Annotated in this window: 135 protein-coding genes; 78 read left to right on the top strand and 57 right to left on the bottom strand. The window is 53.8% G+C overall.

Annotated features, from left to right (window positions below; translation table 11 throughout):
• Positions 1-217 precede the first annotated feature (217 nt).
• The 3 genes from HY29_RS12895 to mmsB are packed head-to-tail and all read left to right on the top strand — an operon-like array spanning position 218 to position 3,278.
• The gene (locus HY29_RS12895) at positions 218-1,351 is read left to right on the top strand and encodes an acyl-CoA dehydrogenase family protein (RefSeq protein ID WP_155838320.1); all 1,134 of its coding nucleotides are present in this window, start codon (positions 218-220) and stop codon (positions 1,349-1,351) included.
• A gap of 2 nt (positions 1,352-1,353) precedes the next feature.
• A complete protein-coding gene (locus HY29_RS12900) occupies positions 1,354-2,391 on the top strand; it encodes an enoyl-CoA hydratase/isomerase family protein (protein ID WP_034797643.1) in 1,038 nt (345 codons plus the stop codon).
• Positions 2,388-3,278: a 3-hydroxyisobutyrate dehydrogenase gene (mmsB, locus tag HY29_RS12905; protein ID WP_034797644.1), complete on the top strand. Its 891-nt coding sequence runs from the start codon at positions 2,388-2,390 to the stop codon at positions 3,276-3,278. The genes HY29_RS12900 and mmsB overlap by 4 nt, the downstream gene beginning before the upstream one ends.
• A gap of 127 nt (positions 3,279-3,405) precedes the next feature.
• Here the strand turns inward: mmsB and HY29_RS12910 are convergent, their stop codons facing one another.
• Positions 3,406-5,037, bottom strand: a complete 1,632-nt coding sequence (locus HY29_RS12910) for an AMP-binding protein (protein ID WP_034797645.1) — start codon at positions 5,035-5,037, stop codon at positions 3,406-3,408.
• Positions 5,038-5,107: 70 nt separating this feature from the next.
• Positions 5,108-5,986, bottom strand: coding sequence for a MaoC/PaaZ C-terminal domain-containing protein (locus HY29_RS12915; protein WP_051601494.1), 879 nt, complete (start codon positions 5,984-5,986; stop codon positions 5,108-5,110).
• Positions 5,987-6,658: 672 nt separating this feature from the next.
• Here HY29_RS12915 and HY29_RS12920 point away from each other — a divergent pair.
• The 5 genes from HY29_RS12920 (at position 6,659) to HY29_RS12940 (ending at position 13,444) form a co-directional block, all read left to right on the top strand.
• On the top strand, positions 6,659-7,735 hold the full coding sequence (locus HY29_RS12920) for an acyl-CoA dehydrogenase family protein (RefSeq protein ID WP_034797646.1): 1,077 nt from the start codon (positions 6,659-6,661) through the stop codon (positions 7,733-7,735).
• A gap of 30 nt (positions 7,736-7,765) precedes the next feature.
• Positions 7,766-8,932: an acyl-CoA dehydrogenase family protein gene (locus HY29_RS12925; RefSeq protein ID WP_034797647.1), complete on the top strand. Its 1,167-nt coding sequence runs from the start codon at positions 7,766-7,768 to the stop codon at positions 8,930-8,932.
• Positions 8,933-8,973: 41 nt separating this feature from the next.
• Positions 8,974-9,792, top strand: a complete 819-nt coding sequence (locus HY29_RS12930; protein ID WP_034797777.1) for an SDR family NAD(P)-dependent oxidoreductase — start codon at positions 8,974-8,976, stop codon at positions 9,790-9,792.
• Between the two features lie 181 nt (positions 9,793-9,973).
• A complete protein-coding gene (locus HY29_RS12935; protein WP_155838321.1) occupies positions 9,974-12,334 on the top strand; it encodes a TonB-dependent receptor in 2,361 nt (786 codons plus the stop codon).
• 87 nt (positions 12,335-12,421) lie between these two features.
• Positions 12,422-13,444 carry a zinc-binding dehydrogenase gene (locus tag HY29_RS12940; RefSeq protein WP_034797649.1) on the top strand — a complete coding sequence of 341 codons (1,023 nt, stop codon included), beginning with the start codon at positions 12,422-12,424 and terminating at the stop codon, positions 13,442-13,444.
• A 202-nt stretch (positions 13,445-13,646) separates the two neighbouring features.
• Here the strand turns inward: HY29_RS12940 and HY29_RS12945 are convergent, their stop codons facing one another.
• The 5 genes from HY29_RS12945 to HY29_RS12965 all read right to left on the bottom strand — a co-directional run bounded on the left by HY29_RS12945 (position 13,647) and on the right by HY29_RS12965 (position 20,308).
• Complete coding sequence (locus HY29_RS12945) at positions 13,647-15,203, bottom strand: acyl-CoA synthetase (RefSeq protein WP_034797650.1); 1,557 nt, start codon at positions 15,201-15,203, stop codon at positions 13,647-13,649.
• Positions 15,204-15,326: 123 nt separating this feature from the next.
• Positions 15,327-17,363 carry an acetoacetate--CoA ligase gene (locus HY29_RS12950; protein WP_081811390.1) on the bottom strand — a complete coding sequence of 679 codons (2,037 nt, stop codon included), beginning with the start codon at positions 17,361-17,363 and terminating at the stop codon, positions 15,327-15,329.
• Positions 17,364-17,538: 175 nt separating this feature from the next.
• Entirely contained in the window at positions 17,539-18,192 is a 654-nt protein-coding gene (locus tag HY29_RS12955) for an alpha/beta hydrolase (protein ID WP_034797651.1), read from the bottom strand.
• Between the two features lie 5 nt (positions 18,193-18,197).
• Positions 18,198-19,217 carry a zinc-dependent alcohol dehydrogenase family protein gene (locus tag HY29_RS12960; protein ID WP_034797652.1) on the bottom strand — a complete coding sequence of 340 codons (1,020 nt, stop codon included), beginning with the start codon at positions 19,215-19,217 and terminating at the stop codon, positions 18,198-18,200.
• 140 nt (positions 19,218-19,357) lie between these two features.
• On the bottom strand, positions 19,358-20,308 hold the full coding sequence (locus HY29_RS12965; protein ID WP_034797653.1) for a LysR substrate-binding domain-containing protein: 951 nt from the start codon (positions 20,306-20,308) through the stop codon (positions 19,358-19,360).
• 102 nt (positions 20,309-20,410) lie between these two features.
• Between HY29_RS12965 and HY29_RS12970 the strand changes: the two genes are divergently transcribed.
• Genes HY29_RS12970 through HY29_RS12975 form a run of 3 tightly spaced genes read left to right on the top strand, consistent with a single transcriptional unit; the run spans position 20,411 to position 22,288 of the window.
• Positions 20,411-21,220 (top strand): SDR family NAD(P)-dependent oxidoreductase, encoded by an 810-nt coding sequence (locus HY29_RS12970; RefSeq protein ID WP_034797654.1) that lies wholly within the window; start codon positions 20,411-20,413, stop codon positions 21,218-21,220.
• Between the two features lie 29 nt (positions 21,221-21,249).
• Positions 21,250-21,381: a hypothetical protein gene (locus tag HY29_RS19825; protein WP_277813022.1), complete on the top strand. Its 132-nt coding sequence runs from the start codon at positions 21,250-21,252 to the stop codon at positions 21,379-21,381.
• The gene (locus HY29_RS12975) at positions 21,374-22,288 is read left to right on the top strand and encodes an SDR family NAD(P)-dependent oxidoreductase (RefSeq protein WP_034797655.1); all 915 of its coding nucleotides are present in this window, start codon (positions 21,374-21,376) and stop codon (positions 22,286-22,288) included. Before HY29_RS19825 ends, HY29_RS12975 begins: the two co-directional genes overlap by 8 nt.
• Positions 22,289-22,300: 12 nt before the next feature.
• Here the strand turns inward: HY29_RS12975 and HY29_RS12980 are convergent, their stop codons facing one another.
• Complete coding sequence (locus HY29_RS12980) at positions 22,301-23,920, bottom strand: FAD-dependent monooxygenase (RefSeq protein ID WP_034797656.1); 1,620 nt, start codon at positions 23,918-23,920, stop codon at positions 22,301-22,303.
• A gap of 198 nt (positions 23,921-24,118) precedes the next feature.
• On the opposite strand from HY29_RS12980, the gene HY29_RS12985 reads away from it, so the two are divergent.
• The gene (locus tag HY29_RS12985; protein ID WP_034797657.1) at positions 24,119-25,516 is read left to right on the top strand and encodes an FAD-dependent oxidoreductase; all 1,398 of its coding nucleotides are present in this window, start codon (positions 24,119-24,121) and stop codon (positions 25,514-25,516) included.
• Positions 25,517-25,519: 3 nt separating this feature from the next.
• On the opposite strand, the gene HY29_RS12990 is transcribed toward HY29_RS12985, so the two are convergent.
• The 3 genes from HY29_RS12990 to HY29_RS13000 are packed head-to-tail and all read right to left on the bottom strand — an operon-like array spanning position 25,520 to position 27,999.
• Positions 25,520-26,413 carry an NAD(P)-dependent oxidoreductase gene (locus tag HY29_RS12990; protein ID WP_051601497.1) on the bottom strand — a complete coding sequence of 298 codons (894 nt, stop codon included), beginning with the start codon at positions 26,411-26,413 and terminating at the stop codon, positions 25,520-25,522.
• On the bottom strand, positions 26,413-27,171 hold the full coding sequence (locus tag HY29_RS12995) for a short-chain dehydrogenase/reductase (RefSeq protein ID WP_034797658.1): 759 nt from the start codon (positions 27,169-27,171) through the stop codon (positions 26,413-26,415). Before HY29_RS12995 ends, HY29_RS12990 begins: the two co-directional genes overlap by 1 nt.
• 57 nt (positions 27,172-27,228) lie before the next feature.
• Positions 27,229-27,999, bottom strand: a complete 771-nt coding sequence (locus HY29_RS13000; RefSeq protein WP_034797659.1) for an enoyl-CoA hydratase-related protein — start codon at positions 27,997-27,999, stop codon at positions 27,229-27,231.
• A gap of 390 nt (positions 28,000-28,389) precedes the next feature.
• On the opposite strand from HY29_RS13000, the gene HY29_RS13005 reads away from it, so the two are divergent.
• From HY29_RS13005 to HY29_RS13025, 5 genes are all read left to right on the top strand, one after another.
• Positions 28,390-29,301, top strand: a complete 912-nt coding sequence (locus HY29_RS13005) for a VOC family protein (protein WP_034797660.1) — start codon at positions 28,390-28,392, stop codon at positions 29,299-29,301.
• Between the two features lie 117 nt (positions 29,302-29,418).
• Positions 29,419-30,261, top strand: coding sequence for an alpha/beta fold hydrolase (locus tag HY29_RS13010; RefSeq protein ID WP_034797661.1), 843 nt, complete (start codon positions 29,419-29,421; stop codon positions 30,259-30,261).
• Between the two features lie 202 nt (positions 30,262-30,463).
• Positions 30,464-31,606, top strand: a complete 1,143-nt coding sequence (locus tag HY29_RS13015; protein ID WP_034797662.1) for an acyl-CoA dehydrogenase family protein — start codon at positions 30,464-30,466, stop codon at positions 31,604-31,606.
• 295 nt (positions 31,607-31,901) lie between these two features.
• On the top strand, positions 31,902-33,104 hold the full coding sequence (locus HY29_RS13020) for an acyl-CoA dehydrogenase family protein (protein WP_051601499.1): 1,203 nt from the start codon (positions 31,902-31,904) through the stop codon (positions 33,102-33,104).
• An 8-nt stretch (positions 33,105-33,112) separates the two neighbouring features.
• Positions 33,113-34,225 (top strand): acyl-CoA dehydrogenase family protein, encoded by a 1,113-nt coding sequence (locus HY29_RS13025; protein ID WP_034797663.1) that lies wholly within the window; start codon positions 33,113-33,115, stop codon positions 34,223-34,225.
• A 109-nt stretch (positions 34,226-34,334) separates the two neighbouring features.
• Here the strand turns inward: HY29_RS13025 and HY29_RS13030 are convergent, their stop codons facing one another.
• Entirely contained in the window at positions 34,335-35,060 is a 726-nt protein-coding gene (locus HY29_RS13030) for a FadR/GntR family transcriptional regulator (RefSeq protein WP_051601500.1), read from the bottom strand.
• Between the two features lie 329 nt (positions 35,061-35,389).
• Here HY29_RS13030 and HY29_RS13035 point away from each other — a divergent pair, with 329 nt between their 5' ends.
• The 3 genes from HY29_RS13035 to HY29_RS13045 are packed head-to-tail and all read left to right on the top strand — an operon-like array spanning position 35,390 to position 38,256.
• On the top strand, positions 35,390-36,679 hold the full coding sequence (locus HY29_RS13035; protein ID WP_155838322.1) for an aromatic ring-hydroxylating oxygenase subunit alpha: 1,290 nt from the start codon (positions 35,390-35,392) through the stop codon (positions 36,677-36,679).
• Positions 36,679-37,200, top strand: a complete 522-nt coding sequence (locus HY29_RS13040) for an aromatic-ring-hydroxylating dioxygenase subunit beta (protein ID WP_051601501.1) — start codon at positions 36,679-36,681, stop codon at positions 37,198-37,200. The genes HY29_RS13035 and HY29_RS13040 overlap by 1 nt, the downstream gene beginning before the upstream one ends.
• A gap of 51 nt (positions 37,201-37,251) precedes the next feature.
• On the top strand, positions 37,252-38,256 hold the full coding sequence (locus HY29_RS13045; RefSeq protein WP_034797665.1) for an amidohydrolase family protein: 1,005 nt from the start codon (positions 37,252-37,254) through the stop codon (positions 38,254-38,256).
• A gap of 57 nt (positions 38,257-38,313) precedes the next feature.
• Here the strand turns inward: HY29_RS13045 and HY29_RS13050 are convergent, their stop codons facing one another.
• Positions 38,314-39,093 (bottom strand): IclR family transcriptional regulator, encoded by a 780-nt coding sequence (locus HY29_RS13050; protein ID WP_051601502.1) that lies wholly within the window; start codon positions 39,091-39,093, stop codon positions 38,314-38,316.
• Positions 39,094-39,220: 127 nt separating this feature from the next.
• Between HY29_RS13050 and HY29_RS13055 the strand changes: the two genes are divergently transcribed.
• Genes HY29_RS13055 through dmpG form a run of 3 tightly spaced genes read left to right on the top strand, consistent with a single transcriptional unit; the run spans position 39,221 to position 41,993 of the window.
• Positions 39,221-40,012, top strand: coding sequence for a 2-keto-4-pentenoate hydratase (locus HY29_RS13055; RefSeq protein ID WP_034797666.1), 792 nt, complete (start codon positions 39,221-39,223; stop codon positions 40,010-40,012).
• Between the two features lie 2 nt (positions 40,013-40,014).
• Positions 40,015-40,956, top strand: a complete 942-nt coding sequence (locus HY29_RS13060; RefSeq protein WP_034797667.1) for an acetaldehyde dehydrogenase (acetylating) — start codon at positions 40,015-40,017, stop codon at positions 40,954-40,956.
• Complete coding sequence (gene dmpG / locus HY29_RS13065) at positions 40,956-41,993, top strand: 4-hydroxy-2-oxovalerate aldolase (RefSeq protein WP_034797668.1); 1,038 nt, start codon at positions 40,956-40,958, stop codon at positions 41,991-41,993. The genes HY29_RS13060 and dmpG overlap by 1 nt, the downstream gene beginning before the upstream one ends.
• A 96-nt stretch (positions 41,994-42,089) precedes the next feature.
• Here dmpG and HY29_RS13070 read toward each other — a convergent pair whose 3' ends face one another.
• Positions 42,090-42,809: a TetR/AcrR family transcriptional regulator gene (locus tag HY29_RS13070; RefSeq protein ID WP_051601503.1), complete on the bottom strand. Its 720-nt coding sequence runs from the start codon at positions 42,807-42,809 to the stop codon at positions 42,090-42,092.
• Between the two features lie 376 nt (positions 42,810-43,185).
• Here HY29_RS13070 and HY29_RS13075 point away from each other — a divergent pair, with 376 nt between their 5' ends.
• From HY29_RS13075 to HY29_RS13095, 5 genes are all read left to right on the top strand, one after another.
• Positions 43,186-44,091 (top strand): VOC family protein, encoded by a 906-nt coding sequence (locus HY29_RS13075; protein ID WP_034797669.1) that lies wholly within the window; start codon positions 43,186-43,188, stop codon positions 44,089-44,091.
• Between the two features lie 150 nt (positions 44,092-44,241).
• Complete coding sequence (locus HY29_RS13080) at positions 44,242-44,562, top strand: 2Fe-2S iron-sulfur cluster-binding protein (protein WP_034797670.1); 321 nt, start codon at positions 44,242-44,244, stop codon at positions 44,560-44,562.
• An 87-nt stretch (positions 44,563-44,649) separates the two neighbouring features.
• Positions 44,650-45,792 (top strand): acyl-CoA dehydrogenase family protein, encoded by a 1,143-nt coding sequence (locus HY29_RS13085; protein ID WP_034797671.1) that lies wholly within the window; start codon positions 44,650-44,652, stop codon positions 45,790-45,792.
• A gap of 110 nt (positions 45,793-45,902) precedes the next feature.
• Positions 45,903-46,661: an enoyl-CoA hydratase/isomerase family protein gene (locus tag HY29_RS13090; RefSeq protein WP_051601504.1), complete on the top strand. Its 759-nt coding sequence runs from the start codon at positions 45,903-45,905 to the stop codon at positions 46,659-46,661.
• A 518-nt stretch (positions 46,662-47,179) separates the two neighbouring features.
• Positions 47,180-48,502, top strand: a complete 1,323-nt coding sequence (locus HY29_RS13095; protein WP_034797672.1) for an MFS transporter — start codon at positions 47,180-47,182, stop codon at positions 48,500-48,502.
• A 282-nt stretch (positions 48,503-48,784) separates the two neighbouring features.
• Here the strand turns inward: HY29_RS13095 and HY29_RS13100 are convergent, their stop codons facing one another.
• Positions 48,785-49,993 (bottom strand): CaiB/BaiF CoA transferase family protein, encoded by a 1,209-nt coding sequence (locus HY29_RS13100; RefSeq protein WP_051601505.1) that lies wholly within the window; start codon positions 49,991-49,993, stop codon positions 48,785-48,787.
• A 367-nt stretch (positions 49,994-50,360) separates the two neighbouring features.
• Here HY29_RS13100 and HY29_RS13105 point away from each other — a divergent pair, with 367 nt between their 5' ends.
• A complete protein-coding gene (locus HY29_RS13105) occupies positions 50,361-50,825 on the top strand; it encodes a hypothetical protein (RefSeq protein ID WP_034797673.1) in 465 nt (154 codons plus the stop codon).
• Positions 50,826-50,996: 171 nt separating this feature from the next.
• On the opposite strand, the gene HY29_RS18590 is transcribed toward HY29_RS13105, so the two are convergent.
• Genes HY29_RS18590 through HY29_RS13125 form a run of 4 tightly spaced genes read right to left on the bottom strand, consistent with a single transcriptional unit; the run spans position 50,997 to position 54,567 of the window.
• A complete protein-coding gene (locus HY29_RS18590; RefSeq protein WP_081811393.1) occupies positions 50,997-51,857 on the bottom strand; it encodes an alpha/beta fold hydrolase in 861 nt (286 codons plus the stop codon).
• Positions 51,858-51,859: 2 nt separating this feature from the next.
• Entirely contained in the window at positions 51,860-52,657 is a 798-nt protein-coding gene (locus HY29_RS13115; protein WP_034797674.1) for an alpha/beta fold hydrolase, read from the bottom strand.
• A gap of 2 nt (positions 52,658-52,659) precedes the next feature.
• Positions 52,660-53,679, bottom strand: coding sequence for an MDR family NADP-dependent oxidoreductase (locus HY29_RS13120; RefSeq protein ID WP_034797675.1), 1,020 nt, complete (start codon positions 53,677-53,679; stop codon positions 52,660-52,662).
• A gap of 6 nt (positions 53,680-53,685) precedes the next feature.
• Entirely contained in the window at positions 53,686-54,567 is an 882-nt protein-coding gene (locus tag HY29_RS13125; protein WP_034797676.1) for a VOC family protein, read from the bottom strand.
• Between the two features lie 95 nt (positions 54,568-54,662).
• On the opposite strand from HY29_RS13125, the gene HY29_RS13130 reads away from it, so the two are divergent.
• The gene (locus tag HY29_RS13130; protein ID WP_034797677.1) at positions 54,663-54,962 is read left to right on the top strand and encodes a DUF1330 domain-containing protein; all 300 of its coding nucleotides are present in this window, start codon (positions 54,663-54,665) and stop codon (positions 54,960-54,962) included.
• Between the two features lie 68 nt (positions 54,963-55,030).
• Here HY29_RS13130 and HY29_RS13135 read toward each other — a convergent pair whose 3' ends face one another.
• Together HY29_RS13135 and HY29_RS13140 are read right to left on the bottom strand one after the other, a co-directional pair.
• Positions 55,031-55,393, bottom strand: coding sequence for a hypothetical protein (locus HY29_RS13135; protein ID WP_034797678.1), 363 nt, complete (start codon positions 55,391-55,393; stop codon positions 55,031-55,033).
• A complete protein-coding gene (locus tag HY29_RS13140; RefSeq protein WP_034797680.1) occupies positions 55,393-56,625 on the bottom strand; it encodes a class I SAM-dependent methyltransferase in 1,233 nt (410 codons plus the stop codon). Before HY29_RS13140 ends, HY29_RS13135 begins: the two co-directional genes overlap by 1 nt.
• A gap of 120 nt (positions 56,626-56,745) precedes the next feature.
• On the opposite strand from HY29_RS13140, the gene HY29_RS13145 reads away from it, so the two are divergent.
• The 9 genes from HY29_RS13145 to HY29_RS13185 all read left to right on the top strand — a co-directional run bounded on the left by HY29_RS13145 (position 56,746) and on the right by HY29_RS13185 (position 64,284).
• Positions 56,746-57,060, top strand: coding sequence for an REDY-like protein HapK (locus HY29_RS13145; protein ID WP_034797682.1), 315 nt, complete (start codon positions 56,746-56,748; stop codon positions 57,058-57,060).
• Between the two features lie 9 nt (positions 57,061-57,069).
• A complete protein-coding gene (locus HY29_RS13150; RefSeq protein ID WP_034797684.1) occupies positions 57,070-57,909 on the top strand; it encodes an SDR family NAD(P)-dependent oxidoreductase in 840 nt (279 codons plus the stop codon).
• Positions 57,910-57,970: 61 nt separating this feature from the next.
• Complete coding sequence (locus HY29_RS13155; protein ID WP_034797686.1) at positions 57,971-58,870, top strand: polysaccharide deacetylase family protein; 900 nt, start codon at positions 57,971-57,973, stop codon at positions 58,868-58,870.
• 131 nt (positions 58,871-59,001) lie between these two features.
• Positions 59,002-59,811: an HpcH/HpaI aldolase/citrate lyase family protein gene (locus HY29_RS13160; RefSeq protein WP_034797799.1), complete on the top strand. Its 810-nt coding sequence runs from the start codon at positions 59,002-59,004 to the stop codon at positions 59,809-59,811.
• An 18-nt stretch (positions 59,812-59,829) separates the two neighbouring features.
• Positions 59,830-60,351 (top strand): MaoC family dehydratase, encoded by a 522-nt coding sequence (locus tag HY29_RS13165; RefSeq protein WP_034797688.1) that lies wholly within the window; start codon positions 59,830-59,832, stop codon positions 60,349-60,351.
• Between the two features lie 9 nt (positions 60,352-60,360).
• Positions 60,361-61,545: an acyl-CoA dehydrogenase family protein gene (locus HY29_RS13170; RefSeq protein WP_034797689.1), complete on the top strand. Its 1,185-nt coding sequence runs from the start codon at positions 60,361-60,363 to the stop codon at positions 61,543-61,545.
• Positions 61,545-62,684: a CaiB/BaiF CoA transferase family protein gene (locus tag HY29_RS13175; protein WP_034797691.1), complete on the top strand. Its 1,140-nt coding sequence runs from the start codon at positions 61,545-61,547 to the stop codon at positions 62,682-62,684. Before HY29_RS13170 ends, HY29_RS13175 begins: the two co-directional genes overlap by 1 nt.
• On the top strand, positions 62,681-63,847 hold the full coding sequence (locus tag HY29_RS13180) for a CaiB/BaiF CoA transferase family protein (RefSeq protein WP_034797693.1): 1,167 nt from the start codon (positions 62,681-62,683) through the stop codon (positions 63,845-63,847). The genes HY29_RS13175 and HY29_RS13180 overlap by 4 nt, the downstream gene beginning before the upstream one ends.
• Complete coding sequence (locus HY29_RS13185) at positions 63,847-64,284, top strand: hypothetical protein (protein WP_034797695.1); 438 nt, start codon at positions 63,847-63,849, stop codon at positions 64,282-64,284. The genes HY29_RS13180 and HY29_RS13185 overlap by 1 nt, the downstream gene beginning before the upstream one ends.
• Here the strand turns inward: HY29_RS13185 and HY29_RS13190 are convergent.
• Positions 64,281-64,997: a GntR family transcriptional regulator gene (locus tag HY29_RS13190; RefSeq protein ID WP_051601506.1), complete on the bottom strand. Its 717-nt coding sequence runs from the start codon at positions 64,995-64,997 to the stop codon at positions 64,281-64,283. The genes HY29_RS13185 and HY29_RS13190 overlap by 4 nt on opposite strands.
• A gap of 181 nt (positions 64,998-65,178) precedes the next feature.
• On the opposite strand from HY29_RS13190, the gene HY29_RS13195 reads away from it, so the two are divergent.
• The 4 genes from HY29_RS13195 to HY29_RS13210 are packed head-to-tail and all read left to right on the top strand — an operon-like array spanning position 65,179 to position 70,488.
• Positions 65,179-66,486: an MmgE/PrpD family protein gene (locus tag HY29_RS13195; protein ID WP_034797697.1), complete on the top strand. Its 1,308-nt coding sequence runs from the start codon at positions 65,179-65,181 to the stop codon at positions 66,484-66,486.
• Positions 66,486-67,862 (top strand): MmgE/PrpD family protein, encoded by a 1,377-nt coding sequence (locus HY29_RS13200; RefSeq protein WP_034797699.1) that lies wholly within the window; start codon positions 66,486-66,488, stop codon positions 67,860-67,862. The genes HY29_RS13195 and HY29_RS13200 overlap by 1 nt, the downstream gene beginning before the upstream one ends.
• 2 nt (positions 67,863-67,864) lie before the next feature.
• On the top strand, positions 67,865-69,253 hold the full coding sequence (locus HY29_RS13205; RefSeq protein WP_034797700.1) for a phenylacetate--CoA ligase family protein: 1,389 nt from the start codon (positions 67,865-67,867) through the stop codon (positions 69,251-69,253).
• Positions 69,250-70,488 (top strand): amidase, encoded by a 1,239-nt coding sequence (locus HY29_RS13210; RefSeq protein WP_241765207.1) that lies wholly within the window; start codon positions 69,250-69,252, stop codon positions 70,486-70,488. The genes HY29_RS13205 and HY29_RS13210 overlap by 4 nt, the downstream gene beginning before the upstream one ends.
• On the opposite strand, the gene HY29_RS13215 is transcribed toward HY29_RS13210, so the two are convergent.
• The 5 genes from HY29_RS13215 to HY29_RS13235 all read right to left on the bottom strand — a co-directional run bounded on the left by HY29_RS13215 (position 70,481) and on the right by HY29_RS13235 (position 75,857).
• Complete coding sequence (locus HY29_RS13215; protein ID WP_051601507.1) at positions 70,481-71,266, bottom strand: enoyl-CoA hydratase/isomerase family protein; 786 nt, start codon at positions 71,264-71,266, stop codon at positions 70,481-70,483. The two genes, HY29_RS13210 and HY29_RS13215, sit on opposite strands and share 8 nt — an antisense overlap.
• On the bottom strand, positions 71,263-72,684 hold the full coding sequence (locus HY29_RS13220; protein WP_034797703.1) for an aldehyde dehydrogenase family protein: 1,422 nt from the start codon (positions 72,682-72,684) through the stop codon (positions 71,263-71,265). Before HY29_RS13220 ends, HY29_RS13215 begins: the two co-directional genes overlap by 4 nt.
• A gap of 6 nt (positions 72,685-72,690) precedes the next feature.
• Positions 72,691-74,283 carry an FAD-binding oxidoreductase gene (locus tag HY29_RS13225; RefSeq protein WP_051601508.1) on the bottom strand — a complete coding sequence of 531 codons (1,593 nt, stop codon included), beginning with the start codon at positions 74,281-74,283 and terminating at the stop codon, positions 72,691-72,693.
• A 10-nt stretch (positions 74,284-74,293) separates the two neighbouring features.
• Positions 74,294-74,959 (bottom strand): hypothetical protein, encoded by a 666-nt coding sequence (locus tag HY29_RS13230; RefSeq protein WP_034797704.1) that lies wholly within the window; start codon positions 74,957-74,959, stop codon positions 74,294-74,296.
• Between the two features lie 109 nt (positions 74,960-75,068).
• Positions 75,069-75,857, bottom strand: a complete 789-nt coding sequence (locus tag HY29_RS13235) for a GntR family transcriptional regulator (RefSeq protein ID WP_051601532.1) — start codon at positions 75,855-75,857, stop codon at positions 75,069-75,071.
• 87 nt (positions 75,858-75,944) lie between these two features.
• On the opposite strand from HY29_RS13235, the gene HY29_RS13240 reads away from it, so the two are divergent.
• Positions 75,945-76,967, top strand: a complete 1,023-nt coding sequence (locus HY29_RS13240) for a nitrilase-related carbon-nitrogen hydrolase (protein WP_034797807.1) — start codon at positions 75,945-75,947, stop codon at positions 76,965-76,967.
• Here the strand turns inward: HY29_RS13240 and HY29_RS13245 are convergent, their stop codons facing one another.
• Genes HY29_RS13245 through HY29_RS13265 form a run of 5 tightly spaced genes read right to left on the bottom strand, consistent with a single transcriptional unit; the run spans position 76,968 to position 80,618 of the window.
• Entirely contained in the window at positions 76,968-77,702 is a 735-nt protein-coding gene (locus HY29_RS13245; RefSeq protein WP_034797705.1) for a hypothetical protein, read from the bottom strand.
• Between the two features lie 3 nt (positions 77,703-77,705).
• Entirely contained in the window at positions 77,706-78,110 is a 405-nt protein-coding gene (locus HY29_RS13250; RefSeq protein WP_034797706.1) for a YciI family protein, read from the bottom strand.
• A gap of 3 nt (positions 78,111-78,113) precedes the next feature.
• The gene (locus HY29_RS13255; protein ID WP_034797707.1) at positions 78,114-79,016 is read right to left on the bottom strand and encodes a polysaccharide deacetylase family protein; all 903 of its coding nucleotides are present in this window, start codon (positions 79,014-79,016) and stop codon (positions 78,114-78,116) included.
• A complete protein-coding gene (locus HY29_RS13260; protein ID WP_034797709.1) occupies positions 79,000-79,947 on the bottom strand; it encodes a polysaccharide deacetylase family protein in 948 nt (315 codons plus the stop codon). The genes HY29_RS13255 and HY29_RS13260 overlap by 17 nt, the downstream gene beginning before the upstream one ends.
• On the bottom strand, positions 79,947-80,618 hold the full coding sequence (locus HY29_RS13265) for an isochorismatase family protein (protein ID WP_034797808.1): 672 nt from the start codon (positions 80,616-80,618) through the stop codon (positions 79,947-79,949). Before HY29_RS13265 ends, HY29_RS13260 begins: the two co-directional genes overlap by 1 nt.
• A 405-nt stretch (positions 80,619-81,023) precedes the next feature.
• Here HY29_RS13265 and HY29_RS13270 point away from each other — a divergent pair, with 405 nt between their 5' ends.
• The 3 genes from HY29_RS13270 to leuD all read left to right on the top strand — a co-directional run bounded on the left by HY29_RS13270 (position 81,024) and on the right by leuD (position 85,307).
• Entirely contained in the window at positions 81,024-83,189 is a 2,166-nt protein-coding gene (locus HY29_RS13270) for a TonB-dependent receptor (RefSeq protein WP_034797711.1), read from the top strand.
• Between the two features lie 106 nt (positions 83,190-83,295).
• The gene (locus tag HY29_RS13275; protein WP_034797713.1) at positions 83,296-84,699 is read left to right on the top strand and encodes a 3-isopropylmalate dehydratase large subunit; all 1,404 of its coding nucleotides are present in this window, start codon (positions 83,296-83,298) and stop codon (positions 84,697-84,699) included.
• Positions 84,699-85,307: a 3-isopropylmalate dehydratase small subunit gene (gene leuD, locus HY29_RS13280; protein WP_034797715.1), complete on the top strand. Its 609-nt coding sequence runs from the start codon at positions 84,699-84,701 to the stop codon at positions 85,305-85,307. Before HY29_RS13275 ends, leuD begins: the two co-directional genes overlap by 1 nt.
• Positions 85,308-85,360: 53 nt before the next feature.
• Here the strand turns inward: leuD and HY29_RS13285 are convergent, their stop codons facing one another.
• A complete protein-coding gene (locus HY29_RS13285; protein WP_034797717.1) occupies positions 85,361-86,530 on the bottom strand; it encodes a CaiB/BaiF CoA transferase family protein in 1,170 nt (389 codons plus the stop codon).
• A gap of 124 nt (positions 86,531-86,654) precedes the next feature.
• Here HY29_RS13285 and HY29_RS13290 point away from each other — a divergent pair, with 124 nt between their 5' ends.
• The 4 genes from HY29_RS13290 to HY29_RS13305 all read left to right on the top strand — a co-directional run bounded on the left by HY29_RS13290 (position 86,655) and on the right by HY29_RS13305 (position 91,623).
• Complete coding sequence (locus tag HY29_RS13290; RefSeq protein WP_034797719.1) at positions 86,655-87,605, top strand: hydroxymethylglutaryl-CoA lyase; 951 nt, start codon at positions 86,655-86,657, stop codon at positions 87,603-87,605.
• 18 nt (positions 87,606-87,623) lie between these two features.
• Positions 87,624-89,045, top strand: a complete 1,422-nt coding sequence (locus HY29_RS13295) for a sodium/proline symporter (protein ID WP_034797721.1) — start codon at positions 87,624-87,626, stop codon at positions 89,043-89,045.
• Positions 89,046-89,239: 194 nt separating this feature from the next.
• Entirely contained in the window at positions 89,240-90,787 is a 1,548-nt protein-coding gene (locus HY29_RS13300; RefSeq protein WP_051601509.1) for an MFS transporter, read from the top strand.
• 143 nt (positions 90,788-90,930) lie between these two features.
• On the top strand, positions 90,931-91,623 hold the full coding sequence (locus tag HY29_RS13305; RefSeq protein WP_034797723.1) for a hypothetical protein: 693 nt from the start codon (positions 90,931-90,933) through the stop codon (positions 91,621-91,623).
• A 93-nt stretch (positions 91,624-91,716) separates the two neighbouring features.
• Here HY29_RS13305 and HY29_RS13310 read toward each other — a convergent pair whose 3' ends face one another.
• Both HY29_RS13310 and HY29_RS13315 read right to left on the bottom strand, forming a co-directional pair.
• Positions 91,717-94,113: a YbcC family protein gene (locus HY29_RS13310; protein ID WP_051601510.1), complete on the bottom strand. Its 2,397-nt coding sequence runs from the start codon at positions 94,111-94,113 to the stop codon at positions 91,717-91,719.
• Positions 94,114-94,129: 16 nt separating this feature from the next.
• Positions 94,130-95,713: a proton-conducting transporter transmembrane domain-containing protein gene (locus HY29_RS13315; RefSeq protein ID WP_034797724.1), complete on the bottom strand. Its 1,584-nt coding sequence runs from the start codon at positions 95,711-95,713 to the stop codon at positions 94,130-94,132.
• Between the two features lie 95 nt (positions 95,714-95,808).
• Here HY29_RS13315 and HY29_RS13320 point away from each other — a divergent pair, with 95 nt between their 5' ends.
• Positions 95,809-96,711, top strand: coding sequence for a LysR family transcriptional regulator (locus HY29_RS13320; protein ID WP_155838325.1), 903 nt, complete (start codon positions 95,809-95,811; stop codon positions 96,709-96,711).
• A gap of 458 nt (positions 96,712-97,169) precedes the next feature.
• On the opposite strand, the gene HY29_RS13325 is transcribed toward HY29_RS13320, so the two are convergent.
• Positions 97,170-98,120 (bottom strand): hydrogen peroxide-inducible genes activator, encoded by a 951-nt coding sequence (locus HY29_RS13325; RefSeq protein ID WP_051601511.1) that lies wholly within the window; start codon positions 98,118-98,120, stop codon positions 97,170-97,172.
• Positions 98,121-98,677: 557 nt separating this feature from the next.
• Here HY29_RS13325 and HY29_RS13330 point away from each other — a divergent pair.
• A complete protein-coding gene (locus tag HY29_RS13330) occupies positions 98,678-98,944 on the top strand; it encodes a YdcH family protein (RefSeq protein ID WP_034797728.1) in 267 nt (88 codons plus the stop codon).
• Positions 98,941-100,152, top strand: coding sequence for a Na+/H+ antiporter NhaA (nhaA, locus tag HY29_RS13335; protein WP_034797730.1), 1,212 nt, complete (start codon positions 98,941-98,943; stop codon positions 100,150-100,152). The genes HY29_RS13330 and nhaA overlap by 4 nt, the downstream gene beginning before the upstream one ends.
• A gap of 77 nt (positions 100,153-100,229) precedes the next feature.
• Here nhaA and HY29_RS13340 read toward each other — a convergent pair whose 3' ends face one another.
• Both HY29_RS13340 and betB read right to left on the bottom strand, forming a co-directional pair.
• Positions 100,230-102,560, bottom strand: a complete 2,331-nt coding sequence (locus tag HY29_RS13340; RefSeq protein ID WP_034797732.1) for a TonB-dependent receptor — start codon at positions 102,558-102,560, stop codon at positions 100,230-100,232.
• A 51-nt stretch (positions 102,561-102,611) separates the two neighbouring features.
• On the bottom strand, positions 102,612-104,069 hold the full coding sequence (gene betB / locus HY29_RS13345) for a betaine-aldehyde dehydrogenase (protein ID WP_206741968.1): 1,458 nt from the start codon (positions 104,067-104,069) through the stop codon (positions 102,612-102,614).
• A gap of 169 nt (positions 104,070-104,238) precedes the next feature.
• Here betB and HY29_RS13350 point away from each other — a divergent pair, with 169 nt between their 5' ends.
• Positions 104,239-105,150, top strand: a complete 912-nt coding sequence (locus HY29_RS13350) for an NAD(P)-dependent oxidoreductase (protein WP_034797734.1) — start codon at positions 104,239-104,241, stop codon at positions 105,148-105,150.
• 13 nt (positions 105,151-105,163) lie between these two features.
• On the opposite strand, the gene betI (HY29_RS13355) is transcribed toward HY29_RS13350, so the two are convergent.
• Together betI (HY29_RS13355) and betI (HY29_RS13360) are read right to left on the bottom strand one after the other, a co-directional pair.
• Positions 105,164-105,742: a transcriptional regulator BetI gene (gene betI / locus HY29_RS13355; RefSeq protein WP_034797736.1), complete on the bottom strand. Its 579-nt coding sequence runs from the start codon at positions 105,740-105,742 to the stop codon at positions 105,164-105,166.
• A 5-nt stretch (positions 105,743-105,747) separates the two neighbouring features.
• The gene (gene betI, locus HY29_RS13360; RefSeq protein ID WP_051601513.1) at positions 105,748-106,395 is read right to left on the bottom strand and encodes a transcriptional regulator BetI; all 648 of its coding nucleotides are present in this window, start codon (positions 106,393-106,395) and stop codon (positions 105,748-105,750) included.
• Positions 106,396-106,542: 147 nt separating this feature from the next.
• On the opposite strand from betI (HY29_RS13360), the gene HY29_RS13365 reads away from it, so the two are divergent.
• The 3 genes from HY29_RS13365 to HY29_RS13375 all read left to right on the top strand — a co-directional run bounded on the left by HY29_RS13365 (position 106,543) and on the right by HY29_RS13375 (position 110,197).
• On the top strand, positions 106,543-107,376 hold the full coding sequence (locus tag HY29_RS13365) for a phytanoyl-CoA dioxygenase family protein (RefSeq protein ID WP_051601514.1): 834 nt from the start codon (positions 106,543-106,545) through the stop codon (positions 107,374-107,376).
• 2 nt (positions 107,377-107,378) lie between these two features.
• The gene (gene betA, locus HY29_RS13370) at positions 107,379-109,010 is read left to right on the top strand and encodes a choline dehydrogenase (protein WP_051601515.1); all 1,632 of its coding nucleotides are present in this window, start codon (positions 107,379-107,381) and stop codon (positions 109,008-109,010) included.
• 332 nt (positions 109,011-109,342) lie between these two features.
• Positions 109,343-110,197 (top strand): MFS transporter, encoded by an 855-nt coding sequence (locus tag HY29_RS13375; protein WP_155838326.1) that lies wholly within the window; start codon positions 109,343-109,345, stop codon positions 110,195-110,197.
• A 131-nt stretch (positions 110,198-110,328) separates the two neighbouring features.
• Here HY29_RS13375 and HY29_RS13380 read toward each other — a convergent pair whose 3' ends face one another.
• The 6 genes from HY29_RS13380 to HY29_RS13405 all read right to left on the bottom strand — a co-directional run bounded on the left by HY29_RS13380 (position 110,329) and on the right by HY29_RS13405 (position 116,262).
• Positions 110,329-112,551 carry a TonB-dependent receptor gene (locus tag HY29_RS13380; protein WP_051601516.1) on the bottom strand — a complete coding sequence of 741 codons (2,223 nt, stop codon included), beginning with the start codon at positions 112,549-112,551 and terminating at the stop codon, positions 110,329-110,331.
• A 273-nt stretch (positions 112,552-112,824) separates the two neighbouring features.
• Entirely contained in the window at positions 112,825-113,271 is a 447-nt protein-coding gene (locus tag HY29_RS18595) for a c-type cytochrome (RefSeq protein WP_162176726.1), read from the bottom strand.
• Between the two features lie 62 nt (positions 113,272-113,333).
• Complete coding sequence (locus tag HY29_RS13390; protein WP_034797739.1) at positions 113,334-113,867, bottom strand: methylamine dehydrogenase light chain; 534 nt, start codon at positions 113,865-113,867, stop codon at positions 113,334-113,336.
• A gap of 72 nt (positions 113,868-113,939) precedes the next feature.
• A complete protein-coding gene (gene mauD, locus HY29_RS13395; RefSeq protein ID WP_051601534.1) occupies positions 113,940-114,536 on the bottom strand; it encodes a methylamine dehydrogenase accessory protein MauD in 597 nt (198 codons plus the stop codon).
• Positions 114,533-115,090, bottom strand: a complete 558-nt coding sequence (locus HY29_RS18600) for a MauE/DoxX family redox-associated membrane protein (protein WP_162176727.1) — start codon at positions 115,088-115,090, stop codon at positions 114,533-114,535. Before HY29_RS18600 ends, mauD begins: the two co-directional genes overlap by 4 nt.
• A 14-nt stretch (positions 115,091-115,104) precedes the next feature.
• Positions 115,105-116,262, bottom strand: a complete 1,158-nt coding sequence (locus tag HY29_RS13405; RefSeq protein WP_081811398.1) for an amine dehydrogenase large subunit — start codon at positions 116,260-116,262, stop codon at positions 115,105-115,107.
• A 493-nt stretch (positions 116,263-116,755) separates the two neighbouring features.
• On the opposite strand from HY29_RS13405, the gene HY29_RS18920 reads away from it, so the two are divergent.
• The 3 genes from HY29_RS18920 (at position 116,756) to HY29_RS13425 (ending at position 120,931) form a co-directional block, all read left to right on the top strand.
• Entirely contained in the window at positions 116,756-117,148 is a 393-nt protein-coding gene (locus HY29_RS18920; RefSeq protein WP_034797740.1) for a c-type cytochrome, read from the top strand.
• An 895-nt stretch (positions 117,149-118,043) separates the two neighbouring features.
• The gene (locus HY29_RS13420) at positions 118,044-120,491 is read left to right on the top strand and encodes a TonB-dependent receptor (protein ID WP_081811399.1); all 2,448 of its coding nucleotides are present in this window, start codon (positions 118,044-118,046) and stop codon (positions 120,489-120,491) included.
• A 23-nt stretch (positions 120,492-120,514) separates the two neighbouring features.
• Positions 120,515-120,931: a nuclear transport factor 2 family protein gene (locus tag HY29_RS13425; RefSeq protein ID WP_034797743.1), complete on the top strand. Its 417-nt coding sequence runs from the start codon at positions 120,515-120,517 to the stop codon at positions 120,929-120,931.
• A gap of 42 nt (positions 120,932-120,973) precedes the next feature.
• On the opposite strand, the gene HY29_RS13430 is transcribed toward HY29_RS13425, so the two are convergent.
• Positions 120,974-121,513: a MarR family winged helix-turn-helix transcriptional regulator gene (locus HY29_RS13430; protein WP_051601520.1), complete on the bottom strand. Its 540-nt coding sequence runs from the start codon at positions 121,511-121,513 to the stop codon at positions 120,974-120,976.
• A 217-nt stretch (positions 121,514-121,730) separates the two neighbouring features.
• Between HY29_RS13430 and HY29_RS13435 the strand changes: the two genes are divergently transcribed.
• From HY29_RS13435 to HY29_RS18605, 5 genes are all read left to right on the top strand, one after another.
• Positions 121,731-122,978: a cytochrome P450 gene (locus HY29_RS13435; RefSeq protein WP_051601521.1), complete on the top strand. Its 1,248-nt coding sequence runs from the start codon at positions 121,731-121,733 to the stop codon at positions 122,976-122,978.
• Positions 122,979-123,653: 675 nt separating this feature from the next.
• A complete protein-coding gene (locus HY29_RS13440) occupies positions 123,654-125,900 on the top strand; it encodes a TonB-dependent receptor (RefSeq protein ID WP_034797744.1) in 2,247 nt (748 codons plus the stop codon).
• Between the two features lie 104 nt (positions 125,901-126,004).
• Positions 126,005-127,027: a dipeptide epimerase gene (locus HY29_RS13445; protein WP_206741969.1), complete on the top strand. Its 1,023-nt coding sequence runs from the start codon at positions 126,005-126,007 to the stop codon at positions 127,025-127,027.
• Between the two features lie 9 nt (positions 127,028-127,036).
• Positions 127,037-128,647: an amidohydrolase family protein gene (locus tag HY29_RS13450; RefSeq protein ID WP_051601522.1), complete on the top strand. Its 1,611-nt coding sequence runs from the start codon at positions 127,037-127,039 to the stop codon at positions 128,645-128,647.
• A gap of 14 nt (positions 128,648-128,661) precedes the next feature.
• Positions 128,662-130,614: a serine hydrolase domain-containing protein gene (locus HY29_RS18605; RefSeq protein WP_155838327.1), complete on the top strand. Its 1,953-nt coding sequence runs from the start codon at positions 128,662-128,664 to the stop codon at positions 130,612-130,614.
• 137 nt (positions 130,615-130,751) lie between these two features.
• Here the strand turns inward: HY29_RS18605 and HY29_RS13460 are convergent, their stop codons facing one another.
• The 8 genes from HY29_RS13460 to HY29_RS13495 all read right to left on the bottom strand — a co-directional run bounded on the left by HY29_RS13460 (position 130,752) and on the right by HY29_RS13495 (position 143,380).
• A complete protein-coding gene (locus tag HY29_RS13460; RefSeq protein WP_155838328.1) occupies positions 130,752-131,462 on the bottom strand; it encodes a GntR family transcriptional regulator in 711 nt (236 codons plus the stop codon).
• 90 nt (positions 131,463-131,552) lie between these two features.
• Complete coding sequence (locus HY29_RS13465; RefSeq protein ID WP_051601525.1) at positions 131,553-132,602, bottom strand: N-acetyltransferase DgcN family protein; 1,050 nt, start codon at positions 132,600-132,602, stop codon at positions 131,553-131,555.
• Positions 132,603-132,823: 221 nt separating this feature from the next.
• Complete coding sequence (locus HY29_RS13470; protein WP_051601526.1) at positions 132,824-134,275, bottom strand: carotenoid oxygenase family protein; 1,452 nt, start codon at positions 134,273-134,275, stop codon at positions 132,824-132,826.
• A gap of 174 nt (positions 134,276-134,449) precedes the next feature.
• Positions 134,450-135,928 (bottom strand): alpha/beta fold hydrolase, encoded by a 1,479-nt coding sequence (locus tag HY29_RS13475; protein WP_034797745.1) that lies wholly within the window; start codon positions 135,926-135,928, stop codon positions 134,450-134,452.
• A 47-nt stretch (positions 135,929-135,975) separates the two neighbouring features.
• Positions 135,976-137,280, bottom strand: coding sequence for an amidohydrolase family protein (locus HY29_RS13480; protein ID WP_034797747.1), 1,305 nt, complete (start codon positions 137,278-137,280; stop codon positions 135,976-135,978).
• Positions 137,277-138,737: an amidohydrolase family protein gene (locus HY29_RS13485; RefSeq protein WP_155838329.1), complete on the bottom strand. Its 1,461-nt coding sequence runs from the start codon at positions 138,735-138,737 to the stop codon at positions 137,277-137,279. Before HY29_RS13485 ends, HY29_RS13480 begins: the two co-directional genes overlap by 4 nt.
• A 388-nt stretch (positions 138,738-139,125) precedes the next feature.
• Positions 139,126-141,357, bottom strand: coding sequence for a M3 family metallopeptidase (locus tag HY29_RS13490; RefSeq protein ID WP_034797749.1), 2,232 nt, complete (start codon positions 141,355-141,357; stop codon positions 139,126-139,128).
• A gap of 430 nt (positions 141,358-141,787) precedes the next feature.
• On the bottom strand, positions 141,788-143,380 hold the full coding sequence (locus HY29_RS13495; RefSeq protein ID WP_034797751.1) for a carboxylesterase/lipase family protein: 1,593 nt from the start codon (positions 143,378-143,380) through the stop codon (positions 141,788-141,790).
• Positions 143,381-143,618: 238 nt separating this feature from the next.
• Between HY29_RS13495 and HY29_RS13500 the strand changes: the two genes are divergently transcribed.
• The 9 genes from HY29_RS13500 to HY29_RS13540 all read left to right on the top strand — a co-directional run bounded on the left by HY29_RS13500 (position 143,619) and on the right by HY29_RS13540 (position 156,108).
• Positions 143,619-144,188, top strand: a complete 570-nt coding sequence (locus HY29_RS13500) for an RNA polymerase sigma factor (RefSeq protein WP_051601528.1) — start codon at positions 143,619-143,621, stop codon at positions 144,186-144,188.
• A complete protein-coding gene (locus HY29_RS13505) occupies positions 144,178-145,188 on the top strand; it encodes a FecR family protein (RefSeq protein ID WP_034797753.1) in 1,011 nt (336 codons plus the stop codon). The genes HY29_RS13500 and HY29_RS13505 overlap by 11 nt, the downstream gene beginning before the upstream one ends.
• Before the next feature lie 141 nt (positions 145,189-145,329).
• Positions 145,330-148,677 carry a TonB-dependent receptor gene (locus HY29_RS13510; RefSeq protein ID WP_034797755.1) on the top strand — a complete coding sequence of 1,116 codons (3,348 nt, stop codon included), beginning with the start codon at positions 145,330-145,332 and terminating at the stop codon, positions 148,675-148,677.
• Positions 148,677-149,879 (top strand): M14 family metallopeptidase, encoded by a 1,203-nt coding sequence (locus HY29_RS13515; RefSeq protein ID WP_034797757.1) that lies wholly within the window; start codon positions 148,677-148,679, stop codon positions 149,877-149,879. The genes HY29_RS13510 and HY29_RS13515 overlap by 1 nt, the downstream gene beginning before the upstream one ends.
• A 145-nt stretch (positions 149,880-150,024) precedes the next feature.
• Complete coding sequence (locus HY29_RS13520; protein WP_034797759.1) at positions 150,025-150,453, top strand: hypothetical protein; 429 nt, start codon at positions 150,025-150,027, stop codon at positions 150,451-150,453.
• A 230-nt stretch (positions 150,454-150,683) separates the two neighbouring features.
• Entirely contained in the window at positions 150,684-151,328 is a 645-nt protein-coding gene (locus HY29_RS13525) for a hypothetical protein (RefSeq protein ID WP_034797761.1), read from the top strand.
• A gap of 243 nt (positions 151,329-151,571) precedes the next feature.
• Positions 151,572-152,144, top strand: coding sequence for a hypothetical protein (locus HY29_RS13530; RefSeq protein WP_155838330.1), 573 nt, complete (start codon positions 151,572-151,574; stop codon positions 152,142-152,144).
• Between the two features lie 62 nt (positions 152,145-152,206).
• Positions 152,207-152,671, top strand: a complete 465-nt coding sequence (locus HY29_RS13535) for a hypothetical protein (protein WP_034797765.1) — start codon at positions 152,207-152,209, stop codon at positions 152,669-152,671.
• 20 nt (positions 152,672-152,691) lie between these two features.
• On the top strand, positions 152,692-156,108 hold the full coding sequence (locus HY29_RS13540) for a TcfC E-set like domain-containing protein (protein WP_034797767.1): 3,417 nt from the start codon (positions 152,692-152,694) through the stop codon (positions 156,106-156,108).
• Here HY29_RS13540 and HY29_RS13545 read toward each other — a convergent pair.
• On the bottom strand, positions 156,105-156,869 hold the full coding sequence (locus tag HY29_RS13545; protein ID WP_034797769.1) for a response regulator: 765 nt from the start codon (positions 156,867-156,869) through the stop codon (positions 156,105-156,107). The two genes, HY29_RS13540 and HY29_RS13545, sit on opposite strands and share 4 nt — an antisense overlap.
• 475 nt (positions 156,870-157,344) lie before the next feature.
• Between HY29_RS13545 and HY29_RS18610 the strand changes: the two genes are divergently transcribed.
• Positions 157,345-160,440, top strand: a complete 3,096-nt coding sequence (locus tag HY29_RS18610; protein ID WP_162176728.1) for a PAS domain S-box protein — start codon at positions 157,345-157,347, stop codon at positions 160,438-160,440.
• 122 nt (positions 160,441-160,562) lie between these two features.
• The gene (locus HY29_RS13555; RefSeq protein WP_051601530.1) at positions 160,563-160,961 is read left to right on the top strand and encodes a response regulator transcription factor; all 399 of its coding nucleotides are present in this window, start codon (positions 160,563-160,565) and stop codon (positions 160,959-160,961) included.
• Between the two features lie 86 nt (positions 160,962-161,047).
• Here the strand turns inward: HY29_RS13555 and HY29_RS13560 are convergent, their stop codons facing one another.
• Entirely contained in the window at positions 161,048-163,282 is a 2,235-nt protein-coding gene (locus HY29_RS13560; RefSeq protein ID WP_034797771.1) for a TonB-dependent receptor, read from the bottom strand.
• Positions 163,283-163,508: 226 nt separating this feature from the next.
• Here HY29_RS13560 and HY29_RS13565 point away from each other — a divergent pair.
• Positions 163,509-163,743, top strand: a 235-nt coding sequence (locus tag HY29_RS13565; RefSeq protein ID WP_155838331.1) for a hypothetical protein, incomplete at its 3' end; no start/stop codon positions are given.

Raw genomic sequence — 163,743 nt, forward strand, 5'->3', positions numbered from 1 at the left:
CGGCGACCAGGCCTTCATCATTCCGACGATGCAATGATTGCTCTGGGAACCTGGAGGGCTGGGACCACCAACATGGTGCTGACCGGCGGTGCGAGCCCTGTCCTCCGATCCGCGCCTATTTTGTCTTCTTCCATGCGTCTCGGGGCTCACTTTGGCGTCCGCGCTGCGGGTCTCCAAGAACAAACCATGGCTCCAAATCTGATTTACGCTGATTGATATGCTACTGGACGAACAGCAGAGCCTGATTGTGGATACCGCGAGGGCGTTTGCCTATGAAAGGCTCCGCCCCAACGCCGAGCGATGGGATCGTGAGAAGTGTCTCGATCGCGATGCCCTCAGTGCACTTGGGGAGCTTGGTTTCGGCGGTATTTATACGGATGAAGGGTATGGAGGATCCGGACTCGGACGTCTTGATGCGGCTTTGATCTTTGAACAACTCTCGCATGGTTGCATCAGCCATGCGGCTTTTCTCTCGATCCACAATATGGCGACCTGGATGATCGACCGGTTCGGTAGCGATGCGTTGCGGAGCAAATATGTTCCGCGCCTGTGCGCCGCCGACCTGATCGCTTCCTACTGCCTGACGGAACCGGGAGCGGGGTCCGATGCTGCAAGTCTGCGTACCAGTGCGCGCCCGGACGGCGATAACTATGTTCTCAACGGCGCTAAAGTATTCATTTCGGGGGCCGGCTTCTCGGATATCTATGTCGTCATGGCCAGAACGTCCGAAGAGGGAGCAAAAGGCATTTCGGCTTTTGTCGTGGAGAAGGACACGCCGGGCCTTTCATTCGGCAAGAACGAAGAGAAGATGGGCTGGCGCGCTCAGCCCACAGCCATGGTCAATTTCGATGACTGCCGCATCCCGGCCAGCAATCGGATTGGCGAAGAAGGGCAAGGCTTCAAGTTTGCCATGGCGGGTCTCGATGGCGGTCGCCTCAATATTGCCGCCTGTGCTTTGGGCGGCGCTCAGGATGCGCTAGACCGCTCCTTGGACTATGTCCGTGAGCGCAAGCAGTTCGGCCAGGCAATTGCTGATTTCCAAGCAACCCAGTTCAAACTAGCCGATATGGAAATCGAATTGCAAGCCGCGCGCGCGATGCTCTATCAGGCAGCCGAGCGTTTGGATGCAAAAACGCCTGATGCCACTACGCATTGTGCCATGGCCAAACGCTTCGTGACTGATACGGCCTTCAAGGTCGCAAATGACGCGCTGCAATTGCATGGTGGGTATGGCTATCTCGCTGACTATGAGGTCGAGCGGATTGTGCGGGATCTGCGCGTTCACCAGATACTCGAAGGCACCAATGAAATCATGCGCGTCATCGTCTCGCGCGAGATGATGAAGAGGTAAGCATGAGCGAACCAAGTGTTATCGCAAGGAAACAGGTGCGTGCTGGGCGCCTGACGCTCAATCGTCCGAAGGCGCTGCACGCGCTCAACTCAGATATGGTCAGCCAGCTGATGGATGCCCTGCTTGCCTGGCGCGATGATCCAGAGGTCGAGTTGGTTGTTCTCGACCATGCCGAAGGGACGCGCGGTTTCTGCGCAGGCGGAGATGTGCGCATGCTGGCCACCTCCGGCGCAGGAGATGGCCGGGAAGCACGCGCCTTCTTTGCCGCAGAATATCGTCTCAATGTGTTGATCAAGGAATATCCGAAGCCCTACGTCACGATCATGGATGGCATGACAATGGGCGGCGGGGTTGGCATTTCCGTTCATGGAACGCACCGGGTTGCGACGCCTAACACGGTATTCGCGATGCCTGAGAGCGGGATCGGCCTTTTCCCTGATGTCGGCGGAGGCTGGTTCCTGCCGCGTTTGGAAGGAGCTACCGGTATGTGGCTCGCCCTGACAGGCGCGCGGCTGAAAGCGGAAGACGTGCTCGCCGTAGGTGTTGCCACACATTTTACAGAGGATGCCAGCGGGCTAGCTGATACGCTCTGCATAGAGGGCACCGCCGGGCTGACAGGGTTGAAGACAGACGCAGCGGCAAGCTTCTCCACACATCAGGGCGAGATCGATACCTGTTTCGGGAAGGCGTCTGTTGAAGAGATCGTGTCCTGCCTGGATGCTGGCTCTGAATGGGCGCAGAAGCAGGCTCAGGCGCTGGCAACGAAATCACCTCTGACCATGAAGGTCGCTCACCGCCAACTGCGTGAGGGTGGCGCCATGGAGAACTTCCGGGACAATATGAGGATGGAGTACCGGATCGGGGCGCGCATCGTGCGTACCGAGAACTTCCTGGAAGGCGTGAGGGCCGTTCTGATTGACCGGGATAACCAGCCCATCTGGAAACCCGAAAACCTCGCGGCGGTAACGCCCAGTCTAGTCGATACATTTTTTGCTCCGCTCGGTGCGGAGGAACTCGAATTCATTGGAGACGTCACATGACACAAATTGCCTTTATCGGTCTTGGAAATATGGGCTCCGGTATGTGCGCAAATCTAGCGAAGGCTGGGTATGATGTCCGCGCCTTCGACCTGAACCCAGACGCAGTCAAGAAGGCAGAGGCCTCTGGCGCCAAGGGCGCGCCGTCGGTTGCTGATGCCGTTCGGGAGGCCGATGTCGTTGTCTCGATGCTGCCTGCCGGCAAGCATGTCCTGTCGGTCTATTTTGGCGATGACGGGGTTGCGGCTCATGCTGGACCGGGCAAGCTCTTTCTTGATTGTTCGACCATCTCTGTCGAGGATGCCCGTGAGGCCGCAGGAAAGGCGCAGGCAGCTGGCTTCCCGATGGTGGATGCCCCCGTCTCGGGCGGAACGGCGGCTGCGGATGCTGGTACGCTGACCTTCATGGTTGGTGGCCCCAAAGAGGCCTTCGACAAGGCAAAGCCCTTCCTGGATGTGATGGGCAAGAATGTCTTTCATGCTGGCGCTGCGGGAAACGGCCAGGTCGCCAAGATCGCGAACAATATGCTGCTCGGAATTTCGATGATCGGTACCTGTGAGGCGTTTAATCTGGCCGCGAAACTCGGCCTCGACGCGCAAACCTTCTTCGATATTTCCTCAACGGCGTCTGGCCAGTGCTGGTCGATGACAAGTTATTGCCCGGCGCCGGGGCCTGTACCAACCGCCCCGTCGAACCGTGACTACCAGCCAGGCTTTGCGATAGCGATGATGCTGAAGGACCTCAAACTGGCGCTTGCCTCCGCGCAAGGGGCCGACGCTGAGACACCGCTTGGACAGCTTGCTGAAGAAATCTACGCGAAGCTCGATGATGATGGTCATGGCGGCTTGGATTTTTCAGGTGTCATGAAGCGCCTGCAGGGAGCGCTCTAGCATAAGGAAAATGTTGAGTGGTCGCCATCATGAGTGAAGGGCAGGCTGATCTCCGGCTGTCTTTTGCCTATGCTGGCGCGAGCCATGTGGCAGCTTTTCATTTTTGTTAGCTGGGCGTCTCTCCAGCCTATTCGCTTTTGGCTTGGGCTCGAAGTTCCCGCCTCAGAACTTTACCGGTGGTTGTCATGGGAAGGGAGTCCACAAAACGGATCTCACGAGGGTATTCATGCTTGGCAAGACGGTCCCGTACGGACTGTCGGATTTCGTCTGCCAAGGCATCGCTGGGCTCGTGTCCTGGTAACAAGGTGACGTAAGCCCGGATGATCTCCGTACGCTCGGGATGCGGCACCCCGATGGCGGCTGCCATGCTGACAGCGGGGTGGCGGATGATTGCATCCTCGATCTCAGTTGGGCCGATGCGGTATCCTGAACTGGTAATCACGTCGTCGGCGCGCCCGTGGAACCAGTAGAAGCCATCTTCATCCTTGCTGGCCAGGTCTCCCGAAATCAGCCAGTCACCGATGAATTTGCCCGCTGTCGCTTCGGGATTTCTCCAATACTCCAGCAGCATGACCGGGTCAGGATGTTTGAAACACAGATTACCGACCTCCCCAACGGGTAATTCGTTGCCGTCATCGTCACGAATGCTGGCCTTGTGGCCGGGCAGGGGCGTGCCGAGCGAGCCGATCCGGTAGTGATTGAGCCCGCTGCAATTGCCAAGTGTCAAGTTTGCTTCAGTTTGGCCAAATCCCTCATTGATGGTGGCCTTGAACATCTCAAGCATTGACGTAAGCAGATCTCTGCCCACAGCTTCGCTTCCGCTGATGATGCTTCGAAGACGGACGTTATGTGCGTCTATCAGGCTGGCATACGGCTTCAGAAGTTTCATCATTGTTGGTGTCAGAAAGGCATTCCTGATTGAGTGTTCGCCCATCATGCGCATTGTCAATTCAGGGTCGAAGCCTGCCATAGGGAATACGAGAATCGGCGTTCCGTAATTCCACCCACAGAGCAGGGTGTTGCCGAGACCGCCCATCCAGGCCCAATCTGCCGGGGACCACATCTTGTCACCTGGCTGAGGGTACAGATCGAACAGAACTTCGGCGCCAGGCAGATGACCGAACAATACCTGGTGGCCATGAAGCGTGCCCTTTGGCCAGCCGGTTGTTCCGGAGGTGTAGTTGATGAGCGCAGGCGTATCCGGGGAAAACATCAGTGTTGTGAACTGGTCTGACGCTTTGTTCAGCGTTTCATGGAACGGCAGGGCGCCACCTTCGGGAGAGCCATCAATTACAAAGACATGCTCAAGACTTGGTGCGAGCGCTTTCGCCTCCAGCACTTTCGGCAGGTTGGCCTGGTCGGTCACGACAGCCCGGATTTCCGCATTGTTCAGCCTGTATTCCAGACCGTCGACACCGAACAGGATCGAGGTGGGAACCGTAATGAGGCCTGCTTTCCAGCCGCCCACATGCGAGATGGCCGTTATAGGGTGCTGGGGCAGCAGAACCATAAGCCGGTCGCCCTGATTGAGACCGAGGCCGGTCAGTACATTGGCAAACTGATTGGCTCGCTGCTGGATCTCCCGGAACGTATAGGTTCTCACGTCCGCGCCGACATGATGGATCAGTGCGATCTTGTCAGGATCTTCCGCATGACGGTCGCAAATCTGATGCGCAATATTGCACCGTTCCGGCAGGTTCCAGCGGAAGTTGTCATAGATTTCGGAATATGTCGCGGCGGGTTTGATAAGGCGTTCCATTCAGGTGTTTCCAGTAATCTGGTGTGGGCAGAGGGTTTGAGTTCGGATGCTTTCAGGAGACGGAACAAACTCAAGCTGACAAGATGGTTTTGCCGCTGCGGACGGCAACGATATTACGGTCCTCGATTCGAGCTTCAAATGAGACAGTTTCCCCATCTTTCCATAGGTCGATGGATAGAACTTCCCCGGGATAGACCGGGGAAGAGAAGCGTGCCTCGTGATGGATGATCCTTGATGGATCGAGATCACAAAATTCGGTCAGAACTGCGCGGCAGCAGATGGCAAAGCTACAAAGGCCGTGAAGAATCGGCCGCGGAAAACCGGCAGCGATTGCGGTATCCGGATCCGCGTGAAGCGGGTTAAGATCACCCGACAGACGATAAAGCAGTGCCTGATTAGGTGTTGTCGCAATGCGAACAGTGCGGTCGGGCGCTCGTTCTGGTGGCTGGTGAGGCTTAGGTTGTTCTATTTGAGGGCCGCCGAACCCACCTTCAGCCCGCGCGAAAGCTGTTGTCCGGATCGTCGCGAGGGGCTTCGTATCCCCATCGAGCGTCATTATCTTTTCATGGGAGAAGACGGCGCCCCGTCCTTCGCCCTTGTCCCACGCGCCAACCATCTTGCTGGTTGCGTTAACCTGGCCGATGAAGGGCAGGGGGCGGTGCAGGGTAATCGCTTGCTCGCCATGAAGGACGTATCTGTAGTCGATGCCGACATCTTCCATTGCATTGCCATGGAAGCCAACGGCGATGGGAAATGTCGGAAAGACTTTCAACCCGTCTTCGTAGGCAAACTTCAGCTCTTCACAGTTCATAGGACCCTGCGCCAAGCCGATACCCAACGCATAAATAATGACGTCTTTTTCGGTCCATTCGTGCCGGGCGGATTTCGTCAAAGCCATGATGCGCTCATAGTCAATCGGAGGGAGAGACGGATCTCTCTTGAATGCCATGGTAGTATCCTCTCCCTTTATCTGTTCCGCGAATGTTGCGGTCGCTTTTTCAGTTGTTGATCTATCCTAGACGCTGATGCGAACGAGATCAAAACATTTGCTTTATTCTGGGCTGATTTGCGAGCAATGCGAATGGGCTCGGTTCAGCGCGGATGTGTCTTTTCGGCGCATTTTTACCGAGGCGGCAGGAGCCTGCATTAATGCAGGTGTGATCTGCAATTTTTTGCTGTTTATCAGCAAACTCACAGATGGTAGCTGACAAGTAAAGCAGATGTACTACCGCTTTGCCGCCTGTGGGACCTGTTAGGGGGCGTTCGTGTGGCAGGCCCTTCTGGAAGTAGTTGAGGTTCCTGTTTTCGGGGAACAACCTGTATCGCCAAACCTCCGTGCGATGCAGGTGAACACTTGGCGCCCGCGCAATGCTAATGGTCCTCAATCCGCGGGCGCCACTTTTTTCAACCAGTTCCCCGGCCTCAGTCTACTGCCCTGCGTGCCATCGGCGCATAAACATTCTGAGGTGCGATAAAGAGCTTGAGGATACTGATGTCTTTCTCTTCAGATATGCTTCTAAAGGATCGGCTCCGCCTCTTGACCGAAATCAAAATGAATGTACTAAAACGACTTCTGGCAGTTCACTGATTTATAGGCCAGAAAACAAATCGGGCGGTATGGATGATTGATTTCGAACTGACAGAGGACCAGAAAGCCGTTTGCGAGATGGTCCGCGATTTCACTGCAAATGAAGTCGCGCCACTCGCTCGCTCACAGGACACAGCTGGTGAACTGGATAGCGCCCTGATGGATGCGATCTGGCAGCTGGAAATCGTCCAGAGCCAATGCGAGCCGGATGGCCGCTCTGCGTTCCTGGCTGGACTTGTCCTGGAAGAGCTGGCTGCTGGAGACGCCTCAGTGGCGACGGCTGTGGCATCTACGATGGCTTACTGTTTGGCAATTACGGATCACGGCACGAGCGACCAGAGGCAAGCGTTGCAGGAGAGCCTCAAGGCCCCCGGATTTCAGGCGTTATCGCTTGCCGTGATGGAGCCTTCATTCGGGTTCTCGATTGGTGGTCTGAAGACAGAAGCAGTTGCTTCCGGAGCCGGATTCCGTCTTCAGGGCGCAAAGTCCATGGTTCCTTTGGCATCGCGCTGCCGCAGTTTTCTTGTGGTTGCCCGCTATCAGGAAGGGGAAGCGGCATTCATTGTGCCGGCCGATGCTGCTGGGGTTTTGGTTCGTGAGCCGTGCCAGACAGTCGGGTTGCGGCCGCTAGAGCTTTCCGAAGTTGTCTTCGACAATGTGGGAATTCCTCAGGGTGCGATGCTTGGTGGGTCCAATGGCAGCAATATTCAGAGTATTATTGATGCTAGCAGGACGGCGCAGGCTTGCATCATGACAGGGCTAAGCGCCGCTGTTCTGAATCATGTTGTCCCATATGTGAAGGAACGCATCGTGCACGGTACGCCGCTTGCCCAGAAGCAATCGGTTGCCTTCCGTGTCGCGGACATACGGATCGACACCGAAGCAATGCGCTGGATGAACTGGCGGTCTGCTTGGGAAATTGAAACAGGACAGAACCCAACGCGGTTGTCAGCACTTAGTTATTCCTTCGCCGGAGAGAAGACGATGAAGATCGCCGATGAGGGCTTGCAGATGTTTGGGGGGCACGGCTTCGTCCAGGAGCATCCGCTTGAGATGTGGTATCGCAATGCACGCGCGATATCTGTGCTGGAAGGTGTCGCCGGCATTTGAGCCGGTTATCGATACAGAGGAACGCAACAAATGGTTGATTTCAGCCTGACCGAGACGGACAAGAAACTGATTGATCTTGTCCGAGAGGAAAACGAGATTGGCCGGGCATTCGCACGCGAACTGGACCGGACAATGGAAATCGAGCCGTCGCGGCTGCGTGGGGTTCATCCCGCAGTTGCTGATCGTGAAGATCCGTTTGAGCTGCTTGAAGGCGTGCATGAGGAAACCAGTGGTCTCGTAATCGCTGAGGCGCTGATGTTCATGGCCAGCGCCCAGGATGTGGAGTTGCGGGATGTCGGGGGACATGAGGCCTTTGGCTCCATGGTGCTCAGGAACTTCGGGACAGATGTGCAAAAGGAAAAGTACGGGCATTTGAACCTGGCGATTGGGATCACCGAGCCTGATGCCGGATCGGACCCCGGAGCGATGCGTTCGTACGCCCGATATGATCAGGAGACAGATGAGTACGTCCTGAACGGCGAGAAGATCTTTATCTCGTTCTTTAACAAGTTTGACGGCGCTGTGGCGCTGGTGAAGGTGGCTGGGAAAGACGGCTCGCGACCGGAGTTTGGTACATTCGTTCTTGTCAAAGGCGCACCGGGGCTGATCGAATCTCCGCAGATGCGTAAGCTCGGTGTTAGAAAGCATGAATTGTCTGGGTTCGTGATGCAGGATTTGCGCGTCCCGGCTGTCGCGCGTCTGGATGCGGACTTCGGCAAGACTCTCAGCAACTTCAATCACAATCGTCCGATTGTCTCAGCCGTCGCTCTGGCGTCGTGCCGGTCGCTACTTGATTTTACGCGCGACAAACTGAAAGCCGCGGGCGTGGAGCTTGACTATACACAGGGAACTTCCGGGCGGAGCGCTCTCGTCGACCGGTTCATCCGTCTGGAAAGTCTTTGGGAGGCGTCTTGGGGAACCGTTATGCGTGCCAAGTGGCTGGAGCATAAGCAGGGCATGTATTCAAATGGGTATCGCACGGAGGCTTCGATTGCGAAGGCGATGGGGGCAAAAGCAGCGCGTGATATCACGCAGGGATGTCTTGAAATACTTGGGCCAGAATCTTTGTCAGAAGAGTATTTGGCGGAGAAGTGGTTCCGCGATGTTCGTATTGCAGACATCTATGAGGGGGCGGGTGAGATTCAACGAGTTCTCATCGCCCGGGATATCTTCGGTTACAAGAAAGAGCTGAGCTAAAAGGCTTCGTCTTTATACAAATGCACAGCCAAGGTGGCGATATGAAGTTAGCGAATAAAGTTGCATTGATAACCGGAGTAAGCCCAAACATCGGCGGCGGGATCGCTGAGGAGTTGTGGTCAGCTGGTGCCCGGATCGTTGCGGTAGATGCTGATGCGGACAATGCGAATGATTGTGCTAACTACATAAATGCAAATGGCGGCGAGGCGCTGGCGCTGGTGTGCGACGTAACAGACGAAACGCAGGTTGTGCAGGCCGTTAACCGTGCAGCCGAACAGTTTGGTGGGATTGATATCCTCATAAATAACGCTGCCTTCTTTAACCAGAAGGGAGTGGTGGATATGAGCTATGCCGAATGGCAGGCTCAGACAGGTGTCATCCTCGGTGGGGCATTCCTTTTTACCAAGTACGTCGCTTTGGCCATGATCGAAGCGGAGCGGCAGGGTAGCATGATCAACATCATCTCGACTGCGGGCCATCAGGGGCAGCCGGGAAATGTCGCGTATTCGACATCGAAGATGGGGTTGATGAATTTCACGAATTCGGTAGCCATGGAACTTGCTCAGCATGGGATCCGTGTAAACTCCCTCACGCCCACCGCGACGGACCCGGCTGAATCTGTTGAGCGGGCGCGCCGCTGGGGGCGCGATGTGTCTGAAGATCCGCATACGGCCCGGTTGATCGCTCAGTTTGCGAATCATATTCCGATGCAAAAACTGCCTAAACCCAGCGATTATGGTAAGGCAGCTGTTTTTCTGGCGTCTGACGATGCCAGCATGATTACGGGTACCGATATAAGAGTGGATGCGGGCGCGGTGTCAAAATACTGGGCATGGGATCCTGCTTCGCGACACGAATAATATAGTGGTGAGATAACGCTTCAACGCCCGGAAAAGGGGTGACGGGGAGGCGTTTTAGATGTAACAAGATAAAGCAAACGTACGTTTTAAAAATGGCGACGTATTGTTGAGTTGAGCCTTTGATATTCAAAGGTGAGGCGCGGCGTATAATACAAAAGTTTTCTTAGGGAGGAAACAGAACGTGAAAAAAAACACTAGAGCGATTGTAGGTAAGTCTGCAGCCTCAGTGCTGGTTCTCGGGTTCATGGCGATCGATCTTGTTGCGGTCGCACAGGAGACCGACGGGATGAGCGAAGCGACTGAAACAGCGCAAGCTGATCAGGACGAAACCAAGCAGCTTGGCGTTGTTTATGTTACTGCGCGTAAGCGCGAAGAACGTGAAATTGACGTTCCTGTTGCCATTTCGGCCATGCCAGCTGTTGAGATTGATCAACGAGGTCTCACGAACCTGACTGAGATATCCTCAGCGATCCCGGAACTGCGTATTTCGGAAAATACAATTGGTTATGGCGGCAATCTGACCATGCGCGGTATTTCAAGCGCAACCAACACTGCGTCGGTTGATCAGGCCGTGACGGTCAACATCGACGGTGTGCCGGTATCATATGCCGGTGTCATCAAGCTTGGACAGTTTGACCTCGGACAGGTCGAAGTCCTGAAGGGGCCGCAGGCGCTCTTCTTCGGCAAGAACGCAACGGGGGGTATTGTCTCGCTGTCGTCTGCGTTGCCGACGGATGAACTCGATTACCGGCTGCGGGGCGAGTATGAATTCGAAGCTGAGCAATACGCTGGCGAAGCTTATATCTCCGGCCCGCTTTCGGAAGGGGTCAAAGGGCGCCTTGCCGTTAAGTATACCGATAGCAAGGGGTGGCTGGAAAATGTTGTCCCGGATCCTTCCGTCTTTCCGGGGGCTGTCCCCCCCAAAAACGACAAAGGACCGGCCACAGAAGAGTTTCTTGCCAAGGGCAGCTTGCTTATTGAGCCAAGCTCTGATTTCACGATCAAGTTTACCGGTGGCTATAGCGATACGGAAACTGAAGGAAACTACTTGCAGTCTCAGCGGATCTTTTGTCCGTATGGGCAGGCACAAGGTCCCTTCGGCTATCCTGGTCAGGATTGTAAGCTGAATAACGTTACGACTCAGGCTGACATGCCGGGCAGCTGGGCGAATTTTGATCCGCGTTACCCATCTGACGGTGTTCCCTATACGAAAACGAAACAGTCGATCCTTGTTTCAGATATCGACTATCAAATTTCTGACGATATCTCATTCAACTCGATCACTGGATTTTATAATGTGAACCTGGACGCGTCGGATCATGTTTCAAATGGCGCTATCCCGTTCGTGGGCTTTGCGACCAGCATTGAAAAAACGACGTATTCGCAAGAGTTCCGCTTGTCTAACGATGCTTCGAATCGTTTCAACTGGATGCTGGGTCTTTTTCTGCAGGATGATGAGTATACTGAGAACCAGTCTACGGTTGTCGGCGTACTGGGTCCGAAAGCTGACTTCCGCATTACGGGCGACACGGTGTCTCCATTCGTGCAGGTTGGCTTTGACCTGACGGATAAGCTTACCTTCACCGGAGGTGTGCGCTACACCGAGGAAACCAAGCAGCAGCATATCGGGACAGGGCAGTTCGAGGGGCAGTATCCCAGGGAGAAAAGTTTCTATAACTGGTCTCCGGAAGCGACGCTGTCATACGCGCTTACATCAAATGCCAATGTCTATGTGGCTTATAAAGAAGCCTACAAGTCTGGCGGTTTTCAGACAGAGCATGTTGCTATTCCCAGCGCTCTTAGTTCCGGAGCGCTTGTGAACAATGCGTTTGATGAGGAAAAGGCTGAGGGTTACGAAATCGGGGCGAAAGCCTATATGCTTGATCAGACACTGCGTGTGTCCGCAGCGGCTTACCACTTCGAGTACTCGGACCTGCAGCTCAGCAGTTTCGATTCTGAACTGGTGGCGAACATCATCCGCAATGTCGGTGCTGCTACGACCGAAGGCGTTGAGTTAGACTTTGAGTACCGTCCGGCGGCACTCGAAGGTTTCTGGATCAATGGTGCGGTTGCATACAATGACGCGACTTACGACGAGTACACACCATCCTGCTATAATGGGCAGACCGCTGCGTTGGGGTGCGATATTGCAAACGATACGACGGACCTGGCCGGAAAGCACTTGCCGCGAGCACCCAAGTGGGGTGTGACACTTAGCGGGGCATACGAAGGTTCTCTCAGTTCTGCGCTCGACTATCGCGTCAATGCGGGGCTCCAGTACAGTGATGAATACGAAGGTAACTCAGATGCCATCCCGAACTCCAAAGATGATGGTTATGTATCGCTTGATGCCGGCTTTGCTATCATGGACAAGGAGCAGGTATGGGAGCTCGCTCTGATAGGGCGTAACCTCTCAGATGAATACTGGATTGCAAGTTCCTATCAGGTGCCGGTTACGGGCAGTGCTACGAGGCTGTCGGACATCGCAGCGACGGTCAATCGTGGACGGCAAGTCATGCTTCGTCTGACGTACCATCCATAATGCGGATATGTCACTGAAGTGATCTTCAATAGCGGAGGCGGCTGTGTGCCGCCTCCTTTTTTTAGATAGAAATATGGGTGAACAATCATGAAAGCAGCAGTTTTAGAGAAACGGGGCCGCGACGGGCTGAAGATTATGGATGTGCCCGACCCCATACGTAAGCCGGGGGAAGCTGTGATGCGGGTCCGTGCGAGCTCTCTAAATCGTGTCGACGCTTACATGCGGGACAACGGCCAGGGTATTACACACGAACTACCGATTATTCTTGGCGTCGATGGGGCAGGCGAGATCGTGGAAAGTGGTCCCGGCAGTCACTTGAAGCCTGGCCAGAGAGTTATGCTCTTCTCGTATGAGTTCTGCCAGGAATGCCGTTATTGTCTTGCAGGAGAGCAGCCGCTTTGCCTGAAGGCTAAAATTTCTGGTGAACATCGTGATGGTAGTTTTGCCGAGTATGTCTCTATGCCCGAGCGCTGTTTTCTGCCGCTTCCTGATGAGATCAGTTTTGAACACGCTGGTATTCTGCCTGCGGCTTACAACACGGCCTATCGGATGCTGTTTGGTAAGCGAGCGCTTTTGCCGGGCGAGACTGTTTTGATCGTCGGTGCTGGCGGCGGTGTTTCTGTCGCCTGTATTCAGTTAGCAAAGCATATTGGCGCGCGTGTACTTGTCACTACGTCCAATGAGGACAAGCTCAGTAAGGCTGCAGAGATTGGGGCAGATGCTGGCGTAAATTACAGAACTGAGCCGGTGAGCCGGCGAATCCTTGAGCTGACGAACGGCGAAGGCGTCGATATGGTGATCGACAGTGTCGGGGAGGCAAGCTGGGGCGAGTCCCTGCGTTCGTTGCGGCGCGGTGGACGGATTATCAGTTGCGGGGCAACGACTGGAGGAAATCCGCCGGTTGAGCTGCAACGCATGTTTATTCGCCAATTGGAGCTTTATGGATCGACTGGCGGCAATATGGAAGAGGCCCGGCGGTTGTTATCACTCGTCGCAAATAGCGGCCTGCAGCCCGTCATCGACAGTCAGTTCGGGCTGAGTGATATCGCATTGGCCTATGACCGGCTGGAGGCGCCAGAGCGCTTCGGTAAGGTTTCACTCATTATCTAGGTATGACTTTGAGGCCAAAGAGTGGTTCGGCCTGCCTCTCAGAGGCAGGCCGCTGGATTCTTTTCGCTCGGCTTTGCTGACACGGCAGGGATCGGTGGTCTGGCCATGGCGGTGAACTGCCAGCAGCAAGTTCAACCTTGCCACCGTCGCACTGGCTTGAGATCTCGGGCCTCAGATTACCAACATCAAATCCGAACAGCTTTCACCCGGCTATGTCAGGATAAGCTTTCTTGTCTTGATTCCAGTACCCGTCGCGTAAAACCCGTTTATATAGTTTGCCGGTTGGCAGTCTTGGTAGCTCCGGCATGAAGTCGATTTGCTTTGGCAATTTGATCCGGCCGAGTTGAGACAGAACATGTTCTTGAATTTCAGATGCCAGGTCTTCACCGGCGTCGGACATTTCGAGTGGCTGGACGACTGCAACCAGGCGTTCGCCGAGGTCAGGGTCCGGGGCTCCAACAACTGCGACGTCGGCAACACGCGGGTGGGTTACGATCACATCTTCGATTTCTTGAGGATAGATATTCACGCCTCCGGAAATGATCATGAAACTCTTGCGATCAGTCAGATAGAGGTAACCATCTTCGTCCAACCAGCCGATGTCACCAAGCGTACTCCATCCTTTTTCATTATAGGACGTTTCTGTTTTTGCTTCATCCTTGTGGTAGCTGAATTGACTGCCACCTTCGAAATAGATCGCTCCTTCTTTCCGTGGTGGGAGCTCTTGGCCATCGTCCGCCAGGATATGAACGGTTCCGAATTTGGCTTGTCCCACTGACCCTTTGTGTTCGAGCCATTCCTGCGGGGTTATAATTGTCATTCCATTGAATTCGGTGCCGGAATAATATTCGTGGATAATAGGCCCCCACCAATCAATCATTTGTTCCTTGATTTGGACCGGACAGGGCGCAGCAGCATGAATGGCCAATTTGTGAGATGAGAGGTCATACTTCTGGCGGTCAGCGGCAGGAAGCTTCAGCATACGGATAAAGTGCGTCGGGACCCATTGCGAATGCGTCACTTTTTCCTGCTCGATCAACTTCAATGAAAGTTCTGGGTCGAACTTCTCCATTACGACCACTGTGCCACCAAGCTTCATGGCGCTCAGACTCCAGCGAAGAGGTGCCGCGTGGTAGAGCGGAGCAGGCGACAGATACACCATATCTGGGGTGAAACCGAAACGGACTATGCCAAGATCGGTTAAAGAGTCCATCTCTTCGATCGAGGTGTCCGGGAGGTCAAATTTGACGCCCTTCGGACGGCCGGTCGTGCCGGATGAATACAGCATCGGTGCGCCCATGCTCTCATCCGAGATCGGTGTTTCGGGGTGAGCATTACGCTCGGCGAGATAGTCGCGCGCACCTTCATTCGGCCCATCGACGACAAAGACAATCAGGTCGGAATTTTCCGCAGCGATTTCGAGCGCCGTTGAGAGCATTTTGCCAGAGGTGAAAAGGATTTTGGCGTCAGAATCTCCGACAATGTAGCCAGCCTCCTTGGCCGATAGGTGGGTGGAGATACCGGTAAAGTAGATACCGGCACGTTCCGCTGCGAGGGCAATCTCGAAATAGCGCGGATGATTTTCCAGAAGAATGGCAATAACGTCACCTCTTTTTAGACCGCACTTCCGCAGAAGATGGGCGCACTGATTTGACCGTTTTTCCAGTTCTGAAAAAGTCACCGACTCGCCGCTTGGAAGCAGTTTGTAGGCAGTTTTTTCCGGTGTCTGGTTTGCGTGATTATGAACGTGTAGAAGCATGCTGAATTGTTCACTTTCCTAATTGAGATGAAGTCCGAAAAGCTGCGGCCTTCATGGGCGGATCAGCGGTGCCGCCCCTTGGGGTGGCGGTCTGTGTTAGTTGCTTGGGGTCGTGCTGTTAGGTCAAAGATTGTTAGTCGAGAAATTTCTGAACCATTCCAGCGAAGATGCATCTCTTAGCATTTGGGGGTCTGCAACGCTCTCAAATGGTGCGCCTTCGAGCAGGCGCCGGACAGGGACTTCCAGACGCTTCCCGGTGATGGTGTAGGGGATCACTGGAGCCTCGATAATCCGGTCAGGAACATGTCGTGGGCTATTTTCCGATTTCAGGGCATGGCGGATTTGATCACAAAGTTTGCCGGAGAACGTCTCTCCTTGCGCGAGCTGCAGGAACAGGATGATCTGGTCTTCCAGGCAAACGACTAGAGAGTCTTCCACATCAGGAATATCCTCGAGTGTGCGGTATATCTCTGCGGTTCCTATACGGACGCCATTTCTATTGAGTGTCGCGTCAGAGCGACCGAAGATGTAGATCCCGCCACGATCATTGATCATACAAAGATCGCCTTGCTGCCAAGTGCCTGGATAGGTACTGAAATAACTATCCCGATAACGCTTGTCATTTGGATCGTTCCAGAAGCCTAGCGGCATGGAGGGGGAAGGTGAGCGGATCACGAGTTCACCTGTTTCATTTCTGAGGCTGCTGCCATCTTCTGAAAGACAGTCAACATGGATGCCCAAGGCAGCGCCCTGAATTTCTCCGGCATAGACAGGTGATAGTGAAACACCTCCTGCAATTGTACTGCAGAGATCGGTGCCGCCTGTCTGAGATGTAACCCAAAGGTCGTCTTTCACATTCTCGTAAAACCAACTGAAGGTTTCTGGCGTTGAGGGCGCACCTCCCAGAACAATCATCTCCAGCTTTTCCATATTGAAGTCTGTCGCAGGCACGACGCCGACAGCAGACATTTTTTGCACAAGGCCGGGACTGAACCCAAGAGCGGTTACGCCGGCTTCTTCGCTCATTTGCCAGAGAGCGGCCGCATCCGGGTAAACCGGACTGCCATCGTAGATGACGATGCTGCTGCCAGTAAGCAGTGTACAGATGAGGGAGTTCCAAACCATCCAGCTTGTTGTGGTGTAGAAAAAGATTGTCGAATTTGGAGTGAGCTCGGCGGAAAAGTGCTGAGCTTTGAGGTGCTCGAGGAGGATGCCGACATGGCTCTGGACAATCGCCTTGGGCAAACCGGTTGTGCCGGAAGAAAAGAGGATCCAGAGCGGGTGATCGTGAGCGACCTGCTCGAATTCGAACGGGCGATCTGTTGGAAGCGTTGTGTTGAGCAGGCTTTCCCAGGAATGCGATGTGATGTTTCCGGTCGATGCAGTTCCGGTCTCGCCGCCAGGGATATGTACGACGTGTTCCAGACTTGGTATGGCGTCGATGATAGTACTGAGGTTTTCGCGCTTGTCCCTTACGGCCCCGTTAAACCTGTATTCTGGCGTAGCGAAGATGAGTTTTGGTTCCAACTGTCCGAACCGGTCGATTACGGTCTTCGCGCCGAACTCAGGAGATGCGGAAGAAAAGACCGCACCGATTGCGGTAGATGCAAGTAGTGAAATTACGGCTTCAACCGTGTTCGGAAGGTAGCAAATAACCCGGTCCCCCGGCTGAATGCCGAGTTTCCGGAGAGCCGTTGCAAGCCTTCGGACGGAGTCGCCGAGCTCAGACCATGAAACTTCCTGCATTGGCGCGTCTTCTGAAAATGCAAAGATCGCCGTGCTCTCAGGTGCCGTTCTCTCATGACGAAGGGCATTCTGGCTGAAATTCAGGCGTGCACCTTCAAACCAAATCGCACCTGGCATATTCCGTGTTGAAACAACCTGATCATAACGCCGTTCGGCCTCGACATCGAAGTGATCCCAAATAGCCGACCAAAAGCCCTCCAGGTCAGATACGGACCAATTCCAGAGCGCATCATAACCGGTAAAATCGAGTTTTCTTTCCTGCTTGAGCCACTTCATGAAGCGCATCAGGTTTGAATTTTGAATCCTTTCCTGGGATGGTGCCCATAGGCATTCCCCCCAATCTGTTACGATTGGAGCGGGATTTTTCAGACCCTGACTAAGGGCAGCAGATCTGCCAGTCTGCGACTTCGTCATTATTCCCTCCCTATTATTGTGACTGTTGCCAGTTTCTTGTGGCTTCAGATTATCCGGGGTGTTTTGACCGCGTAAAGGTATTGCCATTGAAGCGAAGGTCTCCCCAGGCCGTCGCATTCGAGGAAATTCCCGTTATGTGAGAAAATTTGGGCCTAGCCAGATTTGGCTTCAGGGTTCACTTCTCCTTGCCTGTAGTTTTCATGATCTCGGACGCGGCCACTCTATCGGCGATCGATGGCCATTCGTGTCCACCTTCATGAGGCAGCCATGTCAGCGGAACGCCATCTCGTTTGAGTTTGTCGGCTGTTGCCTGTGCATCAGCGAAATGAAGAACGGGATCGTTTTTGCCGTGGGTCCATACGACTGGAACAGCATTATGCTGTGCGCCGGGGGGATATTGCTCAAGCAAGTGAGGCATGATCCTGGCTGATCCAAGCACACAAAGCTGCATTTTTTCAGGATGCTCGAGATAGAGGTGAGAGGCCATCACTCCGCCTTGCCCGAACCCCATGACGATGAGGGGGAGGTTTGCGTCACACGTATTGAAGAAATTCGCGATCGCAGCCCGGCTCGTGCTTTCCTGTGCAAGATTTGGCTGCGGCGGCCCTGCTTCACCAGGTGTGATTTCAAACCAGGCGCAACCGCGCTCTGACGGGCTTCCAACGGGCACGGGGCCGTGCAATGCAAATACGCGAACGTCATCAGGGATGGCACCCTTCATAGCTTGATAGGCGATCTCGGCTGTGTGCCCAAAGCCGTGTAGCAGGATGAGATTGGCCTTCGCGTCAGAGGGCGATGCACCATAGATGGTGTGGTCGAGGTCGGACATCTGGATCAGGCTCCGAAATCGATCACGATTTTGCCGAAATGTTCGCCACTCGCGAGGTGGCGAATGGCGTCCGGAGCGCTCTCGAACGGAAACACCTTGTCGATCACTGGACGCAGGCCGCCTTCGGTGATCGCCAAATTGAATGATTCGAACTGCTCGCGATTGCCGACCGAGATACCAAACAATCGGAGGTTTTTGCCAAAGACTGCGGGCATCAGCAGTTCCTGCGAGCGTCCACCAAGGACTCCGATTATCACGATACGTGCACCTACAGCCGCAGCGACGAGTGACTGGTTGATTGTCCCGCCTCCGCCAACTTCAACAATAACGTCAACGCCTTGCCCGCCCGTTATTTCAAGGGCTTTGGCGCCCCAGTCTGGCGTCTCGCGATAGTTGATTGTCTCGTCGGCTCCAAGATCTCTAGCCCGGGTAAGTTTTTCATCTGATGATGAGGTGACAATGACTTTCGCCCCGCGCATTTTGGCGATGAGCAACGCAAAAATGGATACCCCGCCTGTGCCTTGCACCAGCACCCATTCGTCCTTTTCCACTTGCCCTTCCACTACAAGCGCACGCCATGCGGTCAGGCCGGCGCACGGTAAAGTGGCCGCTTCCTGATAGCTCAATGTATCGCTGAATCGGGAAGCCGCTTGCTGTTTTGTTACGAAAAACTCTTGCAGCACGCCCGGTGCGGAGGCGGACCCTAGGGATACCGACCTGTCGGCTCTGCGAACAGGGCCGGATTGCCAGTTCGGAAAGAAGCTCGGACACACGCGGTCACCGACGCTAAACCTGTCAACGGCCGACCCTGTTTTCACGACTTCGCCTGCTGCATCCGAAAGCGGTATTTGTGGCAGTGCTCCAAAGGGCGTTCTGTTCTCGATTGTTACCAAGTCACGATAATTGATGGATGCGGCATGAAGCTTAATGAGGATCTCGTCAGAGGCGAGGGTTTCGGGCACCTCCTTGTTGACGAGCTGCATGTTATCAATTCCCCATGCGTCCTGGACTTCCCATACTTTCATTGTGGCCACCTTGTCGTTTTGGCGGGCGATCACCCGCTAAATCAAAACATTTGTATTATATCTGTTTGGGCCATTTGCAAGGGGGGCAAAAGGTTTGGCTTTGGTATTTATGTGAAAGGGTGGGCTCAGAGTCGCTCGTTTTAGGCACTCTGTACAGCCGTCACAGGGGAAGAAAGGATCGTGTCAAACAGCGCGTTCAGTTCCAGGTTGGTTTTTTTCGCTTCGCTTTGTATCCACTCCACAAAAAACTCTGTACCGGGATTTGTATTCCGGCCCGTTCGAACGTATAGGTATTGAGTAAGCTCCATGTCGACACAAATTCTGGTCGCCGGTATCAGCGTGCCGGCGACCAGATCGTCAGCAACGAAAAAGAGCAGGCCCAAGGCGATTCCTGCGCCGCGCCTTGCGGCTTGATAAGTCAGACTTAGACTGTCGAACTCAAGCCCCCGGTCAAAGATGGGAGGAGGCAATCCGATCTTCTCGAATGTGGCTTCCCAGAAAGGAATCTCGCGTCGGGTATACAGAAGCGGCAAAGCATTGGGTCCGCTCAGTAGGTCAAGGGAAGGTGGCGCTTTGTTGGAAGCGGCTACAACTGGTGTAAATACAGTAGGAAACAGCTCGAATTGCTGGATACCGCTTTCTACGATGTTTTGAGCTGTGACGGCTGCGTCCAGAGGATCTGCAGCAAAGCTGATGTCACTAAATGCCTGCTTGAGCTGGATGGGAATATTCGGTTGTGATCTGCGGAACCCTCCAAGCCTGGGGGTTAACCAGTCTGTGGCCATACTGGTAAATGTGCGTAGACGTATGGGACGAGAGTGTCCCGAGTCCACATCCCGGCAGGCTGCATCAATCGAGCCAAATGCTGTTGCGATTGCTGCGTGAAGAGGTTTGGCCCATTGGGTCAGGTCGACCCCGTCATACCTGCGGTCGAATAATTCGCATCCGAAGTAGGCTTCCAGAATTGAAACATGTCGACTGACCGCGCCGACAGAAACTCGTAGTTCGCGGGCTGCGGCACTCAGGCTTCCTGTCCGTCCTGTGGCTTCGAAGGCCTTCAGCGCATTGAGGGGAGGAAGTTTATACCGCATGAGAGGCTTTCTATAAACCTGAAGGCTTACTTGCGCAGAATATGACTGGAATGACAATACGCTCAGGTTCAAAATGACCGTTCTACTTGGGTGCGGAGTGCCATGAATACATTTTTTGAGAACAAGCTCGCGATCGTCACGGGCGGAGCCGGCGGGATGGGACGTGCGCATGCTCTCAGACTTGCAGAGCTTGGGGCAAATGTTGCGATCCTTGATGTCGATCTGGAAGTTGCTGCCCGGTATGGCGAGGAGTTAACGGCACCTAGTGTGCGTGAGGAGATCCTTGCATTAGGTCGTAAGAGCGTGGCGATTCAGGCGGATCTTTCGGATCGTCAGACAGCTTTTGACGCGGTTGAAGATATCGAGCGCCATTTTGGCCGCATCGATATTCTTATAAATAATGCCGGGGGCGCGATTACACCAGTTGATGTCAGCTCGGCCTCGTTAGCCAGCGAAGAAGACCGGCGTAAGTTGTTCGCGGTGAATTTCGACACGGCAGTCAACATGTGCCAGGCCTGCTCGCCGGTGCTGAGCCGGCAAGGTGGGGCAATTGTGAATGTATCAACGATCGGGGTCTGTATGGACGATGCCGGTGCTCGCTTCGCGATGTACTCTGCTGCGAAAGCCGCGATCGAAAAGTATACGAAGTCGCTGGCTGTGGAACTCGGTCCAAACAATGTACGCGTAAACTGCGTCGCGCCGGGGCTCGTCACCACAGCCCGTGTTGCGAAACAGGCCTCTGCGCGAAAGCTTGCAACAAGCGACCAGGCCAAAACCATTCCGCTCCGACGGCTCGGAAGACCCAGCGACATTACCGGCGTTGTGGAGTTTCTGGTGAGTGAGCAGGCTGGTTATGTAACCGGGGAGTGTATCCGGGTGTCAGGTGGCCTGCAGCTTCTCGCCGCGACCTAGTGTGCAACTGCAATAAAGGGACAATGGTCATGGACTTCATCGATGCGGCATTCGCGGACACGAAGTCTGTCCAGGCTTTCGTGCCTGAGTACATCGCCTCGCACGATGACAGAACGGTATTCGTCGATGTTGTGACGCAGGTCAAAACCGATCATGTCTGAGGGGCGAGAGTCAGGTGAAGGTCGTTTGCGGTTTTCCGGTGATGTCGCGCTCGTAACGGGTGCCGCAAGTGGTCTCGGGCTTAGTCATGCACGGGCGCTCGCTGAACGCGGTGCGCGTGTCCTGCTCAACGATATTGTCCCTCCTGGTTGCGGCAAGCCTACGGCAGAAGAGGTCGCATCACAGCTTCGTTCGGAAGGGCTTGATGCCGAGGCCGTGATTTCCAACGTCGGAATACAATCCGAGGCGGAAGCTTCTGTTGAAGCGGCTATAGAAAAGTGGGGCCGCATTGACATTGTCATCAACAATGCTGGCAACGGGATTGCCGGCAAGGTTCAGGATATTGAGACGGAACAGTTACGGCAGATTATGGATGTGCATCTTTATGGCATGTTCTGGACGAGCCGTGCCGCCCTTAAACACATGCGCAAGAATGGCTATGGGCGTATCATCAATACGGCATCTGCCGTCGGCGCTTTTGGGGCTCCTGAAATTGCTCCCTATGTGATTGCAAAGGCCGCCGTGCTTGGGCTGTCCAAGGCAACGTCCCTCGACAATCGCGACTTTGATATCAAGGTGAACGCGATCTGCCCGGTTGCTGAAACGCCACTGGCCCGATCCTATTTTGATGCGCATCCGGAGCTGGACGTTTCAACACTGACACCGCAGGCTGTATCACCTGTTATTGTCTACCTCTCTCATAAGAGCTGCCAGCTGACCGGTGAAATACTGAGTGTTGCTGGCGGACGTGTCGCCCGTATCTTTACGGCGACCGCGCCTGGTGTCACGCGAGAGGGGCTGACGGCGGAAACCGTCGCCGCAGACCTGGAAGACATCCTGAGCGCAGACGGTTACTCTATTCCCGGAAGCTCCATTGATCAGTATGCCCTTCAGCCAAAGGGTGACTGATCATGAAAGGTTTCAGTGTCCGGTCGCGAGCCTTGCAAGCGCATCTGGATCCGCTGGAAGACTGTTGCCAGTCCAGACGATGTGTAGATCCGGGCGGACCAGTAGGTAGTGGCAGCCATAAGTCATACGGACATGTTCCTCTTCGCGGCTGACGATTTCAAGCGGAGCGCCTATGTCGTGAAATGCCTTTTCTATTGAGGAGGTGTCGGCGGTTCCTGTCAGGTCTATAAAGCTGTAATCCGCTCCTAGTACATCCTGCATGGCGGTCCGGTCCTTGAGCCAGATATGCGGGATCCGCACGCCGGGTTCCGTGGTGGGCAGATAACGAACCGTGTCCCAGCTTGTCGATGCGCCAGGCTCCGAGGCTATAAGGGGGGAGCCTGCATAGGTGTAGCCAAGTTCAGCGCCGACCATTTCATGGACACGGCGGTGATGTCTGTTGGCCAATTGGGCAGTCTTATGCCGTTCACGCTGCCCATCTTCTGTGTCCTGATTTATAGCGCCGGTTAGATCGACCCGCCACATTCCCAGTCCTTGCGCGGCCCAGCCTGATGCTTCAACATTTTTCTCACCGACCGGACGCCTCTCTGCTTCGTAGCTTGGAAGCAGGCCCGGGCCGCCCCAGCCATTGATTGTGGCGGCGAGTTTCCAAGAGAGGTCGAGGGCATCGCCCACACCGGAGTTCATGCCAAGCCCCCCGGTCGGGATCACAAGGTGAACTGCATCTCCAGCCAGGAATACACGGCGATCTGCATATCTTTCAGCTAGCAGCAGGTGCAGGGTCCAGTTGCTGACATTCAATACCTCATAGTCAAAATCGATGTCCGGTCCGATTTTCTGTCTGATCCAGGCATGCAGGTCGGTATCGTCAGAAATGTCGGAGTTGAGCGTGAACTCCTTGCGGTCTCCCTGTACGATGATCGCAGAGCCTTCAGCGTCCGTGAAATAGTAATGGCGCCCTTTTCCCATTGGGATCCGGTCATAGAGGGTCTCTGAGCGAAAGCAGATCTGCTTCATGCTACGAAGACCGCCCTGTCCCTCAAGCTTGATCCCCAGCGCTTTGCGAACGGTGCTCCCACCGCCATCGCAGCCAGCGAGATATGAACACCTGATTTCTTCCTGCGGGCTATCTGCCGGGCTCAGGGTGACTGTCACTCCCTCATTATCCTGTGACAGGTCGGTCAGTTCACACGCATACCGGACTGTCACATTGGGAGTTTGTTCCGCGATGGATTTCAGGAGTGGCTCCAAGCGGTTTTGAGAGACGAGTTGATAAGGCTCCAGCGGTTGGGAGTGGTCAGTCGTCTTTTCGATACGCTCACGCATCACGCCTACGGATGGGTAATGCTGTTTGAGCAATGGCGCTTCCGAAAGTGACCGAACAACAAAAATGTCCATCGGAGCATCAGCTGGATATCCGAGTGAACGGACATCATCTGCAATGCCGAGGCGGCGATAGAATTCCATTGTGCGGGAGTTGGAGCGGTCCATCTTTGGCCAGGGGCCGGTCGTCGGATCGCGTTCAACAAGAAGCGTTCTGACACCGCGCCGTCCAAGATCTATCGCCATGGTCAGGCCGACCGGGCCCGCGCCGGCAATGACGACGTCAAATTGTGATGATGCATTCGACATCTGCTTCTCCCTCTTGAGCACTTGCGTGACCGCAACGCTATCGGTTGGGAGGTTCAACGGAACTCACAGAATGTGTGATGCGGCATTCAGGAAAATTGAAGGCTGGTTAGCCGATTATGGAATTGCGGTATTTGCCGGACACCATACGGTTTGCTCTTCAATGATAGCCCTGTCAGCGGGGCATAAGGGGGAGTCTGAGTGCTTAGAGAATCTGGTGTACTGCCTGAAGAAACAGACGTTCTGGTGCTGGGTGCGGGTATAGCAGGACATTGTGCAGCATTGGCCGCCGCGGATGCTGGTGCCCGCGTGCTCCTGCTGGAAAAGTCCTCCCAACCGGGAGGAAGCTCGGCCATTGCAGGCGGTGCATTCGCCTTTTCTGGTACGGATGAGCAGAAAGAGGCTGGCGTCGAGGATTCGATTGATTCATTTCGGCAAGCCCTTTTGAGCTCAGGCAAGCAGAAGAATAATCGCGACCTTGTTGAGCTATTCCTCGAGAAACAGTTGGCCGCATACAGTTTCCTGAAATCGCAAGGCATCAGATTTGAGTTGTTCAAGACGCCGCCGCCAGAAACTCCCCGGGTTCATCTGACCGGTACCGGTCGCGCGGTGACGAAACTTCACATGCAGGTCCAGGCCCATCCGGGAATTGAATTCTTCAGCAAGTCTGCGGGGGGGCGATTGGTTCGTAGCGTAGAGAGTGGCCGCGTCGAGGCTTGTCTGGTGATGTTCGGTGATCGGGAAATGGAAGTGCAGGTCAGGCGAGGTGTCGTACTGGCCACCGGCGGCTTCTCCCGCAGCCGCGAGCTTCTGGGAATTTATGCGCCCGAGCTGACGACGGCTGTCAAGCATGGCGGGGTCGCCAACACAGGCGATGGGCTGATCATGGCCTGCGATCTCGGCGCGGGGCAGGCAGATCTTGGTTATGTCGCCGGATCCTTCGGCGGGGCGATCCGCAACTATCCAGATGTTGCTAGCAAGTCTGACGAAATTCCACCGCTGATCTTTGCGTTTCAGGACACGGCGATCATGGTCAACAAGAACGGGCGCCGTTTTGTCGACGAAGCTCAAAGCTATAAGGCTCTAGGCTCTATCGGCATGGCGCAGCCTGACGGAGTGGCTTTCCAGATCTTTGATGACACACTCATGTCTGCATCGCTCGGCGATACGAGCGTAAACAATTATCAAGAGGCGCTGCTGGGAGGTTATATCCGGGAGGCTGACACAATTGGAGAACTTGCCGAAATGGTAGGGATTGACCCTGCGGTGCTTGAAGAGACCGTGCGGGTCTACAATGCCGATGCAATTGCAGGAAAGGACAGGGCATTTGGCCGTACACGGAGGCTGAAGCCGATTGATAATCCACCCTATTTTCTTGCGGCCACGGCGAATGCTATCACCTCGACTTATGGTGGGGTTGCTGTTGATGGGGCACTGGCTGTGGTGGATTGGTTCGGCATGCCGATTGAGGGGCTTTATGCGGCTGGTGAGGTCGCTGGCGGTTTTCACGGCGCAGGATATTTCAGTGCTTCATCTCTTTCCAGCTCCGCCACATTCGGGCTTGAGGCTGGCCGCAATGCCGCTTTGTCTGCAGCCTGAGTATTATGTCTTCAGATGGTGAATCATTCGAAAGATAGAATCGAAGTGAGAGATGACCGGGAGCGGAACGCCTTGGTCTCGTGCCATGTCGAGGGCCATCGACAAGTCTTTCATCAGGATGCCCAGTTGGCCAGCCATCTCCCGGCGAATGTCGGCATTGTAAAAGTCTTCCAGTGTACTCACCATGATGCGGATCGGGCTAATGTCGTCAGCGGCGAGTGAGCGGCCGTATTCTCTGGATATATTGGACTCGGCAAATCCGCCTGATACGGCCTCAACGACACTGGCCGGCGCTAGCCCATAATGTCTGCCAAGCGTGATAGCTTCAGCGAGCGCGGCGATCGTGCCGAAATTGAGAACCTGATTGCATGCCTTCATGGCTTGTCCGGAACCGACTGGCCCCACATGAGTGATTTTGCTGGCAAAGCTTTTGAGGATTGGTTCGACCTGTGTGATATCAGCCGTGTCACCGCCAACCATTGCCGCAAGTGTACCGGCGCGAGCGCCAATTGCGCCGCCCGAAACCGGAGCATCCACAAAGCGAATGGACGCGTTTGCAAGCTTTGCTGAAAAGGCTTTTGCGTCAGCGGGCGGAACCGTTGAATTGTCGACGATAATTTTGACGCGGCGATGTTCCGCGCTAAGTATGCCCTTATCGCCCGACAGAACGTCGTGCATGGCTGAGACTCCACCAAGACAAGTGAAGATTACGTCGCATTCAGCCGCCAGCGCGGCGGGCGAGGACATGGCTCTTGCGCCGGCCTCGATGAGCGGTTGCATTTTTGTTGAGGTGCGGTTCCAAACAGCGAGAGGCCAGCCTGTGCCAATGATGCGCTCCGCCATGGGGGCGCCAATGTCGCCAAGTCCAATATACCCAACACTTAGCATTTCGTTCATCAGAGCCCACCGTCTATGGTTACAATCGTGCCTGTCGTGTAGGCGGAGCGAGGGGAGGCCAGGAAGGCAACAGCGTCGCCGATTTCCTCGGGAGCGGCGGCCCGGCCAAAGGGAAGGCCTGCCATCAGATCTTGCCAGCGCGATGCGTCGGAGTACTGGCGCTCTGCTTCAGCCTGCAGCAGCATTCTGAAGCGGTCCGTCAAGACGGGACCGGGATTGATACCCACAACGCGGACACCGTCTGCGCGTGCCTGCTGGGCAAAGGAGCGCGTAAACATCATCAGGGCTGCATTGCCCGTACTGCCGCAAATATAATCCTTGTTCGGACTAGCCCCGGCCGAACCTATGATGTTTACGATAACGCCGTCAGGTTTTGTAAGTTTCGCATAAAGCGCGCGGGTCAAGTCGATATAGCCGTGTACTTTAAGGTCCCAGGCGCGGCGCCATGTTTCGCTTGTCAAATCGAACAGGGATCCCGGCGGGATAGCGCCGGCATTGTTGATGATGATGTCGACCGAGTTGACGTCACGCGCCAGCGTTTCGATGCTGGTAGGCGTTGCGAGGTCTGCGCTGATCGTCTGGATATTTACATCATAACGGGAAGAGAGTGTCGTTTTTGCTATGTGCAGGTCTTTGTCAGTACGCGCCACAAGTATGAGGTTGGCGCCCTCTCGGGCAAAGGTTTCGGCTGTGGCAAGGCCAATCCCTTTCGAGCCTCCGGTGATGAGAACCTGCTTCTTATTAAGTTCAAGATCCATTTGGCTTCCTTCCAGAATGCGGAGGCAGGGCTAACAGCTGAAGATCACAGTTTGCGACTAGCGGCCGGTCCATGCAGGTGCGCGTTTTTCCTTGAAAGCCGCCATGCCTTCATAGACGTCTTCGCTTTTCGCCAGTTCCTGTACCAGCCGAAGTTCAAGTGCCTGTAGCGGTTCCCGTAACTCGACCGGGTCCGTAGAGGCGGCAGCAATCTGTTTCGACATGCGTAATGCCATTGGCGAGCAAGCAATCATGTCCTGCGCCCATTGCATGGCTGTTTCCAGGACGCGGCCCGGTTCGGAGATTTCGTTGACCAGGCCAAAGTTGGCGGCATCCTGTGCTGATATTCTCCGGCCCGTCAGGATGAGACCCATAGCAATATGATGGGGAACTCGGTGAGGGAGGAGCCTTGCGCCGCCTCCCAGGGCCGCAAACCCTACCTTGGGCTCGGGCAGGCCGAAGCTCGCGCGAGGGTCTGCGACAACCACATCGCACAACATGGCCAGTTCCCATCCGCCTCCGAAGGCCAACCCGTTCACGGCTGCGATGAGGGGTTTATTGAGACCTGATCTGTGAGAGAGCCCAGCCCAGCCCTTAGTCGGCATGGGTGCAAGGATATCGTCCGCGAGGTCGTGGCCTGCGCAGAAGGCTTTCTCTCCCCGGCCTGTCACAATGGCGACACGTAACGCATCATCTTCGCAGTAGCGGTCGAAAATGTCTGAGAGCTCAAAACATGCAGCAGAGTCCAGGCTGTTTAAGGCGTCTGGCCGATTGAGCATTATGGTTAGAACGCCGTCAGCTGCCTCAGTCTGAATTAGGTTCCCGGTCATGTCTCTTCCCTTTGAGTGGCTTGTAGCAGAGCTTCTGACCTTGTTTCTGGCGGCTCAGCCCTTCCCAATTCGATAGTACGAGTGTATTATATATTCAAGTAGGCTTGCGTGCTCGGGCAGTCTGTCAGGCAGTTTGCATATGCGAGGCAGAAGAAATATTTAGCGATGTTCAGGAAGTAGGAAGACATAGTAATATACAATAAAAACAAAATGTTGTTCCTCTTTTAAGGGGTGGGGCGACTCTTCTTTCTTGCCTGTTGACGCAACTATATATTGGTAATACCATTTTCAAATCGCTGGTTCGTGCTCTGAAGTCTAGCAGAATTTATCCCTTAATAGGGGTAGTTCGGATGCTTCAGTTTTTGGCTTTTGCTTCGGCAGGGAGGTTTCATGTCACTCGAGAAAATCAGGTTTCGCAGGTTAGGCTATTTGGCGCTTAATGTGACGGATTTGGACAGGTCGACGAAATTTTATGAAGACATCGTAGGGCTGACCCCTGCAGGAAGTGCCCTCGGGTACAATTTCTTCCGTTGTAGCGACAAGCATCACGACATCGCTCTGACCCAGGCGAAGGTGCCGGGTGTCAAGCGTATCGGCTGGGAAATGGAAGGTTCTGAAGCCCTGGCTGCGCTGCGCGATCGCTTCAATGAATACGGCCTTAAGCCCGTGCCTGTATCCAACTCTGAGGCAGACGCACTTGGGATTAACGAGGCTTTCCGCATTTCCGATCCGGTCTTCGGCGCAACGATGGAATTCTTCTCGTCTATGGACTGCTCAGACGAGGCGTTTACGCCAACGCACACCAAGATCGCACGGCTTGGACATATTGTTCTTGGTGGGCCTGACCTGGCTGCAGCTGAGGAATTCTTTGGCAACCAGATGAACTTTCGTGTTTCGGACCGCATTGACGGCGCGGTGGTTCATATGCGCTGTTTCCCGAATCCACTGCACCATTCTTTTGGGGTTGGGCGGGCTGCGGCACCGCAGCTGCATCATGTGAACTTCATGGTGACAGACATCGATGATATCGGCCGTGCCAATGTCCGGATGAAGCGGGAGGGTGTGCCGATCGTGTATGGTCCTGGTAAGCATCCTCAATCGGAGTCGATGTTCTTTTATTTCCTCGATCCGGACGGGATCACGTTGGAATACAGCTTTGGCATGGAAGAGTTTCCGGAAACCGACGCGCGCGAGCCGCGGCTTTTTCCATTGTCAGTGGAATCGTCTGACCACTGGGGAGGATTGCCTGAGCCGGAATTCGCCAAAGTGGGGGCTATTGAGCGTCTGGAATTGACAAGCTGACAGACCATTCGTCCAAAAAATCACACCAGACCATCTAAAACGAGTTGAAAAATCATAAAATAGAACGGATGTTTCACTCCGACGGAATGTCCAAATTCAGGGAAAAGGGAAAATGCCATGTTTGACGCGCCATACGAAAGCAAGTTTGTCGACGATCCAAAAGGGAAGGTTCACTATCTGGATGTCGGGGAAGGGGAAGTCGTCTTCCTGATCCAGGGCGGTGGGCCTGGCGCATATGGCTACAGCAACTATCGACGCAATGTAGGGCCTCTTGCCGAACAAGGACGGCGTGTCATCACGATTGATCTGCCGGGGTTTGGTCAATCGGACAAACGCTATGGACACGAAGGCCTCTTCGATCCGATGGCGGAAGCTGTTCTGGACATCATGAACCATGAGGGCATTGAGAAGGCGAGCTTCGTGGGTAACTCGCTCGGTGGCGGGACGTCTTTGCGGTTCGCACTGGATAATCCGGATCGCACGAACAAGCTCATTCTGATGGGGCCGGGCGGCAGCATCCCTATGACTTCGACGTTTCCGACTGAAGGCCTGCTCCGTATGCTAACATTCTATGATGGTGAAGGCCCAACGATCGAAAAGCTGCGTAAGGTTGTGGAGCTACTCGTCTACGATCCGTCGGAGATCTCAGATGATCTGCTGGAAGAGCGGCTTAAAACTGCGATGGCACCGCAGACCTTGAAAGATCCTCCGCTGCGTGGACAGGCTCATAACCCGCGCAACGATCTTTGGCGCGAACGCCTTGACCTACTCCCGCATCCGACTTTGCTCCTTTGGGGGCGTGAAGATCGCGTGTTGCCTCTGGATGCAGCGTTCATTCTTTTGAAGACGATTCCGAACGCCGATTTGCACGTATTCTCTAAGTGCGGGCACTGGTGCCAATGGGAGCGTGCCGATGAGTTCAACGAGATTGTCGGGAAATTCCTTGACCGCTCGTACTGAAGATCACGGTCACGTTCGTAGCCGTGTACAACATCAGGTCGAGCTAATTGATGCCTGACTGAGCTGTTGTCTCTTTTTGAGGGTGCTGCCTGGTTGCTATTGCATGGTGAATTGCCAGCAACGGTGACCAGGCCACTCCGCCATGCAGATGCTAATATTGGTGCTGATGGCGTGAAGCACAAAATGACGAGGAGGGGGTGTCGTGCTCGATACCAGTAAGCGTACAGTCTATAATGACGACCACAGTATGTTCCGTGATACTGTCCGAAAGTTCTATGACAAGGAAATCGTGCCACATCTTGATCGGTGGGAGCAGGCAGGCGTGATCGAGCCTGCCATCATGAAGAAGATGGGCGAAGCAGGCTTTCTGTGTCCGACAGTGCCGGAAGCTTACGGCGGGCTTGGGCTCGATTTCCGATACAATGCCGTGGTCGCAGAGGAAAATTCCTACGCCGATTCAATGGTTCTTGTCACTTTGCAGTCCGATGTCGTTGTTGAGTATCTTGTGCATTACGGATCTGAAGCACAAAAGCAAAAGTGGCTCCCCCGATGCGTTTCTGGCGATACGATTCTCGCCATAGCCATGACGGAGCCGGGTGCTGGCTCGGATCTTCAAAGCGTTCGGACAACGGCCGTCCGGGATGGCGACGAGTATGTCATCAATGGTTCGAAGACGTATATTTCGGCTGGGCAGACATGTAATTTGCTCATTGTTGTCGCAAAAACGGATACAAGCAAAGGCGCGAGGGGGATCTCACTGTTCCTTGTTGAAGCTGATAGGCCTGGCTTCAAGCGCGGGCGCAACTTAGACAAGATTGGTCAGCATGCAGCTGACACTTCAGAGCTTTTCTTTGATAACGTCAGAGTGCCTGCCTCAAATATGTTGGGAGAGGAAAACCAGGGCTTCATCTATATGATGAGCCAGCTCCCGCAGGAGCGCTTGAGCATCGCGGTTTCTTCACAGGCGATGGCTCAGCGTGCATTTGATGAGGCTGTTAATTTTACAAAAGAGCGGACGGCATTCGGCAAAAAGGTTTTCGAGTTCCAGAACACAAGATTTACATTGGCAGACCTGAAGGCCAAACTTCAGGTTGGCTGGGCACATCTTGACTGGGCGCTGTCGCGTCATATCGAGAAGGAGCTGACCGCTGACGAGGCGGCGGCCGCAAAGCTTTTCCATACGGAATTGCTTTGGGAGGTGTGTGACGCTGCTTTGCAGCTGCATGGTGGCGCGGGGTATATGAACGAATATCTGATCGCCAGGATATGGCGGGATGCTCGGGTCATGCGGATCTTTGGCGGATCATCTGAAATCATGAAAGAACTCTTGAGCCGCACGATCTGACACTTATTCAGGCGGGGCGAAGGCGCTGTGCGCGCAGACTCCTCGCAAACCTTCTTTTGAATGCTGGTGTGCCCGTCGGAAGGGGTCTCCGCATCACGCATTATCAGCCCGTCAGTATGTCTCACGATCAAGCGAAATTGGCCGAAGTAGCCCTTGACGCAAAGTATAAAACAATTGTACTAATTGGTTGGCTTTCACCCCGAGTTTCAGGTGATTGAGTGGAATTTGCGAACAGGGCCGCTTGCTCATTAGAAGAAACGCGGCCTGCATAGAATAAGACTAGAAGGACAAAGTCATGGACTTCAATTTGCCGGGTGAAGATGATCCGCGGCGCATCAAGGTTCGGAAATGGTTCGAAGAAAATCCGGATCCGACCTATGCCCAGTTGGCGGAGCAAGGGTGGACCGCTTCCAACTGGCCGGAGCCGTGGGGCGTTGGTGCCGATGCCGAGATGCAATGGATTATCGACGAAGAGATTGTACGCGCTGGACTCCAGTTGCCGTACACGATCAATGCGATTGCGCTCAATCAATGCGGACAGTCCTTGCTGAGCTACGGAACTGAGGCGCAACGTCAGAAGTTTTTGCCTGGCGCACTGGCCTGTGAAGAAATCTGGTGCATGCTTTTCTCTGAACCATCCGGTGGATCGGATCTTGGTGCACTACGTACGACAGCCCGCCGTGAAGGTGATCATTATATCGTCAACGGTCACAAAATCTGGACCTCGGTGGCAGATCAAGCGTCGGTCGGCGTGCTTGTCGCGCGTACGGATCCAAGCAAGCCCAAACATGCTGGCCTCAGCATGTTCCTGATCGACATGAAGAGCCCAGGGGTGACTGTAAACCCGATCATCGACATGACGGGCAACAAGAACGAGTACAACGAAGTCTTTCTGGACGACGTAAAGATACCGGCGGATGCGTTGCTCGGCAAGGAAGGTGAAGGCTGGAAGCTGACGATGGAGCAGCTGCAGACTGAGCGCGTTGGCATGACCAAACCTGGTGTTGTCTGGGGTATGGGGCCGACAGCGCGTGATCTGATGGATGGGCTGATTGAGACAGGGCGGATCAGCGATCCGCTGCTGCGTGATGATGCTGCAAAAGTCTATATTGAAGGCGAAATCCTGCGGCTGCTGACTTACAGAAACATGACCAATCGCATCAATGGCACCCCTGCCGGGTTTGAAGGGAGTGCTGGCAAGATGTTATCTTCTCCGCACGGCCAGAGGATGGCGGACATTGCCAAGCGGTCACAAGGGGCCGCGGGTATGATCCGCGATCCTGATGTCCTGCCTTTGCCTGACAAAAAGTGGGGAATGTTTTCCAACTGGGACTATGCGTATTGGTTCTCGCCGGCCAACACGCTTGGTGTGGGGACTCAGGAAGTGCTTCTGAATGTGGTTGCTGAGCGGGTCTTGGGACTTCCCAGGGATTTGGATCCCACAGCAAGAGTTCCCTTTTCGGAAATATCAAATGCGACCGCAAAAGCGGCGGAATAGGTGCGGAAATGAATTTTTCATTGAGTGAAGATCACGAGTTTCTGAGGGATTCTGCGGCGAAGTTCGTAGACGAACAGGTAGACCTTGCACCGCTTCTTCGTCCGGGAGCTGATGTGTCCGAGGCGGGGTATGACAGGCTTTGGGACAAGATCACCGAGCTTGGGTGGAGTGCGATCATGGTGCCTGAAGCGTATGGTGGCCTTGGCATGGACTATATCGACCTGGTGATGATCATCGGTGAGATCGGGCGGACCCTTGCGCCGTCGCCATTGTTCGGCACGTTGGCTGGTGCGTGGGCAATCGAGGCTGCTGGTTCGGAAGCTCAGAAAATGGAGCATTTAGCCAAGCTAGCCGAAGGTATGAAATTTGCCCTCGCGGTTGCCGATGAAAACGGCTCATACAGCAATATGGAGACTGATGTCGTCGCAAAGCAGGCCTCTGGCGGATATGAACTGTCTGGTACGAAGTCATTCGTTGTGGATGCGGCTTCTGCGGATAAACTAGTCGTGTCTGCATTGAACAATGGTCAAAAGGAATATTTCATCGTCGATGCTGCGGCCGACGGTCTGAAAATCGATATATTGCAATGGCGCGATATCACGCGGCAGGTCTGTAAGGTTGAGTTTGACGGTGTTAGTGCCGAACGTCTTGAGGCGAGCCGCGATGATGTGTGGCCGTGGGTTCGCGACCGGCTGTATCTAGTTCTTGCAGCAGAAAGTGCTGCAGGTATCCGTGCCGTGCTCAATGATGCTGTGGCTTATGCCAAGGAGCGTGTTGCCTTTGGCCGTCCTATCGGGGCGTACCAGGCCATCAAGCACCAACTCGCAAATATTGCGGGCGCCGCCGAAGGCGCAAATGCGATGGTTCAATATGCCGCCTGGGCACTGTCGGAGAATGATGAGCGTGCCAGTATTGCTGCAGCCATGGCGCAAAGTTACGGCAGCGAACAGTACAAGGAAGCCACTCACCGCAATATCCAGGTGTTTGGAGCGATCGGTTTTACCTGGGAGATGAAAAATCATCTCTACTACAAGCGGGCACGTTGTAATGCGGAGCTTCTGGGGGCGCCAGCTTCTCAACGCGAGCAGGTGGTTCGCCTGCTAGAGCGGCAAGCTGCATAGGGGCGCGTGTCTCGGTGGTTCAAGAGGGGAGGCGAGATTATCACTCGTCTCCCCCATTCTTATTTGGGGCTGATGTTTCAGTCAGATCGCCATGAGTTGCCTGTCAGCTTCATGTCCTGAGATCGAATGGCTCAAGATTCAGGGTATGCAAGCTCTTTGATTTCTCCACGACGTAGTTGTGCAGTATTTCCATATGCGTGTTCATTGCCTTTGAAGCGGCTTCGCTGTCGCGATTTCTGATATGGCTGAGGACTTCGAGACGCATGGCGACCAGATCCGTCAGATAGTCCGGTTTTAGAGCAAGAAGGATTTGCGCGATAATCTCTGAAAGAGATCCGATCATAACGGTCAGAACGTCATTTTTGGCTGCCGTTCCAAGCAGAGCATAAAAGTCCATGATTTCAGAAATTGAGGTTTCGACATCCTCTGCCAGCAATGCCTGGCGCATTTGCTCAATATTCTTTTCGAGCGCGGTGAAGTCCACTTCCGTGCCGCGTTCGCAGGCTAGCCTTACGGCTTGGTCGAGTAGGCATTTGCGTGTTTCGGTCAGTTGATCGAGGGACAGCGTCCCAAGAAATACAAGGTCGTTCACGGTACGCGATACAGCCCGCCCATCGCCCTGGCGGATGAATGCGCCGCCGCTTGCGCCTTTCCTGAATTCCAGAACGCCCGAGTTTTCGAGGGCGCGTAGAGCTTCGCGGACAACAGGTCTGCCGACGCCAAGTTTTTCCGCAAGATCCCTTTCCGACGGGAGTTTGTCACCGGGCTTGAGATTGCCACGCATCAGGTCCCGGCGGATAGAATTATGGACTTCTTCAAAGAGACGTAGCGCCATTTTTTGTATCCAGTTTCAATGTTGCCGCCAGCCGGCGATGGTAAGGATGGGGGGATTGTTTTGCCCGCCTCAGCCCAGATTACCAGCTTGGGAACATAATCTCCAAATTCCTGTAAGGAGACTGATCTGTCCCTGCTTTGGATTGACGACCAAAAGTCATCATATAAAACATGTATTTTAGTTTGACACGGCGGTTCGCCGGTTTTATCCATTGGTAATACCAATCAGCTGGCGCTTCAAGCCGAATTGTCTCAAGGCCAGTTGGCAATCAGAATTCCCGACGAAGAACGGGCTGGATCAAGATTAAGATCAAGATGAGGAGGATTGACATGCCGGATACGTTGGTCACCGAAAGTAATACGCAGGGAACATCGCTTATTGTTGATGACCGCGAAGGTGGTTTGTTTAAAGTTCATCGAAAAGCGTTCCTCGATGATGACGTCCTGGAGATGGAACGTGACAAGATTTTCAATCGCTGTTGGTTGTTTGCCGGTCATGCCTCTGAGTTGAAGAACCCAAACGATTTCCTTACTCGGAATGTCGGCGGGAAAGAGCTCATCTTCAATCGCGACCGCAAAGGCGATTTCCACGCATTCCTGAATACATGTCCTCATCGGGGGGCGATGGTAGAACGTCAGGAATCCGGTAACGCTCTTGGCTTCAAGTGCTTTTACCATGGGTGGGCGTTTAACAATAACGGCAACTATGCCACGCGCCATCAAAAAGGAACCTACCCTGAAGACTTCAATCATGATGGATGTGCGAACCTCGTTGAGGTAAGACTCGAGCAGTATCGTGACTTCTTCTTTATCAATTTCGATGATGCTGCAGAGCCGCTGGAGTCGTATCTTGCAGATTCAAAGCTGATTTTCGATCTTATCCACAATCACGGTCCAGACGGAATGGAAGTTATCGGCGGTGCTCAGAAGTACAGTATACGCTCTAACTGGAAGCTTCTTATGGAGAACAGTTATGACGGCTACCATGCGGTCGATACGCATGAGACCTACTTTAAGTATCTGACGGATGCGATCGGTGGTCCAGCGGAGCTGCCACAGGTCACGAATGTGATGGACCTTAACAATGGCCATGCCTCTATTGAAGGGGATGCGCCTTGGGGACGCCCTGTCGCCAAATGGATTCCGGCTTGGGGCGAGCAGGCCAAGACTGAAATAGATGCTATCCGGGCTGAAGTTGTCAGCCGTGTGGGTGAGGAAGAAGCTCACAGAATATGCCAGCTTGGACGAAATACCGGAATTTTCCCAAATCTCGTTATCAACGACATTATGGCGATCACGATCAGGACCTTCTACCCGGTTGCGCCGGGTGTGATGAACGTCACCGCATGGGCGTTGGGTGTCAAAGGCGAGTCCCGGGAATTCCGCAAGCGTCGCCTGGACAATTTTCTGGAGTTTCTTGGCCCTGGTGGCTTTGCCACGCCTGACGATGTCGAGGCGCTTGAATCTGCGTACCGCGGCTACGCAGCATATCAGTTCGCGCCGTGGAATGACATTTCCCGCGGGATGTCGCGTCCGGAAGGTGAGCCCTTTAAGGCTGATGATGAAGAGCAAATGCGCTGTTTCTGGCGCGAGTGGAACCGTAGAATGGGGGAAGAATAATGTCTGCGCAAAAACAACAGGCAAGCGCGAGCGTTGAGCAACCCCAGCCGCGCTCAGCATATGAGGATTTCCTTTACGAAGAAGCTGCCATGCTTGATGAGTGGCGGTTGGAGGAATGGCTGGATCTGTTTACTGAGGAATCCATTTACGAAGTCCCGCGCGCGGGTGCCGATGACTCGGCAGACTCAGCTGAAGATCTGTTCTACATATCGGACAATTATTTCCGTCTTGGACACCGCGTTAAAAGAATGCTGGACAAGGCTGCCCATGCTGAATGGCCGAGGTCGATTCAGTCGCATATCATCTCAAACGTGAGAGTAACGGGAAGCGATGAAAAGGGTGTGCACGTCACCTGCCGGTTCATCACCCATCGGGCTAAAAATGATGTCACGGACACCTATGTGGGACATCATAATTACATCCTGAAGACTGTGAGCGGAAAGATGCGGATTATGTCGAAACGTTCGTTCCTTGCCTCCGACAGTCTGAGGGAACAGGGTAAGGTTACCATTATTCTGTAGGTTTTCCGGGTATAGTTCGGATGTCTCTAAAATCCGGGAACAGGGGTGCGAATGCCGTTGATTGATGTCCATTGCCATGTGTCGCCGTTTGAATATCCGGCGGCACCTGGTGGGGAGGCTGCCAGCCGTTGGCCCTGCATGCAATGCGAAAGCAGGGCGGCTGGCACACTGATGATTGGGGACAAGCCATTTCGTGAACTTGACAATCGTTCATGGGATGCATCGCGGCGCCTGGAGGATATGGATCGCGACGACGTTGCGGTTCAGGTTCTATCGCCCATGCCGGAATTGCTCTCGTATTGGCATCACGTGGATGACGCCATTCTTATTTGTGATGCTGCAAACGCTCAGATAGCTGAGATGATTGCGCAGCACCCGGCGCGGTTTCGGGGGCTGGGTGTCGCTCCATTGCAGGACCCAGAAGCCGCCACGAATTACCTAAAGCGCATCAAGGGCGAATTTGGTCTGTCCGGGGTTGAAATTGGTAGTAATATTAACGGCAAGATGCTCGGTGATTCGTCTTTCGAAAGCTTCTTTGCAGAGGGTGAATCGTTAGGATTGTGCATTTTCGTTCATGCGCTTCATCCGGTCGCGGCAAAGGCTGCGGGAGTTACCCCGGTCGAGACGGCATTTGTCTATTTTCCGATAGATGTTGCAATGGCGGCGGCTTCGGTTGCTATGGCGGGACTGCTGGACAAGTTTCCTCGTCTTCGTATTGCGTTCAGTCACGGCGGAGGGGCGTTGGGGGCTGTTGTCGGACGAATGGATACAGGTTGGAAGGCGACTAAAGGCTATGGCGGTCGTATGTCTGAAGCGCCGAGTGCAGCGATCCGAAAAATGTTCTTTGATAGTAATGTGCTGGATCCGGACTATCTCTGTTACCTAGTTCAGAATGTTGCGCCTGGTCAGGTCTTTGCGGGAACCGACTATCCGTATTTGATCCGCCAACAGGATCCATCTGGGTTTATTTCCAAGCTGCCACTTTCGGCGGACGAAATCCAAAGTTTGAATTGGCACGCTGCTGAGAAGTTCCTTGATGAACGTATTCGCGCCTAATCAAGTTTAGGCAATCTGGTTAGAACTTTTCGTACTTCGGTGGTTCCGGGTGATGCCTCAGGCGTCAACAGCGATAGTCTTACCGCATAAACGGGCGCTGAGTATCTGGGAACAGCCTTCCAGTGAAGTGCGATACATCATTGGTTCTGGTGGCGCCTTGTCATTATAGGGCATGGACGAAGATATCGCGGCGATAATTTCGCCGCCTGGGCCAAGAACGGGGACAGCCAAGCAGATCATGTCCTCTGCGACTTCCCGGTTATCAATTGCGATCCCGGACTCACGTATGGCGCTGATTTCCTGCCTGAGCACAGAAGGGTCCACGATGGTATACGGCGTAAGCGGAACGAATGCTCCTTCATTCAGGTAATCGTCGAGCGCATCGCTACTCAGTCCGCCTAGCAGGACTTTACCTACGGCAGAACAATAGGCTTCGAGCTGCATGCCTTCGCGTGTAAAACCTGCAGCCCTCGGCGCACGTCCCGGGATTCGAACTTTATATGTGACCATGCCATTTTCAAGCACGCCAAGATGTGATGTGAGGCCTGATTTCGATGCCAGATCTTTCAAAAGTGGCCTTGCGAGACGGGCTACCAGTGCGGAGACATCGGTGCGCTGATAGAGCAGTGCGGCCACTATGCCGGGACCAAAGCTGTTTGGTCCATATCGGCTCGCAAAGCCTGCGTCCACGAGTTGGGAGACGAGTCGGTACGCGGTGGAAGTTGGAAGGTTAAGGTCTGAAACGATTTCGTTGAATGGTGTTCGCCCGCCGTCCGCGATAATCGCTCGCAGTAGTACCAGAGACTTTTCAAGTGAGGTTGTGTGTGTGCGAGCCATAAGTGCCTTCTCCCATATGGTGAGAATTTCACATTTTGGCTTGATTGAAAATACAAGGGGCGAAAATTAAAATGACCGTCTAATAATAATGTTGTTTCCGAAGCAACTTCAGGGAAGGATTGCTGGCATGCTTGTCAACGAAGAGCGATACAAGGTCGCTGCTGAAAAACTCCGCGATGCGTATGGTGGCGAGACTGTCGCCCCGTTGCGGGATTTTCTGCCTCCTACCGACGTGGAAGGTGCCTACGCAATTCAGGCAATAAATTCCAAGTTCTGGAGCAATTCTGGCAGGCGGATCGTTGGCCGTAAAGTCGGGCTGACTGCAAAAGCTGTGCAGCAGCAACTTGGTGTGGACCGTCCTGATTTTGGTGTTCTATTTGACGATATGCGGCTCGCCAATGGCGGAATACTCGATCCGAAAAAGTGCATACAGCCTAAAGCTGAGGCCGAAGTTGCAATTGTTCTGAAGTCGGATATTCGAAGCGAAACGGTCACGCGTAGTGATGTTCTGAAGGCCGCTGATTATGCCGTTGCCGCACTCGAGATTGTCGATAGCAGAATTTCAGACTGGAAGATAAGTTTCGCCGATACCGTTGCCGATAATGGTTCATCTGCCTTTTTTGTACTGGGGGAAACCAAGAAGAAACTGGATGACCTAGATCTCTACACGTGTGGGATGGTGATGGAGATCAATGGGCAAATTGCTTCTCTTGGCGCCGGCGCAGCCTGTCTTGGCCACCCTCTTGAAGCTGCGGCATGGCTCGCATCAACCCTTGCTGCACAAGGCGATCATCTGAAAGCGGGTGATGTTGTGCTGACAGGCGCGCTTGGTCCCATGGTGGCCTTGGCGCCCGGCGACGAAGTTGTGGCCAGGGTCGGCGGCCTCGGAACCTGCCAATTCAGTTACGGAAAGGGATAACTATGTCCGGTAAGACGAAAGTGGCCATCATTGGTTCCGGGAATATCGGGACTGATCTGATGATCAAGATAATGAGAAAGTCGAGCGAGCTCGAAATGGCCGCGATGGTCGGTATCGATCCGGAGTCTGATGGACTGGCGCGCGCGAAACGCCTGAAGATTGCGACTACGCATGAAGGTATTGACGGTCTGACGAAGCTCGACGTTTGGCCAGAGATCGGTATTGTTTTCGATGCTACTTCAGCTGGTGCACACAAGCGCCACAATGAGATCGTGACGAAGGCCGGCAAGGTGATGGTGGATCTGACGCCCGCCGCGATCGGCCCCTATGTCATTCCGGTCGTGAACGGAGACGATCATCTGGAAGCGCCAAACGTCAACATGGTGACATGCGGGGGGCAGGCTACAATTCCGATTGTGGCTGCGGTTTCCTCGGTTGCGACAGTTCATTATGGAGAAATCGTCGCGTCGATTTCGTCACGATCAGCTGGTCCTGGAACGCGGGCCAATATCGACGAATTTACTGAAACAACATCGGCGGGGATCGAGCAGGTCGGTGGCGCGGCCAAAGGCAAGGCTATCATCATTCTGAACCCTGCAGAGCCGCCGATGATCATGCGGGATACGGTCTTCACCTTGTCCAGTGGGGCTGATGAAGCGGAGATAGAGGCGGCGATCACGGAAATGGTCGAGAAGGTCAAATCTTATGTGCCGGGATATCGCTTGAAACAGAAGGTTCAATTCGAACGCTTTGGTTCGAACAATCCCGTGCGTATCCCTGGGCTCGGGGAGTTCGAGGGGATTAAGACCAGCGTGTTTCTGGAGGTCGAGGGCGCAGCGCACTATTTACCAGCCTATGCAGGCAATCTCGACATCATGACCTCTGCAGGTCTTGCTACAGCTGAAAAGATCGCCGTACGCCGGCGTGAGAAGGAGACGGTTTGATGGCTTTCGATCCAACTACTGAAAAGCTGTACATACAGGATGTGACGCTGCGCGACGGCATGCATGCCATCAGGCATCAGTATGGCATTGAGCATGTCCAGAAAATTGCTGCGGCACTTGATGCTTCGGGTGTTGATGCAATCGAAATCGCACATGGCGATGGTCTGAACGGGTCCAGTTTCAATTACGGCTTTGGGGCGCACACGGACTGGGAGTGGATCGAAGCGGTGGCTGACGCGGTCGATAACGCTGTTCTCACGACGCTTCTGCTGCCCGGCATCGGTACGATTGAAGAGCTGAAACATGCCTATAAGCTCGGCGTGCGGTCAGTGCGCATCGCAACGCACTGCACAGAGGCTGACGTATCCAGGCAGCATATCGAGACGGCACGCGAACTGGGTATGGACACGGTTGGCTTCCTGATGATGAGCCATATGGTTGAGTCCGAGCATCTGGCTGAGCAGGCGAAGCTGATGGAGACCTATGGAGCCGAGTGTATCTATGTCACTGACAGTGGCGGTGCGTTGGATATGGATGGGTACATCGCGCGGCTGAAGGCATATGACAATGTGCTGAAGCCTGAGACCCAGCGGGGTGTTCATGCGCACCACAATCTTTCACTCGGTGTCGCAAATTCCATCGTTGCTGTTCAGAATGGCGCCTGCCGCGTAGACGCCTCCCTTGCAGGGATGGGAGCTGGTGCGGGCAATGCGCCTCTTGAGGTGTTCATTGCTGCGGCTGAAAGAAAAGGTTGGAAGCATGGTTGCGACCTTTTCAAGTTGATGGATGCTGCTGAGGAACTTGTACGTCCTTTGCAGGATCGGCCGGTTCGTGTGGATCGCGAGACGCTATCGCTGGGATATGCCGGAGTTTACTCCTCCTTCCTCCGGCATTCGGAGAAGGCAGCTACGCAGTATGGCCTTGATACACGCGAAATTCTGGTCGAGTTGGGGCGTCGCCGCATGGTTGGTGGCCAAGAGGACATGATTGTCGATGTCGCGCTCGACCTTTTGGATGCGAAAGGGGCGTCTGCATAAACAGTCTTTGCAGACATTGGGGCGGGCCTAGTGTGCCGTATAAACCCCATTTCACAATCTGGCGGCGTTGCCGCCAGATGTTGTTCTGGTTTCAGCTCAGGATGGGAACGCTGCGTCAAGCGCCCGGGTGCGGGCTAGCGCTTTTCCGGCCTTTTTTGTCTTGTCGCTTGCTTTCGCTAATTTCAGCTCATTTGCAGAGCACGGTGCCTCCAGAAGGCCGGTTCCGCCATCGATCAGATTCTGCAGGGGGTCGAATCCCTCCCAGACCGGATTTTTTTTGCCGGAAGCAACATAGCTCTCATATGCAGCCTTTGCCGATATGATGTACCAGGAAAAGTAAATCAGGCGCTGCTCAATCACCGGGTGCGGAAGGTCTGACTTGAGCTCCCTGATGTAACGTAGCATTTGACCGAATACGGAAAAGTTCATTGTCTCAAGAAAGTCGCGCACCATTTTCCGCCGCGTACTCAGGAGGCTATTGAGAAACCGGCTTGCCGTCGGAGAAGGGTCTTCCATTTTGGATTCGTCTGGGTATCGAACAAGAACCGTAACAATCTCGCGCACTGAAGTCGGGCCACCAGCTCGGTGTAGGTCTGAGAGGCCTTCAAGCCAGCCATCACTACTATCCCTGAAGATGTCCGCGAGGAGTTCAGAAATGAGGCCTTCTTTGGATTTGAAATAGTAGTTCAGTGATCCGCCATTCTTCGCACCTGATGCGGCGACGATTTCACGGACTGTTACAGCCTCAACACCGCGTTCGGCGAATAACCTTCTGGCGCACATTTTTATTCTGCTTTTTGTGTCGAGATCATCCATTCCCACCATTTGCTTCGAAAGCCTCCGTCTTGCTCTTTTGATTTTGCTTATACTGTATTAGTAAAATATGTTTTATTCAGTATATGCTGCATCGCACAAATTCAATCGTGCGTCATATATTTTGCCTTCATGTATAGGCTTGCGGGTTAATCCTGAGCATAGCAGATCAATTTCTGGACGGTAACTGCTTGTATCGGGCGCTCGGCTCAGCGGGCAATGAGGGCTTACCGGACGGATATATTTGCCCGGAATATCAATTTCATCCTTCACCTTTCGAGACATATAATTTATACAAGCGTTCTAAATTATATGTGCCGCTGATATAGTGGCAAGCTTGAAATGAACGCAAGTGAACCCGACCGTGAGGAGTATTGCCGTGAATATTGATGATATCAGGTATCGGCGCTTGGGCTACGTGGCCTTAACTGTAACGGATCTTGAGAAATCGAGGCATTTCTACGAGACTCTGGTCGGATTGAAAATGGATGAAGAACCCGACGGGGAATGCGCGTTTTTCAGATGCAGCGACAGGCACCACGATTTGGTTATCTACACGGGACAAGAGCCCGCATTGAAGCGGGTTGCCTGGCAGATGGAGAGTGATAAGGCCTTGGAGGCTGTGAGACAGCACTTTTCCGGCCTAGGCATTGAAACCGTGGCGGTAAGCGCTGAAGAGCAGGCCAAGCTAGGGATCGGCGAGGCTTTCCGGATGACCGAACCTACGACAGGCGCGACTTTTGAGTTCTATTGCGACATGTTGGACGCGCCTAGCGCGTACGAAACCACGCATACAAAAATTGCCCGTTTAGGCCACCTCGTGATCAACAGCCCAGATCGTGCGGCCACGGAAAAGTTCCTTATGGAGGATATGAATTTCCGCGTGTCTGATCGGATCAAAGGCATGGTCACTTTCATGCGCTGCTTCCCGAATCCCTACCACCATTCGTTCGGTGTCGGGGCGTCTAAATCTGCGGGTTTGAATCATGTGAACTTCATGGTCACAGAGATGGCGGATGTTGGAAAGGCCAACAACCGGATGAAGAAAGCGAACGTGCCCATCGTTTTTGGAATTGGCAAGCATCCGCCTTCGGAATCGGTTTTTATCTATTTCCTGGATCCGGACGGCATGACGGTCGAGTACAGCTACGGGATGGAAGAATTCCCCGAAGAGGCTCCACGTGACCCACGTGATCTCCCCGCATCGCTTGAGTCGATTGACTATTGGGAAGGCGTTCCCGATCCTAAAATGGCGAAGATTGGTGTGGTCGAACCTCTGAAATAGGTCGCCGCATGGGGATGATTTTTCCAGCATACGGTTTATTCCGAGTGGTCCGTTCGAGTCCATCAGAAAGCGAACCATTCAAACAGCGGACAAATAAAATTGTGAGGAGCTCTGGTCAGGGCAAAAAGACCCCTGTCTCGTGTCATAGGTATGCCAAAAATTACTTTTATTGATCACTCCGGTGAGGCCCGCTCTGTAGACGCAGTGGTGGGCGAGACCTTGATGGAAGCAGGTGTGAAGGCTGGCGTTCCAGAGCTGGAAGCTGAGTGCGGCGGTGCCTGTGCTTGTGCAACCTGTCATGTATATGTCGAGCAGGCATTTATCCAAAAACTGGGAGCGGCAGGCGACATGGAGCAGGGGATGCTAGAATATGCGGAGTCCTCAGTTCAAGAGAACTCAAGGCTGTCGTGCCAGATCGTCATAAGTGACGATCTGGAGGGGATGACTGTTCATACCCCTCCTCAGCAGTAAGCCTGCAGTTCACAGAATATTCGTGGCAGGCTTTTTCGAACATGATTCTCAGCCTGCCCGATCACCCTTTTGAAGGAAGGATTCTCTATGCCCATTCCTAATGAACGTCTTGCTCAGGGCGAGACACATGCCATCTTTCGCGAGTCGGTAAAGCGATTTTTTGCGTCAGAGCTGGACCTTGATACGTGGGAGAAGGAACGCCTTACGCCCAGAAGCTTCTGGCGCTCTGCGGGGGAGGCTGGCCTGCTTTGTCCCACCGTTCCTGAGGCCTATGGCGGTCCAGGGTTGGACTTCTCCTACAACGCGATTGTGACTGAAGAACTCACTTATGCGGGTTCGTCCGCTAGCCTGCCATTGCAGTCTGACATCATCTCGGATTACTTAGTTCATCTCGGGACGGAAGAGCAGAAAACGAAGTATCTTCCCGGTATGGTCGATGGCTCCCTGATTGCCGCAATTGCAATGACTGAGCCCGGGGCGGGGTCGGACCTCCAGGCAATCCGCACTAAAGCTGTTCGCGATGGAAACGAGTACGTCATAAGCGGAGCAAAAACTTATATTTCCAGCGGGCAGAATGCTGATTTCGTTATCGTTGCCGCAAAGACCGATCCGGACGCGGGCGCGAAAGGGGTAAGTCTTCTCATTGTTGATGCAGATCGCCCAGGATTCTCTCGCGGTCGAAAGCTGGATAAGATCGGACAACATTCTGCGGACACGTCTGAGCTGTTCTTTGACGAAGTGCGCGTTCCGGCAAACGCGCTTATTGGCGGGGAAGGCAGGGGCTTTGCTGCGATCATGACGCTGATGCCGCAAGAGCGGCTTTCGCAGGCCATCATGGGGCAAGCGGGTGCACAGCGTGCGCTTGATGACACGATCCAGTTTACAAAGGACCGTCAGGCCTTCGGGAAGACAGTGTTTGATTTCCAGAATACGCAATTCGTGCTCGCAGACATTGCGACATCCCTACAGGTCGGCTGGTCGCATCTCGATTGGGCGATCAATCGGCATGTCGACGGAAAGCTGACCGCCGTGGAGGCATCGGCCGCCAAGCTCTGGCACACGGAAACGCAATGGTCGATATTGGACAGATGTCTGCAGCTCCATGGTGGAGCAGGCTATATGGAAGAGTATCCTATTGCGCGCCAATGGCGTGACGCGCGGGTGCAGCGGATTTATGGCGGGACATCCGAAATCCTCAAACTGGTCGTAGGGCGCTCATTGAAAGGCTAAGACCTTTCGACGAGGTGCAGAAACTCACTCAGCCACAAGGCGCTAATCACGTCCAGGCCGATAGATGCTTCAAAAGCGCCTAATGTTGCAGATAAAAAGGGAATTCGATTTTGGGTGATTATGGCACAATAGAAGTCGCGCACGAAAAGGGAATTGCCATTATCGCGTTCAATCGTCCGGACACGATGAATTCCATCATCCCGCAGATGCTCGAGGATTTCGACACCGCCATGGCGGAGTTTGCGGATGATCCCGAAGTCGAGGTCGTAATTTTGAGCGGGCGAGGGAAAAATTTCTGCGCCGGTCTCGATGTCGGGATGCTGAAAAGCGAGGGTGCTGGCGCTATTGCGGGGTTCAATCCGGCTCAGACAATTGCGAACTGGCCGGGGCCTGTGATTGCCGCTGTCCAAGGGGCTGTTGCGACTGGTGGTTTTGAGATTACGGTCGCCTGTGACCTCATTATCGCCGCAGAGTCTGCACGCTTTCTGGATACCCATTCCCGAGTTGGCCTCCTGCCGGGCTGGGGATTAAGTGCGCGCCTTCATCGTGCAATTGGTATTTACAGAGCGAAAGAGTTGGAACTGACCGGGCGGCCCCTGCATGCGCGGGAGGCATCCGACTGGGGGCTCGTCAACCGTGTTGTTCCCGATCGGGAGTTACTTGATACTGCGCGCTCCATGGCACGTATGATCCTGGATGGTGCTCCCCGCATAGCTGCGCCGACAAAGGCATTGATTGATGGCAACAGTATGCGGACTTTGGAAGGAGCGCTGGAGTTCGAGCGTCAGAATGCCGAGCACGTCAATTTGGGCGCTTCACCTGCCGATCTGAACTTTGCGCATGTCGGATCGGGTAAATCGTCGAAATAGTCGCGGGCGAGGCACCGCGCTGATAGCCAGAGCTTGCGACGCATACACAGACAGCCCGGATAAAAGCGGTTTGAGCTATATTTTAAAACGTTCGAACTTTCCGGTTGGGTCAACCGGCGACTGCGCCGTGACCTGAAGTTTACGCCTGGCAAGCGTGCTCGATAATTTGTGGTTTTGCTACTAGGTAGGAGCCAATTGACTTGAAGCGCAAGGTATATTGGAAATTCCGGGACATCTGATGGTTCCCATAGGCTGAGTATAGGGCGATGAAAAGGGGCGTTTCGGATTTGATCCGGTGCGATGCCTGACGCAAAAAGTAAAACGTTTGCTTGACCCGGAAGTGTGGTGCTCATACTGCTTGGGGGAACAGTGTGACTGGGCTCAGGCCGAACGGTTGAAAACGGATCAGCCTATCCAGTCTTGCAGCGTGCAATAGCGGCAGGGCCAAACGGCCAGACGAGGCCGCGACTTATAGCGGCCGCCAGAGCCGTAGACGCAAAAAAGTCGAGGGAAGAAAGATGACAAGTGACGCTGTGTCCGCCGGAGAGATCAAGGCGGAAGGAAAGCCGACAAGGTTCCGCGCATGGTACACGGTTGTGCTCCTCACAATTCTTTTCATCTTGTCGTTCATCGACCGGAGCATTCTTGCGCTGATGGCGGAGCCGGTGGGGCAAGCTCTGGGGCTGGCTGACCGCCAACTCGCGCTCTTGCTCGGATTTGGGTTTGCGATTGTCTACTCCATATGTGGCCTGCCATTGGCGCAACTGGTCGATACCCGGAACAGGCGTGCTGTTGTGGGGATTGGCGTTGCCATCTGGAGTTTAGGAACAGTTCTATCCGCATTTGCGGGCGGGTTTTGGAGCCTTCTTGTCCTTCGTTGCGGTGTGGCCCTGGGCGAGGCCGTGCTTACGCCCGCTGCTGTGTCGTTAATTGCCGACCTCTTTACGAAGGAGAAGCGAAGCTTTCCGATGTCGGTATATCTCTCGGTGGCCAGCTTCATGTCCATTGGTTCCTATACGGTGGGGGCTATGGCGTATGATCTGGCAGCGGGAATAAGTGAGGTATCTGGCTTGGAGCCCTGGCAACTGACATTTATTTTTGTCGGTCTGCCCGGGATCTTTCTTTCTGTCATCTTTGCATTCACAGCCGCTAATCCAGCCAGAGGCGAGTCGCTTGCGATCGGTCGGGACGATACGTCTTGGGCGGCATTTCTGGGCTATATTCGCAAGCGTGCACTCTTCTTCGTCCCACTGCTTACTGCGGGCGGTGTCTACACCTTCTATGGTTTGGCTGTGGTGACCTGGTTGCCCACGCTCCTGGTGCGAGAGGAGGGGCTGAGCTTATCCAATGCAGGCTATCTGCTAGGTTGGATCGGTGTTCCAACAGCTCTGGCAGGAAATTTCATCTGGCCACAGATCGCAATGGCAATTGACCGGAGGTGGCCGAAGCGCGGAGCGGTCACGGTGCTTATGATTGCCGCATTCGTTGCGGGGCCTGCGTTTGCCGTCGGTATCCTGACGGGTGGAACGGTTCTCTATTTTTGCCTGGGATTGGGAATTCTCTCTGGCTCAGCATTTGCGGTCATGCCTCCGATTGCCTATCAACAGTTCGGACCAATACGAATGAGAGCGAGGCTTACAGCCGTCAATCTGCTTGTCATTGCCATTCTTGGGTATGGCCTCGGGCCGCTAATTGCCGTCGAACTTGGTACGGTGATCGCCGGAGCGGAGCACGGCTTGGGGAAAGGATTGGCGTGGTTGGCGATACTCGCGACGCCGGTTCTCGTGCTTTTGACGTTCCTCGCGACCCGCCAGTCCGCTCTAGTCGATGACCAGGACTAAGTTATTTTGCCTGCAGTCAGGCGGCGTGCGGGCAGGAGCTGACAATTGTACGCTTCAGTCTGCTGGCCTGTGCCCCTGACCTTATGGAGCCATGTCCAGTCAAAACCGGCGCGAAAGAGGGCGGATTGAACTCCGGCAAGAAGCTCTGCTCTTCGCGAAGCTTGAGATTGAAATCAGCTGAAGCGAAGCTCGCTGCCGGTATTATCTCGGTATTCATTCGAAGGCGCGGAATGGTGTGCCAGCTTCGGCTACCATCCCGCGCTTTACGAGTCAGGTTTGAAATTAGCTAACGGCCCCGCTTTTGGTTACGGCGTCAATTTCTTCATCGGTCTTGCCAAGAGTGGCAAGAATTTCTTCAGTATGCTCACCGAGTTTTGGAGCCCGTTGCCTGACCGAAGCCGGCGAGTTCTCGAAGTCAGCAAAAAATCCTGACATACGCATCCGGCCGTACTCCGGATCCTCTACATCCAGGAAGCATTCCGACGACTTGGCCTGAGGGTCTTCCATGAATTCGTCCATGGTATTCACCGGGGCGAGTGGGACGCCGTACTCATCGGCCATGGCAACCACTTGGGCTTTAGTCAGTTTTGAGGCGGGCTCCTCAAGTTCTTTCCAGAAGAGTGCGTAATTGAATATGCGTGCCCAAGGCGTGTTGAAGCGTTCGTCTTCTATGAGGTCTTCCCGCCCAAAGATTTTGCACAGATTCTTGAATTGCGGGTTGAGCTGAACGTGTCCCATCACATACCCGTCTTTAACCCGTAGCGGGTGGTGGATCTTGATATTGGGAATTTTCTGCACGTCCGCCGTCTGGAAGACGTAGTTGTTCAGCAGGTCCGGCATCAGGAACGCAGCATAGGACTTCATGAGCGACGTCGAAACCTTCTGGCCCTGTCCGCCATTGCGTTCGCGATACAGCAGAGCCGCGACTATTGCATTGCATGTCATGATCGATGCAACCTTGTCCGCGATGATGTGATGGATCGGAGTCGGCTCCTCGGGGGACCCGATTACCGGCATCGCACCGGTGAGTGCTTGAATGACGTGGTCGTAAGCCGGTTTATCCTTATAGGGACCGTCAGGCCCAAAGCCTGAAAGGCTTGCATAAATAAGTCCGGGGTTGCTTTCCTTCAGAACCTCATACCCCAGTCCGAGCCGAGCCATCGTATCGGGCTTAAAGTTTTCAAGGACCACATCCGCTTTGGCGATCAGTTCCAGCGCGATCTTCTTGCCTTCTTCCGATTTCAGGTCGAGGCAAATGCTTTTCTTGTTTCTATTGAACAGCGAGAAGTAAGCGGACATCCCCTCGTGCATGGGATGGTTGGTGCGCATCGGATCGCCGCTGGTTGTTTCGATTTTGATAACATTAGCCCCAAGGTCTCCGAGCATTTGCCCGGCATATGGCCCCGAAACCATGGTTGCGATTTCAATGACCCGGATACCGGCGCATGGGCCTTCCGCATTAGAGGTTTGATGTTCTGTGTTTACTGGCATGTTTCTACCCCATGACTCCCTTAAGCTGGAGCTGTTCTCTTTGACAGGCGTGTTGATCCGCCTTGAATTTTTCAAGAAGGTGCGATCGCACCCCAGCGCAAAGTAGTACAAATGTACTATTGCGTATAGTGAGATAAATCGGCATTGTAAGGCTAAACGACCTTGACGCGCTGGGCCGAGGGTGTGGCCCCGAAATATGGCCGAGCACCCGTTCCGCTGCTCAGAAACCTCGGCTGGGCAGGCATTGTCAAAGGAAAGTCGGGCTTGGGGTCTACTGGTCCGCGAAAAACTGAGACTACTGAGTTAGTCTGACAGCACCTAATCAAGTGTGTTGTTCGGCGACGTGAATCCGTCGGGGCACTTGCTGATGACCTTCCCGGCCTCTGTCGAGTTGAGTTTTATCGGTGCAGGAGCGTCCGGGCAAACGCTTGACGTGAGGGGCTCAGATGTTGGCGATCGCTGGTATGCGCGCAAAGAGATCGAGCCGCTTTTCCCGTTCGCCTTCGGGCTCAGCTATACCGATTTTGATCTGAGCGGACTTAAGGTGCGCAAGCAGGGCGCAGCGATAAATGCTTCATTCGGGATGAAGAACACGGGCGCGTACCTAGGCGCAGATGTTGCTCAGCTTTATCTTGTGTCGGTCGATGGCGAGACGAAGCAGCGGCTTGTCGGTTTCGCGAAGCGAGAGCTTGATCCGGACGAAATGCAGGACGTAGCCTGCAGATTGATCCACGTCTGCTGGCTGCATGGAAAGATGACAGCTGGCAGGTTCCGGCGGGTCGGTACGAATTCGCTTTGGGTGAGGATGCCGACAGCTTGGGCGCTGCCGTAGCCATTATCCTGGGTGACTTTACTATTTCGCCTGATGGGAAAAAGATTGTTCGCTAATTTTGAGTGTTACAGAGAAAAGGGGATTAAGGTGGCTTATTCTAGTGGCGTGCCTCGGAAAATAACGGGGATCCCCTTTCCGTGACTGCAAGACATCAACCGAAATCGTCCAGTGTTACGAGACGGTATCAGTTCGTGTGACAGTAGTGTCGAGAAAGCTATCTATTAGAGATGCTCTCTGGTCGGAAAAGCTCGGATCTGTATAACTCGGCAAGACCTTCATGCGCCCTGACATGACTACCTCGGCAGCTTGAACGGTGCCCGCAAGCAAGGGGTCGTCCTTTGATGCCAGCATGAGCGTTTCTTTTTCAACAAGCGGCATTCGCTTTAGTGCGGGCCATGCGAATGCGGCATGGTAGGCGAGTGGATAAGTCTCATTTGCTTTTAAAACTTCAAGCACCCAGGCATGGAGATCATATGCGCTTGGCAGGCCTGCGGAACGGCTGGACTTTGCCACACGGTCGTACCAAGGAAAAAACAAGTATTGATCACGGCAGAAATGGAAAGCCTGTGTCAGATAAGCGCCATCAAGATCCGGTTTGAAGGGGGGCGCATAATGCTGCATGAATGCATCGCGCTGCTCGCGAGAAAACACACTTATACCTTCAAGTACAAGATGCCCCACACTTTCAGGCGCCGCGATTGCGAGTTCGGCTGCTATGGCAGCCCCTGTGTGCGAGCCGTATATGTGTGGCTGTTTCAGCCCTAATTTTGCAAGTAGCAGCAATAGTGCCTCAGCATAATCCTGTACCGAAGGCTTCGCTTTAGGCAGTTTAGGGCTGTCGCCATTTCCCGGCGTATCTGGTGCAAAGACGCTATAACCTCTATTCGCGAGATCTAGCATCAAGCCTTCCATCTGACGCGAGCTGCCTGGGGAGGCATGAACAATTACGATTGCAGGGCCATCTCCACAATAGCGGTAATGGACTTGCCTGTTCCCAATGTCGATGAAGCGGCGCAGGGGTGTGTCGGTCATATTTATAGTTTTGAGAGCACAAGTCTGGCTGTCTCTTCCGGCCAGACGTCCATGAAATTATAAACCCAATTCGGCAAGTCGACGATCTCGCCATTTTTCAGCAGAGGCTTTGCGCGTAGGGTTGCTTCGGTCAAATCGTCATTTGGATTTAGAATGGTGATGCGATGCTCCAGTGTACGCAGGGCGTCTTCGTACCCGGCCCAGGAGAAGGCAGCGTGATGACCCCATTCATAGGCCTCACCCCCCATGAGATTCAGCGCCATGGAGTGGCCCAACATTTCGTAGGTTACGCCCGCACTTCGACGCTCAATAATCCGCTCCCACATTATCTTGAAGCGAGTGCCCTCATCATCCAGTGGAATCGGCTCAAACATGTTGCTGAACATCTCCCGCTCTTCTGGCGTGAGGAGCGCGGCAGAGATCATGACAAGGCTTCCAACACGGTGGGGGTATTTCATAGCCATCGCGGCAATGACTTTAGACCCAGTATGGTTTCCAAACAGATCAATCTTCTCATGCCCCATTTGATCTGCCACACGCCACATTTCTTCAGCGTAGAGGTCGATAGTGGCTTCGCTTTCTGAGCCAGGCCTGTCTGACATGCCATAGCCGGGGTAGTCTGGCGCAATAACCAGACGTTCCTCGGCGGCAGCTCGCGCAAAGTTTAGGAACTCCGCGCCGCTTTTGGGGCTTTGGTGCGCGCAATAGAGAGGGAGCTTTCCGCTCTCTGCCTCTCCCGCAATATAGGCATGTATCTGACCGTACTTGCCGTCGAAATAAGCCTTTCGCACATTTGTCATAGCTATGCTTTCTCTGGGCTTACGGTCACAACAGCTTTCCCGCGGTTCTGGCCGTTCATGAGGCGTTCGAACAGTGCGGGGGCGTTCTCGAGGCCTTCTTCTCTATCCTCGGCGAAAGCAAGTTTTCCATCTTGAATCCACTTGCCCGCCTCGCCTGCAAATTCGTCCCATTTGGAATAGAAGTCATAGACAACGAGGCCGAACAATTGTGCGCGCTTACCGATGATGGTGCCCATTGGAAGCGGGTTGGGAACTCTATCCTGACTTTGGACCTGATATCCAGCGGCAAGCCCGCAGAGTACGCCACGTGCATAGGTGCGAGCATTGTCGAGCGCAGTGATTGCCATGTCTGCGGAAACATTTTCAAAGAAAATGCTTAAGCCATCAGGCAGAGCCTTTTTGAGTTCTGCTTCCCAGCCATCAATCTTGTAATCTATACAGGCGTCGAAGCCGTAGGTGTCTGTGACGATGGCGCACTTCTCAGCCCCTCCGGCAATTCCTACAACTCTTTCTGCGCCCTTGATGCGGGCTATCTGGCCAACAGTGCCGCCAACAGGACCTGCAGCAGCGTTCACCAGAACTGTGTCACCTTCGCCAACGTTTGCAAGCTGAGTGATGCCTGCCCATGCTGTGAGGCCCGGCATACCGAGTACGCCAGCATGAGAGGCTAGAGGTGCCTGAGTTGGATCGAGCTTTCGAAATGCACCTTCTTTCAGAGATACGAATTCCTGCCATCCTCCCTCCATGGACTGAATCCAGTCACCTTTGGAAAGGCCGTCGAGGTTTGATTGTACGACCTCACCCACAATTGCTCCGGGAATAGCCTCTACACCTGGGGTCGGTGGCGCTTCTCCCATATGCTTGCCACGAAGACGTGAGCCAATGTACGGGTCGAGCGATAAGTGTACGACGCGTACAAGGATCCCCTGATCAGGACATTCCGGAGTCGGAATATCCAATTCAACGAAGTCCGATGCGACGGGTTTGGAATTCAGAGGGTGACGCAGGCTAATCAGTTTCATTGCAGGTTAACTTTCCACCATTTCAACGAGTGTACCGTCCGGCGCTTTCATAGTGCCAGCGCGTTTACCCTTGTAGATCGGGCCTTCGCGGACGACAGGTTCTGTAATCCATGGGCCTGTAAGGCTGTCAAAGTCAGGGTGCCACAGCGTTCCAATGGCGCACCCAGGAACCAGCATTCCGGGCAGTTGCGGGCGGTTAATGGCGGCATCAGGGTACTGGTCCAGTTCCAGGAACACATCTCTACCGTGTATCATGGTTGAGATGACATGCATGTCCTGCTCAGGCAGATCATAGGCCGCAGCAAGCATGGTGTAGACGATTTCCATGTCTCGGCCCATTTCAACTCCGACATGTTCTTCCATCCATTTGTTGGATGCGCGCATATCTGAACATCCCATGACGAGGATGAACAGTTTGTCGATAGCGGCTTCGGCTCTCGGCAAATCAAATGCGGGAAGGTCGGATTTGATCTGTGTAAGATATACAATCTCTTCGTCAGGTCCTTTGACTTGCATCGGATGGATTGCCGGCAGTCCGTCGATTTCGCGAGGCGGGCCAATGATTTCGAACGGGCTGTCCTTCATGCGCTCGTTGGCGGCAAGAACGTCTTCAACGCAGATCTCGATTGCATTCCAGCCATATGATCTGAGGGCCTTGAAGCCATCGACCTTTGGCTGCTCGATAAGGCGCAGGAATATATCTGCCCCCGAGGCAGGTTGCATCACGACATAGTTGGCCCCGGCCGTTTTAGGAGCGTCCCAGCTATCCGCCAGGTCCTGAGGAATTGTTCCTCGTTCAACCACGGAATAATCAAGATAGCTTGTATAGAGATCGGCAGATCTTTCGATATCTGACACAGTCAGTGTAGCGCTGCGGAGCAACTTCATTCGTCTTGTACCTTTACCTATGCGTGAAATTTCACGTACATTAAAAGATATATCATTTAGATATTGTGTGTCTCTGTCAATGATGAGGAATGAGTATGGCCGCCTATATGATTGTTATGTGCAAGATTAAGGATCGCGAGCGATTTGTAGCCGAGTATGCGATCCCAACGGCAAAACTGGCTGCCAAATTAGGTGGAGAGTACGTCGTGCGTAGCCCCAATCTGACTTGCCTTGAAGGTGATATCGATGAGGCGACAAGCGTGGTTATTTCAAAATGGCCTTCGCGCGTGGCCCTTGATGAAATGTGGAACAGTCAGGAGTATCAGCAGCTGAAGGAAAAGCGTCGTGCATTTTCCGAGGTGCAAATTGTGGTGACTGAGGACAATTCAGTGTGAGAAAAAATAAGAGGCGCCTAATTATTAGGCGCCTCTTTCAGTCTTTTGCTTCTAGAAGCAGACTAACATCATGCTCGTTCTGCGAGTTCGTCGGCGACCTCTTCAGACTCAGCTTCGTCACCGGTTTCAATGGCTTCGCCTTCCTGTTGGATAATGCGAAACACCCGAGCTAGATATTCCTGGGTCCACAGGCCACGTTCATCTGCTTCAGTGCGGCTGGCGCGGAAACTCTCGATCGCTGCCTTTGTCACAGGCTCCCCCCGTTCCAGAAGGCGTTCGATCGTGTCCATACGTTCTCTCGTTACAGCCAATTCTTGCGTAAGAACCAGTACAATATTTGTAAGGCGTTCGACATCCGGGTTGTCCATGAAGTATGGACGCTTGCCTTTGGCTTTAGCGCCGGCGAGTTTTATGGGATCTATATTGCTCATTATGCACTCTTTCTTGCGCCGACAACGTGCCATGCGGCTTTGCGTCCAAAGTCTTCGCTGTCGTCGTCAGCTGCGTCCGGGAAGACATCTTTGTCTACAATTGCGGCAACACCGCCGTGGATGAGCTCGTCCTGCTTGAAGCCTGCGCGGATCATCCAGTCGTCGAGATCCACTTCATGCATTTTTGTCCAGAATGGTTCATTGTTATAGAATGCATCCCAGTCACGCATGGCTTGCTCAAACAAGGACATGCTGCTGTCATATTGCGGCTGTTCAACATGCAGAACAATCCCGTCATTTTTCAGTACACGGAAAGATTCGCTGAAGATGTGCGGCATGGTCTTGTAACTGGTTTCGTGCAGGAACATTGTTGACTGAACCCAGTCAAAGCTTTCGTCATCGAAACTGCTCAGATCTGCGGCATCGCCTTGAATGAATTTGACATTTTCAATGCCCATGGATTTGGCGCGGGCCAGTCCATAGCGCAGCATGGGGGCGCCCACATCAATCCCGATAACTTCTGCCTCCGGGAAGGCTTCTGCCAGCGGAAGTACGTTATGACCGAGTCCGCAGCCTATATCCAGAATGCGCTTAGGCTTGAAATCTTCACCGAGGTTTTTGCGGACCCACTCTGCAACGGCTTTGCCGCCGCCATCATTATACAGCCCCAACATGCCCCCTGTCGTTGCAAACAGACCGATGTCATAATTTGCCGGGCCAGTGATATCGCCTTCAACCAGCTCAGTATGGTAGCTGCCAGGCATGCAGTGATGGTCAATCGCCTCCACACCCCTAGGAAGAGGCAGCTTACTATCCAGCAACAGGCGAGGGTCTGAATTTGTGAGATCGGCGGCTTTCGTATTCAGTTCGTCAGCCTGACGCAAAACGACCCAGCGACCTGCCTGCTGGCGGGATTCCATCGTGGCGCGGCGTAGGGCAGACCACCATTGCCAAATTGGATCTTTCGCGAGCGCTTTGCGTACTTCATGACGCGAAGCGAAAGGCTTGCCCTCAGTCTTGATGCGCTCAGGCTCAATGCGAGCTTCATATGCCTTCCCGATAAAGGGCATGACTTGTGTGGAAAGATGGCGGTTCATCTGTGCAAGGAAATTGAAGCGTGCAGATTCATCATGGCTGACATTGGGGTACATGCCATGCTGTCCGGCAACGCGGTAGTCAGGGGGGCCCTCATATTGGGGCTTTCTTTCTTGAGTATACTGAGTGTCAGCCATTACCGATCCTTTCCTCGAAGATGATTACCCCAAACTGAGAGATATTCTTATAGGGGGCTTTCATTGAGATTTAAATGATATACCATTGTTTGGCCTTATCCAGTAGGGGAGATTACCTAAATGGCGCAAAAAATAGTCGTATTGTTCAATTTGAAGCCTGATTGTTCGGTGAAAGAATATGAGGCGTGGGCAAAGTCCAAGGATATTCCTACTGTGAATGGGCTCGGGTCTGTGGATCAATTTGAGGTCTATAGATCTGCGGGACTTATAGGTTCCGACCAAGCGCCTCCTTATAAGTATATTGAGATAATCGATGTGAATGACATGGAAGGTTTTGGTGGAGAGGTGAGTACCGAAGCCATGCAAGCGATTGCGGCGGAATTTCAGGCCATGACATCCGACCTGTTCTTCATTCTCACAGAAAAGCTGGGCTAGGAGGCTGCTATGGAAAAGCGCCTTAGAGGCAAAGTCGCGGTAATTACTGGCTCTGGTCGACGCGGAGGTTTAGGCGAAGCCATTGCGCGAAGGCTGGCAAATGACGGCGCCGAAATCGTCTTGTCAGACCTGGGGGCACCACGTGATACGGCAACAACAGCTGATCATATTGGCCTCAACGAGGAGATGGAGAGCATTGCGGAAGACCTGCGTGGTCTGGGAGCCACTGTCTCGTGCAAGACGTGTGATGTTCGAAGCCTTGAGGAAGTTCGCGCTTTGGCCGCTCATGCGGCAAGCACGCATGGCGGACTCGACATCTGGGTAAACAATGCCGGTATTGGCTACATTATGAAGCCATTGCTGGATGTTACGGAATCGGACTGGCGTGCCGTTATCGACGTAAATCTCACCGGAGCCTTTTTTGGTATCAAGGCGGCGGCGGAGCACATGGTCAAACAGGGCAGAGGCGGCCGGATTATCAATATTGCCTCCCAAGCGGCAAAGTCAGGCTTTCCGCATGCGCAGGCCTATACAAGCTCCAAGCATGGTTTGGTCGGACTGGTCAGGTCGGCAGCTATTGAGCTTGGCGCCCATGCCGTAACGGTTAATAATGTTTGCCCTAATCACGTTACAACCGGATTGGGTGCATGGCAGAACGAGTATTTTGCCAAAGTGACCGGGGCTTCATCCGTACAGGACTATATGGAGGCCATGGCCAAACGTATTCCTTTGGGGCGTCCTGGTTTGCCTGAAGACACGGCAAATGCTGTCTCGTGGCTATGCTCTGAAGAAGCTGCATACATCACCGCTGAAAGCATGAATGTCTCAGGAGGCGAGGAGCCCCACTGACGGCTCTCGAGCGAGACATACGTAACAACGCGCCCAGTATGGCGAGTAAGGATAAACCAAAATGAATTTGCCAAGTGATCCTGCACCAAAGGATTTTGCGTGGCCTGGCGGCAAGAAGCTTGCCTTGTCGATTGTCGTCAATGTTGAGGAAGGCGCGGAGCGCCGGATTGATGAGGGCGACAAGCGTCCTGAGCCAGTGGATGAACTCGGTGCTGTGCCTGGAAAACCTATACGTGTGCACGGGAACGAAACCAATTATCAGTATGGAATCAACCAGGGTGCCCCTCGCATATTGCGAATTCTCGATAAGGCAAAAATGCCTGCCACATGGACCGTTTGCGGTCAGGCGCTCGAAAAAGCACCGTGGCTTGCCAAGGCGATTACTGCGCGTGGGGATGAGCCCTGCAATCATGGCTACAAGTGGAACTTCACCACTTTCATGACGCCTGAGGAAGAGCGGGATTTCATTAAACGCGGCACAGAATCTATTGAGAAGACGACGGGCCGCCGACCGTCAGGCTGGCTGTCACGTTATCTCCATTCGGATATTACCCGCCGGATCATTATTGAGCAGGGGTATTCGTATCACATGGATGACTACTCTGATGATTTCCCGTATTGGGCGCTCACAGAGATGGAAGACGGTAGTCAGAAGCCAATCGTTATTCTGCCTTATGCGATAGACACAAATGATATGAAGTTCTGGATTGCGCCATCTTTCACGCCTGAGATGTGGCTGGACTATGCAAAGCGTACGTTCGATTTCCTGAGAGAGGAATCGAAAGGCCAGGGGGCTCGAATGATGAGCCTGGGGTTGCACCTTCGGATTATTGGTCGGCCAGGTCGAATTGATGCTTTCCGGGCTTTCCTGGACTATGTTGCGACGTTTGAGGATGTCTGGGTTGCCAAGCGCGAGGACATCGCAAAACATTTCGCCGAGAATGTGCCCGCTCCTAACTAAGTGGTTGCTGGATAGCTAAAAACTTAAAAAGGGCGCAGGTGACTGCGCCTTTTTTGTTGAATTGAGAGAAATGCGTTTGACCCAAATGATATAACCATACTAATTTGTCCGGACAAACTTTGGAGAATGAAGTGACCGCCATATTCAGATCCCTTCTTTTCGTACCTGGAGCGAGACCGGACCGTTTCGACAAAGCTGTCGCCACAGGTGCTGATACAATCATCATCGATTTGGAAGATGCTGTGCTGCCTGAGCAAAAGTCGACTGCGCGGGAAGCTGCACTCGAATGGCTGGCCAATGCACCCTCTTCGACACGAGCCGGTCTCCGGATCAACTCGCCTCGTACCGCAGATGGGTGTGCGGACATTGCCGAGCTTGTGGTGTCTGGCGTTACGCCTGACTTCATAATGGTGCCGAAAGCCGAAACAGGCACGGACATAGAAATCGTAAGCGAAGCGCTTGGTAGCAAAAAGCTCATGGCTGTTATCGAAAGTGGCAGAGGCCTTTCACATGCCATGGACATAGCGACTAAGAGCACCATGGGGGTGCTTTTTGGCGGCGCTGATTTCTCTGCGAGTCTTGGGGCAGATTTGTCTGATCCCTCTGCCATGAATTACGCGAGAGGTGTCATCGCCAGTGCTTGTGGATCTGCAGGCGTGCCAGCCTATGATGTTCCATTCCTGGATGTTGCCGATGAGGACGGCCTGCGTGATACGACAAGCCGGGTCAAGGCTTTTGGTTTTTCGGGGCGCGCATGCATTCATCCAAAGCAAGTAGAGGTTGTGAAAACAGTCTTCACGCCAACTGAACAAGAAGTCGCTGAGGCTGAAGCCATCATCGAAGCATTGAAGGCTTCGCAAGGTGGGGCTGTGCTCCACCGAGGCAAGCTTGTTGACCGCCCCATTATTCTAGCTGCGCAACGCGTACTGGCCAGTGCCTGACATAAACGGAGACAAAATATGGTTCAAAATATAAAAGAGGTTGGCCCCAACCGATACCGCGAAACCTTTGGCCGCTATTTCGAAGATTTTTCTGAAGGCGATATTTACGAGCATCGTCCTGGTAAAACGGTGCTGGATTACGACAATCATCTCTTCACTCTGCTGACGCTGAATACTCACCCGATGCATTTTGATACCGAGTTTGCCAAGGCGAGCGAATTTGAGCGAAATCTCGTTGTTAGTCCTTACACGCTCGCGCTTTTGATCGGTATGAGTGTTACGGATTGCAGTCAGAAGGCGGTTGCTAATCTGGGTATGGACGAAGTCAAATTCACAGCCCCTGTGTTTGCGGGCGATACCATTTACGGCGAAAGTGAAGTCCTCGGGAAACGTGAAAGCAAGTCCCGTCCAGGCCAGGGGATCGTCACTATCGTAACTCGCGGTTTCAATCAGGACGGCAAGATGGTCTGCACATTCAAGCGGAACATGCTCATCCCTTCGCGCGGAAACGCCGTCGAAGACAAAGTTGGAAATTATTGAGGTCCCGACATGACAGATAATCTGAGTGAAGATGATCGCCTGATTCTAGATGCCATCGGGAAGTGGCTCAATCAAAAAGTCAAACCAGTTGCGATGCGGTTGGAGCATGACGACGAATACCCTCATGACCTTGTAGAGGACATGAAGGAACTTGGCCTTTTTGGGGCGATCATTGATGAGGAATACGGCGGTTTGGGCCTATCGGCTTCAACCTATTCAAGGGTTGTCACGCTCATCGCGGAAGAGTGGATGAGCCTGAGCGGGATCTTCAACTCCCATCTCATGATGGCAACGATTGTCCAGAAGTTCGGAACCCAACGGCAAAAAGAATATTGGCTGCCAAAGTTCGCTACTGGCGAAATCCGCGGTGGGCTTGCCCTAACAGAGCCTAATGCCGGTACAGATCTTCAAGCCATTACGACGCGTGCAAAAAGGGTCGGCGACAAATATGTCGTCGAAGGCGCCAAGACGTGGATATCCAACGCGATTCAAGGCAATTGTGTTGCCCTTCTGGTCAAGACTGACCCTAGCGCAGAACCGCGCTATCAGGGAATGTCTATGCTGATTACGCAAACGAAAACAGCGCCTGATACGGATGACCATCTGCCTGGTGTCAGAAACGGAAAGAAGCTCGAAAAGCTGGGGTACAAGGGCATCGACTCCGGCGAACTCATTTATAATGATTATGAGTGCAGCGCAGACCTCAGCCTTGTGGGCGGTGAAGAAGGCAAGGGCTTCTACATGGCGACAGGCGGGCTGGAAATTGGCCGTATCAATGTTGCTGCGCGTTCCGTTGGTATTGCCAAACGTGCCTTGAGGGAATCTGTTGCCTATGCGCAGTCACGGAAAACGATGGGAAAACCCATTTCCGAGCATCAGGCCATTCAACTGAAACTCGGCGAGATGGCCGCTAAAACAAGGGCTGCTGAGTTGCTCGTGGAAGATGCTGCGCGGCTTTTTGATCTTGGTCAACGTGTAGACATGGAAGCGGGAATGGCGAAGTATTTTGCTTCCGAGGCTGCGCTGTATTGTGCCACTGAAGCAATGCGCATCCATGGTGGCTACGGTTACTCAAAGGAATATCCCATCGAACGGCTATTCCGTGACGCGCCACTCATGTGCATTGGGGAAGGTACGAATGAAATGCAACGCATCATCATCGCCAAACAACTCGTGAAGCGGAATCCCGTCTAATGGCTTTACCCCTTAAAGGCGTTCGTATCCTTTCAGTTGAACAGTATGGTGCGGGTCCATATGGCACAATGCTGCTCGCTGATCTTGGTGCTGAAGTTATCAAGATTGAAGATAAAGCCCGCGGGGGCGATGTTTCGCGCTCGGTGGGCCCCTTCACCATCGGAGAGGGTGATAGCCAGTTCTTTCAGACATTTTCGAAAGGAAAGAAGTCTGTGTGTCTGGATTTGAAGTCTGAAGATGGAAGAGCGGCCCTTCACAAGCTTGTCGCAACTGCCGATGCGGTTGCGAATAATTTACGTGGTGATCAGCCTGAAAAGCTGGGGCTGACATATGAAGCGCTAAAGCAGACGAACAAAAAAATCGTTTGCGCGCACCTGTCTGCATATGGCCGTGGCACGGAGCGTGCGGCCTGGCCAGGCTATGATTATCTCATGCAGGCAGAAGCAGGCTTCATGATGATGACAGGGGAGCCTGATGGCCCTCCGGTCCGCTCCGGCCTTTCAATGGTCGATTTCCATACAGGCAGCCATCTCGCGACATCGCTGCTGGCGGGTATAATCGGTGTGATGCGTACGGGAGAGGGGTGTGATGTAGATGTTTGTCTGTTCGATACGGCGCTGCATCAGACATCTTATCCGGCTACCTGGTACTTGAACGAAGCGCACAAAACAGAGCGCCTTACGCGTGGGGCGCATCCCTCAATAGCGCCCTCACAATTATTCAAGACAAAGGACGGCTGGGGGCTGCTGATGTGTCAGACTCCGAAGTTCTGGAATGTCTTTTGCGCCATAACTGGCGATGAAGTTCTGACTTCGGACACCAGGTTCGCGACTGTCCATGCGCGTCGTGAAAACATTGAGGCACTGACAAAACGAATTGATGAAATTCTGTCGGAACGCACAACAGCTGAGTGGATGGAAATACTGGGTGGAAAGGTGCCATTCGCGCCTGTACTGGATCTCGCGGGCGCGCTTGATAGTCCCTATGCAGAGGCAATCGGAATGATCGAAACGGTTGAGCATCCAAGTATGGCGAACGGGCTTAGGACGCTTGCGTCTCCGTTTCGTGTGAACGGTGAACGTGCAAGATCCAGCCGCGCGCCCATGATGGGCGAGCATAATGATGAGTTGCTGAAGTGAAGTTAGACGGACTGAAAGTTATCGATTTGTCCGCGTTTTTGCCCGGACCGCACATGACCATGACCATGGCTGATCATGGGGCTGACGTGATAATGGTTGAGCCCGCAAATGGTTTGGGTGAGCCAGTGCGCGATATTGGGGAGAAGACGCCGGATGGCGTGTCTGTCTGGTTTCGCAACGTGGCTCGCGGGAAACGAAGCCTGAAGCTCAATCTAAAGGACCCGGATGGGCTCGCCGTGCTGCATGCGCTCGCGCGTGAGGCAGATGTTTTCGTGGAGGCATTCCGGCCAGGTGTCGTAAAACGGCTCTGCGTTGATTATGAAACTTTGTCTCGCATCAATCCGCGTCTTGTTTACTGTTCAATTTCCGCATTTGGGCAAGATGCTTCGCTGGCGCAGAAGCCAGCGCATGATGTGTCAGTTCAGGGGTTTGCGGGTTTGGTTGATCTCAATAGGGGCCAGGATAATCTGCCCGCCATGCCACATATTCCTTTTGCTGATGCAGCAGCCTCACTCACGGCGCTGTCGGCAGTATTGATGGCACTTTATCGCCGCGAGAAAACAAATGCGGGTGAGTATATTGACCTTTCCATGTTTGATGCTGCGATTGCTTGGACTCCCAATGTACTTGGGCCAACTTTTGCCGAAGGTCGCGCACCCTCCCCAAAGGATATGCGAAGCTTTGGTGGCAGTGCCATGTACAATCTCTACCGTACTTCCGATGACGAATATATTATTCTGGGTGGTAGTGAAGTGAAGTTTGCCGCAAATCTTCTCGCTGCCTTGCAAAGGGAAGATCTGCTGTCATACGCGAAACTACCGCCAGGGCCTGCTCAGGCTCCTTTGCGGGACTTCTTCAGGGATACCTTTTCGGGTAGCACTTTGGCATACTGGAAAGAGTTTCTCGCCGATGTGGATTGTTGCTGGAGTTGGGTGAGAAGCCTGATGGAGGCATTCGATGATCCGTTCACAGGGGAGCGGGGTATGGTGTGTACGGATGCGAATGGTAACCGCCATATAGGGCCGCCTATAAAGTTCAGGTTCGAGCCGGCTGAGCTTCGGCCTGTTACTCCAGAGTATGGTCAGCATTCTGAGCAAATAGTACAGAGTCTTGGCTTTACCGTGGAGCAGGTTTCGAGCTTGAAGGCCAAAGGAACGATCTAATGCAAGATATGTTTCAGGCGACGCGCGCTCATCAAGGCATATGGGAGGGGACATACACACATCTCGATCTTGCAGCGCAAATTGTGGATGCGCATAAGTCTCGGGTGGTCTGTGAATTTCCCGAGAGTGGTGACGTTTTCTATAGGCAGCACATCTTCTTCGAGTGGGATGACGGACATACAAGAGAAGATTCTTTTGAAGGCATCATAAGGGGGGATCGGATTTGGTATGATACGCCCACTTTTTCAGGGAGTAGCTGGGAGACCCATGATGGGTTACTTCTGTTAAACCTGCAGAGAAAGGACGAACCGGGCGCCCACTTCTTTGAAATCATCGCCATGGGGGCTACTGGACGGCAGCGCGCTCGAACCTGGCATTGGTTTCGCGATGGTTCGCTTTTCCGGCGAACACTCTGTGATGAGAAGCGTGTAGATTAAGATCGGGTACGATCTAACTGAAATTCATATACAAATCGGCCGGCTGGATGCAGGCTGTGAGAGTAGAGGATGACGCGTCCTGATGCGTCATGATACGTTCGCGTCGTAGCAAGGGCAGGGGAGCCTTTTTCTACTTTCAGCTTTTTTGCCTCGGTATTTCTTAGGGCGACGGCTTCCATACGCTGGGTAACTTTGTTGACGACAACAGAGTGTGTTCGCTCAATCCATTCCGATATTGACGTATCCAGTGCTTTTACTGTTGCAGCATCAGGGGCTAGTTTTGCGAGTGCAAAGATGACCGTGAGAGCAAGCGGGGGCGAGGCGGCTTGCCTTCTCAGGCCATCATAGCGGTAATATGACCCTTTCAGGCCTATATCTGCGATTTCCTTGCTAGTGGCAGGGCGGTTGGTGTCCAGTTCAAAATGCGCGTCGCGGGCATACTTAAGAATGGATTCGAAGTCGCCAATTGGTTGGGCAAAAGCTGGCGCGTTGATTTCTGCAACAATGGTGCCTGCCCCCCGGCGCCGAGCAATCAGGCCGTCTTCGGAGAGCAAGCGGAGGGCCTCGCGAGCTGTGTGCCTTGAGATGTCGTGAATCTCACAGAGCTCAAGTTCGGTATGAAGCTGATCTCCGGGCTTTAGCCGCCCTGACAAGATGTCATTCTTCAATTGTTTGGCAAGTATGCGGTAACGCGGGATTGATTGTTCGCTCATAATTTTGGCTCCGGTCCTTGCTGGCTGAAGTATAGCATTTCTTTAAGTCGCAAAACCAAAACGATTTTTCTGATGTACAAAAAACATCCAGTAAAGAACCCTTTGCGAACAATTCCACAAACGCTGAGGTCAGTTTCAAATAGTGGCTTTTCTTATGCTGTCAAAATGCTAAACAGAGAATATGTCCGGACAAATGACCTCCCCTTTGTTGATTGAATCTCTGGCGGCTTTGCTTCTGAGAGATGTAGATGAGGCGACAACGGCAAGAGCAAGTTGCCATCTGGTCGATTGGATTGGATGTGCCGCAGCTGGCAGAAATGAGACTGCGGGCAGTATTGTGCGAAGTGTGGAGTTCCCGGGCGCGTCAGGCCTAGCTTTTCGCTGGGGCGCGTTCGGCAATATTCTTGAGATGGATGATGTCGATAAAAGGGCTATTCTCCATCCTGGGCCCACAATTATACCTGCCGCTCTTGCTCTTTGTGCAGATCAACCTAAACTTCTGCCTAAACTATTTGAGGCGATTGTCATTGGGTATGAAGCCACCATACGCTTGGGCCGTGCGACAGGTCCTGCCCATTATGGCATGTGGCACACGACCGGGACGTGTGGCGCCATCGGTGCAGCGGCTGCATGCTCTCGTTTGCTGGGTTTGGATGATTTGAAGACGGCACATGCCCTTTCTCTTGCGATGAGCCAGGCTGCCGGCCTGTGGCAAACTCGCCACGAGCCGCAAAGCATGGGCAAGCAGTTGCATACATCTCATGCTGCAAGAGCTGGGCTTGATGCAGCGAGATTGGCAGCCTCTGGATTCAAGGGACCTTTGTCCGTGCTTGAAGGGGAGCAAGGCTTCTTTGCCGCTTGTGCCCCGGATGGAGACCCGTCTGTTATCCTGAAATCCTACGATGTGGATTGGCTCATTCATCAGGTCAGCTTCAAGCCATGGCCTGCCTGCCGTCACGCTCATGCTGCAATAGACGCGGCGCTAGCTATTTATGAAAGTGGTTTCGATCTCGAGAAAGTAGATGAAATCAGGATCACGACTTATCCAGATGCGATTAAATTTTGCGACAAGCCAAACCCTGCCTCTACGATAGAAGCAAAATTCTCCCTGCATCATAGTGTTAGCGTTGTGCTTGCCAAGGGGAAACCGGAAATTCAGGATTTTGACTCAACCGCGATTCAGAATCCGGATTTTAAAAGATACCGGGATAAAGTTTCTGTTGTTTCTGGTGACCCTTTTGAATCCGACTATCCGCAGCGTTATGGTGCAGGAATTCAATTGTTTTCTCAAGGTAGTATGGTCGCCAGTGCTGAGGCTGCTGACGCGCTAGGTGATCCAGAAAATCCACTGAGCCCACAAGAAATTGACGAGAAGTCATGTGTACTGATGGTGCATGCTGGGATCACTTTGGAAAATGCTCGTCAGATAGTTCAGCTTGCCGGTAGCCCAGTGCCTGAACTTCTCACGAACTTGCTGGAGATGCTGTAATGGCCAGCAATATCGACCTAATTGTAAAACATGGCCTTCATACACAGTTTGGGGACATACCAGTAGACGTAGTTGAAAAGGTGAAAACCTTTCTACTGGACAGCTTTGGTGTAGGTATTGCCGGAGCAAGCGCATCAATCACCTCAATAGTCAGGAGCTGCGTCGGCGGGTGGGGTGTAGGTTATGATGCTCATACCTGGGGGCGCGGCGCGAGCTTGCAGAGTGCTGCGAATGCCGCCTTCGTGAATGCATTTCAAATACACTGCCAGGAATATGACTGTGTACACGAGCCAGCTGTAGTCCATCCGATGGCAGTGATATTGGCTGCCGTCATGGCTGAGATCGAGGCTTCGAAAAAATCAGTAAACGGTAAAGACCTTATAGTGGCAATTGTTATTGCTGTTGACCTTGCCGCAGGGTTGGGAGTTGCTGTTTCCAGCCCTATTCGATTTTTTCGGCCGGCCAATGCTGGCCTGTTTGGTGCGGTGCTGGCAATTTCCAGGCTGAGATCCTTCTCTCCTATCGAGACTAAAAGCGCGCTTGGGCATGCCTTGGCGTTCTGTTCAGGTACAATGCAGGCACATGTAGAAGGGCTTCCCTCTTTGGCTTTGCAAGTCGCCAATGGTGCACGCAGTGCCGTAATGGCAGCAGACTTGGCATCGGCAGGCATTCAGGGGGCGCAAGACAGCCTTGACGGACCATATGGATATCTGACCCTTTTTGAAGAAGAGGCCGATCTTGGTCCGGTAGTCCAAACATTCCAGAAAGTGTGGCGCATTGCCGAGGTCAGCCATAAACCCTTCCCAACAGGGCGTGCTGCGCATGGCGGCATAGTCTTGATTCAAAAGCTGATGCAACAAGGTGTGACAGCGGAGAATCTTGAAACTCTCAAACTTGTCGCGCCCCCCATTATACACCGCCTTGTTGGCCGCCCTATACAGAATGATATGAGTGTCAGCTATGCGCGTCTATGCTTCCAGTATCTAGGTGCTGTGACTCTGAAGAAGGGCAAGGTTGGGCTTGATGATTATAGCCGCCCCGCATTGTCTGACGCAGAAACCTTCGCACTTGCCAAACGCATATCGGTGATAGACGACGGGACACCTAACCCGGCGGCTTTCACTCCTCAAGTCGCAGAGGCTGTCCTGACGGACGGTCAACTGATCAACGCGGACATATCGTCTCTTTATGGCTCACCTGCCTCTCCCTTGGATAGACAAGCCTGTCTTCTGAAGTTCAAGACCTGTTTGAAGTTCGGCATTGGGGAAGAAACAGCAGAAAGTGTGGCTGCAAAGCTGATTGAGCGGATCAGCAATCTCGAAACCGTAAAAGATACTTCACAACTCTCTCGCCTCGCGGCTGGAAAGGATATTTAATCATGAAACATAACATGTACCACGAGGCTATAAACTGGGATCAGCTCCGTACAGAGCACCCAATTGGCGATGACTTCGTAAAGTTTGGCAAGAAAAGTCGAGATGAGATCAGAGCACACCAAGATAAACTCTTTGTACGGTGTGTTGAGCGTGCCTGGCAGATCCCATTCTATCAGCGACTCTGGGGAAACGCAGGTATCGAGCCAGGGGATATCAGAGGATTGGACACACTTTCCGAACTGCCTATGTTTGACAAGTCCGACATCATGGCATCGATTGATGCAAATCCTCCTTTTGGTGATTTCGGTGGTCTGGAAGGGACGGGCAGTGGCCGGCCTCCTGTCATTATGCACACGACTTCTGGAACAACTGGGAATCCGCAGGTTCTGCTCTTTGGGGCAAAATCGCGTGAGGTTCAAAATCTGATGCTTGGGCGCTTGTATCAATTTCAAGGGCTCCGACCTGATGACATCGTCCACTCAGTTTATGGCCATGGCATGATCAATGGCGGGCACTATGTACGTGAAGCGGTAACTCATTGGACGAATGCCATTTTCATGTCTGCGGGCACTGGTGTTGAAACACGATCTGCACGACAGGTTGAACTTATGCGTGATTTTGGAGCCACTGTCATTGTAGGCTTCGCTGATTATATAAAGAAGCTGGCAAAAGTCGCCATTGAACAGGGCATCGATCCGGTAAAGGATCTTAATATCCGCATGATATCCGGCCATTTGGGAAGGGAAGACAAAGAAACCCTATCGCAATCATGGGGGGGCGTTGATTGCTATGATTGGTATGGAGTTGGGGATACAGGCATCATTGCCGGAGAAGGTCCGGATAGAGACGGTCTTTATGTAATGGAAGATGGGCAGTTTGTCGAAGTTTGTGACATCGACACAGGAAAGCCTGTTGCTGATGGAGAAGCTGGCGACATTGTCTGCACATGTATCCACAAGGATGATGTATACCCTATTATCCGTTTCAACACGCATGATGTTACTAAGGTCGTAACGGGTAAATCATCCATAGATATGAATTTCACGCGTATAGAAGGGTTCCTTGGGCGTTCTGACAACATGGTAAAAATACGCGGGATCAATATCTTTCCGCAAGCTATGGGGCCGTTGCTTGAGGCTGACTCCAGCTTTGCCGGTGACTTTATCTGTAAAGCGGTTCGAGATGAGCAAGGGCGAGATGAATTCATTGTCTGCGCGGAGGTCAATGGCCCAAGAGATCTGGAAACGGTCACTCGGTTCAAGGAAATACTGAAAAAGACTATTGGGATCGATTGTGGAGTGGAGCTTAACGCACCGGGCGAATTGGCTCCGCTGACACAGACAGAGATTCGTCAAAAACCCATCCGCCTGCTTGATGAGCGATTCAAGTGAGCCGCGAGCGCACTTATAGAGACAGGATTGAGCAATACAATCCTGGGATCAATGCTTTTCTAGATCTGTCGGAGTGTTCTGACGGTGATGGGCTTTGCTACGGCGTAAAGTCGAACATAGCAGTACAGGGGTTACCGTGGACGGCAGGCATTGGCGCATATGAAAAGCGTGTTGCGCAAAAGGACGCGACAGTCATAAGCCGTATACGTGCGAATGGCGGAGTAATTCTTGGCACCCTAAACATGCACGAAGGTGCCTTGGGCGCCACAACGGATAATGAGTTCTATGGCCGAACGTATAATCCCTGGCGCGAAGGATTTACTCCAGGCGGCTCATCTGGCGGATCAGGTTCTGCCGTTTCTGCTGGACTCTGCGATATCGCTTTGGGGTCTGACACAATGGGAAGTGTGCGTATCCCCGCTGCGTATTGTGGAGTGCAGGGGCATAAGCCTAGTACAGGGATAGTTCCGAACGATGGTGTGGTTTACTTGTCTCATACATTGGATCATGTAGGTCCGCTCGCGCGATCGGTCGAATTTCTATGGCAATCCATGCATGTTCTGGCTGATTGGGGCGATCCAACCGCTTTGTCATCCATGAATCTTTCCGGAGTGCGGATTGGAGTTTGGACAGGCAATAGCGACGTAGAGATGACTGCTGCAGTCAGAGCAGGGGTCGACGAAGCAATTAGAAAGCTTAAGGCTGCGGGCGCTATACTTATTGAAGGTATTACGCCCCCGTCTTACTATTATGGAAAGTCGCGTCGGGCCGGTTTGTTGATAAGTGAAGTCGAAGCGATGAGTGTTCATTCCGACCAGATTGCCAAATACCCTGATGGGTTCAGTCGAGACTTCAAAAAACTTTTAAGCTGGGGGGCAGCGAGACCAACTGCTGAGCTTGAATGGGCCTATGAACACCTTCGTAATGTCAGGTCCGGCGCCAACAGCCTTTTCAATGACGTTGAGTTCGTTATTTCCCCTACAGCACCGCAGCAGGCATTTGCATTTGGTGCGAGCGTCCCCGCAAATCAAGCCGACTTTACTGCGTGGGCGGACTTTGCCGCACTTCCTGCAACGGCAGTTTATGCCGGACTGAGTGCAGAGAATGGCTTGCCGCTTTCCCTTCAGGTCATGGCGGCGGAGTCTAGGGATTGTGACACTCTGCAATTAGCCGCTGCCCTGGAGGAACTTTTCGGACCTCCTGCCAGTCCACCTGGGTATGAGTTCACTAGCTGAAAGTGAACTTCGCTGGACGCTTTTCAAGAAATGCCTGGAAGCCCTCTGTGAAGTCCTCACCTGCGAAACCATCCAGAAAAAGTTTTTGGGCTTGAGGACTATTGTTCGTCCACCCCTCTGACAAGCCATCAAAGACTTGTTTCGTCGCGCGAGTTGACCATTGAGATAGGGCACCAATAGTCTCGGCCATCTGGTGTGCGGCAGAGAGGCTGCTTCCCTTGGGGACAAGTCGATTGATCAGTCCCATTTGGAGAGCTTCATTGCTATCAATTAAACGGCCTGTGAGCAGCATGTCCTTTGCATTTGGTAGCCCTACGGTTTCTGAGAGCCGTCTTGTGTCGCCTACAGAATAAGCAAGTCCAAGTTTCCCGGGCGTTATCGCAAACTTTGCGCTTTGGTCGGCAATTCTGAGATCCGCGGCCAGTGCGAGGCTGACCCCGCCCCCCACACAGGCGCCCTCAATCGCAGCGAGGACGGGCTTGGGACACTTCGTAATGCTCTCAATTGCGTCAGCAATTATCTTGCTAGAATGAACAGCTTTTTCGGGCGTCGCATATATGGTCTCGAATTCAGAGATATCGGCACCAGCTGCAAATGCGCCAGCAGAACCACCATGTATGATAATTACTTTGGTGGTTTGATTCTGTACGGCTTCGTCAATCATGCCCGGTATGGACTGCCACATATCCGTAGAGAGCGCATTCCTCTTTTCCGGCTTGTTGAGGACAAGCTCAGCAATCTCATCATCCATGACCAGGCGTATTGCATTTGATCTCATAGTTTTTCCTCGGAAAATGCCGATATTGGCGTAGGCGTTCCCGTATTTGCGATGAGGGCTTTAGAGCGCAAGAACCGTTCCATGCTTACGAGACCCATTCGACTTCCGCCGAGGCCTGAATCTTTGAAAGATGTCTTTTCCGCTTCATGAAAAACTGACGTCAGCGCCGCATCATTAAGTGAGATGGCGCCGGCTTGCAGTTCCATACCAACGGCCTCGGATTCTTCCAGGCTTCCAGAGAAGACAGAAGCAGATAAGCCAAAATCACTGTCATTCGCTAAAGCGATGGCTTCTTCTGTAGTGCTGAATTTCATGACGGGGAGGATCGGTCCGAAAGTCTCTTCTGTCATTACACGCATGTTATGTGTTACACCGCTGAGTACCGTTGGCTGCATCCATAAGCCCCCGCCGATGTTTCGTATTTCACCACCGATCAGAACTGCCGCACCTTTGTCCACAGCATCCCGGATGTGACTCTCAAGAAGCTTGGCTTGCTTCTCAAAAATGATGGGGCCAAGCTCTCCAGTAGAGATATCATCGGCATTCAGGCGAACAGTTTTTGCCTTCTGGACCAGTCGCTGCAGAAATGCCTCGTATATGCTCTCTGCGACATAAATGCGCTCGATCGACTGACATGCCTGGCCCGTTGAAAGAACGCTGCCTCTTAAAGCGGCATCTGTTGAAAGCTCGATATCAGAAGATGCCAGAACTATCATGGGATCTTTTCCGCCAAGCTCAAGGAAGGCTGGAATTAATCGACTGGCGGCATGGAGAGCGACTTTTTTCCCTGTTTCTACTGACCCTGTAAAGCAGATGGCATCAACGCAATTGATGAGAGCTTTACCGGTTTCTCCATCACCAGTCACGAAGCCAAGAATATCTGACAGACCGGCTTCTTTAACCGCCTCTGCAAGAGGAGAAACAAAGCGCGGTGTAATCTCGCTAGGTTTTATCAGTACGCTGCAGCCTGCCAAAAGGGCTGGGATTGTATCAATCATGGATAAGACAAGCGGAAAATTCCACGGACTAATCACGCCGACAAGCTGATATGGAACTTTTTGAGACCGGTACTTTAGTGCAGGATTACTTTTCCCCTTAGTCCAGGCTTGCTCCTGTGCTGTATTGGGCTGTGCCGTCCATGTTTCAAGGGATGCTATAACACCCTCAACTTCCATGCGAGCGATACGGCGTCTGCCAGTATCGAGCTCCAGCGCAGCAGAAATTGAATCCAGGTTTCGGTGAAGAGTTGTTGCCAATCTCTTCAGTCGAATGACACGTTCTTCAATACCGTACTTGTGCCAGTCGTCCTGATGCTGACGTAATCTATAAGAAATGTCAAAAACATCCGGCTGGCTGAATGCCTCTACTTCATAGTCATTCCGGCCTGTTCTCGGATTGCGAACAGAAACTTTTGGCATCAGACCTCACCCTAGTCCTGCGGAGCCAGGGTTCAGGGTGAAGTTGCCATCGACAGCAGCTTTCACGCGGGCCAGTAATTCTGCTGTGCCTTCTTCACGAGTTTCTGCATACGGATATGTACGGCCGATCTGGAAGTGAGCTGCGCCATGGGACTTAAATATATCTAAAACACGCTGGCGGGCAGAAATAACCATTTCGGTAGCTTCTGGGTTCGGCTCGAAAGACTTGATTTTGGATAGGACGCTTGATTCGACGGTTTGTCTGTGAATCTCGTAAAGTTCTTCGGGCCAAATAAATACTGGCTCAATCAGAAAACCTGTCGTTCCAAGAGACGTGAGCAGATAGCCGGTGAGAATGTCGTACTTTTCAAATTCTACATTTAGACTTTCGAACAAGGCGTCTATTTCTGCAATGCAGGCCGCCCCTTCAGAGACGGGTACGATGCCATGAATTGGCACCCAGCGTTCGCCAGATGGTCCCAGAATTGTATTCAGGGGACCAAATGGATTTGCCCGAATGATTTTGGGGATTGAGTTTTCAATCTGTTTTCCGCCATGGGACTCACAAATTTTGTTCAGGATAGAGATTTCTTCTTTCACGCCTACCTGAGAGCGCCCTTCTACCGTGTAATGAAGCGTGTAAGCTGCATCTGCCATAAAGCCACGACCGGCCATCGCAACCTTCGCGCCTTCTTTCAGGGCTTTCAGGAAACTGCCTTGCTTCTTCATGACATTTGTAAGTGTTTTCGCGTCTGACAACATTGAAGCGCGAGCCATCCGAACGCGTGTGAGGTTCGGGTCGAAGCCGAAGATCTCGGCTGCGATATCCTCGCGCATGAGGTCGGCCATGGCCTTGGCGCAATCATCCCGGGATTCAAATTCGTAGCTAGACCAGTCTTCTGTTTTCGGAGCAGGGATGAGCCGAAGAGTAATCTCTGCCTTTATGCCCATTGTGCCGGCATCCCCGCAAAAAATCCCTGTCAGGTCGGGGCCAAAGTGACGCCAGAAAGGTTTGGCACCTTTCGTGCCTGACGTTCCTGTCTTCACAACAGTGCCGTCGGCAAGCACTACCGTAACGCAGAGGACGCTATCGCCTGTCGTGCCGTATTTGCCCGCGCCAAAGAAAGCATTGTTCTGGGACAGACCGCCGCCAATTGTGGATGTCAGGCCTGAAAGTGGGCCCCAGAAGGGAACGCGCAGGTTTTTCGCGGACACCGCAGAATGAAGCTCGCTCCAAGTACAGCCAGCTTCCACTGTCACATACATGTCCTCGGAATTCACCTCAATGACCCGGTCCATTTTGCTCATGTCAAGCATGACAATGCCCTCGCGGTCGGGCGTATATCCTTTTGTGTATGACATACCGGCGCCGCGCGCATTAAGCTTTATACCGCGATCGTGTGCAGCCTGCACAATCTTGACAAGATGATCGAGAGAGCGAGGAGCTGCGATTAATTCAGCAGTATTTCCTTTCGCCCAAATGTCCTGGCTCATCAGTTCGCGTTCTTTTAGGTCATCGCGGATGGCATCTGGGCCAAGAGCTTGCACAAGTATGGATTTCAATTGATCCAATGCGTCTTTGTCGGTCTGGTCGAGCATAATTGTACTCCTAAAAGAATGTTGGTTTTAGCAGGCCTGTGAAGGCGGCCAGGATGATGAAAAACCAGATCGCCATAACCAGAGGCTTTGCCTTGGTGAGGACGGCAGCGACATCTCGTTCGGCTTTATCAGAGGATGGTCCAGACAAATTGCCGAGGGCTGTGCCAAGAGGTTTCAAAACTACGCGGATAAGCAGCCCCATCAATATGGCGGCAGCAAGCAGGATAAGCTTGATCGCGATGAACTGCGGCATGCCTAGCATGCCAGCCAAACCGGCCAATCCAGAGAATATCAGTGCACTGCATAATGCCCATCGGATAACCAGATCGATTCTGACGAGTAGCTTGGGCGCATTGCCGTGAGACAAGTGAAGATGCCAGGCAATCGCAAGCCACGCCACGCCGGCTATGATGCCTAACCATGCCGTCCAGATGGGCGCCGCTAGCCATCCGCTGCTGACGGCGAGCATGTAGCCTGTAGGCAGTGCCAGAATGAGAGCGGTCCGTGGAGCCATGTCCACGTCATTTACAATCTTGGCCGCCATCAAGCGTTTTTCAGGACTTATATTTGGCGCTGTAAGGAAACGGCTAGTGTAGAAAGCGCCGAGATCGCCGCCTAGCCAGTATACAAATACCAAAACGTGGAGCAGGGTCCAGATCGCGATTTCAAATGTCATAAGTCAAGCCTGTTGTCTCGACCTAATGATATATCATTTGTGATATCTGGCTAGAGGGCAATCATATTTGGCGTAACATTTATGATCTTCTGCTCGATCCTTAAGCAGATTACTCTGCAGTCCAATCAGAATTTTTTTCACGCGTCAGGCGCATCTCATACTGAAAGCGATCTGCTCTGTAAGTTGCCGTGATATCTTGAACCGGACGCCCTGTTGCGTCTCTCATAATCCTATGAATGCGTAACAAGGGGGAGCCGGTTGTGACGCCTAGGACCGCTGCAACCGCGGCTTCTGCGGGCACTGCTGTTATGGTTTGGGTTGCCTCGCAAGGCCGATGACCCGCTTTTTCAAGAAGCGAAATGAGGCTGGCTGTTGCCAGATCATCTTCGCTGTAGGCCTCTGCAATATCTTCAGGAACGTAGGTTACGAGATAGGAAAATGGCTCATCCGCAAGAATACGAAGCCTCACAATGCGTTGTACACTGGCGTTTCGGCTGAGTTCCAGAGCTTCTGCAATAGCTGGACTGGGACTGATCATTTCGCAATCAAGCAATTGAACTTGTGTTTCGATTCCCATTCGTTTCAAGCCATCAATGAGATTTTCGAAACTGCCTTTCACCGTTGGCGCGGTCGCATCATAGGTCACGACTGTGCCGCGGCCGCGATAGCGTCGTACCAGTCCCGCTATTGCCAACTCGTTGAAGGCTCGTTTGACCGTGATACGGGAAACGCCAAGACTCTGGACGAGTTCCTGCTCCGCAGGAAGCTTTGATTGCGCCGGCACCTTGCCGGAAATAATGGCCTCACGGATCTTTGTGTAGATTTGCTGATATAATGGCAAAGAGGATGTTTCATCCAGCTCGTCTGCTGTGAGTTCAAACGCCGTTTCTTCTTTCATATGCATAATCCATTGTTGAGCGAGGACATTGACTTGTCTTGCCTCATATCAGAAATGAGTTTCAGATATGGAAAAGATATAACCAAAATGGCCTACACTGCTTTAGCGCTACAGATTGCCTGTCGCGCTGTAAACTCTCTCTCTATAACCGATGCTCGCGCTGCGATCCTGAACTCCATTGAAAGGATTTCTCTGCAGGTTGCAAATGCTAAGAGGTTTTTGGGGCAGGATCTCAAATTGGTCTCGCTCCCTGAGTATTCTGTGACAGGGTTTCCCTGGGGCGAAAGCGCCACTGAGTGGAAGGAGAAGGCGGCCTTCGCGCCAAATGGGCCTGAATATGATGCAATAGCGAAGTTGTGCCAGGATAGTCAGATTTTCCTCGCCAGTAATCACTATGAGACGGATGCGAATTTTCCCGAGTTATATTTCCAATGCTCCACCGTTTTTTCGCCTTCCGGAGATTTGGTGCTGCGATACCGCCGGCTGATTTCCATGTTTGCCCCTTCGCCTTTTGACGTTTGGGACAAGTACTTGGACACGTATGGCCTGGATGCCCTGGTTCCCGTAGCGAATACGGAAATTGGCAAGCTTTCAGCAATTGCCTCGGAAGAAATTCTATATCCGGAAATTGCCCGCATCAGTGCCAGTAAAGGCGCGGAGATACTGCTTCACTCCAGTTCAGAAGTTTCAAGTCCGTTGCCAACGCCTAAGTCCATAACGCGACATGCGCGCGCTGTGGAAAATATGGCCTATGTCGTATCCGCGAATTCGGGCGGACTGAGCGGCATTGCGATCCCAGAAAACTCGACGGATGGTGGGTCAGAAATTATCGACTATAAGGGGCGTGTACTTGCTCGGGCGGGGTCAGGCGAAACCATCAATGCGTGTGCAGATATTTCGCTTGAAAGTCTCCGAGAGTATCGCCGCCGTCCGGGTATGGCTAATCTTTTGTCTCGTCATCCCATGCAAATGTGGGCCGAGGCCTATTCGGGGTTCGATGCTGCGGAGCAGGGCGGCTTGGGAGATGGGACGCAAGTGCCGGAGCGAGACTATTATCTCGCCCGGCAGAAGCGTGTTATTGAAAAGCTTGATAAAGCGGGCCTAATCTAATCAGGTTCCAGCACGTTCTTCATGGAGCTCCATCAGCTCAAAAGACCAATTATATGGCTCGGCGACAGTGCCTTTGATAAACAAGAAGTCACCGTCTGCTGTGACCCAGAAGTCGTAGGGTGGATGATCGTTGCTGGTATTTACAAAGGCAAACCTGTGACATTCGAATGTCCCGGCGGGAACGTTTACTGTTTCTATGCCTGAGTATTTCAAGCTGCTGGTTGTTGTGCGCTCAAACGCTGGTCCTGTCGCGCCACGGTGATCAATCGAGGTGAGCAGATTGTTCTCGAAGGTCTGAATCCCTGGGCCTTTGGAAAAGTCGAACCTGGCCGTCAGCCAGGCGTCTGATCCTAGGTTATGCGTGCCAAAGCCTCTTATAGCGCGCGTAATATCGACTTTTTCGCTAACGCGCGCCTTCTCTGCAGAGTATCCTTGATACTCGCCCTCGGTATCGCTCCAATTGTACAATGCGTTGCCAAAGAATCTGTCGCTTTTCGTCAGGCGCACATAGGTGTCTAGTGGGTGGAAGTCTTTGTCGACTGCGGCGATCACATCCCGGATAAGTGGCTCATCATCATGGAGTTCGCAGTATGCGCGCATGACCCGGTCACCATTAGGGTGATGCGACATGCGCCAATATTCTACGCCCCAAAGCCCTTCCGGGAAATCGGGATGGCCATCGATCATGTAGTCGATACGGCCGCTCAATACGCGCTGCTTTGGATGTGACGTCATTTGCTATTGTTCTCCTTTGGAGAGCTTCGTTGGTCCGCCTGCGGCGCGTTCAGCCACAGCTTCGGCGCTTTCCCAGATTTTTCCGCCGATGAAGCGGCCAACTGAGTTGGTAAACTCGAGATACTCAATGGTCTCGTACATTCCGGACGCAATGTAGGGGTCTCCCTCCATAAGGGCCTTGGCTTCATTCAGTGTGTCTGCCAGTACAAGGAAGACTGAGCCTACAAGCGGCTCACTACCAGGTATGCGCACCGGGCCTGCCGTTACGTATTTCTCCCAATTCTTCTCAACGTGATCGAGATGCCCCTTCAGGAACTGGGTTCTTTTTTGCGCGGAGTTTTCGCCGTCACGACAGATTACGAGAAAGCAGGGCTGTTCTAGTCGTGGAGATGTCTTTGGTTCTGACATGTCTTACTCTTTAAACATTGTTGGAATTTGTTGTGCCGTGGCGACTTCCAGGCCGTCCAGACGTGCAATGCCCTCTATAACGCGGCGAAGTGCGCGAATACGGAAGGGTTGTCCTACGACATAGGGTGTAAGAGTGAATCCAAAGCATTGTGCACCCGAGCGCTCATGGTCAGCTATGTGAAATTCCGCCGCCTCCAGTATCTGGTCAGCCCAATCATCAGCCTGTTGCCGATTGTCGACCATAAGCTTGAAGTCGGACAGCTCATGCATAAGGGGCAGGCAGGTGAGGTTGCCGCTCTCAGTTTTGAAAGGCAGGGGGCGTTGATCTGCCTCCCAGTCCAACAGGGTCTTAAACCCTAATTCGGCAATGATCCTGGGGGTGCGATAGCTTTCGTTACGTGCCGGGCTCATCCATGTCGTCGCATCCGGAAATATTGATCGGCACTCTGAAATCAAAGCGGTTTCTTGCTGCTCTGATAGAGCTTCATGATGGATATGAGCCGTGGATACGCCATGGGCGGCAATCTCATGTCCTGCGTTGGAAATAGCATCTACCAGCGGTGGGTAGCGTTTCGCAATTTCCGCATTCACGGCAAACGTCGCCTTGATACCGAATTCATTTAGAACCTTGAGAATACGATATACACCAATACGGTTACCATAATCTCTGGTCGTGTAATGTCTTAGATCCGGATACGGCGTTTTCATCGCGCCGGGGTGTTTAAAGGGTTCTGCGGGAGGATTTAGAGGAAAGAACTCCAACGGCACGACGATGAAGGCAGCTGCTTTGGCCCCCGATTTCAGTTGCAGTGGCGCGCGCTTGGTGTCTGGTGTCCAGGCAAAATGATCATGGTCAAAGCCATATTTTCTATGCGAATATTTCAAGTAATTATCTGGAAGGGGCAAAGCCGGTCCCTCCTGTTGTCACGCCACGGGTCTGAATGTCGGCGATGGATTGTTCCCAATAGTTCTCACGGAAATACTTGGCAATTTCCTGTCCTGTCGTGATCCACACGTCGTCCGCATGTTCCGAGATGTGTTTCAGGGCCTCTTCGAAGATCCTCAGTCTATGTGGCTGGCTGACCAGATAGGCATGTAGTGGAATGCACATAACCGTGCCACTTTCTTCGCCTTCTTCCAGGAGCTGATCAAAATGTCGCTTCAGAATATCTGTGTACTGCTCAGGCGTATACCCCATGACCGAGTATGTGATGACATCATTCACTTCGAGTGAGTATGGCATTGATACCAGCTGGCCGGTTTTGGTCTTTATTGGCTGGGGCTGATCATCCTGAAAAAGATCGCAAGTATACCAGAAATCATGCTCTGCGATCAGGTCCAGGGTGGATTCAGTGTGTGTCAGGGCTGGCGCCAAATACCCCCGAATGCGTTCGCCCGTTGCGCGCTCAACGGTTCGGATGGAGTCTTCCAGAACAGCTCGTTCTTGCTCTGGGGTCATGCCGTAGGAAAACCGCGTATTGTAAATTCCGTGAGAGAAGAACTCCCACTTACGAGCAGCGCAGGCTTCAATGATTTCCGGATGGTGATCAACGAGTCCAATCGATAATGAAATGGAGCCACGCATGTCATACTTGTCCAGGAGTTCCATAAGGCGCCAGTGCCCAACAGTATTTCCCCACGCGCGTTGTGTGTAACCTTGGATGTCAGGATTACCACGTGGCCAGGGTTGGCGCTTCGGGTTTGGCGGGGGCTGAAACTCGTAATACTCGATGTTTGGCGCAATCCAGAAAGCAAGTTTCTTGTCGCCGGGCCACCGGATTTTTGGGCGACCCGCATAGGGCCAATAATCGTAGAGATTAGGATCGGCGTGAGTCATCAGACTGAGTACTCCTCAAGCCAGTCATAGACTTCCTGTACGTCCACTACGTCTGCATATTTCAGGAGCAGATCTGTTAGGTTGGCGAAATGATAACTTTCATGCTTATCCGCCACACATTCTATTGGCACGATTGTTCTGTACCCGTGGCTTAAAGAATCGACCGCTGTTGCGCGAATACAGCCACTCGTTGACCCGCCGGTTATCACGACTGTATCGATCTTGTGCCAAGTCAGAAAACTCGAAAGCCTGGTCTCAAAGAAAGCACTTGGCATCTTCTTCTCGTAGATGGCATCAACGGCTGGATCTATTTCCAGGCGGTCATCAAATTCATGCCGCACGCTGCCAGCTTTGATGTTTTGAAGGCTGTCGGGCGTATCAGTTCGGGTTCCCCAGATGCCAGCATCGGCTGCATTTTCCATATAGCAGACGCGCGTCCACACCACTGGAAGTCCCTTGCTGCGCGCCAGCTTAGACAATTTGTTTATATGATCTGCCTGCAGAGGGTCAGTGATATATGCTGTATTCGGAAACAAATCTGGACGGGTATACGCTTTTTGCGGATCGACATTCACTATGGCAACCCTCTTGCCAAAGCCGAAGCGTTTTCGCGCTGGATTGGCGCGGATATCCTCAAAGATCTGCCGCGCTGTCTTGTCAGATAATTGCATTGTCGGGGCACTGGATGCATCCGTCATGTGATCTGTCTCTCCTGTTCAGAGTTGACGCTTAAATGATATATCTTTTGTGTGTTGTCTAGGCAACATTTGTATAGCCAGCGCGAAATCCTGCCTCTCAATAGTATGTCTCGCATCCAGCGGTAGCATTAGTTATGCCTTGTAATAAATAGAGATAATAAACAGCATTCGAAGCGGTGCAGCATGCAGAAGCAGCGGTATCTTCCCAACAAGTGTGGCGCTCAATTGATGTGCACATGTGCCTAAAAAGGAGATCGGTATAAATAGTCCGGACATTTTTTTAGCTGGATGATTGCTCATATTTCTAAATGGTATATCTTTTGTGTCAGGCGAGTGACTCAAGGGGGAGTACGGCTCGCGCACATAGAGGGTACTAAAATGAACCATAGACTACTTGCCTCTGCAGCATGTATTGCCATCGTTTCTGGACTGTCCGCATCTCCGTCTTTTGCTCAAGAGCAAGAAGCAGGTGATCAGAATGATGCGCGCAGGCTTGATGCCATCACAGTTACAGCTCAGCGTACATCGGAGAGTATGCAGGATGTTCCTGTCGCTGTGACAGCGATTGACAGCGCTGCGCTTGAGGATCGCCAGGTTGGTGATGTCCTTGATCTTCAGTTTCAGGTTCCGAACATCAACATGGGAACCAATACGGGTACAGCGAACGCCGCACGAATCTTTCTGCGTGGTGTCGGCGAGGATGAAAGCCGGGGCATGGTGGACCAAGCCGTAGGTATTTATGTTGATGGCATTTATGTGGGGCGCTCCGTAGGCTCCCTTTTTGATGTCGTTGATCTTGAATCAATTGAGGTTCTCAGAGGGCCGCAGGGTACTCTTTACGGTCGCAACACCATTGGTGGTGCCATCAAGCTCCAATCCGTAAGGCCTAAAATGGAAAATAGCGGAGAAGTCCGCACAACTATCGGCAATAATGGGCGCATAGACCTTCGTGGTACAGGGAACATTCAGCTCGCAGACAATACCGCTTTTCGTTTTACGGCCTTAAAGCGTGAACGGGACGGATTTTTTTCGCTAAAGCCGAACGGTGCCAGGGCTGGTGAAGGACGTGATGTTGGCCGTGTTGACGTGTTCGCCATGCGTGCCAGCTTTTTAACTGAATTCAATGAGGACTGGAGTTTGTATATCGCGGCTGACAGTACGTTGGACCGTTCTGACCCAACTCCGGACTCTATTGCGCCGGGTAGCGATGTTGATGGTGACGTGTTCACCATCGAGCCAGCCCCAGGTACTCAATGCTCTCTCACGTCGACCACGACGGGGTGTTTTACCGCCTATGACCAGCGCTCTCAGTCACAAGGCGTTTCCGCTCAGATTGATGGTAAGCTTGGAACTTATGATTTCATGTCCCTTACGGGGTACAGAACTCTGGAAGACGATCTTCATACGCGTATTGGATCTGAATACCAACAGCAGACAGACCAATCACAGTTTAGTCAGGAATTTACTCTGAGCTCAAATTATGAGGGGCCATTTAATTTTGTCGCCGGCCTCTTTTATTTTGAGGAAGACATCAAGCTAGACTCTGTTTTCATCTTTCCATTCTCTATCGATGGAAGCACAGAGTCGCTCGCTGCCTTTACGCAGGGAACCTATGACGTAACAGACAAGCTATCTCTGACTGGAGGAATTCGCTACACGCAGGAAGATAAGGATTTTTACGGTATCAACCGCTCCTTTAATTTCTCCCGTCAGGATAGTGCAAGCTTTGACAATTTGAGTTATTCCGTCGGAGCAGACTACCGTCTCAATGATCAGGTGTTGACCTATGCGAAGTATGCGACCGGATTCAAATCCGGAGGTTGGTCTCCTGATGCATTCAGCTCAACAGCAGTCTTTCTTCCCGTAGAAGAAGAGAAATTGGATAGCTTTGAACTCGGTGCAAAGACGGATCTTTTTTCTAACACGGTAAGGCTGAACGCTGCTTATTTCTTTAATACATATGAGGGACTACAAATCGGTGCGACTGTCCCGAATGTCGGCTTCACGCGGTTCAATGTTCCTGAGGCGCAAATTCAAGGTCTTGAGTTTGAATTAGCATGGCAGGCGACCGAGAATCTTCAGTTTAATGCCAATCTTGGTCTCCTCGATGCGGAGTACACGAAGCTGGATATGGCTTCTGCGGCAGGTTTGACTAACCAAGGATCGACCCCGGCCTGTGGAGGTGTTGTTTCGCTTGAGTGTGCCTATGGATTGGACTTGAAGAATGCTCCTGATTACAAGGGGGCTATTGGTGTGCTCTATGAGTTGCCGGTCTCCTCAGGCACGCTAACCTTCTCGGGCGATGTCGGCTTTGAAGATGACAGCTGGTCCTTGGTAGCAAACGCTCCTGATCATGTTCTGACTACGGTCGATCCAATCTTGAATGCCAGGATCAAATATCAGTCGGATGCGGGATGGTCTGCTGCGGTCTGGGCAAAGAATGTTGCCGATCAGAACTACTGGCGTGCTGCAACGGCCGGTGCATCTAATGTCTTTGCATCTGATCCGCTCACATATGGTATCGATCTTGGATACAAATTTTAGACGCCTTGCATCCTCCTGCTAGCGTTTAATACCCCGGCATCCTGGCGTCCTTTGGGCGCCAGGATGTTTGGCCTGTTGATCTGACTAAGGCAATTGGTAGAAATTTATGGTCTTCAAGAAGGCGCAAACACTCTTTGACAAGCTTTGGGCGGCCCACCGTATAGCTGATGGTGGAGATGGCGCGGATTTGATCGCGATTGACAGGGTTTGCCTGCATGAGCGAACCGGAGCAGTCGCACTTAGAAGCCTCCGTGACGCTGGCCATGACGTGCAAAACCCCAAGCGTGTTTTTGCCATTATGGACCACATTGTCTCTTTTCGTGAGAATCGAGGTCCAGATGAATCTCGTTCCCCCGGGGGGGGTGTTTTCATCACTCAGACACGCAAGCTCGCTCTTGAGGCAGGTGTGAATTTTATTGATACGAATGATCTGCGCCAAGGTATTGTGCATGTCATCGCTCCGGAACTTGGTATCGCGATTCCTGGCGTTTCCTTGATCTGTCCGGATAGTCACACTTGCAGTTTGGGAGCACTTGGGGCCCTGGCGTGGGGGGTGGGGTCGAGTGAGTCTGAGCATGCGATGGCGACCGGTTGCCTTCGTGTCACCAAGCCCAAGCAAATGCGTGTCACTGTAAACGGCGCGCTGGGGGAAGGCGTATCAGCAAAAGATCTTGCTCTTTACATCATCCATAAATTTGGCGCCAAGGGCGGTCAGCGCTGCGCTATTGAGTATTGTGGAAGTGCAATCTCTGAGCTCACGATAGAGGAACGTCTCACTCTATGTAATATGGCTGTCGAGTTTTCAGCTTTCACGGCTCTTATCGCGCCTGACGAGAAAACCATATCATTTGTTCTGGGAAAGCCTTATGCGCCGAATGCTGACGAAATAGCGGACACGCGAGAGGACTGGCGCTCGCTTTTCACTGATGAGGATGCGATCTTTGATTATGAGATCGAAGTCAATGCAGCAGATGTCCAGCCCATAGTGAGTTGGGGCACCAGTCCGGAGCAAGCGTTACCGATCGGAGATGCTATTCCCATAGGGGCCGACCAAAAGGTTCTGGATTATATGGGACTGAGCGGTGGACAGCGCGTTGAGGGACTGGAAATAAGCGGCGCCTTTATCGGGTCGTGTACGAACGGGCGCCTGTCTGATTTGCGTTCAGCGGCGGCTTTCCTCCAAGGCCGAAAAGTAGCGGATGGCGTGCGCGCAGTTTGTGTCCCCGGGTCCCAGTCTGTACGCAGGCAGGCCGAAGAGGAAGGACTGGATGCAATCTTCAGGGAAGCCGGATTTGAGTGGGGCGCACCAGGGTGCGCAATGTGTTTCTTTGCAGGCGGTCAAACGTTTGCCCCTGGAGAGCGCGTTGTTTCCTCAACCAACCGTAACTTTGAGGGCAGACAGGGGCCAGGTGTGCGCACACACTTGGCCAGTCCTGCGACAGTCGCAGCATCAGCTGTGAAAGGTGCAATATCACGCGCTGACAAAATTAATGTGGGGGTGGATGAGTGATGCGGCAAACGTTTACACGCTTTTCAGGTGTCGCCGCGCCTTTGATGATTGATAATGTTGATACGGATCAAATCATACCATCGCGCGAGATGAAAACGACGAGCCGTAATGGCCTTGCTGAGGGACTGTTCGCAGGGTGGCGCTATGTGTCTGAAGGAAACAGAATACCTGACAAGGAGTTTATCCTGAACCGTGAAGGTTACAGAGAGGCAAAAATCCTGGTGTCGGGCGAGAATTTTGGGTGCGGCTCCTCGCGCGAGCATGCTGTCTGGGCTTTGGAGGAGTACGGTATTCGGGCAATCATAGCGCAATCATTTGGCGAGATTTTTTATAATAACTGCACCCGGAATGGGGTTCTGCCTATCCGTCTGCATTCTTCTGAAATCGCGGGTATTGTGGCGTCAAGCAGTCCGCAGCTCGTTACAATCGATTTGCCGATGCAAAAAGTGCTCGTCAATGATCGAGAGTATCACTTTGAAATAGGTGCTTATGCGAAGCGACTGCTCCTGGAAGGCCTGGATCCAATCAGTATGACCAAGAAGGAATTGCCTGTTATCAGGACATTCCAGGAAGCTGATAAACTGAAGAGGCCCTGGTTGTATAGGTAACCCTCTCCGGGGGGGCAAACGTCTGACTAAATCCTACCTTGATGGATGCATATCTATCCATTGATGCGCTTATCGATGACCAGTCTTTCTATTTGCTCTTCTGAATATCCCAATTCATTCAGTATGGCGTGACTATGCTCTCCGATCTTGGGTGGGTTCAGCTGTAGTCCGCAGCGCTCCCCATCCATAGTGATGGGCATTGAGGGAAGCTTTACATTGCCGCCATCCGGTAGCGTCATCTGCAGCAACCCGCCTTTTGCATTAAGGTGGGGATCATCAAACAGGTCTTCCGGCCGCGCAATCGGTGCGAACGGAAGCCCTATTTTTTCGAGTTTCGCAAGAAGGTCAGACTGTTCGTAGTCGCTCAGGAGTTCACGGATTCTCGGGATAATTTCTTCGCGCCGCATAACACGATCATTGTTCTCGGCCAGTGTCGCGTCCTCGGCCCAGTCATGCAGTTCGAATGCCTGGCAAAATGTTTTCCACTGACTATCAGAGACAACGCCCAGAAAAACTTTTTGGTCGTCTTTCACGTCAAATACATCATACACGGCCCATGCTGAAATACGGGCTGGCATGGGCGCCGCAGGTGATCCGGTGACGGCATATTGAGCCATATGCTGGCCGACGAGAAAGGCCGTGGTCTCAAAAAGGGAGGCAGAAACATGCTGACCTTTACCGGTCTCACTTCGAGCATTCAGTGCCGCGAGTATGGCGATTGCCCCGAACATTCCGCCGGTTACATCAATTACAGAAGCGCCTGCGCGTAGAGGACGACCGGGAGGGCCGGTCATGTATGCGAGACCGCCCATCATTTGGGCAACTTCGTCCAATGCTGTGCGATTTTCGTAGGGGCCGGGAAGGAAGCCTTTTTCAGAACAGTAGATAAGTGCCGGATTCAGCTTGCGCATGCTGTCATAACCAAAGCCCAGTTTATCCAGTGCGCCTGGCCTGAAATTTTCAATAAAGACGTCGCTTTTCGCTATGAGCGCTTTGGCGATTGCCGCGCCTTCCTCGGATTTCAAGTCGACAGCAAGGCTCTTCTTGTTCCGGTTATACATTGAGAAATAGCCCGCACCCGAGCCTTTCAGGCGGCGCGTTTTGTCTCCATCGACGGGTTCAACCTTGACGACTTCGGCCCCAAGATCAGCGAGAATTAGACCCGCAGCGGGCCCCATCACCATGTGAGTGAACTCTACGACTTTGAGACCTGAAAGCGGCATTACAGAATTTCCCGTGAATATGATCCTTGGCTTATCATGCTTTTAAAGGATATATCATTTAGGGCAATTCATCTTCTGACGAATTCTGGTCGCCAGCGAAAATTAATAGGAAAGGGGGCTCGATATGTCCGCCAACGAAGTCTGTATAAGCGAGGTGGGGCCACGCGATGGCCTCCAGAATTGTACGACGATCATGTCCACGGCCGATAAGGTGCGATGGATTTCTGCGCTGGCAAAAGCCGGGTTGAGCGAGATCGAAGTCGGTTCATTCGTATCGCCCAAATTGTTGCCCCAGATGGCTGACACTGCAGAGATCGTTGCATCTTCGCGTGAACTGGAGAATTTGGAAGTTGCTGTCCTGGTTCCCAATCTGAAGGGGGCTCAACTCGCTATCGAGGTCGGTGCAGACAAGATCACACTGCCTTTGTCGGTGAGCGAGACTCATTCGGTGCGGAATATTCGGCGAACACATGAGCAGGTAATCGAAGAAGCACGAAATATAGCCGATCTGATCTCTTCCCTTCCAGCGGAGAAGCGACCGCATTTTGAAGGATCTCTTTCCACGGCATTTGGTTGCACGCTGGAGGGGATGATTCCGGATCGAGTCATACTGAGATGTGCTGAGCAACTTATGGAGGCTGGATGCGATGAGGTCGGCCTGTCGGACACTACGGGATATGGTGACCCGCGTTCAATCAAACGTTTGATTCGGTCAGTCCGAGGTGTTGTTGGAGCGGATGCCGTTAAAGGCGTGCACCTTCATAATACGCGTGGGCTGGGTCTGGCGAATGCGCTTGCCGCTCTGGAAGAAGGCATCACGACTTTTGATAGTTCCCTCGGTGGTCTCGGGGGCTGTCCGACCGCGCCAGGCGCAAGTGGAAATATCGTGACGGAAGACCTTGTCTTCATGTTTGAGTCTATGGGCATCAAAACCGGGATCAGCATTGATGCCTTGTTCGAAGCGCGCAAGATCTTGGCAGAAGCACTTCCAGGTGAAGAATTGTACGGCTTTGTACCAAATGCAGGACTGCCCCTTGGGTTTGCATCAGACCCTGTTGCCGAAGTCACGGCTTAGAAGGCACGGGGGAACACGATGGGAAATCTGCCAGCCCTCATAACGCTCATAGTTTACTCCGCCGGACTTATAGGCCTCAGCCTATGGGTGACGTCGCGTGCCAGAACCGAAGAGGGGTTCTTTCTTGGTGAGCGTAATTTGGGGCCTTGGGTCGCCGGCCTTGCCTATGCGGCTTCAAGCTCCAGTGCTTGGGTGCTGCTTGGCTTTTCCGGCTTCGTTTACCAGGTTGGTCTATCGGCTCTCTGGATGGTTCCAGGAATCCTGCTTGGTTATGCTGTTGTTTGGCTTTGGGCTGGGCCGCTTCTTCAAAAAACAAGCCGCGAACATGGGCATGTGACCCTTTCGGACTTTCTTACACAAGGGGCTGACCCCCATGTAGCAAGATTGATCCGCATCGCGGCCTCCCTGATGATCGTTTTTTGTTACTCGTATTATATCGCATCCCAGTTCCAGGGGGCTGGCATAGCCTTTGATGGTGTCTTCGGCACAGGTCTCCAATCTGGCATCTTGTTGGGGGCCGGGATCATTTTGGCTTACACCTTGCTCGGTGGATTTCTTGCCGTCTCACTGATTGATACTATCCAAGGTCTGCTGATCGGTGCTGTCGCCATAGTCGTGCCTGCTGTTGGTTTGCTGCATGCTGGCGGTATAGAAGGTGTTTCAATTGCGCTGAATATTGCCCCTTCCGAATTCAGGGCTCCTTTTGGAACGGCGGTCGGCTGGACCGCTCTAGGCTTTGTGATCGGCTCAATGGCGACGGGGTTCGGGGCCTTGGGCCAGCCACATCTTATTTCGTGGATCATGGCTGCCCGGGATAGGAAGGCCAGAGTGCGGGGGGCTGGTATTGCAATCGTCTGGGCAGGACTTGTCTATTCAGGCATGGCTGTTCTTGGTCTATCTGCCCGCTCTATTTTTGGTTCAGATGCGCCTGCTGAAGGCGTCTTTTTTGAGATCGCCTCCACAGCGCTTCCTGCAATTCTGGCAGGTGTCGTCGTTGCGGCAACCCTCTCCGCCATAATGTCTACTGTCGATAGCCAGCTACTTGTTGCTGGCGCCGCAATCAGTCACGACCTTGGAGTGGCGAAGATCTTCCCCGGTAAGGAGGTTATCGTGTCGCGTATGGCGGTGGCCTTTGTTTGCCTGGCTGCTGTCGTCGTTACTCTCCGTTTGCCCTCGACAATCTTTGAGCGGACTCTTTTTGCTTGGACAGCGCTTGGCGCGAGTTTTGGACCTGCGGTCATTGCCAGAGCTGCAGGCGTGCGTCTGTCTGGCATAGCCGTTTTGGCATCATTGCTGGCGGGGTTTGGCGCATCTGCAGCATATGAGTTCTTGCTGCCTTCAGGGCCTGGAGCTGTTTGGGCCAGAACCGTGCCATGGGCACTGGCTTTCATAGCTATTGGCGTGTGTTCTGTTGTTCATTTGCGAAAGCGAGAAAAGTGAGCCTGCTTGCTTTTCGTGATCTTTGACGGATGCGGGTGCTTCCTATTTGTGCAGCTTTTACCAACGGCCGGGCGATCGCAGTGCGCATGGCTGATTAGGCGATACGTATAATAGAAAGAGTGCATATTTTCTCTCGACGAAATGTTTAAATGGTATACCATTTAAACATTGTTGCTTGTGCAAGGAGTATTGATATGCGCGAAGAAGGTGAGTTTAAGCGCGGCTGGCCTGTACTTGCATCAGCATCTGTCGGGGTTGGCCTTGGGCTTTCACCTTTGCCATTCTATACCATCGGTGTTTTTATTCCGCCTATCTTGAAGGAGTTTGGTCCTCTGGGATGGGATTCCGGTTTTATTATAAATGCCTTGGCGGTTTATACGTTTGGCTGTCTGGCTGCGGCGCCCATCATTGGTGTTCTCTCTGAAAAATTCGGCGCGCGTCGTGTCGCGCTGATTTCCATTGTTACTTTCTCGCTGGCACTCATGGCTATTGGACTCAATAATGGTTCAAAGGCCATGTATATTCTGCTCTGGCTCGTTCTCGCCTTTGCGGGTGCCGGCACCTTGCCGATCACTTTCACGCGTCCTGTTGCGAATTGGTTCAGCAAGAACCGGGGTGTGGCGTTGGGCATAGCGCTCATTTCGACGGGCGTGTTTGGAGCCCTTGCAAAGTATTTTACCCAGTTTGTTGTTAATCACTCCGATTGGCGAACAGCATATATTGCCTTGGGATGTCTGCCCTTGATGATATCCTTGCCGCTTTCGCTGCTGGCAATACGTGACGTCGAAGATGTTCCGGCCAAGAGCGCGAAGATCGTAAAAAGCAAGATACCGATCCTTCTGGTTAGCCTTCTCTCGGCGAGCATTTTTGTTTTGATTGTCCTCAAGGAGGTTCTTGAACTGATTGGCCGGAATGGCGTTCGGCTAGAGTACATCATTCCCTTTGCCTACGCGCCGCTTGTTCTGGCTCCAATCTTGGCAATGATCTTTTTACGCATCGGGACAGAGCCCCCAGTGGTTCAAAAAAATGCCAACAATGAAGCTATCATTTTGCCAGGCCTGACACTCAAAGAAGCTTTGATGAACTGGCGATTCTGGCTCCTGTCATTGTGCTTTGTTCCAATTTCCTATGCCGTCGGTTCGGTTATTCCAAATATCGAACGTGTTCTAACGCATTCCGGTATGGCGATGGACGAGGCGGTTGGGCTGGCCACCTTGACCGGCCTGGCGGTTCTGGGCGGGCGTGTGATAGGCGGCTTCCTGATTGACCGGTTTTGGGCGCCAGCCGTTGCGTTTTGTTTCCTGGCTTCACCTGCCTTTGCTCTTTGGCTTCTCGGGCATCCAGAGGTCGATGCCAACACAGCAACCCTTGCAATCCTCATGATCGGGTTTGGCGCTGGCGTAGAATACGATTTCATGGCCTATATGGTGTCTAAGTATTTCGGCATGAGATCCTATTCAGCTATCTATGGATCCATATACGGATTTTTTGCTCTGGGTGCAGGTTTGGGCCCCGGGCTAATGACAAACCTTGCCGAGGGCAGGGGCGTCAAAATTATCGAGTGGGATACGGGGCTTCTATTGGGGCAGGACTGGCAGTTCACTCTGACGAGTGCCGGGGTAATTCTCTTCATTTCGACAGTGCCGCTCCTCTTCCTTGGACGGTATGTCTACGGACGAGAAGACGATGAAGGAGAAGCCTTAAGGGCCGCCGAAGAGACCGTTGAGGCTGCACATGCCTGATTTCTCTTGTGCCATGAAATTAGTCATGCGGAGAGGGACGCTTTTCCGGTTAGGGAGCTGATTTTCCTGCTGAATTTATAAATTTTACTATCGCCAAATACCCGCTTAAATGGTATATCATTTGTACGTTTATGGAGGCGGGTATGTGGGATTTTTTTACAACGCATGAACTTTCAATTCTTCGATGGCTGCACATTGTGGCTATGGTGTATTGGCTTGGTGGTGAGTGGGGCGTTTTTCAAACCAGTTACAAGGTCGTGAACCCTGCGCTGTCCTTGGAAGAACGTTCGCGGCATATGGAAACGGCCTACCGCATAGATATTATGGCACGTACAGGGATTATCTCCCTACTGCCGTTAGGGCTGCATATGGGGCACATCTGGGGTATCCAGCCTTTGGGCGGGCCTTGGCTTGTCGCAATGTGGATTCTATGGGCGGTCTGGATGGTGATCACATGGGGGGCATTTGCCAAGCGTGGTACTCAGATTGGTATGCTGCTGTCCCATATTGAGGACTGGACTCGCTACATTCTCATCCCTGTACTTATCTTTGTCTCGATCTCTTCGCTTCTCGGGCATGGCCCTTTTGCAGCAGGCGAGGGGCAGAGATGGTATTCTGCCAAGATTCTCACATATGGTTTGCTTCTCATTCTGGGTGTTGTGCTTCGTCTCGTGATGCACGAATGGCGTGCCTTGTTTCCCATCCTTGCTCAGGGGCCGAACCCCGAGGCGGAGCACAAGCTGAAGATGTCCATTCGTTTTGCGCGCGGGATTGCTTATCTTTACTGGGTTGGAATTTTGACCACTGCATTCTTTGGTGCTGTGAAACCTTTCTAGGTGATGTCCGTCATCATGATGGGGGGAGCCAGGTTATCTCCTCGTGGGAGCCTGTTGCCCTGACCGCCCCCCTCATAGACTGGCCGCATCTGTCTAGGGGTGCTTGTAAGCGCTGGTGACTTTGCGCCATTGCAGATCGCCAGTATATTCCGATGCAAGCAGTCCTGATCTACCGAGAGCAAATAAGCGTAACCAGGCATTGTCGAACAAGGCCCTGACATTCTCGTGTTTTTCGAGGACATCATTGATCGCCTCGCAGGGTGCTTCGATACAAACTGTGAGGCGGGTGGGCTCGTGCACATATTTGGTGCCGTTATGGACCGACTGCCAAGGCAAGCCTGTGCGGAGACGCCCGCCATTACCTTCCAGAACGCCTATGCCACCGACCACGTTGTGGAGAAGCTTATTGCCGCCACCGAATAGGTCCGGAGCGACAACAGAGCCATAATATTGCAGGCTAATCCAGCTTGCGACAACGACCGGGGCTGTCAGGATGAGCTCCAGCGTTGAGAAGTCGGTATCCTTTTCCCAGTCGTATTCATGTAGAAATGCTGTGCCGGAGAGATCGCGATCCCGGGTCCTCTCTCTAGGGGCTGCGATAAAGGCGCTGCAGTTTGCGAGCCCCCATTCAGGGCGCGTCTCCGCCCAATCGCGGCTGCGCCGGATGACACCTTTGCCATTATCGGCACGGGGCAGGGTAAGAGATCTTTCCTGCCGTGATAGCTGTCCAGCTTCAGCAAGCCACGTCTTGATTTCCGAGATTGTTTTCTGAAGTGCGGGTTGGGCTCCCTCGTCATACACTTTGATTTCATCAGTGGTCGTTGAATGCAGTGCGCCAAGGAAATGCGTCTCATCCGGAATATGAATGTCATGGTCCGCAAGACCGGACCTTACGGCAGGCTCATTCAGGATCTGGGCGAGCAGTCTGGCGTTAACGTCTCCGGCATGGCCGCCGCAGGCCCCACATTGCAGTCCGCTTGCATGAGGATTGTTCGTGACTGTGGCACCATGTCCAACAAGCAGAACAACTGGCGCAAAGTCCTCGGTAAGCGACATGGCCGTCAAGACCGATTTGGCCAAGTCGATCCGGTCCTCGGTGCCGAATGATGAGTCGAGTTGTAGCGGGTGGTTTGAGGGCGCTTTCTTCCGTGCGCTGGCAATCCCGTCCTTCACGAGGCGCCAGGCATAGATCGGACCTGATGATTCCACGAATGCAAATGATGAAACCGCCGCCATCCGGAACCTGCCCCAGGCGCGGAATGCGCGCGCCCTATAACGTTCAGGACGGTCGTCATGATCCCTGGTGGCGGAGACGGCTTTCGAATGAATGCCCGGCTTCAGAAGAACCGGAAGACGGTCCTCCGCTATATCGGATGCAAATCCGTGATGCCGCAGCGGAATTCCAAAGAACCCGGCAAAGCCCCGCGTTTCAGCGCGCGGCGTTACCTGTTCCAGCGCTCTGCGAAACACTTCAGAGCGCACATCGATACAAAATACCGCCTGAACCAGAGGATCGGTTTTCGCCTCGCGTACAGCCGGTGCCTGGAGGCTTTCTCCAAGTCGCCTGATCTTCGAGTATTCAAATGCTGTATGAAGCAGGATTTCCTGTTCAAATGAAGCGGGCATAGGGCTTGATGGGGCGTAATCTTTCCAGGTTTCAGACCATGGCTTACCAATGTCATTTTTGTACTGATTAAGAAGCGCAATATCCCAGACGAGCCGGATAGCGAGAAGATCGCGTAGGGTCTCATCAGAGTGACCTTCCGGTTCGGCTTGCCACAAGCGGTAGCGTGCAAGCTGGCTCCAGCCCCCAAGACTGAGCAGAAGATGAAGGAAATAGTCGCCAAGGTGGTCTGATGGCACTTTCAGGTATTCGCACGCCTCAAGGATGAGAGCCTCCGGCGTTTCGGGCAAGGCCTGCACTTGCTTTGCGAAGTTTTTCAAACCGAAGATTTCCGGAGTCAGATCGTGCTGTGCCCAGCTTAGCCAGGATGACCAGGCACCTTTTCCGGCGGTCATTGGCCAGAGGGCCTGGCCTTCGTCGAAGTAGGCGCTAGCCCAGCTGGTAAATCTGTCATCAATCACCTGACCCCAGTCGACCCCGCTATGGTCTGTTGCAAGGCTTGCGATTGACGCAATGCGTTGCTTCGTTGGATCAAATCCGGAGGAGTCAGTTTTCTGCAGTTCGGGGCAGTCGTTCGTGTCAGCAAGGTCAAGCTCCTGACGCGCTGCTGTCATGTCCGCGTTGGTGATCTTTCCTGAGCGCAGCTTTTCCAGATACCAGGCTGCGGGCAAGGTAAGCTTTTGGCCGGAAAGCCAGGCAAGTTTTGCTGCGGCCTTTTGAAAGGGCATATGCGCCTGACCGAGAAATGGATTGACGGCGACACTATGGGTTAGCGGCCACAGGGGAGGGACCTGGCGGATTGCCTGATCAATCGCGTTCTCAATGGAAGTGTATTCGGGCGTCGGAGTGCGGGTCATCTGTAGCATGAGTATCTCCTTGAATTCAGTACTGTGCTTTTGTCGGAATTGCGGGGGTGCTTTGCGGCTTTGAGGCTAGCAGGCGGTCTGTCAGAGCATTGACATAGAACCCGTTCGCGAGATGAACCCGAAGGCCTGCAAATGCTGGATGAGATGACCAAAGCGGGAAACTTGCCTGGGCAAAGGCGGTGAGGCCAAAGCTGACCAAAGCAAGGATGATGATAGCCCATTCCAGTGGGCCTGGGGCTGGTGTTGCCGGCAGGTCTGCCTTAACCAGCACCTCGATCCCCCTTTGTAGGAAGAAATAGCTTACTGCGGCGCCTACAGAGAATATGACCGTGTAGGTTGTCAGCGCTCGTGGTGCCTTGTCTGCAAATCCCTGCGCAACAAGATAGGCGACGCCGAAGATCAGAATTGCTCCGAGAGCGATGGCCTGAATTGATTTGTGCTCAAATCCGAAGCCGGCGCCTATCAAAACATAAATGGCAATTGCGAGCAGAAAGGATCTTGTAATCGCCTTTACGTCGGGAATTGCGATTGGCCCCGGGCGACGGGTTTTTGCAACCTTCTCGACTGCCGATCCTGAACTGAGGAAGGCGTGCGCCTTGTAAAGCGAGTGAGCAAGTATATGCAACAGCGCAAGGGGAAACAGGGCAAGGCCGCATTGCAGGATCATGAAACCCATCTGAGCAATCGTCGACCAGGCAAGGGACGTTTTTACTGCAGGCTGGGTCAGCATGACCATGCTGGCAAAAATAGCGGTAAACCCACCGATCAGGACTAGAATGACGAGTACGCCGGGCACAGCTATGAAGACATCTGCAAACCGGATTAGAAGGAATCCGCCAGCATTGATAACCCCGGCGTGCAGGAGGGCAGAGACCGGGGTAGGAGCTTCCATGACTTCAACGAGCCAGCCATGGAAAGGGAATTGCGCAGATTTCAGCATCGCAGATGCGGCGAGCAAAAGCGCGGCTGAGGTCATCCATGCAGATCCATCTCCTGTACGGGCGACCAAATTGATGCTCGTAATGTCAGCGGTGCCGGTTGTAATGAACAGGCAGGTCCCGCCGCCGATCAAGGTAAGATCACCCAAGCGTGCAAAGAGAAACTTCTTGTAGGCGGCCCGCCTTGCGCGAGGCCTGTCAGGATAGAATAGCAGTAGCTTATGTAAGAAGAGGCTGGTCGCGATCCAGGCCGCGGCGAGCACGACGAGGCTGTTCGAGAGTACCAGAAGGATGACCGAACCTAGCGTCAGGCTCATCCATGCGAGAAAGGGCCCCTGACGAGATTCCCCATCGAGGTATGTGCGCGCGTAATTGAGGACAATCGATCCGACAAAACTGACCATAACAAAGAGCAGTGCACTGACATAATCAAGGCGCAGGCTGAGGTTAGCTTTGTCCTGGATTGGCAAGGCCAGGGTTTGCGCCCCATTCAGGATGACAGTCCCAAGTGCGGCAAAAGACGTCGCCAACAAAACCAGCCCCAACAGAGGAACAAGCTTTCCAGAAAAGGGGCGTTGGCCGGGCCCAACAAAGGATATCACCGCAAAGCCGACAACAGAGACAGACATCAGGGCCAGAAGCGGCGCTATCAAGTCATTCATGAGAACCTCCAGATATGATCTGGTGGTCGGATAGCAGCTTGCGAAAGTTCGAAAAAATAGATTATATGGAACGTAATAATCTATAATACAGAACGATTGAGATGCTAAATTATAACCATCTGAGATACTTCTGGGTCGTTGCGCGGGAAGGGCATCTGACGCGTGCAGCCGAAATTCTTCACGTGTCGCAGTCATCTCTATCTGCACAGATCAGGAAGCTTGAGCACCAGATTGGTCATGATCTTTTCGAACGCAGAGGGCGCGGACTTGTCCTGACTGAAGCGGGACAGATTGCACTTGATCATGCCAATGAGATTTTCTCGATAGGAGACGAGCTCCTCAGTCGACTGAGCAGAGATGCCGGAGATGTGCGACACGTATTGAGGGTAGGCGCTCTGGCGACGTTGTCGAGAAATTTCCAGATATCCTTTCTTCGACCAGTGCTTGGATCGAAAAATGTGGAAATCGTTGTGCGGTCCGGGAGTATGGGAGAGCTGCTGGGGGCATTGGAGGCACACAGGCTCGACGTGATCCTTGTTAGCCAGGTTCCTTTAAGGGATACTGCAACAAAATGGACGGCTCACATTATTGACCAGCAGGAAGTCAGTATCGTCGGTACAAAGGAGCGTATTGGTAGCAATCGGGATATGGTTAAGTTACTAAAGGAGCACCCGATTATTCTTCCGACTGCGGATGTCGGCTTCAGAAATGGCTTTGATGCACTTGTGGAACGTTTGAGTATCCATCCCGAGATTATTGCGGAAGTGGACGATATGGCGATGATGCGCGTCCTGGCCCGCGAAGACATCGGTCTGGCTGTCTTGCCGCCGATTGTGGTCACCGACGAGTTGACTAACGGACGTCTTATAGAAGCCTGCAAACTGCCGAATATTCAGGAAAGCTTCGCGGCGCTCACTCTGAAGCAGAGATTTCCCAATCCTGTGCTCGGATCGCTTCTGGAAGGCCTCGGCAAGAAAAACGTTGATGAAAAGAGTTGAGCCTTTTTTCGAGAGTTCTATCGCTGCTTCTTTGATTCATGGAAAGAATGAGTGCACGATTGAAAGGGCGGGAAACCTTCCATCAGTCCCCAGAAACTTGCCATGAGATGTGATTGTTCTGCGGCGGGTCCATAGTATTGCACTTGGCAACGGCAAAGCTCTTTATGAGTATCTTTCTCCCGCTCGCATCGAATACTGAAAGGGCCCCAATCTACGCAGGAAGAGATGAGATCTTGCAATATAAATGGGTCGCCAGCCCAATTACAGTAGAATTGAAACGTCTTTGAGTCTATTGATACTACGCGATTTTCGAATGCCATGTTTGGGGCGTCTGTCGCCTTAGGTCTCAGTCGGGGGCTGATGCGAATAAGCGCAGCTTCCATCGCTAATGCTCCTTTAAATATGATTTGTGATCGGAGCGTGCGCTAAGCGGATAGTCTCGTAAAATCGATTGTGGCTTACTTTCGCTTAGGTTTTTCCTTTCGCGGTCGATCTCCCGGTAATGGGGTCAGGAGGTCTGCAGCAACATCCCGGAATACAAGCCCTAGTTTCTGGATGTTCGCTTCAAGGGGAGACCCAGCGCGCCAGACCAGGCTGATTTGTCTGCGGGCAAGAGGATGATTGATTGGGCGTACGACTTGGGAAGGGTCTTTCTTCGCTTCGACCAACGCGTAGAGGCTCGGCAGTATGGCGACGCCTGCTCCCATGCCGGCCATTTGTCGAATGGCATCAAGCGAAGTGCCTTCATACTCGGTGGATATGTGCGCACCAGCAGCCTCTGCAAGTTTCTGCACGATCATGCTGAGTCTATGCCCGTATCCAAGGCTGAGGAATTCCTTGCCTTTCAGTTCTGATATTTCCACCGGACCGGTGCCATCCGATAAAGGGGCGTCTGCTGCTGCGCAAGCATACAGTTGCTCATCAAAAAGCTGCATCGTCTCAGAATGTATATGATCCTCTGCGGTGGAAATGACCATGTCCAGGCGGCCGTCATTTAGTTTCTCATCCAGATTGACCGTGCGTTCTTCCCGTACGCTCATGCGCAGATCGGGATACAATTTGTGGAGTTCACGAACGGCGCTCGGCAACAAATAGGGGCCGATGGTAGGTAGTGTTCCCAGTCGATAACGGCCTGAAATGCCCTTTTCAGACTGACGTGCGACAGTCTTCAGGTCTTCAACCTGAGTCAGGATGATACGGGCACGGTGCACGATCTCTTTTCCAATAGGCGTGAGGACTGCACCAGTCCGGGCACGTTCAATCAGGGTGACGCCAAGCTGTGTTTCAGCATCAGAGACCTGTTCAGATAGACTTGGCTGACTGACGCCGAGAAGTTCTGCTGCATCCCTGAACCTACCCAAGTCAGCCACAGCAACAATGTATTGGAGTTGTCTAAGTGTGGGGCGCATAATTCGGAAAAACCTATCAGGATTGTCGTTACTTTCGATTTGAGCGAATTTGCATATGGCCTCATATCTTGCTCATCACAAGAGCAAAAAGGAGACCAAAGAAATGTATCGCCTGACCGACAACGTCTGGACAGGAAGCCACTCAGGCTCAATGAGGGCGGACCATAGTAGCCGGGCCGTGGAGCCCGCAGCTAATAGTATGAGCCCAGAATACCCTGCGAGATGCGCAGGAGAGACGCCCTTTCTGTATCGTCGGCGCAGGCGACAGCAGCGTCGAGCGCTTTGATGGAGCCGCGCCGACAGGTCTAGTTCCGTTTGACGCTTCAGATCGTCAAACCATTTAAAATGACTTTGTTACGAGGCAGATAACTCCCAGCTTAAGTCTGACAAAGTTGTTTCTATCCCGCCGGCAATAAAGCTTGCTCGATTATTATAACCTGCTCCCAGAAACGCTTCGGGTGTGCCGGATTGCCGGCGGGATTTTCGCTCAAAAGAGTATTCGAATTCCTGGCTTGAGTGTTTCCAGCTAGAGAAATTATGCGTGTAAGGAATTTATCATGTCACTTATAGAGCCCTGTACTCCTATCTTCTTTCATCAGTCGGCACATGTTCGTGCTATCCAATCTCGTATTGACGAAATCCGCAAGGAAATCAGGAGGGAGATGAAACGTCCTGCGCCAGACGTTTTTCGTTTGTCACAGCTCAAGCGCAAGAAGCTACATCTTAAGGACAAAGTGCGCCGCCTCATCAATGCACAGATAGCGAGAGCAGGCGGCCCTAAGCGGCCTGGTTCTCGGGTTCAAAAAAATGGATTACAAAAATGACGAAAGTTGTCTCAAAAATACAGGATTTTCTCAAACTCGAAAGCGCGGCCGGCCTCATACTGATGCTGGCCGCAGCGCTTGCAATTGCCGCAAATAATACGTTTTTCAGCCATTGGTATGGCGGCCTGCTTTCGACGCCTATGGCGATCCAGGTGAGCACACTTGAGATCGCAAAGCCTTTACTCCTCTGGATCAATGATGGTCTGATGGCTGTCTTCTTCCTTCTGGTTGGGCTTGAAATCAAGCGAGAGGTGCTCGAAGGCGAACTTTCCTCCTTTGATAAGGCTGTTCTCCCCATGCTCGCGGCTATTGGTGGCATGGTCGGGCCAGCGCTGATTTATGTGGCGCTCAATGCGACGGATCCCGTAAGCATTCGCGGTTGGGCTATTCCGGCTGCGACGGACATTGCTTTTGCGCTTGGCATTCTTGCTTTGCTTGGCACTCGCGCACCTGTGGCGCTCAAGATCTTTTTGCTCGCCATCGCTATCATTGATGACCTTGGCGCGATTCTGATTATCGCCATGTTCTATACTGAGCAACTTTCGGTGCAGGCACTGGGTTTGGCCGGTTTGGGTTTTGCGGGATTGGTAATCATGAACCGCATGGGGGTGAAACGCATTGCGCCCTACATCTTGGTCGGACTTTTCATATGGGTTTGCGTTCTTAAATCGGGTGTACACGCTACGCTTGCAGGTGTCCTCACAGCGCTTGCCATCCCGATCTTGCCGCGCAAAGAGACCGGGCAATCACCTCTTCACAAACTGGAGCATGGGCTGCACCCTTGGGTCGCGTATATGATCCTGCCTGTGTTTGCCTTTGCAAATGCAGGCGTTGATCTACGCGGCATCAGTCTTGATGCGCTGACAGGACCAGTGCCGCTTGGAATCGCACTAGGTCTCTTTCTTGGTAAGCAGTTGGGCGTTTTTGGCCTGACATTCGCCGCGGTAAAGTCCGGCATTGCGCGTCTGCCTTCTGGCGTAAGTTGGCTCCAGGTTTATGGCGTAGCATGTCTGACAGGTGTAGGATTTACTATGAGCCTGTTTATTGGCGGCCTTGCGTTCAGCAGTGCGGCAGAGCTCGACCAGGTTCGCCTGGGTGTTCTGATGGGATCCATTGCATCTGGGCTTCTTGGGTACGCAGTGCTCAGGCTGGCGGGGCAGGAAAAGTCAAAGCTCTCCGAGGGGCAAACCGTGTCGGCTACAGGGTGAATATAACTGGCCCCCGCTCCATAGAGAGCGGGGGCTTCTTTTATCTGAACAGTTGAGGCTGTGGGTAAGGCAATACCTTATCTTGTGTTCCCGAAGCGATATGTCAGGCTGATGCCGTATGTTCTGGGGTCTCCATATACGAGCTCGTCGAAACCGAAGTCAGACACGTCATAGGCATCCACGGTATACTCTTCATCCGTCAGGTTTTTGACGAACGCAGAAACTTCCCAACGGTCGCTTTCAGGTGTCAGGGCCAGTCTCGCGTTTGCGATCCAATATGCTTCCTGACCGAGACGCGCAGTGTTCTCTGTGTCGAAATACTGGTCACCTGTATAGGAGGCGTCCGCACTGGCAACCAGCTTCAGATCGTTCCATATAGGCCCGGTCTCATACCGTCCACGCGCGACCAGGCTCCATTCGGGAGAGGCGACCATTGTGTTTCCGGAGAAGTTCTGCCCGATCGGTGTCACAAAATCTGTGTACTCTGCATCGAGATAGGTTCCGGCGAAAGTCAGCTGCAGCCCTGTGACAGGAATCGAGGTGACATCGAATTCGAAGCCCTTGATTTCAGCTTCATTAGCGTTGAACAGGGTTTGCGTCGGAACAGCGCCAGGGGCTAAGCCGAAGACCTGCAGGTCCGTATAGTCATAGAAAAACGCAGCAGCATTGGCCCTCAAGGTGCGGTCGAACCATTCGGACTTGATACCCACCTCGTAAGCCATGAGCTTTTCGGGTTTCACGATTGACGCCTCGATCGGATCAGACGTGGCGCCGGTATTGAAACCACCACTTTTAAAGCCCCTTGAGACAGAGCCATACGCCATCACGTAATCCGTAACATCATAGGACAGTGCCGCCCGGTATGTCGGCTCTTCAAATGTCAGAGTATCGGTTCCGAAGTTGGAGGTATCAAGCAGAGTTGCGTACACTGGCATGTCGCCATCAAGGCTTACGGCATCGACAGGGCCTGCATAAGCAACATGGTCAAGCTTGCGTTCTTCCCATGTAAAACGCGCGCCAAGTGTTGCCGTCAGCCTGTCAGTCAGTTCGTAGTCTGATTGCGCAAAGACTGCGAACGTGTCGGTTTTCTGAGTATAGAAGCGGTCTGTGCGAAGAATGAAGTTTACCGCATCGAAATATGGCGTCCCGGGTGTCGGGTTTGCATCTGCCAGAATTTCAAACGAGTCCTGCCCGGTCAATTCATCGGTCAGGTAAAATGCGCCCAGGATGAGACTCATCGGGCCTTCCCAGTCTGACGCCAGACGAATTTCCTGGCTGAACTGCTCGGAGCCGTCGTCGATATACTCTTCTATCAGGCGGTTGGGGGAAGCATCAACTTCAAGAATAGCTTCACGGCTCGTATCGAGATAGCCGGTTACGGAGGTTAGATCCCAATTTCCGAGATTCCACTCGATCTGGAGATTTGCCGTGAATGACTCGACGTTCTCTGGAGTGTCCTTCAAATTTTCGGCGCCGGAATAGGGGTCTTTGTCGTCGGCATAGCCGAAGGCATCAGCGCAAACACCGGCGCCTCTGCCGCCGCAGACCCCATCATAGTCCGTAAGACCATACTCAAATGTGGTATAGTTGATCAGTCCCTGGCTTTCATAAGACCGGGAGGTCGCGCTGCTTTTCCCATACTCCACCTTACCCAGAATGCTCAGATCACTATTCGGCTCGTACAGCATCTGCAGACGCGCAGCCTGAAAATCAACCGTGTTCTTTTCAGCGCTGGTTCCATCTGGGAATGAGATGTCCCGTGTGCCATCGCGCGTATTCGATACGCCGGAAATACGGAATGAGAGTTTGTCGCTGACTGGAATATTCGCCGCGCCTTCCAGATCAAGTTGATTGAAGCGGCCATAGGTGGCGCTGACATATCCGCCCGGTTCAAACCCGGGCTTCTTGGTGTGGATGTTTAGAACGCCACCTGTTGTATTGCGCCCATAAAGCGTTCCCTGGGGCCCTTTCAGAACTTCAATTCTGTCCAGATCGAACAATTGAAAGAGCTGACCGGTCGTCGAATTGTAGAACATGTCATCGACCATGACACCGATCGCGCCGCTATTGGCGGGATTGAAGTCATTGATCCCCACGCCCCTGATGAAAATAGTCGGGTTGGAGGCAGAGAAGGATGATTTGATCTGAAGGCCAGGAACCTGCTGTGACAGGTCTTCCGTGCTGCGATAATCACCCTCGCTCAGCATGTCCCCCCCAATGGTTGTCACGGAAATCGGGACATCTTGCTGAGATTCAGTCCGGCGTTCTGCGGTGACTTCGATGGTCTGGAGTACACGGCTGCGGTCAGGGCTCGCTTCGGTCTCCTGCGCGAGCGCCGGCGTCGCGATACCAAGTGCGAATGTGGATGCGGCTCCCAGAATAAGGGGTGCATGGATATACTTCTTCATTATTTCCTCCCAAGGCCGCTTTGCGGATTTTCTATGTGTTGAATGGTGTTCTTAAAATGGAAGGTCTTCGGGCTTCATCTGCACAAAGACACTCTTTTTCTGAGTATATTCGTTGAGCACATCCCAGCCGTTCTCGCGTCCAATGCCGGATTGCTTGTAACCGCCAAAGGGAATTTGCATGGGTTGTGCTTGATAGGTGTTGATCCAGAACATACCGGTCTGGATATTGGCAGCCACGCGGTGTGCTCTGACGAGATCCTTTGTTACGACACCCCCGGCCAGGCCATAGTCGGACTTATTTGCCCGTTCTACGACTTCGTCTTCATTTTCAAACTTCAGAACCGTCATCACGGGGCCAAAGATTTCCTCACGAACGTGTTCCATATCATCCGTGCTGTCCACGATGACCGTAGGTGCGTAAAAGGCGCCGCCATCGTGCCCCTCAACGCTCACAGCGCGACCACCGCATACCACCCTCGCTCCCGCTTCTCGGGCTCGGCTGACAAATCCGCTTACTACTCCAAGGTGGGCCTGCGAGATCAGTGAACCAATCTGTGTGTCAGGATCAGAAGGTGCGCCGACTTTCAGCTTTTCGGTACGTTTAACGATCTCATTCACGACATCCTCATAGATGCTGGCGTGAACAAAGACGCGCGTTCCATTTGCGCAAATCTCGCCCTGCGTCAGGAAGTTCGCATACATAGCCAGGCGTGCAGCGTATTCTGGGTCTGCATCCTCGAAGATGATGAGCGGTGACTTCCCGCCCAGCTCCAGGGAGACTTCCTTCAGGCGGGGAGATGCCGCTTCCATGACTTTCCGACCTGTTGGTGCACTACCGGTCAGCGAGACTTTTTCAATAGCGGGATGCGCGGCCAAGGCCGCTCCCGGATTTCGCTCCCCCTGCAGGACGTTGAAAACGCCCGCTGGCATTCCCGCTTCGCAGTATATCTCTGCCAGGTGCACGGCATTGATGGGTGTGAGTTCGGAGGGTTTGAATATCATCGCGTTTCCTGCGGCCAGCGCAGGAGCGGACTTCCAGCAGGCAATCTGCAGGGGATAGTTCCAGGCTCCGAGGCCGGCGCAAACGCCAAGGGGCTCACGCCGCGTATAATAGAAGCCGTAGCCAAAATCCTGATACTCCCCGGCGATGCTGCCGGCGAGATTGGCATAGTGTTCAATCGCATCTGCGCCTGTCTGGATATCGACTGACAGCGCTTCCGAAATCGGTTTGCCTGTATCCTCAACTTCAATTTGCGCCAGTTCATCGTTCCGCTCACGCAGCAATTCGGCTGCCTTGCGAAGTATGCGTCCGCGGTCTTCCGCGGGCATGGCAGCCCAAACTTTCTGGGCGCGGACTGCGGACTGAACTGCCGTCTCGATCTGGGCAGGGCTGGCTTCGCGAAATTTGCCGATCTCACGACCAGTTGCCGGATTACAGCAGATAAACTCTGCATTGCCTTCTCCAGGCACTCGTTTGCCGTCGATGAACAAGTCTATGGCGTAGCTCACTTGGCGTTTCCTTTTCCCTTGCGGATTCGAGACTGGTAGATTAGCTCTAAAAAAATAACTGCACAATCAATTACATTTTGTCAATTGTGCTTTCAGACGATGTTCCGGTGTAGGGCTGGCTTCAAGGTGTGGGCAGCTGACCGGTGCTGAATGGCGGAAGAGAGGATTTATGCGGATAGGATTTATTGGTCTCGGGAATATGGGATCCAACATGGCAATGGTGCTGTTGCGCTCAGGATTGGACCTAAAGGTTCACGACATCGAAAGAGCGAGAGCCGACAGCCATGTCGACGCGGGGGCGCACTGGGCGGAGACGCCCGCTGAATGTGCTCGCGATGTTGATCTCTTGATTACGTCTCTTCCCACTCCGAACGTCGTGGACAAGGTCATGCGCGGTGACACGGGTGTGTTTGAAGGTATCGGCAGTGGCACGCTCTGGGTGGACACAACCACGAATGATGCCGATTTGGTCGCCGAGCTTGCGGAAATCGCGGCGAACATGGGGGTGAAGACGGTCGATTCACCGGTTACCGGCGCAGTTGATGGAGCGCGGCGGGGCGAGCTTACTTTGTTCGCTGGAGGCGACACTGATGCGCTGGATACAGCTGAGCCGATCCTGTCGCGTATGGGCCGGGTCATTCGCTGTGGCGAGCTGGGAACTGGCAATGCCGTCAAATTGGTGACGAACTATCTTTGGTTCACACACGCCGCAGTGATTGGGGAGGGGCTTATGCTCGGGCGCCGGGCCGGCGTGCCGCTGGATGTGCTCTGGGATGCCATCAAGGACAGTGTCGGCGACAGTTTCGTGGCCAGGCATGATGCTCCGTCTATCTTTGCCGGTCACTATGATCCATCCTTTTCGCTCGACCTTTGCCTGAAGGATCTCCGCTTGTGTGCGGCTCTGGCGGAGCGTGGTGGTGTGCCGATCCCGATCGGATCACGCGTGCATGAACGCTTTGCTGCCGCCGCGGAGGCCTATGGCGGCGGGTCTGGCGAGCTGCATGTTGCAAAACTAATAGAAGATGCCGTCGGTGACGATTTGCGTCTGGAAGGCGACTGGCCGCTACATTGGGAAGCCTGAAGAATTTGAGGGATCAGCGCCCAAGTGTTGCTGCCAGGCAGCCTTGGGCGACCTCATTGGCCGCTTCTGAGCTTAGCTCAGAGCCCCGCTGAGCATGAGCAATCCAGAGCCCATCTATGATCAGCGTAATTTCGCTAACATAATCAGCAGCTTGTGCGGCCGGCATCAGTCTCGATGCATAGCGCTGAAGACTGCGCCGCAGTAGACGGTCACTTAATTTTTCGATGCGTGTGAAGGCGGGGTCGGACTGGGCGTGTGCCCAGAAGTGTAGCCAGACTGTGCAGAATTCCGAGGTAAACAGAGAGGGCGCAAACTTCGAAGAGATAACTGCTTTCAAGCGGTTTGTGTCATTTTCTGCTTTGCTGACAGCCTGGCGCTCTTCGTTCAGGACCAGTTTCAATAAGTAGCGCATTGTCGCTTCGAACAGGTCGCGTTTGTTATTAAAGTGGCGATAAATGGTGCCACCCGTCAGGCCAGCTTCAGCTGCGATGCGTTGCACGGTTGATTGGGCGTAGCCGTACTTGTTCACGCACGTGACCGTTGCCTCGATCAGGCTTTGCTTCCGCAGGAGTTTCTTTTCAGCGCGTCCCATGCCGGTCATCCTGTCTGTGCGGCCGATCCGAGGCGGCGATCAAGATAGGCGAAGACGAGGGTACGTGCAGCCTGGGGGGTAATGGACGCGTTGTCCTGAGCCTTGCGAATCCACAAACCATCCACCATTGCTACCAGCTCCTTAGCGACTTGCTCTGCCTCGTTCCGGGGCAAAAGCTTGCTCAAGGCATCAAGCAGATTGCGGTGAAAGCGTTGCGCATTGATCCGCTCCAGCCGGGCGAGTTCTTCTGACCGGGCCGTTTCTGACCAGAATTGCAGCCAGACGAAACAGTTGCGGTGGGAATAGAGACGCTCTGAAAGATTCGCGTGAATGATGGCATGCGCGCGGGCAAGAGGGGTGTCTGCTTTGCCGAGCTCATAGACGAGAGTGTCGCTTATGTCGGACATGAGTTGTCGCATTGCGGCCGCAAACAGCTCGTCCTTGGAACCAAAATGATAATGGATGTTGCCTGCTGAGAGGCCGGCTTCCTCGGAAATGCGCTGCGCCGTGGCTTCATGGAAGCCGTGCTTGTAGATTGCCGAAATAGTGGCATCGATCAGATGCCGCTGGCTTTCATCACTATTGCGTCGTTGGCGTGGCAGTGTCTTCGCAGCCTCTGTTCGAGCTTCATGTAAGGGCCTAGTCTCTCGCATAGGTTGTTCAAGCCTCAAAGGGAAGTCCGCGTGCAATATGCGTGTCCGGTATAATGCCTTCCATAAATGTAATTGCTTGACCATTTACTTATTTTTGCGCATTTTGCACCTAGCGTAAGCATAATGATGACATCTGGAGGAAACAGGATGGGTGCGACAGTGCAGTGTTTGCCAGGCTCGTCTTCCGGCGAGGATATTTACACGGCGATTGAGGATGATGGGGTGGTCATTGTCGAAGACTTCCTGTCTCCGAGCGTCATAGAGGCTCTGAATGCAGAGCTTCAGCCGCATATTGATGCGTGCAAGCCGCGGGTCGTCAATAACATGTATGATGACTTTCTTGGGGGATATACTGTTCGGCTGCATGGTGTCACCGCAAAAGCCCCGAGCTTTCCAAATGTGATGATTGACCCGCGGATCATGTCCGTGATGGATCAATTGCTAAAGCCAAACTGTACGGATTACCGGCTCAGTGCGGCTGAGCTGATCGAAATCCGCGGTGGGGAAACAGCGCAACCAATTCACCGTGATGATGACTCATGGCCCCGGGCTGCGCAGTCGGCGTCTCCGCTCGTTGTGAATGTCATGATCGCGCTGAGCGACTACACGGCAGAGAACGGAGCAACCGTTGTCGTTCCAGGCAGTCACAAATGGGATTTGGAGCGTGAGCCTCAGCCAGAAGAGATTACTCAGGCGGTGATGTCGCCTGGCTCTGTTGCCATATTCACGGGACAGACCCTTCATGGAGGCGGAAAGAATGTCAGCGGTGTTCCGCGGCGCGGATTGTCCGTATCCTATTGCCATGGCTGGTTGGTTCCGGTGGAAAACAGCTGGCTGGGTGTTCCTCTGGACAAGGTCCGTATGCTTCCTGAGCGTGCCCAGAGCATGCTTGGTTATGATGTCTATGACGGCACGAGCAGAGGCAGTGGCCAGATCAACATGTATGAAGTTGGCAGCCCGAGAGCACTTCTGGAAAACTGAATATGGCCAGTAAACTAGAAATCGGTACGGCGGACTATGTGATCGTCGGGGCGGGATCTGCTGGCTGCGTTCTGGCAAATCGCCTCTCTGAGTCCGGCGCGCATGATGTGGCCCTGCTTGAATATGGCGGCACGGATATCGGGCCCTTTATTCAAATGCCGGCTGCCCTGTCATATCCCATGAACATGAAGCGCTACGATTGGGGGTATCGTAGTGAACCCGAACCGCATCTGGGCGGTCGCCAACTCGCTGCGCCTCGGGGGAAGGTTCTGGGCGGATCCTCCTCGATCAATGGCCTTGTTTATATTCGGGGCAATGCGAAAGACTTTGACGCGTGGGACGCCAAGGGGGCTGCGGGATGGAGTGGGCGACACGTGGCACCGTACTTCCGGCGACTGGAAAATGTCGAGGGCGGCGATCCTGATATCCGTGGCACTGACGGCCCGATGCATGTGACAATTCCAGAGCAATCGCACCCATTGGATCAGGCATTCATGGCAGCGGCGCAGGAAGCCGGATTCCAGAAAACACAGGATTGTAATGGTCTCCATCAGGATGGATTTGGCCCCATGGACCAGACCATCTGGAAGGGGCGTAGGTGGTCTGCGGCGAACGCTTATCTCAAGCCCGCTTTGCATAGACAGAACCTCACACTTTATCGTGGGCTTGCGTGTAGAATACTCTGGGAAGGCAAAAAGGCCGTAGGGGTTGAGCTTGTTCGCAAAGGCAAGAAGCATATTCTTCGGGCACGTAAGGAAGTCATCCTAAGTGCCTCTGTTTTCAATTCTGCCAAACTGCTGATGTTGTCAGGCGTAGGGCCTGCTGACGAGTTGACCCCTCATGGAATTGATATCGTGAGTGATCGGTCGGGAGTTGGAAAGAATCTGCAGGATCATCTGGAGATCTATCTTCAAATGCGTTGCAATCAGCCCATAACACTCCGCCGATACATGAATCCTGTCAGTAAGGGGATTGCGGGTTTGCAGTGGCTATTGAGCAAAACAGGTATTGGCGCCTCCAATCATTTTGAAACGGCGGGATTTGTACGGCTTGATCACTCTGCTGACTATCCAGATGCCCAGTATCATTTTCTGCCGGCGGCCATTCGCTATGATGGCAGTCAGCCGGTTAGCGCCCACGGCTTCCAGGCGCATATTGGGCCAGGACGCACGACGGCGCGGGGGCAAGTGCGACTGGCATCTTCAGACCCGTCAGCTTCGCCATCGATTCAATTCAATTACATGTCCAGCGATGCAGACTGGAAAGCTTTCCGTGCCTGTGTGAGGCTAACGCGAGAGATATTCTCTCAGCCCTCCCTCAAGGCCTATAGTGTCGGGGAAATTGCGCCAGGGTCTGATTGTCTCACAGATGATGACATCGATGCCTTCGTCAGACGAGAGGTCGAAAGCGCGTACCACCCTTGTGGCACGTGCCGGATGGGCGCTGAGGACGATCCGGGGGGCGTCGTTGATCCTGAATGCCGGGTTATCGGTGTTGAGGGGTTGCGCGTTGTGGATTCTTCCGTGTTTCCAAATATTACCAACGGGAACATTAATGCGCCTACCCTGATGTTGGCAGAGAAGGCCTCTGACCATATTCTGGGAAATGACATACTTCCCGCGGATGCAGCCTGATGACAAAATCGGCATCTACGAGCACAGCGTTCGAAGCCGGGCCTGGAAGGTGGGAGGTGATTGCCGCCATTCTAATGGGCGGACTGGCCGTTTCACAAGTTGTCGCGATGCCATTGCTCGCAACACTGGTCGCCAGTGCGTATGGAATGGGCGAGTCTGCGTCAGGCTTCATAGGCCTCGCTAACTTGCTGGGCACCGCGGCCGGGTCGCTAGCCGTAACAATATGTCTGCAGCGCCTGCCACTCCGGGGAAGCGCTGTCTCGGCGGCCTTCCTAGCGTGTGTCGCTCAGTTCGCTGTCGCCCTAATGCCAGGTTTCCAGAGCGCCCTGCTCATGGAAGCACTTGCAGGATTTGGGGCGGGGGTTTTGTTGGCCTTGTCAGCAGCGATTGTCGGCAGCTCAAATGATGCAGATCGCGGCTTCGCATTCATCCTGACTTTGCAGGCGATCGTGGCAGTGGCGCTTTTATTGGCCATTCCGGGGCTGTCGGCTGAGGGCAGTCTATTGCCGGTGATGGCATTTATGGCCTGTGTTCAGATACTCTTGATCCCCATTGGACTGGCATTGCGTGGCAAGCCTAAAGCCGCGGAAATGGGCGGGCAGGGAGTCAAAGATGCCAAGTCTCTGCGGCCGGCCGTGTTACTAAAGGCGGCAGCGTATTTTACATTCTCCGCCGCCGTGGGTGTTCTGTGGGTGTTTGCCGGTGCGTTGGGATTATCGGCGGGACTACCTGATACCGTGATTGGCAAAGCGCTTGCGGTAGGCAATGTGGCTGCCATCGCTGGCTCGTTATTGGCGGCAGTGATCACATCTCGTTTTGGCCGTATCGGCCCTGTCATAGTCACTGGACTGTTCATTATCTTGAGTGTGTTTTTGCTTACACCCGGGATGAGCGTGGGCACATTCTTTATCGCAAGCTGTCTGTATCTGTTTGCATGGGGCGGCGGCTTACCCCTGATGATGGCCGCTGTAGCAGATGTCGACACCAGTGATCGTGTGACATCCTTGCTGCCTGTATTGGCATTTGCCGGTATGGGAGTTGGGCCTGCTCTCGTCAGCTTGGGGTCTGAGACGGGTAGCCTGTTTCACCAGGTCTCGCTTACAGCGACCATTCTCGTCGTGATCTCAATTATTTTGTTTGGTAGAGCCCATTCCATGTGGACGGACAGACCCGAGAACCAGACTTGAGATACGCTCTCTTCAGAGCGCCCTGACTGTCAGCATGATATGCGGGCGACCTTCTGTGAGGTTTCAGGAAGGTGGGGCGGGGTAGGCTTTGACGGGGGGCAAATCCCTCCCCGCCCCATCCGCAAGGAGCCCTAAAACTCCCAGCTTAGCTTTGCTCTGACCCAGCGCGGCTTGCCGTAGTACTCTTCGATCATGCCAATCCAGTCGGACAGGTCGAAGGTCTGGACCAGATATTCCTCATTCGTCACGTTTTCGACGGACAGGCTGAATTTCCAGTCGGCATCTGCTGGTAGCCATGTCGCCGAAACATTGCCTACAATATAGCCGTTTTCAGTAGTCGCAGGCGTCACATCGAGTCCAAAATAATGCTCAGACTGATATTGGGCGTCTGCCTGCAGGGCGAGGTTTCCCCACGAGCTAACGGGGAATTCGTAGCGGACCAGGCCATTCACATTCCATTCCGGTGAGTTGACAGATGTCAGTGTCATTCCCTCAAAACCAACGACGTCGGTGACCTTGATGTCTGCGTAGCCGATTCCAAGTTGCGTGCTCAGACCGTCAATTGGCGCAGCCTGGATTTCGATCTCTGCACCTTTGTTTGTGGCCTGAGCATTGATCGTTGCGCTTCCAAGACTGCCCGGAAAGCTCGTATAGGCCTGATAGTTTCCGTAATCATAGTAGTACACAGAGCTATTGATCCGGAAATATCCAGGGATGGCATCCCATTTCACGCCTACTTCGTACGCATCCAGTTCTTCCGGTTCGTAGGTCAGGTTTTCGGGAGACGTAAGAAGCGCGGATGTCGGGTCGTAAGGGGGTTGGCTAAAGCCACCTGATTTGACGCCACGATTGTAGCTTAGATAATACAACACGTCGTCATTCGGCTGGTAGTTCGCCTGGGCTCGCCATGCCCACATGTCGAACTCTCTCTCCGCAGGGTCGAAAGTGGAATACGTGTAGATAACGCTCGTGCGCGGATCCAGCCCACTGGTGGCATTTTCGTCGAAGTGCACATCCTGGCGCGTGGAAACGAAATCGCGCTTCTCGTTGATATAGCGCAGCCCCCCAATGAAGCTGAAATCCTTCCACTTGTATTCGCCCTGGGCGAAAATTGATGCAGATTTGGTTGACGACTCCGATGGTGTCCGATCACCATTCGCCAGAGTTGGGTCGGTCATGACATCTTCTTCAAAGATGCCATTGTCTGGGTCGGTGTACATGAGTGGCGCAATGCCGCCAGTGGAGTCCGAGCTACTTAGGTCCATATAATAAAGGCCTGTCACGAAATCGATTGGACCGATTTCAGTGGCTGCACGGAGTTCCTGAGAGAACTGCTCTGCATCATTCGTCTGAAAATACTCATATGCGCGAACCGGGGTTGCGTCTGTATCTTCAATATAGTCACGGAAGTTCTTCTGATAATCCGTGATGGAGGTCAGGGTCCAGTTGCCTACATCCCAGTTGATTGTAGCCGTATAGCCTTCGGTATCAGAAATGTTGTGACCACGTGTGTTATAGTCACCCGCCCAAACATCATCATCCGTATCTTCATAGTTTCCCAGAAATGGATTCAGCTCGCCAGGCGTGTATAGTCCGCCTCCGTTTACAGCTGACTTATATTCAAAGAAGCCTGTCCGGATTTCCTGCCCGCCAACGCGTGCATTCAGCAGGATACTAATATCGTCTGTTGGCTCCATCAGGAGCTGAAAGCGCAAACCGTAATCGTCATTATTATTGAGTTTTTCTTCCGGATGCTCTCGGTTGGTAATATATCCAGTAGACGTGTGCTGCGCGCCTGAGACACGTGCAGAGATCCAGTCATTGATCGGGATATTGACTGCGGCTTCCAGCATCATGTCATTATACTGACCATAGGAAACGCTGCCATATCCTCCGAAGTCCTTACCAGGTTTTACGGTGGTGAACGAGACGAGACCACCTGTCGCATTGCGGCCGAAGAGGGTTCCTTGCGGACCGCGCAGGACTTCTGCCCGGTCGATGTCAAACAACAGAAAGCCTGTGGCAGACATTTGGCTGATGTAAACGTCGTCGATATAGACGGCGACCGGGCTCTCAACGTTTGTGCTGAGATCATTGTTGGCGACACCTCGGATGGCGAAGGAATAGCTGCCTTCCCCGTTCGGCTGAACTGAAACAACACCTGGAGAGAAGGCCGCCACATCTTGGGCATTGGTGTAGCCGAGCGCTTCCAGTTGGTCGCCGCTCAGCGCGGTAATTGCGATACCGACATCCTGGGAATCCTGTTCCCGTTTTTGCGCGGTCACAGTGACTTTTTCGAACATGAGGTTCTCATCGTCCGGGGCATCATCCGCATGGGCGGCTGGTGCCACCATTAGAGACAATGCCAGAACAAGTCCGGAAACCCCTAGCAAGTTTTTCTTTGCCCTCGGAACGGAGTTTTTCTTCAGTCCACACAATAATTGATCGCGCATTTCTTTTATCCCAATTTTGAACACAACTTCCCTTTGCCCCTCCGCGTCGCGGAGGCGCTTGCTTACATTTTGGCTCCCTTTTTTGTTTTGACGTGCAGCTGGCCCTGGCGGCGCGCCATTTATTTTCCAGCCTTTTGTGACTGGAGAATTGTGTTTGCGAGATGTGTCGTCAGGTCATGGCCATGGATAATCAGCGACCGGATCTCCAGATTCGATCAGTTGGTTCACGACATCTCGTCTGTATTCTACAATATTAGTGACCGGAATTTCTCGTAGGGCCGCGAGTTCCTCAACTGTGAACCGCGGTGTGTCAGATGCATCTTCGCCGGCCCACTCATCGATTACGTAATTCAAGACGTCGGCGAGTTGTTCGTTTGAAAGCCTAGACCCCATGATACCTGGTACGTGAGAGATATAGACACGGCCGTCTTGGTTCCTTGCCAATGGAGCGATGAAACCCGGAAAAGGAGGAATGCCTGCCTCTGGTGCGCCTGTGCCATCAACCCTGTGGCATCCCGAACACTTCAACATGTATAGGGATTTCGCAGATGTCATCTCACGGATGACCTTGTCGTGACCGTCAATGCCCGTGACCGCCTGTTCTTCAGCGGATGTAAACATGGGCAATACCACGCCCAGCAGTGTGACAAGGCATATACCAGAGGCAAGCGTTCGCGGCTTCATTATTCGGCCACCCCAACTACAAGTGCTACGGTGCAGTGATAACCTTTGTTGGCATTGGACATGCACCAGTTGATGTCGTTGTGGAGACCCATTGAGTAGGCGGGGCGCTCTCCCTCACTTCGCAGGCAGAATTGAGCGCCCGAAAAAGCCGTCTTCCCGCAGCAATCATAGTAGGAGACCAGATAGTCCCTGTCGTCGGCCGGGTTGTGGCAGGTGCCCACCCATGAGACGAGGGATGCTTCGGCGCCGACAGGACAGCTTGATTTGCTGCCGCCTGCTGTGGTGCACAGGAAGCCATCCAGTGCGCAATATCGCCAGTAATCGCAGCTCTTGTCGTCATAGGTGCCATCGCCTGATGGCGTTGCCCCCCAGGCACGGTCAAATGGCAAAGCTGTGAATGCTGCACCACCCACCATTATACTGCCCATTCTGGCCAGGGCGCTGCGCCGTCCATATTGCCGGGCACTTTGACGCGCTGAGGTTTCAACAAGGCCGCTCAGGGCACTCTGGATACGTTCAAAGATTTTCAACACTCTTGTCTCTCCTGAATTTAAAGGTCTTCGTTTCAAAGCGGTCTTCGTTCATCTGCTATTCCGTCTGGGGCATTATCCTGCCTCCCGGATGGATTTCAGTTGCTGGAAAGAGGCTACGCCGGCGTCCAGAGCATTGAACAGGCTGTCCAGTTGCTCCCGGTTGTTGATCAGGCCTTTGGCCTTCACAGTTCCGGATTGATCGACCAGAACCGCAAAGGGTAGACGCTGCACTCTGTACGCCATGCCAAGGTCTGTTGAGAGGACGTAAGGAAAATTTGAAAGCTTCTGGCGATTGATGAATTCCAGATGCTTGTCCTGGCTACCATCACTGGCTAGCACCACATCCAGCCACTCTTTTTCAGAGGATTGGATTCCTGAAAGAGCGGGCAGAAGTTGTTTGCAGACCGGACACGTGGGCGACAGGAAGAAGACGAGCATTGCCCTTGCGCCAGAGGCCCCGACACGAACGTTGCCGCCTGTCAGACTTTGTAGCGGGAAGACAGGGCTTGCCTCGCCTACTTGCGGGCCAGCTTGGTCCATCAGGGCGCCTACGGGGGCTACACGTTCATACAGTACCCCGATCTGACGGAGCATCACCCACATCATTACGGCCATTGCCACGACGACCAGCCAGAGTGCGATTACAGTAAAGCTAAGGATGCTGATCATTGTGCTGTACTCCATGTTGTTGCTGGACCGGGAAGGTCCTCATTCATCCGCCGATCATTGGCGAGCATGGTCTCTGCCGTCATCCAGAGGAGCAAGACGAGCGTGCCAATACCAAGCGATGTCACATCAAGCGCAAGACTGGAGTCTATTGGGTCCGTCCAACCCATGGCAGTTGGTGCGATCAGTCCGACAAGGACAGCGTTTCGGACAACAAGTTTCCAGCTGATCGGCTCCGGTGCCCCGCCGCAGCCGCAATCTACCATGCGGTGATCGCGCACGAGATTTATTGCCATGGCTATGGCGTAGCCTGTTAGCAAACTAGCCGCGAGCGCCGCCCCGACAGGTCGGACTGATGGTATGATCAACATCACGGCTGCCGCCAATTCAAGAATGGGTGCGGCAAAGACAATAAAGCTCAGCGCGGTCTCCGGGATAAGTCCGTAATCGGCCAATATGCCCTCAAAGCGATACCTGTCTCCCAACTTGTGAAGTGCGGCGCGCAAGAATAGCAAAGCCAGGAAAACGGCAGCAGTCATTTGTAAAAGAGTAAGCATGCTTTGGTCCATGCTCATTCCACCACCAGATAGCCAGCGTCCTGGATTTCCAGAGAGCCTGTATACTTCGCAGCAAACTTCGCCGTGGGGTCGATGTCGTAGCGATAGACCGAGCCGCCATGACTATTTACGCCGAATAGGACCGGTGCCTCCGCATCGTCTGTGACAACAATGTGAGTCATGTGCTCGACATGCGATCGATAGAGAACCTTTTTCTCTTTCATGTCGATGGCCCAAATTTCTTCTGCGCCAAACTTGTGGCTGCCGTCCTCGGCATCTGGATGCATCGGTACGAACATGATTCCGTTGGGTTCGTTATAGGCGAGGATCTCGTATCCGCCCGGTGCCCAATTGCCTTCAATACCATCCGTATAAGACCAGCTGTCCAGAAGTTTGGCCTTTTTGTCTTTATCGGAAATCGTGACGAACTTGCCGTCATACGTCGAGAAGACAAGGTCTCCGTCTATCCTAACAGAATGGACAAACAGGGGCTCGCTCTCAACATCGAATACCTGATCGCTATATGCTTGGCTCTTCAGTTTGCCTTTGGACGTCAGCTGAACTGTCAGCATGCTTCCGTCCCCGCAAAGGCTGGAAAACTTCGATCCCTCTTCCGCAAGATAGATGCCCCAGCAGCCTGGGTTTGGAATTTCTGCAACCACTTCTCCAGCCGTGAGGTCTACGACAGAGACGGAAGTCGCTGGAGTCGCATTTTGTACAAAAGCCCATTTGCTGTCTGCACTAATGGCTAGTGCCGGTTGTTGCGCAGCTGTTTGAGCCATCTGTGGGGGCAGCTCGATCTCCTGTGTCGTCTCCAGCGTCTTGACATCAAATTTCTGGAGGTAGGCTTTTATTGGCCCATATGTGATGCGCTCGGGAAACGCAGAGGATGAATAGCCAAACTTTTCATCCGGCCCGAGTGCGAACTGTGAGGTCATTCCTGTCGCGAAGTTTCCCTTATAGGAAAGATCATCAGTGGAAAGAATAGTGATCGCGCCGGCACCGCCCCACGAAGGTGATACGACAAAGAGGTTGGCGCCAGGCGATATTTCCGCCTCTACGGTAAGTTCCTCGGGTTCGATCGGGTCAGGTATGCTTGTCTCCTGGGCGTTGGCCCATGAGACAGAAAGAGACAACGCGAATAAGGATGCGCCGAACCAGTGTTTAGTCATTTGAACTTCCTCGTTTAAGCGATCAAAAAAATTGCTCTTGCCCTGGAAGTCGTCACCGCCCTTTTTAGATTTCTTTGAATGTCAAACTGAATTCTTCCCTGCGACACCCTCTATGACATAATTGTTATTTTGATGGATCGGTCTTTATCCAGACTTATTTTGGCGATTAAGCTGATCGGCCCCGTTACCGCACATGCATCGCGCAAAATCGTATTGGCAATGATTACTTTCGTGCCCTTCGTGGCTTTCCTGATGCCAAAACCCGCAAAGGTGGACGAGAAAATCCGTCTGGGTTTCCTTGCTTGCCTGAACAGCGAACAACCTTGCCTGTGGATCGTGCAGCAGAGCACGAAAGTACCGTGTGCGAAGAGGTGTGTGTGCAAAGAGACTGTGCACGCGATCCGTCATTTTTCATATCAAGTTCATCGGATGGTAGGTATTTTAAAAAAATCTGCTGTCTGCAGAGTACCTAGATCAGCACGGAAACAGATATATGAAAATGCCAATCACTCGCATGAAGTTCATCCCAAGCATGGTTGTGTGGGGTTTGGTCTGCGGAGTTGCTCTGGCCGATGAACCATCGGAAGGGGCGGCGCTCTTTAAAAGACAGTGTGCCGTTTGCCACTCGGTTGTGCCGGGGCAAACCTTGATGGGTCCTAGCCTCGCGGGGGTCGTGGGGCGTCCAGCCGGTTCTCTGGATGGCTTTCGGTATTCGCGCGCAATGCAAGATGCAGGCTTTGTGTGGAATGCCGAAGAGCTCGACGCCTTTATAGAGTCTCCACGCAAGCATGTGCGTGGAACCAATATGTCTTATCCAGGTGAGCGTCGGCCTGAAAAGCGGGCGGCGATTATCGAATATCTGACACAATTGAGCACCGCGGATTGATTGGTTCGTCTTGTATGAGAATGTATGTGGCGTTTGATGCCCGTCACAGGTGGCAGATTTTGGCGTTCAGTCCATCGAATTTGAAGGTACTGTCCTTGGGTATCTGTGGCCTTGGTAAATGCTCTCATGTCGAGCTTTCTGAGCCGTGTGAGTAAACTCATCTATGTTGGGCGCGATGGTGGGGCTGAAGTGGCCAATATTATATTGGTGCGGTGTATCTACAGCTGCGCTGCGTAGAAGCCAGCCGCCCAGGTCACTATAAATATAATGCAGGGCGGCAAAGATGCGGGGGCGATCACTAGCGAGTTGCCAGGCATGCAGCCAATTATCGGGTCGAACTCAGCAGTTGCGAGATATCTGATGATCGCAAGGGCCGATTTCAGGCCGCGCGTCTTATCGAGTTCGATGTTTAGGGCTGTAAAGTCGCGCATTCATCGCGCAGTAAGTACGTCGCCTTCGGGGAGATACTGAAGGAGTTCGAGGCAGGACGAAGCACGCTCCAACTCCACGCGATCCGGTTATTTAAAGTTCGAGAGTATTACGCCGTAAACACAGTCTGGCTTTGCAGCCGTCAAGTGGGCCCCAATATAATCCCCTAAGGTCAATCGATTCAGTGAATTGATTATAATTGGTCTTAAGGACCTCTTTTGCGGTTCGTGTTCTCAAAAACCCGAGAAACCTTGGTCTTATTCATGTGCGTGTCGCGCTATCAGAAGATCTTTTAAGGTACTGTAACTAATGAGTTATTCATACTTTAAATGCCCGCCCGCTGGAGCTGGTGCCGCTTCATGTAGAGGACGAAAACCCAAAAAGGGTCTTGACGACAACTATTAACGAGAGACATCTATAGGCAATAACAAAAAGCCCCTGCAACGTCGGGGGCAGGGAGGGAATAATGCTAAAACGCACTTTTGGTGCCACGGTCTCGGTGTGTGCTGTTGCCATAGCGATGAACTCAGCAATGGCGCAGGAGGTAGCAGGAAGTTCTGCGGAAGATACGGAGTCCCGTACACTGAGTACTGTGACAGTCACGGCTACGCGCCGCGAGCAGAGTATCCAGGACACAGGCGCATCCGTGTCGGCGCTCGATAGCGATGCGATGCGCATTCGGTCCGTCGAGTCCGTCGAGGATATTGCTGATCTTGTTCCCGGTCTTCAGGTGTCGAGCTATCAGGGGGACACATCCATTTTCATTCGCGGTATTGGTACGCCGGTTATTGTCGCAGGCGCCGATAGCTCCACTGCGACTTATCTCGACGGAGTGTACCTTTCTCGGGCCGCAGCGATCGGCCCTGGTTTCTTTGATGTCGAGCGCGTTGAGGTTCTGCGCGGACCGCAAGGAACGCTCTATGGGCGTAATGCAACTGGCGGTGCAGTGAACATCATCACAAAACGTCCGACAGATGAGTTTTCTGGAGAGGCGCGTCTGATAGTTGGGAATTATGATCGCACACAAGTGTTTGCAGCTCTAAGCGGGCCGGTGACTGAAGGTGTGCGAGTGCGCCTGGCTGTCCAGAAAGAAGACCGTAGCGGATACACGACGGTTCATTTGCCGCGCGGCGCGCTTCCTCCATCCCAGCCGGATCGTACATTTGATGCCGAAGACAAGCATGACATTGTGGCGCGTGCCAAAGTTGAGTTTGATCTCACGCCCAGCGCCATGTTCACCCTAACAGGTGATTATTACGAAGCTGATGATCGGGCCAATGTGTTTCACTTCGCGAGCCTCGGCTATCAGGAGGAAGTGCCTAATTGGCTTGGTACGCGAGAAGGCTCCCAAACGCTGCCTTATTTCGGTATCAAGAATAGTGGCCGAATTTCAGCTGTCGCATCGCGTGATATTTATTCCGCGGTTGATTATTTCAACAAAACCTCCGTGTGGGGCCTGACAGGACGTCTTGATTGGGCTGTCGGTGATTACGACCTTCAGGTCATCACCGGGTATAAAGATACCGATCCCGACTTCCAAAACTCTTTTGACTTGGGAGATACTTTTAACACCTACATACATCGCAGCGAAGACCATCAGCAGTGGAATGCTGACTTTCAGATATCCTCTCCGTCGGAGAAACGGTTCAGCTGGATTGCGGGTGGTGGGTATTTTTCTGAAGAGAATGATGTCCAGAACAATATCTTTGGAGACTTTTGGGAGCCGATCCTGATCCAGGGCTTGCTTGACTTGCAGGCCGCTAACGTTCTGCCTGCTTTTCCGGTAGATATTCCTGAGAGTACATTATGTTGTGAGCTTCACCTGAATGGAAGTCAGGAAACAGAGGCCTTCAACATTTTTGTAGATACCAGTTTCGATCTGACAGATACGCTAACGCTGAAAGCGGGCTTGCGATATTCAGAGGAAGAGCGCGACGGCTTCCAGAATTTTGACCTTGCCTTCCTGCCGGCTGTGCCCGGCGGTGATCTTGTGCGCTTCGCACCAGAGGTCATGTTCTTTCCCAATGCTGTAAGCGATCAGCGCGATGGGGTTCAGCCAGACCCATTTGGGTTTGTGGTCGCGCCTGTGGAAGGGCCCGCAACATTTGATGCAACAACGCCGAAAATTGCTTTGGAGTGGGCGCCTACGGATGATCTTCTTGTATACGCGAGTGCTCAACGGGGCTTTAAAAGTGGCGGTTATAATATCGGCTCCAATCAGAGAACGCCTTACGAGCCGGAAGAAATTTGGGCATATGAAGGCGGCGTAAAGGCTGGTCTGCTTGAGGATCGCCTTCGCTTTAATGCGTCTGCGTTTGTGTATGACTATACGAACTTGCAGGCGCAGGACTCAATTGCCAATCAACCCATCATTCGGAACGTCGGCAAGGCAGAGGTGAAGGGGGCCGAATTGGAGTTTGCCGCCTTGCTGAGCGATGTGTTCCAGATCGATGGCGCTGTAACGTATCTTGATGCGACCTTTACCGAGGGCGAGCTTACAGAGCCGCTTCGTCCTGCGCCGCTGAGCGAGCCTCCAGGTTCGACGGTTCGGAATCTGGATGGCTTGAGATTGCCCCGTGCCCCGGAGTGGAAAGCTAGTTTTGGGGGGCAAGCTGACTTCTCTGCCTTTCGTGGAGATGTCACTCTCCGGGCAGATTATACGTGGCAGGATGAAATATACTTCACCGTTTTCAATATAAAGGCTGCCTCACAGGATAGCTATGGTGTGGCTCGGGCAAGGGCAGCTTATACACCCGCGAATGGACGCTACACAGTCGCTTTGTTCGGGGAGAATTTGTTCGATGAAACGTACTTCACAAATCAGATTCTGACCGGAACAACGTATGGCGCTGAATTTGTTGGCACGCTTGGGGCACCGCGTACTTTCGGCATAGAGCTTTCCACCCAGTTTTAGGGATAACGCAGAAGGACAAAGAGATGACAAAGACATCACTAAGCGTGGCTGAGGATTGGTACGCTGCTGTACATGAGAATGATTTTGAAAAGTTGTTTAATGTGATGGCGGATGATTGCACGATCGAATTCTACGGACCAAGTGTAATACCCTTTGCGGGCATTTTTCGGGGTAAGGAAAAGTGCGCATTATTCTTTGGTCATGTTGGCAACGACGTGGACATTGAAGAGTTCCGCCAAGACGAATTTATCTGCGAGCGAGACAAAGTGGCGGTGACAGGGCACTTGCGCATGGTGCTGAAGGCTACCGGACGTCTCTATTCCGCAGATTATGCTCACATACTCACAATACGTGATGGCCAGGTCGTCAGGTTTCGAGACTTTCAGGATACGGCGCAAGCCGCGCATGTTGCTTTCGCTCTGGCGACGCCAGAACGCTAGGGTGTGAGAGTTGTGGCAATGGTCAGGTGTGGCGGGGTAAAATCAAGCCGGTTCTTTAGGCTTTGCCGAACGGCGTCGCTTGGGTTTTTGCCTGGCCGCTGCTTCGGCGGCCAGTTCGTGATGGATTTCTGTCACGCGAGCCAGAAAGTGAACGCCGGATCTGATTTCATCCTCACTAAGCCGATCAACCATCGTATCCAGAAATGCGCTGCCATTGCGCATCATGCTTTCGACAAACTGGACGCCGCGAGGTGTCAGCGTCACAAATTTCTCACGCCCGTTTTCAGGATCTTCCGTCATCGTTATCAGGTTGAGGGGAGCCTTGGACAGCGCGCGCAGGGATTTGGAAATCGCCGAACTGGTGACTTCATACCAGGACGCAAGCGCACCCGCGATTTCCTTTCGGCGCATTTTCCGCCCATCCGTGCCTCGCGTGTGAATGGTCCAGAGAATGCAGGATTGCTGCCGGGTGAGAACACCGCACTTCAGTGCGTCTTCGATCTGCATTCCCACCAGATAATGGATGGGAAAAAACAAATCGAGGAAGTCATTACTCGCCTGTTTGCGCTTCGAGAGGTCCATATGGTCTCCGGTTCATCGTTACTTTTCAAACATTAAACGAATTCGGGGCGGCCTTCAAATCCCTATGGGGCCTAGCCTCACGAGAAAGGTCCGCCCCATAGTAAATGGGTCCTAAAGACATAATGTCCTCATGGAAAACAAGATAGTCCCCTCATAACACCAGATTTCCACCGGCCACGAGCAGCATGCTGGGCCGTTTAACCCGGGAGAAGACCACATGGCCGATGCTATGACCAAACCTACAATACCAGACGATTTTCATGTTCGTGATCTTTATTCCCCGGACGTGATGGCTAATCCCTATCCATATTATGAGCATTTGCGTGACAAGCCGATCCAGTTCGGCCTGGAGGACTATCCGCCCGGGACAATCCCGGGCGTAGACAAACCATTTCCGGCTTGGGTTGTCCTCAAACACGCTGATGTCCAGGAGGTGTGTCGCCGCGCTGATGTGTTCTCATCACGTGACATCATGCAGGAAGAATCCGAGGCACCAACACTCATGCTGGTCAATCATGATGACCCTCGGCATGCAGAGCTCCGTAAAATCGCGCAAATGGCTTTCTCTCCCAAGAGGGTGATGACTGATCTGGCCCCTTGGATGGAAAGCACGGTTGAGGCGCAACTTGATGCGGTTGGCGGCGGGAAGGTCGATTTCATGCGGGATCTGGCGCCTAACCTGCCGGCGCTTGTGATGACCAAACTGATTGGGACACCACAGGAGGATTATGTCCTGCTGCGGCGATGGGCGAATGCATTTATGGTCACGTCCGACTTTACAATTGCTGAGCGTCAGCAATGCAATGTTGAGCTTTGGAACTACTATCAGGCTGCGGTCGACCAGCGTTGTGCAGATATCAAGGCTGGTAAGCCGGTTCCTGACGATCTTATGTCTGCTTTTATTCAGGCTGAAGCAGATGGCAATAAGCTGACCAAGGAAGAGGTTGTCCGTTTCTGTCTTACATTGGTTGTCGCAGGGGCTGAAACGACAGGGTACCTTCTTGGCAATTTGATTGATGTCCTGGTAGATCAGCCTGACCTCTATGGCAGTCTTCGTGAAGACCGTTCATTGGTGCGTGCCTTTATCGAGGAAAGCCTGCGTCGTGATGGACCGGTCCAGAGGCTTCATCGTGTCTGCACAGAAGATTATGAGCTCAGCGGCGCCCAGATAAAGGCAGGCGATTGGGTGGCGATCTTTCATGCATCCGCCAACCGGGACCCTGCGGTATTTGATAGGCCGGATAAGTTTATCCTGAAGCGTCCAAATATGATCAAGCAGGCTACGTTCGGTCACGGTGTTCATCACTGTATGGGGGCAGGAATCGCGCGCAATGAAGCGGCTCAGATGATCAACAGTCTATTGAACAGATACAGCCGTCTGGAACCTGCTGGCGACCGGGTGCGTCAGCGCGGCGGCCTTCTTAATTATGGCCTGGAGACGTGTCCCGTAAATCTGGTTGAGTAAGCGCAGGCGAGGGGGCACTTACAATTTACCTTTCTCTGGCATCGTTTTAGTCAAATGGTGACAAGGACGGGGCCTTCGGTCATTCCGGTTGGGGCGGGTCATTTGCCTTTACTGATCCTGAGCGCAGGCTTTCGACATCCTATGTGATGAACCGAATGGGGCAAAACCTGATTGGGGACCCTCGCGGCCTGGCTCTCATCCAGGCGACTCTGAAAAGCATTGATGCCATTCTCTGAACGTCTGAGTTCAGCCTCACTCATGGCTAAGCTGCCTGACCCTGCCTATAGTCGCAGTGGTCAGGCACATTTAGTTGATCTCGATCAGGCTCGCGACATCCTTTGTGACCAGACTTCCGCAAAATGAGCGATATCGTGATCGACCCAATTGGAAACGCTGCGAGATAGCGTCGGCTACTTTCCGATTCTATCGATGACTTCATCAACATCGCAAATAGAATCCTGCTTTGGATCTTTTGGAAGGACCTGGGGGAGTGCTGCCATATTTGGCGATATGTCGTTTTAAATGCACAATAATCGTCATATTTTCACATAATGCAGCAATAATGCCTTTTAAAATAAAAATAATGCTGCATTAATCCAAGAAAGAGGGCGCCGCGCACATCAACACAGTGTGCATGAGGGAAAAGCGGCTCGAGCTTGGAGGACGAATAAGCAAATGAAACAGATGAAGCTGACCACAGCGATAGCCATGATCATGCCGCTGATGGCGGGACCGGCTTTCGCGCAGGATGCATCCGAAACAGTGGATGAAGAGTATGTTGCCGAAACGATCGTGGTGACGGCATCTCGGCGGGAAGAAAATCTGCAAGATGTGCCGGCATCCGTCAGTAGTACGGATCCTCAAGTACTTATTGAGGCTGGTAAAACAAGCATCAAGGATATCGTCGAACTGACGCCAGGTGTATATGCCGAAGACCTTGGTCGGCCGGGTGCGACACGTTTCTCAGCGCGCGGCATCCCGCAGATCGGCAATACGGCCGTGTTCGGAATTTACCTCGACGATACCCCTCTGACGAGCAGCAGTTCCTTTACGGCTGGCACGACATTCATGCTGGACGGATTGTTGCTGGACTTGGAACGCGTCGAAGTCATCAAAGGCCCACAAGGTACACTTTTTGGGGCATCTGCCCTTTCTGGCATTGCGCGTTATATCACCAAGGAGCCAGCGCTTCAGGAGGTACGCGGCTCTGTTTCAGCGGATGTAAGCTGGACCAATGAAGGCGAGATGAGCAATGTTTTGAGCGCGCGCGTCAGCGCCCCGCTTATCAAGGACAAGCTTGGTATTACGCTGTCCGGGTACCGCCAGGACTTTGGCGGCTATATCGACCAGTATGATAACGCCGGAACTCTGTTGGCGGAGGACATTGATTCCTCAGAGGTCGAGGCCTACGCCGCGGACATGTTGTTTCGTGCGAATGACAGGTTGGATTTCCGTCTGAAATACATCCATCAGAAAACAACCGTTGATGCTGGCTCCCGTGTGAGACTGGAGTCGCTCACGTCTGACAAATCGCCTTTCGGAACATTCGGGACAAGTGCGCAACCCGAACCAATGAATCTCGAATATGATATTGTGTCGGGCACATTCGATTATGATTTCGATTTTGCGACATTTACCTCTACAACCAGCCGGTCTGAATATGATGTAGAAACGCGATCAGATGAATCCGCTTCGGCACTTCAGGTCGATTTTATCTTTGGTCTGCCTCTTGGGACGACACAATCGCTGACCAACGTCATTGGGATTTCCTCAGAGCGGTTCACTCAGGAATTCAAGCTGACGTCAGCTTCCAACAAGAAGCTTGAATGGATTCTTGGCGCTTTCTACGTGAAGGAAGAAGGCACCAACAGCCAGGATCTGGTGGTCGTACCGGATACGCCAATCAAGCTTTTCCAGAGCTACTTCCCGAACGACTATGAAGAATATGCGGTCTTCGGTGACGTCACCTACTATTTGACGGATCAGTTTGATGTGACGGTCGGTGCACGCCTCAGCGAGAACGAAGTTGGACTCGTTTTTGATGGCGAAGGCTTATTGGTTGTAGGGCCAAATCCGCCCATTTCCATTAATGATAGCGTGAAGGACACCGTAGACACCTATCTCTTCACGGGACGCTACAGACCGACAGATGATCTGTCTCTCTATGCTCGCATTGCCAATGGGTATCGTCCCGCCTCTCCGAACATTCCCCTGGCGGACCAGTCGACCGGTGAAGTCATCACGTTCCCGGTCGTCGAGTCGGATTCGGGCTGGAGCTACGAAGCAGGAGCTAAGGGCAGGCTGCTGAATGGGCGCGTGAATTACGATGCTGCGATATGGACGCTGGAACTGGACAAGGTTCAATCCCCGCTCATTGCCAACGGCATCAACACGCTGCAAAACGCCAAGAGTGGTCTGGAGGCGTATGGTGTTGATGCCGCCATGCAATTCAAACCGACCACTGACTTTGAAGTTGGTGCAACGTTCTCATACGCCCAGAGTGAGCTTAAGGAGGATGAGCCCGGATTCGGCGGAGTAAAAGGCGAGCAATTGCCAATGGTGCCTGAGTACAAGGCCGGGGTGCAATGGCAATATACTCACGACCTAACGCCTGACTGGACTGGCAGCTTCAGTGGCAGTGTAGTGTACACGGGTGAGCAAACCTCTCGGTTTGCTGTGCCGCGGGCGACATTCGCCGGAAAGCTCGATGCGAGAACGATCACGGATTTGAGCCTTAATGCCACAAACGGATCAGTGCGCGTGGGTCTCTATGTCAAGAACCTCTTTGATGAGCGCGCTCTATCAACCCGGACAGACACGGATGTGAACTTCGACAATATCTACACCGCCGGGCTGGACAGCTCGACGGGTATCTATGTTCGCCCACGTACGATTGGTGTGAACGTCGGATATACGTTCTGATCCGTTTCAAAGTGGCGATCCACACGGGTCGCCACTTTTTGATCCATGTGGTTCTCGCATTGTCATGCCTGAGGACATAAACTCTTGATGAATTGGATATTGGGGTGAAATACGACGTCAGCATTCACAGGGCTGTATGGCCCTTCATAACGTCTTTCCGAATTTCCGGAAAAGAGTTCCGGCTATCTGAAACCGTCGTTCTGGAAATTGGTTGTAACGGAAAGATTGGCCGTGGGGAAGGCGTTGGGGTCTATTACCTGGACGATACAGTAGAGACGATCCAGAGTGAGTTGGAGCGAGTGCGCTCAGACATTGAGCGCGGCATAACGCTGGAGGAAGCGCAGGAATTGTTGCCGCCAGGTGGCGCGCGGAATGCTCTCGACTGCGCGCTGTGGGATCTGGAAGCGCAAAGAACCGGCAAGTCCATCTGGGAGTTGACGGGTATCACGCCGAAAGCGGAGACTCAGACGGTCTATACAATCGGCATAGAAGAGACGCCGGAAGAGATGGGGCGCAAGGCTGGTGAAGCCTCTGCCTATCCCATCCTGAAAATCAAGCTGGATGCCAAACAGCCTGTTGAGCGGTTGGCAGCCATCCGGTCTGCGCGCCCCGACGCGACCCTGGTTGTCGATGCCAATCAGGGGTTCTCTGCAGATCAACTGGAGAAGATCCTGCCAGATATTGCCGAGCTTGGAGTTGCCATGCTTGAGCAGCCTCTTCCACGTGGCGGCGATGAGGCCTTGGAAAACATAGTGTCACCCATCGATATCTGCGCGGATGAGAGTTGCCTGCATACGGGGGAATTGCCAGCTGCTCTTTCAAAGTACAGCATGATCAATATCAAGCTGGACAAGGCCGGCGGTCTCACCAATGCGATGCAGCTGGCGCGCATGGCGCGAGAGGCGGGCAAGAAAGTCATGGTGGGCAATATGAGCGGGACATCGCTTTCCATGTGCCCTAGTTTTGTCATCGCGCAGCTTTGCGACTTTGTGGATATTGATGGACCACTTCTTCTGAAGTCGGATTATCTCGGCGGACTGTCTTATTCTGGTGCGCAGGTAACCGCCCCCAATTCCGGTTTCTGGGGGAATATTCACAAATCAATTGATAGCGCGCAGGCGAAATAGGAAGCTGTTATGAGGAAGCTACTGTACACCGCTATATCGCTCGCGCTGGTATCCATCGCGCAGGCTTGCGCATCCAGTGTCTCTGAAGAGAGAGAGGATCTGAGCGAAAGCGTTGCCTATGATATTGTCATTCTGAACGGCCGGGTTGTTGATCCGGAAAGCGGTTTGGATGCCATACGTAATGTTGGCATTACGGGCGATCAGATTTCTGTCGTAACCGATGAGAGTATCCAGGGTAGCTATACTGTAGATGCCCGCGGAAAAGTCGTTGCGCCGGGCTTCATTGATTACCATGCGCATGGCCAGTCCATTCTCTCCGGTCGTACTCAGGCATTTGATGGAGTCACGACAGCGCTGGAGCTGGAGGCGGGCATGTTGCCCATCTCCGACTATTATGACCGTCTGGCAAAGGAAGGCCGGCCCATCAATTATGGCGCCTCTGTCAGTTGGGCGTCCGCGCGGATTGCGGAAAAGACTGGGGCCAAGCCCGTCGCTGATTTCAGTTTCTTCCAAAACAGTCTCAAAGAAAACTCGTGGCAGGAAGAACTGGCAGATGATCAGGAGTTGGCTGGTATTATCAGCCGGGTCGAAGAGGGGCTAGACCAGGGCGGGCTGGGGATCGGGTTTCTTCTCGGTTATGCTCCGGCCACGGGTCGCAAGGAATATAATTTTGTGAATCGTGTGGCTGCGGAACACGGCGTGTCGACATATACGCATGCCCGTTACCTCTCGACGATCGAGCCGCAAAGCTCTTTCGAAGGCTTTGAGGAGATGATTGCGGTATCTGCCGCCACGGGCGCGCATATGCATATCTGTCACCTTAACAGCATCAGCCTGCGCGACATTGACGATATTGTGGATCTCATCGACGGCGCGATTGCGCAGGGGGTGAATATTACGGTTGAGGCCTATCCATATGGCGCAGGCGCAACCAGTATCGGGGCGGCGCTTTTTCGCGGGCCTCGATGGCAGCAGCGTCTTGGCGGTGTGAAAAAAACGGACTTTGTTTCCGTGAAAGGACCGTTGGACGAGGAGGCCTTCGACGAATTGCAGGCTGATGCGCCCGGCACCCCGGTCATTGTGCACTTTATGAACCCGGAAGCGAATCCTGCGGACCAGGCCGTGATAGACACGTCTGTCCTGTATCCAGGTGGGCTTATTGCCTCGGACGGCGGTGATTGGCTCGCGCCGACAGGAAAGCCATATGATGGCAATACCTGGCCCGTGCCGCCTGAGGCGCTGAACCATCCGCGCAGTGCAGGAACTTTCTCAAGATTCTTGCGGCAATATGTGCGAGAGCGGCAGGCCATTTCGCTGATCGATGCTGTCGCAAAAATGAGTTACTTGCCGGCCAAATACATGGAGCCGTCTGTCCCCGCCATGGCGCGGAAGGGCCGTATTCAGGCGGGGGCTGATGCAGATGTTGTCGTATTTGATCTGGCGACGGTTTCGGACAAGGCAACCTATCTTGATCCGGCTCATCTTTCCGAAGGGTTTGAGTATGTCTTCGTGGCTGGCACACCGCTGATTGCTGAAGGAAAACTGGACACAAATGTTCTTCCTGGGCGTCCTGTTCGACGCCCCATCAAAGGTGAATCAGTCGGCGTGGCGCAAAATTGATACAGGAGTTTAAGGTGACAAAGAGACTCATGACTGGCCTGCTGGCCGCCTTTGCGCTGATGCTGGGAAGTGTCGCGCAGGCACAGACAGATTTGGACGTTCCAGAAGATCATGCTGCTGCTGCAGACAGCGTGGAGCAGGATAGTAACGCGCCCAGTTCGGCTGCGGAACTGGAGGCTTATGTCGACGGCGTTGTCGATATGGCCATGTTTGATAATCATATCCCGGGCGTCACGCTTTCCATTGTCCAGGATGGCAAACCTGTCCTGATCAAGGGGTATGGGTACGCAGACGTGGAAAAGCAGGTGCCTGTCGATCCGTACACAAGCGGATTTTACATAGGGTCGATCACCAAAACCATGACGTTTACGGCGGTCATGCAATTGGTAGAGCAGGGCCTCGTCGACATAGATACAGACGTGAACAAGTATCTCACCACATTCCAGTTTCCCGATTCCAAATTCGGACCGATTACGCTGCGGGCCCTGATGGCTCACAGGGCAGGCTTTGAAGAAGTCGCCAAGGGGATGTGGGTGCTGGACCCAACTGATATTCCCACTATGGGGGAGTGGCTGAGAGACAATATCCCCGCGCGTGTCTTTCCTGTTGGTGAAACGACAGCCTATTCAAATTATGGTGCAGCCCTGGCGGGATATATCGTCGAAGAGGTAAGCGGGCAGCAATATGAAGACTATGTGAAAGAGCATATCTATGAGCCACTGGGCATGACGCACACGACGGCGCGTCAACCCCTGCCGGAGGGATCGCGCAGTGCAATGTCAGCCGAACTGAGGGATAACCTCGCCTCTGTTTATTCCCATACTGAGGGCTATCAGAAGAAAGAAGATCATGACGTGATTGTGCCTGTGGCGGCAGGTTCTGTTACGTCTACAGCCTCTGATATGGCACGCTACATGCTCGCGAACCTGAATGGGGGCGAGTTGGATGGCGTCCGGATTTACTCTCCGGAGACGGCCATGAAGATGCAGGAGAAGTTATATGATGATCGGCCGGTCTCCGATTACTATCATGGTTTCCGGACGTCCGAGATTCGTGGGTATTCCACAATGGGGCATACGGGTGCAACGTTCACCTCGTTCTCATCCCTTCTCATGATCCCTGAGCTTGATTTGGGTGTGTTTGTTTCCGTCAATGGAGGAGACAACAATATCAGCCCATATGAAATCAGTGAGCGAATTATAATTCACATGATCGGTGACCGGGCTCGAAAGGTACAACCTCATATCAGCCTGTCGCAGGAAGAGCTGGAGGCCTATGCCGGCAGCTATCAGACAACCCGGCGCTTCTTCAAAAACTTTGTGGCGGCCCTGACAGCAAGTTCGGTGAAAGTGTCAGTGACGGAGAATGGCACGCTACTCATTCATGGAAATGAATACATACCGCTGGGACAGCATGAGTTTGAGAACAAGGCGACAGGAATGCTCCTCATGTTCCAGGCCAATGACAAGGGAGATATCGATGCCTTCTATTCTGATGTGGGAAGCGTCTATCAGCGTGTGACGACTTCAACAGATATCAACCAGCTTTATCTGGCTCTGGGCCTTCTGTTCCTCTTTTCCGTTTTCCAGCTTGTTTCTGGCTGGAAGCGTCGCTCAGATCCGCCGATTACAAATACTGTGGTCAAAAGACTCTCGATGATGCTGGTTGTGACGGCTGGTCTCGCGCTCGTGACACTTGTTATCGGTGGGGTCTCCATCGCGATCCTGGCATCCATGGGGAATGAGGCGCTCTTTGTGTATCCCGGCTTGGGTGTGACTCTCTATCTAACAGGTGTTCTTCTGTTGCTGATGTTTACCGTACTCCTCCTTATAGGGATGTATCCGGTGATCAGGACGCGGGAACTATCCGTCTGGAGAAAGGCTCATTATATTATATACGTCCTTGTTCTGCTCTTCTTCCTGTTGCGCGCCAGTGACTGGGACATGATTGGCTATAATTACTGGTAGGATCAAGGACATCCTTATCTGCTCAGACAAATAGGCCCTTCAGGCGCTCACGCTCTGAAGGGCCTTATTTTTATCCGCGCAATTCCAGATCAGGCATCTGGTGCGCCAAGATGTTTCTGTCAGGTGAGGAACTTGGTCTAAACGCCCAGATTCTTGGCGTAGAGAGGTTCCTGAAAGAAAATGGATGTCAGGATTCTCTGCTCGGTCTGATACAGAGACTCGCGGAGCATGTTCTTCAAGCGCGCCGGGTCCACATGGCGTAATTTTTCGATTTCTTCGTGGCCGCGTACGTTGAACGGCAGATCCCCGGTTCGTTTGGCGTACAGCCAGTAAATGCGCTTGGCGACATCCTCCAGTAGATGTGCCCATTTCAGTGCTAACGGATATTGCACCCCGGAAACCAGAGCCAGATTATACTCACTGTTCAGGTGCAGCAGATCCAGTAGGTCTGCCTCATTCTCAGGCGAAAAATTTGCCTTTGACATCTCATTGTTAAGGCGCTCCAGTTCGGAGAAGTTCACGAATGTTATGGACTCCGATGCAAGGTCCGGGATCAGCATTTTCCGCAGGGCGAAGTTCTCCTTGATGCTTAGCACGGTGAGGGGAGATACGCGGGTAATCCGGGGAGAAATGGAAACGAGAAAACCCTGAACGGTCAGCTGCTCCATCAGGCTGCGGGCCACTGTACGCGTGGTATCAAACATTTCAGTGAGGACGAGTTCCGTGACCTTGTGTCCAGGCGCAAGCCTTTGGCAAATAATGGCCTCTTTTACCTGCCGCTGCAGATCTTCATGGGCGTCAAACTCGGCAGTCATGCCGCCCATGTCGGATTTGGAATTGCTGGTCAAGTTCTGGATATCTCCCAATCACATGTCGTGATGAAACCACAAGAATCCTAACAAAGGAAGGTATGGGGCTGGAAGCTCTCACGCTCGCGCTTACACCAATTTATCAATCAGAGAAGAAGTGCCATCAATGATCGGGTCGACACAGGGAAGATCGTACTGATCGGACAAGGATTTGAGATAATCCTCCCGCTCCGCAGCGGGCAGTTTCGACGTATTGACGCTAATGCCCACGCAAATCGCATTTGGGTTCACGCGCCTGGCCAGTTCCAGATTCTTGACGATGACATTCTTAATGCTGGGAAGTTCGAAGTCGGGCCAGCCCGATACATGCGTTCTCTTGGCTTCATGGCAGACAACAATGGCGTCCGGTTGCGACCCAAGCAGAAGGCCATGGCTGACGGGTGCGTAGGCGGGATGGAAAATGGCGCCCTGACCCTCGATCACATCCCAATGGTCGGCATCATTCTCAGGGGAGAGCAGCTCGGCGGCCCCGACCAGGAAGTCTGACACGACTGCATCAATCGGAATGCCGGAGCCTGCGATCATGATGCCGGTTTGACCACTCGCGCGGAAGGTGGCTTTCAAACCGCGAGCCTGCATGTCTTTTTGTATTTGCAACGCTGTGTATTTCTTGCCAAGTGCGCAATCGGTGCCAACTGTCAGCAGACGCTTGCCCAAGCGTTTTTGACCCGTCCCGATAGGCAGGTCTTGCGGTGGGACGCGTACATCAATGATCCGTGCGCCACCTTCGGCAGCGGCCTGGGCAAGAGCTTCAATCGAACTCAGGGGCCTATGCAGGCCAGCAACAATGTCCATGCCATTGGAAGCGGCTTCGATAGCCACTTTCAGAAGGGCTTCGGAGATACCGCCGCCTATTTGCGCGGTGCCGACCACAAGTGAGCCCGCGCCCTGTGCCAAGGCCTCTCCAAGGGTCAGATCCGGAAGACCAAAGTCGACAGCAGAGACATCATTCCGGAATTGCCCGAGGCACATATCCTTGCGCCAATATGCTATACCAGCGCCTGTCTTGGCATAGGTAGCGCGCGTCTCGTCTCCAACATAAATCAGATAAGGCGGCTTCAGCGTCAGGACGGAGTTTGAGGCACGTTTGGAAGTGGACTGTATCTCAGAGGCAGGCATAATGATCTCTATCTGATTTCGAGTGAACTGGAACACAGACGTTCCAGATCCTCTTAAAAGCATATTACCGCAACATTATCTATAGAAATGAAGGCATAATGCTGCGGTAATCACTCTCTCAGATTCCTCGGTGATCATTCATGGGATAATGCCTATATCTGAGGCAATCGCGCTCATGTCCCTGCCACGTCATGAATGGCAGGGCTGAGGTGTTGATCTTTTTAATCCCAATTTTCGATCTGGCTGGCCTTCATCCAGCAGGCGTGGAAACCGGACGGCACGCGCCGAGGCAGGGTGATGCGCGCAACAGGACCTTTGCTGATGTCCAGGGCATCGAACACCTGCAATTGCTGGACGTGTGTCTTGTTGTTCCAGACAAAGGTGATGACATATCCGTGGTCTTCTGATTGCTGATTATCCGCCGGGGCAAACCATGGCTCACTATACCAGCAATCATCTTGCCCGTCTGACCAGGCGCCGACGCATTCTCCCGTATCGGTGTTGTACTTCCGCAGGCCGGTCCAGCGGAGCACCATCGGGTCGTGATCAACCAGATAACCCCATTTGGTGTACCGGCCGGTCCGGGCGCTGTCATAGGTCGGAAACTCGACATTCCTGTCAGGGTCCAGACATTCTTCCGTGGCTTCGCCTGTCTTCATGTTCATGCGGTATGACCAGAGCCGCGCATCCATCTGGAGCTGTGCGATGCGCTTGGCGGTCTTTGCTTCATCGATCTCGCCATTTTCCTTCAGGCTGGGCATGTAGCGGCACGCGATCATGACGACTTCGTCGCCTTCCTCCCAGCAATTCACGACGTGATAGATGAAGCAGGAAGAGAATTCGAACCAGCGGACTTCATTGCCCTTGCCATAGCGCGGAATGACGCCAAGGCGCGCGGGCAGGGAGGCATCGAAACGGATCTTGTGACGCCCTGCGCGCAATGCTTCTGCATCATGATAGACTGGGAGGTCGTGAAGGATGGAGTAATGCTCCGTAATGCCCATATCATGCGGCAAGCGATCCCCCGGCAACTCGACCGGGGTTGTGTGAAGCAGCTTCCCGTCCTTGTCGACGACACTGTAGGTCATGTGCGGCGCAGTATCGTAATAGTCGAAGAAGATGAGTTCACCTGTCACTTCGTCGACCTTTGAGTGTGCAGACATGCCATTGCCCGGACCGCTCACATAATTTGCTGTGGCGACAGTTTCCAAAGTAATGGGATCGATCAGATAGGGCACGCCAGACAGGTACCAGCTGGCAACGGCCTTGCCTGCATGTCCGATAATGTCTGTGTTCGCCGTATCAGCAAGTACCTTGTCAGTTCGGCCTTTCAGAGTTTGCATGATTCCCCAGTGAGTTTCTTCTCCCCGGATGTCATCCTCGATCCAGTCTGCCGTGCGGATCCATTTGTTGCGATACGTGACCTTGCCGTTTCGGAATTCTGCAGCATGTATCATGCCGTCGCCATCAAAGGCATGGTAGTCGCCCTTGGGCTCATAGCGCGGGTTCGGGCCATTGCGCAGGTAAACGCCGTTCAGATCTGCCGGGATTTTCCCCTCCACCTGCAGGTCTGTCATGACAGCCTCATCAAAGACAGGCGCGAAGGGGCCTGTCAGCATGGGGCCGTGTACGTCGCCGAACGGGGCCGCGGGATCCTTGAGCAATAGGGGCATGGGTTTCTCCTAGTCAGAACACTGTGCTGACTAGCAATCACACTAAGTATTGTTATGCAATTAAGTAGGAATCCCTATGCCCTTACGGGAGTTGAGATCTTCTGGAGAAGAAAATCGGGCCATTGGGGAGATATCGCGATTTGAATGATACCAAATCGTGCTTTCTCTACAGGCCTAGCTGCGGCTCACTTTCTGGCCGCGATAGAAGGCGCGCATATCATCGGTCGCAACTGCGCGGGCAATCTCGTCATCCGGGATTGCGTGTCCGGCGGAATAGAGTGCGTAATTATATGCGCCATCCGGCAGATTCGCCTGCTCAAGCACAGTCATGGGCAGACGATAAGGGATGATAAGATCAAACCGGCCAGCAAGAAGCAGCATACGGAAATCTGGTCTCTTTGCGGCCATCGCTTCGGCAACACGGTCCATTCTGGCAGGTGTTTGGGTGATCTCATGATTCCAGTTCTGGCTGGCTTCAAGCGGGTTGCGCTGATAGATATTCGTAGAGCTATAGCCGAGTTCTTCGTTCAGAAGACTGAGTATCGCTTCATGCAGGTCGTAGCCATCTGCCTGGCTCATGAGAGATGAATCATCGCCTTCTTTCGGCGCAGGGTAAGAGCCGCGCCCATCTGACATTTTGGTCAAAAGGCCATCCGATGACAGAAGAGTGTTCGAGAAGTCTTGTGTTGATATACGATAGTCTTGGCGAATGATCAGCTCAGGCGACAGGCCGATGAAGTCTGAAAGCCGGGCTGCAAGCGCCTGCTTCTCTGCATTGGAAAGCGTGTCCAGCGAAGCCAGCGCGGCGGCATATTGAGTATTGGCGTACTCTGTCGCCATATCTGCAACATCAGCCACAGGATGCTGTGTGTAGGCGCCTTTTCCATACCAGCGTGCCACAGCCGCAAGCGTGGGCAGGCTGATGACTTGCATATCAATGCCGTCAATCTGGGCAGACCCTGTCGGATCTACAGTGGGGCTGATGAGAATGCAGCCGGCAATGTTTACCGGATTTTCCCGCAGGCCAAGGATGCGCAACAGCTGCGCGGTGCGTGTGCCGCCATAGCTTTCGCCTGCAATATAGACCGGAGATTTTTGGCGCTTGTGGCGTTTCAGCCAGTCTTCGATATACGCCGCAACACCCGATGCATCCTGCTCTACGCCCCAGTATTCAGGCTTTGCATCATCCGTAAAGAAACGGCTGTATCCTGTGCCTGGCGCATCGATGAAGACGAGGTCGGAGCAGTCTATCGGGCTGTCCTCATTATTGACGATGGCAAAGCCACGACCATTGTCGGCTTTCGCGAATTTTCTCGGCGAAAGCGTGCTGTGAAGTGGCCAGCTTGCACCACCCGGCCCGCCATTGAAGAAGAAGGTAACAGGCCGGTCAGCGGCTTTCTGGTTCCGGGCGATATAGGAGGCACCAAAAATGCTCGCGCGGGCTTCGCCAGCAGAATTGCGCAGAACGGTCTCCTGCGCTTCGGAGATATAAGGCACACGAATGCCGCGGACATAGGCAAACGCTTCCTTGCGGGCCATGGGAATGATGGCAGGTTCCGCGGCAAAGGCTGAGGGAATAAGCGGCGCTGTTGCAGCTGCGCCCAAAGTGAGCAAGATCGCCCGGCGGGAGAGTGTGGCAGCAGATTTAGTCATTTCATGAGTACCCGTAAGCTGGCATGAGGGGCAAAGGTGCGGCGGGTTCAGTGCAGAACGCCATCTTTGCGCGCCATCTCAATATAGCGCTTGCCCAGTAACTCACCTCGCGTGGTGATGTTCTGCTCAATTCCGTTTATGAAGACGTAAGTCGGGTGAGACATGGCTTCGAGTGGGTCACCATCCCAGATGACAATGTCCGCTCGCTTACCTTTTTCAAGAGAACCCGTCTGATCGGCGATGCCTGCGATCTCTGCACCATGGATTGTGAGTGCAATAAGGGCGTCGCCATAGCTGAGATCCGTGTACCCCACCAGGCGGCCGACTACCGAGCGCGGGCTGCGGATGTACCAGAACGGCCGACCATGAACGGCTTTGAAGCCGACTTTGACGCCGGCCGCGATGAGACGTGCGGCATTTTCATTCGTAGTGTATTTGCTCGACAGGTCGCCAGGAACATTGGCTTCGGGATCTACGATCACCGGGATATTTGCGGCAGCGATCTGGTCTGCAACAGTCCAGCCTTCGCTGGCGCCAAGGAGGACCAGGTCGATCCCTTCTGCTTTCGCGATGTCGATCATGTTGAGAATGTCCGCAGCATTATGGACATCCACCAGTAGAGGCTCCTTGCGATCTGCAACGCGCGCCAGCGCCTCCAGGTCAAGCGGTGACAGCCCCAGGCTGATGGCCGACCGGGATAGTTCCTGCTTGCGGGATTTCGTATAGGCGCGGGCTTCCTTCAAGGCTGAGCGGAAGAGTGCAATCACGGACGGACGGCCGCCGCCAACCTTGCTCGCACCGGATGTGCCAGCCACCATAACAATGCCTGCGCTCGTCCGCAGGATCATGTTTTCGTCTTCTGCGAGTGCGACACTGGCAGACGTGCCTGCGAACATGCGTGGATCCGCTGCAGAACCGGTCCAAAGGTCCGGGGTCACAAGCGCGCCGGTAACGCCCTCAGACTTTGCGACAACAATCTGCGGATCATCCGGATTCAGAGCATACTTAACGTCATAAGCAGCCGTAACATAAGGATTATTCGTGGAGCTGTCATCAAGGGAGCCATAGCTGGGAAGGTTGCTGATCCCCAGAGATGTGCCGGTCATGATGAAACCCGGCATGACAGTCTGTCCCTGCGCATCAATCATTTTTGCATCGGAAGGTATACGAACATTTGTGCCGATCGAGACGATTTCATCTTCATCGAAAACAATGGTGCCATTCTGGATTTCGCCATCTGGCCCCATGGTCAGGATGTGGGCATTTGTAATCGCGGTCGTTTCAGCGAGGGAGGTGGGAGCGAGTGCAATACTGGCCAGACAAGCCGCGACAAGAGATTTCATATGGCTCATTGGATATCTCCCTTGTTTGAAGGGGTGATTTCATAGTCAGACAACGGCGAACCAGATGGATCTGAGTGGTCGAAAACTTCGACGCCGTCGATGAAGACCTTTTCAGGGTGCGCATAGGAGCTGAACGGATTGGCGCTCCAGATCACGACGTCGGCCATTTTGCCGGTTTCCAGGGTTCCGGTTTCTTTTTCGAGCCCAAGAATTTTAGCCGGATAATAAGTGATCCAGCGGATGGCATCTTCCTCGGTCACGTCCAGTCCGGCGCGTTGGCCTGCGGCGAGGGAACGGGCGGCATCGATATTGAGGTGCTGGCCAGTTTTATCGGAGTCTGATGTCACCGCGACGCAAACGCCTGCTGCGCTAAGCATCGGAATGCCAAGTGAGGAGTAGTCATAGGCTTCCATTTTGAAGCCGCCCCAGTCGGGGCCCCATCCGGCAATGCAGGTATCGGTTTCCTTTAGTGTGCCCATGATCTTGTAGGCTTCCGTTGCGTGGTGGAAGCTGGACACCTTCACATTGTATTCCTTTGCCGTGATCAGAACGTTGGTCATATCCTCGGCGCGATAGCAGTGGGTATTGATGCGAATATCTCCGGTGATGCCGCCAGCGATCGAGTCCAGCTGGAAGTTGCGATCCGGTTTGGCCGGATCAGTCTCAGCGTTTTCATCTGCCAGCTTGTCGGCATAGCTGTTCCAGTCTTCGACATATTTGGCAGCATCGGCGAAATACTTCCGCATCATGGCCATGAGGCCGGACCGGCCCATCGGCGCGCGGTTTTGTGCACCATAGACACGTGTCGGATTTTCACCGCAGACCATTTTGAGGCCATATTTGCTGCCTGGAAATTTCATGCCTTGTATTGTCGTCGAGGGAACCATTTTCAGAATCGCCGTACGGCCCCCAAAGATGTTGGCAGATCCTGGAAGCACCTGGATGGTTGTCACGCCCGCATTGCGAAGACGCGGATATACCGGGCTTTGTGGCCACAGACTGAATTCTGCAAACATCTCTACTGTGTTTGGTCCGGTCATCTCATTGAGACCATCTTCGACACCGGGCACATAAGCCGTACCGGCATGGGAGTGGGCGTCGATGATGCCTGGCGTTACCCACTGGCCGGAGGCATCAATGACCTGCCAGCCATCAGGAATTTCTATCTTTGTGCCGACTGCGCGGATCTTGTTGTTCTCGATCAGCAATGTCCCATCTGCGATAGCAGGCCCCGCAGCGGTGAGAATGGTGGCGTTGATGATCGCAAGGGGCGCTGCGGTTTCCGGCTTGTAGGTCGACGGATAGGGATCTTCAGCCCAGGGCGCGGTCATGTGCGGCGTCTCGGATGCGTCTTCAGCGTAAGCGGCATTTCCAGCCGCGCTGGTCAGCAAGAGAGACAGCAAGCCAATGGTACGTATTGATGTACCAACCAGGTTTAAGGGGCTCCGTCGTAAAAGCTTTGGCAAACTGACCTCCAATTATAAAGTACGCCTCATAGACCCTCATGAGGCGCCACCATAACAGGTATCCTATTGCCGCAGTGGCGGAGAGTTATGCGCAATAGCGCATTTAAAGCTGACTTGCCCGCACGTCCTCCCCGCAACCGCATCAAGAACGGTATAAGGTATGCGTCGGGCTTTCTGGCCTTCTTCTGTCACATGAAGCCTGCCGCACGATGCTGAGGGGCGATTTTGCAGAAGTGCTCCTTCTCAGACCCAGCCATCAGGGCAGATGTGCAAAGACCATGACGATGCGCCGGATTCGGGCCTCGTCATGGTCATGAGAGATAGCGGGGCCGCCCCACATGTCCTTGGCTTACAGAACAGGCCAGGCGGCTACACTTATTTCCTGTCTTTAGTTATCACTTCCGCCGTCATCTTTTGTGGCCTCACCAGGAACTGGAAAGCCGCGATCACGCATCAGCGCGTTTGTGTCAGGTGCATGGCCCCGGAACTCCACATATGCCTCTGATGGATCAATCGTGTTGCCAACCGAAAGGATCCACTTGCGGAACTTCGCGGCGGTTTCCGCGTCATAGGGCCCGCCAGCTTCTTCAAAAGCTTCCCATGCATCTGCGCTGAACGTGTCAGCCCACAGATAGGCATAATAACCTGCGGCATAGCCTTCGCCGGAAAATACGTGAGAGAATTGCGGCAAGCGGTGACGCATGGGCAGTTCTTCCGGCATGTCCAGTTCCACCAGGGTTTCCCGCTCGAACGTATCTGCGTCAAAGTCAGAGAAGTCCGTCATCGTATGAAGCTTCATGTCCACGAGCGCACTGGCCAGATATTCGGTCGTATCGAATCCCTGGCGGGCATTGGCGGCCCGTTCGATCTTCTCCACCAGTTCCTCCGGAATGGGCTCGCCCGTTTCCACATTGAGGGCAAAGCGCTGAAGGATTTCCGGTGTTGGCAGCCAGTGTTCGTGAACCTGGCTCGGGAATTCGACATAATCCCGCGGCACCGCCGTCCCGGCAAGCGAGGGGTAGGTGACATTCGAATTCAAACCATGCAGCGCATGACCAAACTCGTGGAATAGCGTGGTCGCATCATCCCATGAAATCAGGATCGGCTCTCCGGGAGAGCCCTCAACGAAATTGGAATTGTTCGAAACGATTGGTGTGGTGAAGCCATCAATATTGTTCTGTGAACGGTAGGCATTCATCCACGCGCCTGAACGCTTGCCAGACCGGGCATAGGGGTCGAAATACCACAGGCCCACATGCTTGCCATCCCGCAGGACTTCCCAAACGCGCACATCCTCATGAAAGACGGGAACGTCTTCAACCGGCTTGAACTCAAAGCCGTACAGCTCGCCGGCCATCCAGAACATGCCCTCGCGCAGCTTTTCCAGCTGCAGGTATTGTTTCACTTCCTCAGAGTCGAAATCATAGTCGGCCTGCCGGACCTTTTCGGCATAGTAGCGATAGTCCCACGGGGCGATCGTAATGTCCGCGCCTTCTGCATCAGCAACTTCCTGCATGGCGGCCACTTCCTCGCCCACCTTGGCTTTTGCGGCAGGCCAGACCTTCATCATCAATTCCATGGCCGCATCAGGCGTCTTTGCAACGGCCTTTTCAATCGACCAGGAGGCGTAGTTGTCATAGCCCAGAATCTTGGAGCGCTCCGCGCGCAGCTTCATGATGTCAGCGATGACTTTATTGTTGTCATAGGCGTCGCCATTGTCGCCGCGATTATAATAGGTCCGCCACACTTCCTCGCGCAGCTCGCGATTGTCTGAATAGGTCAGGAACGGGTCCATGGAAGAGCGAGTGTTGAGAATGGCATACTTGCCGCCCTCATTGTCACGTGACTCTGCGGCTGACTCTGCAGCACTAACGACAGATTCCGGAAGACCGGAAATCTGGTCCTCTGTGAGCCAGGTTACATAGGCTTCCTCATCATGAAGAAGGTTGTTCGAGAAGGTTGTGTAGAGAGAAGCCAGCTGCTGGTTGATCTCGGCGACACGCGCCTTGTCTGCATCATCCAGTCCGGCACCTGCGCGTGTGAAGTCTGTATAATAGTCCCAGACAAGACGCTGTTGTTCCGGCGTGAGCGCGTCATAGGCATCACCATTATAGATCGCCTCAATGCGATCATAGAGAGCCTTGTTCTGGTAGATTGCATCGCTGAAGGCCGCGAGCTTCGGAGCCATTTCGCGCTGGACTTCCTGCACATCAGGGCTGCTCAGACCGGAAGCGTATATCCCGTAGATCGTGCCAACGCGGTCAAGCTCGCCGCCTGCTTCTTCCATTGCAAGGATTGTGTTGTCAAAGGTCGGCGCGGCGGTTTGTGAGGCAATGGCGTCAATCTCGGCTTGAGCGCTCTCTATGGCTGCTTCAAGGGCAGGCTGGAACATGGACACTTCCACCTTGTCAAAGGGTGGGACACCGCCATACGGGCCTGTCCATTCTTCGAGAAGGACGCGGTACGTGTCGTCTTCGTTCATCTCTGCCATATCATCCATCGACTCCTGCACTTCTACCACCTGCTCTTCTGGGTTTGTAACCTCCTCAGTGCTCTCACACGAGGTGATGGCAAGCAAAGCGACCGCTGAGGCACTGGCGATGAGGGTGGATTTTGTCATGAGAATCTCCTGGGATCGGGCATGTCTGAGGTGGATATAACCTCCTCAGAATGATTTCATTTGCAACGATCAGATTCATAACACCGTGTCAGGCCTCTCGTCCACTACAGGGCATAGTGCAGGCGGTAACGTGAACGTGAAGTCTTCCAGCGGATGGTAACTGTGGTGGGATACACGCCAGTTGAAAACAGGGGCACGAATTCGGTCAACCATGGCTGACTCTTGCGGGCCTGGATGTAACGCCAGGGAAGTGAGTGGCCCTCACCAGAAGACAAGTTCTTTGGGCGGGGCTGAATTGGCCTGGCCTCTTTGATAATTCAGCTCACTGAATATAGCCGCATTCGAAAATGGCCGCCCGCTACATGCTCGTAGCGGGCGGCCTGGAGAGGTCCATTCACAGGGGTGGTGTGGGCGCGGCGCGCTTAGAGTATCAGTCCTTGCCGGGCTCAGGCATGGACCAGGTCTCGACGGCATCCAGGCGATCAGCCAACGGATCTGGTGTCAGCTCTGGCCCGTCTTTTGTGAGCAGCAGGATGGGTTGTTCTACGGGTTCATACCGTAGCCAGTCGGGTGCAGCCGCATCACTCGGATCTCCGGTCTTTACGAAGCTCACCACATAGTCACTCATCTGTGCCGCTGCCTCTCGGTCATCCTGTGTCGTGGCATCGCCATAGCGGGCTGAAACAGTATCCATGAAATATGGAATGTCTGTCGCATGAGGGGCGCCGGGCCATTCGTCTCGCTTGCTGTCGGCAACATAACCAAATCTGTAATACCAGACGGGCTGACCTTGTGCTGTGTGGGCGTTGGCGACGAATCGGGCCGGCTCTGCCATCAGCATGTCTGAATAGATGGCCTGGCGCAGACGGCTCGGATCGTCGCTGAATGCGGCATAGGCTTCCCGTGCAGATTCCGGATCGCTGAAACCAGCGAACAATTCGTCCGGCGTGAGCGGTGGCCCAAAGCCGAGGTCCATGCTGGTCGTGCCGATCATCAGCGGCACCATTTCCTCACGGCCAGCTTCAAAGGCATTTGACGGGCCCGTAATGATCGTTCCGTCGATCATGGGACCAGAGGCTGGCGCGACCGGTTTCGAAGCCATTCCAGTGCCCGCCACAATCGTGTCGGCTGGCAGAGCCCGCAACTGTTTCAGCGCGTCTCGGCCATCGCCTGTGATGCCGGCCCATTTGGCAAAGCCGACGCCATCATCTTCCCCGTCCGGACGATCATCTGAGGTAACCGGCTTTTGCATCGCGTCCATTCTAGCCGGAGCGGACATCGCAATGGCGCCCTCGAAGAGGCCGTCTGCCAAGGGCGTCGTCATCAGGTTCAGCACGGCGCTGCCCCCGGCGGATTCGCCCATGATCGTGATTTTTTCGGGATCGCCCCCAAAGGCGGCGATGTTCTCGTTCACCCATTCCAGGGCAGCAATTTGGTCCAGGTAGCCGTAATTGCCCAGCAGACCATTATCCTCATTTGCCGCCGTCAGGGCAGGGTGGGCAAAGAAGCCAAAGCGTCCGAGGCGATAGTTGAAGCTGACGACAACCAGCCCCTCTTCGGCAAGGGGGGCGCCGTCATATACGCTGGGCGATGATCCGCCATTGACCCATCCGCCGCCATAGATCCAGAACAGGACTGGCAGCTTGTCGCCCTCTTTGGCGTCGGCGGGTTTCCAGACATTCACATAGAGGCAGTCTTCTGCGGGTGTCGTTGTCAGAGGCGCTTCGTCTGCTGCGAATGGAATTTGCATGCAGTCATGCCCGAAGGCCGTCGCCTCCAGTGTCCCGTCCCAGCTTTTGGCGGGCTGCGGCGCGCGCCATCGTAGATCACCAATAGGCGGCGCGGCATAAGGGATGCCCTTGAACGCAATGACGCCTTCCTGCTGGACGCCCTTCACCTTGCCTGTTTCTGTTTGCGCGAGGGTGGCATCGCTGCTGGCGTCTTCCTCGGCGCGATTGGGCGCGGCGCAGCTGGCCAGGCTCGCGGCCAGCAGAATTGCGGCGGAAGCATGTGTGAGTTTCATGTTCACTCCTGTCTGTACGCTTCAGGCTTCTGGAGGGCAGGCATGCCCTCCCCTGATTTGATGTGGCCTTTCAAGGTTGGCGCATTTGGTTCAGGACTGGCTTCGCCGTCAAGTTGTCGGCACACGGCATGGGCAGGCGGGTGATCACCGCCGCCCTTTCGCTCATAGGGGCATCAGCCAGCGAAGAAATTGACGCCAGCCTCTTTCCTGCCTGCAAAATACAGATTATCGCACCAGCATGTCGAAGAATGTCGACCAATGGTTCATGGACACGGTGTTGCCGCTGGAGGCGGAGCTGGAGCGATTCCTGGCTCGCCACTGGTCTGACGCATCCGAAGTCCGCGATCTGCGCCAAGAGGTTTACAGCCGCCTCTACAAGTCGGCGGCGAATGGCCTGCCGCATAATACGCGTGCCCTGATGTATTCAACGGCCCGTAACCTGATTATTGACCTGGTTCGTCGTAAACGTGTGGTTTCTATCGAAACCGTGATGGATTTTGAAAGCTGGGACGTCTCCTCTGAAGAGGCTGGTCCATTTGAGACAGTATCGGCCCGACAGGAACTGAGTATGCTTCGAACGGCCCTTGAAACCTTGCCCCGGCGCACCCGAGACATCGTCCAGATGCGCCGTGTGCAGGGCATGTCGCAGCGTGAAACCGCGCATGCGCTCGGGGTCTCTGAGCCGACGGTTGAGCGCCATGTAAGTAAAGGTGTGCGCCTGCTGGCGGATGCTCTGGCCAAACTTGGCGTGCACCGTGGAGCCGTGATTTCACCGGCAAATGACATGGAGGGCGAGCGTGAACGCTGATTATGCTCTCCTTTCAGCTGACGATGCTGAGCAGGCGGCCGCAGACTGGCTGGCGCGGCTTGACCGTGAAGGCTTGCTGAGCGGCCCTGTCGATGTGGATGCCTTGTGTGACGCGCGGCACGATTTCGACGTTTGGGTAAATGCCGAGATGGGGCACCGCGTGGCATTCCTGCGGGCGGCGACCGCCTGGTCCCGCGCAGAGCGCCTCGCGGCACTGAAAACTCATGACGCCATTCCCCGGCGATCCATTCTTCAGCGCCCGGTCGTCCAGATGCTCGCGGCTGCAGCCTGCATAGCAATGGCAATCCTTGTTGTTATTCCGCTTGGTCTGTTTGAAGGCGCGTCCGGTCAGCCTGCGCCGCTTCATTATCAGACGGCTCGCGGAGAGATGAAAACGCTGACGCTGGAAGACGGCTCGGTTCTTACCCTGAACACAGACACAAGTGTGGACGTCCTCTTCAGCAAGGACGAAAGACAAGTCGCGCTGATTGAGGGCGAGGTCTTCTTTGATGTCGCAAAGGCACCAGAGCGGCCTTTCCTTATTGATGCCGGTGAAGGGCAGGTCAGGGTACTTGGCACCTCTTTCGGTATTGAGCGCCGTCAGGGCGTTGTCGAAGTCGCCGTCAGCGAGGGTACAGTCTGGGTCGGAAGCGCCGCCCATGCGGACACGTCCGAAAGCATCCTCACGCCGGGGATGATTGGCTATGCGAGTGCCAATGGCGTCATCGTCGAAACGTCTGATGTTGCGGCGGTGGACCAGCGTCTGCTGTGGCGTGAGGGGCGGTTGAGGTTTGATGATACGCCGTTGCGTGATGTCGCGGCGGAGTTCAACCGCTACAATACGATCCAGCTGGTTGTCACCGACGAGGCGACGGGCGACATTGAGATCGGTGGCACCTTCCGCCTTGATAATGTTGAGGCTTTTGCCCGCCTGGCCAATGATGGCCTTGGGCTGGATGTTAGTCACGCGCCGGGACGGATCGAGCTTTCCAGCGAGTGAATGTGTCAGAAATTACAGCCACGCTGAAATATTTCATGTATTTTTTAAAAAAAGTTGAGGGAAAACTTTTTACCACTCGTCTCACCCGATTGAAGGCAGGTGGACCTTTTCCGCCAGCCCACCGTTTCTGGGGAGAAATACATGAGAAATTGGTCTGCTAGACTACTGACCGGCGCGGCGATCGTCGCGCTGACGGCTTCGCCTGCATTTGCGCAAGCGCAGCCTGCTTCTGTTCAATCTTTTGATCTGCCGGCAGGGCCTCTCAGCGATGCGCTGGATGCCTTCATTGCACAGTCCGGGCGTGATCTGATCTATCGCTCAGATCAGGTTCAGAACATTTCTGTCGCCAGTGTCGAAGGTCAGCTTTCCGATGCGGAAGCGCTGGATCGCCTTCTGAATGGGTCCAGTCTGCAAATGCGTTCTGACGAGTCCGGAGCAATCCTGGTCTACGCCCAGGCCGAGCCTACGCCGGTGCGCCAACAGTCCGCTCCGGCCACCCGCCAAGTTCAACAGTCTGAAGCCCCCGTTGCGGTTGCCGCTCCTCAGGAAGAAGATGAAGAAGCGCGCCTCGAAAGCGTCGTTGTTGTCGGTAGTCAGATCCGTGGCGCTCAAGTCGATGGCGAGCTGCCAGTTACGGTCGTTGGGGATGATCAGCTTGCTGCCATCGCTGCCGTCGACGGTGATGATGTCTTTCGCTCCATCCCGCAATTCGGCGATGTCGGCTTCAACAGCACCGGAAACGTCTCTGGTGGAGTGAACTCCGCCCGCGGCGATGTTGCGTCCATCAACCTCCGTGCGATTGGAACGGGCAACACGCTGGTCCTGCTCAATGGCCGCCGCATGGTGAACCACCCAGGCACCCAGTCCGAAAACCTCGTGCCGGTTACGACAGTGAACGCGAATGCCATCCCGGTGACCGGGATCAGCCGTGTTGAAGTCCTTCTCGATGGCGCTTCCGCGCTCTACGGCTCTGATGCTGTGGCGGGCGTCGTCAATACGGTGCTCAAGGATGATTTTGACGGTCTGATCGTCAGTGGCCGTTATGGTAATGAGTTTGACGTTGATGCCGATGAGTTCAACCTGAACCTCCAGGCTGGCAAGAACTTCAACAATGGCCGTTCCAATATTTCCCTGTTCGCGGCCTATACCGACCGTGACCCGGTCTTCGCGTCAGAGCGTGATTTCTCTGCGAATGCAGACCTGCGTGATCGCCTGCCTGAGAGCTGGGCTGGTGACACGGATTTCCGCAATACGTCTACGAACACGCCATGGGGCGCATTCACTCTGCGTGACCCTGAAACCGGCAGACCTTACAATCTCGCGGGCGTCTCAAACAGCTCCGGTGGTGTGCACATTCAGCCGGACACCGAAGCGGGCTGCCGTGTATCCCTCGGCGACGGAATCTGCCTGGACGACAGCAACTCCTCCGGCTCCATTCCGCAGCGCTACAACACGAACTCCGCGCGTACGATCAATAATGGTGTTGAGCGTCTGAACCTTTTCAGCACGTTCAATCATGATTTCGAGAATGGCATACGCTTCTTCTCGGAAGCGGGCCTCTATAAGGCGACATCCAATGCTGAACGCGCAGGTTCCGCAAACCTGACGGCCGACCGTACGCTCATTCCTGCGGACAATTACTACAACCCGTTCGGCCCGGTCGGGTCTCCGAACCGCATTGAAGGCATTGGTACGCCAGCTGAAGGTCTGGATGTTGAACTCCGTCGGTACCGCCTTGTCGATGCTGGCCCTCGCAAGATCGAAGTGGAGAACACCAATTGGCGCCTGCTCGGTGGCCTGAGAGGTGACTTCAAAGGCTTCGATTGGGAAACTGCGGTCGTCTATTCCGAAGCGGAAACGAACGACACGACGTCCCGTGTTTCCAATACGCTGTTCCTCGAAGCGCTCAGCCTGACAACGCCGGATGCTTACAACCCGTTCAACGGTGGCGGCCTGCCACTGTCTGATGAGGGCGACGGCACGCCTAGCGATGCTCAGACCATGAAAGACTTCATGGTGCCGGTCTACCGCAAGTCCACCACCAGCCTTGCAATGTGGGACTTCAAACTCTCCCGTCCTGACCTGTTCCAGATGCCAGCCGGCCCGGTTGGCGCAGCGATTGGTATCGAAGCACGTCACGAGGAGTATGAAGACGACCGCGATCCGCGCCTTGATGGCACGATCCAGTTCATCTCTCCGCTGACGGGTGAGGCCACCAGCGACGTGATGGGCTCCAGCCCAACGTTGGACTCCGATGGTGATCGCGACGTGTTCTCGGCCTTCGCCGAACTGGCCGTTCCGATCATTTCGCCGGAAATGAACATTCCGCTGGCGCAATCGGTCAATATGCAGCTGGCTGTGCGTTACGAGGATTATGATCTCTTCGGCAGCGTTACGAAGCCGAAAGTCGCCCTGGCCTGGCGCCCGTCCGACTTCCTGCTGTTCCGTACGGCCTGGTCGCAAGGCTTCAAGGCACCGAACCTGCAGCAGCAATTTGACCGTAGTCTCGAGCGTACCAATACGCGCACGGACTATATTCAGTGTGAAGCAGACCTACGCGCAGGCCGCATCGCCAGCTTCTCTGACTGTGACCAGGCCCAGGCTGTGGTCAGCCAGCGTCAGGGCTCTACGGAGCTCGGCCCGGAAGAGTCCGAAAGCTTCTCTGCAGGCCTCGTCTATGACGCGACCTTCCTGCCGGAAGAGATGGGCACGCTTCAGCTGACCGTGGATTACTGGTCCATCGAACAGGAAGATGTCGTCGGTATCTTTGGTGATGAAAATCACCTGATCCTCGATTATCTTCTGCGCACACGTGGCAGCTCTAACCCGGCCGTTGTACGTGCCGATCCGACGGAAGAAGACATTGCTGCCTATGCAGGCACGGGTCTCGATCCGGCGGGTGAGGTTCTCTATGTCGATGACAATTACCTGAACCTGCTGCCACGGGATGTGGAAGGTCTGGACATCGGCGTCTACTACGACCTCGACACTGCCAAATGGGGTGATTTCGGCCTCAAGGTGAACGTCGCTCAGCTGCGCAAATTCTACCAGGATCTCGCGCCGCGTGAGGCCGAAATCCAGGCAGCACAGGAAGCCGGTGAGATCAGCGATGTTGCTGCACTCGCAGGTGTGGGCGACCTGATCCGTCAGGACGGCCGTCCGGAATGGCGCTGGAGCGCATCTGCAACCTGGCGCATGGATGCCTGGGGTGCTGGCTGGTACACGAGCTACATCGATGATGTACTCGACACCAGCGCGACGAATGACGACACTGGCGACTTCTGGGTTGTCGACTCCGCCATTCGCCACAACGCCTATGTTCAGTACACCTTCGGATATGACACCGATAAGCCGCTGCAAATGCGCGTCGGAGCCCGTAACCTGTTCGACGAAGAGCCGCCGCTTGCGGACGAGTCCTTCGGTTATATGGGCGGTCTTCACTCCCCACGTGGACGCTTCGTTTATGTGAGTGCAAGGAAGACCTTCTAATGCAGAAGAGTGGTCGTGGGATGTTGCGGGGCTTCGGCCTCGCAGCATCCGCGCTCGTCCTGGCGGCGTGCGCACATACGGCGGATATGTCTGCCGTAACGACGTCCGATGTTCTTTGCGAAACGGACGCCGTAACAATTTCGGCCGAATTTGACGGTGCCGGGCATCATGGATGCGCCATCTCCACGGATGGGCCGGTGCTGACCGTCTGGCCAGAGGCATCGATTGCGGGCCCGATCAATCCGAGCCCATGGTACGCGTTTGAGGCGGATATCCACTCGAGTGATCCGGTAAAGCTGCGGCTTGATTATGCTGGTTACTGGCATCGGTATTTCCCCTGGATCAGTCGGGACAATGGCGCGTCCTGGCAGAAGCTGGGCGAAGATGCCGTCACCGTCGGGGATGACGGGCATATTGCAACCGTCACGCTGCCCGGTGGACCGGATTCCCTTCTGGTCGCTGGCCGCCCGCTGATCACGCCGGCAGACATGAGTGTCTGGAGCCGCGCGCTCGTAGAGCGCTACGGCATGCAGCGCGTCACCTATGGCGAGAGCCTGGACGGGCGTCCGCTGGAGGCCCTGACCATCGGCCCTGATACGGCCAGCCGTATCGTCATTGCACTGACCGGACAGCACCCGCCTGAACAGTCCGGCGTTGCCGCGTTTGAGGTGTTTGCCGAAACACTTATGGCAGAGGTCCCGGCTGAGACACTGGCTGACACACGCTTTGTACTTTTGCCCCTGGTCAATCCGGATGGCCGCGCGCGTGGGAACTGGCGTCATAATAATGGCGGTCTGGATCTGAACCGGGACTGGCTGAACCAGTCGCAACCGGCGATCAAGGCAGTCACGCGCTATCTCTCGCAAGAGGCTGAAGGCCGCGATGTCGTGGCGTTTCTGGACTTCCACTCCACCCAGAAGACGCTGGTCTATACGCCTCCCTTCGAAGAGGCCTATGCCGACATGAGCTTTCCGCAGGCGCTGAAAAATGCCTTTGATGCTGGCATTGAGCCGGCTCCTGAGTGGATTGCCGGACATAATGCCGAGGCCGGCACATCGAAGAACTGGGCCTTGCAGACACTCGACGTAGCAGGGCTGACGGTCGAGCTGGGAGATGATGCCCCGCCAGCAGAGATCGAAAGCATTGGCCGCCTGTCGGCTCATGCCGTGATTAATTTCCTGTCCAGGACAGCAGGCGAGTAATAACACGCTTGGTGAGTGCTGCCCTTGTTCTGGCAACACTCACCAGGTTTTTTCTCCTGTCCTTTCGACCGTTCATTTTACGGTTCGTATTTCACGCAATCTTAGCATTCCGTCTGTACGTCTTCATGAAACGAAGGAGGCGTATGTGCAGACGCAATTACAGATCCTGGGTGTTTCAGCCGTTGCCGCCTTGCTGGCAGGAACGTGTTTTGCTCAACCGGGCTCAGATGCGACTGCGACGGTACGTATTGTCGTTCCCCCACTTGCAGAGGCTCTGGAGGCTCAGGAAGCCGGGGCCAGTGGTGTCTGGACGGCAATGTCGCAAGACCGCGGGTTCATGGTCGGGGTTACACCTTCCTCCGCTGAAGCTGTCGATACGACAGGCCAACTGGCTGTATTTGCCGGTGCTCTCAGCCGTGTTCATGTCGAGTTTGGCAATGCGGGACAGATGACGCGTCTGCAGGGACAGGTCGCTGATAGCGACGGGGCCCTTAAGCATTACGTCTTTGATCTGCCCGGTTCAGATACACACAACATGACAGACAAGACTCAGCTGCTTTTCTCTACAATCTAGGCAGGCTCATCAGGGCAGGGAGTTCTCTTGCCTTGTAGGTGCCGAGAGATTTTGATAGCGACATCCTCAATTAGATATTGAGGCGTTATGTCGTGGGTTATTGTCTCTGGAATGGAAGCCTGGCTTCCGCCATGTCCAACTGCGTAGTCAGATTTTCCACTTTTATACGTGCAATAGCCCTTTGTCTGGCTGTCGCTGTAGTTAGCCAGCAAGCTTCGGCGCAGCTGACCGTGGACAAGCTGTGGATCGATTTTGACAGCAATTCGAGCGGGCGGGAAGATGTCCTGCTTCGGAACGAGAGCGATCGGCGCTATTACATTTCCGTCGAGCCAGCCGAGATTATGAATCCCGGAATGCCGGATGAAGCGCGAATCGAACATCAGAATCCGGAAGACCTCGGCCTCCTGATTTCGCCTAATAGGCTAATTCTCGAACCAGGCGAATTCCGAGCCCTTCGGATCGTCTCCATCAATGACGAACCGGTGCGTGATCGTGTGTACCGTATCCGCGTGACGCCTAAAATCGGGACAATTTCTGCGGAGGAGGGTGCCGAGGAAGACCGGAATGCCAATCTCGTTGTTCTGATGGCGTACGATCTTTTGGTCATTGTCAGACCTCCACAGGGGAAAGCTGACGTTCACGCTCAACGGACAGGCGAAAAAATCGTCCTGAGTAATACAGGTAACACGAATACGCTTCTGATTGACGGAACGGCCTGCCCGCCTGAAGGCCAGGATTGGGATTGTGTGACGCTGCCGGACACAAGGCTCTATGCGGGTGCAAAAGCGGAGTTTGACTTGCCTCAACCTGACGCTGTGGTGCGTTTCATTTCGCGTGACAGGACATATGTTGCCCCCAACGAAGTCGTGTACTGACTTTCAGACAGCCAAGGCCTGGCCTTGAATACTCCCTATGCGTGTATTCAGAATAGAGACTTCCCCTGTTAGGAGAGTTTCTTGATTTTATTGTATTTTTGATGTGACCTATTTCCCATAGTGAGGAAAAAGCCATCTAAAGTCTGGAAATAGTCTCCATCCCCCTTGCGGTTAATGGGCGGTTAATGCCTTTATCGCGCGGGGGGCTCAGAATAGTTCCTCATAGCTATTATGGAGAAATATATGATCAGTAAGATTTTGATGGGGGCCGGGGCAGCCGCTCTGCTGGCGTCTGGCGCGATGGCGCAAGACAGCACCTTCGGCACCACCTCCACAGACACCGTCAACATTACCGCAGAAGTGGCACCTGTTGTGCGCGTTTCGGGCCTGGATGATGTCAACTTTGACCTGAATGAAGCCTTCTTCAATCAGTCCGGTCCGAACACCTACAAGAACCAGATGTTCTGCGTGTATTCAAACGTATCCAACGCAGGCAGCTTCTCGATCTCTGCAACGGGCACACCGGCACCGGCATTCGGTTCCAACGCCTGGGCTGTGACGAATTCCGGCGATGGTTCGATTCTTGCTTTCACAATGAAAGTGTATGACGGCAGCCTCGATCGTGTTGTTGGCCCCGGCGACAACTGGTCCGGCTTCTCGTCTGCTCAGTGGAATGGCGACCGTCCTGACACGGGCGATTGCTCCGATACGGGCGATAATACACGCCTGCAGGTCACGTTCAGCAAGGACAATGTCCTTGGCGCGAACGCTGGCACCTATGCAGGTGCAATCACTCTGGTTGCTAGCGCAACCTGATTTATCGATGGATTGCGGGTGCCTTGAAAAAGGCGCCTGCAGTCTGTCACCAGGATGGTAGAATGATGCTGAGGTCCAGTTTGATCGCTTTTATGAGCGCCCTGCTATTGGCAGGTTCGGGCACAGCACAGGCCAGGGCGCCTGCCACGACTATCAAATTCCTTCCTGATAATACCTCAGACCTTGTCTGGCGTGGGCGTGGAGACGTTACGGCGCGGCACCGCTTCTGTGTTGAGAGTTCTACCCGCCAGTTCGAGCTGATTGTTTCGTCCACGACCGGTGGCCTCAATGGACAGGCAGTCATTCCATATGAGGTGACGGTTGAGCTGAATGGTCGAACCGAGACGGGGGTTATCTCGAAAAGTACGCCAACCTTCTCTGTAAAGGGGCTCCAGTCGCGGGGGGGTACCTGCAGGGGCCGGGATAATGTTGGCCTCCTTACGGTCCGCTTATTGCAGCAGGATGCGTTGAGCGCTGTGACGGGCAGATATGCAGATCAGCTGAATGTGTCTGTCTCTCCGAATTGAGATGACGCGAAGTGTAGAGTGTGTGCCGGGGGAGGCGAATTATCAGAAAGTCCGCCTGTCAGTCTCGATCTGGCAATTGGCTGCGTCAGATACGCTGGACCACGTTCCTGACGGGGGTCCCGCTTCTGCTTGCGCGCACACCGCTTGCGCATGCGGGGACCATATCAGCAGCCATCAATGGACAGGATGCTACGCCAGCAACGACAGCCGGGAAAATCGCGCAGTCATTTAGCGATACAGACCAGCCCCTTGTCCTGCTCTCAGGACAGCAAGAAAATATTGAGGCCAGTCCCGTAAAGCTGGAGGTCGGACCTCCTGAAGGGTTTGAGGATCTTGATGGTCCTATCCAGACATATTTTGACGTTTTTTACCGTGATGAACGCATAGGCCTTTTCGAAGGCACGCTGGAAGACGGCCTGTTTACCTTCAGCAATCCTGCCGAACTCGCGCTTCAGCTGCCGGATATCAATCCGGCTGAAGTCGAAGACTTTCTGTCTACGCGCCTGGATGCAAATGAATCTCTGCGCTGCTTGCCTGGGGACCAGACCGGATGCGGAACACTGCGGCCTGGCGAGTCCGGCGTTGTGGTCGATCCGGAGCGCTTCCGTGTTTCCCTTTTCCTGGGGCGGGAGTATCTTGTCTCGATACCATCGCGCGATCTGCTGCTCGGCGATCCGGTTTCGCGGCCATCTCTCATCCAGAACATCGCGGGCAGCATATCTGCGTCTTCGCAATCTGAAGAGACCACCCGCTTCGGCGTCGCGCTGGATACATATGCCAGTGTTGGAAAAACGTCTGTGGTTTCGCGGATCAACGCAGACGACTCGCGCGGCCTGCGCTGGCAGGAAGCGTACGGGCAGCACTATTTCAAGAATATGAGAGTTGCCGGCGGTCTGATTCGGGATGAGGGATCTGCCAACCTCTCCAGCGCGACCTTCTACGGCGCGGAACTCTCATCGTTCGACCGGCGTGACGGATCGCAGGATAATGCCAGCGGAACCGTTCTGGACATCGTCTTGCCAACAGCCAGCCGGGTAGAGATCTACAGGAACGGTACGCTCGTTTCCGCCAGACAGTATGCGGCCGGTCTGCAGGTACTGGACACAAACGGCCTGCCGATCGGTAGTTATCCGGTGCGTATTGTGGCGCGCGATTCTTCCGGCATCATTCTGGATGAGACGCGGACCTTCTCCAAGACACCGGACCTTCCGCCGCCGGGTGAAACGAACTTCTCTGTCAAAGTCGGCGTACGTGCCACGGAAGGCACCAGCTTCTATGCGGCCCAGACACAAGAAACGAGTTTCCTTCCCGAAAGTACGGGAGAAAGCCTGGTCAGCGTTTCAGCCTCCCGCCGGCTGACCCGGTCAAGCGCAGCGCGTCTTGGCGTGACGGCGGTGGACGGAGATCTGTATCCTGAGGCGGAGCTCCAATTCTACAAGGGGGAATTGAGGGGAACCGCTGCCATAGCCATTGGGCCCGAAGATCAATATTCGGCCTACACGAATTTGAATTTCCAGATTGGCGATATCACGACGTCCCTCAGCGCCCGCAAGACTGAGGCAAACCTGATTGAGGCCGGCCAGCTTTATGATCCGGAAATCTATCGTCCGTTCTTCCAGTCTGAGACATCGGTCTTTGGCAGCCTTGCGACTCCGGCCTTTGGCGGCTCGCTGGGGCTGCGGGCGGGCTATTCGGAAAGCGACCTGGCCGCCAAGCGTGAAACCTTCGGTCTGAATTATACCCGGCCTTTCCGTACCAGACGTTTCGGTCAAGGCATCATGACCTTTGATGCCGTATCCTCGTCCCAGGAGACGCGGGTTGGTATCCGTTTTACATTCAGACGATCTCTCGGGCGCAATTCCAGCCTCAATGGCGCCGCAGGGTTCGATTACAGCCAGTATGATGATGATTTTGATCGCGACACACGTGCGGACCCGCTCGCGCTGCTCGGCTATACCCGGTCGGGACAGTTCCGGGGCGCGGCTGTCACGACCAATGCAGAGGCCGGTACATCGAACGGGGAAAGCAGACTGACCTTTGGGGGCTCTGCTGCCTCCCGGCGCGGCGAAGCAGACATCATCGCGGGTGTTTCAAGCTCACGGGATAATGATGAGGCGGACGTCTTCCTCGCTTCCAACCTGCAGACAGGATTTCTGGTTGAGGGATCCAAGGTCCAGTTCGGTATGCTGGGCTTTGGGGATGCGGCCGTTCTGGTCGAAGTGCCCGAAGATCGCGTGGCGGATCATAAGTCAGACGGCCGCTTCAGGGTGACTGTTGGCAATCAGGCCGGCACGACGCTGAAAGTTGGCGAGAGCGCTTCTATCCTGGTGCCATCACTGGCGAGCGCGACAGTTGGGCTTGTGCCGGAGGATGCCCCGCCTTTCGATATCGATCTCAGCCCCAGGAAAGTGCCGCTCTATCCGGGCAATGTCGTGCGGATGACGTGGGAGGCGACTTATGTCGTGTCAGCGATCGGGCGCCTGCTGGATGAGGCAGGCAATCCGATTGCCAACGCCATTGTCCGGAGCGACGCAGATCTGGCCGTCACGAACGAGCAGGGATATTTCTCAATCTCCGGAAACCTGAATGAGTATCTTCAGGTAAGGACGCAAGACGGCACGGAATGCCCGAATGCGGTCAAGCTTGTCTCGGAAACCGAAGGCAGGAATTATCTGCGCCTGGGTGATATTGTCTGTGTGTTGCCGCCAAAAACAGCGCAGGCAGAGCCGGAGCGTGCACAGGTTCCAGATGTTGTCGCGCAGCAGAAGACCCCTGCGGTTCGCTTCGAAAATACGGCTGTGAACCTGAAACTTGAAGACCCACCTCATCAGACGGCTGATGAGTATCAGATGTCGCAGATAAGACGGGCTCTTGAAAAGGCAGGCTCCGGCCATCCCCGTGACGAAGACACGCCGCAGGCGCGCAAGGTTGCGAGCCTCAAAGATGCCCAAGCGCCTGAAAGACCGAACCGGAAAGAAGTTGCTCGCGCAGCCGTTTCTTCGGTTTCTGTGACAGACGCGACATCATCTCTCGCTGCGGAGGCGAAAAAGCAGAAGATATCCTGGAAATACCCGACTGACGATCTGACGGTCTGGGTCGAGGGAGGGAACGCAGACAGGCTGATGGGGGTTAAGCCAGCAAGCCGTAAAACACAGGCGATCCGTATCAGGAATGCTCCAGGACGCTCACATCGCCTGGAGGGTTTGCTTGCCGCCCTTGAAACCGTGAAATGCGCAGTCGATCAGAGAGACCTGCTGCAATGCAGAGACGGGCGTGAGAAAATCCAGAGTTTGGTGCGCCCCATGATGACCTTTCAAACGGAAGGCTACGAGCATCTGACAGGCGTCAGACGGAGCCGTAACGGACTTGTTGCGGCGTTGTCCAATGAATCCGAGTTTGAGGATATATGGGGGCTGCTATCACGCCCGGAGGCCTAGGCCGCCAGAGCTGACAGTGCGGCTCTGTTGACGGCGTTTCGCACGTTCCAGATGTCGAATGGCTTCCTGATCAGGAACGGGGCTTCATCTGAGATAGCCTCTTGCACCAATGCCGGATGGGCCGTGATGTACACAACCGGTATAGCTTGTTTTTTGCGGAGCAGTATTTCTTCGACTGCCCGGGTGCCGAGTGAGCCGTCCGCCAGTTTCATATCCGAGATGATCAGGCCAAATTCTGTCTGCATGGCAACGTTCACCGCTTCGCTGTGCGTGTGAGCAGTGCCGGCAACCCAATGGCCCGACTGTTCGACAAGCAGTCCCAGCAACGCAGCAACATGTGGTTCATCCTCCAGGATCAGAACACCGGTTCTGACGGGTAGGAGGGAGGCCGCTGTCGCAGACTCGATCAGGCTATAAACGGTACGACCATCACAGCCCATGATAGAGGCCGTTTCTTCCAGGCTGAAGCCGCCGGAGAAGTGCAGCAGGCTGGCCCGGCGCTCTTCGCGGGACATTTTCTGAAGGGGGCCGCTGAATTGAAGCTTGGCAGGCTTTGCCTCCGCTTTGGGCAGAATGTGTCTGTCCAGAGCGATATAGAGACCTACTTTGCTCAAGGAGAAGTCAGGGTCTGTCGTCATTTGATGAGTAAGCGCTTGGACCAGGTCACAAACCATCTCATCGCCGACCTCGTGGTCGCCGATGACGCTGTGCGCATAGAGGCGCAGCATTGTAAGTTCGGATGTGATCAGATCGGAGAGCATGACAAGCTCCAGCTAAACTATCTAGCCCGTTTCATACGGTTCCCGCATGTCGCCTAGACTAAATTCGTATGCCTATAGGTTGAACAAAAAATGAATAACCCGCGAAATATTTTCGGGTATATTTGGTATGTGAAAGACTTGTCTTTCATGCCTCAATAGAGGGGCGATAAAGTAATTTCCATTACATGTGAAAGTACTGTGCTTGAACTGTAGTGGAAAATGCACGTTCGCTCAGCCAGGCAGGGCATGAAACGTCAAAACCCTCTGTATTTTCAGGTGTTTTGGGGGTGTGCCCCGATCAATTTGATGGTCGGATTTTTAAGGATAATTTACTTCAATAGTGTGAGCATTCGGCCAACAGATGAGTGGAAATAGCATGTTTGCATCTCAGGGAATGTTTTCTCGGTTTGGCCAGGCTGCGGCGGTATTGCCGAGGCCGGTATACTCCGTGCTGAAATGTCTGTGTGTCGCCAGCATGGTGTTCTTACTGGCCTATACAGCCATTCGTTACACAAACGGAGATGGACGGATCGCTGCGATCTGGCCGGTGAATGCCGTTCTGATTGTGCTTGTCCTGCGGCACCATCGTGTGCAATGGCCGCGTTTGTTGCTCGCCATGACGGTGGGCCTCGTGGCGGCCAACACTGTCATTGGGGATGATTTTCTGCGGGCGATATACCTGTCTGCCGCCAATACGCTGGAAGTCTTGATCGTCTCCGCCGCCATGAAATATCGGAAGCGGATCAAGCTGATCAGCCTGATGGGGATTGTCACACTTGTCGTTGCCGCTCTGGTGGCGTGCATCGCCTCGACAGCGCTTGCAACCATAGGGCTTTATACGTCTTCGCATGTGATTTCTTTCGGCACAGCCGCCATGTGGTTCGCGGCCGACTTTCTGGGCATCATGCTGGTTGTGCCTGTCCTCTGGTCACTGACTGACCCGTCAGTGAAACACATTACGGGCACCTCGCGCCTGCAAACATTCATCGAGTATGCGATTGTGTGTGGCATAACATTATTTGTCTTTGCCCAGACAAAATATCCTTTTCTCTTTCTCGTCCCGCCAGCTCTGGTGCTGCTCAGCTTCAGCGGCGGTGTCAAAGGGGCGGCCGGGGGGCTGTTGGCTGTTACGGCAATATCCATCCCGTTCACCTTCGCGGACAGCGGCCCGATTGGGTTGATGAGTGCGGACCTGGCTACCCGGGTTCTTACCCTTCAGGTGTTCCTGGCTGCCAATTCGGTTCTTGCCCTTTCTGTCGGTGCCGCCGCGGCTGACCGTCGGCGTATCTTCCTTCAGATGGAGCGCTCGCGCGAGAGATTGCGCGCGAAAAACATTCAGCAGAAAGAGATGATCTCCAAGGCGCAGCTTGCCGAACGTATGGCGGGCCTGGGTCACTGGGCCCTTGATGCCAAAACACAGCAAGTCTCATGGTCTCCGGAGGTCTATGCAATTCACGGCGTGACCGATGAGAACTTCAATCCTGCTTATGATGATGCGGTCAGCTTTTATATTCCTGAAGATCGCGAGATGGTATCAAGCATGGTCGCGAACGGGATCGAGAATGCCGAGGGCTGGGAGTTTCATGCCACGCTCAAGCGCAGGTCCGACGGCGCGCTGCGCCAGGTGCATTCGATCGCTGACTGTATTACGGATGAAAACGGTGAGGTTGTCCGTGTCATTGGCGTGTTCCGGGATGTCACGGACGAGCAGAAACTGCTGCAGGCCTTGAGCGAAAGCGAAGCGCAGTACAGGGTTCTGGCAGACCATTCGACAGACATTATCGTGCGGTTTGGTCTGGACGGCGTCATCACCTACGCTTCGCCCTCCTGCAAAGTTCTGGGCATCACGCCCGAACAAGCCATAGGGATGAGGACGGTCGATTTTGCCATTCAGGAAGATCGTGATTATGCGGAAGACATTACGACCGAACTGTTCGAGAAAGGGCGGCAGGAACTAACGGCCCGTCGTGAGGTGCGGGTCAGAAACGCTGAGGGCCAGATCATCTGGCTGGAGGGCAGTCCTCGGGTCATCAATGGGCCTGACGGCACGCCAGAGGCGGTGATTTCCACATTTCGGGATGTGACGGACCGGAAGGAGCGCGAAAAAGCGCTTGCTGAAGCCCGTATCGAGGCAGAGAAAGCTGGCCATGCGAAAACGGAGTTCCTCTCTCATATGAGCCATGAGATCAGGACGCCGCTCAATGGTATTCTCGGCTTTGCGCAATTGCTGTCCCAGACCGACATGGATGACCAGCAGCGGGTCTATCTGGACAAGACCGTTTCAGCTGGCCGCATGCTGCGCGAAATCGTCAACGACATCCTGGATTTCTCCAAGATCAGTGCGGGCAAGCTGGTGCTGGATCAGACCAGCGTGAATCTGAAGAGTCTGATTGGAGAAGTTGTCGGCATCGTGGATGCTGGTCGCGAAGACAAAACGGCCTCCATTTCCTATGATGTGCCTGATCTCAGTATCAAATCTGATGATGTGCGTCTGAAACAGATTCTGACCAATCTGGTCGGGAATGCCGCCAAGTTTACCCGTCAGGGCAGTATCCAGGTAAAGGCCCGCAAAGAGAATGCTCTTCTTGTCATCGAGGTGACGGATACCGGCGAGGGGATTGCGGCCAAGCAGTTGGAAAAGGTATTTGAGAGCTTCCAACAGGCTGACAACAGCACGACGCGGCGCTTTGGCGGCACAGGTCTCGGCCTCTCCATCAGCCGTTCTCTGGCACGGCAGCTGGACGGAGATCTCGTTCTGGAAAGCGAGCTGGGCGTCGGCACAACTGCGCGGCTGACATTACCTTTCGTCGAGGGAGACCGCCTGGAAACGGAAACCGATGTCGCCGAAGCGGGTGGCAAGACCGCCGCTCTCAAGATACTCGCGGTCGATGATGTCGAGATGAACCTTGAGCTGCTTGAGTTCGGCCTTACCAAGGCCGGACATGAGGTTGTGACATCGAATTGCGCTGAACAGGCCATCGATTTGCTTGTCCAGGAAGGCGACTTCGACCTGGTCCTCATGGATATTCAAATGCCGGAGATGGATGGGGTGACAGCCACGCGGATGATCCGTGTACTTCCCCAACCTGTTTGCGACACACCGATCATCGCCTTGTCAGCGAATGTCCTGCCAGAGGATGTGAGCCGCTATCTCGAAGCGGGCATGAGCGCTCATTTTGCCAAGCCTGTGGATCTTGAGGAGCTGGACGGGTTCATTCGCAAGACCATGAAGAAGCATTCCGCAGCCTGCCCCGCCAGCGCGCCTGAAGAAGCAGCGAAAGACCCATATGCGGAGCTGGCCGAGCGCTACAGGGTCTACCTGTCAGGGGTCGCGATGGAATTCCTGGAGATCATGGAAAAGGATGACCAGGAAGAGACCCTTCAGGAGGTCTACCGGATCGCCCATTCCATCGCAGGCGCGGCTGGCAGTTTCGGCTTTGATGACGTGTCCGAAGCGGCGTTTGCGCTGGAGGCTGCTGCAAAGAAACTGATCGGCACGGGCCAGTACTCGGAAGAGTTCATTTCCGAAGTGAAGAACTTCATGCAGACCACGGAAAAAGCGGCGGCATGATGCCGGCATATCCGGACTTTCCTATTTCGGCGCTCTGACAAAATCGATGAAATTCAAAACATCGGCTTAATTTCAGATTTCCCATATCGCGCTACAAAGACAGGGAGAAAGAGGATTTCGACATGCAGAAGCAAAAGATTCTGGTTGTGGACGACGACGCGATGCTGCGAACACTGCTGACGTTCAAGCTGTCTGCAGAAAAATACAGCGTCCTGGAAGCTCCCGATGGTCAGCAGGGGCTTGAGCTTGCACGTAAGGAGCTGCCGGACCTTATCGTTCTCGACAGCATGATGCCTGTTCTGGATGGAACGGGGACGATCAAGCAACTCAAGTCAGACCCTGACCTGAAATCCATTCCCGTCATTATGCTGACGGCCCGCAGGGAAGAGTCGGATGTGTCAGAAGCCATGAGCCTGGGCGCCGCTGATTTCATCAACAAGCCTTTCAATCCGGACGCCCTGGTGCAGCGCATCAAGCGCCATCTGGATCTGCCGACATCGGGCCTGCAAAGCGCGCTTTAGGCTCGCTGGCCTAGTCAGCCTTGCCTACGAAAACAAAAGGGCGGCGCCGCAACAAGCAGCGCCGCCCTTTGCTGTATATCGTTGGCTTAGTAGCGGGCCGACAGGCGCACGCCATAGGTTTGCGGCGTACCGAAGACAGACACTTCATCGCCCACAAACGGAATGATGCTGACGCGGTAGAGCTCGTCATTCATGTTCTTGCCCCAGAGAGACAGCGTCCAGCTGCCATCTGCGGCGGCAACACCAATGCGACCATTCACCAGGCCATAGCCGTCTTCCACATTCGTATTGGCAGGGCCCCAGAAGAACTGGTCCTGATAGGAATAGTTCAGCGCCGCGACAAAATCGAGATTGTCAGTCAGGCGATGCTTCACATCCGCCCCGAGCGTGTACTGGTAGTCCGGCGTTCTCTGCAGTTTGTTGCCGCTATAGTCCAGGCCGCGGAGAGGATCGATGTAATCCTTGTACTCCGTATCCAGGAATGAGCCTGCTGCAAACAGGGTCAGCCATTCGGTCGGCAGAACACGCACCTCATATTCTATGCCCTTGATGGAGGCGTCGGCGGCGTTGGCCACAACCAGGGTCAGATTCTCATCATCCAGAAGCTCGACCTGAAGGTCGGAGAAGTCTGTGTAGAAGGCCGCGAGGTTGGTCCGCAGGCGATTGTTCAGCCACTCGGCCTTCAGGCCAACTTCATACGTCGCTGCGGATTCCGGATCATACGGTGTTTCCGCGGCCACGGCATTGGCCGTCGCGCCTTGCCAGCCGCCGCCCTTGTAGCCGCTTGCATAGGACGCATAGAGCAGGGCGTCCTCGGTGGGTTTCCAGTTCAGCGCGATCTTCGGCGTGAACTCAGACCATTCCTTGCTGTCGACGACATCATACGCTTCTTGCAGAGGGGCAGGTGAGAACAGGTCGCCCGGTTGGCCAAGGTCCAGAATTACGGCGCGCGTATCCAGATCCTTCTTGTCGGTCGTATAGCGTCCGCCTACGGCCAGGGTCAGGTTCGGCATCAGATCATATTCGACCTCGCCAAAGGCCGCATAGCTGGCCGTGTCGCTATAGCCGAGGAAGATATTGTCCCCATCCAGCGTATCGCGTGTGCTGCCCGGTCCGCCCGGCAGGAAGGAGGTCGCCGTGTTGCGCGACACGCGCTTCACATTTTCATCCAGATAATAGAGGCCGGCAATCCAGCGCAGGCGATTGTCCTGGGATGAGGCCAGGCGAATCTCCTGCGTCACGCCCTGATACATTTCGTGCTGCGTCAGCGTGCTGTCCGTGATGGAGGGCGGGGACCCTGCGCCGGCCTGCGTCCAGCGGCCATCTCCCAAACCATAGCGGTAGGCGGCCAGATAGGTGAGGGACATCTCGCCGATATCCCATTCCAGGCGGCCAGTGAGGCCCGCCGTATCGCGGTCAGCATACTGCTCATAGGGGGAGACGTTGGTGCGCGGATCAGACGGTACGTTCGGCGTGATAAAGCCAAAGCCGGGCAGGGTCGGGTCGTCCACCGCATGGCGGGATGGGCCGCCCCCACGATCCTTGCTGTAGTCTGCAATAATGGAAACGAACACATTTTCTGAGGCATCCCAATTCAGGGAGAGACGCCCAGCGACGGAATCCTTGTCTTCCAGTTCCTGGCCAATGACCACATTCTCTGCATAGCCATCATGGGCTTCACGGAACAGTGCCAGGCGCGCAGAGGCTTTCTCGCTGATCGGTCCGGTCACATAACCTTCGGCCAACACGCTGGAATAATTGCCCAGAGAGATAGAGCCACCGGCGCCGAATTCGTCCTGCGGTGCTGCGGTGATCAAATTGATGGCGCCGCCGACAATGTTCTTGCCGAACAGCGTGCCCTGCGGGCCGCGCAGAACCTCAACGCGGGAAAGGTCAAAGATGGGCGGGGTGGCAGAGCCGCGGCGTCCGACATAGATTTCGTTCAGGAACGTGCCGATGGATGGGTCAGCCGTCGCGCCATTCAGGCGGACAGAGCCGACGCCCCGAATGAACATTTCCGATTCCATGCTGTTCTGGGACTGGAAGGTGAAGCTGGGCACCTGCAGGGCGATTTCAGAAAGATCCGTGATCTGCTCATCACGCAGCTGGTCGCCGCCAATGCCGGTCACGGCAATGGGAACATCCTGCAGGCTTTCCTCGCGCTTCCTGGCCGTGATGACCAGTTCGTCCAGCATCAGCGGATCGCCCTCATTCGCGGTCGTGTCTGCCTGGGCCCAGGCTGCGCTCGGCATGGCGACGGCGATGGCGGCGGTGGCCACTGCGGAATAGAATACGCCCTTGGTGAAACGCGATTGCGCCATAATAGCTTCCTCCCAGAAGATGTTTGTTAGTTTTGTTAAGCAAGTATCTCGTCTGGGATAGTGATCTTGTCAAGCCTGTCTTTATTGGCTGTTGCAATTATGTGACGGAAAAGATGACTTGCATAAATATGGTTTCAGGTCTCTGCCCTGCAGGGCGCCAGACGCGCAATTTCATCCCCTAATCCGTCTGAAAAGGGGCGCGTTCATACTTTGGGGTATGCGTGAGATGGGTGATTTTCTTGAGCGGGGGCTGGAGCTGGCGCGGCGGGCTGTGGTGACGGTGGTGGGCCGGGACAATCTCCAGCTCAACCCGGAAACCATGCCGCGCTCGCGGCGGGCCAGGGCCAATGGCCGGCTCAAACAGATCGAGACAATCGTCCGGCGTCTGATCCTTCTCATGGCGCTTGCCTTGAGGCTGGAACCGCAAGCTGCGTCTCAGCCGCGCGCACCAAAGGTTGAGC

Origin of the sequence: Hyphomonas beringensis (genome assembly GCF_000682755.1) — a bacterium.
GTDB lineage: Bacteria > Pseudomonadota > Alphaproteobacteria > Caulobacterales > Hyphomonadaceae > Hyphomonas > Hyphomonas beringensis.

Coding starts and splice junctions, on each gene's coding strand:
- betI (WP_034797736.1), bottom strand. CDS start 105,742: ATGGGACGCGCTGAAAAGAAACTCCTGCGGAAGCAAAGCCTGATCGAG.
- HY29_RS13030 (WP_051601500.1), bottom strand. CDS start 35,060: ATGGCGCTACGTCTCTTTGAAGAAGTCCATAATTCTATCCGCCGGGAC.
- HY29_RS12975 (WP_034797655.1), top strand. CDS start 21,374: ATGTCTGAGGGGCGAGAGTCAGGTGAAGGTCGTTTGCGGTTTTCCGGT.
- HY29_RS13260 (WP_034797709.1), bottom strand. CDS start 79,947: ATGACTCACGCCGATCCTAATCTCTACGATTATTGGCCCTATGCGGGT.
- HY29_RS13020 (WP_051601499.1), top strand. CDS start 31,902: ATGGACTTCAATTTGCCGGGTGAAGATGATCCGCGGCGCATCAAGGTT.
- HY29_RS13425 (WP_034797743.1), top strand. CDS start 120,515: ATGACAAAGACATCACTAAGCGTGGCTGAGGATTGGTACGCTGCTGTA.
- HY29_RS13475 (WP_034797745.1), bottom strand. CDS start 135,928: ATGACTAAATCTGCTGCCACACTCTCCCGCCGGGCGATCTTGCTCACT.
- HY29_RS13270 (WP_034797711.1), top strand. CDS start 81,024: ATGAACCATAGACTACTTGCCTCTGCAGCATGTATTGCCATCGTTTCT.
- HY29_RS13215 (WP_051601507.1), bottom strand. CDS start 71,266: ATGAGATCAAATGCAATACGCCTGGTCATGGATGATGAGATTGCTGAG.
- HY29_RS13405 (WP_081811398.1), bottom strand. CDS start 116,262: ATGACTAAACACTGGTTCGGCGCATCCTTATTCGCGTTGTCTCTTTCT.
- HY29_RS13325 (WP_051601511.1), bottom strand. CDS start 98,120: ATGCGCCCCACACTTAGACAACTCCAATACATTGTTGCTGTGGCTGAC.
- HY29_RS13095 (WP_034797672.1), top strand. CDS start 47,180: ATGACAAGTGACGCTGTGTCCGCCGGAGAGATCAAGGCGGAAGGAAAG.
- HY29_RS13190 (WP_051601506.1), bottom strand. CDS start 64,997: ATGAGCGAACAATCAATCCCGCGTTACCGCATACTTGCCAAACAATTG.
- HY29_RS13100 (WP_051601505.1), bottom strand. CDS start 49,993: ATGCCAGTAAACACAGAACATCAAACCTCTAATGCGGAAGGCCCATGC.
- HY29_RS13300 (WP_051601509.1), top strand. CDS start 89,240: ATGCGCGAAGAAGGTGAGTTTAAGCGCGGCTGGCCTGTACTTGCATCA.
- HY29_RS13340 (WP_034797732.1), bottom strand. CDS start 102,560: ATGAAGAAGTATATCCATGCACCCCTTATTCTGGGAGCCGCATCCACA.
- HY29_RS13500 (WP_051601528.1), top strand. CDS start 143,619: ATGTCGAAGAATGTCGACCAATGGTTCATGGACACGGTGTTGCCGCTG.
- HY29_RS13515 (WP_034797757.1), top strand. CDS start 148,677: ATGCAGAAGAGTGGTCGTGGGATGTTGCGGGGCTTCGGCCTCGCAGCA.
- HY29_RS13470 (WP_051601526.1), bottom strand. CDS start 134,275: ATGCCCCTATTGCTCAAGGATCCCGCGGCCCCGTTCGGCGACGTACAC.
- HY29_RS13440 (WP_034797744.1), top strand. CDS start 123,654: ATGAAACAGATGAAGCTGACCACAGCGATAGCCATGATCATGCCGCTG.
- HY29_RS13155 (WP_034797686.1), top strand. CDS start 57,971: ATGAATTTGCCAAGTGATCCTGCACCAAAGGATTTTGCGTGGCCTGGC.
- betA (WP_051601515.1), top strand. CDS start 107,379: ATGGCCAGTAAACTAGAAATCGGTACGGCGGACTATGTGATCGTCGGG.
- HY29_RS13195 (WP_034797697.1), top strand. CDS start 65,179: ATGTCCGGACAAATGACCTCCCCTTTGTTGATTGAATCTCTGGCGGCT.
- HY29_RS13380 (WP_051601516.1), bottom strand. CDS start 112,551: ATGGTGGCACCAGCCGCCCATGCGGATGATGCCCCGGACGATGAGAAC.
- HY29_RS12990 (WP_051601497.1), bottom strand. CDS start 26,413: ATGAACGAAATGCTAAGTGTTGGGTATATTGGACTTGGCGACATTGGC.
- HY29_RS13115 (WP_034797674.1), bottom strand. CDS start 52,657: ATGACAAATGTGCGAAAGGCTTATTTCGACGGCAAGTACGGTCAGATA.
- HY29_RS13175 (WP_034797691.1), top strand. CDS start 61,545: ATGGCTTTACCCCTTAAAGGCGTTCGTATCCTTTCAGTTGAACAGTAT.
- HY29_RS13250 (WP_034797706.1), bottom strand. CDS start 78,110: ATGTCAGAACCAAAGACATCTCCACGACTAGAACAGCCCTGCTTTCTC.
- HY29_RS19825 (WP_277813022.1), top strand. CDS start 21,250: ATGGACTTCATCGATGCGGCATTCGCGGACACGAAGTCTGTCCAGGCT.
- HY29_RS12955 (WP_034797651.1), bottom strand. CDS start 18,192: ATGTCCGACCTCGACCACACCATCTATGGTGCATCGCCCTCTGACGCG.
- HY29_RS13150 (WP_034797684.1), top strand. CDS start 57,070: ATGGAAAAGCGCCTTAGAGGCAAAGTCGCGGTAATTACTGGCTCTGGT.
- HY29_RS13225 (WP_051601508.1), bottom strand. CDS start 74,283: ATGCTCGACCAGACCGACAAAGACGCATTGGATCAATTGAAATCCATA.
- HY29_RS13035 (WP_155838322.1), top strand. CDS start 35,390: ATGCCGGATACGTTGGTCACCGAAAGTAATACGCAGGGAACATCGCTT.
- HY29_RS13375 (WP_155838326.1), top strand. CDS start 109,343: ATGGAAGCACTTGCAGGATTTGGGGCGGGGGTTTTGTTGGCCTTGTCA.
- dmpG (WP_034797668.1), top strand. CDS start 40,956: ATGGCTTTCGATCCAACTACTGAAAAGCTGTACATACAGGATGTGACG.
- betI (WP_051601513.1), bottom strand. CDS start 106,395: ATGCGAGAGACTAGGCCCTTACATGAAGCTCGAACAGAGGCTGCGAAG.
- HY29_RS12960 (WP_034797652.1), bottom strand. CDS start 19,217: ATGAAAGTATGGGAAGTCCAGGACGCATGGGGAATTGATAACATGCAG.
- HY29_RS13530 (WP_155838330.1), top strand. CDS start 151,572: ATGATCAGTAAGATTTTGATGGGGGCCGGGGCAGCCGCTCTGCTGGCG.
- HY29_RS13000 (WP_034797659.1), bottom strand. CDS start 27,999: ATGACCGGGAACCTAATTCAGACTGAGGCAGCTGACGGCGTTCTAACC.
- HY29_RS12940 (WP_034797649.1), top strand. CDS start 12,422: ATGAAAGCAGCAGTTTTAGAGAAACGGGGCCGCGACGGGCTGAAGATT.
- HY29_RS13105 (WP_034797673.1), top strand. CDS start 50,361: ATGACCTTCCCGGCCTCTGTCGAGTTGAGTTTTATCGGTGCAGGAGCG.
- HY29_RS13040 (WP_051601501.1), top strand. CDS start 36,679: ATGTCTGCGCAAAAACAACAGGCAAGCGCGAGCGTTGAGCAACCCCAG.
- HY29_RS13085 (WP_034797671.1), top strand. CDS start 44,650: ATGCCCATTCCTAATGAACGTCTTGCTCAGGGCGAGACACATGCCATC.
- HY29_RS13140 (WP_034797680.1), bottom strand. CDS start 56,625: ATGGCTGACACTCAGTATACTCAAGAAAGAAAGCCCCAATATGAGGGC.
- HY29_RS13070 (WP_051601503.1), bottom strand. CDS start 42,809: ATGGATGATCTCGACACAAAAAGCAGAATAAAAATGTGCGCCAGAAGG.
- HY29_RS13290 (WP_034797719.1), top strand. CDS start 86,655: ATGTCCGCCAACGAAGTCTGTATAAGCGAGGTGGGGCCACGCGATGGC.
- HY29_RS12910 (WP_034797645.1), bottom strand. CDS start 5,037: ATGGAACGCCTTATCAAACCCGCCGCGACATATTCCGAAATCTATGAC.
- HY29_RS13420 (WP_081811399.1), top strand. CDS start 118,044: ATGCTAAAACGCACTTTTGGTGCCACGGTCTCGGTGTGTGCTGTTGCC.
- HY29_RS13045 (WP_034797665.1), top strand. CDS start 37,252: ATGCCGTTGATTGATGTCCATTGCCATGTGTCGCCGTTTGAATATCCG.
- HY29_RS12945 (WP_034797650.1), bottom strand. CDS start 15,203: ATGCTTCTACACGTTCATAATCACGCAAACCAGACACCGGAAAAAACT.
- HY29_RS13235 (WP_051601532.1), bottom strand. CDS start 75,857: ATGAAAGAAGAAACGGCGTTTGAACTCACAGCAGACGAGCTGGATGAA.
- HY29_RS13230 (WP_034797704.1), bottom strand. CDS start 74,959: ATGACATTTGAAATCGCGATCTGGACCCTGCTCCACGTTTTGGTATTT.
- HY29_RS13145 (WP_034797682.1), top strand. CDS start 56,746: ATGGCGCAAAAAATAGTCGTATTGTTCAATTTGAAGCCTGATTGTTCG.
- HY29_RS13220 (WP_034797703.1), bottom strand. CDS start 72,684: ATGCCAAAAGTTTCTGTTCGCAATCCGAGAACAGGCCGGAATGACTAT.
- HY29_RS13510 (WP_034797755.1), top strand. CDS start 145,330: ATGAGAAATTGGTCTGCTAGACTACTGACCGGCGCGGCGATCGTCGCG.
- HY29_RS18920 (WP_034797740.1), top strand. CDS start 116,756: ATGAAAATGCCAATCACTCGCATGAAGTTCATCCCAAGCATGGTTGTG.
- HY29_RS13025 (WP_034797663.1), top strand. CDS start 33,113: ATGAATTTTTCATTGAGTGAAGATCACGAGTTTCTGAGGGATTCTGCG.
- HY29_RS13365 (WP_051601514.1), top strand. CDS start 106,543: ATGGGTGCGACAGTGCAGTGTTTGCCAGGCTCGTCTTCCGGCGAGGAT.
- HY29_RS13245 (WP_034797705.1), bottom strand. CDS start 77,702: ATGACGTCACATCCAAAGCAGCGCGTATTGAGCGGCCGTATCGACTAC.
- leuD (WP_034797715.1), top strand. CDS start 84,699: ATGCGGCAAACGTTTACACGCTTTTCAGGTGTCGCCGCGCCTTTGATG.
- HY29_RS13170 (WP_034797689.1), top strand. CDS start 60,361: ATGACAGATAATCTGAGTGAAGATGATCGCCTGATTCTAGATGCCATC.
- HY29_RS12930 (WP_034797777.1), top strand. CDS start 8,974: ATGAAGTTAGCGAATAAAGTTGCATTGATAACCGGAGTAAGCCCAAAC.
- HY29_RS13430 (WP_051601520.1), bottom strand. CDS start 121,513: ATGGACCTCTCGAAGCGCAAACAGGCGAGTAATGACTTCCTCGATTTG.
- HY29_RS13495 (WP_034797751.1), bottom strand. CDS start 143,380: ATGAAACTCACACATGCTTCCGCCGCAATTCTGCTGGCCGCGAGCCTG.
- HY29_RS13050 (WP_051601502.1), bottom strand. CDS start 39,093: ATGGCTCGCACACACACAACCTCACTTGAAAAGTCTCTGGTACTACTG.
- HY29_RS13450 (WP_051601522.1), top strand. CDS start 127,037: ATGAGGAAGCTACTGTACACCGCTATATCGCTCGCGCTGGTATCCATC.
- mmsB (WP_034797644.1), top strand. CDS start 2,388: ATGACACAAATTGCCTTTATCGGTCTTGGAAATATGGGCTCCGGTATG.
- HY29_RS13120 (WP_034797675.1), bottom strand. CDS start 53,679: ATGAAACTGATTAGCCTGCGTCACCCTCTGAATTCCAAACCCGTCGCA.
- HY29_RS18600 (WP_162176727.1), bottom strand. CDS start 115,090: ATGCTTACTCTTTTACAAATGACTGCTGCCGTTTTCCTGGCTTTGCTA.
- HY29_RS12995 (WP_034797658.1), bottom strand. CDS start 27,171: ATGGATCTTGAACTTAATAAGAAGCAGGTTCTCATCACCGGAGGCTCG.
- HY29_RS12915 (WP_051601494.1), bottom strand. CDS start 5,986: ATGGCATTCAAGAGAGATCCGTCTCTCCCTCCGATTGACTATGAGCGC.
- HY29_RS13490 (WP_034797749.1), bottom strand. CDS start 141,357: ATGACAAAATCCACCCTCATCGCCAGTGCCTCAGCGGTCGCTTTGCTT.
- HY29_RS13555 (WP_051601530.1), top strand. CDS start 160,563: ATGCAGAAGCAAAAGATTCTGGTTGTGGACGACGACGCGATGCTGCGA.
- HY29_RS12925 (WP_034797647.1), top strand. CDS start 7,766: ATGGTTGATTTCAGCCTGACCGAGACGGACAAGAAACTGATTGATCTT.
- HY29_RS13295 (WP_034797721.1), top strand. CDS start 87,624: ATGGGAAATCTGCCAGCCCTCATAACGCTCATAGTTTACTCCGCCGGA.
- HY29_RS18595 (WP_162176726.1), bottom strand. CDS start 113,271: ATGTTTACATCCGCTGAAGAACAGGCGGTCACGGGCATTGACGGTCAC.
- HY29_RS13005 (WP_034797660.1), top strand. CDS start 28,390: ATGTCACTCGAGAAAATCAGGTTTCGCAGGTTAGGCTATTTGGCGCTT.
- HY29_RS13200 (WP_034797699.1), top strand. CDS start 66,486: ATGGCCAGCAATATCGACCTAATTGTAAAACATGGCCTTCATACACAG.
- HY29_RS13465 (WP_051601525.1), bottom strand. CDS start 132,602: ATGCCTGCCTCTGAGATACAGTCCACTTCCAAACGTGCCTCAAACTCC.
- HY29_RS13315 (WP_034797724.1), bottom strand. CDS start 95,713: ATGAATGACTTGATAGCGCCGCTTCTGGCCCTGATGTCTGTCTCTGTT.
- HY29_RS18590 (WP_081811393.1), bottom strand. CDS start 51,857: ATGACCGACACACCCCTGCGCCGCTTCATCGACATTGGGAACAGGCAA.
- HY29_RS13535 (WP_034797765.1), top strand. CDS start 152,207: ATGATGCTGAGGTCCAGTTTGATCGCTTTTATGAGCGCCCTGCTATTG.
- HY29_RS13055 (WP_034797666.1), top strand. CDS start 39,221: ATGCTTGTCAACGAAGAGCGATACAAGGTCGCTGCTGAAAAACTCCGC.
- mauD (WP_051601534.1), bottom strand. CDS start 114,536: ATGATCAGCATCCTTAGCTTTACTGTAATCGCACTCTGGCTGGTCGTC.
- HY29_RS12920 (WP_034797646.1), top strand. CDS start 6,659: ATGATTGATTTCGAACTGACAGAGGACCAGAAAGCCGTTTGCGAGATG.
- HY29_RS13480 (WP_034797747.1), bottom strand. CDS start 137,280: ATGAGCCATATGAAATCTCTTGTCGCGGCTTGTCTGGCCAGTATTGCA.
- HY29_RS13265 (WP_034797808.1), bottom strand. CDS start 80,618: ATGCAATTATCTGACAAGACAGCGCGGCAGATCTTTGAGGATATCCGC.
- HY29_RS12980 (WP_034797656.1), bottom strand. CDS start 23,920: ATGTCGAATGCATCATCACAATTTGACGTCGTCATTGCCGGCGCGGGC.
- HY29_RS13350 (WP_034797734.1), top strand. CDS start 104,239: ATGCGGATAGGATTTATTGGTCTCGGGAATATGGGATCCAACATGGCA.
- HY29_RS12950 (WP_081811390.1), bottom strand. CDS start 17,363: ATGACGAAGTCGCAGACTGGCAGATCTGCTGCCCTTAGTCAGGGTCTG.
- HY29_RS12895 (WP_155838320.1), top strand. CDS start 218: ATGCTACTGGACGAACAGCAGAGCCTGATTGTGGATACCGCGAGGGCG.
- HY29_RS13435 (WP_051601521.1), top strand. CDS start 121,731: ATGGCCGATGCTATGACCAAACCTACAATACCAGACGATTTTCATGTT.
- HY29_RS12965 (WP_034797653.1), bottom strand. CDS start 20,308: ATGCGGTATAAACTTCCTCCCCTCAATGCGCTGAAGGCCTTCGAAGCC.
- HY29_RS13285 (WP_034797717.1), bottom strand. CDS start 86,530: ATGCCGCTTTCAGGTCTCAAAGTCGTAGAGTTCACTCACATGGTGATG.
- HY29_RS13240 (WP_034797807.1), top strand. CDS start 75,945: ATGGCCTACACTGCTTTAGCGCTACAGATTGCCTGTCGCGCTGTAAAC.
- HY29_RS13010 (WP_034797661.1), top strand. CDS start 29,419: ATGTTTGACGCGCCATACGAAAGCAAGTTTGTCGACGATCCAAAAGGG.
- HY29_RS13165 (WP_034797688.1), top strand. CDS start 59,830: ATGGTTCAAAATATAAAAGAGGTTGGCCCCAACCGATACCGCGAAACC.
- HY29_RS13560 (WP_034797771.1), bottom strand. CDS start 163,282: ATGGCGCAATCGCGTTTCACCAAGGGCGTATTCTATTCCGCAGTGGCC.
- HY29_RS13060 (WP_034797667.1), top strand. CDS start 40,015: ATGTCCGGTAAGACGAAAGTGGCCATCATTGGTTCCGGGAATATCGGG.
- HY29_RS13185 (WP_034797695.1), top strand. CDS start 63,847: ATGCAAGATATGTTTCAGGCGACGCGCGCTCATCAAGGCATATGGGAG.
- HY29_RS13130 (WP_034797677.1), top strand. CDS start 54,663: ATGGCCGCCTATATGATTGTTATGTGCAAGATTAAGGATCGCGAGCGA.
- HY29_RS13125 (WP_034797676.1), bottom strand. CDS start 54,567: ATGAAGTTGCTCCGCAGCGCTACACTGACTGTGTCAGATATCGAAAGA.
- HY29_RS13135 (WP_034797678.1), bottom strand. CDS start 55,393: ATGAGCAATATAGATCCCATAAAACTCGCCGGCGCTAAAGCCAAAGGC.
- HY29_RS12900 (WP_034797643.1), top strand. CDS start 1,354: ATGAGCGAACCAAGTGTTATCGCAAGGAAACAGGTGCGTGCTGGGCGC.
- HY29_RS13080 (WP_034797670.1), top strand. CDS start 44,242: ATGCCAAAAATTACTTTTATTGATCACTCCGGTGAGGCCCGCTCTGTA.
- HY29_RS13310 (WP_051601510.1), bottom strand. CDS start 94,113: ATGCTACAGATGACCCGCACTCCGACGCCCGAATACACTTCCATTGAG.
- HY29_RS13275 (WP_034797713.1), top strand. CDS start 83,296: ATGGTCTTCAAGAAGGCGCAAACACTCTTTGACAAGCTTTGGGCGGCC.
- nhaA (WP_034797730.1), top strand. CDS start 98,941: ATGACGAAAGTTGTCTCAAAAATACAGGATTTTCTCAAACTCGAAAGC.
- HY29_RS13330 (WP_034797728.1), top strand. CDS start 98,678: ATGTCACTTATAGAGCCCTGTACTCCTATCTTCTTTCATCAGTCGGCA.
- HY29_RS13305 (WP_034797723.1), top strand. CDS start 90,931: ATGTGGGATTTTTTTACAACGCATGAACTTTCAATTCTTCGATGGCTG.
- HY29_RS13545 (WP_034797769.1), bottom strand. CDS start 156,869: ATGCTCTCCGATCTGATCACATCCGAACTTACAATGCTGCGCCTCTAT.
- HY29_RS13205 (WP_034797700.1), top strand. CDS start 67,865: ATGAAACATAACATGTACCACGAGGCTATAAACTGGGATCAGCTCCGT.
- HY29_RS18610 (WP_162176728.1), top strand. CDS start 157,345: ATGGTGTTCTTACTGGCCTATACAGCCATTCGTTACACAAACGGAGAT.
- HY29_RS12970 (WP_034797654.1), top strand. CDS start 20,411: ATGAATACATTTTTTGAGAACAAGCTCGCGATCGTCACGGGCGGAGCC.